General features: G+C 67.9%; 201 protein-coding genes, 4 tRNA genes and 1 riboswitch (2 of these 206 only partly in view). Of the genes, 112 read left to right on the top strand and 93 right to left on the bottom strand.

Features of this window, described 5'->3' with window-relative positions:
• From ACSJJU_RS05920 to ACSJJU_RS05895, 6 genes are all read right to left on the bottom strand, one after another.
• Window positions 1-514, bottom strand: partial view of a M1 family metallopeptidase gene (locus ACSJJU_RS05920; protein WP_435914307.1) — the 5' end (the start) only. The gene continues 1,379 nt to the left of window position 1, outside the view; 514 of the gene's 1,893 nt are visible here — the first part of the coding sequence; the start codon lies at window positions 512-514; its stop codon lies beyond the left edge, outside the window.
• A gap of 79 nt (window positions 515-593) precedes the next feature.
• Complete coding sequence (locus ACSJJU_RS05915) at window positions 594-1,388, bottom strand: zinc ribbon domain-containing protein (protein ID WP_435914306.1); 795 nt, start codon at window positions 1,386-1,388, stop codon at window positions 594-596.
• 669 nt (window positions 1,389-2,057) lie between these two features.
• Window positions 2,058-4,754 carry a TonB-dependent receptor gene (locus ACSJJU_RS05910; RefSeq protein WP_435914305.1) on the bottom strand — a complete coding sequence of 899 codons (2,697 nt, stop codon included), beginning with the start codon at window positions 4,752-4,754 and terminating at the stop codon, window positions 2,058-2,060.
• 505 nt (window positions 4,755-5,259) lie between these two features.
• Window positions 5,260-6,195 carry an aromatic alcohol reductase gene (locus tag ACSJJU_RS05905; protein WP_435914304.1) on the bottom strand — a complete coding sequence of 312 codons (936 nt, stop codon included), beginning with the start codon at window positions 6,193-6,195 and terminating at the stop codon, window positions 5,260-5,262.
• A 45-nt stretch (window positions 6,196-6,240) separates the two neighbouring features.
• Window positions 6,241-7,644, bottom strand: coding sequence for an aldehyde dehydrogenase family protein (locus ACSJJU_RS05900; protein ID WP_435914303.1), 1,404 nt, complete (start codon window positions 7,642-7,644; stop codon window positions 6,241-6,243).
• Between the two features lie 58 nt (window positions 7,645-7,702).
• Window positions 7,703-8,170 carry a nuclear transport factor 2 family protein gene (locus ACSJJU_RS05895; RefSeq protein WP_435914302.1) on the bottom strand — a complete coding sequence of 156 codons (468 nt, stop codon included), beginning with the start codon at window positions 8,168-8,170 and terminating at the stop codon, window positions 7,703-7,705.
• A gap of 207 nt (window positions 8,171-8,377) precedes the next feature.
• Between ACSJJU_RS05895 and ACSJJU_RS05890 the strand changes: the two genes are divergently transcribed.
• Window positions 8,378-9,283: a LysR substrate-binding domain-containing protein gene (locus ACSJJU_RS05890; protein WP_435914300.1), complete on the top strand. Its 906-nt coding sequence runs from the start codon at window positions 8,378-8,380 to the stop codon at window positions 9,281-9,283.
• Between the two features lie 72 nt (window positions 9,284-9,355).
• On the opposite strand, the gene ACSJJU_RS05885 is transcribed toward ACSJJU_RS05890, so the two are convergent.
• The 3 genes from ACSJJU_RS05885 to nth form a co-directional block, all read right to left on the bottom strand.
• Window positions 9,356-9,432 (bottom strand) — tRNA-Arg (locus tag ACSJJU_RS05885).
• Between the two features lie 88 nt (window positions 9,433-9,520).
• Window positions 9,521-9,991 carry a DUF6491 family protein gene (locus ACSJJU_RS05880; RefSeq protein WP_435914298.1) on the bottom strand — a complete coding sequence of 157 codons (471 nt, stop codon included), beginning with the start codon at window positions 9,989-9,991 and terminating at the stop codon, window positions 9,521-9,523.
• A 226-nt stretch (window positions 9,992-10,217) separates the two neighbouring features.
• The gene (gene nth, locus ACSJJU_RS05875) at window positions 10,218-10,907 is read right to left on the bottom strand and encodes an endonuclease III (RefSeq protein WP_435914297.1); all 690 of its coding nucleotides are present in this window, start codon (window positions 10,905-10,907) and stop codon (window positions 10,218-10,220) included.
• A gap of 49 nt (window positions 10,908-10,956) precedes the next feature.
• Here nth and ACSJJU_RS05870 point away from each other — a divergent pair, with 49 nt between their 5' ends.
• Entirely contained in the window at window positions 10,957-11,448 is a 492-nt protein-coding gene (locus ACSJJU_RS05870; protein WP_435914296.1) for a DUF2244 domain-containing protein, read from the top strand.
• Between the two features lie 117 nt (window positions 11,449-11,565).
• Here ACSJJU_RS05870 and dapB read toward each other — a convergent pair whose 3' ends face one another.
• Window positions 11,566-12,342, bottom strand: coding sequence for a 4-hydroxy-tetrahydrodipicolinate reductase (gene dapB, locus ACSJJU_RS05865; RefSeq protein ID WP_435914295.1), 777 nt, complete (start codon window positions 12,340-12,342; stop codon window positions 11,566-11,568).
• Window positions 12,343-12,391: 49 nt separating this feature from the next.
• On the opposite strand from dapB, the gene ACSJJU_RS05860 reads away from it, so the two are divergent.
• Window positions 12,392-13,099, top strand: coding sequence for an NAD-dependent deacylase (locus ACSJJU_RS05860; protein ID WP_435914293.1), 708 nt, complete (start codon window positions 12,392-12,394; stop codon window positions 13,097-13,099).
• Between the two features lie 204 nt (window positions 13,100-13,303).
• Here ACSJJU_RS05860 and ACSJJU_RS05855 read toward each other — a convergent pair whose 3' ends face one another.
• Window positions 13,304-13,702, bottom strand: a complete 399-nt coding sequence (locus tag ACSJJU_RS05855; protein WP_435914292.1) for a metallopeptidase family protein — start codon at window positions 13,700-13,702, stop codon at window positions 13,304-13,306.
• A 5-nt stretch (window positions 13,703-13,707) separates the two neighbouring features.
• On the opposite strand from ACSJJU_RS05855, the gene ACSJJU_RS05850 reads away from it, so the two are divergent.
• Window positions 13,708-14,088, top strand: coding sequence for a 4a-hydroxytetrahydrobiopterin dehydratase (locus tag ACSJJU_RS05850; RefSeq protein ID WP_435914395.1), 381 nt, complete (start codon window positions 13,708-13,710; stop codon window positions 14,086-14,088).
• Between the two features lie 87 nt (window positions 14,089-14,175).
• Here ACSJJU_RS05850 and ACSJJU_RS05845 read toward each other — a convergent pair whose 3' ends face one another.
• Window positions 14,176-14,709: a fasciclin domain-containing protein gene (locus ACSJJU_RS05845; RefSeq protein WP_435914290.1), complete on the bottom strand. Its 534-nt coding sequence runs from the start codon at window positions 14,707-14,709 to the stop codon at window positions 14,176-14,178.
• 415 nt (window positions 14,710-15,124) lie between these two features.
• Here ACSJJU_RS05845 and ACSJJU_RS05840 point away from each other — a divergent pair, with 415 nt between their 5' ends.
• Window positions 15,125-16,381, top strand: coding sequence for a phospholipase A (locus tag ACSJJU_RS05840; RefSeq protein WP_435914289.1), 1,257 nt, complete (start codon window positions 15,125-15,127; stop codon window positions 16,379-16,381).
• Here the strand turns inward: ACSJJU_RS05840 and ACSJJU_RS05835 are convergent.
• Window positions 16,378-16,827 carry a hypothetical protein gene (locus ACSJJU_RS05835; RefSeq protein WP_435914288.1) on the bottom strand — a complete coding sequence of 150 codons (450 nt, stop codon included), beginning with the start codon at window positions 16,825-16,827 and terminating at the stop codon, window positions 16,378-16,380. The genes ACSJJU_RS05840 and ACSJJU_RS05835 overlap by 4 nt on opposite strands.
• A 78-nt stretch (window positions 16,828-16,905) precedes the next feature.
• Between ACSJJU_RS05835 and ACSJJU_RS05830 the strand changes: the two genes are divergently transcribed.
• The gene (locus ACSJJU_RS05830; protein WP_435914287.1) at window positions 16,906-17,361 is read left to right on the top strand and encodes a YkvA family protein; all 456 of its coding nucleotides are present in this window, start codon (window positions 16,906-16,908) and stop codon (window positions 17,359-17,361) included.
• A gap of 3 nt (window positions 17,362-17,364) precedes the next feature.
• On the opposite strand, the gene ACSJJU_RS05825 is transcribed toward ACSJJU_RS05830, so the two are convergent.
• From ACSJJU_RS05825 to mutM, 6 genes are all read right to left on the bottom strand, one after another.
• The gene (locus tag ACSJJU_RS05825; protein WP_435914286.1) at window positions 17,365-18,297 is read right to left on the bottom strand and encodes a DMT family transporter; all 933 of its coding nucleotides are present in this window, start codon (window positions 18,295-18,297) and stop codon (window positions 17,365-17,367) included.
• Window positions 18,298-18,640: 343 nt separating this feature from the next.
• The gene (gene dnaA / locus ACSJJU_RS05820) at window positions 18,641-20,029 is read right to left on the bottom strand and encodes a chromosomal replication initiator protein DnaA (protein WP_435914285.1); all 1,389 of its coding nucleotides are present in this window, start codon (window positions 20,027-20,029) and stop codon (window positions 18,641-18,643) included.
• 580 nt (window positions 20,030-20,609) lie between these two features.
• Window positions 20,610-20,873, bottom strand: coding sequence for a 30S ribosomal protein S20 (gene rpsT / locus ACSJJU_RS05815; RefSeq protein ID WP_435914283.1), 264 nt, complete (start codon window positions 20,871-20,873; stop codon window positions 20,610-20,612).
• 117 nt (window positions 20,874-20,990) lie between these two features.
• Window positions 20,991-21,767 carry an enoyl-CoA hydratase gene (locus ACSJJU_RS05810; RefSeq protein ID WP_435914282.1) on the bottom strand — a complete coding sequence of 259 codons (777 nt, stop codon included), beginning with the start codon at window positions 21,765-21,767 and terminating at the stop codon, window positions 20,991-20,993.
• Window positions 21,768-21,914: 147 nt separating this feature from the next.
• Complete coding sequence (locus ACSJJU_RS05805) at window positions 21,915-22,253, bottom strand: hypothetical protein (RefSeq protein ID WP_435914281.1); 339 nt, start codon at window positions 22,251-22,253, stop codon at window positions 21,915-21,917.
• A 12-nt stretch (window positions 22,254-22,265) separates the two neighbouring features.
• Window positions 22,266-23,081: a bifunctional DNA-formamidopyrimidine glycosylase/DNA-(apurinic or apyrimidinic site) lyase gene (gene mutM / locus ACSJJU_RS05800; protein ID WP_435914280.1), complete on the bottom strand. Its 816-nt coding sequence runs from the start codon at window positions 23,079-23,081 to the stop codon at window positions 22,266-22,268.
• Between the two features lie 76 nt (window positions 23,082-23,157).
• Here mutM and ubiE point away from each other — a divergent pair, with 76 nt between their 5' ends.
• The 6 genes from ubiE to ACSJJU_RS05770 all read left to right on the top strand — a co-directional run bounded on the left by ubiE (window position 23,158) and on the right by ACSJJU_RS05770 (window position 28,416).
• A complete protein-coding gene (gene ubiE, locus ACSJJU_RS05795; RefSeq protein ID WP_435914279.1) occupies window positions 23,158-23,886 on the top strand; it encodes a bifunctional demethylmenaquinone methyltransferase/2-methoxy-6-polyprenyl-1,4-benzoquinol methylase UbiE in 729 nt (242 codons plus the stop codon).
• 3 nt (window positions 23,887-23,889) lie between these two features.
• Complete coding sequence (gene ubiB / locus ACSJJU_RS05790; RefSeq protein ID WP_435914277.1) at window positions 23,890-25,416, top strand: 2-polyprenylphenol 6-hydroxylase; 1,527 nt, start codon at window positions 23,890-23,892, stop codon at window positions 25,414-25,416.
• A 28-nt stretch (window positions 25,417-25,444) separates the two neighbouring features.
• Window positions 25,445-26,647 (top strand): bifunctional phosphopantothenoylcysteine decarboxylase/phosphopantothenate--cysteine ligase CoaBC, encoded by a 1,203-nt coding sequence (coaBC, locus tag ACSJJU_RS05785; RefSeq protein ID WP_435914276.1) that lies wholly within the window; start codon window positions 25,445-25,447, stop codon window positions 26,645-26,647.
• A complete protein-coding gene (gene dut / locus ACSJJU_RS05780; protein WP_435914275.1) occupies window positions 26,625-27,089 on the top strand; it encodes a dUTP diphosphatase in 465 nt (154 codons plus the stop codon). Before coaBC ends, dut begins: the two co-directional genes overlap by 23 nt.
• Before the next feature lie 193 nt (window positions 27,090-27,282).
• Window positions 27,283-28,041 (top strand): HesA/MoeB/ThiF family protein, encoded by a 759-nt coding sequence (locus tag ACSJJU_RS05775; RefSeq protein WP_435914274.1) that lies wholly within the window; start codon window positions 27,283-27,285, stop codon window positions 28,039-28,041.
• Window positions 28,042-28,416: a DsrE/DsrF/DrsH-like family protein gene (locus ACSJJU_RS05770; RefSeq protein ID WP_435914272.1), complete on the top strand. Its 375-nt coding sequence runs from the start codon at window positions 28,042-28,044 to the stop codon at window positions 28,414-28,416.
• A 335-nt stretch (window positions 28,417-28,751) separates the two neighbouring features.
• On the opposite strand, the gene infC is transcribed toward ACSJJU_RS05770, so the two are convergent.
• The 5 genes from infC to ACSJJU_RS05745 all read right to left on the bottom strand — a co-directional run bounded on the left by infC (window position 28,752) and on the right by ACSJJU_RS05745 (window position 34,364).
• Complete coding sequence (gene infC, locus ACSJJU_RS05765; RefSeq protein ID WP_435914271.1) at window positions 28,752-29,288, bottom strand: translation initiation factor IF-3; 537 nt, start codon at window positions 29,286-29,288, stop codon at window positions 28,752-28,754.
• Between the two features lie 140 nt (window positions 29,289-29,428).
• A complete protein-coding gene (locus ACSJJU_RS05760) occupies window positions 29,429-30,604 on the bottom strand; it encodes a PQQ-dependent sugar dehydrogenase (protein WP_435914270.1) in 1,176 nt (391 codons plus the stop codon).
• Window positions 30,605-30,759: 155 nt separating this feature from the next.
• On the bottom strand, window positions 30,760-31,098 hold the full coding sequence (locus ACSJJU_RS05755) for a hypothetical protein (protein ID WP_435914269.1): 339 nt from the start codon (window positions 31,096-31,098) through the stop codon (window positions 30,760-30,762).
• Between the two features lie 133 nt (window positions 31,099-31,231).
• On the bottom strand, window positions 31,232-33,223 hold the full coding sequence (gene thrS / locus ACSJJU_RS05750) for a threonine--tRNA ligase (protein WP_435914268.1): 1,992 nt from the start codon (window positions 33,221-33,223) through the stop codon (window positions 31,232-31,234).
• Between the two features lie 109 nt (window positions 33,224-33,332).
• The gene (locus ACSJJU_RS05745) at window positions 33,333-34,364 is read right to left on the bottom strand and encodes a DUF481 domain-containing protein (protein WP_435914267.1); all 1,032 of its coding nucleotides are present in this window, start codon (window positions 34,362-34,364) and stop codon (window positions 33,333-33,335) included.
• A gap of 252 nt (window positions 34,365-34,616) precedes the next feature.
• Here ACSJJU_RS05745 and ACSJJU_RS05740 point away from each other — a divergent pair, with 252 nt between their 5' ends.
• The gene (locus ACSJJU_RS05740) at window positions 34,617-35,405 is read left to right on the top strand and encodes an alpha/beta fold hydrolase (protein WP_435914265.1); all 789 of its coding nucleotides are present in this window, start codon (window positions 34,617-34,619) and stop codon (window positions 35,403-35,405) included.
• Window positions 35,399-36,283, top strand: a complete 885-nt coding sequence (locus tag ACSJJU_RS05735; RefSeq protein WP_435914264.1) for a hypothetical protein — start codon at window positions 35,399-35,401, stop codon at window positions 36,281-36,283. The genes ACSJJU_RS05740 and ACSJJU_RS05735 overlap by 7 nt, the downstream gene beginning before the upstream one ends.
• Before the next feature lie 82 nt (window positions 36,284-36,365).
• On the opposite strand, the gene gloB is transcribed toward ACSJJU_RS05735, so the two are convergent.
• Both gloB and ACSJJU_RS05725 read right to left on the bottom strand, forming a co-directional pair.
• Window positions 36,366-37,097 (bottom strand): hydroxyacylglutathione hydrolase, encoded by a 732-nt coding sequence (gene gloB / locus ACSJJU_RS05730; RefSeq protein WP_435914262.1) that lies wholly within the window; start codon window positions 37,095-37,097, stop codon window positions 36,366-36,368.
• 226 nt (window positions 37,098-37,323) lie between these two features.
• Window positions 37,324-37,743: a VOC family protein gene (locus tag ACSJJU_RS05725; RefSeq protein WP_435914394.1), complete on the bottom strand. Its 420-nt coding sequence runs from the start codon at window positions 37,741-37,743 to the stop codon at window positions 37,324-37,326.
• A gap of 212 nt (window positions 37,744-37,955) precedes the next feature.
• On the opposite strand from ACSJJU_RS05725, the gene ACSJJU_RS05720 reads away from it, so the two are divergent.
• From ACSJJU_RS05720 to ACSJJU_RS05710, 3 genes are all read left to right on the top strand, one after another.
• Window positions 37,956-38,681: an SIMPL domain-containing protein gene (locus ACSJJU_RS05720; protein ID WP_435914260.1), complete on the top strand. Its 726-nt coding sequence runs from the start codon at window positions 37,956-37,958 to the stop codon at window positions 38,679-38,681.
• Window positions 38,682-38,829: 148 nt separating this feature from the next.
• Window positions 38,830-39,870: a DMT family transporter gene (locus tag ACSJJU_RS05715; RefSeq protein WP_435914259.1), complete on the top strand. Its 1,041-nt coding sequence runs from the start codon at window positions 38,830-38,832 to the stop codon at window positions 39,868-39,870.
• A 211-nt stretch (window positions 39,871-40,081) separates the two neighbouring features.
• Window positions 40,082-41,839, top strand: a complete 1,758-nt coding sequence (locus ACSJJU_RS05710; RefSeq protein ID WP_435914258.1) for a DUF6119 family protein — start codon at window positions 40,082-40,084, stop codon at window positions 41,837-41,839.
• 71 nt (window positions 41,840-41,910) lie between these two features.
• On the opposite strand, the gene ACSJJU_RS05705 is transcribed toward ACSJJU_RS05710, so the two are convergent.
• Both ACSJJU_RS05705 and ggt read right to left on the bottom strand, forming a co-directional pair.
• Window positions 41,911-43,719 carry an AMP-dependent synthetase/ligase gene (locus ACSJJU_RS05705; RefSeq protein WP_435914393.1) on the bottom strand — a complete coding sequence of 603 codons (1,809 nt, stop codon included), beginning with the start codon at window positions 43,717-43,719 and terminating at the stop codon, window positions 41,911-41,913.
• Window positions 43,720-43,858: 139 nt separating this feature from the next.
• The gene (gene ggt / locus ACSJJU_RS05700; protein ID WP_435914257.1) at window positions 43,859-45,661 is read right to left on the bottom strand and encodes a gamma-glutamyltransferase; all 1,803 of its coding nucleotides are present in this window, start codon (window positions 45,659-45,661) and stop codon (window positions 43,859-43,861) included.
• A gap of 269 nt (window positions 45,662-45,930) precedes the next feature.
• On the opposite strand from ggt, the gene ACSJJU_RS05695 reads away from it, so the two are divergent.
• Window positions 45,931-47,775, top strand: coding sequence for a DUF885 domain-containing protein (locus tag ACSJJU_RS05695; protein ID WP_435914256.1), 1,845 nt, complete (start codon window positions 45,931-45,933; stop codon window positions 47,773-47,775).
• 290 nt (window positions 47,776-48,065) lie between these two features.
• On the opposite strand, the gene ACSJJU_RS05690 is transcribed toward ACSJJU_RS05695, so the two are convergent.
• The 3 genes from ACSJJU_RS05690 to ACSJJU_RS05680 all read right to left on the bottom strand — a co-directional run bounded on the left by ACSJJU_RS05690 (window position 48,066) and on the right by ACSJJU_RS05680 (window position 51,505).
• Complete coding sequence (locus tag ACSJJU_RS05690; RefSeq protein WP_435914255.1) at window positions 48,066-49,850, bottom strand: cation:proton antiporter domain-containing protein; 1,785 nt, start codon at window positions 49,848-49,850, stop codon at window positions 48,066-48,068.
• Window positions 49,851-50,099: 249 nt separating this feature from the next.
• On the bottom strand, window positions 50,100-51,164 hold the full coding sequence (locus tag ACSJJU_RS05685; protein ID WP_435914254.1) for a quinone-dependent dihydroorotate dehydrogenase: 1,065 nt from the start codon (window positions 51,162-51,164) through the stop codon (window positions 50,100-50,102).
• Window positions 51,161-51,505: a DUF952 domain-containing protein gene (locus ACSJJU_RS05680; RefSeq protein WP_435914253.1), complete on the bottom strand. Its 345-nt coding sequence runs from the start codon at window positions 51,503-51,505 to the stop codon at window positions 51,161-51,163. The genes ACSJJU_RS05685 and ACSJJU_RS05680 overlap by 4 nt, the downstream gene beginning before the upstream one ends.
• A 368-nt stretch (window positions 51,506-51,873) precedes the next feature.
• Between ACSJJU_RS05680 and ACSJJU_RS05675 the strand changes: the two genes are divergently transcribed.
• From ACSJJU_RS05675 to ACSJJU_RS05645, 7 genes are read left to right on the top strand one after another with little or no spacing between them, the layout of a single operon-like run.
• The gene (locus ACSJJU_RS05675; RefSeq protein WP_435914252.1) at window positions 51,874-52,341 is read left to right on the top strand and encodes an SUF system Fe-S cluster assembly regulator; all 468 of its coding nucleotides are present in this window, start codon (window positions 51,874-51,876) and stop codon (window positions 52,339-52,341) included.
• A gap of 1 nt (window position 52,342) precedes the next feature.
• Window positions 52,343-53,812, top strand: coding sequence for a Fe-S cluster assembly protein SufB (sufB, locus tag ACSJJU_RS05670; RefSeq protein WP_435914251.1), 1,470 nt, complete (start codon window positions 52,343-52,345; stop codon window positions 53,810-53,812).
• Between the two features lie 29 nt (window positions 53,813-53,841).
• Window positions 53,842-54,582 (top strand): Fe-S cluster assembly ATPase SufC, encoded by a 741-nt coding sequence (sufC, locus tag ACSJJU_RS05665; protein ID WP_435914250.1) that lies wholly within the window; start codon window positions 53,842-53,844, stop codon window positions 54,580-54,582.
• Window positions 54,579-55,514 carry a SufD family Fe-S cluster assembly protein gene (locus ACSJJU_RS05660; RefSeq protein WP_435914249.1) on the top strand — a complete coding sequence of 312 codons (936 nt, stop codon included), beginning with the start codon at window positions 54,579-54,581 and terminating at the stop codon, window positions 55,512-55,514. The genes sufC and ACSJJU_RS05660 overlap by 4 nt, the downstream gene beginning before the upstream one ends.
• 2 nt (window positions 55,515-55,516) lie before the next feature.
• Entirely contained in the window at window positions 55,517-56,713 is a 1,197-nt protein-coding gene (locus ACSJJU_RS05655) for an aminotransferase class V-fold PLP-dependent enzyme (RefSeq protein ID WP_435914248.1), read from the top strand.
• The gene (locus ACSJJU_RS05650; protein WP_435914247.1) at window positions 56,710-57,159 is read left to right on the top strand and encodes an SUF system Fe-S cluster assembly protein; all 450 of its coding nucleotides are present in this window, start codon (window positions 56,710-56,712) and stop codon (window positions 57,157-57,159) included. Before ACSJJU_RS05655 ends, ACSJJU_RS05650 begins: the two co-directional genes overlap by 4 nt.
• The gene (locus ACSJJU_RS05645; RefSeq protein ID WP_435914245.1) at window positions 57,159-57,590 is read left to right on the top strand and encodes a HesB/IscA family protein; all 432 of its coding nucleotides are present in this window, start codon (window positions 57,159-57,161) and stop codon (window positions 57,588-57,590) included. The genes ACSJJU_RS05650 and ACSJJU_RS05645 overlap by 1 nt, the downstream gene beginning before the upstream one ends.
• 429 nt (window positions 57,591-58,019) lie before the next feature.
• Here ACSJJU_RS05645 and ACSJJU_RS05640 read toward each other — a convergent pair whose 3' ends face one another.
• The 3 genes from ACSJJU_RS05640 to ACSJJU_RS05630 form a co-directional block, all read right to left on the bottom strand.
• Complete coding sequence (locus tag ACSJJU_RS05640) at window positions 58,020-58,553, bottom strand: SixA phosphatase family protein (protein WP_435914244.1); 534 nt, start codon at window positions 58,551-58,553, stop codon at window positions 58,020-58,022.
• A gap of 122 nt (window positions 58,554-58,675) precedes the next feature.
• Entirely contained in the window at window positions 58,676-59,098 is a 423-nt protein-coding gene (locus ACSJJU_RS05635; RefSeq protein WP_435914243.1) for a tellurite resistance TerB family protein, read from the bottom strand.
• On the bottom strand, window positions 59,095-61,935 hold the full coding sequence (locus ACSJJU_RS05630; protein ID WP_435914242.1) for an ATP-dependent DNA helicase: 2,841 nt from the start codon (window positions 61,933-61,935) through the stop codon (window positions 59,095-59,097). The genes ACSJJU_RS05635 and ACSJJU_RS05630 overlap by 4 nt, the downstream gene beginning before the upstream one ends.
• A 55-nt stretch (window positions 61,936-61,990) precedes the next feature.
• Between ACSJJU_RS05630 and ACSJJU_RS05625 the strand changes: the two genes are divergently transcribed.
• The 5 genes from ACSJJU_RS05625 to ACSJJU_RS05605 all read left to right on the top strand — a co-directional run bounded on the left by ACSJJU_RS05625 (window position 61,991) and on the right by ACSJJU_RS05605 (window position 71,408).
• Window positions 61,991-63,568 (top strand): lysine--tRNA ligase, encoded by a 1,578-nt coding sequence (locus ACSJJU_RS05625; RefSeq protein ID WP_435914241.1) that lies wholly within the window; start codon window positions 61,991-61,993, stop codon window positions 63,566-63,568.
• Window positions 63,569-63,920: 352 nt separating this feature from the next.
• Complete coding sequence (locus ACSJJU_RS05620) at window positions 63,921-65,636, top strand: hypothetical protein (RefSeq protein ID WP_435914240.1); 1,716 nt, start codon at window positions 63,921-63,923, stop codon at window positions 65,634-65,636.
• A 174-nt stretch (window positions 65,637-65,810) separates the two neighbouring features.
• Complete coding sequence (locus ACSJJU_RS05615) at window positions 65,811-67,562, top strand: asparagine synthase-related protein (protein ID WP_435914239.1); 1,752 nt, start codon at window positions 65,811-65,813, stop codon at window positions 67,560-67,562.
• Window positions 67,563-67,876: 314 nt separating this feature from the next.
• Window positions 67,877-69,610: a hypothetical protein gene (locus ACSJJU_RS05610; RefSeq protein ID WP_435914238.1), complete on the top strand. Its 1,734-nt coding sequence runs from the start codon at window positions 67,877-67,879 to the stop codon at window positions 69,608-69,610.
• Entirely contained in the window at window positions 69,564-71,408 is a 1,845-nt protein-coding gene (locus tag ACSJJU_RS05605; protein ID WP_435914237.1) for an asparagine synthase-related protein, read from the top strand. Before ACSJJU_RS05610 ends, ACSJJU_RS05605 begins: the two co-directional genes overlap by 47 nt.
• A 411-nt stretch (window positions 71,409-71,819) precedes the next feature.
• Here ACSJJU_RS05605 and ACSJJU_RS05600 read toward each other — a convergent pair whose 3' ends face one another.
• From ACSJJU_RS05600 to hemC, 7 genes are all read right to left on the bottom strand, one after another.
• A complete protein-coding gene (locus tag ACSJJU_RS05600) occupies window positions 71,820-73,625 on the bottom strand; it encodes a hypothetical protein (protein WP_435914236.1) in 1,806 nt (601 codons plus the stop codon).
• Window positions 73,626-73,799: 174 nt separating this feature from the next.
• Window positions 73,800-75,629, bottom strand: coding sequence for a DUF885 domain-containing protein (locus ACSJJU_RS05595; RefSeq protein ID WP_435914235.1), 1,830 nt, complete (start codon window positions 75,627-75,629; stop codon window positions 73,800-73,802).
• 159 nt (window positions 75,630-75,788) lie between these two features.
• Window positions 75,789-77,105, bottom strand: a complete 1,317-nt coding sequence (locus tag ACSJJU_RS05590) for an amidohydrolase family protein (protein ID WP_435914234.1) — start codon at window positions 77,103-77,105, stop codon at window positions 75,789-75,791.
• Between the two features lie 289 nt (window positions 77,106-77,394).
• A tRNA-Thr gene (locus tag ACSJJU_RS05585) sits at window positions 77,395-77,470 on the bottom strand.
• A gap of 110 nt (window positions 77,471-77,580) precedes the next feature.
• On the bottom strand, window positions 77,581-78,747 hold the full coding sequence (locus tag ACSJJU_RS05580) for a COG4223 family protein (protein WP_435914233.1): 1,167 nt from the start codon (window positions 78,745-78,747) through the stop codon (window positions 77,581-77,583).
• On the bottom strand, window positions 78,744-79,481 hold the full coding sequence (locus ACSJJU_RS05575; RefSeq protein WP_435914232.1) for a uroporphyrinogen-III synthase: 738 nt from the start codon (window positions 79,479-79,481) through the stop codon (window positions 78,744-78,746). The genes ACSJJU_RS05580 and ACSJJU_RS05575 overlap by 4 nt, the downstream gene beginning before the upstream one ends.
• Window positions 79,482-79,485: 4 nt before the next feature.
• On the bottom strand, window positions 79,486-80,418 hold the full coding sequence (gene hemC, locus ACSJJU_RS05570) for a hydroxymethylbilane synthase (RefSeq protein ID WP_435914231.1): 933 nt from the start codon (window positions 80,416-80,418) through the stop codon (window positions 79,486-79,488).
• Between the two features lie 55 nt (window positions 80,419-80,473).
• Here hemC and tsaD point away from each other — a divergent pair, with 55 nt between their 5' ends.
• The 3 genes from tsaD to murJ (ACSJJU_RS05555) all read left to right on the top strand — a co-directional run bounded on the left by tsaD (window position 80,474) and on the right by murJ (ACSJJU_RS05555) (window position 84,284).
• Window positions 80,474-81,526, top strand: coding sequence for a tRNA (adenosine(37)-N6)-threonylcarbamoyltransferase complex transferase subunit TsaD (gene tsaD / locus ACSJJU_RS05565; protein ID WP_435914230.1), 1,053 nt, complete (start codon window positions 80,474-80,476; stop codon window positions 81,524-81,526).
• Window positions 81,527-81,561: 35 nt separating this feature from the next.
• Window positions 81,562-82,554 carry an NAD(P)H-dependent glycerol-3-phosphate dehydrogenase gene (locus tag ACSJJU_RS05560; RefSeq protein ID WP_435914229.1) on the top strand — a complete coding sequence of 331 codons (993 nt, stop codon included), beginning with the start codon at window positions 81,562-81,564 and terminating at the stop codon, window positions 82,552-82,554.
• Window positions 82,555-82,751: 197 nt separating this feature from the next.
• Window positions 82,752-84,284: a murein biosynthesis integral membrane protein MurJ gene (gene murJ / locus ACSJJU_RS05555; protein ID WP_435914228.1), complete on the top strand. Its 1,533-nt coding sequence runs from the start codon at window positions 82,752-82,754 to the stop codon at window positions 84,282-84,284.
• Window positions 84,285-84,508: 224 nt separating this feature from the next.
• On the opposite strand, the gene ACSJJU_RS05550 is transcribed toward murJ (ACSJJU_RS05555), so the two are convergent.
• The 3 genes from ACSJJU_RS05550 to ACSJJU_RS05540 all read right to left on the bottom strand — a co-directional run bounded on the left by ACSJJU_RS05550 (window position 84,509) and on the right by ACSJJU_RS05540 (window position 89,145).
• Window positions 84,509-85,732: a spinster family MFS transporter gene (locus ACSJJU_RS05550; RefSeq protein WP_435914392.1), complete on the bottom strand. Its 1,224-nt coding sequence runs from the start codon at window positions 85,730-85,732 to the stop codon at window positions 84,509-84,511.
• A gap of 285 nt (window positions 85,733-86,017) precedes the next feature.
• Window positions 86,018-88,249: a TonB-dependent receptor gene (locus tag ACSJJU_RS05545; RefSeq protein WP_435914227.1), complete on the bottom strand. Its 2,232-nt coding sequence runs from the start codon at window positions 88,247-88,249 to the stop codon at window positions 86,018-86,020.
• 32 nt (window positions 88,250-88,281) lie between these two features.
• A complete protein-coding gene (locus ACSJJU_RS05540) occupies window positions 88,282-89,145 on the bottom strand; it encodes an alpha/beta fold hydrolase (protein ID WP_435914226.1) in 864 nt (287 codons plus the stop codon).
• Between the two features lie 201 nt (window positions 89,146-89,346).
• Between ACSJJU_RS05540 and ACSJJU_RS05535 the strand changes: the two genes are divergently transcribed.
• The 4 genes from ACSJJU_RS05535 to arfB all read left to right on the top strand — a co-directional run bounded on the left by ACSJJU_RS05535 (window position 89,347) and on the right by arfB (window position 92,969).
• Entirely contained in the window at window positions 89,347-89,949 is a 603-nt protein-coding gene (locus ACSJJU_RS05535) for a TetR/AcrR family transcriptional regulator (protein ID WP_435914225.1), read from the top strand.
• Window positions 89,950-90,106: 157 nt separating this feature from the next.
• Window positions 90,107-91,621, top strand: a complete 1,515-nt coding sequence (locus ACSJJU_RS05530) for an acyl-CoA synthetase (protein ID WP_435914224.1) — start codon at window positions 90,107-90,109, stop codon at window positions 91,619-91,621.
• Window positions 91,618-92,382 (top strand): MaoC/PaaZ C-terminal domain-containing protein, encoded by a 765-nt coding sequence (locus ACSJJU_RS05525; RefSeq protein ID WP_435914223.1) that lies wholly within the window; start codon window positions 91,618-91,620, stop codon window positions 92,380-92,382. The genes ACSJJU_RS05530 and ACSJJU_RS05525 overlap by 4 nt, the downstream gene beginning before the upstream one ends.
• Window positions 92,383-92,546: 164 nt before the next feature.
• Entirely contained in the window at window positions 92,547-92,969 is a 423-nt protein-coding gene (gene arfB / locus ACSJJU_RS05520; RefSeq protein ID WP_435914222.1) for an alternative ribosome rescue aminoacyl-tRNA hydrolase ArfB, read from the top strand.
• Between the two features lie 15 nt (window positions 92,970-92,984).
• Here the strand turns inward: arfB and ACSJJU_RS05515 are convergent, their stop codons facing one another.
• From ACSJJU_RS05515 to infA, 6 genes are all read right to left on the bottom strand, one after another.
• On the bottom strand, window positions 92,985-94,106 hold the full coding sequence (locus tag ACSJJU_RS05515) for an acyltransferase family protein (protein WP_435914221.1): 1,122 nt from the start codon (window positions 94,104-94,106) through the stop codon (window positions 92,985-92,987).
• A 282-nt stretch (window positions 94,107-94,388) separates the two neighbouring features.
• Window positions 94,389-94,464: transfer RNA gene (locus ACSJJU_RS05510), tRNA-Phe, on the bottom strand.
• A gap of 18 nt (window positions 94,465-94,482) precedes the next feature.
• Window positions 94,483-94,671, bottom strand: coding sequence for a DNA gyrase inhibitor YacG (locus ACSJJU_RS05505; protein WP_435914220.1), 189 nt, complete (start codon window positions 94,669-94,671; stop codon window positions 94,483-94,485).
• A complete protein-coding gene (locus ACSJJU_RS05500; RefSeq protein WP_435914219.1) occupies window positions 94,655-95,686 on the bottom strand; it encodes a ribonuclease E/G in 1,032 nt (343 codons plus the stop codon). Before ACSJJU_RS05500 ends, ACSJJU_RS05505 begins: the two co-directional genes overlap by 17 nt.
• On the bottom strand, window positions 95,673-96,251 hold the full coding sequence (locus ACSJJU_RS05495; RefSeq protein WP_435914218.1) for a Maf family protein: 579 nt from the start codon (window positions 96,249-96,251) through the stop codon (window positions 95,673-95,675). Before ACSJJU_RS05495 ends, ACSJJU_RS05500 begins: the two co-directional genes overlap by 14 nt.
• 2 nt (window positions 96,252-96,253) lie before the next feature.
• On the bottom strand, window positions 96,254-96,472 hold the full coding sequence (gene infA, locus ACSJJU_RS05490; RefSeq protein ID WP_435914217.1) for a translation initiation factor IF-1: 219 nt from the start codon (window positions 96,470-96,472) through the stop codon (window positions 96,254-96,256).
• A gap of 244 nt (window positions 96,473-96,716) precedes the next feature.
• Between infA and hisG the strand changes: the two genes are divergently transcribed.
• Both hisG and hisD read left to right on the top strand, forming a co-directional pair.
• Entirely contained in the window at window positions 96,717-97,379 is a 663-nt protein-coding gene (hisG, locus tag ACSJJU_RS05485; RefSeq protein ID WP_435914216.1) for an ATP phosphoribosyltransferase, read from the top strand.
• 1 nt (window position 97,380) lies between these two features.
• On the top strand, window positions 97,381-98,673 hold the full coding sequence (hisD, locus tag ACSJJU_RS05480) for a histidinol dehydrogenase (protein WP_435914214.1): 1,293 nt from the start codon (window positions 97,381-97,383) through the stop codon (window positions 98,671-98,673).
• Between the two features lie 43 nt (window positions 98,674-98,716).
• Here hisD and ACSJJU_RS05475 read toward each other — a convergent pair whose 3' ends face one another.
• The 3 genes from ACSJJU_RS05475 to ACSJJU_RS05465 all read right to left on the bottom strand — a co-directional run bounded on the left by ACSJJU_RS05475 (window position 98,717) and on the right by ACSJJU_RS05465 (window position 103,105).
• Window positions 98,717-101,023 carry a S8 family serine peptidase gene (locus ACSJJU_RS05475; protein WP_435914213.1) on the bottom strand — a complete coding sequence of 769 codons (2,307 nt, stop codon included), beginning with the start codon at window positions 101,021-101,023 and terminating at the stop codon, window positions 98,717-98,719.
• Between the two features lie 95 nt (window positions 101,024-101,118).
• A complete protein-coding gene (locus ACSJJU_RS05470; protein WP_435914212.1) occupies window positions 101,119-101,763 on the bottom strand; it encodes a response regulator transcription factor in 645 nt (214 codons plus the stop codon).
• Between the two features lie 355 nt (window positions 101,764-102,118).
• Complete coding sequence (locus tag ACSJJU_RS05465) at window positions 102,119-103,105, bottom strand: 2-hydroxyacid dehydrogenase (protein ID WP_435914211.1); 987 nt, start codon at window positions 103,103-103,105, stop codon at window positions 102,119-102,121.
• 207 nt (window positions 103,106-103,312) lie between these two features.
• On the opposite strand from ACSJJU_RS05465, the gene ACSJJU_RS05460 reads away from it, so the two are divergent.
• The 26 genes from ACSJJU_RS05460 (at window position 103,313) to ACSJJU_RS05335 (ending at window position 130,658) form a co-directional block, all read left to right on the top strand.
• Window positions 103,313-103,894 carry an SH3 domain-containing protein gene (locus ACSJJU_RS05460; RefSeq protein WP_435914210.1) on the top strand — a complete coding sequence of 194 codons (582 nt, stop codon included), beginning with the start codon at window positions 103,313-103,315 and terminating at the stop codon, window positions 103,892-103,894.
• A gap of 135 nt (window positions 103,895-104,029) precedes the next feature.
• Window positions 104,030-104,590, top strand: coding sequence for a NifU family protein (locus tag ACSJJU_RS05455; protein WP_435914209.1), 561 nt, complete (start codon window positions 104,030-104,032; stop codon window positions 104,588-104,590).
• Window positions 104,591-104,712: 122 nt separating this feature from the next.
• Entirely contained in the window at window positions 104,713-105,306 is a 594-nt protein-coding gene (locus ACSJJU_RS05450) for a malonic semialdehyde reductase (RefSeq protein ID WP_435914208.1), read from the top strand.
• Between the two features lie 28 nt (window positions 105,307-105,334).
• Window positions 105,335-106,039, top strand: a complete 705-nt coding sequence (tsaB, locus tag ACSJJU_RS05445; protein ID WP_435914207.1) for a tRNA (adenosine(37)-N6)-threonylcarbamoyltransferase complex dimerization subunit type 1 TsaB — start codon at window positions 105,335-105,337, stop codon at window positions 106,037-106,039.
• Window positions 106,040-106,062: 23 nt separating this feature from the next.
• Window positions 106,063-106,530, top strand: coding sequence for a GNAT family N-acetyltransferase (locus ACSJJU_RS05440; RefSeq protein WP_435914206.1), 468 nt, complete (start codon window positions 106,063-106,065; stop codon window positions 106,528-106,530).
• A 133-nt stretch (window positions 106,531-106,663) separates the two neighbouring features.
• A complete protein-coding gene (locus tag ACSJJU_RS05435; protein ID WP_435914205.1) occupies window positions 106,664-107,080 on the top strand; it encodes a MucR family transcriptional regulator in 417 nt (138 codons plus the stop codon).
• Between the two features lie 180 nt (window positions 107,081-107,260).
• Window positions 107,261-107,695 (top strand): Fur family transcriptional regulator, encoded by a 435-nt coding sequence (locus tag ACSJJU_RS05430; RefSeq protein ID WP_435914204.1) that lies wholly within the window; start codon window positions 107,261-107,263, stop codon window positions 107,693-107,695.
• A 179-nt stretch (window positions 107,696-107,874) separates the two neighbouring features.
• Window positions 107,875-108,690, top strand: a complete 816-nt coding sequence (locus ACSJJU_RS05425; RefSeq protein ID WP_435914203.1) for a lysophospholipid acyltransferase family protein — start codon at window positions 107,875-107,877, stop codon at window positions 108,688-108,690.
• A gap of 147 nt (window positions 108,691-108,837) precedes the next feature.
• Entirely contained in the window at window positions 108,838-110,223 is a 1,386-nt protein-coding gene (miaB, locus tag ACSJJU_RS05420; RefSeq protein ID WP_435914202.1) for a tRNA (N6-isopentenyl adenosine(37)-C2)-methylthiotransferase MiaB, read from the top strand.
• Window positions 110,224-110,235: 12 nt separating this feature from the next.
• On the top strand, window positions 110,236-111,255 hold the full coding sequence (locus ACSJJU_RS05415) for a PhoH family protein (protein ID WP_435914201.1): 1,020 nt from the start codon (window positions 110,236-110,238) through the stop codon (window positions 111,253-111,255).
• Window positions 111,242-111,766 (top strand): rRNA maturation RNase YbeY, encoded by a 525-nt coding sequence (gene ybeY / locus ACSJJU_RS05410; protein ID WP_435914200.1) that lies wholly within the window; start codon window positions 111,242-111,244, stop codon window positions 111,764-111,766. Before ACSJJU_RS05415 ends, ybeY begins: the two co-directional genes overlap by 14 nt.
• Window positions 111,759-112,667 carry a hemolysin family protein gene (locus tag ACSJJU_RS05405; protein WP_435914199.1) on the top strand — a complete coding sequence of 303 codons (909 nt, stop codon included), beginning with the start codon at window positions 111,759-111,761 and terminating at the stop codon, window positions 112,665-112,667. Before ybeY ends, ACSJJU_RS05405 begins: the two co-directional genes overlap by 8 nt.
• A 92-nt stretch (window positions 112,668-112,759) precedes the next feature.
• Window positions 112,760-114,331: an apolipoprotein N-acyltransferase gene (gene lnt, locus ACSJJU_RS05400; protein WP_435914391.1), complete on the top strand. Its 1,572-nt coding sequence runs from the start codon at window positions 112,760-112,762 to the stop codon at window positions 114,329-114,331.
• 17 nt (window positions 114,332-114,348) lie between these two features.
• Entirely contained in the window at window positions 114,349-114,831 is a 483-nt protein-coding gene (locus ACSJJU_RS05395; RefSeq protein ID WP_435914198.1) for a helix-turn-helix domain-containing protein, read from the top strand.
• Window positions 114,832-115,034: 203 nt separating this feature from the next.
• Window positions 115,035-116,210, top strand: a complete 1,176-nt coding sequence (gene metK / locus ACSJJU_RS05390; RefSeq protein ID WP_435914197.1) for a methionine adenosyltransferase — start codon at window positions 115,035-115,037, stop codon at window positions 116,208-116,210.
• A gap of 240 nt (window positions 116,211-116,450) precedes the next feature.
• Entirely contained in the window at window positions 116,451-117,146 is a 696-nt protein-coding gene (trmB, locus tag ACSJJU_RS05385; protein ID WP_435914196.1) for a tRNA (guanosine(46)-N7)-methyltransferase TrmB, read from the top strand.
• Between the two features lie 275 nt (window positions 117,147-117,421).
• A complete protein-coding gene (rimP, locus tag ACSJJU_RS05380) occupies window positions 117,422-118,090 on the top strand; it encodes a ribosome maturation factor RimP (RefSeq protein WP_435914194.1) in 669 nt (222 codons plus the stop codon).
• A 16-nt stretch (window positions 118,091-118,106) separates the two neighbouring features.
• The gene (nusA, locus tag ACSJJU_RS05375; protein ID WP_435914192.1) at window positions 118,107-119,651 is read left to right on the top strand and encodes a transcription termination factor NusA; all 1,545 of its coding nucleotides are present in this window, start codon (window positions 118,107-118,109) and stop codon (window positions 119,649-119,651) included.
• The gene (locus tag ACSJJU_RS05370) at window positions 119,638-120,288 is read left to right on the top strand and encodes a DUF448 domain-containing protein (RefSeq protein ID WP_435914190.1); all 651 of its coding nucleotides are present in this window, start codon (window positions 119,638-119,640) and stop codon (window positions 120,286-120,288) included. Before nusA ends, ACSJJU_RS05370 begins: the two co-directional genes overlap by 14 nt.
• Complete coding sequence (gene infB / locus ACSJJU_RS05365; protein ID WP_435914189.1) at window positions 120,285-123,212, top strand: translation initiation factor IF-2; 2,928 nt, start codon at window positions 120,285-120,287, stop codon at window positions 123,210-123,212. Before ACSJJU_RS05370 ends, infB begins: the two co-directional genes overlap by 4 nt.
• Before the next feature lie 354 nt (window positions 123,213-123,566).
• Window positions 123,567-124,007, top strand: a complete 441-nt coding sequence (gene rbfA, locus ACSJJU_RS05360; RefSeq protein WP_435914187.1) for a 30S ribosome-binding factor RbfA — start codon at window positions 123,567-123,569, stop codon at window positions 124,005-124,007.
• A gap of 324 nt (window positions 124,008-124,331) precedes the next feature.
• Window positions 124,332-124,979, top strand: a complete 648-nt coding sequence (locus ACSJJU_RS05355) for an Abi family protein (RefSeq protein ID WP_435914185.1) — start codon at window positions 124,332-124,334, stop codon at window positions 124,977-124,979.
• A gap of 156 nt (window positions 124,980-125,135) precedes the next feature.
• Window positions 125,136-126,050, top strand: a complete 915-nt coding sequence (truB, locus tag ACSJJU_RS05350; RefSeq protein WP_435914183.1) for a tRNA pseudouridine(55) synthase TruB — start codon at window positions 125,136-125,138, stop codon at window positions 126,048-126,050.
• A gap of 13 nt (window positions 126,051-126,063) precedes the next feature.
• Complete coding sequence (gene rpsO / locus ACSJJU_RS05345; RefSeq protein ID WP_435914390.1) at window positions 126,064-126,333, top strand: 30S ribosomal protein S15; 270 nt, start codon at window positions 126,064-126,066, stop codon at window positions 126,331-126,333.
• A gap of 318 nt (window positions 126,334-126,651) precedes the next feature.
• A complete protein-coding gene (pnp, locus tag ACSJJU_RS05340) occupies window positions 126,652-128,874 on the top strand; it encodes a polyribonucleotide nucleotidyltransferase (protein ID WP_435914181.1) in 2,223 nt (740 codons plus the stop codon).
• 374 nt (window positions 128,875-129,248) lie between these two features.
• Entirely contained in the window at window positions 129,249-130,658 is a 1,410-nt protein-coding gene (locus ACSJJU_RS05335) for an NAD(P)H-dependent flavin oxidoreductase (RefSeq protein WP_435914180.1), read from the top strand.
• A 392-nt stretch (window positions 130,659-131,050) separates the two neighbouring features.
• Here ACSJJU_RS05335 and ACSJJU_RS05330 read toward each other — a convergent pair whose 3' ends face one another.
• Window positions 131,051-131,605 (bottom strand): universal stress protein, encoded by a 555-nt coding sequence (locus tag ACSJJU_RS05330; RefSeq protein ID WP_435914179.1) that lies wholly within the window; start codon window positions 131,603-131,605, stop codon window positions 131,051-131,053.
• A gap of 150 nt (window positions 131,606-131,755) precedes the next feature.
• Here ACSJJU_RS05330 and ACSJJU_RS05325 point away from each other — a divergent pair, with 150 nt between their 5' ends.
• Both ACSJJU_RS05325 and ACSJJU_RS05320 read left to right on the top strand, forming a co-directional pair.
• On the top strand, window positions 131,756-133,585 hold the full coding sequence (locus ACSJJU_RS05325; protein ID WP_435914389.1) for a copper resistance system multicopper oxidase: 1,830 nt from the start codon (window positions 131,756-131,758) through the stop codon (window positions 133,583-133,585).
• The gene (locus ACSJJU_RS05320; protein WP_435914178.1) at window positions 133,585-134,514 is read left to right on the top strand and encodes a copper resistance protein B; all 930 of its coding nucleotides are present in this window, start codon (window positions 133,585-133,587) and stop codon (window positions 134,512-134,514) included. Before ACSJJU_RS05325 ends, ACSJJU_RS05320 begins: the two co-directional genes overlap by 1 nt.
• A 72-nt stretch (window positions 134,515-134,586) precedes the next feature.
• Here ACSJJU_RS05320 and ACSJJU_RS05315 read toward each other — a convergent pair whose 3' ends face one another.
• The 5 genes from ACSJJU_RS05315 to secB form a co-directional block, all read right to left on the bottom strand.
• Window positions 134,587-135,633 carry a hypothetical protein gene (locus tag ACSJJU_RS05315; RefSeq protein ID WP_435914177.1) on the bottom strand — a complete coding sequence of 349 codons (1,047 nt, stop codon included), beginning with the start codon at window positions 135,631-135,633 and terminating at the stop codon, window positions 134,587-134,589.
• A 115-nt stretch (window positions 135,634-135,748) separates the two neighbouring features.
• Window positions 135,749-136,387, bottom strand: a complete 639-nt coding sequence (locus ACSJJU_RS05310; protein WP_435914176.1) for a DUF4136 domain-containing protein — start codon at window positions 136,385-136,387, stop codon at window positions 135,749-135,751.
• A 289-nt stretch (window positions 136,388-136,676) separates the two neighbouring features.
• Window positions 136,677-137,678, bottom strand: coding sequence for a tryptophan--tRNA ligase (gene trpS / locus ACSJJU_RS05305; protein ID WP_435914175.1), 1,002 nt, complete (start codon window positions 137,676-137,678; stop codon window positions 136,677-136,679).
• A 92-nt stretch (window positions 137,679-137,770) separates the two neighbouring features.
• Entirely contained in the window at window positions 137,771-139,357 is a 1,587-nt protein-coding gene (murJ, locus tag ACSJJU_RS05300; RefSeq protein ID WP_435914174.1) for a murein biosynthesis integral membrane protein MurJ, read from the bottom strand.
• Window positions 139,358-139,403: 46 nt separating this feature from the next.
• Window positions 139,404-139,919: a protein-export chaperone SecB gene (gene secB / locus ACSJJU_RS05295; protein WP_435914173.1), complete on the bottom strand. Its 516-nt coding sequence runs from the start codon at window positions 139,917-139,919 to the stop codon at window positions 139,404-139,406.
• Between the two features lie 318 nt (window positions 139,920-140,237).
• Here secB and ACSJJU_RS05290 point away from each other — a divergent pair, with 318 nt between their 5' ends.
• From ACSJJU_RS05290 to ACSJJU_RS05280, 3 genes are read left to right on the top strand one after another with little or no spacing between them, the layout of a single operon-like run.
• Window positions 140,238-140,909 carry a Tim44/TimA family putative adaptor protein gene (locus ACSJJU_RS05290; RefSeq protein WP_435914172.1) on the top strand — a complete coding sequence of 224 codons (672 nt, stop codon included), beginning with the start codon at window positions 140,238-140,240 and terminating at the stop codon, window positions 140,907-140,909.
• A gap of 4 nt (window positions 140,910-140,913) precedes the next feature.
• Window positions 140,914-142,248 (top strand): murein transglycosylase A, encoded by a 1,335-nt coding sequence (mltA, locus tag ACSJJU_RS05285; protein WP_435914171.1) that lies wholly within the window; start codon window positions 140,914-140,916, stop codon window positions 142,246-142,248.
• Window positions 142,245-142,868, top strand: coding sequence for a Smr/MutS family protein (locus tag ACSJJU_RS05280; RefSeq protein ID WP_435914170.1), 624 nt, complete (start codon window positions 142,245-142,247; stop codon window positions 142,866-142,868). The genes mltA and ACSJJU_RS05280 overlap by 4 nt, the downstream gene beginning before the upstream one ends.
• Window positions 142,869-144,062: 1,194 nt before the next feature.
• On the opposite strand, the gene hslU is transcribed toward ACSJJU_RS05280, so the two are convergent.
• Window positions 144,063-145,364 (bottom strand): ATP-dependent protease ATPase subunit HslU, encoded by a 1,302-nt coding sequence (hslU, locus tag ACSJJU_RS05275; RefSeq protein WP_435914387.1) that lies wholly within the window; start codon window positions 145,362-145,364, stop codon window positions 144,063-144,065.
• Between the two features lie 77 nt (window positions 145,365-145,441).
• Complete coding sequence (gene hslV / locus ACSJJU_RS05270) at window positions 145,442-146,002, bottom strand: ATP-dependent protease subunit HslV (RefSeq protein ID WP_435914168.1); 561 nt, start codon at window positions 146,000-146,002, stop codon at window positions 145,442-145,444.
• A 265-nt stretch (window positions 146,003-146,267) separates the two neighbouring features.
• Here hslV and hisB point away from each other — a divergent pair, with 265 nt between their 5' ends.
• The 7 genes from hisB to ACSJJU_RS05235 all read left to right on the top strand — a co-directional run bounded on the left by hisB (window position 146,268) and on the right by ACSJJU_RS05235 (window position 151,397).
• Window positions 146,268-146,867 (top strand): imidazoleglycerol-phosphate dehydratase HisB, encoded by a 600-nt coding sequence (gene hisB, locus ACSJJU_RS05265; RefSeq protein ID WP_435914167.1) that lies wholly within the window; start codon window positions 146,268-146,270, stop codon window positions 146,865-146,867.
• 24 nt (window positions 146,868-146,891) lie between these two features.
• Window positions 146,892-147,548 carry an imidazole glycerol phosphate synthase subunit HisH gene (hisH, locus tag ACSJJU_RS05260; protein WP_435914166.1) on the top strand — a complete coding sequence of 219 codons (657 nt, stop codon included), beginning with the start codon at window positions 146,892-146,894 and terminating at the stop codon, window positions 147,546-147,548.
• A complete protein-coding gene (gene hisA, locus ACSJJU_RS05255) occupies window positions 147,545-148,297 on the top strand; it encodes a 1-(5-phosphoribosyl)-5-[(5-phosphoribosylamino)methylideneamino]imidazole-4-carboxamide isomerase (RefSeq protein ID WP_435914165.1) in 753 nt (250 codons plus the stop codon). The genes hisH and hisA overlap by 4 nt, the downstream gene beginning before the upstream one ends.
• Before the next feature lie 3 nt (window positions 148,298-148,300).
• Window positions 148,301-149,062: an imidazole glycerol phosphate synthase subunit HisF gene (hisF, locus tag ACSJJU_RS05250; protein WP_435914164.1), complete on the top strand. Its 762-nt coding sequence runs from the start codon at window positions 148,301-148,303 to the stop codon at window positions 149,060-149,062.
• The gene (locus ACSJJU_RS05245) at window positions 149,059-149,385 is read left to right on the top strand and encodes a phosphoribosyl-ATP diphosphatase (protein WP_435914162.1); all 327 of its coding nucleotides are present in this window, start codon (window positions 149,059-149,061) and stop codon (window positions 149,383-149,385) included. The genes hisF and ACSJJU_RS05245 overlap by 4 nt, the downstream gene beginning before the upstream one ends.
• 4 nt (window positions 149,386-149,389) lie before the next feature.
• Window positions 149,390-149,776, top strand: coding sequence for a histidine triad nucleotide-binding protein (locus ACSJJU_RS05240; RefSeq protein WP_435914161.1), 387 nt, complete (start codon window positions 149,390-149,392; stop codon window positions 149,774-149,776).
• A 217-nt stretch (window positions 149,777-149,993) separates the two neighbouring features.
• Window positions 149,994-151,397 (top strand): amino acid permease, encoded by a 1,404-nt coding sequence (locus ACSJJU_RS05235; RefSeq protein ID WP_435914386.1) that lies wholly within the window; start codon window positions 149,994-149,996, stop codon window positions 151,395-151,397.
• 288 nt (window positions 151,398-151,685) lie between these two features.
• On the opposite strand, the gene ACSJJU_RS05230 is transcribed toward ACSJJU_RS05235, so the two are convergent.
• Window positions 151,686-152,675, bottom strand: a complete 990-nt coding sequence (locus ACSJJU_RS05230; RefSeq protein ID WP_435914159.1) for an adenosine kinase — start codon at window positions 152,673-152,675, stop codon at window positions 151,686-151,688.
• 144 nt (window positions 152,676-152,819) lie between these two features.
• Between ACSJJU_RS05230 and ACSJJU_RS05225 the strand changes: the two genes are divergently transcribed.
• Window positions 152,820-153,518: an EI24 domain-containing protein gene (locus ACSJJU_RS05225; protein ID WP_435914158.1), complete on the top strand. Its 699-nt coding sequence runs from the start codon at window positions 152,820-152,822 to the stop codon at window positions 153,516-153,518.
• 68 nt (window positions 153,519-153,586) lie between these two features.
• Window positions 153,587-154,048, top strand: a complete 462-nt coding sequence (locus ACSJJU_RS05220; protein ID WP_435914157.1) for a hypothetical protein — start codon at window positions 153,587-153,589, stop codon at window positions 154,046-154,048.
• 244 nt (window positions 154,049-154,292) lie between these two features.
• Here ACSJJU_RS05220 and queG read toward each other — a convergent pair whose 3' ends face one another.
• From queG to ACSJJU_RS05190, 6 genes are all read right to left on the bottom strand, one after another.
• Complete coding sequence (gene queG, locus ACSJJU_RS05215; protein ID WP_435914156.1) at window positions 154,293-155,519, bottom strand: tRNA epoxyqueuosine(34) reductase QueG; 1,227 nt, start codon at window positions 155,517-155,519, stop codon at window positions 154,293-154,295.
• Complete coding sequence (locus tag ACSJJU_RS05210; RefSeq protein ID WP_435914155.1) at window positions 155,417-156,088, bottom strand: glutathione S-transferase family protein; 672 nt, start codon at window positions 156,086-156,088, stop codon at window positions 155,417-155,419. The genes queG and ACSJJU_RS05210 overlap by 103 nt, the downstream gene beginning before the upstream one ends.
• Before the next feature lie 284 nt (window positions 156,089-156,372).
• Complete coding sequence (gene gltB / locus ACSJJU_RS05205) at window positions 156,373-160,923, bottom strand: glutamate synthase large subunit (protein WP_435914154.1); 4,551 nt, start codon at window positions 160,921-160,923, stop codon at window positions 156,373-156,375.
• Window positions 160,924-160,981: 58 nt separating this feature from the next.
• On the bottom strand, window positions 160,982-162,418 hold the full coding sequence (locus ACSJJU_RS05200; RefSeq protein WP_435914153.1) for an NAD(P)-dependent oxidoreductase: 1,437 nt from the start codon (window positions 162,416-162,418) through the stop codon (window positions 160,982-160,984).
• 227 nt (window positions 162,419-162,645) lie between these two features.
• Window positions 162,646-163,443, bottom strand: a complete 798-nt coding sequence (locus ACSJJU_RS05195; protein WP_435914384.1) for an undecaprenyl-diphosphate phosphatase — start codon at window positions 163,441-163,443, stop codon at window positions 162,646-162,648.
• Between the two features lie 150 nt (window positions 163,444-163,593).
• Entirely contained in the window at window positions 163,594-164,559 is a 966-nt protein-coding gene (locus ACSJJU_RS05190; protein ID WP_435914152.1) for a complex I NDUFA9 subunit family protein, read from the bottom strand.
• A gap of 144 nt (window positions 164,560-164,703) precedes the next feature.
• Here ACSJJU_RS05190 and ACSJJU_RS05185 point away from each other — a divergent pair.
• Window positions 164,704-164,790 (top strand) — tRNA-Leu (locus ACSJJU_RS05185).
• A 343-nt stretch (window positions 164,791-165,133) separates the two neighbouring features.
• Here the strand turns inward: ACSJJU_RS05185 and ACSJJU_RS05180 are convergent.
• Window positions 165,134-165,559 (bottom strand): organic hydroperoxide resistance protein, encoded by a 426-nt coding sequence (locus tag ACSJJU_RS05180; RefSeq protein ID WP_435914151.1) that lies wholly within the window; start codon window positions 165,557-165,559, stop codon window positions 165,134-165,136.
• 212 nt (window positions 165,560-165,771) lie between these two features.
• Here ACSJJU_RS05180 and ACSJJU_RS05175 point away from each other — a divergent pair, with 212 nt between their 5' ends.
• Complete coding sequence (locus ACSJJU_RS05175; protein WP_435914149.1) at window positions 165,772-166,248, top strand: MarR family winged helix-turn-helix transcriptional regulator; 477 nt, start codon at window positions 165,772-165,774, stop codon at window positions 166,246-166,248.
• A 28-nt stretch (window positions 166,249-166,276) separates the two neighbouring features.
• Here the strand turns inward: ACSJJU_RS05175 and ACSJJU_RS05170 are convergent, their stop codons facing one another.
• A complete protein-coding gene (locus ACSJJU_RS05170) occupies window positions 166,277-168,277 on the bottom strand; it encodes a glycoside hydrolase family 97 protein (protein ID WP_435914148.1) in 2,001 nt (666 codons plus the stop codon).
• A gap of 143 nt (window positions 168,278-168,420) precedes the next feature.
• Window positions 168,421-169,314 (bottom strand): pirin family protein, encoded by an 894-nt coding sequence (locus tag ACSJJU_RS05165; protein WP_435914147.1) that lies wholly within the window; start codon window positions 169,312-169,314, stop codon window positions 168,421-168,423.
• Window positions 169,315-169,483: 169 nt separating this feature from the next.
• Between ACSJJU_RS05165 and ACSJJU_RS05160 the strand changes: the two genes are divergently transcribed.
• From ACSJJU_RS05160 to ptsN, 9 genes are all read left to right on the top strand, one after another.
• Window positions 169,484-170,182, top strand: a complete 699-nt coding sequence (locus ACSJJU_RS05160; RefSeq protein ID WP_435914146.1) for a pirin family protein — start codon at window positions 169,484-169,486, stop codon at window positions 170,180-170,182.
• A 175-nt stretch (window positions 170,183-170,357) separates the two neighbouring features.
• Window positions 170,358-170,957 (top strand): NAD(P)H:quinone oxidoreductase, encoded by a 600-nt coding sequence (gene wrbA / locus ACSJJU_RS05155; RefSeq protein ID WP_435914145.1) that lies wholly within the window; start codon window positions 170,358-170,360, stop codon window positions 170,955-170,957.
• Between the two features lie 231 nt (window positions 170,958-171,188).
• Entirely contained in the window at window positions 171,189-171,803 is a 615-nt protein-coding gene (locus ACSJJU_RS05150) for a ribonuclease D (protein ID WP_435914144.1), read from the top strand.
• Entirely contained in the window at window positions 171,800-172,441 is a 642-nt protein-coding gene (gene lptC, locus ACSJJU_RS05145; protein WP_435914143.1) for an LPS export ABC transporter periplasmic protein LptC, read from the top strand. The genes ACSJJU_RS05150 and lptC overlap by 4 nt, the downstream gene beginning before the upstream one ends.
• Before the next feature lie 29 nt (window positions 172,442-172,470).
• The gene (locus tag ACSJJU_RS05140; RefSeq protein ID WP_435914142.1) at window positions 172,471-173,019 is read left to right on the top strand and encodes an LptA/OstA family protein; all 549 of its coding nucleotides are present in this window, start codon (window positions 172,471-172,473) and stop codon (window positions 173,017-173,019) included.
• 168 nt (window positions 173,020-173,187) lie between these two features.
• A complete protein-coding gene (lptB, locus tag ACSJJU_RS05135) occupies window positions 173,188-173,973 on the top strand; it encodes an LPS export ABC transporter ATP-binding protein (protein WP_435914141.1) in 786 nt (261 codons plus the stop codon).
• Window positions 173,974-173,996: 23 nt separating this feature from the next.
• Window positions 173,997-175,667 (top strand): RNA polymerase factor sigma-54, encoded by a 1,671-nt coding sequence (gene rpoN, locus ACSJJU_RS05130; RefSeq protein WP_435914140.1) that lies wholly within the window; start codon window positions 173,997-173,999, stop codon window positions 175,665-175,667.
• Window positions 175,668-175,856: 189 nt separating this feature from the next.
• Window positions 175,857-176,468, top strand: a complete 612-nt coding sequence (hpf, locus tag ACSJJU_RS05125; RefSeq protein ID WP_435914139.1) for a ribosome hibernation-promoting factor, HPF/YfiA family — start codon at window positions 175,857-175,859, stop codon at window positions 176,466-176,468.
• A gap of 69 nt (window positions 176,469-176,537) precedes the next feature.
• Window positions 176,538-177,002 carry a PTS IIA-like nitrogen regulatory protein PtsN gene (gene ptsN, locus ACSJJU_RS05120; protein ID WP_435914138.1) on the top strand — a complete coding sequence of 155 codons (465 nt, stop codon included), beginning with the start codon at window positions 176,538-176,540 and terminating at the stop codon, window positions 177,000-177,002.
• A 703-nt stretch (window positions 177,003-177,705) separates the two neighbouring features.
• Here the strand turns inward: ptsN and thiC are convergent.
• The gene (gene thiC, locus ACSJJU_RS05115; RefSeq protein WP_435914137.1) at window positions 177,706-179,556 is read right to left on the bottom strand and encodes a phosphomethylpyrimidine synthase ThiC; all 1,851 of its coding nucleotides are present in this window, start codon (window positions 179,554-179,556) and stop codon (window positions 177,706-177,708) included.
• A 76-nt stretch (window positions 179,557-179,632) separates the two neighbouring features.
• Window positions 179,633-179,789: riboswitch (TPP riboswitch) on the bottom strand.
• Window positions 179,790-179,881: 92 nt separating this feature from the next.
• Between thiC and ACSJJU_RS05110 the strand changes: the two genes are divergently transcribed.
• The 4 genes from ACSJJU_RS05110 to ACSJJU_RS05095 all read left to right on the top strand — a co-directional run bounded on the left by ACSJJU_RS05110 (window position 179,882) and on the right by ACSJJU_RS05095 (window position 181,586).
• Entirely contained in the window at window positions 179,882-180,238 is a 357-nt protein-coding gene (locus ACSJJU_RS05110) for a PilZ domain-containing protein (protein ID WP_435914135.1), read from the top strand.
• The gene (locus ACSJJU_RS05105) at window positions 180,235-180,582 is read left to right on the top strand and encodes a DUF1491 family protein (RefSeq protein ID WP_435914134.1); all 348 of its coding nucleotides are present in this window, start codon (window positions 180,235-180,237) and stop codon (window positions 180,580-180,582) included. The genes ACSJJU_RS05110 and ACSJJU_RS05105 overlap by 4 nt, the downstream gene beginning before the upstream one ends.
• Before the next feature lie 84 nt (window positions 180,583-180,666).
• Window positions 180,667-181,071 (top strand): Hpt domain-containing protein, encoded by a 405-nt coding sequence (locus tag ACSJJU_RS05100; RefSeq protein WP_435914133.1) that lies wholly within the window; start codon window positions 180,667-180,669, stop codon window positions 181,069-181,071.
• A gap of 41 nt (window positions 181,072-181,112) precedes the next feature.
• Entirely contained in the window at window positions 181,113-181,586 is a 474-nt protein-coding gene (locus ACSJJU_RS05095; protein ID WP_435914132.1) for an MmcB family DNA repair protein, read from the top strand.
• A 58-nt stretch (window positions 181,587-181,644) separates the two neighbouring features.
• On the opposite strand, the gene ACSJJU_RS05090 is transcribed toward ACSJJU_RS05095, so the two are convergent.
• Window positions 181,645-183,597, bottom strand: a complete 1,953-nt coding sequence (locus ACSJJU_RS05090) for an HD-GYP domain-containing protein (protein ID WP_435914130.1) — start codon at window positions 183,595-183,597, stop codon at window positions 181,645-181,647.
• Window positions 183,598-183,653: 56 nt separating this feature from the next.
• On the opposite strand from ACSJJU_RS05090, the gene ACSJJU_RS05085 reads away from it, so the two are divergent.
• Window positions 183,654-184,331, top strand: a complete 678-nt coding sequence (locus tag ACSJJU_RS05085; protein ID WP_435914129.1) for a transglutaminase-like cysteine peptidase — start codon at window positions 183,654-183,656, stop codon at window positions 184,329-184,331.
• A gap of 432 nt (window positions 184,332-184,763) precedes the next feature.
• Here ACSJJU_RS05085 and ACSJJU_RS05080 read toward each other — a convergent pair whose 3' ends face one another.
• The 3 genes from ACSJJU_RS05080 to ACSJJU_RS05070 form a co-directional block, all read right to left on the bottom strand.
• Complete coding sequence (locus ACSJJU_RS05080; protein WP_435914128.1) at window positions 184,764-185,306, bottom strand: ActR/PrrA/RegA family redox response regulator transcription factor; 543 nt, start codon at window positions 185,304-185,306, stop codon at window positions 184,764-184,766.
• Window positions 185,303-186,631, bottom strand: coding sequence for an ActS/PrrB/RegB family redox-sensitive histidine kinase (locus ACSJJU_RS05075; RefSeq protein ID WP_435914127.1), 1,329 nt, complete (start codon window positions 186,629-186,631; stop codon window positions 185,303-185,305). The genes ACSJJU_RS05080 and ACSJJU_RS05075 overlap by 4 nt, the downstream gene beginning before the upstream one ends.
• 172 nt (window positions 186,632-186,803) lie before the next feature.
• Window positions 186,804-187,397 (bottom strand): ankyrin repeat domain-containing protein, encoded by a 594-nt coding sequence (locus ACSJJU_RS05070; protein WP_435914125.1) that lies wholly within the window; start codon window positions 187,395-187,397, stop codon window positions 186,804-186,806.
• A 95-nt stretch (window positions 187,398-187,492) separates the two neighbouring features.
• On the opposite strand from ACSJJU_RS05070, the gene ACSJJU_RS05065 reads away from it, so the two are divergent.
• Genes ACSJJU_RS05065 through ACSJJU_RS05055 form a run of 3 tightly spaced genes read left to right on the top strand, consistent with a single transcriptional unit; the run spans window position 187,493 to window position 189,248 of the window.
• Window positions 187,493-188,110 carry an SCO family protein gene (locus tag ACSJJU_RS05065; RefSeq protein WP_435914124.1) on the top strand — a complete coding sequence of 206 codons (618 nt, stop codon included), beginning with the start codon at window positions 187,493-187,495 and terminating at the stop codon, window positions 188,108-188,110.
• Window positions 188,107-188,547 carry a YcgN family cysteine cluster protein gene (locus tag ACSJJU_RS05060; RefSeq protein ID WP_435914123.1) on the top strand — a complete coding sequence of 147 codons (441 nt, stop codon included), beginning with the start codon at window positions 188,107-188,109 and terminating at the stop codon, window positions 188,545-188,547. The genes ACSJJU_RS05065 and ACSJJU_RS05060 overlap by 4 nt, the downstream gene beginning before the upstream one ends.
• Entirely contained in the window at window positions 188,544-189,248 is a 705-nt protein-coding gene (locus tag ACSJJU_RS05055; RefSeq protein ID WP_435914122.1) for a M48 family metallopeptidase, read from the top strand. Before ACSJJU_RS05060 ends, ACSJJU_RS05055 begins: the two co-directional genes overlap by 4 nt.
• Here ACSJJU_RS05055 and ACSJJU_RS05050 read toward each other — a convergent pair.
• A complete protein-coding gene (locus ACSJJU_RS05050) occupies window positions 189,228-191,411 on the bottom strand; it encodes a transglycosylase domain-containing protein (RefSeq protein ID WP_435914121.1) in 2,184 nt (727 codons plus the stop codon). The two genes, ACSJJU_RS05055 and ACSJJU_RS05050, sit on opposite strands and share 21 nt — an antisense overlap.
• Window positions 191,412-191,719: 308 nt before the next feature.
• Between ACSJJU_RS05050 and ACSJJU_RS05045 the strand changes: the two genes are divergently transcribed.
• Complete coding sequence (locus ACSJJU_RS05045) at window positions 191,720-192,301, top strand: TetR/AcrR family transcriptional regulator (protein ID WP_435914120.1); 582 nt, start codon at window positions 191,720-191,722, stop codon at window positions 192,299-192,301.
• Between the two features lie 190 nt (window positions 192,302-192,491).
• Here ACSJJU_RS05045 and gyrB read toward each other — a convergent pair whose 3' ends face one another.
• From gyrB to ACSJJU_RS05015, 6 genes are all read right to left on the bottom strand, one after another.
• On the bottom strand, window positions 192,492-194,915 hold the full coding sequence (gyrB, locus tag ACSJJU_RS05040; protein WP_435914383.1) for a DNA topoisomerase (ATP-hydrolyzing) subunit B: 2,424 nt from the start codon (window positions 194,913-194,915) through the stop codon (window positions 192,492-192,494).
• A gap of 11 nt (window positions 194,916-194,926) precedes the next feature.
• Window positions 194,927-196,060, bottom strand: coding sequence for a DNA replication/repair protein RecF (gene recF, locus ACSJJU_RS05035; RefSeq protein WP_435914119.1), 1,134 nt, complete (start codon window positions 196,058-196,060; stop codon window positions 194,927-194,929).
• Between the two features lie 462 nt (window positions 196,061-196,522).
• A complete protein-coding gene (gene dnaN / locus ACSJJU_RS05030) occupies window positions 196,523-197,632 on the bottom strand; it encodes a DNA polymerase III subunit beta (RefSeq protein ID WP_435914118.1) in 1,110 nt (369 codons plus the stop codon).
• 167 nt (window positions 197,633-197,799) lie between these two features.
• The gene (locus tag ACSJJU_RS05025; protein ID WP_435914117.1) at window positions 197,800-198,141 is read right to left on the bottom strand and encodes an arsenate reductase family protein; all 342 of its coding nucleotides are present in this window, start codon (window positions 198,139-198,141) and stop codon (window positions 197,800-197,802) included.
• The gene (locus ACSJJU_RS05020; RefSeq protein ID WP_435914116.1) at window positions 198,138-198,788 is read right to left on the bottom strand and encodes a CoA transferase subunit B; all 651 of its coding nucleotides are present in this window, start codon (window positions 198,786-198,788) and stop codon (window positions 198,138-198,140) included. The genes ACSJJU_RS05025 and ACSJJU_RS05020 overlap by 4 nt, the downstream gene beginning before the upstream one ends.
• 1 nt (window position 198,789) lies before the next feature.
• A complete protein-coding gene (locus tag ACSJJU_RS05015) occupies window positions 198,790-199,497 on the bottom strand; it encodes a CoA transferase subunit A (protein ID WP_435914114.1) in 708 nt (235 codons plus the stop codon).
• Window positions 199,498-199,684: 187 nt separating this feature from the next.
• On the opposite strand from ACSJJU_RS05015, the gene ACSJJU_RS05010 reads away from it, so the two are divergent.
• From ACSJJU_RS05010 to ACSJJU_RS05000, 3 genes are all read left to right on the top strand, one after another.
• Window positions 199,685-200,182, top strand: coding sequence for an invasion associated locus B family protein (locus tag ACSJJU_RS05010; protein WP_435914113.1), 498 nt, complete (start codon window positions 199,685-199,687; stop codon window positions 200,180-200,182).
• A 74-nt stretch (window positions 200,183-200,256) separates the two neighbouring features.
• Window positions 200,257-201,456: a 23S rRNA (adenine(2503)-C(2))-methyltransferase RlmN gene (gene rlmN, locus ACSJJU_RS05005; RefSeq protein ID WP_435914112.1), complete on the top strand. Its 1,200-nt coding sequence runs from the start codon at window positions 200,257-200,259 to the stop codon at window positions 201,454-201,456.
• A 264-nt stretch (window positions 201,457-201,720) separates the two neighbouring features.
• Window positions 201,721-202,587, top strand: coding sequence for a diacylglycerol/lipid kinase family protein (locus ACSJJU_RS05000; protein WP_435914111.1), 867 nt, complete (start codon window positions 201,721-201,723; stop codon window positions 202,585-202,587).
• A 210-nt stretch (window positions 202,588-202,797) separates the two neighbouring features.
• Here the strand turns inward: ACSJJU_RS05000 and ACSJJU_RS04995 are convergent, their stop codons facing one another.
• Window positions 202,798-203,508: a 2OG-Fe(II) oxygenase gene (locus ACSJJU_RS04995; protein ID WP_435914110.1), complete on the bottom strand. Its 711-nt coding sequence runs from the start codon at window positions 203,506-203,508 to the stop codon at window positions 202,798-202,800.
• 208 nt (window positions 203,509-203,716) lie between these two features.
• Between ACSJJU_RS04995 and ACSJJU_RS04990 the strand changes: the two genes are divergently transcribed.
• The 3 genes from ACSJJU_RS04990 to ACSJJU_RS04980 are packed head-to-tail and all read left to right on the top strand — an operon-like array spanning window position 203,717 to window position 207,268.
• Window positions 203,717-204,967 (top strand): class I SAM-dependent methyltransferase, encoded by a 1,251-nt coding sequence (locus ACSJJU_RS04990; protein WP_435914109.1) that lies wholly within the window; start codon window positions 203,717-203,719, stop codon window positions 204,965-204,967.
• Window positions 204,937-205,992: a CDF family Co(II)/Ni(II) efflux transporter DmeF gene (gene dmeF / locus ACSJJU_RS04985; protein ID WP_435914108.1), complete on the top strand. Its 1,056-nt coding sequence runs from the start codon at window positions 204,937-204,939 to the stop codon at window positions 205,990-205,992. The genes ACSJJU_RS04990 and dmeF overlap by 31 nt, the downstream gene beginning before the upstream one ends.
• A gap of 55 nt (window positions 205,993-206,047) precedes the next feature.
• A complete protein-coding gene (locus tag ACSJJU_RS04980) occupies window positions 206,048-207,268 on the top strand; it encodes an argininosuccinate synthase (protein WP_435914107.1) in 1,221 nt (406 codons plus the stop codon).
• Window positions 207,269-207,541: 273 nt separating this feature from the next.
• Here the strand turns inward: ACSJJU_RS04980 and ACSJJU_RS04975 are convergent, their stop codons facing one another.
• Complete coding sequence (locus ACSJJU_RS04975) at window positions 207,542-207,907, bottom strand: hypothetical protein (protein WP_435914106.1); 366 nt, start codon at window positions 207,905-207,907, stop codon at window positions 207,542-207,544.
• A gap of 125 nt (window positions 207,908-208,032) precedes the next feature.
• Here ACSJJU_RS04975 and ACSJJU_RS04970 point away from each other — a divergent pair, with 125 nt between their 5' ends.
• Together ACSJJU_RS04970 and ACSJJU_RS04965 are read left to right on the top strand one after the other, a co-directional pair.
• Entirely contained in the window at window positions 208,033-208,182 is a 150-nt protein-coding gene (locus ACSJJU_RS04970; protein WP_435914105.1) for a hypothetical protein, read from the top strand.
• 37 nt (window positions 208,183-208,219) lie between these two features.
• Entirely contained in the window at window positions 208,220-209,005 is a 786-nt protein-coding gene (locus tag ACSJJU_RS04965; RefSeq protein WP_435914104.1) for a PEP-CTERM sorting domain-containing protein, read from the top strand.
• A 99-nt stretch (window positions 209,006-209,104) separates the two neighbouring features.
• Here ACSJJU_RS04965 and ACSJJU_RS04960 read toward each other — a convergent pair whose 3' ends face one another.
• From ACSJJU_RS04960 to ACSJJU_RS04945, 4 genes are read right to left on the bottom strand one after another with little or no spacing between them, the layout of a single operon-like run.
• Window positions 209,105-209,752 carry a MarC family protein gene (locus ACSJJU_RS04960; protein ID WP_435914382.1) on the bottom strand — a complete coding sequence of 216 codons (648 nt, stop codon included), beginning with the start codon at window positions 209,750-209,752 and terminating at the stop codon, window positions 209,105-209,107.
• A complete protein-coding gene (folD, locus tag ACSJJU_RS04955; protein ID WP_435914103.1) occupies window positions 209,752-210,648 on the bottom strand; it encodes a bifunctional methylenetetrahydrofolate dehydrogenase/methenyltetrahydrofolate cyclohydrolase FolD in 897 nt (298 codons plus the stop codon). The genes ACSJJU_RS04960 and folD overlap by 1 nt, the downstream gene beginning before the upstream one ends.
• Window positions 210,645-210,965, bottom strand: coding sequence for a DUF167 domain-containing protein (locus tag ACSJJU_RS04950; RefSeq protein WP_435914102.1), 321 nt, complete (start codon window positions 210,963-210,965; stop codon window positions 210,645-210,647). Before ACSJJU_RS04950 ends, folD begins: the two co-directional genes overlap by 4 nt.
• Window positions 210,966-210,980: 15 nt before the next feature.
• Window positions 210,981-211,262: a YggT family protein gene (locus tag ACSJJU_RS04945; protein WP_435914101.1), complete on the bottom strand. Its 282-nt coding sequence runs from the start codon at window positions 211,260-211,262 to the stop codon at window positions 210,981-210,983.
• A 129-nt stretch (window positions 211,263-211,391) separates the two neighbouring features.
• On the opposite strand from ACSJJU_RS04945, the gene ACSJJU_RS04940 reads away from it, so the two are divergent.
• Window positions 211,392-214,223 carry a hypothetical protein gene (locus ACSJJU_RS04940; RefSeq protein ID WP_435914100.1) on the top strand — a complete coding sequence of 944 codons (2,832 nt, stop codon included), beginning with the start codon at window positions 211,392-211,394 and terminating at the stop codon, window positions 214,221-214,223.
• A complete protein-coding gene (locus ACSJJU_RS04935) occupies window positions 214,220-214,651 on the top strand; it encodes a hypothetical protein (protein WP_435914099.1) in 432 nt (143 codons plus the stop codon). Before ACSJJU_RS04940 ends, ACSJJU_RS04935 begins: the two co-directional genes overlap by 4 nt.
• A gap of 28 nt (window positions 214,652-214,679) precedes the next feature.
• On the opposite strand, the gene ACSJJU_RS04930 is transcribed toward ACSJJU_RS04935, so the two are convergent.
• A complete protein-coding gene (locus ACSJJU_RS04930; RefSeq protein WP_435914098.1) occupies window positions 214,680-215,495 on the bottom strand; it encodes a glucose 1-dehydrogenase in 816 nt (271 codons plus the stop codon).
• A 501-nt stretch (window positions 215,496-215,996) separates the two neighbouring features.
• Here ACSJJU_RS04930 and irrA point away from each other — a divergent pair.
• The gene (irrA, locus tag ACSJJU_RS04925) at window positions 215,997-216,467 is read left to right on the top strand and encodes an iron response transcriptional regulator IrrA (protein ID WP_435914097.1); all 471 of its coding nucleotides are present in this window, start codon (window positions 215,997-215,999) and stop codon (window positions 216,465-216,467) included.
• A 90-nt stretch (window positions 216,468-216,557) separates the two neighbouring features.
• Here the strand turns inward: irrA and ACSJJU_RS04920 are convergent, their stop codons facing one another.
• The gene (locus ACSJJU_RS04920) at window positions 216,558-217,358 is read right to left on the bottom strand and encodes an alpha/beta hydrolase (RefSeq protein ID WP_435914096.1); all 801 of its coding nucleotides are present in this window, start codon (window positions 217,356-217,358) and stop codon (window positions 216,558-216,560) included.
• Between the two features lie 42 nt (window positions 217,359-217,400).
• On the bottom strand, window positions 217,401-219,665 hold the full coding sequence (locus ACSJJU_RS04915) for an NADP-dependent malic enzyme (protein ID WP_435914095.1): 2,265 nt from the start codon (window positions 219,663-219,665) through the stop codon (window positions 217,401-217,403).
• A gap of 108 nt (window positions 219,666-219,773) precedes the next feature.
• Between ACSJJU_RS04915 and mutS the strand changes: the two genes are divergently transcribed.
• Window positions 219,774-222,413 carry a DNA mismatch repair protein MutS gene (mutS, locus tag ACSJJU_RS04910; RefSeq protein ID WP_435914094.1) on the top strand — a complete coding sequence of 880 codons (2,640 nt, stop codon included), beginning with the start codon at window positions 219,774-219,776 and terminating at the stop codon, window positions 222,411-222,413.
• A 10-nt stretch (window positions 222,414-222,423) separates the two neighbouring features.
• A complete protein-coding gene (locus ACSJJU_RS04905) occupies window positions 222,424-225,213 on the top strand; it encodes a [protein-PII] uridylyltransferase (RefSeq protein ID WP_435914093.1) in 2,790 nt (929 codons plus the stop codon).
• A 299-nt stretch (window positions 225,214-225,512) separates the two neighbouring features.
• Here the strand turns inward: ACSJJU_RS04905 and dnaQ are convergent, their stop codons facing one another.
• Window positions 225,513-226,165, bottom strand: partial view of a DNA polymerase III subunit epsilon gene (gene dnaQ, locus ACSJJU_RS04900; RefSeq protein WP_435914092.1) — the 3' portion only. Its footprint extends 25 nt past the window's final position; 653 of the gene's 678 nt are visible here — the last part of the coding sequence; its start codon lies off the right edge, out of view; it ends in the stop codon at window positions 225,513-225,515.

Below are 226,165 nucleotides of genomic sequence, written 5' to 3'. Positions count from 1 at the left end.
GGTTGAGAATGGCCTGCCCCTGGCTGAACAGGAACGGCTTCTGCTTGCCCGCCGTCATCTGCGGCGGCAGCCATTGCAGCGCGCTCGCCCCCGGCCGGGCGGCGTAATGGACGACGATACGCTGCGCCCCGTTCAGCTGGACGGTGAGCGGCGCGCCCTTCTCGGGCTCCGCCGCGCCGAGCGACCAGGCCAGCGCCCGGCCCTGATCGTCGGTGACGCGGGTGACGGCCAGGGAGTCCGTATCAAGGATGATCTCCTTCGCCCCCGGCTGGGCCAGCACGGAGAGCGTCGCCGTGCCCCGCAGGATCTGCTCCTGGAAGTCCACCTCCAGATCCAGATCCACATGGGTGACACGGGCGATTTCCGGGCGGGCGTAGGTCATCACGTCGCGCGCCTCGGGCGTGGTGAGGATGGGCGCAACGGCCGGGGCCGCTCCCGGCTGGGCAGCGGCAAGAACGGCAGGCGCAGCGCCGAGCAGCAGGGCCGCGCAGGCTGCGGTCAGGAAAGTACGCATGGAAAGAAGCCTTTCGGACAATGCGAAGTATGGCGGCAAGGTTAACGGCCGCGCCTGTCCGGGGCAACCGGCGGCGCGCCTACCGCCCTTCGGTCGGGATCGCCAGCCGCGTGCCGCAGTGCTTGCAGTGGATGGCGTCGGGGTCGTGGTGGCTGAGCCCGCAGGCGTCGCAGGGGTAATAGACCTTGGAGGGCCGGACGATCGCCTGCGCCAGCTTCACGAACAGCGAAATGCCGATGATCATCACCACCACGGAAATCAGCCGCCCGCTCTCCCCCACCAGCGTGATGTCGCCGAAGCCGGTGGTGGTGAGGGTGGTCACCGTGTAGTAGAGCGCGTCCACATAGGTGTTGATGTCCGGGTTCTGGTCCACCTGTGCCTCGTAGACCAGCGCCGAGGCCACGAACACGAACAGGAACAGGTTGACCGCGCTGCGCAGCAGCTCGCCCTTCTCGATGAGCCACAGATGCCGCTTGGGCAGGTTGCGCAGGAACGGCACGGCGCGCACCAGCCGCACCACCCGCAGCACGCGCAGAAAGGCAAAGCTGCCGGTGAAGCCCGGCCACAGCAGCGAGCAGACGATCACCAGGTCGAGAATGGTGCTGGGCTGACGCCAGAACTTCGCCCGGGTGTAGGAGACGAGGCCCCGCATCACCACCTCGGCCAGCAGCAGCACGCCGAGCACCGCATCGAAAATATCCACCCAGAGGGTGTGCTCCGTGAAGGTGAGCACGAGGAACGAGAGCACCGTCAGCACATCGAACACCAGCAGGCCGAACTGGAACCCGTCGTTGGCGTAAAGGCGGCGCAGAAAGACCACCAGCCGCGCCATGTCCCGCTTCGCCGTATGCGACTCGTGCTCCACACGCATCATCCACTCTCCACCACACGCCCGCCCCGGGGCTTCTCCCCCACGACCATAAACGCCGGGGGCGAACTTCCACAGAACTTTGAACGGGCGGGAAACAATCGGGCAGTTTTATGCGCGGCTCCGGGAGAAGCGGCTGCCGGGGTCAGGATTCCCCAGGTGATTGGTGCCTTGCATCGGAATGCAACCAGTAAAATATACGACTACAAGAACAGGCGGCCCGGCTTGCGCCGGCTTGTCCGCCAATGGTAATTTTCAATTGTCTTGAGGAAGCCGGCAACCCTTCCCCAGGACGCTCGAGCAGCACGTTCATCCCGCGTTACACGTCTATCCTTCTTGTCTTAAAACAATGGCTCGCAAGATCGAGCCCTTTTCAAAACGAACTTTTTTCCATGGACATCGGCGGGGAACTTCTCCCCGCCGATTTTTCTTTTTTCAGCTGACCCGTATTTTCCCCTGCCGCCGCTTTTTCTTGAAACAGTCCCTCCGGCGCTCCCTCCGCCCCGCGCTGCCGGACGGTGCTTTCCCCCACCGGAACAAGAGGGCGGGCGTTGCGCCCACCCGGCGCACAGGACAGCGCGCACGGGGAATCCCGCAAACACGGTATCCCACAAAAGAGAAAGGCCCGCGCCATGCAGCGCGGGCCTTCCTGCTTCGCGTGTATCCGGGCGCGCCTCAGTAGCGCACGCGGAAGGTGAGGCCGTAGGTGCGCGGCTCGGCCAGGAAGTTGGTGAACATCTGGTTCGCCGTGGTGCCGAAGGCCCCGGTGTGCGCCGTGGAGCCGCTGCCCTGGAACGGCGCGTTGAAGGCGACCTGCCGGTAGTCCTTGTTCAGCAGGTTCTGCGCCCACAGCTCGAAGCCCCAGCGCCGCTCCGCCCCGTAGAGACCGATGCGGGCGTTCACCACCATGTAGGCGTCCTGCGCCTTCTCCGGGTACAGGTCGGAGCCGGTGTTGTAGTCCGACGCGTAGCGGAAGTCGGCGTAGAACAGGGCGCTGAGGCCATTGCCGCCGATGGCGGGCGAGTAGGCCAGCGAGCCGGTGATCACATACTTGGGCGCGTTCGACAGGCGCGCATCCGGCAGCAGGAACAGCACCGGATCGAGCGGATTGCCGCTGGCGCCGCCCACCAGGTTCTTGCGGTACTTGGTGTCCGCAATGGTGAGACCGGCGGTCACGGTGAGGTCGTCGGCGGGGAAGGCCGCCGCCTCCACCTCGATGCCCTTCGAGATCACACCGGCCCGCACGTCGTCCCGGTCGCACGAGCCGGTGGCGATGGAGGCATCCCGGTCGGCGCCGCCCAGATCCTTGCTGCAGCTGTTGATGGTCTGCACGAAGTAGTACTGACCGTTGAAGGTGTTCAGCTGGAAGTTCTTGAACAGCTGGCGGAAGGCCGCGACGTTCAGGTTGAAGCTGCCGCCGCTGTACTTGAAGCCCAGTTCGTAGGAGTCCACCTTCTCCGCATCGAACCGCAGGTTCTTCACGTCCTCCGGCCGCAGCGTCGCCCCCGGCGTGTTGAGCGCGGAGCGGTCGAGGTTGTAGCCGCCCGCCTTGTAGCCCTTGGCGTAGCTGACATAGCCCATCAGGTCGTCGCTGAAGTCATAGGACAGCACGCCGGTGCCGGTCCATTCGCTGTCCTTGATCTTGTCGCGCAGATTGAGCGCGTTCAGCTCCGACGTGCTGCCGCCCTGGCATCCCAGCGCGATTATGCCGCCCGCCAGCTGCTGCGCGATCGATCCGGCCGCCGTCGGGTCCAGGAACACCGGCGCCAGCGCCTGCTTCAGGGCGGGGCAGTAGGTATTGCTGTTGTCGAAGGCGGCGCGCATCTTCTTGGTTTCCTCGGTGTAGCGCACGCCCAGCGTCAGCTTCAGCTTGTCGGTGACGCTGATGACGTTGTGGGTGAACAGCGCCCAGTTCTGGCTGTCCTGCTTGAACAGGTTGTTCTCGTCGCCCACGTCGTTCACGCCGCGCAGGATATCGAGGGCGTTGACAATGGTGGGCCCGTGCGTGCCGACCAGACCGCTGAGGATGGCGCGGGTCTGCGGGACAAGGCACCCCGGCACGCCGAGGATGCGCAGCGCCTCCGGCACCAGACGGCAGGTGGCGAACTGGCCGTAATCCTTGCCGAACATGATCTGGTCGCCCACCTTCAGCGACTCATCGGAGAAGTAGCCGCCCACCAGCCAGTCCAGCCGGTCGTTGAAGGCGTTGCCCTGGAGCCGCAGTTCCTGCGAGAAGGTCTTGAACTGACGGCCGCTGCCCGGCTTGCGGTAGAGGATGTCGACGCTGGTGTAGTCCGTGTCGCCGTACAGCTCCGACTTGTAGTCGCGGTAGGCGGTGATCGAGGTCAGGTTGGCGAAGCCCAGATCCCAGTCCGCCTGGAGGGAGAGACCCCAGTCCCGGGTCGGCGAGCCCGGCTTGCGGGTTTCGTTGACGGAAATCTCGCGATCGAAGGTGTTGAAGTTGTAGCGTGCGCCGAGGCTTTCCATCAGCGGCACGAACGGGTTCGGCCGGGTGGTGATGTTGCCGTCCGGCCCGACCAGCGTCTCGACCGTCGGCTGGAAGGTGGCGCCGCAGCAGGCCTCGTCCGTCTTGGTGTAGTCGCCGATCAGCCGGATTTCGAGATCGTCGTTGGGCGTGAACAGCAACTGGCCGCGCAGCAGGTAGCGGTCGCGGTTGTTCATCTCGATACCCGTCACCGGGTCCTTGAGGAAGCCGTCGCGCTCCGAATAGATGGCGTCGAACCGCGCCGCCAGCGTGTCGGGGACGATGGGTCCGGTGACATAGCCGCCAAGGCGCAGGTAGTCGTGGTTGCCGTAGGTGGCCTCGGCGCCTGCCGCCACCTCGAAGCTGGGCTTCTTGGTGATGACGTTGATGAGACCCGCCGACGCGTTGCGGCCGAACAGCGTGCCCTGCGGACCGCGCAGCACCTCGATGCGCTCGATGTCGCCCAGCTCGGTCAGGCCCGCGCCGTTGCGGACGCGGTAGACGCCGTCGATGAACAGCGCGACCGAGCTTTCGAGGCCCGGGTTGTCGCCCACCGTGCCGATGCCGCGAATACGGGCGGCGGTGTTGGCTTCGGACGAGGTGGAGGAGACCAGCAGCGAGGGCGCAAGCTGGTTCAGCTGGCGAATGTCCGTAACGCCGGAGCGCTCCAGACTCTCGGCGGTGACGGCCGAGACCGCGATCGGCACTTCCGACAGGGCCTGGGCGCGGCGGGTGGCGGTGACGATGATCTGCCCCAGGTCAACGGCTTGCGATCGCGCCGCCGTCGCCTGCGGGGCAGCGGCGCCCTCCTGTTCAGGCGCCTGGGCCTGGGCCAGGTTGTGGAAACCAAGAACGCATACGGATGCGAGAAGCACAGTCTTACGCATTCGTTCCTCCCCATGTTCAGCCGCGGCATTCGCCAGGCGCACTGATTTTCTAGTTCTTGTGCACGGCTGCTCATTTATTTCTTGGTGAATTCAGCCTCCCGAAACCAACAGCCCAAGTCAACATGCTGACGCCTGTTGAAACAGGAGCGACACTCAGGGTTTCGCGCCGCGTCTTTTTTGTCACTCTGACCCACAGCCACCCTGTGCGCTAGGCCCCGAGGCGGGGGGGGATGAGACACTTTTTCGGTCGTGTTCGGCGCAGAGCGGTCCGGCGAGCAGAAAAACGGGGGGGCACCTCTTGCCTGGAGCGCGCGTTTGAGAGAAATGTTATAACTTATACTTGATTCCGTGAATAAAACCATTTCCCGGAATTGGATAAAAATTTTAACTCGTCGAAACTTTCCCACCCCGCGCCCTGCCCGGGCAGAAATCCGGGCAGAAACCCAAACAGAAAAAGGCCGGGCCGCACGAGACGACCCGGCCTTCCGGCAGGAGGCTGCTCCGATCAGCGGCCGAGGCGCGCCCGCAGATAGCCCTCCACGTCGATGACCTTGAGGCCCTTGCGCGCGTTGAAGGTGTCGGCCTTGTCCCACCACATGCCGTCGCCCAGGGCGAAGGCGGCGCGGTAGCGGGTCATCACATCCTCCGGCGCCACGGCGAGGTCGGCGCGCAGCTTGTCGAGGGTCCACTCCTCCTTCTGGAAGGTGCGGCCGGTGACGCGCTCGACCACCGCCGCCAGCTGGCCGTAGGAGATGGTGTCGCCCGCCACGAACACCACCTCGTTGGCGATCCGGGGCTCGGTCATGAGGATTTCGGTCGTCAGCTTGCCCACGTCCTCCGGCGTCGTCACCGTGACCTTGGTCTCCCAGCTGCCGAGGCCGTGAATGGTGCCACGGTCGAGGTTGACCACGTCGAAGGACGGCTCGAACAGGAAGCTGGTGAACATGCCGGTCGAGACGATGACCCACTCCACGGCCGCCTGCGCGCGCAGGAGCTGGCGCACCTCGTACTGCTCGTCGAACACCGGCTGACCGCTGCCGCGCCCGACGATGTCGTAATCAACGCCGAACTGCCACGGGAAGTAGCGCTTGACGCCCGCCTTCATCACGGCGCGCGTGATCCGCAGCTGGGTGCCCGGCCCGGCGACGAACCCGGTGCAGTTGAGCACGGTGCGGTAGCGGCTGAACAGCGCGGCCAGCGCGTCCTCGTCGGCGCCGAGATCGAAGCCGATGACCTCGACGCCGAGCGCCCGCAGCTCCTCCAGGTTGGCCTTGTCCTGCGCGGTCGGGCTCTGCACCATCTGGGGCGAGACCAGCGCGGCGAGCGGCTGGCCCGCCGCCCGGACCCGGGGCGCAAGCGCCCGCAGCACCGCCATGCCCAGCTGGCCGGCGCCCAGCACCAGCATGTCGCGCAGATCGACTTTTCCGTTTTCCGTCGTCATTTGCCTGTTTCCTTTCGATTGGATTTGTTCGCACCGGCCCGCGCGTCACGCGGCCTGGTTGATGACGTTGACCTGGCAGAATTCGGCGAGGCCCAGCTCGGTCCACTCGACGCCGATGCCGGACTGCTTCGCCCCTGCCAGCGGCACCTCGGGGCCGAAATTCAGGTGCTGGTTCACCCAGACCGTGCCGGACTGCATCCGCTCCGCCAGCGCCCTGGCGCGGGCGGCGTCCCCGGACCAGACCGAGCCGCCAAGGCCGAAGTCGCTGCGGTTGGCCCGGCTCAGCGCCTCCTCGCCGTCCGCGACCCGGATGATCGGCAGGACGGGGCAGAACTGCTCCTGCGCGACCAGTTCGCTCGCATCGTCGATGTCGCGCACCACGGTCGGGCGGACGAAATAGCCCGGCCCTTCGACCACCGTGCCGCCCGCGATCACGCGGCCGTCGCGATGGGCCACCTCGATGAAGTGCTTCGCCTTTTCGAACTGCTGGCGGTTCTGGAGCGGCCCGAAGCGGGAGGACGGGTCATGGCCCGGCCCGACGATCGCCTCGCGGGCCCGGCGCGCCACCGCCTCGCTGAAGGCGTCGTAGATCGCATCGGCGACGTAGACGCGCTTGATGGCAAGGCAGGCCTGGCCGGTGTTGAAGAAGGCAGCGTTGAAGATGCGCTCCGCCGTCTCCTCGATGTTCACGTCGTCGAGCACGATCGCAGCGTCGTTGCCGCCCAGCTCCAGCGTCAGGCGCTTCAGCGTCGGTGCCGCGCTCGCCATGATCCGCCGCCCGGTCGCCGTGGACCCGGTGAAGGTGACCTTGGCGATATCCGGGTGGGAGGTGAGCAGGTCGCCGAGGTCGTTCTGGTCGGTGATGACGTTGAGCACGCCGGCGGGCAGGATGCCGGCCGCCAGTTCGCCGATCATGAGGGTGAGGATCGGCGTGGTCGGCGCGGGCTTCATCACCATGGTGTTGCCCGCCATCAGCGCGGGCGCGATCTTCGCCGCCGGGATGAGCAGCGGGAAGTTCCAGGGGCTGATCCCCGCTACCACGCCGAGCGGGCGGTGGCGCAGCTCGACCCGGCCGCCCGAGACGCCGAAGGCCTTGTGGGGCAGCCTCAGACCCGCAAAATTGCGGATGAAGGCGATGGAATAGTCCACCTCGTCCGCCGCCTCGCGGCGCGGCTTGCCCTGCTCGGCCACCATGGTGTCGATGAAGGCGTCACGGTGCTGGGCCATGGCGTCGGCCAGCGCCTGCAGCCGCTCGCTGCGCGCCTCCCAGCCGAGGGCATCCCACGCGGGCTGGGCCTTTTTGGCGGCCGCGATCGCCGCTTCCGCCTGCGCCCGGGAGGCGCGGGCCACCGTCGCGAACACCTCGCCCGTGGCGGGATTGATGACGTCGAGGGTGTGGTCGCCCTCCACCAACGCGCCGTCGATCAGTAATCTGGTTCCGAATTTCATGTGAATGACTCCAATGGGAGGGCGCCCCCGGGCCTCGGCCGGAAGCGCCGGGGCAGGGTTATTTCCGGTGGGTGGCGAGCCCGCTGCCGTGCTCGCGGATGATGCGCCAGCCCGCGGCGGAGCGGCGCCAGACCAGGCTCGACATGGTGTGCGCCTGGCCCTCCTCGCCCTCGGCGGTCACGTAGGACGTGATGAACTGCACGCTCATGGCCGCCAGATCGCCGGAGATCACCGTGCGCGGCGTGCCGACCATGACGTTGGTGAGCCGCTTGAGCTGCGGCACCACCTCGTCCCAGATCGCCGCATACTGGGCCGCGGTCAGGTTGACGCGCCGCTCCGGGTCAAAGTCGTCGAAGAACTGGGTGTCGTCGGACGTCCAGTCGTAGAAGCGCTCGAGGCGTCCCCGAAAGGTGAACGGCTCCTCGGCGGTATGACGCCAGCCGGTCTCCACCCAGTCCCGGACAATCGCCTCCAGAATTTCGAGGTCCGAAGTCCCGGTTTTGTTGCTATCGTTGCCATGCTGCACTTTTTCTCTCCTCGTGAGAAAGCACGAGAGGCGACCCGCTTCGGGCCCCGATCCGCTCTCGCCCGATCCCCTCTCGTCGGGGTGCATATGGCCGTCGGGCCCGCAGGATTAAGAGCGGCGAACCCAATTTGATTATTCATCGAAAATGAACAATAATGGGGTGCAGCGCGCGGGGTTACAGGGAAAACCGAGCCGGGGAGCGCAGGAATGGATCGATTTCAGGCAATGAACACCTTCACCCGCGTGGTCGAGACCGGAGGCTTCAAGCGCGCCGCCGAGACGCTGCGCGTCCTGCCCTCCACAGTCACCAAGACCATCCAGGACCTGGAGGCGCATCTGGGCGTGCAGCTGCTGCACCGGACGACACGGGCCATCAGTCTCACCGAGGCGGGGCTGCGCTACTACGACAGCTGCAAGGCGATCCTGCGGGATCTCCAGGCCGCCGAGAGCGCGCTTACCGGGACCGGCGGCGCGATCCGGGGCGCCATCCGGGTGGGCACGACCGCCTCGCTCGCGCGCCGCTTCATCATTCCGGCCCTGCCCCGCTTCGCCGCGCGCTATCCGGACATCGACATCGACCTGCATCTGAGCGACGCGGTGGTCGATCTCGTTCAGGGCGGCATCGACTGCGTCATCCGGGCGGGCGAGCCGCAGCCCTCCAGCCTCATCCTGCGCCGCCTTGCCACCTTCCACTGGTATGTGTGCGCCTCGCCCGACTATCTCGAACGGCACGGCACGCCCGCCAGCCTCGCCGACCTGCGCGGGCATGTGGCGGTGGGCTACGCCGACAGCCGGACGGGCCGCGCCACCAGCTGGACCTTCCGGGACGGCGCGGAGATCACGTCGGTCCCGATGACCGCCCATGTCACCGTCAACGACACGGACGCCTACATCGCGGCGGGCATCGCCGGGCTCGGCCTCATCCGCGCCGCCAGCTACATGGTGCACAAGCCCCTGACGGAGGGCCGCCTCGTCCGGCTGCTGACCGATCTAGAAGCGCCGACGGACCCGCTCTCCGTGCTCTATCCCCAGAGTCGCCACCTCTCGCCCGCCGTCCGCGCCTTCATCGACTGGTGCATCGAGGTCATCGGCGAAGAGGCGGCGGGCTGGTAGCGACGGAGACACGGCTTCGCACCCCGGGGGCGGGCTCGGGATGGGCAGGGAAAGAAGGGGGATGAAGGGGGGTGGTGCACCCGACACGATTCGAACGTGTGGCCTTTGCCTTCGGAGGGCAACGCTCTATCCAGCTGAGCTACGGGTGCATCCCCGGTCGAACGGCCTTCCGTTATCAGAAGAAGGGCCGTTCGGCCAAGCAGAATTTTGCGGCCAGGGCGACTTGCCGATCGCGGCCTACTTCACCTTGCCGTTCCTGGCGGCATCCTTGCCGCCTTCCTTGGCACCTTCCTTGGCGGGCGGCGTATAGGCCTCGAACTCGCCCAGACCGCAGGTCGCGCCCGGCATACGGGCGGTGGTGTTGAGCACGGTGATGGTGTCAACGCTGCACAGCCGGTTGATCGAGGTGCGGTGGCTGAACGCCTTCTCGAAGCCCAGCTGCGGGCACCGGTAAGGCAGGCGGTTGCGCCAGATCTTGCCGCCCTTCATGTGGAACAGGATGGTCTGATCATCCAGCACTTCCGAGCGGTCGATGCGGATGAGGTCGATGCAATCCACCTTCTGGGGGCCCGGCTTGGCGTCCGGGGCAGCGCTCGACGCGGCCGCAGGCGCGGCGGCCTCCTGCGCGACGGCAACGCCGCCGGCCGCCACCGCAACCCCAAGCGCCAGAGGGACAACCCGCAGAAAACCGGAATACGGCTTTGCCATGTCAACTCCCCTTACATCCACGCCCGCCTGTTCAGGCTGCCCAGGCTTTTCAGTCTGCCCAAGCTTTTCAGTCTGTCCAGGCTGTCCAGTCTGCCTTGTTTTCCTGAACGCTGGGTTTTCCTGAATGCGGGCACCTCTCCCAAATTCGTGGAAATGCTACGTCCGCGCAACTGAACGCGGGCTGAACACCCCGAAGGCGCGGGGGAGCGAAGGCCCCCGGCCTCCCCTATTCCGCCGCCTGACGCGCCCGCGCCGCGCGGCGGGCCGGTGCGGCAGGCCCGCCGAAGGCCGCCTTCTCGGGCCATTCGCACAGATCATTGATGGGGCACTTGCCGCATTCGGGGCTGCGCGCCTTGCAGACATAGCGCCCGTGCAGAATCAGCCAGTGGTGGGCATGGCGGCGGTAGGGCTTGGGCAGCACCTTCATCAGCCCCAGCTCCACCGCCAGCGGCGTCTTGCCCGGCGCCAGACCGGTGCGGTTGGAGACGCGGAAGATGTGGGTATCGACGGCGCAGGTCTCCTCCCCGAAGGCCACGTTCAGCACCACATTGGCGGTCTTGCGGCCAACGCCCGGCAAGGCTTCAAGTGCGGCGCGGTCGCGCGGAACCTCGCCGCCATGCTCGCGTACCAGAATTTCCGACATGGCGATGACATTGGCCGCCTTGGTGTTGAACAGACCAATGGTCTTGATGTGCTGCTTCAGCCCCTCCAGCCCCAGCTCCAGCATCTGCCGGGGCGTCGAGACCTTGGCGAAGAGCGCCCGCGTCGCCTTGTTCACGCCCACGTCCGTCGCCTGCGCCGACAGGGCAACGGCGACCAGAAGGGTATAGGGATTGGTGTATTCCAGCTCGGTCCGGGGTTCGGGATTGGCGGCCGACAGACGGCGGAACATCTCTTCGATCGTGGAGGGTTTCATTGTCGCAACCAGCTACCCTTGGTTTGAAGCCCCGGCGCAGTGAGGTATCATGAAGCACATGATCGGTCATACCCTGTTCCTCAACCTGCGGCTATACCCGCACCGGTCGCTGACCGTGCGGCAGTTCAAGCGCCTGATGGCGGTCGTTGCCGTCATAACCGCCCTCAGCGCCTTGCGTTTTCTGGTGCTCGGCGCCTGGCCGGTCGCCTTCTTCTTCCTGCTGGACGCTGCGCTGCTCTACGCTGCATTCCGCCTCAACTACGCCTCCGCCAAGGAATACGAGGAAGTGCAGCTGGACGAGGACGCATTGCTGGTGCGTCGGGTGACCGCCCGCGGCAAGGAGGAGCAGATCCGCTTCGAGCCCTACTGGGTGCGCCTCGAACTGGAAACCTTCGGCGAGGACGAGAACAAGCTGTGGCTGCGCTCCCACGGACAGCGCCTGCTGCTCGGCCGCTTCCTGACGCCCGAGGAACGCCGCGAGATCAAGGCCGTGATCGAGGACGGCCTCGCCCGCCGCGACCAGGCGCTGCGATACGCCTGAGGGTCGCCCTGCCGTTTTTCGCTGGAGGGTCGCGACCCCTCCTGGCAGCCTCCCGTTCGATTTGAAGGGGCGCGGGGATCACGACCCCCGCAAAACCCCTGAAACCCGATCAGCCAATCACAGCCCCAGCACGTCGTTCATGCTGTACCGCCCCGGCTTCTGCCCGGCGAGCCACAGCGCGGCGCGCACCGCCCCCCGGGCGAAGATGGCGCGGGACTGGGCGTGGTGGGAGAGGGTCAGCACCTCGTTCTCGGCGGCAAAGAGGACGCTGTGGTCGCCGGGGACCGAGCCGCCGCGCAGGGTCGCAAAGCCGATGTCCCCCGGCTTGCGCGCGCCGGTGATGCCATCCCGCACCCGCACCGACTTCTCCTCCAGATCGACGCCGCGCCCTTCGGCGGCGGCGCGGCCCAGCAGCAGCGCGGTGCCGGAAGGGGCGTCCACCTTGTGGCGGTGGTGCATTTCGAGGATCTCGATATCCCAGTCGTCGCCCAGCCGGGCGGCCGCCTGACGGACCAGCGCCGCCAGCAGGTTGACGCCGAGGCTCATGTTGGCGGACTGGAGCACGGCCTGCGCCTGCGCCGCTGCGTCAATGGCGGCGTGGTGGCTGGCATCGAGCCCGGTGGTGCCCACCACCAGCGGCTTGCCCAGCGCCAGCGAGGCCGCCAGCGCCGCGGGCGCGGAGAAGTCGATGAGCACGTCGCACCCGGCCGCCACAGCGGCAGCATCATCGCGAATCGCCACATCCGAGCCGTGCAGGATCGGCTGGCCGACCGACGGGTGCCCCGCCCGCTCGATCGCCCCGGCAAGAACCGCCTGCGGCTCCGCCGCAACCGCCTCGGCCAGGGCATGACCCATCCGCCCCGCCGCCCCGATGATGCCGATTCGAATCCCCATTGCCCTTCTCCCGTTTGAAGCCTCGTGCCGGCAGGGTTAAAAGCAGCGCATGGCAAAGTACAGATCGATCGTTGTGCTGACCGGCGCGGGCATCTCGGCGGAGTCCGGCATCCCCACGTTCCGGGGCGCGGACGGCCTGTGGGAAGGCCACCGCATCGAGGACGTGGCAACGCCCGAAGCCTTCGCCCGCAACCCCCGGCTGGTGCACCAGTTCTACAACATGCGCCGCGCCGCCCTCAAAACCGTGGAGCCCAACCCGGCCCACAAGGCTCTGGCCCGGCTGGAGCAGGCGTTCGACGGCGAGATGCTCATCGTCACCCAGAACGTGGACGACCTGCACGAACGGGCGGGCTCGAAGAACGTGCTGCACATGCACGGCGAACTGCGGAAAGCCTGGTGCCTCGGCTGCGACGGCCGCACCCGCTGGGAGGAGGACATCCACGAGACCAGCCGCTGCCCGCACTGCGCCCGCGAGGGCCGGCTGCGCCCGGACATCGTCTGGTTCGGCGAGATCCCCTACCAGATGGACCGCATCGACGAAGCACTCTCCGGTTGCGACCTGTTCGTCTCCATCGGCACCTCGGGCAACGTGTACCCGGCCGCCGGTTTCGTCGCCCTCGTGCGCCATTTCGGACGCGCCCATACGGTCGAACTCAACCTCGACCCCTCGGAATGCAGCCGCATGTTCCACGAAACCCGCCACGGCCCGGCCTCGCAACTGGTGCCCGCGTTCGTGGAGGAAGTGCTGGGGCCCTGAGTGAGGCTGTTTTTCTTGCAGGGGGTCTATAACCCCCTGCACCCCCATTCGTTTTGAAGGGCCGCGCCCTTCATCACACGCACGGCCCGATATGACCGATCATGATAAAGGGCCGTGTCCTTCATCACGCGCACGGCCCATTGGATCGAATGGGAGGTGCAGGAGGGGCAAGCCCCTCCTGCAAAAAACCCGATAACACCCCCCTCACTCCACCGACGCTTCGATGCGCTCCATGTCTTCGTCCGAGAGGCCGAAGTGGTGCCCGGCCTCGTGGACGAGCACGTGCACCACGATATCCTCCAGCGATTCGCCGGTTTCGGCCCAGTAGTCGAGGATGGGGCGGCGGTAGAGGAAGATGATATCCGGCAGCGCGCCGGACAGGCTGACCGACTTCTCGCCGACCGGGTAGCCCTGGTAGAGGCCGAGGATATCGAAGGGTGTTTCCAGCCCCATCGAGTCCATCACGTCCTCGTCGGGGAAGTCCTCCACCTTCAGCACCACGTCTGTCAGCCAGCCGCGAAAGGGGTCGGGCAGGCGCTCCAGCGCCGCGCGGGCGATGGCTTCGATATCGGCCAGAGCCGGAGGATAGGTTGGGCGTTCCATACCGTATGCAGATATGGTGCCGGTGCGGTTTCCGCAACGCGCGTTTGCGGCGGGGGAAACAAAGGGAGGAGCCAATGCAGGAAAAGCTGACTGAGGCCGAGCGGGAGAAGGCGCTGGCGGCGCTGGCGGCGTGGACCTACGACCCGGCGCGGGACGGCATTGCCCGCAGCTTCCGCTTCAAATCGTTCAATGCCGCCTTCGGCTTCATGACCCGGGTGGCGCTGGCGGCGGAGAAGCGGGACCATCACCCGGAATGGTTCAACGTCTACAACCGGGTCGACATCTTCCTCACCTCCCACGACGTGAAGGGCCTGTCCGGGCGGGACGTGGACCTGGCGCAGGCCATCGACCGCATCGCGGCCGCCGAGGGCGCGGCGAACGGCTAGCGGGGAGCGGCGCGGCCAGAAACAACAAAGGCGCCGGCGGATCTTCGTCCGTCCGGCGCCTTGCCGATCGTCAGGCGGGGCCGCCTATCAGCCGTTCGGCCGGGCCAGAACCCCGTTGATGACGTGAATGACGCCATTGGAGGCGGGGATGTCCTTGGCCACCACGGGGGCGTTGTTGACCTGCTCCTGCGGACCACGCACGTAGACAAGCGTGTTGCCGCCCAGCGCCATGCCCAGATGCGGGCTGGCGCTCCAGCTGTCGGAGGTGATCGCACCCGGCAGGATGTGTTCGGTGATCAGCGCGGCCAGACGCCCCTTGTTCTGGGGCTGGAGAAGCTGCTCCACCATGCCGGCCGGCAAGGCGGAGAGCGCCTCATTGGTCGGCACGAACACCGTGAAGGGCCCGTGGCCATCCAGAACCGGCGCCATGCCCGACCGTTGCAGCATGGTGGCAAAGAGACTGTAATCAGGCGAGCTGTTGATGACTTCGAGAACGTCACCCCGCTCGACTGTGGCCGACGTGGCCTTGACGGGCGTCGCGGCCTCTTGCGCCTGGGCCGAAGACACAACGCCAAGCAGACATAAGGCAATGGCACCAGAGGGAGCCAGAATTTTCAACATGGACTGACCTTAACGAACCTATCACAAAGGACGGACATCTGCTGTCCAATACGCAGACAAAAGACAGACGCCGACGCCTACGCGTAACGCAACACTAGCGTCCCGGTTGCATTGGCAGCATTGCCGATGCGCCGAGACGACCGAACAATTCGGCGTTCCGTTTAAACTTTCTACGGACATTTTCAAGAATGGAGAATTAAAAGAAATTTTAAGACTGACGATTTAATTTTTCAGACTGTCCCATAATAAAAACAAAGTCGCCGGACAAATCGTTGCTCCTAGCATCCTTCCTGACAAACTGCGTTTCTACCCGCCGCGTGGTCCTGTGGCCGATTGACGCGAGGAGCGAACCCGGCTTTTACCGGTTGTCATGACAGCCTTGCGACGGAATCCCGCCGGTGGAGGATACGCCCCGATGAAAGCCCTCAGCCTGTTCAGCCTCGCCGCGATGCTGGCAACCGTCGCGTTGCCCGCCGAGGGCCGGGTACTGGTCAGTGCGGTCGAGCCGACGGCGCAGGCGGGCACCGTTCTGGTGGAAGTCACGCACCTGAACGCCAGCGGCGCGGCCGAGGAGGGCCGCTTCCCCGAGCGACTCGCCGCCACGCTGGAGGTGGCCGGCCGCCGCCTGGCGGTGGAGCTGGTACGGGCCGCCGGCAGCCCGGAGGCAGCGACCGTGCCGCCGGGCCAGTTCGCCCAGGCGCGCTACACGCTTGCGCTGCCCGCCGGGGCAGCAACGGGCGCCACCGCCCTGCTGCGGCTTCAGGGTACGCAGGAGGCCGCCGCCGCGCCCCCGGCCCTCGCCTTCACCGTGCCGGCAGCGACCGCCCTGGCGGCGCGCGAGGAGGCCCCCGGCGAAACCCGGGCCGCCGCCGCAACCGCTGCCCCCTCACCGGCGCCGACGCTTGTCCCGACCCTTGCCGCCGGGCCCGATCCGCGCCCGACGGCGGACAACCGCTACATCGGCAACCTGTCCAGCTACGCCCCCATCTATGCGGTGTACGGCCCCGGCACCAACACGGAGATCCGCATCCAGCTCAGCTTCAAGTACCAGCTGTTCGGCGACCCCGGCGCGGTGGGCCCGGGCCACTCCCTGCTGAACGGCATTCATCTGGGCTACACCCAGCGGATGTTCTGGGACTGGAGCGCCCGCTCCTCCCCCTTCCGCAACATCGATTTCATGCCGGAGCTGTTCTACCTGATCCCGGCGCAGCAGGTGGCGGACGGGCTCGCGCTCGGCGGCCAGTTCGGCATCCGCCACGCCTCCAACGGACGCGACGGCGCAGACTCCCGCAGCATCAACACTCTCTACGTGCAGCCGGTGGCCACCGCCCGCCTCGGCGGCGGCCGCCACCTCTCCGTCGGGCCGCTGTTCGAGGTCTATGTGGGCAGCCTGGAGGACAACCCGGACATCAAGCGCTACCGGGGCAACACGGGCCTGTTCCTGGAAGTGGGCGACGAAGACGGCGTGCGGCTCTCCACCAACACCCGCTTCAGCGTCCAGTCCGGCCGGGGGTCGATCGACGCCGAACTGTCCTTCCCGTTCGACCGGATCATCGACTCCAGCCTGAACCTTTACCTGTTCGGCCAGGCCTTCACCGGCTACGGCGAGAACCTGCTGGACTACGACCGGCGCGACACCCGCTTCCGAATCGGCGTCGCCATCGTGCGCTAGGTCGCTGTGTGCGAGGATGACAGGCGCCAGGCCGCGCTTTCCGCCTCCGCCTGCCCGGCGCCCGGCCGCTGCCACACCGTGACGAGCCCGGCCGACACCACCGGCCGGGCCGTGCCCGCCAGCACCCGGTCGAACGCCTCCGTGTCGCACGCGGGCAGGCGGCGGATGAAGGCGAGCAGTTCCTCCGCATTGTCCACCGAGCGGGGGATGACCAGCCGCTGCCGCCCCGCCATCACGTAGACGAACAGCCCGTCCGCCCCGCCCGCCGCCGTCACCGGACGCAGCGCGATCTGGCTGATGTCGTCCCACGCCAGCGCCTCCTCGCCCCGCTGGGGCCAGACCAGAACCAGATGGTCTTCGGTGAACAGAACGGTCTCGCGCCGGGGGCGGCGGCGGAGCAACGGAGCCAGTCGGCCCAGAAAGGATACGAGGCGGCCCGGTTTCATGGTTTCAAATCCGCTCGATGCGTTCCTACATACATGTTGTAGGGCGCACCTGCCTGCCAGGCCAGGAGGAACACAACCATGCCGAAAGACCAGGCTTCCGCCACCCCTCCCCTGCCGGAGATCCCCATGATCGACGTGGCAGACGAGGCGGGCAACGCCGCGGCGGTCGATCAGGGCTTCTGGGACAAGGTGCGCCGCCTCGCCGGCCGCCTGCCGTTCGCCGATACGCTGGTGGCCGCCTGGTTCTGCGCGCGCGACCCCGAGACGCCGCCCCGGGTGCGGGCGATGCTGCTGGGGGCGCTGGCCTATTTCGTGATGCCCATCGACCTGATCCCCGACTTCCTGCTGCATCTGGGCGGCTTCACCGACGATGCGGCCGTGCTCGCCACCGTGATCGGGCTGGTGGGCGCCAACATCAAGCCCCGCCACCGGGCCGCCGCCCGCAAGGCGCTGGACCTGCCGCCGCTGCCGGAGGAGGAGGCACCCATCCTCGCCGAGCCGCCAAAGCGGAAAAAGCGATTCGGCCTGTTCTGAGGCTCACGCCTCGGGAGACGCACCGGCGGACAGACGGGCGGACGCCGTGCCTGCGCGGGCGGAGCGGGCCGCCACCGCCTCGCGGTGCGCGATGTAGATGGTGGCGCACAGAATGACCGCGCCGCCCAGATAGGTGAAGCCGTCAACCGGGTCGCCAAAGCCGACGGTGCCGATGAGAATGACCAGCCCGAAGCGCACGAAGTCATAGGGCAGCACCGCCGTCGCCTCAGCCAGGGCAAAGGCCTTCACCGTGCCGGACTGGCCGATGGCGGCGGTCAGCCCCACCCCCGCCAGCACGAGCAGCTCATGCCCGCTCGGCCACTTCCAGTAGGGCAGCGCCAGCAGCAGCGAAGGCGGCAGCATCAGCACGAACGACCAGGTGACAATCGCCAGCGACGACTCCGTGCGCGAGAGCTGCTTCATGGCGATGATGGAGAACGCCGTCGCCACCGCCGAGAGCAGCGCCGCGCCAATGCCGGGCGTCAGCGGCACATGGCCGGGGCGCACCACGATCAACATGCCGATGAAGCCCACCACAAGCGCCGCGATCCGCCGCCAGCGAACCCGCTCGCCCAGAAACAGAATGGCCGCCAGCGTGGCGAACAGCGGAATGGTGTAGTTGATGGCCATGACCGTGGCCATCGGCGCATTGGCCACCGCATAGAACACGGCAAAGGTGGCGATCACGCCCGAGGTCGCCCGCCGCACATGCGCCCCGAAACGGGAGGTGGCCAGCGCCGCCCAGCCGCCCGCCGCCACCGAGGGCAGCAGAATGAGAAGCCCGAGCAGGTTGCGATAGAACACCACCAGAAACGCATGCATGGTCTCGCTGGCCAGCCGCACGAACCCCCACAGGGCCGCAAACGCCACGCACGCCACGATCATCCACGCGGGCGCGCGCATGTGGGCAGGCAGGCGGGAGACCAGAAAATCCACAGCAACCGTCTCTTGCAGACGCGGGCACCCAACGCCCGCGACGCGCATCGCTTAGGCCCGAAGGCGCGGAAAGGAAAGAGCCCCCGGAAGGGACTCTCCGTGAAGAAAAGTGTTTTAACCGCAGGGGGATTTTTTCGCAGGGGACCTGGTCCCCGGCACCCCGTTCGGTTTTGCGGCGGCGTCTCCGGAGGGCGCTGGAAACACGTCCGTTTGAATTTTCTTGATGAATCGGGGCGCCCCCGGTCATTCGGCCCGGTCATTCGGGATGAGCCCCAAAAAACGAAAGGGGTGCAGGGGTCCGAGACCCCTGCAAAAAAACAGTCCTTCAAAAAGGAGAAAACCCTCAGCCGTCGATCAGGCGGGACAGCCGGTCGAGATCCGCTTCCAGCTCGCTGTCGGTGGTGCGGAGTTCCTCGATGCGCTTGACGGCGTGCATGACGGTGGTGTGGTCGCGCCCGCCGAACTTGCGGCCGATTTCGGGCAGCGAGCGGGGTGTCAGGCGCTTGGCGAGGTACATGGCCACCTGCCGGGGCCGGGCGATGTCGCGGGCGCGGCGGGCCGAGAGCAGGTCGGACAGCTTCACCTTGTAGTAGTCGGCGACCTTGCGCTGGATGTCGTCGATGGTGATTTTGCGGTCGTTGGCGCGCAGCACGTCCGCCAGCACCTGCCGGGCGAAGTCCAGCGTGATCGGGTGGCCGATGAGCGAGGCGTGGGCGGCGACGCGGTTGAGCGCCCCTTCCAGCTCGCGCACGTTGGAGGTGATCTTGCGGGCGAGGAAGTCCAGCACGTCGGGCGTGACCATGACGCCCGGCATGGCTTCCGCCTTGGCGTGCAGGATGTTGAGTCGCAGTTCGTAGTCGGTGGGGTTGATGTCCGCTACCAGGCCCCACTGGAGGCGGGAGCGCACTCGCTCCTCGATGCCTTCCAGGTCATAGGGGCTGCGGTCCGCCGAGATGACGAGGCGTTTGCCGTCGTCGATCAGGGCGTTCATGGTGTGGAAGAATTCTTCCTGGGTCGATTCCTTGCCGGCGATGAACTGTACGTCGTCGATCATCAGCACGTCGACGCTGCGGAATCGCTGCTTGAAGGAGATGGTGTCCTTGTGGCGCAGGGCGGCGAGGAACGCCACCATGAACTTCTCCGCCGACAGGTAGACCACCTTGGCATCCGCCTTCTGCTGGCGCACGGCCCAGCCGATGGCGTGCATGAGGTGGGTTTTGCCGAGGCCGACGCCGCCGTGCAGGAACAGCGGGTTGAAGTTGATCGGCCCGCCCTCGGCCACGCGGCGCGCGGCGTTGTAGGCGAACTCGTTGGACTTGCCGATGACGAATCGCTCGAAGGTGAACCGCTCCTCGAGGCGGGCGCCCAGTTCGGGCTCCTCGATGGCGGGATCGACCACGACGGTATCGTTGGCGTGGGAGTCGTTGGCGGGGAAGGCGGCCGAGGATTCGACCCGCATGGCCGGGGCGACCACCAGGCGCACCGAGCGGATGCCCGGCACGTAGAACGACCACAGCGCCCGCAGACGCTCGGCGAAGTGGCTTTTCACCCAGTCGCACATGAAGTGGGTGGGCAGGCTCAGCAGTACATCGCTGCCTTCCACGCCCACATAGGCGATCGGTTTCAGCCAGCTCTCGAAGGTGCGTTCACCATACTCGGCCCGCAGCACGTCGCGAATCGTCTGCCACGGATCGCCGGTATGAGCCGCATGCCCTCCAAGATCCCCGTTCATTTGCCCCTCTTTATGCCTCAGCACACGCCTCGCGGGTCTCGACGCGCAAGCCGCTTGCCCCTGCGACCTGCCCGCGTTCCTGTCCCGCAGAGAGGAAGATTTCTTGCCCCTGAAGGTTCCGGGGACAAAAAAGAACGCGCGTAAAAATGGATTTAAGTGTACTTCTCAGCACCCGTATCTCAAGAATTCGAAGCAATCAGAACGGATGCCGGAAGTTGGGCCGGCACAAAGATTTAGAACAATCTATTGCTCCGAATCCCGTTCTTCTTCGGATTTTCGAAGAATACGCGTTGCCCCGAATCTCGATAGATCGGACTTTAGCCAGCGCCACCCGCCTCCACAAGGCCATGCACAAGCCGCTCCGGCAAATAATTTCGTTGACAGCCTGCCCCCTCGATGCGGCCGGATTCCGCAGGGACTCGGCTAAAGTCCTGAAATTATTACGCTCGCGCTACGTCTCGATTCGCCCAACGATGCGGGAGACTCCAGAACGCACAAAGCCCCGAGCCGTTGCCGGCCGGGGCCATGTCTTGGCGCTGCTGCGCGACGCGCGGAAGCCCGGAGCCCCCGCAGTCGAGGCTTAGCCCAGAGCGCGGACGCGATGCGTCAGGCGCGAAATGCGACGCGCAACCGTGTTCTTGTGCATGACGCCCTTGGAGACGCCACGCTGCAACTCCGGCTGAGCCGCCTTCAGAGCCGCCTCGGCGGCGCTCTTGTCGCCGCTGGCGATGGCAAGCTCGACCTTCTTCACGAACGTACGGATGCGGCTGACGCGCGCCTTGTTGATCTCCGCGCGACGAGCGTTGCGGCGGATGCGCTTACGCGCCTGCGGTGTGTTGGCCATCTCTCGTCCTCAGCCAATAGAATAATCAATGCGTCGGGCGCTGCCCGACACGAGCGGGCGGCTTATGGCAGAGTCGCGCCCCCCGGTCAACAGGAGGGGCGCGAGTCCGCCTAAATTTTACCGATTCTTGAAGTTCGGCTTACGTTTTTCCATGAACGCGGCCATGCCTTCCTTGCTGTCCTCGGTGGCGAACAGGCCGTGGAACAGCCGGCGCTCGAATCGCATACCCTCGGAGAGGGTGGTCTCGTAGGCGCGGTTGACCATCTCCTTCACCGCCAGAACGGTCGGCCGCGAGTAGGCGGCGATCTCGGCGGCGATCTTCAGCACTTCCTCGACCAGCGATTCGGTCGGGAAGATGCGGGCGACCAGGCCCATCTCCAGCGCTTCCCTGGCGTCGATCATGCGGCCGGTGAGGCACATGTCCATCGCCTTGGCCTTGCCGACGAAGCGGGTGAGCCGCTGCGTGCCGCCCGCGCCGGGGCTGACGCCCAGCTTGATCTCCGGCTGGGAGAACTTGGCGTTCTCGCCCGCGTAGGCGATGTCGCACATCATGGCGAACTCGCAGCCGCCGCCCAGCGCATAGCCGTTCACCGCCGCCAGAACCGGCTTGCGGCAGCGGGTGATCTCCTCCCACGTCGAGGTGATGAAGTCCTCCAGATAGACATCGGAGAAGGTCTTCTTCGCCATCTCCTTGATGTCCGCGCCGGCAGCGAAGGCCTTTTCCGAGCCGGTGAGCACAATGCAGCCGATGGCGTCATCCGCCTCGAAGGCCCGCAGCGCCTCGGTCAGCTCGGTGGTGAGCTTGATCGACAGGGCGTTCAGCGCCTCCGGGCGGTTGAGGCGGATCAGGCCAACCGCGCCATGGGTCTCAACGATCAAAGTTTCGTAGCTCAAGGGATGACTCCTCCGCTTCTCTCTTCCTTTTTCCCAGCGAACCACATGCCCCACCCCCGCCCCAAGGGCCAGATGTGATAAGGCACAGTTTTCCTGCAAAAATCCCCAGGGGAGGCCCGGCGGGGCCGGCGATTCGGACCCGGAAACCTAGTCGGCCGGCTCCCGCAGCAGCCGCACCCGGGTTCCCTCCGCCCCGCCCGCGTAATCGAGGATGAGCTGCTCGTCCCCCCGGCGGTAGACCTGGCGGCTGCCGCGCGACTCGGCGAGCGTCCAGCCAAGCCCGGCCAGCGCCCCGGCGTAGTAGGCCTCCGCCTGCTCCCGCGCCACCGCCCCTTCCAGCACGGTCTCGACGATGCTGCCTTCCTCCTTGTCGAAGGTCAGGCGCGAATCGGCCACCTCCGCCAGCCCCGGCATCAGCGGCACATCGAACCCCTCAAGCAGCGGCGCGCCCGCCAGGGACGCCAGAACCGCAAGCACCATCCTCATCCGGCAAGCTCCTCAACGCTGGCAGTGGGCACAGTAGAAGGTGGAACGCCCGCCTTGCACAATACGGGAAACGGGCCGGGCGCAGCGGCGGCAGTCCTCCGCCTCGCGGCCGTAGACCTGCCAGCTGTGCTGGAAGTAGCCAAGCTCGCCATCCACCTGCACATAGTCCCGCAGCGACGAGCCGCCCGCCTCGATCGCCCGCAGCAGCACGGCGCGAATCTCCGCCACCAGCGCCTCCAGCCGGTCCGGCGTCAGGGTGCCCGCGGGCGCGCACGGGTCGATTCCCGCCCCGAACAGCGCCTCGCACACATAGATATTGCCAAGGCCCGCCACCACGCGCTGGTCCAGCAGCGCCAGCTTGATGGGCGTGATCCTGCCCGCGAGCCGGGCCGCCAGCCCCTCGGCGTTGAATGCGTTGCCCAGCGGCTCCGGCCCCAGGTGGGCGAACAGCGGATGGCTCGCCAGCCGCTCCTCCCGCTCGATGTCGATGCTGCCGAAGCGGCGGGCGTCGTTCAGCACCAGCCGGTGCCCGTCCTCGGTTTCCCACAGCACATGGTCGTGTTTCTCGGGTGCCTCCGGGTCCACCCGCACCCGGCCGGACATGCCGAGGTGGAGAATCACCACATCCCCCCGGTCGGTGTGGAGCAGCGCATACTTGGCCCGCCGCGTGATGCGGGTGACGACCGCGCCTGTCAGCCGCGCCGCCAGATCGGCGGGAATGGGGCGGCGCAGATCGGGGCGGCGCACCTCGACGCGGGTCACGCGCCGGCCCTCCAGCACCCGCGCCATGCCCCGGCACACCGTCTCCACTTCAGGTAATTCGGGCATACATCCTCACTTGTCTTGCCCCTGCCTTAGTCGCGTGCAATTGCACCCACCGCAAGCCTCCTTTAGAGACGGAGCCATGAGCGAGAAAGTTTCCTACGGCTTCCAGTGGGTGGACCCCGCCGAGAAGACCGAGCGCGTCACCGACGTGTTTCGTCGTGTCGCCCGCAACTACGACATCATGAACGACGTGATGTCGGGCGGCCTCCATCGCCTGTGGAAGGACTATTTCGTCGACAAGGTGCGCCCGCGCCCCGGCGAGCCCATCCTCGACATGGCGGGCGGCACCGGCGACATCGCCTTCCGGCTGGCGCGGCGCGGCGCCGACGTGACCGTCTCGGACATCAACCCGGCCATGCTGGAAGTGGGCAAGGAACGGGCGGCCAAGCGCGGGCTCGATCTCAAGTGGAGCGAGCAGAACGCCGAGAAGCTCACCTTCGATGACGCCAGCTTCTCCGCCTACACCATCTCCTTCGGCATCCGGAACGTGACCGACATTCCCGCCGCCCTTCGGGAGGCGCACCGGGTGCTCAAGATCGGCGGGCGCTTTTTCTGCATGGAGTTCAGCCGGGTGGAGCTGCCGCTGATGGCGCAGGCCTACGACTGGTACTCCTTCAACCTGCTGCCGAGAATGGGCGAGGTCATCGCCAAGGACCGCGAGGCCTACCAGTATCTGGCCGAGAGCATCCGCCGCTTCCCCGACTCCCGCACCTTCGAGCAGATGATTCGGGCGGCGGGCTTCTCCAACGTGCGCTCCCAGCTGATTCTGGGCGGCGTCGTTGCCATTCACTCCGGCTGGAAGGTGTAAGGCGTGACGGCTCAGCTTGTGCATGCCTGGCGCATGTTCAGGTGGGGGCGGATTCTGGCCCGCCACGGCGTGCTGCGCCCGTTCGAGGACATCCAGGATCTCCCCGCCAGCGCACGGCTGCTGGCCCGCCTCGCCCGCGTCGGCTTCAACGTGCCGCCGCGCCCCGAGTACGCCCACGCCTTCGAGGCCATCGGCCCCGCCGCCATCAAGCTGGGGCAGGCGCTCGCCACCCGGCCGGACCTGATCGGCCAGGACGCCGCCCGCGACCTGCAACGGCTTCAGGACAAGCTGCCCGCCTTCCCCTTCGCGCAGGTGAAGGCGACGGTGGAGCGGGAGCTGGGCGGACCGATCGGCCAGTTCTACGCCTCCTTCGACGAGACGCCCATCGGCGCGGCCTCCATCGCCCAGGTGCACAAGGCGGTGACGACCGACGGGCGCACGGTCGCCGTCAAGGTGCTGCGCCCGCACATCGAGGAAATCTTCGCCGAGGCCATCGGCACCTACTTCTGGGCGGCCGCCCGGCTGGAGCGGCTGGGCGGCGAGGCGGCGCGGCTGCGCCCGCGCATCGTCATCGACACCTTCCGCCAGTGGGTTGACCGGGAGCTGGACTTCCGCCTGGAGGCGGCCAACGCCGCCGAGCTGGGCTCGCGCCTCGAGTCGTTCCAGAACTTCCACGTGCCCGCCATCGACTGGGAGCGCACCACCAAACGCGTGCTCACCATGGAGTGGATCGACGGCATCCCGCTCACCGACCGCGCCGCGCTTGAGGCCAGCGGGCACGACCTGAAGGCGCTGGCCGCCACTGTGGTGCGGGTGTTCCTCCAGCAGGCGATCGTGGACGGCTACTTCCATGCCGACTTCCACCACGGCAACCTGTTCATCGACGGCAAGGGCCGGCTGGTGGCCATCGACTTCGGCATCATGGGCCGGCTCGACCGGCTGGGCCGCCGCTATCTGGCCGAGATTCTCTACGGGCTGCTGACGCGCAACTACAAGCGCGTGGCCGAGATCCACTTCGAGGCCGGTTACGTGCCGCCCTACCATTCGGTGGAGGAGTTCGCGACGGCGCTGCGCGCGGTGGGCGATCCCATCCTCGGCAAGCCGGTGAAGGAGATTTCCGTCGGCCGCCTGCTCGAACAGCTGTTCGCCATCACCCGCATCTTCGAGATGCAGACCCAGCCGCACCTGCTGCTGCTGCAAAAGACGCTGGTGATGGTGGAGGGTCTGGCCGCCTCGCTCGACCCCGATGCCAACATGTGGGAAATCGCCGAGCCCTTCCTCAACGGCTGGATCCGCGACGAGCTGAGCCTCGAATCCCGCGCGGCGGACGAGATCATCCGCTTCGTGCGCGACGTGCGCTCCCTGCCGGACGTGGCGCGCCGCCTGATGGCGCAGGTGCCGGTGCAGGGCGCCGCGCCGCCGCTGCCGCCGCTGCCGGAGGAAGAGGGGACCGCGCGCGGCCCCGGCTGGTGGATCGTCGGCCTCGCCATGACCTTCCTTGCGGGTCTTGCGATCGGCTGGCTAGTGTAGAGGCGGCAGGAAGGCGGAAACGGGGCCCATGCACGGCAAGCGCATCCTTCTCATCATCGGCGGCGGCATCGCGGCCTACAAGTCGCTGGACCTGATCCGCCGTCTGCGCGAGCGCGGCGCCACCGTGCGCTGCGTGCTGACCGAAGGGGGCGCGCAGTTCGTCACGCCCCTTTCCGTCTCCGCCCTCTCCGAGCAGCCGGTCTACACCGACCTGTTCAGCCTCAAGGACGAGACCGAGATGGGGCACATCCGCCTCAGCCGCGAGGCGGACGTGGTGCTGGTGTGCCCGGCAACCGCCGATCTTCTCGCCAGGATGGCGGCCGGTCTGGCGGGAGACCTGGCCTCGACGCTCCTGCTCGCCACCGACAAGCCGGTGCTCGCCGTGCCCGCCATGAACGTGCGGATGTGGCAGCACCCCGCCACCCGCCGCAACGTCGCCCGCCTGCGCGAGGACGGCATCGCCATTCTGGACCCGGCGGAAGGCCCCATGGCCTGTGGCGAGTTCGGGCCGGGCCGCCTGCCCGAGGTGCCGGACATCGTCAACTGGGTGGCCGCCCGGCTTGAGGAAGCGCCCCGCCCCCTCAGCGGCACGAAGATCCTGGTGACGGCGGGCCCGACCCACGAGCCGATCGACCCGGTGCGCTACATCGCCAACCGCTCCTCCGGCAAGCAGGGCTACGCGCTTGCCGAAGCGCTCGCGCGGCTGGGGGCCAGCGTCACCCTCGTCTCCGGCCCCACCCATCTGCCGACGCCCCCGGGCGTCACCCGGGTGAACGTGGAGACCGCCCGCGAGATGGCCGCCGCCTGCCAGCAGGCGCTGCCGGTCGATGCCGCCGTGTGCGTCGCCGCCGTCGCCGACTGGCGGGTGGAGGCGAGCGACCAGAAGATCAAGAAGGACGCGGGCGGCACGCCGCAGCTCACCTTCCTCGAGAACCCGGACATTCTCGCCACCCTCTCGCAAGCGGCGGAGAATCGCCCGCGCCTTGTCGTCGGCTTCGCGGCGGAGACGGAAAACGTCATCCCCCACGCCCAGGCCAAGATCGCCCGCAAGGGCTGCGACTGGATCGTCGCCAACGATGTCTCGCCCGCCGCCGGGGTCATGGGCGGCGAGCGCAACGCCGTCCACCTCATCACTTCCACCGGCGTCGAGACCTGGCCCGAGGCGGCCAAGGCGGACGTTGCCCAGAAACTCGCAGAACGGATTGCCCATGCTCTCGCCGAATCACGCTGAAATCGAAGTCATCCGCTTTCCCCACGGCGAAGGCCTGCCCCTGCCGGGCTACGAAACCCTGGGCGCGGCGGGTATGGACCTGCTGGCCGCCGTCGGCGAGGATGAACAGCTGGTGATCGAGCCGGGCAAGCGCTTCGCCGTGCCGACCGGTCTCGGCATCGCCCTGCCCGAAGGCTTCGAGGCGCAGGTGCGCCCGCGCTCGGGCCTCGCCCTCAAGCAGGGCCTCACCGTCGCCAACGCGCCCGGCACCATCGACGCCGACTATCGCGGCGAGGTGAAGGTCATCCTCATCAACCTGGGGCAGGACCCGGTCACCATCACCCGCGGCATGCGGATCGCCCAGATGGTGATCGCACCCGTCACCCGCGGCGTGTGGAAGGAGGTCAAGGCCCTCTCCGAGACCAGCCGCGGCGCTGGCGGGTTCGGCTCCACGGGGGTTTGATTTATTTTATGCAGGAGGGTCTCGGACCCTCCTGCACCTCCCATTCCTTTTTCCGGCCGTGTTTCAGGCGCACGCTGGAAACGCCGCCGGTCGATTTCCGGGCCGCGCCCTTCATCCCGCGCACGCCCCGTTGAAACGAATGGGGTGCAGGGGTCCAAGACCCCTGCAAGAAACCTGAAAGGCATGAGTCGCCATGGACCTGACCGACGAGCAGCTGGACCGTTATGCCCGCCATATCGTGCTGCGCGATGTGGGCGGCGCGGGTCAGGTGAAGATTCTGCAAGCGAAGGTGCTGGTCATCGGCGCGGGCGGGCTCGGCAGTCCGTGTCTGCAATATCTGGCGGCGGCGGGTGTCGGCACGCTCGGCATCGTGGACGACGACCGGGTGGATCTGTCCAACCTCCAGCGGCAGGTGCTGCACGGCACCCCCGATCTCGGGCGGCTCAAGACCGAGTCGGCGGCGGACGCCATTGCCCGCATCAACCCGGACGTAAAGGTGGTGGCCCACACGGTGCGGCTGACGGCGGAGAATGCGGAGGCGATCATCGCCGGGTACGACATGGTGGCGGACGGCTCGGATTCCTTCGAGACCCGCTTCGCCGTGGCCGACGCCTGCCTGCGCCTGCGCAAGCCGCTGATCTCGGCGGCAGTCGGCCCGTTCGAGGGGCAGGTTGCAGTTTTTAAGGGCTATGAGGAAACCCTTCCCTGCTATCGCTGCTTTGTACCGGAAAGCCCTGGCGGTCAGCAGCGCACCTGCGCGGACGTTGGTGTCCTTGGCGCACTGACGGGCGTTATAGGATCCTTGCAGGCTCTCGAAGTGCTTCGGGAAATTGTGGGTTTCGGGCAATCGCTGGCCGGCCGCCTGTTGATCTATGATGGCCTGAGCAATCGCATGCGCACATTGAGCCTGCCGAAGGACCCGGGTTGTCCTGCCTGTCGCGGGAGAGAGTGAATGGCAAAGACCCATCGAGGCCTGGCGATCATCTTCAGTGATTCCACCCACGGCCGCATCCACGCCGGCCTCAATCTTGCCTGCGCCTCGGCGGCCATGGGCCGCCCGGTGCAGATCTTCTTCCACGGCGAGGCGGTGACGGCGCTGGACCCTCACCGGAAATGGAAGGGCGACGACACCTTCGCCAGCGCGGGGCTTCCCTCCATCTGCGACATGGTCAAGACCGCGCTGGAGCTGGGCATCCCGATGACCGCCTGCACCACCGGCCTGCACCTGTGCGGCCTGACCGCCAACCAGCTGCCCGGCGGCGTGGAGGCGGCGGGCATGGTCGCCTTCCTCGCCGACGCCAAGGACTGCGAAATCGTCTTCGTGTGAGCCTGCGCTCGCCGGGCGCGCCCCGCCTCCTCAAAAAGAAAAGCCCGCCGATCAGGCGGGCTTTTCTCTTTTCCTGTCGACGGTGAGGGTGGCCTTGCGACCCCCGACCTCACGCGCCATTTCCTGGTCAGGCTAGGTTCGTCGACGTGCCACCGTCAAGCGTGCGCGCGCGCATCTACGACCATTGCGCCGACGCGGGCGCCGCCATATGTCCCTGGCCTGGCGGCAAGAAGCGAACGTCAGGCACCCCGACCCAAAAACAAGTCCCGACCCAAAAACAAAAGGCCGGGCGTGGGCCCGGCCTTTGTGTTTCACGCCATGGACAACGCCGAGTCTTACTTCGGCGCGATGACCATCAGCATCTGACGGCCTTCCATGCGCGCGGCCTGCTCGACCTTGGCGTATTCCGCCGTGTCCGCAACCACGCGCTCCATGACCCGCATGCCAAGCTGGTTGTGAGCCATTTCGCGGCCCCGGAACCGAAGCGTGATCTTGACCTTGTCACCATCCTCGATGAAGCGCGCGATGGCCTTCAGCTTGGTGTTGTAGTCATGATCGTCGATACCCGGGCGCATCTTGATTTCCTTGATGTCCTGGGTCTTCTGGTTCTTGCGGGCGGCTGCCGCCTTTTTCTGCGACTCGTACTTGAACTTGCCGAGGTCGAGAATTTTGCAGACTGGCGGATCCGAATTGGGAGAAATCTCGACCAGATCGAGTCCGACTTCAGCAGCAAGCTCCCGGGCTTCCCGCGTATAGAGAACACCAAGGTTCTCGCCGTTCTGATCAATGACGCGAACGCGCGGCGCCTTGATGAACTCATTATAGGCGGGACCATTCAGTGGCGGTGGTGGCGCCAGAGGGCGCCGTGACATAGGCGGGCGGATGGCTCATTCTCCTTTCAGTGAACGCAAACAAGCGCGCCGTCCCCGGCACGCTTGAGCAGGTAATCGCTAACACGAAACCCGCAAGGCGTAAACGCGCGAATTTTGAGTGAGCAACTGGTTCGCTCGCGTCACTTTTGCGCTGTTGCGGGCACAACACGCAGCACCCGCCCCTCCGCATTGTCGGTGAGCAGGTAGAGCGCGCCGTCCGGGCCCTGCACCACGTCGCGGATGCGCTCGCCCAGATCCTGCAACAGCGGCTCCCAGCCCACCACCGTGTCGCCCTCCACATCCACATGGGCGAGGAGCTGGCTGGCGAGGCCGCCGACGAACACGTCGCCCTTCCACGCCGGGAACAGGTCGCCGGTGTAGAAGGTCATGCCCGAGGTGGCGATGGACGGATTCCAGTAGTGAATCGGCTGTTCCATGCCCTCCTTGTGGGTGCCCTCGCCGATCTTGGCGCCCGAGTAGTCCACGCCCCAGGTGATGACCGGCCAGCCGTAGTTCTTGCCCGGCTCGGGAATGTTGATCTCGTCGCCGCCCTTGGCGCCGTGTTCCACGGTCCAGATCTTGCCGGTGCGCGGGTTGATGGCCGCGCCCTGGATGTTGCGGTGGCCGTAGGACCAGATCTCCGGCTTCGCGCCTTCCTTGCCGACGAAGGGATTGTCGGCGGGCACCGAGCCGTCCGGGTTGATGCGCACCAGCTTGCCCAGATGGTTGTCCAGCGTCTGGGCCATGTCCTTGGCGACGTAGCGCTCGCCCAGCGTCACGAACAGGGTGCCGTCCGGCGCGAACACGAGGCGGCTGCCGAAGTGGTGGTTGCTCTTGACGGCGGGCGTCTGGCGGAAAATCACCGTCAGATCCTCCAGCCGGGGCGCGCTGCCCTCCGCCTCTACTAGACGGGCGCGGGCGACGGAGGTGCCGTTGCCCTCCTCCCCGCGCGGCTCGGAGAAGGAGAAGTAGATCAGCCGGTTCTCGGCAAAGCCGGGGTCGAGCGCCAGCCCGAGGAGGCCGCCCTGCCGGCGGTCATCCACCTTGGGCACGCCGGCCACCGGCGGCGAGAGCGTGCCGTCCTTGCTGACGATGCGCAGGCGGCCCGGCTTCTCGGTCACCAGCATGCGCCCGTCTGGCAGGAAGGCGAGACCCCACGGCTGCTCCAGCCCTTCGGCCACGGTTTCGACCGCCACGGCTTCGGCCGCGAACGACGCGCCGCCGGGCGCGGCACCGCCGCAAGCGGCCAGCATGAGCGCCACCACCGCCGCCCGGGCCGACCTGATGCTGAAACGTGCGGAAACCTGTATCGCCATGTTCGCTCACCCCCACTGGCACTCAAAACGCGTCGCAACGCCACGGAAAGCCGAACTCCTAACCGGCTCCTTTCGATGGCGTCAAGGACGGGGCGGCTCCCGCGCCGCCTCCCCCCCCAGCCACGCGCGGGCAGACGGGCGGCGCGCCCCTTGCCTCAGCGGCGCTTGGCCGGATCGGGCGCGGGCGGCGCTCCTTCGGGCCGCGCGCCGCCTGCCTTCCGGTCCTCCGCCCTGGCGCGGCGCGTGCGCGGGATGGGCCCCACGTCGCCCCGCGCCACCGACATGCCCAGCGACTCCTGCGGCGGCACCAGATCCTGGCCCCGGGGGTCGACCTCGTGCATACCGTCTCCCTCCCGCGCGGCCCACGCCCGGCGGATCAGCCCGCCCGCCGTATGGTCGCCGCTCTCCTCGCGCGTCTCCGGCCGCTGTTCCGGCCGCTGTTCCGGCGCCGGTGCCCCTGTCTTCCCGCGAGTCGTCTTCCTGTCCTCAGCCATCACGCACCTCCTCACCCGTCTCCAGCGAACGGCCGCGCGGTCCCGCCGGTTCCGAAAACGGACGTGCCCAAAACGGAAAAGGCGGCCCGAAGGCCGCCTTTCGCGTGTTCTCTCCGCCGGGAGGACGCCCCGCTCACCCGCGCAGATCGGGCGGCGTGCCTTCGTCGCGCAGGCGCTGGATGATCTCGTCGAGGCTGACCACCTGCTGCTTCTCGTCCGAGCCCAGACGGCGCACCGCGACGGTGCGCTCTTCCGCCTCGCGCTTGCCGACCACCAGCAGGTACGGCACCTTGCCCAGCGAGTGCTCGCGCACCTTGTAGTTGATCTTCTCGTTGCGGATATCCGCCTCGGCGCGCACGCCCGCCGCCTTCAGCGCGTTGGTGACCTCGAGGGCGTAGTCGTTGGCGTCCGACACGATGGTCGCCACCACCGCCTGACGCGGGGCCAGCCACAGCGGGAACTTGCCCGCGTAGTTCTCGATCAGGATGGCGATGAAGCGCTCCAGCGAGCCGAGGATCGCGCGGTGCAGCATGACCGGCCGCTGGCGCGAGCCGTCTTCCGCCACGTAGGAGATGTCGAACCGCTCCGGCAGCACGAAGTCCAGCTGGATGGTGCCGCACTGCCAGGTGCGGCCGATGGCGTCGCGCAGGTGGAATTCCAGCTTGGGGCCGTAGAACGCGCCCTCGCCCGGGAACACCTGGTATTCGTAGCCCGCCGCCTTCACCGCTTCTTCCAGGCCTTTCTCGGCGCGGTCCCACACCTCGTCCGAGCCGGCGCGCAGCTCGGGGCGGGTGGCCAGATGCACCTTGAACTCGGGGAAGCCGAGATCGGCGTAGACCGTCTTCAGCAGTTCGCAGAAGGCGATGGTCTCGTCGATGAACTGGTCGTCACGGCAGAAGATGTGGGCGTCGTCCTGCGTGAACTGGCGCACGCGCATCAGGCCGTGCAGCGCGCCGTGCGGCTCGTTGCGGTGGCAGCAGCCGAACTCGGTCATGCGGATCGGCAGATCGCGGTACGACTTGATGCCCTGGTCGAAGATCTGGATGTGGCCCGGGCAGTTCATCGGCTTCAGCGCCAGGAAGTCCGGGTGCTCGCCCAGCCTGGGCTCGTCCGTGTCGATGTTGGGGATCTCGTCGGGCACCAGGAACATGCCCGCGCGGAACTTGTCCCAGTGGCCCGAGGTCTTCCAGAACTTGTTGTGATAGAGCTGCGGCGTGCGCACCTCCACATAGCCCGCCTTGATGAGGCGGCGGCGCATGTACTGCTCCAGCGCCTGCCACAGCACCCAGCCGTTGGGGTGCCAGAACACCGAGCCGTGGGCCTCCTCCTGAAGGTGGAACAGGTCCATCTCGCGGCCCAGCTTGCGGTGGTCGCGCTTTTCCGCCTCCTCGATGCGGGTGAGGTAGGCGTCCAGATCCTTCTTGGTGAGCCAGGCGGTGCCGTAGATGCGGCTCAGCATGGCGTTGCGGTGGTCGCCGCGCCAGTAGGCGCCCGCCACCTTGGTGAGCTTGAAGGCCTCCGGGTTCAGCTTGCCGGTGGAGGGCAGGTGCGGGCCCCGGCACAGGTCCTTCCAGTTGCCCTGGCGATAGACCGTGATCGGCTCGCCCGGCGCGATGATGTCGTCGATGATCTGCGCCTTGTAGGTCTCGCCGATCTCGTTGAAGTGGCGGATCGCCTCGTCCCGGTCCCACACCTCGCGGGTGATGGGCTCGTTGCGGGCGATGATCTCGCGCATCTTCTCCTCGATCACCGGCAGGTCGTCCTCGGTGAACGGGCCGCGATTGGCGGGGGCGAAGTCGTAATAGAAGCCGTCCTCGATCGCCGGGCCGATGGTCACCTGCGTGCCGGGGAACAGCTCCTGCACCGCCTCGGCCAGCACGTGGGCGAAGTCGTGGCGCACGATATCGAGCGCTTCCTCGGTGTCCTTCGCGGTGATGAGCGAGAGCTGGGCATCGCCCTCGAGCGGGCGGTTGAGATCCCACAGCGCGCCGTTGACGCGCGCCGCCAGCGCCGCCTTGGCCAGACCTGCGCCGATGGACGCGGCCACATCCGCCGGAGTCGTCCCCCGCGCCATTTCACGCACGGAGCCGTCGGGGAGGGTAATGCGGAGGGATGCGTCGGTCATTGGTGTCTCGGTTTTCCGTCAGGTCTGGAAGGCGGGCAGACCCTATTCACCCATGCGGCCAAGTCAAGCGATGCGGTGTCGCCCCGGAGGACGCACCGGCTCGCAGGCGTCAGTAGCTGTAGACCACCGAGACGCGCATGGCCGTGTCGGTTTTCTTCAGGCTGTCGTCCAGCGGATCGCTTTCGTGAACCACATTATAGGACAGGCGGGCCGAAAGCGCGCCAATCAGTTTGGTGGTCAGCGAGGTGTTGGAGGTGAAGGTGTTGCTCTCGTCCATGATCGCCGTGGCGTCCTGGCGGAACACCAGCGTCGGCAGGATGTCCCAGCGGTAGGACAGCGAGCCGCGCGCCGCGATGGCGCTCTCCGACGTGCCGTCGATGAACCGCACCTGCCGGAATGCCGGGCCCGCATCCAGCGTCAGGCTCATGGTCTCGCGCCGGAGCAGCTGGAAGCCGATACCGAACGACTCGGTGAATCGATTGCGGTATCCGGCGAAGCGGTCGCGCTCCCATCCGGCAAGGCCGTAGAGCGAGAGGGTATCGCTGAACTTGCGGTTGAGCTGGTAGTTGGCGAGCGACCGGTTGCGGGTCAGCGTGCCGTCGCTTTTCTGCCGGTCCAGCATGGCGTTGACGCGGTGGCGCGTGGTCAGCCCCTCGCGCTGGGTGTCCACCTGAAACAGGGTGCCGGTCTCGTTGCTGTTGCCGGTGGTCTTGCTGAGGCCCGCCTCGATCGAACCGGTCCAGCCTTCAAGCAGGGTCTGCTCGGCCAGCTCGGTGCGGCGTTCCGCCTCAAGCGCGCCCTTCAGTTCGGCCACCAGCGCGTCGATCTGGCCGGCGCTTTCCGGGAAGGTGCTCTTGGCGACGGCGGCCACGCTGTCCAGATTGGCCACATCGCCCGCCGCGCCCGCATGGCGCAGCATCGCCTCCACCGCCGGGGGCAGGGCAGCGGGACCCGCCGGCCCGGATTCGGCAGCGGGGGCCTCGGCAGCCGGGGTTTCGGCAGCCGGAGTCCCGGCCGCGCCGGACGTCTCCGGCAAGCCCGCCGGCAGGGCGGCGCTGGCCTGCGCCGCCGCAGCGCAGAGGTGGCTGGCGGCCGCCAGTCCGGCAACCGTTGCCGGGAACCGAGAAGTCAGTGAAAGCATACCCTACCCTTTTTACAGAACGCACCCCGGGAAAGGCGAAACCGGGACGACTCGTGAGGCCGGTCGATAGGGTGGCAAAATGGCAACGGTCGGGCAACGGTCGTGTTTTTATATTTCGTGGAATGCCCCTTGCCGTGCGGCCAAATGTTTCGGCCGCGCGATTTTCCGCAAGGCAATTCCTGTTCCCGCTGCCGGATCAATGGTCTAAGTCCCGGGGCCAGAACCATCGGAACAGCAAGCTGGGAGCCCCGCATGACCGACAGCCCGTATGGATACCTCGATCGCGGCGACGGCGTCCGCCTCGCCTACGCGTCCCTGCCCGGCGAAGGGCCGACCGTGGTCTTCCTGCACGGCCTCATGTCCGACATGGAAGGCGGCAAGGCGCTGGCGCTGGAAGCCCATTGCCGCGCGCGCGGACAGGCCTTCCTGCGGTTCGACTGCTCCGGCCACGGCAAGTCCGACGGCGCGTTCACCGACGGCACCATCTCCCGCTGGCGCGACGACGCGCTGGCCATGATCGACGCCCGCACCCGGGGCCCGCTGCTGCTGGTGGGCTCCAGCATGGGCGGCTGGCTGGCGCTGCTGCTGGCGCGGGCCCGCCCGGAGCGGGTGAAGGGCCTCGTCCTTCTCGCCGCCGCGCCCGACTTCACCGACTGGGGCACCTTCGCCAGCCTCAGCCCCGCGCAACGGGACGCGCTGGAGCGGGACGGGCAGGTGGCCATCCCCTCCGAGTACGGGCCGGACCCCTACATCTACACCAAGGCGCTCATCGACGACGGCGCGGCCAACCGCCTGCTGACGGGCCCCATCCCGTTCGACGGCCCGGTGCGCCTGCTCCACGGCCAGCAGGACCCGGACGTGCCGTGGGAGCTTGCCCTCAAGATCGCCGAGAAGCTGACCACGCCCGACGTGCGCCTGCATCTGGTGAAGGACGGCGACCACCGCCTCTCCCGCCCCGCGGATCTGGACCTGCTGTGCGCGGTTGTCGGCGAACTGACGGCGACGATGACCGCGCAAGCTGCTAGTCTCCCGCCATGCTGACATCCGCCTTCCGCCTGACCGCCCTCGCCGCGCTTCTGGCCTGCGCCGCCGCACACGCCGCCACCAGCGCTGACTCCAGCGCTGACGCCGCCCCCGTTCAGGAGGGCGCGGAGCGGCACTACCAGGAGTGCGTCACCCGCGCCGAGCAGAACCCGGAGGAGGCGGTGACGCTCGCCACCCGCTGGCGCGACACCGGCGGCGGCATCCCGGCCAAACATTGCCTGGGGCTGGCGCTGTTCAACGCGGGCAAGGCCCGCAACGCCGCCGTCGCCTTCGCCCAGGCCGCCGCCGACCTCGAAAGCGGCAAGAGCCAGCTCCTCGGCGGGCCGATCCGCGCCACGCCCGGCACCATCGCCGCCCTTTACGGACAGGCCGGCAACGCCGCCCTCGTGGCGGACGATCCCGCCAGCGCCTACCAGCACTTCAGCCGCGCCCTCGGCTTCGTCAGCGGGACCCCCGGCCCGCAGCGCGGCAATCTGCTCATCGACCGCGCCCGGGCGCTCGCCGGCCTCAAGGACTTCAAGCTGGCGAAAGCCGACCTCGACAAGGCCGTCGGCGACCTGCCCGACTCCGTCGATGCCTGGCTGCTGCGCGCCGCCGCCCGGCGCCAGCTCGGCGACCTGACCGGCGCCCGCAGCGACGCGGAAAAGGCCGCAAGACTGGCCCCGAGCGAACCCGACGTGCTGCTGGAACGGGCAACCCTCGCCGCAATGGCCGGGGACATCGCCGCCGCCCGCGCCGACTGGCAGACCATCCTCAAACTGGCCCCGGGCTCAGACGCCGCCGCCCTCGCCCGCACCAACCTGGATCAGGCCCCGCCCGAGGCCGACGCCCCCGCCGCGCCGGCGAAACAGCGGGCAAAACAGTCAGCGAAATAGAGGGAAAGGACGGATGCGGAGGGGCTCGCCCCTCGCGCTCCCGTTCGTTCGAGCGGGCCGCCCCCGGCCTCTCCGGCAGGCCTCAGCCCCGGAACACGTCCTTTCCGGCCCGGCGCTCGGCGAACGCCTCGACGGTCGCGGCGGTGAGGAAGGGGTTGGTCTGCTTGTCCAGCCCGAGGGGGAACGGCACGGTGGGCTCGCCCTTCGCCCGGCGGGCGCGCACCTCCTCCATGCGGGCGGCAAGCGCGGCGTTGCCCGGCTCCACGGTGAGGGCAAAGCGGCCGTTGCTCTCGGTGTATTCGTGTGCGCAGTAGACCTGCGTGTCGTCCGGCAGCGCCTTCAGCCTGGCGAGGCTGGCGAACATCTGGGCGGGCGTGCCCTCGAACAGCCGCCCGCAGCCCATGGCGAACAGGGTATCGCCGCAGAACAGCAGGCCATCCGCCGCGAAGTGATAGGCGATGTGCCCCGCCGTGTGGCCCGGCACGTCGAGCACCTGCGCCGTGGCCCCGCCCGTCAGCGTCACCCGGTCGCCCTCGCCGACGGCCTGGTCAATGCCGGGAATCCGCGCCTCTTCGGCGCGCGGGCCGATGATCGTGCAACCGGTGGCGGCCTTGATCTCCACGTTGCCGCCGGTGTGATCGCCATGCCAGTGGGTGTTGAGGATGTGGGTAATGCGCCAGCCGCGCTGCCGGGCCTCGTCCAGCACCGGTTCCGCCTCCGCCGGGTCGACAACGGCGCAGGTCCCGCTGTCGTCGTCGCCGATGAGATAGACGTAGTTGTCGCTCAGAACCGGAATTTGCACGACCTCAGGCATGACACATCTCCCCTGAAAGCAGGCTTGCCGCAGGGTTGCAGACCCCTCCGACACCATGTCCGTTTAGAAGACAGGGCCGCACCCGTCATCCCGCGCGCGGCCGGTTCATCAAAACCTGTTGCCCGGAGCGTCATGCGCCCCGGGCCGGAACGCGGAACAACAATCGGGAAGCGCGCGGAGTGCGGGCACCGGCCGCGCGCCCCCGCCGCCTTCCCTTCGGACCCGGTTACCAGGTGCCGGTGTTGGGCATGGACGCCCACGGCTCGGCGGGCGGCAGCCGCTCGCCCTTCTGGAGCAGTTCGATCGAGATGCCGTCCGGCGAGCGCACGAACGCCATCCAGCCGTCGCGCGGCGGCCGGTTGATGGTGACGCCGCCATCCATCAGGCGCTGGCAGGCCTCGTAGATGTTGTCCACCTCGTAGGCGATGTGGCCGAAGTTGCGCCCGCCCGTGTAGCCCTTCTCGTCCCAGTTCCAGGTCAGCTCCACCTGGGCGTCCTCGTCGCCGGGGGCGGCAAGGTAGATGAGGGTGAAGCGGCCGGCCTCGTTCTCCATCCGCCGCACTTCCCTGAGGCCGAGCAGGTCGCAATAGAACCGGAGGGATTCGTCCACGTCCGACACGCGGACCATGGTATGAAGGTACTTCAGACCCATGTCTCATTACTCCAGATTGGTGACGGAACCCGCGGCGCCTCACGGCAATCAGGCCGGGGAAACCGTCGATGTAATCCAGCCTTCGGCAACCGGACGATTTTTTTGCACAACCGAAACGGTTCATCTGGCGGAAAGCTGACCCAAGTCTTAATGGCACCAACGCCGCAAGGCCAAGCCGAAACAGAGTATAACAACAGGAGAGATGCATGACGGACCGCAACGCCATCATTCTGGGCGCCGCCGCCCTTGTGGCGGTGGGCGTGGGGCTGGGTGGCTATTTCATCGGCGACGGCTTCAAGAACGCGCGACGCGCCGACCGGTCCGTCACCGTGCGCGGTCTTGCCGAGCGCGACGTGACGGCGGACATCGCCACCTGGACCATCACCTACACCGCCAACGGCCACCAGCTGGAGACCGTGCAGGGCAAGATCGACAAGGACACCGAGACCATCCGCGCCTTCCTCAAGGGTTTCGGCTTCCCGGAGGAGGAGATCACCACCGCCGGCATCTCGGTGAACCAGTATTACGACAATTCGGACCGGGTGGCGCCCGAGCGGCGCAACAACATCCACATCCGCCAGACGCTGCTGCTGCGCACCCGGAACGTGGAGGCCGCGCAGAAGGCCCACGCCGCCATGAGCGAGCTGGTGCGCCGGGGCGTGGTGCTGGAAGGCGACGGCACGCCGGTGGTCTACAGCTTCACCAAGCTGAACAGCATCAAGCCGGAGATGATCGCCGCCGCCACCAAGGACGCCCGCGCAGGGGCCGAGCAGTTCGCCAAGGACAGCGGCTCGCGGGTGGGCGGCATCAAGCAGGCGAGCCAGGGCTACTTCTCCATCCTGCCGCGCGACGGCGAGGGCGGGCAGGAGACCGCCAGCCCCTACCAGAAGGTGCGCGTGGTCACGACCATCGACTTCTACCTGGAGGACTGAGCCGCACGCCACGCGCAAGGCAAAAGCAAAAGCAAATGCGCGCTTGGCTGGAGAAATGGATGAATTAATGAGGGGGCGGCGCGTCTCCCGCCTCCCGAGGGGGAGGGCGCATTCGGGTTCCCGGTCAGGACAGCGAAAAGCCCCCTCCATGAACGAACGCAAGGTAATCGACGGCAAGGCCGCCGCGCTGATGGTTCTGCTCTGCGCCATCTGGGGCATGCAGCAGGTGGCGATGAAGGCCGCCGCGCCGGACATGGCCCCGGTGCTGCAAGTGGCGCTCCGCTCCGCCATTGCCGCCGCGCTGGTGTTCCTCGTGGTGCTCGGCCGCCGGGAAACCTGGGCGCTCGGCGGCGGCACCTGGAAGCCGGGGCTGGTGGTGGGCGTGCTGTTTGCGCTGGAGTTCCTGTTCGTCGGCGAGGGGCTGCGCCACACCAACGCCTCGCACATGGTGATCTTCCTCTACACCGCGCCCATCTTCGCGGCGCTCGGCCTCCACTTCGTCTACCCGGAGGAGCGCCTCACGCCCCTGCAATGGCTCGGCATCGCCCTTGCCTTCGGCGGCGTGGTCACCGCCTTCACCGGGCACGGCAGCGGCGCCGGCAGCGGCGTTAGCGTCGGCGCTGGCGTCGGCGCTGGCGCTGGCGTCGGCGGCAGTGGCGGCAGCGGCGGCGGCATCGGAAGCGGCGGCGGCGCACAGGGCGCGGGGGGCCTGATGTGGTTTGGCGATCTGCTCGGCCTCGCGGCGGGCATGGCCTACGGCGCGACCACCGTCAGCATCCGCGTCTCCCGCCTTGCCAGCGCGCCCGCCACCGTCACCCTGCTCTACCAGCTGCTCGGCGCGTTCGTGATCCTGCTGGCAGCGGCCCTGCTGATGGGCCGGACCCACGCGACCCTGACGCCCACCCTGCTGACGAGCCTCACCTTCCAGACCCTGATCGTCTCCTTCGCCAGCTTCCTCGCCTGGTTCGCACTGCTGCGCACCTACCTGGCCTCGCGCCTCGGCGTCCTCACCTTCATGACCCCGCTCTACGGCGTCGTCTTCGGCGTGGTCCTCCTCGGCGAAAAGCTGGAGCCCGGCTTCATCCTCGGCGCCCTCATGGTCCTCGCCGGCATCCTCCTCGTCAGCAGCCACGAACTGCTGGGGAAGGGTGGCCGGTCAGCGGCAGTTGCCACGGTGAGGGGGGAGTGAGGGGAAAAGAGGCCATAGCTTGATGGCACAGTCCGGCTTCAGACTTTTTTGTTACGGGCCAATGTTGAGAACTAAAGAGCTCACTCCGGAGAATCCCGAATATAATCGACTTAGATTAATTCATCTATTGCAGAAACACCTTGGTCTTAAAGCCTGTTTTGGTACATTCTCGTAACATCTGAATCCTGAACGTTTGGGGAAGGTGGAAACGATGGCCGATCTCAAAAAGGTAACATTATACAAGATCAAGTCAGTTAATAGATTTAACGAGTTTCTTCTTGAAGACGGGTACATTGATATAAATATCGGATCCGACATAACAGGAAAGATCAAGTTTGAAACTGCATCAACAAAAGAAAAAACTGACAGCAATATACCATGGATACAATTTTTAAATTCCGGATTCAAGACAAAGAAATATACATATCAAGCCAAGAACACATTCCCTCGCGCCATAATGGCAATCTGCATACCTACGGATAAATCCAATTTATATTTTGCGGCAACATTTGGCCTCAGCGGAGACAGATATCTTAACAAAGAGAAGATTGTTTATGATTTTGGCATCAAAGTAGGTATGAATATCTGCGATGATGCTGGATTGCGACGCATTCAAACTTCAGCCCATGACACAATTAGCAAACAGACAGAACATCAATCCAGTTCTGGTGCTGCACTTAATGTCTTCGGAGTTGATCCAGAGAAAGAGTTACTGAAAGCCATATCCGGACATGTCAAGAAAGAATACCGAGACTATATTGATTCATTCAAGGGAAAAGAAAGCATATCCTTAAAATTTACCAAAAACTCCAATGTTAACTGGAATTATTTTGTAGAAATATGCAAAGAATTAGAGGAGAGATATCAATCCAACGACTACAAATCAACACAATTTAAATCATACGACAATTTCAGAATTGAACTAGATCCAACAATAACATCGGAACTTAACAACATTCTTTGCGAAAAATTAAATTCAAAAAACTTCGAGAAGATTCACCTGGCCCCTCCAGAGTTTATAGAATCAGAAATATTATTTTCATATAAAAAAAAATCAGCCGTCTTGGACAAGGATATCGATTCTTTTGACGACTTGTTCATAGAAGACGCCCTTTCCGATAGAAAAGTAAAAATCATAACTATAAAACACCTAAAGAATTGGAAAGTTTATCAGTACGACCAAGAACTCGACGAAACAAAACCATTATGGAGTATATACAATTGCATTGTAGCAGAGATAAGTTACAAAAATAAAATATTTATACTTTCCAATGGAAACTGGAGAGAATTATCCAAAGAACTAAAAAGTGAAGTTGATAATTTTATCTCATCGAATATAGAACATTTTAACGATACAATTCTCCCATCAAATGTAGACATCTGGTGCGATGAAGACGGAATTAACTCAGAGGAGAAATATAATATCATCGCATCAAGGAATTGCCCCAACTTAATTAGATTAGATAAGGCAAGAATCAACATCGCAGGAAACAAAATATACGAGGTATGCGACTTATTACACTCGAACAAATATCTTATACATGTCAAACGTTATAAAAATGGAACCGCATCTATTAGCCACCTATTTACTCAAGGAAAATTCTACGCCCAGGCTTTCTCAACCGACGACGGATGCAAAGACGACATCCGTAAATGGATAGGCAAAAAATCGAAAACAACGAAAGGTAACGAAAACAAAAACACGGAACTATTCAAATCAATTATTCCTGAAAAAAGTAGAGACGTAAAGGAAGAAGAATACACCGTGATTTTTTGCATACTACATGAGTCGGAAACATTTACGCTAAACGATCTTCCATTCATGGCCCGGTATGAACTGATGTTGAGCCAAAGATTCCTGAGCAACAACCGTAAATTCAAAGTTCGCGTTGCATTACGCAGAGTTAAGACCAGACAGGCCGAATCCAAAAAACCTGAGAACAAAGCTGAAGGTGTAATAGCTGCATGATACTTTAATAGCTTGCACTTAAAGGAAGCGTAGGCAACTCAAGTTTCCTACGCTTCCGTTCTCAGTCCCCCTCACCCCCCTTTGTACAACCGCTCCAGACGGTCGCCGTAGACGGCGCGGATCTTGTGGCGGCGGATCTTGAGGGTGGGCGTCATCATCTCGTTCTCCACCGTGAAGGGCTCGCAGGCGATGGAGATGCGGCGCACCTTCTCGGTGATGGAGAGGCGGGTGTTGACGCGGTCGACGGCGTCCATCACCGCGCGGCAGAAGGCGGGGTTGGCGCTGAGCGCCGCCAGGTCCGGCCCCTCGTCGCTGTCGGCGGCCACGTCATTGGCCACGGCCCACTGCCGCGCCCACTCCGCATCGGGCACGATGAGGCCGACGAGGTAGGGCTTGCGGTCGCCGGAGACCATCGCCTGATGGATTTCCGGCTCCAGGCACAGCATGCCCTCCACCCGCTGCGGGCTGACGTTCTCGCCCTTGTCGAGGACGATGATGTCCTTCTTGCGGTCGGTAATGACGATGTGCCCGTCTTCATCGATGTGGCCCACATCGCCGGTGTGCAGCCAGCCGTCGACGATGGTGCGGGCGGTCTCGTCCGGGTTGCGCCAGTAGCCGTGGGTGACCAGCTCGCCGCGCACGAGGATCTCCCCGTCCTCGGCGATCCGCACCTCCGTATGGGCCAGCGGCGGGCCGACCGTGTGCATCTTGATCCCGGCGCGCGGCCGGTTGCAGGAGATGACCGGCCCGGCCTCGGTCTGGCCGTAGCCCTGGAGCAGGGTGAGGCCCAGCGCCTGGAAGAACAGCCCCACTTCCGGGTTGAGCGGCGCGCCGCCCGCCACCATGGCCTTGAGCCGCCCGCCGAAGCGCGCGCGGATGCGCTTGCGCAGGGTGACATCCAGCAGCGCATCGGCCGCCCAGCCCCACCAGGGCAGACGCCCGGTCTCGGCCCGGGCCTTCTCCAGTTGCAGAGCGAGCGCCAGCAGGCGCGCGGCGAACGCCCCCTGCTTCTCGATCACCTTGGTCATGCGGGCGCGCAGTACCTCGAACAGGCGCGGCACCACCACCATGATGGTGGGGTGCACCTCCTCGATGTTGGCGGCCAGCTTGTCGAGCCCCTCGGCGTAGTAGATCTGCCCGCCCAGCCAGACGGGCAGGAACTGGCCGGCGGTGTGCTCGTAGGCGTGGGACAGCGGCAGGAAGGAGAGGAACACGTCCTCGGTGCGGGGGAAGTCGTCAACGACGATGTGCCCCGCGCCCGAGATGTTGTGCAGGATCGCGCCGTGATGCTGCATCACCCCGCGCGGCGCCCCGCCGGTGCCCGAGGTGTAGATGAGGCAGGCCAGATCCTCCCGCCGGAAGGTGGCCCAGCGGCGCGCCTCGGCGACGGTGGTGTCGCTGCCGGCGATGAGGGCGTTCCAGTCGTGGAGGTGCGCGACGGACGACTGCCCCATGCGCAGCGGCTCCATGGCGATGACGTGGCAGCAGCACTCGGTCTGATGCACGGCGGGCAGCAGATGCCGCGCCAGCCTGGCCGAGGAGACGAACACCGCCACCGCGCCCGAGTTCGACAGGATGTGCAGATGGTCCCGCTCGGTGTTGGTGGTGTAGGCCGGAACGGTGATCGCCCCCGCGGTCATGATGGCCAGGTCCGCGATCAGCCACTCCGGCCGGTTCTCGGAGACCAGCGCCACCCGCTCGCCCGGCTTGATGCCGATCTTGCGCAAGGCGCCCGCCAGCCGCGCCACCTGCTCCGCCGTTTCGGCCCAGGACAGCGCCTGCCAGCGCCCGTCCCGCTTGCTCCACACAAAGGGCTTGTCGCCCAGACGCTCCGCCTGGTCGAAGAACATTTCGACCACGCTGTTCCAGTCCTCCCGCATCTCCACGCCTGCCACTCTCCCCCCGTTCCTGTACGCCTTCTGTCCGCAACCCACTCAAACACAAGCCCCGCCCCATCGGGAAGGGGAACGCGCGAGCGGCGCATGGAGGCAAGCCCCGGGGTGCCGCCCGCGCAAGGCCTCAGTCGCCCAGCGCCACCCCCTCGCGGCGCGGGTCCGCCCCGCCGAGCAGGGTCACCCGCCCGGCGGCGTCGTACACAAGCTGGATGCCCTGCAGCCCGGAAATGGCCGGCCGTGCCGCCACCGTGTGCCCCATGGCCTCCAGCTGCGGGCGCATCACCTCCAGCGCCGAGCCCGCCTCGATCTCCAGCGTGCCGCCGTCATCCTTGTGGAAGTTGGGGAAGCTGATGGCCGCCTGCACGTCCATGCCCCAGTCGAGGGTGGCGATCAGGGTCTTGAGCACATGGGTGATGATGCGGCTGCCGCCCGCCGAGCCCAGCGCCAGCACCAGACGGCCGCGCTCGTCGAACACCAGCGTCGGGGACATGGAGCTGCGCGGCCGCTTGCCCGCCTCCACCCGGTTGGCGACGGGGCGTCCGTCCGCCTCGGGCACGAAGGAGAAGTCGGTCAGCTCGTTGTTGAGGATGTAGCCGTCCGCCATCAGGAAGCTGCCGAACGGCGCCTGGATGGAGGCGGTCCAGGTGGCGGCGTTGCCCTTCCCGTCCACCGCAACGAAGTGGGTGGTGGAGGGAATGACCGGCCCCGCGTGCGGCGCGAAGGCGGCCTTCTCCTCCATGGGCGGCGTGCCGACGGGGTAGCTGCCCCGCGCCCGCTCCGGGTCGATCAGCCGGGCCCGCTGCGCAAGGTAGGCCGGGTCGATCAGCCCCTTGACCGGCACCTGCACATAGGCCGGGTCCGCGAGGTAATTGCCCCGGTCCGCGAAGGCGAGCGCCGTTGCCTCGGCGATGAGGTGGATGGCCCTGGGCGAATTCGGCCCCAGCGCCTTCAGGTCATGGCCTTCCAGCATCTTGAGCGTTGCGAGAATGGTGGTCGCGGCGGAGGAAGGCGGCCCCATGCCGCAGATCCGGTAGGCGCGGTAGGTGCCGCACACCGCCTCGCGCTCGATGGCGCGGTAGTTGGCGAAATCCGCCCTGGTCACCTTGACCGGGGCCTTGGGCGCGCCGGTAATGGCGGCAATGGCCCGCTCGGCGGGCGCGCCCTTGTAGTAGGCGTCCGCCCCCCGGGCCGCCACCTCCCGCAGCAGCGCCGCGTAGGCCGGGTTCTTCAGCACCGTGCCCACGGGCAGCGGCGCGCCGTCCGCGCCGTAGTAGGTGTTCCGCATCTCGGGGAAGTCCCGCACGATGGGCGCGGCGCTCTCCAGCATGGCATACATGCGGGGGCTGATGGCAAAGCCCGCCTCCGCCAGCCGGATGGCCGGGCCGAACAGCACCGGCCACGGCAGCTTGCCGTGCCGCCGGTGCGCCGCCTCCATCAGGCGGAAGGCGCCCGGAATGCCCACCACCCGGCCGCCGGTGAAGGCCTGATTGAAGGGCAGCGGCTTGCCGCTCTCGTCCAGAAAAAGCGACGGCGTGGCGGAGGCCGGGGCGGTCTCCCGCCCGTCGAAAGCGGCAACGCCGCCCGTGGCGGCATCATAGGTCAGCAGGAAGCCGCCGCCGCCCACGCCGCTCGACTGCGGCTCAACCAGCGAGAGCACCAGCTGCATGGCGATGGCCGCATCCACCGCCGAGCCGCCCGCGCGCAGGATCTCCTGCCCCGCCGCGCTGGCGTGCGGGTTGGCGGCGGCGGCCATGAAGCGTTCCGCCTTCACCGGCTCCTGCGCGGCATACTGCGCCCCGCGCGTCTCGACCGGCACGGCCTGAGCGAACGCAGACCCGGACCAAAGCGTACTCGACAGGGCAACACTCGCAAGGCCAATACTCGACAGGGCAGCCGCCACGGCGCCCGCGGCAAACATCCGTCGCATCCCTCTCTCCTTCCCGCCCGGTCCTGACGGGGACAGCACCGGGCCGTGACGCAACGCGCCAAGCTGTAGCATATTCGTGCCCCTCGCAAAGCCATGACGCCGCCGCTTTCGGGGTGGGGCCCGCCCGCTCCCGCACGGCTCATCGACAGGGTGGCTCGCCTTGTCGCGGACGGGCAAGAATATTTCAATCCCGGGCGGAGCGCGCCTTGTCATGCCGGGCCACGGCTTTAGGCTCGCCCCCAATCCGCAATTCAACTGGGGGAATTTTGATGCGTTTGACGCTTCTTCGCTCCGTCGCCGCGATCGCGCTGGCCGGCGTCGCTGCCGCTGCCGCGCCTGCGCTGGCGCAGGGCCAGCCCGCGCCCGCCGCCGCGCAGAACCAGGACGAAACCGCCCGCTTCAACGCCTTCCTGCAACAGGTGTGGGACGCCGATGTGGCCGCCCAGCCGCAGCGCCAGACCATGCTCGGCATCAAGAAGGACTACGGCAAGTGGGACGATCCGTCCGAAGCGGCCGAGATTGCCCGCTTCGAGCGCGGTCAGAAGGCGCTGGCCGACATGAAGGCCAACTTCGACTTCAAGAAGCTCTCGCCGGACGCGCAGATGTCGTGGCGGATCTTCGAGTCCGTGCAGGCGGCCAACGCCGCCGCCTTCCGGTACCGCGACTATGAGTACATCTTCGACCAGATGAACGGCATCCAGTCCGGTCTGCCGGCCTTCCTCATCAACATGCACCGCATCGACACCGTCGCCGACGCGGAAGCCTACATCTCGCGCCTCACCGGCATGAAGGCGGTGCTGGACGAGGCGCTGCGCCGCGCCCGCGACCAGGAGAAGAAGGGCATCATTCCGCCCAGGTGGGTGTTCCCCTACGTGATCTCGGACGCGCAGAACATCCTCACCGGCGCGCCCTTCCAGAAGGGGGCTGCCGACTCCACCCTGCTCGACGACTTCCGCAAGAAGATCACCAAGCTGAACCTGCCGCAGGACCAGCATGATGCGCTGATCGCCAAGGCCGAGCAGGCGCTGCTCACCTCGGTGAAGCCCGCCTACGAGGCGGTGATCGCGCAGATGAAGGAGCAGGAGGCCCGCGCGCCGAAGGAAGACGGCGTGTGGCGCTTCCCGGACGGCGACAAGTACTACGCCGAGCGCCTCGCCTACTACACCACCACCAACATGACGCCGGAGGAGATCCACTCCTTCGGCCTCGCCGAAATGGCCCGCATCCACAAGGAGATGGAGGCCATCAAGGACAAGGTGGGCTTCAAGGGCACGCTGAAGGCGTTCATGACCGCGGTGCTCAACGACCCGAACCAGGTCTACCCGGACACCGAGGAAGGCCGCGAACAGTATCTGGCCGACTCCCGCGCCGCCATCGACGCCATGCGCGCCAAACTCCCCGCCTACTTCGGGCTGCTGCCCAAGGCCGACATGATCGTGAAGCGCGTGGAGGCCTTCCGCGAGAAGTCCGCCGGCAAGGCGTTCTACCAGAGCCCCGCGCCGGACGGCTCGCGCCCGGGCATCTACTACGCCAACCTCTACCGCATCGAGGACATGCCCAAGTACCAGCTTGAAGCGCTGGCCTACCACGAGGGCATTCCGGGCCACCACATGCAGCGGGCGATCTCGGGCGAGCTGACCGACCTGCCCATGTTCCGCAAGTTCGGCCGCTTCACCGCCTACACCGAAGGCTGGGGCCTCTACACCGAATACCTCGCCAAGGAGATGGGCGGCTACCAGGACCCCTATTCGGACTTCGGCCGCCTCGCCATGGAACTGTGGCGCGCCGCCCGCCTGGTGGTGGACACCGGCCTCCACTACAAGAAGTGGACCCGCGAACAGGCGATCCAGTACCTCCTGGACAACACGCCGAACCCCGAGGGCGACTGCCGCAAGGCCATCGAGCGGTACATCGTCTACCCGGGTCAGGCGACCGCCTACCTCATCGGCAAGACCGAGATCCTGCGCGCCCGCGAGGCCGCCAAGGCCGCGCTCGGCGACAAGTTCGACATCCGCCAGTTCCACGACGTGGTGCTGAAAAGCGGCCCGGTGCCGCTCGACGTGATGAAGGAAAACGTCGAGGCCTGGGTGCAGCAGGTGAAGGCGCAGTCGTAGGGGGTTTGGTGAGTTGAGGGGTTTTGCAGGAGGGTCTTGACCCTCCTGCACCTCCCATTCGTTTCAGAGGGCCGTGTCCTTGCACAAAAGGGCGCGGCCCTTTTCCTTTGCCGGGTATCTGTCGGGACTCGCCCGTCCTGAAGGGCGCGGCCCTTGCCTTCACCGGAGATCTATCGGGACCCGCCCGTCCTGAAGGGCGCGGCCCATAAACGAAAAGGGGGTCGCAGGGGGATTATAAATCCCCCTGCAAATCCTGTTCTTGCGTGGCCCCGTGTTGACCGCTGCCGCCGTCAGGCCGCCGGGTTCGCGGGGCCGTCTCCCGACGGGCGGGTGATGATCCGGTCGCGTCCCGTGAGCAGGGAGCCGGTTCCCATTTGCAGGAGGAGCCGTTCGCGGACGCTGGTGCGGTAGCGGTTTTCGGCGCGGCGCACTGCCTCGCCCGAGACGCCCATGTCCTCCAGCGCCTGCCGCGCCATTTCGACGGCGGATTCCTGCACCTCCCGCACCACGGACCGCACCGGCGCGTCCCGCAGCGCGATCATGCTGCGCCGGTCGTAGGCGCGCACGTAGAGCGCCGCCTGGGGAAACGCCTGGTGGATTTCGTGGAGCCGCGCCGTGTCCAGCTGGTCGCCATCGATGCAGAACAGGATCGCCTCCGCGTCCGCTGCCCCGGCGTGGCGCAGCAGGTCCAGCCGCGTGCCGTCGCCGAAGTACACCTTGGCGCCATACTCGCCTGCCAGATCGATCGTCTGGGTGTCCAGATCGATCAGCGTCACCGGAATGTTGCCCGCCATCAGCATCTGGGCCACCGTCTGCCCGAAGCGGCCGTAGCCGATGACCAGCGCGTTGGCCCCTTCCTTGAGGGCCTCGGCGCTCGGCCCTTCCCGCAGCTCCGCCCTGGACTTGGGCTCCTTGCGCAGCCAGCGGGTGAGCATCATCAGGAACGGCGTCGTGGCCATCGACAGCGTGACGATCGCCCCGAACAGGCTGGAGACCTCCGGCGCGATCAGCCAGGCATGTTGCGCCTGCGCGAACAGCACGAAGCCGAACTCGCCGCCCTGGCTCAGCAGCATCCCCAGCGCCAGCGCCGATTGCCAGCGCATGCGAACCACCAGGCCGATGAGGAAGATCACCAGCGTCTTCACCGCGATCAGCACCAGCGCCATGGTTGCCACGAACACCGGCCGCTCGGCGATGGCGGAGAGGTCCAGCATCATGCCGACGCTGAGGAAGAACAGCCCCAGCAGGATGGAGCGGAACGGCTCCACATCCGCTTCCAGTTCGTGCCGGTAGGGCGAGTCCGCCAGCACCACGCCCGCCACGAAGGCGCCCAGCGCCGTGGAGAGCCCCAGCGTTTCCATCAGCGCCGCCGCGCCCATCACCGTGAACAGGGAGGCGACGATGAACATCTCCCGCTCGCCGAGCCCGCCGATCAGCCGGAACAGCGGCCGCAGCAGGAAGCGCCCGGCAGCGAACAGCCCGGCGATGGCGCCCACCGTGTAGAGCGCCAGCTGCCAGCCCGGCGGGCCGCCCGCATCCGCCGGGTTGCGGCTGAGCGCGGCGATGATGGTGATGAGCGGGATGATGGAGAGGTCCTGGAACAGCAGGATGGCAAAGGCGCGCTCGCCGAACGGCGTCTTCAGCCGCCCGGAGGATTGCAGCATCGGCAGCACCTGCGCGGTGGAGGAGAGCGCCAGCGGCAGACCGAGCGCGAGCGCCGCCGCCACGGTGAATTTGGTGAAGCCCGCGATGATCCCCGCCACGGCGAGGCCGCACGCCGCCACCTGCACCAGCCCGACGCCGAAGATGTCGCGCCGCATCTGCCACAGCCGCGCCGGGCTCAGCTCGAGGCCGACCACGAACAGCAGCAGCGTGATGCCGAGTTCGGCGATGACCAGCTTCTCCTGCGCATCGCCCACCAGCCCCAGCACGTTGGGGCCGACCACCACGCCCGCCAGCAGGTAGCCGAGCGTTGCCCCCAGACCCAGCCGGCGAAACAGCAGCACAAAGACCAGCGCAAAGCCCAACAGCAGGAAGCCGTCGTGCAGCAGCGAGCCTTGCCCCGGTTCACCCATCGTTCCAGCCCCTGACGAACATGATGCGCACTCGTTCCCCGTCTATAGGCAAACACGCGCCAAGGCATCCCTCAACCGGTCTTTTGAAACGCTTTTACGAGGAACTGCGCCATAATGGTTGCGAGGGACTTTGCCCCCCGCAAGCGGGGGCGTTCCCTTGAGGACGGACATGCCCCTTGGAAAGGAGGGGGAGTGTGGGGGTCCGAGCCCCCCCCAAAACCCTGAAAACAAGTCCCGGAAGGCGAAGCCTTATTGTCCGCCGGTCCCGCTGCGGGCGTCCGCGCCGACGGCGTCCTGCACGCTGGCGAAGTTGTCGCGGCGCAGGAGGTCGCCCAGTTCCCGCTTGATGCGGCCGACCAGGCCCGGGCCTTCGTAGACGAGGCTGCTGTAGAGCTGGACGAGGGAGGCGCCGGCGCGGATCTTGGCGTAGGCGTCCGCGCCCGAGGCGACGCCGCCGACGCCGATGAGCGGCATCCGGTGGCCGACGAGGCCGTGGAACCGGCGCAGCATGGCGGTGGAGGCCTCGAACAGCGGCGCGCCGGAGAGGCCGCCCGCCTCGCCCCGGTTGGGGCTGCGCAGGGTGTCGGGCCGGGTGATGGTGGTGTTGGAGACGATGAGGCCGTCGATGCCGCTCTCGAGCGCGACGGCGGCGATGTCTTCCACGTCCGCGTCGGTGAGGTCCGGGGCCACCTTCACCAGCAGCGGCGTCGTGTCCGCGCCCCGCGCCTCAAGGCAGCGGCCGATGAGCTCGGCGAGGGAGTCGCGGCCCTGGAGGGCGCGCAGGCCCGGCGTGTTGGGAGAGGAGATGTTGATGGTGATGTAGGAGACCAGCCCCAGGATGCCGCGAATGGCGGTGACGTAATCGGCGATGCGGTCTTCGCTGTCCTTGTTCGCGCCCACGTTGCCGCCGATGAGGCCGGGGAGTGCGCGGCGGCGCGCCAGGCGGACGCGCACCGCCTCCAGCCCGTCGTTGTTGAAACCCATGCGGTTGATGACGGCCCGGTCCTCCTTGAGGCGGAACAGGCGCGGGCGCGGATTGCCCGCCTGCGGGCGCGGCGTCACCGTGCCCACCTCGACGAAGCCGAAGCCCAGCTTGAGGAGGGCGTCCGGCACCTCGGCGTTCTTGTCGAAGCCGGGGGCCATGCCGATCGGGTTGGGGAACCGCAGCCCCCACAGCGACACCGCCAGCAGGGGATCGTCCGGCCCGGCGGCTGGCGCGAGGCCGGTCTTGAGCCCGGCGATGGTGAGGCGGTGGGCGGTCTCCGCATCCAGCGCGAACAGGGCGGGACGGGCGAGGCGGTAGCAATCGATCATGACTTCAGTCCTTCGGGAAAGACATGCGCGCCCTCGGCCAGCGGCAGCGGCCAGGTGCGGGTGACGGCCGCCAGCGGCAGCTCGCCATAAAGATGCGGGAACAGCTGGCCGCCGCGGGAGGGCTCCCAGCGCAGGGCGGGGCCGAGCGCGGCGGCGTCCACCTCCGCCAGCACCAGGCCGGCCTCGCCCGCGAAATGCTTCGCCGCCGTGCCTTCCAGCTGCCCGGCGGTGGAGAAATGGATGAAGCCGTCCCGCCGGTCGTCGGCGGAGCCGGTGAAGCGGCCCGCGCGCTGCGCCCCGGCCCATTCGTCCGCCCGGAAGATCTTGTAGATGGTGGTCACAGGCTCACCCGTCTGGCTGGTTTGCGCGTCTGGTTTCGGCGTCTGGCTCCGGCTTTGAGTCCGGCAACGGCTCCGGCCGGGCGCGCGAGCGGCGCGACTCGGCCGGGGCTGCCCTTCCATACGCGCGCGGGTCCCCCGGCGACAAGCGCTCCTGCATCCGCGCCCGACCCTCGCCTATCTGTCAGGCGAGGCCGACTTGGGCCTTTCCCCCCGTTGCCAAATGGGATAAGCGGGCCCGGCGCGCGCGAAACCTTGCCTTGCGGCGCAATAGCGCGCGGGAGCGCGCGTTCCGCGCTTGACATCGTGAGGCCACCCCCCACATAAACCGGACGAAATTAATCTGATTTAACCCGGAGCACGCGCGAGCGATGGTGCGCCTGTCCAACCTGGCGGATTATGCGGTGGTGGTGATGTGCCAGATGGCCCTCACCGACGACGCCCGTCCGTCCGCCGCCTCGGTGGCGGCGGCGACCAACGTGCCGCTGCCGACGGTTGCCAAGCTGCTGGGCACCCTGTCCCGCGCCGGGCTGCTGCAATCCTACCGGGGCATCGGCGGCGGCTTCGCCCTGGCCCGGCCCGCCGGCGAGATCAGCGTGGCGGAGATCGTGGAAGCGGTGGACGGCCCGATCGCCCTCACCCATTGCACCGACCCCGCGCCCGGCCAGTGCGCGCGGGAGGGCATCTGCTCCATCAAACCGCACTGGCAGATCATCAACCGCACCATCCGCGATGCGCTTTCCACCGTCTCGCTCGCCGATCTGGTGCAAGGCACGGTTTCGCTGCCCGCCCTCGAGGCGGCCGAGCCCCCGGCGGCTCCCAACCAGTTGAGGCGTTAACATGGCTCCGACCCAAGAAACCCTTTCGACCGTCGAGGACATCACGGGCACCTACAAGTGGGGCTTCTCGACCGACATCGAGTCCGAGTTCGCGCCCAAGGGCCTCAATGAGGACGTGATCCGCTTCATCTCCGCCAAGAAGCAGGAGCCGGAGTGGATGCTGGAGTGGCGGCTCAAGGCCTATCGCCACTGGCTCACCATGGAGGAGCCCAAGTGGGCCATGGTGAAGTACCCGGAGATCGACTTCCAGGACGCCTACTACTACGCCGCGCCCAAGAAGAAGCCGACCCTCAAGTCGCTGGACGAGGTGGACCCGGAGATCCGCCGCACCTACGAGCGGCTGGGCATCCCGCTCGAGGAGCAGAAGGTGCTGGCCGGCGTCGAGGGCGCGCGGAAAGTGGCGGTGGACGCGGTGTTCGACAGCGTCTCCGTCGCCACCACCTTCCGCGAGGAGCTGAAGAAGGCGGGCGTGATCTTCCTCTCCATCTCCGAGGCGATCCGCGAGTATCCGGACCTGGTGCGCAAGTACCTGGGCTCGGTGGTGCCGATGCACGACAACTTCTACGCCAGCCTCAACAGCGCCGTGTTCTCCGACGGCACGTTCGTCTACGTGCCCAAGGGCGTGCGCTGCCCGATGGAGCTGTCCACCTACTTCCGCATCAATGCCCAGAACACCGGCCAGTTCGAGCGCACGCTGATCGTGGCCGACGAGGGCGCCTATGTTTCCTACCTCGAGGGCTGCACCGCCCCGATGCGCGACGAGAACCAGCTGCACGCAGCGGTTGTCGAGCTGGTGGCCATGGCGGACGCCGAGATCAAGTACTCGACCGTCCAGAACTGGTACCCCGGCGACAAGGAAGGCAAAGGCGGCATCTACAACTTCGTCACCAAGCGCGGCCTGTGCAAGGGCGCGCGCTCGAAGATCAGCTGGACCCAGGTGGAGACCGGCTCCGCCGTCACCTGGAAGTATCCGAGCTGCGTGCTGGCGGGCGAGGAGTCGGTGGGCGAGTTCTATTCGGTGGCGGTGGTGAACAACTACCAGCAGGCCGACACCGGCACCAAGATGATCCACATCGGCAAGAACAGCCGCTCGACGATCATCTCCAAGGGCATCTCGGTCGGGCGCGGCCAGAACACCTACCGGGGCCTGGTCAAGGTGCTGCCCTCCGCCGAGAACGTGCGCAACTTCACCCAGTGCGACAGCCTGCTGCTCTCCGACACCTCCGGCGCGCACACCGTGCCATACATCGAGGTGCGGAACCCCTCGGCGCAGATCGAGCACGAGGCCACCACCTCCAGGATTTCGGACGACCAGCTGTTCTACGCCATGAGCCGGGGCCTCTCGGAGGAGGAGGCGGTCGCCATGATCGTCAACGGCTTCTGCCGCGAGGTGCTGCAAAAGCTGCCCATGGAATTCGCCGTCGAGGCCCAGAAGCTGCTGGGCATCAGCCTTGAAGGTTCGGTCGGCTGATCCGCCAGAGAAAGACAGGAAGACTATCGATGCTTGAGATCAAGAACCTGCACGCCACGGTGGACGGCAAGGAAATCCTCAAAGGACTCAGCCTCTCCATCAAGCCGGGGGAGGTGCACGCCATCATGGGGCCGAACGGCGCGGGCAAGTCCACCCTGGGCTACACCCTGGCGGGCCGCGACGGCTATGAGGTGACCGAGGGCGCGGTGGAGTTCCTCGGCCAGGACCTGCTGGCGCTGGAGCCGCACGAGCGCGCCGCCGCCGGCCTGTTCCTCGGCCTGCAATATCCGGTGGAGATTCCGGGCGTCTCCAACCTCACCTTCCTCCGCACCGCACTCAACGCCCAGCGCAAGCTGCGGGGCGAGGAGGAAGTCTCCTCCGCCGACTTCCTGCGCCTGGTGCGCGAGAAGGCGAAGGAGCTGGGGCTCGACCCCGAGATGCTGAAGCGCCCCGTCAACGTGGGCTTCTCCGGCGGCGAGAAGAAGCGCAACGAGATGGTGCAGATGGCCGTGCTCCAGCCCAGGCTCGCCATTCTGGACGAGACCGACTCCGGCCTCGACATCGACGCGCTGAAGGTGGTGGCCCAGGGCATCAACGCCCTGCGCGGCCCGGACCGGGCCATCCTGCTCATCACCCACTACCAGCGCCTGCTGGACTATGTGGTGCCCGATCATGTGCACGTGCTGGCGGCGGGCCGCATCGTGAAGTCGGGCGACAAATCCCTCGCGCTGGAGCTGGAGCGCGAAGGCTACGCGACGGTGGCCGCATGAGCGCGCCGTTCACCCTGCCCAGCAAGCGCGACGAGGCCTGGCGCTACAGCGACCTGAAGGCGCTGGAGGCGGCGATGATGCTGCCCGACGCGGCGGACGCGCCCGTCTCCGAGGCCGTGTCCCTGCGCGACGGCGAAACCCTCGCCCTGCCGCTGGCGATCACCGGCGGCCGGGCGGACGTCACCCGCTCCGTCGCGGTGGCGCCGGACGCCACCGCCGTGCTCGACGAGCGCTACAGCGGCGGCGGCTGGCTGAACCCGCAGGTGAGCCTCCACATTGGCGCGGGTGCGACCCTCGCCCACCACATCGACCAGAGCCGGGCGGGCGACGCCCTCACCACCGCCCGCTACGACGTGGAGGTGGGCCCGGGCGCGACCTACCGCGTCCACATCCTCAACGCCGGCGGCCAGCTTGGCCGGGTGGAGCTGGACGTGCGCATTCACGAAGGCGCGTCGGTGGAGCTGGGCGGCGTGCTGCTGGCGAGCGAGGCCCGGACCATCGAGCTGGTCACCCGCTTCCACCACATCGCCCCCGACGCCACCAGCCGCCAGACCGTGCGCTCGGTGGCGGCGGACAAGGGCACCGTCACCTACCTCGGCAAGATCATCATCAGCGAAGGCTCCCAGCGGATCGACGCGGAGCAGTCCTCCAAGGCGCTGCTGCTGGCCCGCACCGCCACGGCCAACGCCAAGCCGGAGCTGGAGATCTACGCCAACGAGGTGAAGTGCGCCCACGGCGCCACCGTCGGCGAGCTGGACAAGCAGGCGCTGTTCTACATGGCGACGCGCGGCGTCGAGCCCGCCGAGGCAAAGGCGCTGCTGACCGAGGCGTTCGTTGCCGACGCCATCGAGCCCATCGCCGACGACGCGCGGCGCGAGGCGTTCGCCGAGGCCGCGACCGGGCGGCTCCGGGCGATGGTGCGGGGAGCGTGAGCATGACCGACTACCGCGCCCAGTTCCCCGTGCTCGTCAACGAGCCGGACCTCGTCTACCTCGACACCGCCGCCACGGCGCAGAAGCCGCAGGCGGTGGTGGACGCCATCACCCGCGCCTACGCCTGCGACTACGCCACCGTGCACCGGGGCGTCTACCGGCGCAGCCAGACCATGACGGAAGCCTACGAGGAAGCCCGCGCCACCGTCGCCCGCTTCATCAACGCGGCCTCGCCCGCCGAAGTGGTGTTCGTGCGCGGCGCGACCGAAGGCATCAACCTGGTGGCGCAGAGCTGGGCCGCCGCCAACCTGGGCGAAGGCGACGAGGTGGTGGTGACCGAGCTGGAGCACCACTCCAACATCGTGCCCTGGCAGCTGGCCTCCGAAATCGCCGGGTTCGGCCTCAAGGTCATCCCCATCACCCCGGACGGCGACATCGACTACGAAGCCGCCGCGCGGGTGATCGGCCCCCGGACGAAGCTGGTGGCCGTCACCCACATCTCCAACGTGCTCGGCACGCTGGTGGACGTGAAGCGCATCGTCGCCCTGGCGAAGGCGGTGGACGCCAGGGTGCTGGTGGACGGCTGCCAGGCCGCCCCCCGCCAGATCGTCGACGTGCAGGACCTGGGCGCGGATTTCTACGTCTTCTCCGGCCACAAGCTCTACGGCCCCACCGGCATCGGCGTGCTGTGGGGCCGGCTCGACGTGCTCAACGCCATGCGGCCCTACCACGGCGGCGGCGCCATGATCGAGACCGTCACCTTCGAGCGCACCACCTATCTGCCCGCGCCGCAGCGGTTCGAGGCAGGCACGCCGCATATCGTCGGCGCGCTCGGGCTGAAGGCGGCCATCGACTACGTGACCGCGATCGGCCTGCCCGCCATCCGGGCGCACGAGGCCGAACTCACCCGCCAGGCCATCGAGGCGCTGTCGCGCTTCAATTCGGTCCGGGTGCTGGGGCCGGGCCACCACACCGGCATCGTCTCGTTCGTGATGGAAGGGGTTCATCCCCACGACATCGGCACCATATTGGACGAGGCGGGAATCAACATCCGGGCCGGGCACCACTGCGCCCAGCCGCTGATGGAGCGGCTCGGCGTGGGGTCCACGGCGCGCGCCAGCTTCGGCATCTACAACACCCCGGCGGACGTGGAGCGTCTGGCGGAGGGTATGGACAAGGTAGTGAGGATCTTCCGATGAACGGGGAAGAACCGAAGAATTTCACGGTCGAGGAAATCAGCGAGGCCCCGCCCCCGCCGGAGCGGCCCGTGCCGCCGCGCCAGGTGGACTTCATCGAAAGCTTCCTGAAGGAAGAAAAGCCCGCCGTCTCCCCCGGGGCGCCGGGCGGCGATGTCTACGACCGGGTGCTGGAGGCGCTGCGCAACATCTACGACCCGGAAATCCCGGTGAACATCTACGACCTCGGCCTGATCTACGGGCTGGAGATCAACGAAGGCCACGTGGTCATCACCATGACCCTGACCACGCCCCACTGCCCGGTGGCCGAATCCATGCCGGGCGAGGTGGAAACCCGCGTCGGCGCGGTGCCGGGCGTGGGCTCGGTCGAGGTGAACCTGGTGTGGGATCCGCCCTGGGATCCGCAGAAGATGTCGGACGAAGCCAAGCTGGAACTGGGGATGCTGTAATGACGGACGAGACCCGGACGACCGCCGCCACCACCGGCGAGACCGCCAGCCCGGCCCTGACGCCAAGCGTGACAGGGCCCGGCCGCCCCCGCGCCGCGCGCCCCGCGCCGCTCACCGTGACCGAGCGCGCCGCCGAGCGCATCCGCGAGCTGCTGGCGAAAGCCGACAAGCCCGCCGCGGGCCTGCGCCTGACCACGCCGCAGAAGGGATGCTCCGGCCTCTCCTACAAGGTGGACTACGTGGACGAACCCAACCCGATGGACGAGGTGGTCGAAACCCCGGGCGGCCGCCTCTACATCGACACCATGTCCCTCCTCTACATCATCGGCTCCGAGATGGACTGGCAGGAAGACATGTTCACCGCCGGGTTCGTCTTCAACAACCCCAACGAAAAAGGCCGCTGCGGCTGCGGCGAAAGCTTCACGGTGTGAGGTTTCGCCGGACGGCCCCGAGGATTCAGGCCCGCTGCACGCGGGCCTTTTTCTTTTTCGCAAGGGGTCTCACCCCCTGCACCCCCGATATGCTTGCAGCCTGACCGCCGCGCCTCGCAGGTGGGCGGACGTGCGGCGGAAGGGAAACGGGGCGAGATGGGCCTCCGGGATGCCCCGTAATCGCCCGTAGAGGCACCCTGGAGCGCCGGAACGGCCCTGCCCGCTACCACCCTAGCGGAAATAGTCAAAAACCTCTCTGCGGGCGTTTAAACCCCCTTGGCGGCGATTTCTAGCGGCGGGCGAAAATCGCTTAACAGACTCCCGCTTTGCGTGATGCAACGCCAGCCGGAAGGGCGCGGCCCGAAAAAGGCCGGGGTGCAGGGGTCCAAGACCCCTGCAAAAAACCCTTGAACCCCTTGCAAGCCCCCCTCAGTCGCCTTCCAGCGTCCGGTCCAGATCGACGGGGCGGACGAAGCGGACGAGTTCGCCCTCGCCGGGGCGCACGTCGCTCCAGTGGTCCACGTCGAAGGTGATCTCGACCACCCCGGCGGTGGGCAGGAAGGCGGCGAGGCGGGCCATCAGCCGCTCCGGCCCGTGTCCGGCGAGTTGGAGGCCGAGGTCCTCGAAGCCCGGGTTGTGGCCGATGATGAGGATGTTGTCCCATTCGTCCGGCAGGGCGTGGATGATGTCCAGGAGGGTGTCGCTGGAGGCCAGGTAGACCCGCTCGTCTTCCAGTTCGGTGAGCTTGGCGCCGTAGCCTTCCTCCACCAGCGCGAGGGTTTCCAGCGTGCGCACGGAGGGGGAGACCACCACCCGGTCGAACGTCAGCCCTTCGGTGCGCAGGTAGTGGCCCATGCGGGGGGCGGCGCGGCGGCCCCGCTCGTCCAGCGGCCGGTCGAAATCGCGCTGGGAGGGGTCCCCCCAGCCAGCCTTGGCGTGACGAAGCAGCGTCAACGATTTCACGAGCGGCCCTTACTTACGAAACTCACGGTCGAGCCCTTATAGCCACAACGAAGGGGCAGGCCCAAGGCCTGACGGGCTGAATATCGCCGGGCGTTCTCTCTCCGGGCGCGCTCCGGGCGCGCTCATGACGGCAGGCGCTTGAGCCGCGCCGCCGTGGCCCGCTCGATGGCGGCGGCGGCCAGCCGCTCCAGCCCGAGGCGGGCGCGGATGGTGTCGAGCATGTGGCGTTCGTCCTGATCCACCTCGCCGTCGGCGGCGGCCACCTCGCAGGCGAGGCAGTAGGCGGTCTCGCCCAGCTCGTCGGGGATGGCGGTTTGCAGGAGGCCGAGCACGGTATCGAGCCCGTCGTCGGTGTTGAGGATGGTGCCGCAGTCGCGGCTGAGCGGGATGAGCAGCTCCACGTTGAAGCTTTCGAACACCGGCCATTCCCGCACCAGCCGGCCGATGACCTGCATCTCGGGCGTGCCCATGCGCCCGTCCGACCCCGCCACCAGGATCATCAGATAGACAAGCGCGGTGTGTACCGAAACCGGCTGGCCGGTCATGGTGTCTGCTCCCCCGAATTTCCGATGCGGCGCATGGTAAGGTCCGCATCCGCCCCCGGCAAGTCACCGGCAAGGCCGGACTCCGCCGCGCCCTGCGGCGGCCGGCCGCCGAGGAACTTGTAGGATTCCTCCACCGCTTCGAGGAGCGTGCAGCGCCGCACCGGCACCTCCGGCGGGAAGGCGGAGAGCAGGCGCGACGGCACCGCCGCGCCCAGGAGCACGAACACGCCCCGGTCGTCCGCCCGGCGGATGAGCCGCCCGAACGCCTGGGCGAGCCGCGCCCGGGTGACGAGGTCGTCATAGGCCGCGCCGCCGAAGGCCGCCCGCCGCGCCGCGTGCAGGATGGTGGGGCGCGGCCAGGGCACGCCCTCCAGCGCGACGAGGCGCAGGGAGTGGCCGGGCACGTCGACGCCGTCGCGCAGGGCGTCGGTGCCGAGGAGCGAGGCGACCGGGTCGGCGCGGAACATGTCGACGAGCGTGCCGGTGTCGATGGGGTCCACATGCTGGGCGAGCAGGGGCAGGCCGCGCTCGGCCAGCGGCGCGGCGATGCGGGCGTGCACCGCCTTCAGCCGGGCGATGGCGGTGAACAGGCCGAGCACGCCGCCGCCCGCCGCCTGGATGAGCGCCTTGTAGGCCCCCGCCAGCTGGCCGATGTCCCCGCGCTTCACGTCCGTCACGATGAACACCCGCGCCGCGTCCGCATAGTTGAAGGGCGAGGGCGTGGAGAACCGCCGGGGCGGAAGGGCCAGATGCTGCGCGCCGGTGCGCTGCTCGGCGATGCGCCAGTCCGTCTCCAGCGCGGCCTCGCCCTTGTCGAGGGTCTTGTCGCGCAGGGTGGCGGAGGTGACGACGACGCCGTGGGCGGGCTCCAGCACCAGCCCGGCGAACGGCTTGGTGGGGTCGAGCCAGTGGCGGTGGAGCCCCACGTCGAACTCCCGCCCCTCGACACGGTCCAGCGCCATCCAGTCCACGAACTCCGGGTCCGCCGCGCCGCCGAGGCGGGCGAGCAGGCCGATCCACGCCATGAGGGTCTGCCGCCGCAGCCTGAGGCCGTTGGCCGCGCCCTCGATGCGGGTGCGCAGCGCGGAGTCCAGCCACTCGGGCCGCTCCTCCACCAGCTCCATGAGCCGCGCCTCCAGCTTGGCCATGGGCGTGGCGAGGGCGTCGAGCGCCGCCTGCGCCTCGACCCCCGCCTCCACCACGGCGGGCAGGAGGTGGGCGATTTCCGTCTCGATGCCGTAGCCGGCGTCCTTCTCCTCGGCGCGGGCCAGCACCTGCTGGCGCACCGCCGCCAGCAGCCGCTCGATCGGCCCCTCGGGCGCGCCCTCCTGGAGGCGTTGCAGCCAGCCTTCGGAGGGCAGGTCGCGCAATCGCTCCAGAATGTCGGAGAGCAGGCGGGCGCTCTCGTCGTCGTGCAGCACCAGTTCGGACAGGCGCGCCTCCAGCCCGCGCCGCCGCCCCCGGGCGCGGGACTTCTCCGGCCCCAGCAGCCAGCGGCGCAGCTCCAGCCCCTCGGTGCCGGTGAGGTGCGCGGCGAAGGTGGAATCGGCCGCGTCGAACAGGTGGTGGCCTTCGTCGAAGACGATGCGGGTGAGCCGCTCGTTCTCCGAGCGCCCCCGCGCCGCATTCACCATCACCAGCGCGTGGTTGGCGATGACGATGTCCGCGCCCGCGGTCTTGCGCGCGGCCCGCTCGATGAAGCAGCGCCGGTAGTGCGGGCAGCCGGCGTAGACGCACTCGCCGCGCCGGTCGGTGAGCGCCGCGACGCGGTTGGCGCCGAACAGGGAGGCGAGCCAGCCGGGGAAATCCCCGCCGATCATGTCGCCATCCCGGGTGTAGCGGGCCCAGCGCATGGTGAGATGGGCCAGAATTGCCGCCCGGCCGGTGAAGGCGCCCTGCACCGCGTCCTCCAGGTTGAGGAGGCACAGGTAGTTCTCCCGCCCCTTGCGCACGACCGTCTTGCGGGCGCGCTCGGCGGGGTCCGGGTAGAGGCGGGCCAGCTCGGCGTCCAGCTGGCGTTGCAGCGCCTTGGTGTAGGTGGAAACCCACACGCTGCCGCCCGAGCGCTCCGCCCACAGGCTGGCGGGGGCGAGGTAGCCCAGCGTCTTGCCGGTGCCCGTGCCCGCCTCCACCAGCGCCACGTTGGGCGCGGCCTGCATCTCGCGCGGGCGGAAGGCGAAGCTGGCGGCCTCCGCGTAGTCCCGCTGCTGGGGCCGCTCCTCCGCGCCCCGGCCGACGAGGCGGGCGAGCCGCTCCGCCACCTCCTCCGTGCCCAGCCGCACCTCGCGGGGCCGGGGCGGCGGCGGCGCCTCCTCCCACTCGGGCAGGGCGAGGAACAGCGGCCGGTCCGCGTGGCGCGGCGAGGGCAGGCGCTGGGCGACCAGCGGTGCCCACGGCCACTTGAGGCGCAGCAGCGCCTGCGCCGCCCCGTAGGCCCCCGTCTTGTAGCGCCAGTGGGGGTCTTCCATCTCGGCGAGCAGGGCCTCGGCCGCCTGGCGCAGGAACAGGGCTTCCTCCTCGGGCGTGACCGGCGCGTCGAGCCCCAGCGCGCGGGCCAGCCCCCGCGCCGTCGGCACGCAGAACCGGGCCGGGCGCACGAAGGCGAACAGCTCCAGCAGGTCCAGCCCCGACAGCGACGGGTAGCCCAGCCGCGAGGCGGTGAGCGGCGCGTTCAGCAGGATGACCGGCGTATCGGCGGCAAGGCGGATCGCCTGCCCCCGGGTCAGCGGCTGCGGCGGGCCGTCGCCCTCCGCCATCCAGATGCCCACATGGGCGGCAACGAGCGTCGGATGGCGCTTCAGCAGCGCATTTCCGGTATGTGCGGGTTGATCGGTCATGGCAGGAACACTAATGACCGTCTCTCGTGCTCACCACAACCGCCGGATTGACAAGATGGACGCTCTCAAAGACGCAGCGCAAGTGAACAAGGCCTGGGTGTTCGAGGAGGCCCGCAAACTGGTGGAGCGTTATGCGTCCGCGCCGCCGGAGAAGGGCTACGTGCTGTTCGAGACCGGCTACGGCCCCTCGGGCCTGCCGCACATCGGCACCTTTGGCGAGGTGGCACGCACCACCATGGTGATGCACGCCTTCTCCCTGCTCTCGGACCTGCCGACCAAGCTGATCTGCTTCTCGGACGACATGGACGGCCTGCGCAAGGTGCCCGACAACGTGCCGAACAAGGAGATGCTGGAGCCCGCGCTCGGCAAGCCGCTGACCCAGGTGCCGGACCCCTTCGGCACCCACCCCAGCTTCGGCGAGCACAACAACGCCCGCCTGCGCGCGTTCCTCGACGCCTTCGGCTTCACTTACGAGTTCTACTCGGCGACCGAGTGCTACAAGTCCGGCCGGTTCGACGCCACGCTCCTCAAGATGCTGGCCAACTACGACAAGGTGATGGACATCATCCTGCCGACGCTCGGGCCCGATCGCCGCAAGACCTATTCGCCCTTCCTGCCCGTGTGCCCCAAGACCGGCGTCGTGCTTCAGGTGCCGATGATCGAGCGGGACGTGGAGGCCGGCACCGTCACCTACATCGACCCCAATGACGGCGAGCGCATGACGGTGCCCGTCACCGGCGGCCACTGCAAGCTGCAGTGGAAGGCGGACTGGGCCATGCGCTGGGTGGCGCTGGGCGTCGACTATGAAATGGCGGGCAAGGACCTGATCGATTCCGTCACCCTCTCGGGCAAGATCGCCCGGGCGCTGGGCGCGCGCCCGCCCGAGGGCTTCAACTACGAGCTGTTCCTCGACGAGAAGGGCGAGAAGATCTCCAAGTCGAAGGGCAATGGCCTGACCATCGAGGAGTGGCTGACCTACGCCAGCCCGGAGAGCCTGGCGCTCTACATGTACCAGCAGCCGCGCAAGGCCAAGCGCCTGTACTTCGACGTGATCCCGAAGGCGGTGGACGAGTACTATTCGTTCGTGGCCGCCTTCCCGAACCAGACGGACGCGGAGAAGCTGGGCAACCCGGCGTTCCACATCCACTCGGGCAAGGTGCCGCAGATCGACCTGCCGGTCTCCTTTGCCCTGCTGCTGAACCTGGTGGCCGCCGCCAACACGGACGACCGCGCCGTGCTGTGGGGCTTCATCTCCCGCTACGCCCCCGGCGCGACGCCCGAGACGCACCCGGAGCTGGACCGGCTGGTGGGCTATGCGCTCGCCTACTACCGCGACCGCGTCGCGCCCACCCTCAAGGTGCGCGCGCCGACCGAGCAGGAGCGCGCCGCCATGGCCGACCTCAAGCAGCGGCTGGAGGCGCTGCCGGACGACGCCGGGGCCGAGGCCTTCCAGACGGAAGTCTACGAGACCGGCAAGGCCCACGGCTTCGAGAACCTGCGGGACTGGTTCAAGGCGCTGTACGAGTGCCTGCTCGGCCAGTCGCAAGGGCCGCGCATGGGCTCCTTCATCGCGCTCTACGGCCGCGCGGAGACGTGTCGCCTGATCGCGGAGGCGATCAACAAAGCAGACTGATCGCGGAGGCGATCAAGCAGGCAGACTGATCGCGGAGGCGATCAAGCAGGGAGCCTGATCGCCCGCGCTGAAAGAAAAGGACAAGGCAGACGCCTGGCCCAAAGCCAGGCGTTTGTTTTTTCATACAATCGTGCAAGATTAGGCCGCGCGCCGGCTGGCGCGGGATTTTTACAGGGGGTGTTGCGCCCCGATCGTTGCTTGCGCGTTTACAGGGGCGGGGGGCCGACCCGGCCGCAGGGGCGGGCGGGGCTTGCCCGGCCTGGGGGTCTTGCAACTTTCATCTTCACTCGGGAACACCATGCAGAAAATTGCCGTTCGCCTGGGGTCGCAATCCGTTCGCCCGGCCCTCGAAATGATGAATCCGGGAGGCTGGACCATCGACATCGCCTCCTTTCCCGGCGGGGAGATCGGCGTCCTCCACGCGCCCGAGGAGAGCAAGACCCGGCCGCTGGCCCGCACCGGAGTCGGCCCCGGCCTGCAACGCCTGCCCAACGGCGACATCATCGCCTGGGCCGGCCTGCCCGTCGTCCGCAACCAGAAGGTGCCGGTGACGGCGGCGAGCGGCCTCCATGCCCTCGCCCCGGCCCTTGACGGCGTGTTCGCCGCCATCGGCTGGTCCGCCGCCGAGAAGCGGCTTTACGTCATCACCGATTTCCTCGGCCTCCAGCCGCTCTATGTGGGCGACCACGCGGGCGACTGGATGGCCGCCAGCGAGACCAAGGTCTTCCCCTACGACCCGGACCCGGTGGGCTGGGGCGGCTTTTTCATGGTGCTGGGCCACGCCATTGGCGACGCCTCCCAGACGCGCCACGCCAAGAGGCTGCGCCCGGCGACCATGCTGGCGGTCACGCCCCCGGAGCGGCCGGGCACGCCCCCAGCGGTCGAGACCAGCCGCCACTGGGAGATGCCGCAGGAGGGCAACACCGAGGCCTCCGCCGAGGAGGCGGCCGCCGCGCTGCTGGAGAACGCCGCCGCCTACCAGGGGCTGGTGGACTCGAGCGTCTGCCTGCTCTCGGGCGGGTTCGACAGCCGCCTTATCCTGAGCATCCTCACCCGGCTGGGCGTCGAGCCGCGCCAGGCGCTCATCCTCAGCCATGATGACGAGGACGCGGATCTGGACGGCAAGCTCGCCCTGCGCATCGCCCGCAAGACGGGCACCCCGGTCACCTACTTCCAGCCGGACCCCAACTACTTCTCCACCCGCACCTACCTCGACTACCTGTGGTCGATCGACGGCGGCACACCCACGCTCTACATCTTCATGGCCCAGATGATCTCGGCGCTGCAGGGCATGGACGCCATCTGGGAAGGGCTGGTGCCCGCCATGGCCTTCAAGACCATCCACCGCACGGAAGACGGCACCTTCGACGGCTTCCTGCGGGAGAAGTGCCGGGTGGTGCCCGAGGCGGTGCAGTTCCTGAAGCCCCAGGTCCGCAAGGATTTCTTCGACGCCTTCTACGCCGAGTTCGAGCGCACCCGCGGCCTCTATCCCGACACGCCCCATGGCATGTGGCAGTGGATTCTGGAAAACCGCATCCGCCACCGGGTGAGCGTCAACCCCACCAAGGCGTTCGCCAACCGGGTGACGCCGCTGAACCTGGGCGCGTCGCGCCGCCTGTTCGGCATCACCGCGCCCGCGCCCTACAACCTGCGGCGGGAGCGCAGCCTCTATCTGGACGTCTACCGCATCATCGCGCCGGAGCTGGCCCGGGTGCCCTTCTACTCGGGCGGCGTGCTGCACCGGGGCGACGCCTCCTGGCTCGACTTCACCACCTGCAAGCTGACGCAGGACGCCTGGAAGATGCTGTCGCGCTATCCGGGTCTTGCCAGCCGCCTCGGCATGGGCAAGCGCTTCGGCTTCGCCCCGTCGCGCTTCGTCCGCCACCCGGCGCTCTACAAGGAGGAGGACGACTTCCTCGACATGGACGTGGTGCGCCGCGCCGAGACCGACGAGCGACTGCGCAAGACCATCGGCAAGTTCCTGTTCCACTGGCGCACCACGCGCTGGGTGCACGAGAACCGGCTCTATTCCACCCTCGGCGAGGACCGGGAGGCCATGGTCGCCTGACCGGACCCGCCCCTTTCACCGTAATTCAAGAAATCCGGCTGTATTTCCGGCGGCTGTGTTTCGGCCAGTTGCATTTCAGTTTGTGTCGGCACGTGTTTCGTCAGGTTCGCGGCCCCGTGCGGGCCGCCCTTTCCCCACCAGCTTGAGGCCTGTCTCAACCAGCTTGAGGATAGCATGCAGAAGCTCGCGGTTCGCCTTGGCACTGAGCCCGTCCGCCCGCTGCTAGAGCGGATGAACCCCGGCAACTGGGTCATCGACACCGCCGCCTTCCCCGGCGGGGAGATCGGCGTGATCCATGCCCCCGGCGACCAGTCGTCGCCGCTGGCCAGCGCCGGCTCCGGCCCCGGCCTGTGGCGGCTGGAAAACGGCGACATCATCGCCTGGAGCGGCCTGCCGCTGCCGGGGCGCGAGCCGGTGCGGCGCGTCCCCGCCAGCGAGCTGCCGGACCTCGCCCCCAGTCTGGACGGCGTGTTCGCCGTGGTCGGCTGGTCGCAGGCGGAGGGGCGGCTCTACATCGCGACGGACTTCCTCGGCCTCCAGCCGCTCTATGTGGGCGAGACGGCGGAGGGCTGGATCGCCGCCACCGAAACCAAGGTGTTCCCCTACGTGCCCGATCCGGCGGGGTGGGGCGCGTTCCTCGGCCTCGGCTACCCCATCGGCCGGGGCTCGCTGACCGCCAACGCGGAGCGGCCGCGCCCGGCGAGCCTCCTCACCGTCACGCCGGCGCCGCCCGAGGCGCCGCAGCGCACCGCCCGGGTCGAGACGCGCCGCTACTGGCAGATCCCCGAGGAAGGGCGCGAGCCGCCGCCCGCGGAGGCCGTCGCCGCGCTCAAGACCAACGCCGCCGCCTACCAGGCGCTGGTGGGGCGCAGCGTGTGCCTACTCTCGGGCGGGTTCGACAGCCGCCTCATCCTCAGCCTGCTGCACCGGCTGGGCGTGAAGGACCGGCGCGCCTTCATCCTCAGCCACCACGACCAGGACGCGGACATGGACGGCCGCCTCGCCGCCGCCGTGGCGCGGCGCAGCGGCACGCCGATCCAGTATTACAAGCAGGACCGGGAGTTCTACTCCACCAGCGCCTATCTCGATTACGTGTGGGCCATCGACGGCGCGACCGCCAACCTGCACCTGTTCATCGCCCAGCTCGCCTCCACCCTGAACGGCCACGGCGCGATCTGGGAGGGGCTGATCCCGGCGCTCGCCCTCTCCACTCTCCAGCAGCCGGGCGACGGCACGTTCGACGCCTTCTACCGGGAGCGGTACAAGCCCAACAGGATCGCCATCCAGATCTTCAAGCCGCAGGTGCGCCAGTCCTTCCTCGACGCCTTCGAGGAGGAATTCGCCCGCACCCGCACGCTCTACCCGAACACGCCCCACGGCATGTGGCAGTGGGTGGTGGAGAACCGCACCCGCAACCGCGCCGGCGTCAACCCCACCAAGGTCTACGTCAACTACGCAACGCCGCTGATGGTGGGCTCCTCCCGCGACCTGTGGGAGCTGACCAGCCCCCTGCCCTTCGCCCGCCGCCGGGACCACAGCTACTACGTGGACGTGTTCCGCGCCCTCGCCCCCGAGTTCGCGCAGGTGCCCTTCTATTCCAGCGGCGGCACCCTCTACCGGGCGGACACCAACCCGCTCACCTACATGGCCCATGTGCTGGGCCTCAAGGGCTGGCGGGCCATCGCCAACCGGCCGCTGCTCGCCCGCCTGTGCGGCATCAACCGGAAGTTCGGCTTCATCCCCTCCCGCTTCACCCGCCACCCGGCGATCTTCGAGGAGGAGGACGACCTGCTCGACATGGACTTCGTGCGCCGCGCCCAAACCGACGAGGCGCTGCGGCAGGAGGCCGGCAAGCTGCTGTTCCACTGGCGCGCGGTGCGCTGGATGCACGAGAACCGGCTGCACCAGACGCTGCTGTCCGCCTGATGCCGCCTTCATCGCTCGTTCACCATCGACGGTTACGTTGAAAAGCGGCTGCCCCTTCTCTAATGGGAGCCGGGGGCTTGCTGTAAGTCACTGGACTTATAGCTGTCAGGGACGCGCCCGCGTCCCCGGGGAGAGGGGGTTTCCCGCTGGCGGGGCGGCGTCACACCGGCGGCCCTCGTTGCTGTTGCGCGTTGTTGGAACAAGGTTTGTCGTTCACTCGCGGCACCTGCCTGTAAACAGACCAGCCTGAGAGACACATGCAGAAACTTGCCGTCCGATTGGGTTCAAAGCCGGTTCGCCCGATCCTGGAGAGAATGAACCCGGGCGGGTGGCGCATCGACACCGCCGCCTTCCCCGGCGGCGAGATCGGCGTGGTCCACGGACCGCCGGAGAGCACCGGGCCGCTGGCGCGCACGGGCGCCGGGCCGGGCCTGATGCGGCTCGACAACGGCGACATCATCGCCTGGAGCGGCCTGCCGCTGGCCAGGGGCCAGAAGGTGACGCTGCGGTCGGCGCGCGATCTGCCCGCGCTCGCCCGCGAGCTGGACGGCGTGTTCGCCGCCATCGGCTGGTCCGCAGAGGACGGCAAACTCTATGCCGCCGTCGATTTCCTCGGCCTCCAGCCCGTCTATTTCGGCGAGACGCCGGACGGCTGGATGGCCGCCAACGAGACCAAGCCCTTCCCCTACGCGCCCGATGCGGCGGGCTGGGGCGGCTTTGTCACCCTCGGCCAGACCATCGGCGCGACCACCCTCACCCGCCACGCCGCGCGGCTGCGCCCGGCGACGCTGCTCACCATCACCCCCGGCCCGGGCGGCGCCCCGGCGAAGATCGAGTCCGCCCGCTACTGGGAGATGCCGGACGGCCAGGCCGCCGAACCCCCGGTCGCCGACGTCATCGCCGCGCTGGAGGCCAATACCGCCGCCTATCAGGCGCTGGCGGACGACAGCGTTCTCCTGCTCTCGGGCGGGTTCGACAGCCGCCTCATCCTCGGCCTGCTCCACCGGCTGAAGGCGGGGAACCGGCGCGCGCTCATCCTCAGCCACTACGACGAGGACGCGGATCTGGACGGCCGCCTCGCCGCCACCGTCGCCCGCCTCACCGGCACGCCGGTCGATTACCGCCACCCGGACCGGCAGTTCTTCTCCTCGGCCGATTACCTCGACTACGTCCACGCCATCGACGGCGGCACGCCCAACCTCTACCTGTTCATCGCCCAGCTTGCCCCGGCGCTGAAGGGCTGCGGCGCCACCTGGGAGGGGCTGATCCCGGCGCTCGCCCTCTCCACCCTCCAGCAGCCGGGGGACGGCACCTTCGAGACCTTCCGCCGCGAGAAATTCCGCCCGGACGCCGCCGCCCTGCAAATCTTCCGCCCGCAGGTGCGCAAGGACTTCCTCGACGCCTTCGCCGCGGAGTTCGACCGCACCCGCGCGCTCTACCCGGATACGACCTCCGGCATGTGGCAGTGGATTGTCGAGAACCGCATGCGGAACCGCGCGGGCGTCAACCCCACCAAGGTCTACGTCAACCACGCCGCGCCGCTGATGGTGGGCGCCTCCCGCGCCCTGTGGGAGCTGACCGCGCCGGTCCCCTTTGCCCGCCGCCGGGACCACAGCTTCTACCTCGACGTGTTCCGCGGCCTTGCCCCGGACCTTGCCCGCGTGCCGTTCTCCTCGGGCGGCGTTCTCTACCGGGGCGACGCGCCCTGGCTCGCCCACCGCACCTGCGCGGTGCAGCAGAAGTGCTGGCGCTGGCTGACGCGGCGGCCGCGTCTGGCGCAGCTGGCGGGCATTGCCCGCGACGCCGGCTTCGCCCCGTCGCGGTTCCTGGATCACCCGGCCCTGTACCGGGAAGACGACGACCTGCTCGACATGGACGTCGTGCGCCGCATGGAGACGGACCCGGCCCTTCGCGCCGCCTGCGGCAAACCGCTGTTCCATTGGCGGACCACCCGCTGGGTGCATGAGGACCGCCTGCACGCAACACTTCTGGAGTCACCGGATGATCGCAACCAGCCGCTTCCTTCTCTGGCTGCCCAGGCCGGGTAAGACACCCGATCCTGCCTGGCTGCGCCGCTGGCAGTCCGTTGCTGCCCGCGCCGGGCTGGAGGCGGTGGAATGGGGGCCACTGCGCCTGGCCGTCGCGCCGGGGCCCGCGCCGCGCCCGCAGCCGCCCGCCGTGCCCATCGCGGTTCTGGACGCCTGGCCCCTGCGCCTGCCGCACCTGCCGGCGGCGACAGGCCCCGTCGATGTCCGCTGGGCCGAACGCCACGCGCAGATGTTCAACCTGCTCCGCTGGGATGGCCGCCAGCTCACGGTGGAATCGGACGCCATCGGCCTGAAGCCCGCCCACGTGGCCGAGACGGCGGACGGCTGGCTCATGGCCTCCGCCATTGCCGACATTCTGGCCTGCGAGCCCGCGCTCGCCCGGCCGGTGGACCCGGTGGCGATCCAGTTCCTGTTCATCGGCCGGGGCATCTGGGAAGACCGCACCGTGCACCAGCAGGTGCGGCGGCTGAAGGCGGGCGCCGTCTATCGCTGGACGCCGGACGGCGGCCTCAGCGTCACCCGCGAGCGCCGCTGGCAGCTGCCCGTGCCCGAGCCCGCCATGAGCTGGGACGACTTCCGCCGCCAGCAGGATGCGCAGATCACCCGGCTGATGGACCAGACCCTCGCCGACCGGCCCGAGCCGCTGGCCCTGTCCCTCTCGGGCGGCTACGACTCCCGCCTGCTGGCGTCCGAGGCGGCCGCGCGCGGGGTCAGGCCGCTGGCGCTCACCTTCGGCGCCGCCCACACCCGCGAGGCGCGGGCCGCCGCCGAGATCGCCCGGATCCTCGGGCTGCCGCACCGGTCCCTGCCCTATCGCCGCGACATCATCCTCGGCCAGCTCGACCGGCTCAGCGACTGGTTCGAGGGCTGCGTGGACGTCTCCCTCGGTCAGGCCGCCGCCGTCGAGGACTTCGGCCTGCCGCCGCTGCGGATGATCCAGGGCTTTGCGGGCGACGTGATCGCGGGCTCCTTCACCGCGCGGCTCAAGCCGGGGGACGACGCCTCGCTCGACGCCATCGCCCGCTCCATCGTCGGCTACTACTGGCCCACCGCGCCGGACTTCGCGGGCGTGATCGGCCTCCCCGCCGACCGGGAAGCGCTGGAGGCCAGCGTGCGCGCCGATCTGGGCGACGACAGCCCGCCGGTCTCCGCCTTCATCCGCTGGTGCTGGGAAGACCACCTGCGCCGCTACACCTGTGGCCTGCTGGTCGCCAGCCAGTCCGCCGCCGATCTGCTGATGCCCTATTACGATCTGGACTACGTGACCTTCTGGGCCCGGGTGCCGATGGAGGGGCTACGGCACCGCGCCTGGTTCAAGCGCTGGTTCGCCGAGCGCCACCCCGAACTGGGCCAGGTGCCCCACCCGGAGGCGCTGGACCAGATGATCGCCCAGACCCAGCCCGCCCGCGCCGTCGAGTGGGTCGGGCGGCAGTGCTACAAGGTGGCCGAGCGCCTGCTCGGCACCCCGAGGCTGGCCGCCACCCTGCGCGCGCTGGGCCGCACCACCTACATCTACGACGGGCCGAACCTCACCTCCCGCTGGCACCAGCAGCAGATCTTCCAGATGATGGAGGACTACCGCCCGATCCTGCGGCAGCAGTTCGGCCTCGAGCTGCAGCCGGACTACATCCCCGCCCTCACCGACAAGCGGGGCAAGAACACCCAGCCCGCGCGCATGTTGCTCACCCTCGCCGCCTACGCCGGCCACCTGCACCGCACCCTCGCCCCCGAGGACCGGACAGTGCAACCGGCGGAACGCCCGGAAACCGCGCGCCAGAAGGCCGAAGCCGCGAGCTGAGGGTTGGATTTTTTTACAGGATGCCAGGAGGGACTCGGTCCCTCCTGGCGACCTCCCTTTCTTTTTCCGGGACGCACCCGGTCATACCGGCATCTTCCCTGGAGAAAGGGCGCGGCCCGATCATCCGGGGCCGACATCTGCCAGGAAGGCACCGGGAACACGGCCCGAAATGGCAAGGGAGCGCGAGGGTCCGCGACCCTCGCATGATCCTTCAAACCGAAACACCCTGCTTCCCGGGACGCACCCGGTCATACCGGCATCTTCCCTGGAGAAAGGGCACGGCCCGATCATGCGCGGCCGACATCTGTCAGGAAGGCACCGGGAACACGGCCCGAAATGGCAAGGGAGCGCGAGGGTCCGCGACCCTCGCATGACCCTTCAAACCAGAAACACCCCGCTCCCGGCTCCCGCTCAGGCGGCGGAGGCCCGCCAGCCCGCACTGGCGGCTTCGGCGGCCGCGCCCAGGCCTTCCCGCTCCCACTGGACATAGCGGGCCAGCGCCCAGAAGCGGCGCAGGATGTGCAGGCCGTCGTAGTGGATGCGCTGGCCGGCGGGGAAGCAGTAGCCGTAGAGGTCGGCGGGCACGTCGATGCCGAACCGCGCCTTCAGCGCTGCCGTCTCCGCCGCGATTTCCCCGGCCATGCTGCGGCGGATTTCCTCGGTTTCGCCGCCATAGGAGATGCGCATGATGTCCGGGTCGGGCAGCTCGCGCCCAAACAGGCGGAGGAGCTTCCCCTTCACCTCCAGCGTGCGGTCGAAGGCGAACTTGCGCAGGATGTCCTTCATTGCCGGCTGAATGGCGAACACGCTGTTGGGGTGCGGGATGGTCGCCACCTCGGGGAAGTGCTTCTTGAACACGGTGAAGAACAGCAGACGGTCCACCTGCGAGGCCAGCGGCTGGTGCATCCACAGTTCCATGTAGGCCCGGTCGTAGAACGGATAGAACGGCGTGAAGCGCGACCCCAGGATCTCCGCCTGCGTGGCGGTGAAGCGCCGCTGCCGGTTGCTGCACGCCCACAGCATGGCGGACTGGAACAGGTGGGGGGCCGGGGGCAGGTTGTCGTAGGCTGCCTGGCACAGCGTCTCGAAGGGCCGGTCGAAGCCCGCCATCTCCATCGCCTTCAGTTGCACCGGGAAGGCGTAGCTGCGGACAATGCCTTCCGCGAGCAGGTCCTTGCTCTGGAAGTGGTGCTTCTGCATGCGGCAGACGAACGCCCCGCTCATGGTATCGCCGATGAAGCCGTGCATGACCGGCGTGCCCTCGGGCTCCGGCATCGCCAGCAGGTTGGCGATGTGCATGATGTAGGGGTCGGCCTGCCCCTGCAGCACGTCGAAGAACAGCGGCATGCGCGAGCGCAGCATGTCGTGCGGGTATTCGACCGTGCGCAGCTCCATCCCGAGCCGCGAGGCGATCAGCCGCGCCGCCCAGAACTCGCTGTGGTGCGGCGCGCCGTAGGTGTAGGCGCGCGGGCGCAGGCCGAGCGCGCGGGCGGCCGCGGACATCAGCCGGGAGTCGTAGCCGCCCGAGAGCGCCACCACCGGCGGCAGCGGATGCCAGGCCAGCTTGCGGCGGATGGAGTCGAACATGGTCTCCTTGATCCGCTCCGCCATCGCGTGGGGGTGGGCGTCCGGCTCGGGATCGCCCAGCCGCACCTGAATCCCCTCCGCATGGAGAACCGGGCCGGTTGTCTCCGACCATTCGATCCGGTCGCCGCAGAACAGCCGCTCGACCCCGCCTTCCAGCGTGCGCCGCCCGAGCGGCGACAGGAGAATGAGAAATTCCAGCACCGCCAGCGGCTCCACCGGCTCGGCGGGCCCGACCCGCCGGATCAGCTCAATGCGGTTGGACAGCCACCAGCCTTGCGGCCTGCGGCGCAGAAACACGGGCCGCACGCCGATAAGGTCGCTGGCGAAATGCAGCGTGCCGGGCGTGCGCTCGTGAATGTCGGTGAAGATCTGGAAGGCGTCGTGCACCTCCTCCCGGGACAAGGTCTGCGGCCAGTCGCGCGCGCGGGCGTGGCTGGCGGGCACCGTGTCGATGATCCGGAGGGGCGCGCCCGGCTCGAGCCGCGCGCCGGTCGCCAGCGCCGCCCACACACGGGCCCGGCCCACGCGCAGCTCCGTCAGACCGGCGGGAAGGCCGGGCGTCATCACGGTTTCCCCGGCGGGGGCATCGACGTGGGGCAGAAAGGCCAGCCAGCGGTCGGTGAGCAGCATCGGCATCCTCTCCAGACGGTTCAACGGTCGGGACAACACTCTAGGGCGATGTCCGCTCTAATCCAGCACGATCAATCCAAAGAAACATTGAACGAAAGGACAGGTCACTCACAAAAAAACGCCGGCCAGACAAACGTCTGGCCGGCGTCTTCCGGTTTGGCCTCGGCCGCTGGATCAGCTGCTGGCCTTCTGCACCGCGATCCAGTTGCGGATCTTGGCTTCCAGCACGTTCAGCGGCAGCGCGCCGGTGCCCAGCACCTGGTCGTGGAAGGCGCGGATGTCGAACTTCGCGCCCAGCTCCTTCTCGGCCTCGGCGCGCAGGCGGCTGTGGGTCAGCTGCCCGATCTTGTACGCCAGCGCCTGACCCGGCATGGCGATGTAGCGCTCCACCTCGGCGGTGGCGTCGGTTTCGCTCATGGCCGAGTTGTCCATCATGTATTTGATGGCTTCCTCGCGGGTCCAGCCCTTGGCGTGCAGGCCGGTGTCCACCACCAGACGCATGGCGCGCATCATCTCCGCGTCCAGCTTGCCGAAGCGCTGGTACGGATCGGTCAGCAGGCCCAGCTCCCGGCCGAGGGTTTCGGCATAGAGGCCCCAGCCTTCCACGTAGGCGTTGTTGCCGCCGAAGCGCAGGAAGTTGGGGATGGACGGCGTCTCCTGCGCCAGGCTGATCTGGTAGTGGTGACCCGGGATCGCCTCGTGCAGGAACAGGCTCTCCATGCCCGGCTTGGTGCGGGCGGGCAGGTCATAGGTGTTCACGTAGAACACGCCCGGCCGGTTGGCCTCCAGGCTGCCGCTCATGTAGTAGGCGCCGGCGCTGTTCTTCTCGATGAACGAGGGAATCGGGCGGATCTCAAACGGCGTCTTGGCCTGGCGGCTGAACAGCCGGGGCATGCCCGCGTCCACCCGCTCGCGCACCGCGTTGTAGTTCGCCAGCAGGTCTTCCTTGCTCTTGAACTTGAACTTCGGGTCGGTGCGCAGGTGCTCGAAGAACTGCTTCAGCGTGCCCTTGAAGCCCACTTCCTTCTTGATGGCTTCCATCTCGCGGTTGATGCGCGCCACCTCCGACAGGCCGATCTCGTGGATCTCGTTCGGCGACAGGGTGGTGGTGGTGTGCTGCTGCACCAGCGCGGCGTAGAGCAGCGGGCCGTCCTTCATGCCGAGCAGGCCCGGCACGCGGCGGGCGTGCGGCTTGTACTCGGTCTGCATGAAGACCTTCATGCGCTCATAGACCGGCAGGACCGACTTGGCGATCTTCTCCTGATAGGCCTTGGTCAGCCGCGCCTTGTCGTTCGCGGAGAAGTCCGCCGGGATGTTCTTGATCGGCATGTAGAAGGGGCTGTTGTCGACCCCCTGCTGGATGATGTTGTCCAGCTGGCCGATCACGTTGTCGACCACCACCTGCGGCTGCACATGACCCGCCGCGATGCCCTCGCGCATACGCTCGATGGCGCGGTCCATGATCGTCACGAACTCGTCGAGACGCTTCAGGCCGTTCTCGTAGTCCTTCACCGTCTTGTACGGCGCCAGGGACTCACCCGAGGAGATGTCCGGGAACATGATGTGCATGCCGCCGAAGTGCTCGATGGCGAGCTGGTCGCCGATGCTGGCCAGCGGCTCGGAGGCGAAGCGGATGGCCTGCTCCGTCTCGTACTTGAACACATCGTAGTAGATGGCGTTCTCGGGGCTGAGCGCCGCACGGTCGATGGCGTTCAGCCGCGCCAGCTCGGCCTGCTTGATGCGCAGCACCTCGGCGTTGTGGGCGGGGCTCAGGTAATCGCCCACCCGGTCGGCATAGCGCATGTCGCCGCGCGACATGGCCTCGATCGGGTTCAGGCGCAGGTTGGCCTCGTCGGAGTCCTTGAACAGCTGCGCCAGCTGCTGGTCGGCGCTCTGCTTGACCACCGCCACCGGCTCGCTCGTCTGCTGGGTCGCGCAGGCGGCCAGCAGGGCAAACGGCACGGCGGCAACGCTCCAGCGCAGCCACGTCTTCAAATCGGTCATATGAAAACCCCCATGTATCGGCACGCGGCGACCGTTCCGGATCGCCGCGCGATCTGGTCGCGACAAGACGGCCGCTTCCTTGCCGGAGCAATTCTCCCGCGATGAAACGCCGGCGCGGTGCGCCGAGTTGCCGTCCTGCCGCGACAGGCCGAGAGTCTCTTAGTCCATCGGGATAACCCGGCCCGAGGCCATGACGAACCGCACCTTCTCCAGCACGGTCACATCCTCCAGCGGGTTGCCGTCCACGGCGATGAGGTCGGCGGATTTGCCCGCCTCCAGCGTGCCGATTTCCGTCTCCAGCCCCAGCAGCTTCGCCGCGACGGTGGTGGCGCTGGCCACCGCCTCCCGGGGCGTCAGGCCGCCGTACTGGACCATCAGGCGGAACTCCTCGCCGTTGCGGCCGTGCTCGAACACGCCGCTGTCGGTGCCGAAGGCGATGGGCACGCCCTCGCGCTTGGCCGCCGCGATCTGCTTGCCGCGCACTGCGAGCGTCTGGCGGACCTTCTCCTCCACCTGCGGGGTGTAGATGCCCTTGCCGAGGCGCTCGGAGATGCCGGTGAAGGCCATCAGCGTCGGCACCATGTAGGTGCCCTTCGCCTTCATCGCCTTGAGGCCGGCCTCGTCGATGAAGGTGCTGTGCTCGATGGAATCGACTCCCGCCTTCACCGCCGTCTCGATGCCCTTGGCGCCGTGAGCGTGGGCCGCCACCTTGAGGCCCAGGCTGTGCGCCGTGTCCATGATGGCCTTCAGCTCGTCGTCGGTGAAGTGCTGGCCAAGGCCGCGCGCCTGCTGGGAGAGCACGCCGCCGGTTGCCGTGATCTTGATGACGTCAGCCCCGGCGCGGGAGGCCTCCCGCACGCGGGCGGCGCATTCCACCGGGCCGGTGCAGGTGTTGCCCGCGGACAGCGCCTCCAACACCTCGCGGCGGAAGCCGGTGACGTCACCGTGGCCGCCGATGATGGAAATGGCGGTGCCGGCGGAGAGGATGCGCGGGCCGGGGATGATCCCGTCGCGCACGGCGTCGCGCAGGGCGAAGCCCACGTTCGGGCCCGAGCCCAGATCGCGCACGGTGGTGAAGCCCGCCCGCACGGTCAGCAGCGCGTTCTTGGTGCCGACGGCGGTGGCGTATTCATCGGTGTTGACGGCCTCCTTCCACCACGGCGTGCCCGGATCGCCGGACAGGTGCACGTGCGCGTCGATCAGGCCCGGCAGCACGGTCTTGGACGACAGGTCGATCTCCCGCACCGGCTCGTCCGGCCGCAGATCCGGCACCAGCGTGCGCGCGTCCGGGCTGCCGCTCGCCACCGCGACGATCCGCCCGTCCCGCACCGCGATGGTGGACGGACCGAGGACCGGCTTGTTCGCGTCGACGATCACCTGACCGGCGCGCACCAGCGCCACATCCGCCTGCGCCGCAGACGGAAGAACCGCCGCCGCCGTCACCAGAGCTGCTGCAACAACGTGAAACTTGCTCACGATAGCCTCCCCAAGAAACAAAACATTCCCCTGAGGCTGCACTCAGATGGATCATTCCGCAAGAGGAAGGAAACGGCGCCGGTAAACCGGAAAGGATGAGCCGGGGGAAGGGTGCTCCGGCTTCGGCCGGGATCTGGCGCTGCTCCGCCGGAGACGGGACAGGCGAGGGCGCGCACCTTCACTGGCCCGCGATCAGGCGGCAGGCGCAACAAAAAAGCCGCCCGAAGGCGACTCTTTGAAGCGGTGATGCTTGAAGCAATGGTGCCTGAAGCGATCGTGCTTGAAGCGATGGTGCCGATGGAGGGACTCGAACCCCCGACCCACGCATTACGAATGCGTTGCTCTACCAGCTGAGCTACATCGGCCCGCAGCGGATTTGCGCTCCCTTATCAACCTCGCGTGAGGTTGACAAGCGGCCTTCGCGCATCCGCGTGCAAATACCTGCGCTTTGGCCCCGGCATTTGGCCGGGGGCCGTCAGCCCGCCAGCGCCGCCGCCTCCACGCGCGAGAGCGCCTGACGGGCCGCAACCAGCGCGCGCATGTCCGCCAGGACGGGCTCGATCTGCGCGCGCACCGCCGGCTGAAGGGCCTCGCCCACCGCCAGCGCGCCCGACAGGTCGCCCTGCGCCAGACGGCGGTCCATGGTCTCCAGCTGGGAGGCGGCATCGCCCGGCACGGCGGCGGCCGTCTCGCCCGCCCGGCGCACCTGCACCAGCGACTTGAGCGTGTCTCCGATCCGCTCGTACCACGGGCCGCTGTCGCCCGCCGGTGCCGCCTTGGCCAGCGCCGCCGCCTTGCGGCTGTCGAGCCGCTGGCGCAGCTGCCGGAGCGTGGGCGCGCCGCCCGAGATGGCCTGAAGCGCCGTCACGTCGGGATTATCCGGCCCCAGCGACTGGGCCAGCATGGTCACCGCGCCGCTGATGGGCTGGCCGCTGTCCAGCGCCCGGCGGATGGCCGCCACCAGCACCAGCGTGCGCGCCTGCGTGCCCTGGGCTTGCAGGCTGTCCAGCTGCGCCTTGGTCTCGGCCGTGAACTGGTTCACCCGGCTGTCGAGCTGGGCGTGGGCATTCAGAAGCGTCTGCGACTGCGCGGCGGCCGCCGTCACCGTCTGGTCGAGCGACGCCAGACGCGACTCCAGCGCGGCGACGCGGGAGGCAAGCCCGGCGTCCACCGCCAGCGCGGCCATGGGCGCGCCTGCGGCCGCCCCTTCACCCGAAGGGGCCACGCCCTGACGCGCCTCAAGCTGGGCGATGCGGTCGTAGAGCGGCTGGAGATCCGCGCCCTGCCCCGCCGGGCGGGCTTCCAGCTGCGACAGCCGCGCCTCGAGCCGGGCCAGCTGCTCGCCGGACGCGCCGGTGGGACCGGCGCTTTCCGCCGTGCCGAAGCGGCGCAGCGGCTCGGGCAGGCGCGCGCGCACCTGCGCCTCGAACCACGGATTGGCCAGCAGGCCCGCCGCAAAGGCCAGGGCAATGCCGGTAATGGCCCACGGCCAGCCGCTGGCGCGGCGGGGCGTATCGTAAACGGTTTGACGGCGGATCGCCTCCGCGCGGGCAGAAGTCCAGGCATCGCCGATGCTGCCGCCAGCAGCAGGCGCGGAGCCCGCAGCCGAAGGCTTGGTGGTGCCGTTGTTCTCGCTCATCATTCCCCCTCCGGGTCGGGTAAGGCCTGTTTGTGACACAGGAGCATGGTGGCCGCCAAGAGGCTGGACTCATTGGGCTGTTCCGCAATGGCCACCCCGCGCCACCGCTTGCCGGCCAGCCGCGCCGCCACCGCCTCGCTGATACAGCCAACGCGCAGCGTGGCCGGATCGGCCCCGGCGATGGCGTCATAAAGCGCAACAAACCGCGATGCCGTGCGCGGCGAGAGCAGCAGCGCCCAGTCCACCCGGTTCGCCGCCAGCGCCGCCTCGGCCTCCGGTGTGAAACGCTCGGCGAGCCTTGCGCGGTACACGATGCGCCGCTCGACCCGGATGCCATGACCCGCCAGCACCGGCGCGGGGTCACGGCTCACCTGCTCGCCGCTCAGCCACAGCACGGCGCGCACGCCGCTGGCGATGACGCTTTCCAGAATCCCGTCCAGATCGCCCTGCGCATGGGGGCGCACGTCAGCGAACCCGGCCTCAAGACAGGCGGCATGGGTGCCGGGGCCGATGGGAAACACCGGGACGCCCGCCAGCGCCGCTGCCTGCTGCGCAACCGCAGGCGGGGCCTGGCGGCTGGTGAACAGCACGGCATCGAATGGCGCCTCCGGCAGGTCCCACGCCACCGGCTGCACATCGAGGAGCGGCGAGACGATCGCCACATGCCCGGCTGCCTCCAGCCGGGCCGCCAGCCGCCCCGCATCCGCAAGCGGCCGCGTGACGAGAATGCGCGCCACGGCCTTACCCGAACAGCGCCCGGATGGCCGGGCCGCCGCGCCCGATCAGCTCCTCGGCAAGCGCGGTCGCCAGGCGTTCGGCCTCCTCCGGCGCGCCGCGCACCTCGCCCGCCACCTCATGCGCGCCATCGGGGCTGAGGATCTGCCCCCGGATGCGCACCTGCCCGTCGGCCTCCAGCGTCGCCAGCGCCGCGATGGGCGTGCGGCAGGAGCCGTCCAGCCGGGCGAGGAACGCCCGCTCCGCCGCCACCGCAAGGGCGGTTTCCGCGTGGTTGAGCGCGCCGACGGCCGCGCGGGTGAAGGCATCGTCGGTGCGCACCGTCACGCCGATGGCCGCCTGCGCCGGGGCGGGCAGCATCTGCTCGACGGGAATGGGCGCGCCCACGTGGTCCATGCCGAGCCGGCGCAGGCCCGCCGCCGCCAGCAGGGTGGCGTCCGCCTCGCCGCGCGCCAGCTTGTCGAGGCGGGTCTGCACGTTGCCGCGGAACGGCACGATCTGGAAATCCGGGCGCAGCAGCTTCATCTGCGCGCCGCGCCGGAGGCTGGAGGTGCCGATTCGCGCGCCCTGCGGCAAATCGGCCACCCCCGTGGCATTGGGGGCGATCAGCCGGTCGCGCACGTCCTCGCGCGGCAGGATGCCCGCCAGCACCATGGCCTCCGGCAGGCGGGTCGGCACGTCCTTCATGGAATGGACGGCCAGATCAATGCGCCCGTCGAGCAGCGCTTCGTCCAACTCCTTGGTGAACAGGCCTTTTCCGCCGAACTCCGACAGCGGCTTGTCCTGGATGCGGTCGCCGCTGGTCTTGAAGATGGCGACGTCCACCGCTTCCACCGGCCAGCCAAGATGACGCGCCACACCCGCCTGAACCATGTGGGCCTGGGCCAGCGCCAGCGGGCTGCCGCGCGTTCCAATCACGAGTTTAGACTTGGGGGTCACCGAGCACCTCTGTTAAGCGTGCGCCGGTATATAGAGCGATCCGGCAGTGAATGAAATGGCGCGTGAGTTGACAGTTCTGGGGCTCGAATCGAGCTGCGACGAGACGGCGGCGGCAATCATCCGCGCCGATCGGGCCATTCTGGCCAACCGCGTCGCGGGACAGGAGGAGGAGCACCGCCCCTACGGCGGCGTGGTGCCCGAGATCGCCGCCCGCGCCCACGCGGACAAGCTGGCCCCGCTGGTCCAGCAGGCGCTGGACGATGCCGGGCTGACGCTGAACGACATCGACGCCATCGCCGCGACCGCCGGGCCCGGGCTCATCGGCGGGGTGATGGTGGGGCTGGTCACCGGCAAGGCGCTGGCGCTGGCGGCGAACAAGCCGCTCATCGCCGTCAATCATCTGGAGGGGCACGCCCTCTCCCCCCGGCTGGTGGCGGACGTGGACTTTCCCTACCTGCTGCTGCTGGTCTCCGGCGGGCACTGCCAGCTCCTCGAGGTGCGCGGCATCGGCGACTATCGCCGCCTCGGCACCACCATCGACGATGCGGCGGGCGAGGCCTTCGACAAGGTGGCCAAGCTCTTGAATCTGGGCTTCCCCGGCGGCCCGGCGGTGGAACGTACCGCCCGGTCGGGCGACGCCCGGCGCTTTGCCCTGCCCCGGCCGCTGAAGGGCACGGCCGAGCCGCACTTCTCCTTCGCCGGGCTCAAGACTGCCGTGCTGCGGGAAGTGGAAAAGCTGGGCGTGCCGACGGACCAGGACAAGGAGGACCTCGCCGCCTCCTTCCAGCAGGCGGTGGTGGACTGCATCATCGACCGCACCCGGCGCGCCCTTGCCCTCGCGCCGAAGGCGACGGCGCTGGTGGTGGGCGGCGGCGTGGCCGCCAACACCGCCATCCGCACGGCGCTGACCGCGCTGGCGGCCGAGCGCGGCCTGCCGTTTGTCGCGCCGCCGCACTGGCTGTGCACCGACAATGCGGCCATGATCGCCTGGGCCGGGCTTGAGCGCTTCAAGCTGGGCAAGACGGACAGCCTGGACGTGCCCGCCCGGGCGCGCTGGCCGCTGGACCAGTCCGCCCCCAGGGCGCCGGGCGCGGGTGTAAAGGCGTAAACCGGAAGCAGACCACAGCAAGGATAAGGGGAGACATGGCGATCGAGACAATCGGCGTTGTGGGCGGCGGTGCCTGGGGGACGGCGCTGGCGCAGGTGGCCGCCAAGGCCGGGCGCACGGTGCACCTCTGGGCGCGCGAGCCGGAGGTGGCGGAGAGCATCAACACCCTGCACGAGAACACCGCCTTCCTGAAGGGCGTGCCGCTCAGCCCCGCCGTCCGCGCCACCAACCGGCTGGACGATCTCGCCGATGCGGACGCGCTGCTCCTCGTCACCCCCGCCCAGTTCCTGCGGGCAACGCTGGCGCAGCTGGGCGACCACCTGCCCCGATCCACCCCGCTCGTGCTCTGCTCCAAAGGCATCGAGCAGGGCACCGGCCTGCTCATGACCGAAGTGTGCAACGCCGTGGCGGGCGAGCACCCGCTCGCCGTGCTCTCCGGCCCCACCTTCGCGGCGGAGGTGGCCCGGGGCCTGCCCACCGCCATCACGCTGGCCTGCGCCGACGAAGCCCTCGGCGCCCGGCTGACCGAGGCCATCGGCCTGCCCACCTTCCGGCCCTACTGGTCGCCCGACCTCATCGGCGCGGAGGTGGGCGGCGCGGTGAAGAACGTGCTCGCCATCGCCTGCGGCATCGCCGAGGGCAAGCAGCTGGGCGAGAACGCCCGCGCCGCCCTCATCACCCGGGGCTTTGCCGAGATGCTGCGCTTCGGCGCGGCCAAGGGGGCGCAGCGCGAGACCCTCTCGGGCCTGTGCGGCCTGGGCGACCTGATCCTCACCTGTTCGTCCACCCAGTCTCGCAACATGAGCCTGGGCTATGCCATCGGCCAGGGCCGGCGCATGAACGACATCCTCGCCGAGCGCAAGACCGTGGCCGAGGGCGCCTACACCGCCCCCGTGCTGCTGGAGGCCGCGCAAAAGCTGAACGTGGAAATGCCCATCACCGAGGCGGTGGTGCAGCTGCTCTACCACGACGCGGACGTGGACACGGTGATCGGCGGCCTGCTGAGCCGCCCGTTCCGCCCGGAGTGAGGGGGTGTTGTTGAAGGGATTTCCAGCAGGAGGGACCCGGTCCCTCCTGCACCTCCCTTGAGTATTTCGTTGCCGCCGGTCCTCTGAAGAACGGGCGCCGGAAACACGGCCCGGAAAACGAACGGGAGCGCAGAGGGTCCAGGACCCTCTGCAAGAACAAGCATCGGAAAAGCCAAAGGCAGGAAGACACAGCCGTCATGCGCAAGCAGATCAGCCGGGTTGCAAGCTGGACGATGCTGAGCCGCGTTGTCGGCTTCGTGCGCGACATCATCATGGCAGCGGTGCTGGGCGCGGGCCCCGTTGCCGATGCCTTTCTGATCGCCTTCCGCCTGCCCAACCACTTTCGCGCCATTTTCGCCGAAGGGGCGATGTCGACGGCCTATGTGCCCGCCTACTCCCGGGTGCGGACGCAGGAAGGGCCGGACGCCGCCCGGCGGTTCGCGGACTCGGTGTTCGCCTGGCAATTGCTGGCGCAGGGCGTGCTGCTGGCGGCGGCCCTGCTGGCGACGCCCTGGCTCATCACCCTGCTGGCCCCCGGCTTTCAGGACGACCCGGCCAAGTTCGCGCTGGCGACGGAGCTGACGCGCATCACCTTTCCGTCACTCTTGCTGATTTCGTGCATGACGCTGCTCTCCGGCAGCCTCAACGCGGTGGAGAAGTTCGCGGCGGCGGCGGCCGCGCCGGTGCTGATGAACCTGTGCATGATCGCCGGGCTCCTGGCGTGGCGGTGGTTCCCGACCGTCGGCCACGCGGCGGCGTGGGGCGTGCTGGCCTCGGGCCTTGCCCAGTTCGGCCTCGTCTGGTGGGCGGCGACGCGGGCGGGCGTCGGCCCGCGCCTGCGCACGCCGCTGCTGGACGAGGACACGCGCCGGTTCTTCCGCGCGCTGGGTCCGGCGGTGATCGGCTCCATGGGCGTGCAGGTGGCGATGTTCGCGGACACCATCATCGCCAGCTTCCTGTCGGACGGCGCGCTGGCCGCGCTCTACTACGCCGACCGCATCAACCAGCTGCCCATTGGCGTCATCGGCATCGCGGCGGGCACGGTGGTGCTGCCGCAGATGGCGAAGAAGCTGGCGGAAGGGGACGAAGCCGGGGCGCGCGCCGCGCAGAACCGGGCCATGGAGTTCACTTTGCTGCTGGCCGCGCCCTGCGTGGTTGCGTTCGTGATGATCCCCGATCTCATCATGACCGCCCTGTTCCAGCGCGGGAAGTTCGACGCCATGGCCGCCGCCGCCGCGGGCGGCACGCTGGCGGCCTATGCCATCGGGCTGGTGGCGTTCGTGCTGATCCGCAGCGCCGTTGCCAGCTTCTACGCGCGGGGAGACACCCGGACCCCGCTCTATGCCTCGCTCACCGGCATTGCCATCAACGTGGCGCTGAAGGTGGCGCTGATGGGTCCGCTGGCGCAGGTGGGGCTGGCGCTGGCCACGTCCGTCGGCGCGTGGGTTAACGTGGGGCTGGTGATTGTCCTCGCCCGCCGCAAGGGCTACTTCGCGCTGGACGCCCGCTTCCGGCGCAGCGCTGCCGTCATCGCCCTCGCCGCGCTCGGCCTCGGCCTCGTGCTGTGGGCCGGCAATGCGTGGCTGCCGGGCCTCCTGCGGCAGACGGCGGCCCTGCGCGCCTCCGCCCTCCAGCCTGTCGTCCAGCTGGCGCTGATGGCGGCGGCGGGCGGCGCAGTTTATCTCGGTGTGGTCTGGCTCGGCCTCAGAGCCCGGCGACGCGCAGCCTGAACAGTTCCGCCTCGCTGCGAATGACCGGGCCGCCGCGCCGGATGAACCGTCCAACACCGAAAGCCAGTTTGCGGATCATGCCATGTCTCCTCCAGTTGGCCGCTCTGTGCGGTCCTTACGGAGATCAAGATGGCCTGAGCGCGCCGTATCTGTAGAGGCCTGTTCCGCGACCACTGAAGTCCCGTTTCGGGAACAATCGCCCGCGCTCCATCGCCCGACCGGTCTCAGCGGTGCCAGTCCCGCGCCAGGCGTTTGCTGGCAAACCAGAACAGGCTCGCGCTCACCAGATAGAACACAAGGCCGGTGAGGATGGCATAGCGCAGGGATTCCTCCCCGAAGCGCGCGTTCAGCACGTCCGACAGCGCGCCGAGGAACACCGTGCCGAAGCCGATGCCGATCAGGTTGTTGATGAAAAGAAAGATGGCCGAGGCCGTGGTGCGCATGTTGGGCGCCACCAGATGCTGCACGGCGGTGATGATCGGGCCGAGCCAGGTGAGCCCCAGCGCCTGCGGCACCAGGAACAGGACAAAGGTGAGCGGCAGCCACGAGGACAGAACCCCCGCCGCGTAGCACGGCGCGGCCAGCACGAAGGCAATGGCGGGAATGCGGGCATAGGCGCCCGGGTCGCCCGGCCCCAGCCTGTCCCCCAGCCACGCGCCGACCCAGATGCCGACGACGCCGCCCGCCAGCACGATCGCGCCGAAGAACAGGGAGACGTCCATCAGCGGCAACCCGTAGGTGCGCTGGAAGAAGCTGGGCAGCCAGAAGAACAGGCCATAGCCCATGATGGAGCAGCTGGCCGACCCGAACGACAGCGCCCAGAAGCTGGGCTTGGCCGCGAGCGTCCGCAGTGCCGCGCCGAAGCTGGCATGCCCGGCCTCCGCCGCCGTTTTGGGCGCGGCATCGAAGCCGCCGCGCCGGGGCTCGCGGACGGCGAGGCGGAACAGGGGTGCAAGGCACACGCCCATGAGGCCGACAGCGATGAACGCCGTGCGCCAGTCGATGGCGCTGGCGATCCAGCCGCCCAGGAAAATGCCGAGCGCCGAGCCCACCGGAATGCCGAAGGAATAGACCCCGAGCGCCCGCGCCCGCTCGTGCGGCGGGAAGTAGTCCGCAATCAGCGAGTAGGACGGCGCGACACCCCCCGCCTCGCCCACGCCGACGCCGAGGCGGCACAGGAACAGCTGCCAGAAGGACTGGGCTAGCCCGCACAGCGCCGTGAAGCCGCTCCACAGCGTCAGCGCGATGGTCATGATCCAGGTGCGGCTGGTGCGGTCCGCCACCCAGGCGATGGGAATGCCGAGCGCCGTGTAGAACAGCGCGAACGCCAGCCCGCCCATGAGGCCGAGCTGGGTGTCGGTGAGTGCCAGCTCCGCCTTGATGGGCCCGGCGAGGATACCGATGATCTGCCGGTCGATGAAGTTGAACGTGTAAACCAGAATCAGCATGGCCAGCACGAAGAAGCGGTAGCTTCCCGCAGGCCGCGCCGCCTCCGCGCCCGTTTCCGAAAGGCTTGCAGCATGCGCTGACTGTTTCATGGGACTCCCGCTTTCCTGTGCCGGCACCCGGTTACGCGTGTTTCCGGGGCAAAGGATTGCCCTTCCTCTGCGCTCCCTTTCGTTTATCGGGCAATTCATCAGGCCGCGAGCGTCCCGCCGCACGTCCCGACAAACAAAAGGGAGGTGCAGGAGGGTCAAGACCCTCCTGCAATCACAATATCCCAACTCCCAGGCTCAGAACCGGTACTCCACGGTGCCGGTGACGGTGAGCGGCGGGCCATAGAAGGCGGTGACCGAGTTGCCGTACAGGTCGTCGGGGAAGTTGTAGCCGCCGATGCGGTATTTCTTGTCGGTCAGGTTCTTGCCGTGCACGCCCACCTGCCAGCGGTTGCTGGCGGAGGCCCACACCAGGCTGAGGTCCACCAGCGCGAACTTCTTCTGGTCGAGCTGCGGGCTGGCCACCTCGAACATGTGGTAGCCGCTGCGGTAGGCGGTGGACTGGGTCAGCGTGATGGTGCTGCCGTCGCCCAGGTCGCGGGTGTAGGTGAGCGTCAGGTTGCCGTTCCACTTGGGCGTGTTCTGGAACACGCGGGTGTCGGCCACGTCGATGTACTGCTTCGAGCCCAGATCGTAGAACAGGAACTCCTTGAACTTCGCGTTGGTGTAGCCCACCGCCCAGCTCGCCGAGAAGTTGGGCGTGACCACCACGCGGCCTTCCAGCTCCAGACCCCAGATGCGCGACGAGCCCACGTTGTCGACGAAGCTGGCGATGTTGGTGCCGTCGGGAATGGGCACCTGGGTCGTCACCTGCTGGCCCTTGTAGTCGGCGTAGAAGGCGGCGAAGTTCAGCATCAGGCGATGGTCGAAGAAGCTGCCCTTGAGGCCCGCCTCGTAGCTGTCCACGATTTCGGGATCGTAGCCCTCCACCGTCTGCGGGGTGGCCACGGCGTCGCCGCGCATGTCGAAGCCGCCGGACTTGAAGCCGCGGCTGTAGGAGACGTAGCCCATCAGGTCGTCGGTGAAGTCGTAGTTCAGGCCGATGCGCGGGGTGAATTCCTCGAAGGAGCGCTTGCGGCTGTAGTCGGTGCGCTGCTCGAGGAAGATCGCGTTCGGGTTGCCGAACACGGGCGAGCGGATGCCGAGATAGGTGGCGCGGAACACCTCGCCCTCCTTCTCGTCGCGGGTGTAGCGGCCGCCCAGCGAGAGCGACAGCCGGTCGGTGATGTCGTAGCTCACGTCAGCGAACGCAGCGTAGCTCTTGGTATCCACGCTGCCCGAGGTGAGGATGGAGAGGTTGGCGGCGCCGAGCACCGTGTCGAACGCGCCCGCGGCCGTGCCGTCCAGGAAGAACAGGCCCGCCACCGCCTGAAGCCGGTTGCCGGTGTAGAGGACCTGGAATTCCTGGGTGAACTGGTCGTCCTTATAGTAGGCGGGAATGTCGAGGATCGGCAGGGGCGTGCTGTCGAAGTCGATGTCCGTGTCGGTCCTGCCCTCGCGGTAGGCGGTGATCGACTTGAGCATAACGGCGTCGTTGACGTTCCACTCCATCAGCATGGAGACGCCCTTGGTGATCACCTCGTTGTCGTCGCCGATGCCGGCGCGGGTGTCGTACACGTCATCGAGCACGTCCGAGCCCGGCAGGAGGCTCGCCACCTCGCGGTGGCCATGACGCGCGTTGGAGTCGTCATCGGTGCGGTCCGCCGCGATGCGGATGAAGAAGTTCTCCGACGGGGTGATCTCCACGCTCAGGCGGCCGGAGACTACATCCTTGTTGTAGTGCTCGGCCCCGGTGAGCAGGTTCTTGCCGTAGCCGTCGCGCTTGTAGACGGCCAGGGCGCCGCCCACCGAGATCACGTCATTGAGCGGCACGTCGCCGGAGAGGACCAGCTCCTTCTGGTCATAGGTGCCGTAGGCGACACGGGCCTTGAAGTTGGGCTCGCTGCCGAGGCGCCTCGTGACGTACTTCACCGCGCCGCCGATGGTGTTGCGGCCGTAGAGCGTGCCCTGCGGGCCGCGCAGCACCTCGATGCGCTCGACGTCGAAAATGTCCAGCACCGCGCCCTGCGGGCGGGCGATGTAGACGTCATCCACGTAGAGGCCGACGCCGGGCTCGAAGCCCCACAGCGGGTCCTGCTGACCGACGCCGCGAATGAAGGCGATGAGCGTCGAGTTGGAGCCGCGCGCCACCTGAAGGGTCATGTTGGGGGCGGTGTATTGCAGCGCGGTCAGGTCCGGCGCGCCCCGCATGTCCAGATCCTCCGACGAGAAGGCCGAGACGGCCACCGGCACGTCCTGAAGGGACTCCGCGCGCCGGCGGGCGGTCACGACAATCTCGCCCGTGTCGAGGGCGGCCGTCTGCGCCGTCGCCTGGCCCTGGGCCTGCGCCGAAGCGACGGGCGCCACGGACAGGGCGGCGCCTGCCGTCCCCGCCGCGAGCAAAGCCTTCATGGCCTGCCTTGCGTTCATGATCATAACCTTCCTCCCCTTGGTCGTCTTGTTTATGCCGTGTGCCGATGCCCCCCCGGCACCGCCCGGGCAAAGTCCGCCACCATGCGGTTGAATGTCTCCGGCTCCTCCAGATGCGGCGCATGGCCGGAGCGGGCGAAGGTGCACAGCCGCGCCTGCGGCAGGCTGTGCGCCAGAAACTCGGCTGTCCCCAATGCGTAGAGCTGGCTGAGCGCGCCGTGGGCCACCAGCGCGGGCGTGCCGAGGCGCGGCAGGTGCGGCCGGTAATCCTGGGCAAGCATGGAGCCCCAGAGCCGCGCCATCGCCTCGCCGTTGGCGGCGGCGATCTGGGCTTCCGCCCACCGGCGCAGCCCGGCCCGCTCCGCCTCCAGCCCGCCCGCGAACAGGCGGCGGGCAATGCGCGGCGCGACCGCCGCCCAGTTGGCGCGCATGGCCTTTTCCGTGCGGCCGGTGGGGCCGCCCGGTGCCGATCCGCCGGTCGAGCCGCCCTTCAGGCCCAGCTGCCAGCCGGGGCCGTTGAGGATGCGCGGGCTCATGTCGACGATGATCTGGCCACTGATGTGCGCCTCCGCGCCGGCCAGCAGCGCCGACCACAGCGCCATCGCCCCCATCGACCAGCCGACCGCCACCGCGTCCCGCAGGTCGAGGTGGCGGCAGAGCGCGAGAAGGTCGTCCGCCAGCCGCTCGATGGTGAGCGGGGCCTGCGACCCGGCGGCCGAGCGCCGGTGCCCGGCCAGATCGGGGCTGATGACGCGGAACTCCCGCGCCAGCGCGTCCCGCTGCGGCGCGAAGAAGCCGGCATGGGCTGCCCAGCCGTGAAGGAAAAGCAGCGGACGCCCCGCGCCCTCGTCATCGTAGACGAGCCTGCCGCCAGAGCTGTTCGTCAGTTCGGGCACGGCGCCGAACCCCTCCCCCGTCCCTCGGGCCAGACCGCCCCGGCGTTTTTCCCAGTTTACGGGCGCTGCCTTGCGCGGTTCGCTCTTTCGCGCGGCCAGTCTGGCAACCATTCTCGGTTCAATCATCCGGTTATTTGAAACATGAGTCAACATTCAAGTTATGGGCTTGCAGCAAAGGCCAAGGCGCGTCACAGTGCAGGCATGCAGGACAAGGCACCCAGAACCGAGAGGGGCCGGCGCACGCTGCGCCGCCTTCTGGACGCCGCCGCCGCCGAGTTCGGCGAGCGGGGCTTTCATGATGCCAGCATCAACGGCATCACCCAGCGCGCGGGCGCGGCGCTGGGCAGCTTCTACACCTACTTCGACAGCAAGGAGGAGGTGTTTCGGGCGCTGGTGAGCCACATGGGCCAGCTGACCCGCCAGTTCATCAACGAGCGCATCAGCGACGCGCCGGACCGTCTGACGGCGGAGCGCAAGGGCATCGAGGCGTTCATCGAGTTCGTGCGTGCACACAAGGACCTGTACCGCATCGTCATGGAGGCGCAGTTCGTCGCCGAGGACGCCTACCGCGAATACTACCAGGTGTTCGAGGAAGCGTACCGCCGCAACCTTCAGGCCGCCGAGAGCCGTGGCGAGATCCGCCCCGGCTTTGCCGAGGAGCGGGCGTGGGCGCTCATCGGCATGAACGTGTTCCTGGGGCTCCGCTACGGCGTGTGGGCGGAGGACAAGAGCCCGGCCGAAGTGGCCGCCGCCGTCGCCGACCTCATCAACTACGGCCTCGGGCCCCGGCCGGACGGAAAATAGCCTTCACCCCCGCCCCGTCTTTCCGGCATGCTTGCACAAGCATTGCGGGTCAAAATGCGGTATCAACGCCTTCAAGGCGCCGGCACGGCCGGGAGGGACACCGGCATGGCCGGGTTCGCGCGGGAAAGCGCCAGGCAGGGAGGCTCGGGGGTCGCACGTGGCTTTCGATCTGATCGACATCACCGCAAAGCGCGCGGCGCTGGGCGGCGAGCGGATCGCGCTGACAGAAACCGCGAGCGGCCGGTCCGTCACCTACGCCCAGCTTGACGCGCGGGCCGCCCGGGTGGCGGCCCTGCTGGACAGCCTCGGCCTTGCCCCGGGCGACCGGGTCGCCATGCTCTGCCGCAACCGCATCGCCTTTTTCGAGCTTCTGTTCGGCTGCGCCAAGCGGGGGACGATTCTGGTGCCGCTCAACTGGCGCATGCCGCCGGCGGAACTCTCCGCCCTGATCGCGGACTGCCGGCCCGGCCTCATCGTCTACGGCGCGGAGGACGCGGCGGCGGCGCGGGCCGTGGCGGGCAGCGTCCCGTGCCTCGCGCTCGATGATGACGGCCCTGACGGCTACGAGGCCCGGCTCACGGCCTGCCAGCCCGCCGCCACGCGCGAGCTGTGGCCGCAGGACGAGGTGTGGTTCCTCATCTACACCTCCGGCACCACCGGCGCGCCGAAGGCGGTGATGCACACCTACGGCATGGCCCTCGCCAATTACGTGAACCTCAGCCAGGCGATCGACCTGCGGCAGGGCGAGACCACCCTCAACTTCCTGCCGCTGTTCCACATCGCCGGCATCAACCTCTACACCCTGCCGGTGCTGATGAGCGGCGGACAGGCGATCATCATGCCCGGCTTCGATGTGGAGCAACTGGTCGAACTTCTGGCGGCGGGCCGGCTCGACACCGTGTTTGCCGTGCCGTCCGTCTACCAGCAGCTCAGCCTGCATCCGCGCTTCGAGGACATCGACGTCTCCGGCGTCCGCCACTGGGGCTGCGGCGGCGCGCCGCTCTCCGACACCCTGACGCGCCGCTACCTCGCCCGAGGCGTCAGGGTGTGCAACGGCATGGGAATGACCGAGACCGGCCCCACCGCCTTCCTGATGGACCCGGAGAACGCCCCCCGCAAGGTGGGCTCGGTCGGCAAGCCGCAGCTGCTGTGCCAGGTGAGGATCGTGGATGCGCAGGGGCGGGACGTGCCCCGGGGGGAGCGGGGCGAGATCTGGTTTCGCGGGCCCGGCGTCACCCCCGGCTACTGGGGCCGGCCGGAGGAGACCGCCCGCGCCTTCGCCCCCGGCGGCTGGCTGCGCTCGGGCGACATCGGCTGGCAGGACGCGGACGGCTACTACTACGTGGCCGGGCGCATCAAGGACATGTTCATCTCCGGCGGGGAGAACGTCTACCCGGCGGAGGTGGAGAACGTGCTGGTGCAGCATCCGGCGGTGCTGGAGGCGGCGGTGGTGGGCGTGCCCGACGAGCGCTGGGGCGAGGTGGGCTGCGCCTATCTGCTGCTGCAACCGGGGGCCGCGCGGCCGGACGCCGCCGAACTCGCCGCCTTCTGCCGGGAGCGGCTGGCCGCCTACAAGGTGCCCAGATCCTTCGTGGTGCTGAGCGACTTCCCCCGCACCGCCTCGGGGAAGATCCAGAAACACCTGCTGCGGCAGAAGGCGATGGCCCAATGAGCCGTGCGGGTCTGACGCGCATCTTCCGCCAGGCCGACTTCGACCGCTTCGCCGCGCTTTCGGGCGACGCCAACCCCATCCATGTGGACGCGGCCTTCGCGGCCCGCACCCGCTTCGGGCGCACCGTGGCGCACGGCGTGCTGCTGGAGACGGTGCTGCGCGGCCTCGCGGGCCGGCTCGCGCCCGGCTGCACGGTTGCCGAAAAGGCGCTGCGCTTCACCGCGCCCACCTATGCGGAGGAGGCAATGCACTTCGAGGTCTGGCAGCAGGCGGCGGACACCCTCGGCCTCAGCGTCACCCGCGCGCTCGATGGCACGCTCACCTGCGAGGGGCGGATGGTGCTGGCACCCCGGCGCCCCTCACCCGGCAGCGCGCCCGCCGCGCCCGGGCCCGCCTCATGGGACCGCAGCGCCGCCCTCACCCGCTGCTTTTCCGCCCGCGACGTTGCGGAATACGCAGCGCTCGGCGGCCACGCGGCAGCGCCCGACACGGTGCCGGAGCCGCTGATCGGCGCGCTGTTCTCGCGCCTCCTCGGCATGGACCTGCCAGGGCTCGGCACCAACTACCTCAAGCAGGAAACCCGCCACCACGCCCCCGCCCGCCTCGGCGAGCCGCTGACGGCGCGGGTGGCGGTCACCCGCCTGCGGCCCGAGAAGCATCTGGTGGACCTCGCCACCCTCTGCCACGGTGCGGACGGCCGCCTGCTCGCGGAAGGCCGGGCGCTGGTGTATGTGCGGGATGTGGCCGGGTTTGAAATCTGAAGGATTTATGCGAGGGATTGATGCGAGGGTCGCGGACCCTCGCGCTCCCGTTCGTTTTTCGGGCCGCGTTTCCGGTGCGCTCCGGAACCACGGCCCTGACAATCGAACGGGAGGTGCAGGAGGGTTATAGACCCTCCTGCAAACTAAAACAGGAACCCGCTGTCATGATCCCCGTCACCCGCCGCATTGTCCTCGAGGACGAGGAGATCGAGGAGAGCTTCATTCGCGCCTCCGGCCCCGGCGGGCAGAATGTGAACAAGGTCTCGACGGCGGTTCAGATCCGCTTCGATGCGCGGCGCTCCCCCGGCCTGCCCGACGACGTGTTCGAGCGGCTGGTCCGCATTGCCGGCAAGCGCATGACCCGCGACGGCGTCATTATCATCACCGCCCAGCGCTATCGCAGTCAGGAGCGTAACCGGGAGGACGCCATTGCCCGCCTCGTCGAGATGATTCAGGAGGCCGCCGTGCGCCCGGCCGTGCGCCGCGAAACCCGGCCCACCTACGGCTCGAAGCAGCGCCGCCTCGCCGCCAAGGCGAAGAAGAGCCAGGTCAAATCCCTGCGCCAGAGCAAGCCGGGGCTGGACTAGGTCCCCCGGGGCCGCTCAGGCGGCGGTTAGGCGCGCGGGGAGCACCCGGTTGAGCAGTGCGGCGATGGCCCGCCGGGCGGCGTCGCGCCGCTTCTCCGTGCCCTCGGCCAGCAGGAAGCACGCGGCGATGATGCCAAGGAGGATGCCGGTGAACGCCAGCGCGTCGCCGCCCGCATTGACGCCCGCCGCCACCAGGAAGTGGGTCATGGGCCGGTGGAACAGGTAGAGCGAGAAGGTGGACCCGGCCACGAACCGCACCGGCCGCTCGATGCGGGCGAGCCCGTTCGCGAACCACGGCGCACAGGCGTGAAAGCCGATGAAGTTGGCCATGACCAGCACGCCGATCAGGTGGTCGCTGAGCATCTTCTCCGAGGAGACCAGCCGCCACCATCCGGGCACGGTGGCGTGCAGCCAGTGGCGCAGCGCGTCGTCCCACGTCGCCGCGCCGAACGAGAGGATCAGCGGCCAGGTGACCAGCACCAGCACAAGGCCGACGAAGGGGCGGGTGACGCGCAGGCGCGGGTCGAGCGCGATCCACGCGCCCATGGCCCAGATCGGCGCCAGCGCCAGAATGCGCGGCCCGGCCAGGAGCGCGGCGGCCAGAAACGACACCCAGCGCCACACGCCGCGCCCGAACACCAGACAGGCGAACAGGGCGTAGTAGAAGGCCTCGTAGCAGATGGACCAGTAGGGGAAGTTCCACGGCAGGATGTTGGTCGAATGCCAGCTCTCGTTGAGGAGAAACAGGGAGATCAGCACCGTCCGCCAGGAGTAGCCGGGGTCGCTCGCCCAGCCGGGCGCGTTGATCCCCAGCCGCCCGGCAAGGCCGTAGAGGGCGAAGCTGAACAGGATGGCGGGAATGACCACCGGGTAGACCCGGGCCAGCCGCGCCACCACGAAGCCGCGCAGGGTGCGGTCCGGCCGCAGGGTGGTGGTGGCGATGACCAGCCCGGAGAGCACGAAGAACACCATCACCGCCTCGTGCCCGAGGCCATAGAGAAAATAGGGGCCGTGATAGAGCCCGTCGTCGGCGGCATGGCCGATCAGCACCGCCAGCGCCGCACCGAAGCGCACGATGTCCAGATAGAGGGAGACGGGTCTGGTCAGGAAACCGCCAGCCCCGCCCCGTGGTGTCATGTTCTCCATGGGTCCGCCCGCACCCGTTTCAGACGAAACGTGGCAGGGCGGCTCGGGTTGCAGCGGGAAGCGCAATGGCCGCACGCGGCCGCGATGATTCGCCCGCACCGGCAGCAGGCCCTGATTCGAGGGCGATCCAATCCAGACCGCGAGATGGTTTTGGAGGGCACAGCCGGACCGGCGCAGCGCGCGCGAGACTGAGAGGCTCGCAACCACGCGCTGGGGCAGCGAAATCCGCGTGGCAGCGAAATCCGCAAGATCCGGCATGTCAGGGAAAGGAGATGGTGCCCAGGGACGGAATCGAACCGCCGACACAGGGATTTTCAATCCCTTGCTCTACCAACTGAGCTACCTGGGCGCCCAAGCGGTGGCGGGTCTATAGTCGATCTGAATCCGCGTTGTCCAGTGGTCTTTCAGCTTCATCGTCATTTACTTGCCCGGGAACCCGATAGGCCTCCCCCAGCCAGTTCAAAAGATCGCGGTCCCGGCAGGGCGCGGAGCAGAACGGCCGGAACTGGGGCGCGGCGGGCTTGCCGCAGATGGGGCACTTAGACGGGCTGGACATGCACATGCCCATAGCCCGGAACCTCGGCGTCCGCCAAGACCTCGACTCGCGCGCCCGCCGCGCCCGCTGCACGAGATACCAGATCGGGCCGCCCCTCCAGCACCGCCGCCACCTCCGGGGCCGCCACGATGCGCCGCACGCCCGCCCCGCGCGCCTGCACCGCCTCGCGCAGAAGGCGCAGCGCCAGCGCCTCGGCCGACCACTGGTTGCGGCGCGTGCCGCACAGGAGATCGATGAGGGAAGGGCCGGGGCGCGGGCGAATCACCTGCATCAGCCCGTAGCCATTGATGGCGGTGCGCTCGAAGGGCGTCGAATCGCCCCTGGCCGCCGCATCGAAGGCTTCCGCCACCGCCACCCGGTCCGCCCTGGAGTCGCTGCCCAGAAAGTCGATCATCACCGGCCCGCCGATGGCGTAGAGCCGCAGCAGCCGCGCCGCCGCCCGCGCCGCCGCCAGATTGATGTCGAGCGCCCGGCCCGTGCCGTCCACATCGATCACGAGGCCGGCCCGGGTGCGCTCCAGCGTCAGCAGCCCGCCGGGAAAGGCCACCTCGCCCGAGACCGCCGCATCCAGCGCCTCGTCCACCCCCAGCGCGGCGGGCAGGCGCTCGACCCGGCGCACGGGCGCGCCCGCCGGCGTCCAGTCCGGCGCGGGGGTGATGAGGCCGGGCGCGCTGGCGGCCACCTCGGGCGCCGGGCGGGCATGGGCCGGTTTGATCTTGCCGGGCTCGGGCAAGGCGGGGCGGGTAATCTCAACGGCCAGAAGCTGGCCTTCGCTCAGCCCCGGCGGGACAGGCTGGAGCATGGCCTCCGCGCCGCCGCCCAGATCGACGACCGCCCGATTCGGCCCCGCCTTGCGGCGCAGGCGCGCGCCGAAGACGGCACCGGTCTGCACCGGGTCCACCTCGTCGCGCAGCAGGCGGATTTCGAGAAGGGTCTCACCCTCGGCCAGAACGGCGCGCCGCTCGCCCGGCAGCGTCTCGATCAGCCATTCGGGGCGGGCGTCAGCAGGTGCCATCGGTCACGCCGCTGGCCTTCAGCAGCACGCCTGTCTCGTAGAGCGGCAGGCCGACAACGCCGGAATAGGAACCGGCGATGAACTTCACATGGGCGGCGAAGCGGCCCTGAATGGCATAGCCCCCCGCCTTGCCCTGCCACTCGCCGGAGCGGATGTAGGCGTCGATCTCGTCTTCGGTCAGGCGCTTGACGGTGACGACCGTGTCCGACACCCGCTCGCGCACCCGGCCTTCGGCGTCGATCACCGCGACCGCCGTGCAGACATGATGCCGCCGGCCCGAGAGCAGCCGCAGGCAGGCGCGCGCCTGTTCCTCGGTCTCCGCCTTGGGCAGGATGCGGCGGCCGACGGCGACCACCGTGTCGGCAGCCAGAATGACGGACTGGGGATGAAGGCTTGCCACCGCTTCCGCTTTCTCGCGGGCAAGGCGGGCGGCGTAGGGGCGCGGCAGTTCGCCCTTTCGCGCCGTTTCATCGATGTCGCTGGGAGCAACGTGATCGGGGCGGAGCCCCAGCTGCGCCAGCAGATCGAGGCGGCGCGGGCTTGCAGAGGCGAGGACGAAGGCCACGCTTATTTGAATCGGTAGGTGACGCGACCCTTGGTCAGGTCGTAGGGCGTCAGTTCCATGAGCACTTCATCGCCCACCAGCACGCGAATGCGGTTCTTCCGCATCTTGCCGGCCGTATGGCCGAGCACCTCGTGGCCATTTTCCAGCCTCACGCGGAACATGGCGTTGGGGAGCAGTTCCACGACCTGTCCCCTCATTTCGATCAGTTCTTCCTTCGCCATTCGATTATTCCTGGCCATTTCGCACCGAAATGGCGGTCAGATGATGCATTAGCGGCTTAAATGCAAGAGGAAGCAATGCACAGATCAAAACATCCCTTGTATGAGAGAGATGTTGTCCGCCGGTGACACGGCGCCATGTACGAATATTGCCGCCTGTTGGCCGGTTCCGGCATGGACGCGGGAGCCCCGCCGTCTTATGAACGGGCCGCCGGATACTGGACCGGATATTGGATGGAATGAAACAATGACGACCGAAGGACTGGTCATGGCCCTGCCGAAGGGCCGCATCCTGAAGGAAGTGATGCCGCTGCTGCGCGCCGCCGGAATCGAACCGGAAGCCGCGTTCCATGACGACAGCAGCCGGGCGCTCCATTTCGCCACCAATATTCCGGGCCTTTCCATCATCCGCGTGCGCTCGTTCGACGTGGCGACGTTCGTCGCCTTCGGCGCGGCCCAGCTGGGCGTGGCCGGCAACGACGTGCTGATGGAGTTCGACTATCCCGAGATCTACGCGCCGGTGGATCTGGGCATCGGCAAGTGCCGCCTCTCGGTCGCCGAGCTGGCGGCGCTGCGTGAGCAGGACGACCCGCGCACCTGGAGCCACATCCGCGTGGCGACCAAATATCCCAACGTCACCCGCCGCTACTTCGCGGAGAGGGGCGTGCAGGCCGAATGCATCAAGCTGAACGGCGCGATGGAGCTGGCCCCGACGCTGGGCCTGTGCCGCCGCATCGTCGATCTGGTCTCGACCGGGCGCACGCTGGTGGAGAACGGCCTCGTCGAGGTGGAGACCATCGCCGAGGTCAGCTCGCGCCTCATCGTCAACCGCGCCGCCTTCAAGACGCGCGGGCCGGAACTGACGCCCTGGATCGAGAAGATTCGCGCCCTGGTGGAGGAGCAGAAGTAAAATGGTGTTGCGTCTGGATGTACGCGAGCCCGGGTTCGAGGCTGCCTTCGCCGCGCTGGTCAATGACCGCCGCGAAGCCCCCACCGACGTGCGCGACGTGGTGGCGGACATCATCGCCGATGTGCGCGCGCGCGGCGACGACGCCCTCGTCGAGATCACGCGGAAGTTCGACCGCATCGATCTGACCGAGACCGGGATGCGCGTGACGCGCGAGGAGATCGAGGCCGCGAAGGCGGCGTGCGCACCGGAGGTGCTGGACGCCCTCGCCCTTGCCGCCGAGCGCATCGCCGCCTTCCACGCCATCCAGAAACCGGAAGACAAGGAGAAGACGGACGCCGCCGGCGTGACCGCCGGGTTCCGCTGGTCCGCCATCGATGCCGTCGGCCTCTACGTGCCGGGCGGCCTCGCCAGCTACCCCTCCTCCGTGCTGATGAACGCGGTGCCCGCCAAGGTGGCGGGCGTCGGGCGCCTCGTCATGGTGACGCCGACGCCGGACGGCCGCCTCAACCCGCTGGTGCTGGCCGCCGCGGATCTGGCGGGCGTGGACGAAATCTACCGCATCGGCGGCGCGCAGGCCGTGGCCGCGCTGGCCTACGGCACCCAGACCATCAAGCCGGTGGACAAGATCGTCGGCCCCGGCAACGCCTTCGTCGCCGAGGCCAAGCGGCAGGTGTTCGGCACGGTCGGCATCGACATGATCGCTGGCCCCTCGGAAATCCTGGTTGTGGCAGACGGCCGCAACAACCCGGCGCATACCGCCGCCGACCTGCTGAGCCAGGCCGAGCATGACGTGACCGCCCAGTCCATCCTCATCACCGACGACGCCGCCTTCGCCAACCGTGTGGTGCAGGCGGTGGAGGAGACCATCCCCACGCTCGCCTCCGCCGACATCGCGCGGAAGAGCTGGGACCGCTTCGGTGCCATCATCCTGGTGGAAAGCCTGGACGACACGCCACCGCTCATCGACCGGCTCGCCGCCGAACACCTGGAACTGAAGATCGAGAACCCGCGCGCGCTGCTCGCCCGCATCCGCCACGCCGGCTCGGTGTTCATGGGCCGCAACACGCCGGAGGCCATCGGCGACTACCTCGGCGGGCCGAACCACGTGCTGCCCACCGGCCGGCGCGCCCGCTTCTCCTCGGGCCTGTCCGTCACCGACTTCATGAAGCGCACCACCTATCTGTCGTGCAGCGAGGAAGGGCTGGCCGCCATCGGCCCCGCCGCCGTGCACCTCGCCGAGGCGGAAGGGCTGCCGGCGCACGCCCTCTCGGTCGCGGTGCGGCTGGGGAAATAGGCGTCGCCGCCCGGCCCGGCTCCGGCTTCCCGCCGCCCGGCCCCTATCGCCGGAACGTCAGGCGCAGGATGATCCCCGCATCATCCCGCCCCGCCGCGCCGTGCCCGGCGTCGAAGCGGTGGAAGCCGTGCACGGCCATGCTGGCGCTCTCCGCCAGCGGCAGGGCGTAGACGGCTTCGATATCGATCTCCCGCCCGGTGGGGGCGAGGTTGAGGCGGGCCGCGCGGTAGCCGGTCGCGCCCGTGTCATAGGCATAGTCCGTCGGCAGGGTGAGGCTCGCGACGGCCCGCTCCACCCGGAGTGGCTGGGCGAGGAGCAGGCCGAAGCTGTCCTGCGGCCGCCACAGGCCCTCGCCCGAGAGGCTGAGCTGCCAGCTGCTGGTCCATACGTCCCCCTCGGGCGCGAGCAGCGCACCGGGGGCGGCGTCGAGCCGGGTGCGGCCGAGGGCGGCGTCAGCCGCAAGGCTCCAGCGGGGGCCGAGGTGGGCGCGGGCGCTGAGGCCTGCTTTCACGGTGCGGGCGCCTGCCCTGAACCCGAACGCCGCCGCGCTGCGCGCGCCGAGCACGCTGCCGCTCTCCTCCATCCAGCCGAGGGTCAGGCCCAGTTCGCCCCAGGCCACCGGCCGGGTGAGCTGACTTTTCACGGTGCGGATCACCGCCTCGCCCTCCGCCACCAGGGGGCTGGAGCGATCGTCCCGGTCGAGCGTGGTGCGGCTGGCCGCCATGCCCAGCCGCCACCCGCCAAGCGGCATGCCGAGCGCGGTGCTCACCGGCGGGGCGGCGGCAACGCCAAGGCTCTCGCCCACCCGGTCGCCGACGGAGAGGAAGGGCACCTCCGCCCCCCGGTCACCGCTGACGGCGGCCAGCACCGCCTCCGCGCCGCGACCGTAGCCGAACGCGAGGCGGCTGCCTTTCGATAGGGTGAGGCTGAGCCAGCCGTCCGCCCCCGGCGCGCGCTGGAAGGCCAGCTGCGGGTCGGTCATGCCGAGGCGGCGCCACACGGCCGCCTCCTGCACGCGGGGTCCGGCGAAGGAAAGGGCGGCGGCCTCGCCGCCGAGCCGGCCCGCGCCGCGATGGTTCTGCATCGCCAGCCGCCGCACCAGGCCAAGGCCCGGCGAGGAGGGACGCACGGTCGCGCCCAGATCAACCGCGTAGGCGCGGCCATACATGTCCAGCACCACCGCGCCTGCCAGCGCCGCGCCCAGCTGGCCGCCGTCGCCGAAGGCGCTGCCCAGCGCGATGTTGGCGCCGGTGAGCGCCACCGGCTGGCCGCTGCCGGCGAGCGCGGTCTGGCCCTGCGGCGCGAACGCCCGGGCAAGGTTGATGAGCCCCCGGCCATAGAGCGCATCGACGCCCGGATCGCCCAGGTCCGTGGCGGTGCGGAAAATCAGGTCCACCAGTTGCGGCCCGGTGAGGGTCGGAAAGGCGCTGGCCAGCAGGGCAATGGCGCCGGTGACATGGGGCGCGGCCATCGAGGTGCCGCGCACCTGAACATGAACGCCGTCGAGATCGGTTGTGAAAATTCCGTCGCCCGGCGCGACGACAAAAACATCGCGGGCAACGCCCGCCCGGTTGCTGAAGGCGGAGAGGACGTTGTTCCGCCCGACCGCCCCGGCGATGAGAACAAGGCCGCGCGCTTCCGGGGCAAGGGCGACCTGCGCCATCTGGCCCGGGTCCGGCGCGCTGTTGTTTCCGGCTGACAGGACAACCACCGTTCCCGCCGCCGTGGCCCGGTTGATGGCGCTGACGAGCGGGCTGGTCGCGGCCGATCCGCCAAGGGAGATGTTGACGACGCGGGCCCTGTTTTCGCGGGCCAGATCCAGCCCTGCGGCAATGGCGGAATCGGAGAAGACGCATTCGCTCGCGCAGCTGTCGGGGATGTCCGCGCGCGCCACCAGCAGCCTGGCATCGAAGGCGAGGCCGTGTTCGCCGACCCCGTCCCGCGCCGCGCCGATGACGGAGGACACCCAGGTGCCGTGGCCGCTTTCATCCTGAAGCGAGCGGTTGCCCGCCACATCGCGGCTGGCGGCGTGAATACGCCCGGCATATTCCGGGCTTTTCAGATCAATGCCGGAGTCAATGAGGCCAACCGTGACGCCCTCACCGGTCGCCCCGCGGGCATAGGCCTCGATGGCCCCGATATGATCGAGCCCCCAGTTGGCGCGATATTCGGCGGTATCGAAGGTATCGCGCGGCAGCCCGGGACGGGGCTGCGGCGCGGGCCCGGGAACCGGTGGCGGCTGAAGCCGGGTGACGGACGAGCTGCCGCCCCCGCCACCGCCGCAAGCCGACAGCACGGCGGCTGCCGCCGCCAACAGCATGACATGACGCCACCGACGCAGTTTCACCATGCCTTACCCCCTCAAGGCCGCCGATCCGCGTGACAGGCACGCCGCCTGTCACGCCAGGACGAGCACAAGGGTAAGACGAGTGAATTACCCGAAAATTACCCTGCCGCCTGTTCGGAGGCCAGATTCTGGGTCGCCCACAGCGCCGCCTGGGTGCGGTTGGCGAGGCCCAGCGTCTTCAGAATGGCCGAGACATGGATGCGAACCGTGTTCTCGGACATGCCAAGGGTGGTGGCGATTTCCGCGTTCGGCTTGCCCTGTGCGATGAGGCGGACCACCTCCAGCTGGCGCCGGGTCAGCAGGCGCAGCGCAGGATTGCGGCGACCGCTGGCAGAGCCCGAGCGGGTGGCCTGACGGCCGCGCAGCTGCTCGCCCACCGCGGAAATGATGAGATCCGGCCGGTTGCGCCACTCGGTCAGGATGCGTGCTTCGGCTGCCGGGATCTCGGCGTCGGTGACCTGCCGCATGTCCGCCAGCAGAACGGCCCACGGGTTGCCACTGGCGAAGCCCGCAGCTGCCGTGGACGGAGCGTCGGCCAGGAGACGGATGCCACAGATGATGGGCATGCCGTTCGGACCCGGCGGCGGCGTGGTGGGCAGGCTGTCGACGGTAACACCGGGAAACGCTGCGCCAAGGATGCGGCTGACCGCTTCACGTACCAGCCAGTCTTCCGATGCAACGATCAGGGCATCCCGGTATTCACCCGGACGAAGCCCCGAACGAAAGTCCTGATCCATATCCATACGCACATTCCCATACATCTATTACAATGACGCCTCTGAGCTACTCCTCAGCGCAGTGTCCGCCTTGTAGCGGAGTTGCCGGGAAATAGCGCGGAATTTTGCGACACTTTTTGGCCCTGTTTCTTTCCAGTTTTGCATCTCCCCCCACCTGACATGGTCTGAACCAGCGTGGACACCGGTTTTACACCGGTTTTCTTCCTCAAAACCTCTTAGACATAACGTCTAAATTAACAAAAGGTGGCATGGGCAGCGAAAATTCTTTCACAACCCGAAATGCATGGATACGCCACTTGCACGCGCAATGCGAGCAAATGCCTTAAACGACTCGAATGTTATTCAAAAAAAAACGGCCGGCTCAGGCCCAGCCGTCGAGTACCTGATCGGGGGGACGGTGCCCGTCGATCCACACCTTGATGTTGCGGATCACCTTCTCGCCCATGGCGAGGCGGCCCTCGATGGTGGCGGAGCTCATGTGGGGCAGCAGCACCACATTGGGCAGCTCCAGCAGCCGGGGGTGAATGGCGGGCTCGTGCTCGAACACGTCGAGCCCCGCCCCGGCGATGGCGCCGCGCTCGAGTGCATCCACCAGCGCGGGCTCGTCCACGATCTCGCCGCGCGCCGTGTTGATGAGGAAGGCGTGGCGCTGCATCAGCCCGATGCGCTCCGCATTGAACAGGTGGTGCGTCTCGGGCGTGTGCGGGCAGTTGATGGAAATAATGTCCACCCGGCTCAGCATGGCCTCCAGGCGCGGCCAGTAGGTGGCCTCCACCGTGCGCTCCGCCGCCTCGGGCAGACGGCGGCGGTTGTGATAATGCACCGCCATGCCGAAGGCACGGGCCCGCTGGGCAACCGCCAGGCCAATGCGCCCCATGCCGACGATGCCGAGGCGCTTGCCGTGAATGCGGTGGCCCAGCAGCATGGTCGGCGACCAGCCCTTCCAGTCGCCCGAGCGCAGCAGCCTCTGCCCTTCGGCCAGGCGGCGCGGCACGGCGAGAATGAGCGCCATGGCCATGTCCGCCGTATCGTCGGTGAGCACGCCCGGCGTGTTGGTGACGATGATGCCCTTGGCCCGCGCGGCCGCCAGGTCGATGTGATCGACGCCATTGCCGAAGTTGGCGATGAGCTTCAGGTTCGGCCCGGCATTGGCGATGAGGTCGGCGTCCACGTCGTCGGTGAGGGTGGGCACCAGCACGTCCGCCGTCGCCATGGCCTCGGCCAGCATGGCGCGATCGAACGGCGTGTCATCCAGATTGAGCGTTACGTCGAACAGCTCCGCCATCCGGGTTTCCACCGCTTCCGGCAGGCGGCGCGTGACAATGACTTTCGGACGCTTCTTGGTCATGGCATGCCCTGTTCGATCAGCCCTTCTCCAGCTATGCCGTTCGGCGGCAAACGGTCAAGGGTCGCATCGACCCCGCCCGGGCTCTATGCTGCGGCGTCTATGCTCTTGCCCTTATGCTCTTGCCCTCCGGCCGCAGGCAGCGCAATGCTCTGCCGCAGCCAAGGCAACCGGATTTCTCCTGACGCGCGTACCACAGGTGACCACGCAATGTTCAAACGGCCAAACCTTTCCCGCCTCACCCTCGGCCTTGCTTCCCGCTTGTCCGCCGCGCTGCCGGCTCTGACGCTCGCGCTCGGGATCGGGCTTGGAGCGGGGCTTGCCGTGACGGCGGCCCCGGCCGTCGCACGCGGCAAGGACGACACCAAGGCCAGCGAGACCGGCCTGCCGCTGCCCCGCTTCGTGTCGCTGGGCGCCAACGAGGTGAACCTGCGCACCGGGCCGGACCGGCGCTACCCCATTACCTGGGTCTACAAGCGGCGCGGCCTGCCGGTGGAGGTCATTCAGGAGTACGGCATCTGGCGGCGCATCCGCGACGTGGACGGCGTCGAAGGCTGGGTGAACCGCCACTTGCTCTCCAGCGAGCGCACGGCCTACGTGACCGCTCAGGTCCGCACCCTCTACGCTCGGCCCGATACCAACTCGGCGGCCGTGTGGCGGGTGGAGCCGGGCGTCGTCGCCAAGATCGTGCTGTGCGAGGAAGACTGGTGCCAGCTCAACATGGGGGGGCGCACCGGCTGGATCCGCCGCAACGAGATCTGGGGCGTCTATCCGCGCGAGACGATCGACTGACACGCACCGGAGAGACGGATGACAGAGGGGGCCGGGGAGGCAGAATGCCCGCCCGAACTGCGGCGCTTCGCCCGCCTCCCTTGACGCACCCCGGCCAGATCGCCACATCCGGCGCGAGACGAGGAGTTTTGCACGATGTTCATTCAGACCGAGCGCACGCCCAATCCGGCAACCCTGAAGTTTCTGCCGGGGCGCACCGTGAGCGCCAACGGCACGGTGGATTTCCCCGACCCCGAAACGGCGGAGCGTTCGCCGCTGGCCTCGGCCCTGTTCGCGCTGAGCGACGTGACCGGCGTGTTCTTCGGTACCGATTTCATCGCCGTCACCAAGGCGGAAGGCTCGGCCGACTGGGCGGAGCTGAAGCCGCAGATCCTCAGCATCATCATGCAGCACTTCACCAGCGGCGCGCCGCTGATGTTCGACCAGGAGGAGGCCGGCGACCTGCCCGAAGGCGACGATCCCGCCGATGCGGACATCATCGCCCAGATCCGCGAGCTGATCGACACCCGCGTGCGCCCCGCCGTGGCGCGGGACGGCGGCGACATTATTTACCGGGGCTTCCGCGAGGGCGTCGTCTACCTGCGGATGCAGGGCGCCTGCTCCGGCTGCCCGTCTTCGACCATGACCCTGAAGAACGGCATCGAATCGCTGTTGCGGCACTATGTGCCGGAAGTCACCGAAGTTCGCGCGGTCTGAACGCCCGGTCAAAAGATCAGGCTAAATGCTTTACTTGCGCCCGTGTCCGTCCCAATACGGGCGCAAGTTTTTTTGCGATTTGATGTGCGACTTGGCGTCGACTTTCGGGAGGAACCGCAGCCATGGCCGAGATCATCAGCGACCACAGCCTCGACACCCTCTTCCGCCTTGCCCGCACGCCGCGGGCCTGGCTGGACAAGCCGGTCACCGACGTGCAGCTGCGCGCGATCTACGAGCTGACCCGCCTGGCGCCCACCTCCATGAATTGCAGCCCGGCGCGGATCGTGTTCGCCCACAGCCGGCAGGCCCTCGACACGCTCGCCGGCTGCGTCAGCTCCAGCAACGGGGAGAGGGTCAGGACCGCGGGCGCGGTCGCCATCATCGGCGAGGACACAGCCTTCTACGAAAAGCTGCCGGAGCTGTTCCCGAACATGCCCGACGCCCGCGATATGTTCGCCGGCAATCCGGCGCTGGCCGAGGCGACCGCCTTCCGCAATTCGTCGCTTCAGGGTGCCTACCTCATCCTGGCGGCCCGGGCGCTGGGGCTGGATTGCTGCCCCATGTCCGGCTTCAATCACGAGAAGGTGGACGCCGCCTTCTTCGCCGGCACCACTGTCAGGACCAACTTCCTCTGCGCGCTGGGTTACGGCGACGATACCGCCCTGGAGCCCCGCCTGCCCCGCCTCTCCTTCGAGGACGCCTGCAAGATTCTCTAAGCCACAGGAAAGCCGCCGGACACCCGTCATGACCATGGCCCCCCTCATCCTCGGCCTCGATACCGCCCTGTCGGGCTGCTCCGCCGCGCTGGTTGGCACCGATGGCACCCTTCTGTGCGAGCGCTTCGAGCTGATCGCTCGGGGCCATGCCGAACGGCTGGTGCCCATGGTGGGCGCGCTGCTGGCGGACGCCGGCGTGGGGCCGGATCGCATCGCCACCGTTGCGGTGGCGCTCGGGCCCGGCAGCTTCACCGGCATTCGGGTGGGGCTGGCCGCCGCCCGCGCCTTCGCACTGGCCTGGGGCGTGCCCTGCCACGGCGTCTCCTCGCTCGCCGCCCTTGCGCTGGCCGGGCTGGACGAGACCGCCGCACGGCGTGAAGGCACGCCGCTCCTCGCCGCCATCGACGCCAGCCGGGGGCAGGTTTATGCCCAGGTCTTCGGCCTGACGGGCGAAGCGCCGGAGGCCCTCGGCGAGCCGGAGGCCCTGACGCCCGCAGAGGCCGCCGCCCTCGCCCGCGCACACGGCTGCTGCCTTGCCGTCGGCTCGGGCGCGGCGCTGGTGAGCGAAGCGAGCAACCAGACCCTCGCCGCCGCGCCGCCCGAATGGACCCGCGCCGCCCACGTGGCGCGGCTGTCGCGCCTGCCGGGCTTCGCCCGCGCGCCCCAGGCCCTCTACGTGCGGCCGCACGATGCCCGCCTGCCCGGCGGGGCCCTGCCGCCCGCCGCCGGCTGAACGCCAGCCCCGGAACACTCCCCATGGTCTGCCTCCTCACACCGGACCGGATCGACGCAGCTCTGCTGGAAGCGCTGATGACCGCCAGCTTCGACCCGCGCTACGGCGAGCGCTGGTCGTCGGAGCAGGTGCTCGCGGCCCTTTCCATCCCGGGCACCGAGGCCGCCATCGTGCGCGCCGGGCCGGGCGACGACAGCCCGGTCGCCTTCGCCCTTGCCCGCCAGGTGCTGGACGAGGCCGAGCTGCTGCTCATCGCCGTTCTGCCCTCCCAGCGCGGGAAAGGCCTCGGCGGCCGGCTGCTGGACCACGCCATCGCCCGGTGCAGGGGTGCGGGCGCACGCCACATGTACCTTGAGGTGCGGGATGGTAATACTGTCGCAACGGCGCTTTATAAATCGAGAGGATTTGAAGTCGTGGGCCGCCGACCCGGCTATTACCGCTCAGATAAGGGCGAACTGCTCGATGCCCTAACGATGCATTTACCCCTATAGTCCATATAAAAGTTAAAGGGCGGAAAAACTTTTACAGACCCCCTTGTCTTTTTCTTCAAAACAGAACATACGCACCGTGTGAGGGGTGCTAATTGAGTTTGAACAATCGCGCTTTGTAAGGGGAAAAGATCCCATGAGCGAACATCCAGGCACTGGCGACGATTTGCTGACGCTGACGGCAGATATTGTTTCTTCGCACGTGGCCAATAACACCGTTGCCGTTTCTGACCTGCCCAACCTCATCGAGAACGTTTACAATGCGCTCTCCCGGTTGGGGAGTGCCCCCGTCAAGGTTGAAACCAAGCAGGAACCTGCCGTTTCAGTGCGCTCGTCCGTCAAGCCGGACTACATCATTTGCCTGGAAGACGGCAAAAAGCTGAAAATGCTGAAGCGTCACCTGATGACGCACTACAACATGACGCCGGAGCAGTACCGCGCCAAGTGGAACCTGCCGGCCGACTATCCGATGGTTGCGCCCAATTACGCCAACCAGCGCCGCCAGTTGGCGAAAAAGATCGGTCTGGGCACCCGCCGCAAAAAGCGGGCCTGATCGAGTAATTCCCAAGTATTAAAATGGCCTGGCGCCTTGCGCCAGGCTTGCCTTTTCGGAAGGTCTTCGCATTACAGGGCCAGAGTTGTGCTTTCCCCGCACGACTCGAGAGGGCCCTGCACCCTTGCGAGGACCTTCTTCTCGCTTTAGTCTTCCACTTCTAGCTGAGGAGTACCGGCCATGGGACAGCACATCGACATTGAAGCGCTTTGCATTGAGCGCGGCATGCGGATGACGGACCAGCGCCGGGTCATCGCCCGTGTTCTGGGCGAGGCGGACGATCACCCCGATGTGGAGGAAGTGTACCGCCGCGCCACGGCCATCGACAAGCGGATCTCCATCGCCACGGTCTACCGCACTGTGCGCCTGTTCGAGGAGGCGGGCATTCTGGAGCGGCATGATTTCCGCGACGGCCGCTCGCGCTACGAGCCCGTGCCCGACGCGCATCACGACCACCTGATCGACCTGGAATCCGGCGACGTGGTCGAGTTCCACGACCCGGAGATCGAGGAGTTGCAGAAGCGCATCGCCGAACGGCTGGGCTACCGGCTGATGGATCACCGGATGGAGCTTTATGGCGTGCGGATCGATTCGCAGAAGCACGGCAACGGCTGACGAGTTGCGTCTGCATTCGCGTCTGCGTCTGGATCTGCGTCTGCGTCTGCACCCCCACCCGCCCCCGCATTCGGCCATGCCGCCGCACGGCATGGCCATTCTGCCCGAAATGACATAGAGAGACGGCAAGCAGCGCCCGACAAGAGGCGCTGCATCCGGGTTTGCGTCAGGCAGGATCTATGGGCACCGCCCCTTTACTCAACCCCTTCTCGGAGACGTTCGACCGGGACTGGCGGGCCATCCGCGCCCTCGCCCAGGCGGCGCTTGGCCTTGCCGTGTGCGGCCCGGCCCAGGCCCTGAGCCTGCGTCTGCGCCCGGACGCCGCGCCGCGCATTCCGCGCGCCTTCCATCGGCTGTTCTGCCGCGCCATCGGCATGCACATCGACGTGATCGGCACGCCGGTGGAGCGCCCGTCCACCCTTTATGTCTCCAACCACATCTCGTGGGTGGACATCCCGGTGCTGGGCTCGCACATCCTCGGCAGCTTCGTCGCCAAGGCGGAGGTGGGCCAGTGGGGCATGGTCACCCGGCTCTCCGACCTGCAACGGACCATCTATGTGGAGCGGGAGCGGCGCACCCGCTCGCGCGAGCAGTCCAACATCATCGCCGAGCGCATGGCGGCGGGCCACAGCATCATCCTGTTCCCCGAAGGCACCAGCACCTCGGGGCGCACGGTGAAGCCGTTCAAGTCCTCCCTGTTCGCCATCGCGGAGGCGGACGGCCTCGGCGTGACGGTGCAGCCGGTGACGCTGGCCTACACCCACATCAACGGCCTGCCCATGCTGCGCTCCATGCGCCACAAGGTGGCCTGGATCGGCGACATGGAGCTGGCCCCGCACGTGTGGGAGCTGCTGGGGCTGGGGCACATCCGCGCGGTGATCCAGTTCCACGAACCGGTGCTGCGCTCGGACTTCCCCGACCGCAAGGCGCTGGCCCGCCACTGCGAGCAGGTGGTCTCCGCCGGGCTGATCCGCGCCAACCGGGGCGAGTTGTAGGATGAAGCGCCCGGCCGGCCCCGGCGGCGGCCGACTCCACCGCATTGAGCGACGGCCCACATTGGGCTATCTACCAACGACAGACGGCCACGGGAACGAAGCGACAGTCGCTGGCGTTCGACGCACAGTTAAGAGCGAGCATTTTCGGTGACGAATTCCACCTCCCCCGGCAGCAAGAAGTTCCTCATCAAGACCTTCGGCTGCCAGATGAACGTGTATGACTCCGAGCGCATGAGCGAACTGCTCGGGAACGAGGGCTACACGCCGACCGAAAACGCGGACGAGGCCGACCTGGTCATCCTCAACACCTGCCATATCCGCGAAAAGGCCGCCGAGAAGGTCTATTCGGAGGTGGGCCGCCTGCGCCAGGCCGCCAACGCCCGCCGGGCCCAGGGCGGCGAGACGCTGATCGCCGTGGCCGGGTGCGTCGCCCAGGCCGAAGGGCCGGAGATCATGCGCCGCGCGCCCGCCGTCAACATGGTGTTCGGCCCGCAGACCTATCACCGCCTGCCCGAGATGCTGGCGAAGGCCCGCGAGGCGCAGACGCGCGGCCAGGCCGCCCGCGTGCTCGACACCGACTTCCCCGCCGAGGCCAAGTTCGACCAGCTGCCGAAGAAGCGCGGCGTGAACGGCCCGGCGGCGTTCGTGACGGCGCAGGAGGGCTGCGACAAGTTCTGCACCTTCTGCGTGGTGCCCTACACCCGCGGCGCGGAGGTCTCGCGCCCCGTCGCCGCCATCGAGGACGAGGTGCGCGCCCTCGTTGACAGCGGCGTTGTCGAGATCACCCTGCTCGGCCAGAACGTGAACGCCTATCACGGCGTCGATGCGGCGGGGCAGGACGTGACGCTGGCCGGCCTCGTGCGGCGCCTGGCCAGGATCGACGGTCTCAAGCGCATCCGCTACACCACGTCGCATCCGCGCGACATGACCGATGATCTGATCGCCGCCCACGGCGAGATCGAGAAGCTGATGCCCTACCTCCACCTGCCGGTGCAGGCGGGCTCGGACCGGATCCTGGCGGCGATGAACCGCAAGCACACCGCCGAGAGCTACCTGAAGCTCATCGAACGGCTGAAGGCCGCCCGGCCGGATCTCGCCCTCTCCGGCGATTTCATCGTCGGCTTCCCCGGCGAGACGGAGGAGGACTTCCAGGCGACGCTCGATCTGGTGAAGGCGGTGCGCTATGCGCAGGCCTACTCCTTCAAATATTCGCCGCGCCCCGGCACCCCCGCCGCCGACATGGAACAGCAGGTGCCGGAGGACGAGAAGTCCGACCGCCTCGCCCGCCTGCAGGCGCTGCTGAACCAGCACCAGCTGGAGTTCAACCAGGCCAGCGTCGGCAAGACCGTGCCGGTGCTGTTCGAGCGCCAGGGCAAGCACCCGGGCCAGCTGGTGGGCCGTTCTCCCTGGATGCAGGCGGTTCATGTTCTGGCACCGGATCACGCCATCGGCGATCTGGTGCACTGCAAGCTGCTCAGCGCGGGCGCCAACAGCCTTGAAGGCGGTCTGGCGGACCGGCTTGCGGCAGCATAAACGCGAGGCTTGATGGGCAAGAAACCATACCGCAACGGCCCCCGCGCCAGCGACGGCGGCAACGACGGCAGCCTTCAGCTGGAATTCGAGGAGGGGCGGCTGCTCGGGCCGCTGTTCGGCGAGTTCGACCAGAATCTGATTGCGCTGGAAAACCGGCTGGGCGTGTTCATCGCCGCACGCGGCAACCGGCTCACCATCGAGGGCGAGCCGGACGCGGCGGCCCGTGCGCGGGATGTGCTCATCACCCTCTACAACCGGCTCCAGCAGGGCGGCGAGATCGAACTGGCCGACGTGGAGTCCGCCGTGGCGCTGTCCGACACGCTGATGCAGCAGAACAGCCTGTCGCCGGACGCAGGCGGCGACTCCCCCGTCCAGATCCGCACCCGGCGCAAGACCATCCAGCCCCGCTCGCCGACCCAGGTGCGCTACATGCAGCACCTGCACAAGAGCGACATGATCTTCGCCCTCGGCCCGGCGGGCACCGGCAAGACCTACCTCGCCGTGGCGCAGGCCGTGCACGAGCTGATCACCGGCAGCGTTGACCGCATCATCCTCTCCCGCCCGGCGGTGGAGGCGGGCGAGCGGCTCGGCTTCCTGCCCGGCGACATGCGCGAGAAGGTGGACCCCTACCTGCGCCCCCTCTACGACGCACTCAACGACATGCTGCCCCCCGAACAGGTGGAGCGCCGTCTGGCCTCCGGCGAGATCGAGGTGGCGCCGCTGGCGTTCATGCGCGGGCGCACCCTCTCGGACGCCTTCGTCATTCTGGACGAGGCGCAGAACACCACGCCGATGCAGATGAAGATGTTCCTCACCCGCTTCGGCACCCGCTGCCGCATGGTCATCTGCGGCGACCCGAGCCAGGTGGACCTGCCGCCGCCGCAGAAGTCGGGCCTTGCCGACGCGGTGTCGCGGCTGGAAGGAATCGAGGGCATCGCCGTGGTGCGCTTCGACCCGAAGGAAGTGGTCCGGCATCCGCTGGTCGGGCGCATTGTGGATGCTTACGACGCGGATCGTCATGCTGAGAATTGAAGCCGAAGTGGAAGCCCCCGCCTGGGACGAGGCGGAGCTTGACTGGGACACGCTGGCCGCCGGCGCCGTGCAGGCCGCCGTGCGCGCGACCCCCTATGCCATGCTGGACCAGTGGCCGGATGTGGCTGTCGAGATCTCGCTGCGGTTCGTCGACGACGAGACCATCCGCGAATTGAACCGCGACTATCGCGGCAAGGACAAGCCGACCAACGTGCTCTCCTTCCCCATGGTGGAGCCGGACGAGCTGGAGACCCCCGGCTTCCTCGGCAAGGAGCTGCTGCTGGGCGACATCGTCATCGCCCACGAGACCACCGCCGCCGAAGCCCGCGAGCAGGGCAAGCTGCTGGCGGCCCATGTCACACATCTCATTGTTCACGGCACCTTGCATTTGCTAGGCTATGACCATGAAACCGACGACGAGGCAGAAGCCATGGAATCGCTGGAGCGCTCCATCCTCGCCAGCATGGGGCTGCCCGACCCTTACGCCAACGGCCCGATAGGCCATGACTGATTCATCCTCTCCCGACCCTGGAAGTAACGTGGTCAGCCGCCTGCTGACCGGTCTTCTCCACCGCCTGCAGAAGCGTCACGGCGATGGCACCCTGCGCCAGAGCCTGGAGGACGTGATCGAGGAACACGCGTTCGATACGGGGCAGGACGACCTCTCCGCCGCCGAGCGCACCATGCTGCGCAACCTGCTCAGCTACGGCGAGCTGCGGGTGGACGACGTGGCCGTGCCGCGAGCCGACATCATCGCCTTCGATGCGGCGGGCAGCTTCGATGAACTGGCCAGACTGTTCGTGGAGGCGGGCCATTCGCGCCTGCCGGTCTACCGGGACAGCCTCGACGCCATCATCGGCATGGTGCACGTGAAGGACGTCTACGCCCATCTGGTCCAGCCCTCGGAGACGGGACCGCCGCGGGTGGAGCAGCTGCTGCGCTCGGTGCTGTTCGTGCCGCCCTCCATGCGCATTCTCGACCTGCTGGCGCGCATGCGCTCCAGCCGCACCCACATGGCCATCGTGGTGGACGAGTACGGCGGTACCGACGGCCTCGTCACCATCGAGGACCTGGTGGAGGAGATCGTCGGCGAGATCGAGGACGAACACGACGAGACCGAAGCCAGCCTCATCCGCCCGCTGCCCGGCGGCAGCTACGACGTGGACGCCCGGCTGGGCGTGACCGAGCTGGAAGCCGAACTGGGCACGGACTTCCTGCCGGAGGAGGACGACAACGACATCGACACGGTGGGCGGCCTCATCTTCGTGCTGGCCGGGCGCGTGCCCGCCATCGGCGAGGTGATCGAGCACCCCTCCGGCTACCGGTTCGAGATCGTGGACGGCGAGCCCCGGCGCATCACCCGGGTGCGGGTGCATCCGCCCGCCGGGTCCGAGGCGGAGGGCGAGGCCTGACCCATGCGCCCGCCCTGCTGATCCGCCGCGCCTGATCCCCGTCCCTTCCGTGGGCTGCCGCCCGAACTCCAGCTCGAGTGTTGTCCTTGCCTGTGCCAAGCCGCATCGAAACTGTCATCGCCCAAGCCGCTGACCGGGTTCGGTCCCTGCCGGCAGGCCGCCAGAACACGGTCGCCCTGGCGGCGGGCGCCCTGAGCGCCCTCGCCTTCGCGCCGCTGAACCTGTTCCTGCTCATGCCGCTGGGCCTGGCCGTGCTGCTGTGGCTGCTGGATACGGCGCAGACCACCCGGCGGGCGGCGGCGCTGGGCTGGCTGTTCGGCTTCGGCCAGTTCGGCGTGGGGCTCTACTGGATCGCCATCGCCTTCCGCTACCAGAGCAACATGCCGCCCGCGCTCGGCCTGCCCGCCGTGCTGCTGCTGGTGGGCGGCTTCGCCCTGTTCATCGCCTTGACCGCCGCCAGCGCCCATCGCCTCTGGACCGGGCGGGCGCGCCGCGCCCTCGTGCTCGCCCTCGTGTGGGTGGCGTTCGAGTGGGTGCGCGGGCATGTGCTCACGGGCTTTCCGTGGAATCTGGCGGGCAATGCCTGGCTGCCCGCGCTGCCGGTGGCGCAGGCCGCCTCCGTGGTCGGCATCTACGGCCTGTCGTTCGTCATGCTGCTGACCGGGGGCGCCATCGCCGTTCTCGCCGACCGCACCAACGGCGCGCGCCGCCTCGCAGGCTTCACGGCGGTGCTGCTGCTTGGCCTCACGCTTTGGGGCACGGCGCGGCTTGCCATCGACCGCCCCCCGGAGACCGAGAAGGGCCCCCTCCTCCACATCGTGCAGGCGGGCATCGGCCAGGACGAAAAATGGAACCCCGCCGCCGAGCGGCGGCACCTGTGGGCGCATCTGGACCTGACCGCCGCGGCCATCCGGCGCTATGGGCCCGGCATCGTCATCTGGCCGGAGACGGCCATCCAGAACTTCATCGAGCACGAACCCAGCACCCGTTATCTGATGGGCCGCCACATCGAGGCGCCGGGCGCGCTCATCACCGGCGGCATCCGGGTGGAGTACGAAGCTGACGGCACGCCGATCGCCCTGCGCAACAGCCTGTTCGTCCTCACGCCCGACGGCGAGATTCAGGCACACTACGACAAGGCCCATCTGGTACCCTTCGGCGAATACATGCCGCTGCGCCACCTGCTGGCGCCGCTCGGCCTCGACCGGCTGGCCCCCGGCGACATCGACTTCGTGCCCGGCCCTGGCGTGCGCACCCTCAGCGTGCCCGGCGTTCCCGATTTCGGCCCGCTGATCTGCTACGAGGTGATCTTCCCGGGCAATGTGGTCGACAAGGAAAAACGCCCGGCCTGGCTGGTGAACATCTCCAACGACGCCTGGTTCGGCCACTCCTCCGGCCCCCACCAGCATCTGGCCATCGCCCGCATGCGCGCCATCGAGGAAGGCCTGCCGGTGGTGCGCGCCACCCCGACCGGCATCTCGGCGATCATCGACTCCCAGGGCCGGCTGAAGGCCAGCCTGCCCCTCGGAGCCCGGGGCGTGGTCACCGGAGAACTGCCCGCGCGGCGGCCCGTCACGCTTTATGCTCGTTTCGGCGATGTGCCGCTGATTTTTGGACTGTTTTTGCTCAGCCTGGGGCTGGTGATCGTCCGGCGCACCGACTAGGGCAAATGGACGATCGTGTGAGCGACCTTGTAGCGTCTGGTCAGGTCATGATGTCTGATACCCCCCATCCGGTCGATGTGCATGTCGGGGCGCGCCTGCGCGCCCGGCGGCGTCTGCTCGGCATCACCCAGGAACAGCTGGGCGAGTCGCTGGGCCTTACCTTCCAGCAGGTGCAGAAGTACGAGCGCGGCAGCAACCGCATCAGCGCCAGCCGCCTGTTCGAGCTCTCCCGCATCCTCTGCGTGCCGATCAGCTACTTCTACGAGGGGGCGGAGGCCGTTGCAGACAACGCAGGCAACGGGCACGCCGTGCCGGCGGCGGCCGCCGCCACGGCGCCGGACGCCAGCCAGCTTGCCTCCCAGGAGACCGGCGAGCTGCTGCGCCACTACTACCGCCTGACCCCGCAGGTGCGCCGCCGCTTCCTCGACCTGCTGCGCTCCCTCACCCCCGGGGAGACCGGCGACAACGGCGGACGCCCGATCCGCCTCGCCGCCGAATAACCAGCCGGACTGCGGCGTCCCCGCCCCGGAGTCCCGCAGGCCCCGGCCGTCTGGCCCGGGCCCGGCGCGGCATTGCCGTGCCCGCAACGACCCTCCACCCATGAATTTAAAGACATAAACATAACTTTATATGCCTTTGATGTTTGGGAGGGGCTGTGTTATGACCCGCCAAGCGACGATATATTCAGCCAGGGATCTCTAGCGTGGGCCGTACCAATTACGTCTTTACCAGCGAGTCCGTTTCGGAAGGTCACCCGGACAAGGTGGCTGACCAGATTTCCGACGCCATCGTTGACCTGTACCTTTCGAAGGACCCCGTCGCCCGCGTTGCCTGCGAGACGCTGGTGACCACCAACCGGATCATCCTGGCGGGTGAGGTGCGGTCGGCGGTTCCCGTGACCGAAGCCGAGCTGGAACAGGCGGCCCGCAACGTGGTGCGCCGCATCGGCTACGCGCAGGACGGCTTCCACTGGCAGACGGCGGAATTCGCCTGCCACCTGCACGAGCAGTCCGCCCACATCGCCCAGGGCGTGGACGAAGACGAGGCCAACGGCAAGGACGAGGGCGCGGGCGACCAGGGCATCATGTTCGGCTACGCCTGCGACGAGACCCCGGCCTGCATGCCCGCCACCCTGTTCTATGCCCACCGGATTCTGGAGAAGCTGGCCGAGGAGCGCCATTCCGGCCGCGCGCCGTTCCTCGAGCCGGACGCCAAGAGCCAGATCACCCTCGCCTATGAGGACGGCCGCCCAGTGCGCGCCACCAAGCTGGTGGTCTCCACCCAGCACGCTGCCGGTTACGACCAGAAGAAGCTGCGCGCCTACGTGAAGGACGTGGCCGCCGGGGTTCTGCCCGAGGGCTGGATGCCGGAGGACGCGGGCATCTACGTCAACCCGACGGGCCTGTTCGAGATCGGCGGGCCGGACGGCGACGCGGGCCTGACCGGCCGCAAGATCATCGTGGACACCTACGGCGGAGCCGCGCCCCACGGCGGCGGCGCCTTCTCCGGCAAGGACCCGACCAAGGTGGACCGCTCGGCCGCCTACGCCTGCCGCTATCTCGCCAAGAACGTGGTGGCGGCGGGGCTGGCCCGGCAGTGCACGGTGCAGATCTCCTACGCCATCGGCGTCGCCGAGCCGCTGTCGTTCTACGTCAACCTGCACGGCACCGGCCGGGTGGCCGAGGAAAAGCTGGAACAGGTGCTGCCCACCCTCATGGACCTGCGCCCCAAGGGCATCCGCACCCACCTGGGGCTGAACCGGCCGATCTACGAACGCACCGCCGCCTACGGCCACTTCGGCCGCACCCCGGACGCGGACGGCGGCTTCTCCTGGGAGCGCACCGACCTGGTGGACGCCCTGAAGGCGGCTGTCCGGTAGGAGAATGGATGCGAGGGACTCCGTCCCTCGCGCTCCCGTTCGTTCAGAGGGCCGCGCCCCTGTCCGCGCGCACGTCCCGAAAGGAGATCGGGAGGTGCAGGAGGGACCAAGTCCCTCCTGCAAAAACCGCGCGATTCCCCCTAAACCGGGTGTCACTTTCCGGCCGATGCGCTACAAGGCGCCGCCGGAGCCGGGCGCGCCCGGACAGTGAACGGAATGCGAGACAACGGCAGGCAGGCCATGACCCAGGACCCGACCACCCTCCGTCGCCTTTACGGGCGGCGCAAAGGCTTCAAGCTGCGCAACCGCCAGCAGCAGCTGGTGGAGGAGTTGCTGCCGCGGGTCGCCGTGCCGCTGCCGCCCGGGGGGCAGACGCTGGACCCGGCCGCCCTGTTCGACCGGCCGGTGACGGACGTGTGGCTGGAGGTGGGCTTCGGCAAGGGCGAGCACATGGCCACCCTCGCTGCCCGCCACCCGGACATCGGCTTCATCGGCTGCGAGCCGTTCCAGACCGGCGTTGTCGGCGCGCTCAACCATATTGACGAGAAGCAGCTGCCCAACATCCGCCTGCACATGGGCGACGCGCTGGAGGTGCTGGAGCGCCTGCCCGACGCCAGCCTCGGGCGCGTGTTCCTGCTGCACCCCGACCCCTGGCCCAAGGCCCGCCATGCCAAGCGGCGGTTCGTGAACCCGGGCCCCCTTGATGTGGTCGCCCGCAAGCTTCGCCCCGGCGGGGAGTTCCGCCTCGCCACCGACCACCCGGTCTACATGCGCTGGGCGGTGATGCAGATGAACCGGCGCGACGACTTCCAGTGGACTGCCGAGACGCCCGCCGACTGGGAAACCCGGCCGGACGACTGGCCCGCCACCCGCTACGGCCAGTGGGCCGAATCCGAAGGGCGGCCGATCTGGTACTTCCGCTACCTGCGCCCCTGACGGCCGGACGGGGCGGGGCACGGCCCGGAAAAAGCGAAAAGGGGGTCGCGGGGAGAAACCATTTTCCCCTCATGCGAAAAAAAATTGACCCTCCAATCCCCTGTACAGACCGCCGAATCATGCCATTGGGGCGCATGTTCAGGCGTGGCTTGTCTTTCTCGCCAATTCGGCTTATATCCCTTGTGATCTTCCACATGGTGAACCCTTGAGGAAGTCGCCACAGGGGCTGGGGCGGCAACCCCGGGGTTTTGCCTTTCGCTGTACGGGAAACGGATTTGGCCAATATTGAACGCCTGCGCGACCTGATCGAACCCATCCTCACGAAGATGGGCTACGAGCTGGTGCGCATCACGTTCGGCGGCGGCGAGCGGCGTGCCACCCTTCAGGTGATGGCCGAACGCCCCGAGACCGGCCAGCTGGTGATCGAGGATTGCGCCGAGATCAGCCGCGCCCTTTCCCAGATGCTGGACGAGGTGGACCCGATCCCGGGCGAATACAACCTGGAGGTCTCCTCCCCCGGCATCGACCGGCCGCTCACCCGGCCGAAGGATTTCGTGAACTGGGCTGGCCACCTGGCCCGCGTCAATGCCAAGGCACCGGTTGGGGGACGCAAGCGTTTTTCCGGCACGCTGCTCGGCCTTGAGGACCAGGACGTGCTGATCGAAACGGAGACCGGCACCGCGCGCATTCCCCTGAGCGAGGTGGATACCGCCAAGCTGGTGCTGACCGATGCGCTGATCGAGGCCACCACACCCGAATGGCGCGCCGAGGCGGATGCCGCCGCACGCGAGGCCCGGGACGCAAGGAAAAACCCGAAGAAGGCAGACGGGAAAAGGAACAGGGCAGCAAGGCCTGACGGCCGCCGCAACGGCGCCGCGCACGACGCTGCCGCCCGAACCGCCAACGACGACACTGATGACACCCTAGAGACCGACGACAACTAGGAAACGCGAGGACAACATGGCTACCGCTGTCAGCGCCAACAAGATGGAACTGCTTGCCATTGCCGACGCCGTGGCGCGCGAGAAGGGCATCGACAAGAGTGTCGTGCTCGAGGCGATGGAAGAGGCGATCCAGCGTGCCGCTCGCGCCCGCTACGGTTCGGAAAACGACATTCGCGCCAAGATCGATCCGCGCACCGGCGACATGCGCCTGTGGCGCGTCGTCGAGGTGGTCGAGCAGCCCGAGGACCTGTTCAAGCAGATTTCGGTGGTCGACGCCCAGTCCCGCAAGGAGGGCGCGCAGGTGGGCGACTTCATCGCCGACCCGCTGCCGCCGCTGGACTTCGGCCGCATCGCTGCCCAGACCGCCAAGCAGGTGATCGTGCAGAAGGTGCGCGACGCCGAGCGCGAGCGCCAGTACAATGAATACAAGGATCGCGTGGGCGAGATCATCACCGGCGTGGTCAAGCGCGTCGAGTTCGGCCATGTGGTCGTCGATCTCGGCCGGGCCGAGGGCGTCATCCGCCGCGACCAGCAGATCCCGCGCGAGACGCTGCGCGTGGGTGACCGCGTGCGCGCCTACATCGCCAACGTGCGCCGCGAGAACCGCGGCCCGCAGATCTTCCTCTCCCGCGCTCACGGCGACTTCATGCGCAAGCTGTTCGCCCAGGAAGTGCCGGAGATCTATGACGGCGTCATCGAGATCAAGGCCGTGGCCCGCGACCCGGGCTCGCGCGCCAAGATCGGCGTCATCTCCAACGACAGCTCCATCGACCCGGTCGGCGCCTGCGTCGGCATGAAGGGCAGCCGCGTCCAGGCGGTGGTGCAGGAGCTGCAGGGCGAGAAGATCGACATCATCCCCTGGTCGCCGGATCCGGCCACGTTCATCGTGAACGCGCTGCAGCCGGCGGAAGTGACCAAGGTGGTGCTGGACGAGGAGGACCGCCGCATCGAGGTGGTGGTGCCGGACGACCAGCTGAGCCTGGCCATCGGCCGGCGCGGCCAGAACGTGCGTCTGGCCAGCCAGCTCACCGGCTGGACCATCGACATCCTGACCGAGGCCGAGGAGTCGGAGCGCCGCCAGAAGGAATTCAAGGAACGCTCCGAGATGTTCATCAACGAGCTGGACGTGGACGAGACTCTCGCCCAGCTGCTGGTGGCCGAAGGCTTCACCGAGCTGGAGGAAGTGGCCTACGTCGAGATCGAGGATCTGGCCGAGATCGAGGGCCTCGACGAGGACGTGGCTCAGGAGCTGCAAAGCCGCGCCCAGGAAGCGCTGGAGCGCCGCGCCGAGAAGGCGCGCGAGGAGCGCCGCCAGCTTGGCGTGACCGACGAACTGGCCGCGCTGCCGGGCCTCACCGAGCCGATGCTCGTGGCGCTGGGCAAGGCCGGCATCAAGACGCTCGACGATCTGGCCGATCTGGCCACCGACGAGCTGATCTCGAAGCGGGACGGCATCCTGAAGGATTTCGGCCTCAGCGAGGAGGAGGGCAACGCGGTCATCATGGCGGCGCGCGCCCACTGGTTCGAGGACGAAGCCGGGGATACGAGTGACCAGAACTGAGGACGAGCTCATCTCCGAGAGGCGCTGCCTTCTCACCGGTGAAAGCAGGGACCGGGCGGGCCTGATCCGCCTGGCGCTCGGCCCCGATGGTGAGCTGGTACCTGACCTGGCCGCCAAGCTGGGCGGCCGCGGGGCGTGGATCAGCCCCAATCGCCCGGCCCTGGAAGCCGCCCTCGCCAAGGGCAAGCTGAAGGGGCTGGCAGCGCGCACCCTGCGCGTGGATGCGCGCACGCTCGAGGTGGCGGACGACCTGCCCGAGCAGATTCGTCTCGGGTTGGAGCGGCGCTGCCTCTCCCGCCTGGGCCTTGAGAATCGGGCCGGAAACCTGACCTTCGGGTTCGATCGGATTCTCAGTGCCATTCGCACCGGGCGCGTATATGCTCTGGTGCATGCAGGCGACGCAGCCCATGATGGGGCCGCCAAGCTGGGCAGCGCCCTGCGCCAGATCCGGCCTGATGGTCATATGCTGCGATTACCCGTTGCCAGGGCCGAATTGAGCTTGGCGTTGGGTCGTGAAAATGTGGTACACGCTGCGGTCACTGACTCGGGGGCCGCACGTCGTATCTTGGAAGACGCGCGCCGCTGGTGTGCTTTTGTTGAATTTCCGGGCTCGGAAATTGGGACGGTTCGTGGATGACTGACGATAAGAAACTCACCCTAGGCTCGCGGCCACCGCTGGGCATCAAGAAAACAATTGAAGCCGGCAAGGTCAAGCAGAGCTTTAGCCACGGGCGCTCCAAGACCGTCATGGTCGAGGTGAAGAAGCGCCGCGTGCTGAAGCGGCCGGGTGAGGACGAGCAACACGAGGAACAGGACATCGTGACCACGGCGCCCGCGGTGCCCGCGGTCACCCAGCCTGAGCCCGCCGCTCAGCCGGAACCCGCTCCTGCGCCTGCACCGGCTCCCGAGCCCGAGCCGGTGGCCGAGGCGGCACCTGCCCCCGCGCCGGAGCCCGTGGTCGAAGCCGCGCCGGTCGCCGAGCAGGCCCCGGTGGCGCCGGCCGCGCCCGAACCCGCCCCTGCCCCCGAGCCCGCACCGGCCGTCGAGACGGCCAGGGCGCCCGAACCGGCTGCCGCGCCTGCTGAACCTGCCGCGCCGGCAGCGGCCGCTCCGGCCACGACCAAGCCCGCGCAGCCCCAGGGCCGCGAGGCCCGCGGCGATGCCCGCACCGGCCAGCCGCAAGGCGGCCGCGGCGGCCGCGATGGCCGCCAGGGACAGGCGCGCGGCGGCCAGCCGCAGCGCCGGGGCAGCGGAGGCCCGATCTCCGACCTGGACCGCCTGACCCGTCAGGAACGGGTGCAGGCCGCCCTGCGTCAGGCCGAAGAGGAGCGCATGCGCGCCCTTGAGGAACAGCGCCGCCGCGCCGAGGCGGAGCGCGAGGCCGCGCTCCAGGCCGAGCGGGAAGCCCGCGAGGCCAAGCGCCGCGCCGAGGAAGAGGCGGCCCGCCTCGCCGCCGAGGAAGCCCGGCGCAAGGAAGAGGAAGCCAAGCGCAAGGCCGCCCAGCCGAAGCCGGCCGCTGCCGAGCGCGCCGCGCCGGCCGCTGCGGCCGAGCGCCCCGGCAAGCGCCCGCTGATCGCGGACGACGAGGAGGAGGTCCGTCGCGGCCCCGCCGGTCCGGTCAAGCGCAAGCCCGAGGCGCCCAAGGTCGCCCGCACCCGTGGTGACGAGCGCCGCCAGTCCGGCAAGCTCACTGTGGTGCGCGCGCTGGAAGATGAGGACTCGGTCCGCGTCCGCTCGCTCGCCGCGCTGAAGCGCGCCCGCGAGAAGGAAAAGCGCGCCCACATGATGCAGGGCCCTGCCACCAAGCAGGTGCGCGAAGTCGTAGTGCCGGAGACCATCACCGTTCAGGAACTGGCCAACCGTATGGCCGAGCGCGGCTCGGACGTGATCAAAGCCCTGTTCAAGATGGGCGTGGTGGCCACCCTCAACCAGTCCATCGACCAGGACACCGCCGAGCTGATCGTGACCGAGTTCGGCCACACGGTGAAGCGCGTGGCGGAATCCGACGTGGAAATCGGCCTGACCGGCGGCGAGGATGCGCCGGAGTCGCTGAAGCCGCGTCCGCCGGTGGTGACCATCATGGGCCACGTCGACCACGGCAAGACCTCGCTGCTCGATGCCCTGCGCGGCACCGACGTGGTGGCGGGCGAAGCCGGCGGCATCACCCAGCACATCGGCGCCTATCAGGTGACCCTCAAGAACGGCGAGAAGATCACCTTCCTCGATACGCCGGGCCACGAGGCCTTCACCGAGATGCGCGCCCGCGGCGCCAACGTCACGGACATCGTCATCCTGGTGGTGGCGGCCGATGACGGCCTGATGCCGCAGACCATCGAGGCCATCAACCACACCAAGGCCGCCGGCGTGCCGATGATCGTGGCGATCAACAAGATCGACAAGCCGGCCGCGAACCCCAACAAGGTGCGCGAGATGCTGCTGAACCACAACGTGCAGGTCGAAGCCTTCGGCGGCGACGTGCAGGATGTGGAGGTGTCGGCCCTCAAGAAGCTGGGCCTCGACGAGCTGACCGAGAAGATCCTGCTCCAGGCCGAACTGCTGGAGCTGAAGGCCAACCCGGACCGCTCGGCGGAAGGCACCGTGATCGAGGCCAAGCTGGACAAGGGCCGCGGCCCCGTGGCCACCGTGCTCGTCAAGCGCGGCACCCTGAAGGTGGGCGACATCTTCGTGGTCGGCGCCGAATGGGGCAAGGTCCGCGCGCTGGTCGATGACAAGGGCCGCCAGGTGAAGCAGGCCGGCCCGAGCCAGCCGGTGGAGGTGCTGGGCATCTCCGGCGTGCCGGGGGCTGGCGACAGCTTCTCGGTCGTCGAGAACGAAGCCCGCGCCCGCGAAGTGGCCGAGTATCGCGCCACCCTCGCCCAGCGCAAGCGCCAGGCCGTCGCCCCCACCACCCTGGAGTCCATGTTCTCGGCCCTCAAGGCCAACAAGACCCAGGAATTCCCGGTGGTCATCAAGGCCGACGTGCACGGCTCGGTGGAAGCCATCTCGGCCGCCATCGCCAAGCTTTCGACCGACGAGATCAAGACCCGCGTGCTGCACGCGGCCGTGGGCGGCATCACCGAGTCCGACGTGACGCTGGCCAAGGCCTCCAACGCGCCGATCGTCGGCTTCAACGTCCGCGCCAACGCCAAGGCCCGCGAAGTGGCCGAGCGCGACGGCGTGGTGCTGAAGTACTACGACATCATCTACGACCTGATCGATGACATGAAGGCCGCCATGGCCGGTCAGCTGGGTCCGGAGATGGTGGAGAACGTGGTGGGCCGCGCCGAGGTCCGCGAGGTGTTCTCCGCGGGCAAGGCAGGCAAGGCCGCCGGTCTCATCGTCCGCGAAGGCACCCTGCGCCGCAACCTCAAGGCGCGCATCCTGCGCGACGACGTCATCGTCTACAACGGCGCGCTCTCGTCGCTGCGCCGCTTCAAGGACGACGTCAACGAGGTTCGCGCCGGCCTGGAGTGCGGCGTCACGCTCGAGAACTTCCAGGACATCAAGGTGGGCGACATCATCGAAGCCTACGAGATCGAGCAGCGCGAGCGCACGCTCTGAGACACGGCGGGGGTCTGGCGACAGAGCCCCGCTTCCCTTTCGTCACGCCCGCGGGCGGTTTCTCCAGAGCCTGTGGCAACGGGCACAGGAGAAGCCGCCCGCAACGGCTTTCCGGGGGGTGATTTTTTTTCAGGGAATTATTGCAGGAGGGGCTTGCCCCTCCTGCACCTCCCTTTCGTTCCGGGACGTGCGTGCCCTTGCAGGGCCCGGCCCTGCGCCCCCCCCGGTTCGAGAAAAGGGCCGCAGGCACGGTCCGATAAAACGAACGGGAGTGCAGAGGGACTGAGTCCCTCTGCAAAAAGCAGAGAAAACGGACTAACGAACAAGGCTCACCGAGCCGAAGGACACTGAACCATGCGCCATCAAACCACCGACACCGGCCGCTCCGTGCGCCTGCTGCGCGTGGGCGAGCAGATTCGCCATGTGCTGTCCGAAGTGCTGGCGCGCGGCAACGTGCAGGATGACGTGCTGGCCAGCCACCTGGTCACCGTGACCGAGGTGCGCGTGTCGCCGGACCTGCGCCATGCGACCGTGTTCGTGGTGCCGATGGGCGGCTCGGACGAGGCCGAGGTGCTGGGCGCGCTGCGCCGCAACGGCCGCTACCTGAAGGGCGAAGTGGGCCACCGCATCCGCATGAAATACACGCCCAACCTGGTGTTCCGCGTGGACCACAGCTTCGCCGAGGCCAGCAAGATCGACTCCCTGCTGCGCGACCCGCGCGTGGCGCAGGATCTGGGCCGCTACCAGATCCCCGAGGATGACGAAGACGACGGGGACGAAGACAGCCGCGACTGACCGCCAGCGCGGGCACAGCCGGGCAAACCCGATCCACACGGCCTCGATCATCCGATCGGGGCCGTTTTGCAGTGCAGCCCGGCAAATGAAAAAAGGCAGGCCTTCGCCTGCCCCCAAAAAAGCTTACCCCGGAAAAAGCTTACCCCGGAAAAAGCTTACCCCGGGCGCATGCCTTGCGGCAGAGGCGACACCGGGGTGCATGACAATGGGATAATCCAGCAGCGAACAGATTTCAAGTCCTGTTCGCCATTTTACAATATTTCTATTATCGTTATTCCTCTATAACCGGATCCGGCGGCATAAATATAAAGATTCGGATCTTCAATGCCTCTGACGCCGCTGCAAAATGCCTTTTCTTACGCAAGACTGGGGCGTTATCTTGACTGGGCGAATGGCAATCCGGCCGCTGCTTTTAAGCTTTATACTTTAAATTCCCAACTGTCCGAGGCGCTTTATATTCCGCTTCAGGCGCTGGAGCTTGCGCTGCGCAACCGGATACACGAAGCGATGAGCCTTCAGTTTGGCGAAGACTGGCTGCTGGCCCCGGGACGGTGCCTGCATGAGCGGCAAATGCAGAAGGTTCGGCGCGCCCTTGAGGAGCTGACGGTAAACCGCAAGGCCCATACCCCGGAACAGGTGCTCGCCACCCTCTCCTTCGGCTTCTGGACCGCGCTTCTCGGCAAGGACTACGAGGACATATGGCGCGCGGCACTGTACCGGATCGCCCGCAAGCCCGATGGCAGACGTGTTTCGCGCAAGAGCCTTTCAGCCCCGCTCGCCACCATCCGCAAACTCCGCAACCGAATCGCGCATCATGAGCCGATCCTGCATTACAATCTGCCAAGGCATCATGCCGACACCCGCCAGCTCATCGGCTGGCTCTCGCCCGAGGCTGAACAGTGGTGCGCCGGGTGCGACCGCTTCCCGGCGCTCTACCAGGAAAATCCCGTCCACCTGCTGCTTGCGGCGTGACAAGGCGCAACGGCAAGGGGCTGCACGCAGGGGCTTGTCAAACGGCCCGCCAGCCGTGACATGGGGGCGCGCCCGGCGCAGTGCGGACTGCGCCGTTTGTGAACCTGTCAGCATCCCCGTTTGCGTCCCCGTTTGCGTCCTCCTATGAGTGCCTCCATGACCGAACCCAGCCCCGCTTCCGCCCGCCTTCACGGCTGGCTCAACATCGACAAGCCGCTCGGCATGAGCAGCGGCCAGGTGGTGGCGGCGTGCAAGCGCATCCTGCGCGGGACGCTGCCCAAGGGATGGAAGATCGGCCACGGCGGCACGCTGGATCCGCTGGCGACCGGCGTTCTGCCGGTGGCGCTCGGCGAGGCGACCAAGCTGACCGGCTACATCCTCGACGCCACCAAGGGCTATGACTTCACCCTCCGCTTCGGGGAGGCCCGCGCCACCGACGACGGCGAGGGCGAGGTCATTGCCACCTCCGACGTGATCCCGGACGAGGCCGCCATCCGCGCCGTGCTGCCCCGGTTCACGGGCGAGATCGAGCAGGTGCCGCCCGTCTACTCCGCCCTGAAGGTGGACGGCGCGCGCGCCTATGCCCTCGCCCGCGCCGGCGAGACCGTGGAGCTGAAGCCCCGGCGCGTCACCATCCACCGGATTGATTTTCTGGGGGCGAGCGGCACCGAGGCCCGATTCTCGGTGCTCTGTTCCAAGGGCACCTACATCCGCTCGCTGGCGCGGGACATCGCGCAAAGCCTCGGAACCGTGGGCCATGTCTCGGTGCTCAGGCGCACCAAGGCGGGGCCTTTTGACCTGCAAACCGCGATTCCACTGGACAATCTCGAACTTCTCGTTCAAGACCAACATCCAGAACAGGCACTTTTGCCTGTGACCGCCGGGCTGGACGACATCCCGGCTTTGGCGGTCGACCCCCGCGAGGCTCTCCTGCTGCGGCAGGGACAGAGGCTCGACGGGACCTCCCTTCGTCCCGGGACCTACATGGCGATGGATGGGCAAACGCCCGTGGCCATCGTCGAGGCCGTTGGTGGTCAGGTCCGGGTGCTGAGGGGACTCAACCTGACGTGATAAGGAGACCATGATGTCGATTACGGCTGAAAAGAAGCAGGCGATCATTGCCGACTTCGCCCGCACGGGCAACGACACCGGTTCGCCAGAAGTGCAGGTCGCGATCCTCACCGAGCGCATCGCCAACCTCACCGAGCACTTCAAGACCCACAAGAAGGACAACCACTCCCGTCGCGGCCTTCTGATGCTGGTCAACAAGCGCCGCAAGCTGCTCGACTACGTGAAGTCGCGCGACGTTGCGCGCTACCAGGCTCTGATCGAGCGTCTGGGCCTGCGTCGCTAAGTGCGACTGCCGGACCAAACACAGTTCTAGCAGGCGGGGAGGGAGTCGGCCCGGGGCCGTGTTCCTCCCCGCTTTGCATATGGGCCGAACATTTTTTTGGTCTCTCAGCCCTTTACGGGTCTATGTGTTTGTTGCGTACTGAGGCACAGTCCTGTGTCGGGGCTTCTCCGCCGCGCCCTGACTCCACAGGTTTTACAAGGCGGATACCGGGAGCAATCGCAGGCGTTGATCAGCAGCGCCTGCGGGAATTGCTCCCGTCAAACAGGCAAGCTGTGCGGCCAGGCAATAGGGCTTGGTTGCGGATGAGAAAGACACTCAATGTTTGATATTCAGAAGAAAGAAGTGATCTGGGGCGGGCGCAAGCTCACTCTGGAGACGGGCCGCATTGCCCGTCAGGCCGATGGCGCCGTGCTCGCCACCTACGGCGAAACCGCCGTTCTCTGCACCGTGGTGGGTGCCAAGAGCGTCAAGGAAGGGCAGGACTTCTTTCCCTTGACCGTCCACTACCAGGAAAAGTTTTTCGCCGCCGGCAAGATTCCGGGCGGCTACTTCAAGCGCGAGGGTCGCCCGAGCGAGCGTGAGACCCTCATCTCCCGCCTGATCGACCGCCCGATCCGTCCGCTGTTCCCGGAAGGGTTCTACAACGAAGTGCTCGTGATCTGCCAGACCATGTCCTACGACGGCGAGAACGACCCGGACGTGGTGGCGATGGTCGGCGCCTCCGCCGCCCTCACCCTCTCGGGCATTCCGTTCCTGGGGCCCATCGGCGCGGCCCGCGTTGGCTACATCAACGGCGAGTACGTGCTGAACCCGACCATCGAGCAGATGCAGGAGTCCGAGCTTGACCTGGTGGTCTCCGGCACCCGCGACGCCGTGCTGATGGTCGAATCGGAAGCCAAGGAGCTGCCGGAAGACGTGATGCTGGGCGCGGTGATGTTCGGCCAGAAGGCCGCGCATCCGGTGATCGACGCCATCATCGAGCTGGCGGAAGTGGCCGCCAAGGAACCGTGGGAGCTGCCGGAGCAGCCGGACACCTCCGAGCTGTACGGCAAGATCCGCGAACTGGTGGAAGCCGACCTGCGTTCGGCCTACGCCATCACCGCCAAGTCCGAGCGCCGCGCCCTCATCGACGCCGCCAAGACCCGCGCGGTCGAGACCTTCGGCGAGGAGCACGGCGCCCAGCTGGTGGGCAAGCTGCTGAAGAAGCTGGAGCAGGACATCGTCCGCACCGCCATCCTCAAGGAAGGCAAGCGCATCGACGGCCGCGACACCAGGACCGTGCGCCCGATCGACGTGCAGACCCAGGTTCTGCCGCGCACCCACGGCTCGGCCCTGTTCACCCGCGGCGAGACCCAGGCGATCGTCACCACGACGCTGGGCACCGGCGACGACGAGCAGATGATCGACAGCCTGGACGGCACCCGGCATGAGCATTTCATGCTGCACTACAACTTCCCGTCCTATTCGGTCGGCGAAGTGGGCCGCTTCGGCTTCCAGGGCCGCCGCGAAATCGGCCACGGCAAGCTGGCCTGGCGCGCCCTGCGCCCGGTGCTGCCGCCCAAGGACACCTTCCCGTACACCATCCGCGTGGTGTCGGACATCACCGAGTCCAACGGCTCCTCGTCGATGGCCACCGTCTGCGGCGGCTCCCTGGCGCTGATGGACGCGGGCGTGCCGCTGGTCCGCCCGGTGTCGGGCATCGCCATGGGCCTGATCCTCGAGGGCAAGGACTTCGCCGTCCTGTCCGACATCCTGGGTGACGAGGATCACCTGGGCGACATGGACTTCAAGGTGGCGGGCACCGAGAAGGGCATCACCGCCCTTCAGATGGACATCAAGGTGGCCGGCATCACCGAGGAGATCATGCGCGTGGCGCTGGAGCAGGCCCATGAGGGCCGCGCCCACATCCTTGGCATCATGAACAAGGCCCTCGGCGGTGTGCGTCAGGAAATGTCGCAGCACGCGCCGCGCATCGAGACCATCAAGATCCCGAAGGACAAGATCCGCGAAGTCATCGGCACCGGCGGCAAGGTCATCCGCGAGATCGTGGAAGTCACCGGCGCGAAGATCGACATCGAGGACGACGGCACCGTCAAGGTTGCCTCCTCCAACCAGGAGCAGATCAAGGCCGCCCTCAAGTGGATCGAGGGCATCGTGGCCGAGCCGGAAGTGGGCCGGATCTACGAGGGCAAGGTCGTCTCCATCGTCGACTTCGGCGCGTTCGTGAACTTCCTCGGCAGCCGCGACGGCCTCGTCCACATCTCCGAGATCAAGCCGGAGCGCGTGGCCAAGGTGTCGGACGTCCTCAAGGAAGGCGAGATGGTCAAGGTCAAGGTGCTCGGCATCGATGACCGCGGCAAGGTGCGCCTGTCCATGCGTCTGGTGAACCAGGAAACCGGCGAGGAGCTGCCGGACGAGCGCCCGGCCCGCGAACAGCGCGGCGAGCGTTCGGAGGGCGGCGAAGGTGACGGCGAAGGCCGCGGCGAGCGCGGCGGCGATCGTGACCGCCGTCGTCGTCGCAGCCCGCGCAGCGACGGCTGACCCTGACAGAAAAGAGGGGATTGAACCGGAGCGAAAACCTCCTATCTTCCCCCTTGATGACAAGCGGTAAAGGGCTCCAGTCGGAGCCCTTTATCGTATGTCCTGCCTGCCGCCGCCAAGAGAAGCGGGAAAGGCTGGTCCCGGACACGCAGGGAACTAAATCCTCGGGGTGGTCGTTTGCTGCCACGCCCCGTTCCGGGCCCAAACGCCGGATGCGCGCAAAATGCGCGGGAAGTCGTGACACCAGCGACCAATTCGTGCGTAAACTGGGCATTGGTAGGTTGCGTGCCCCGCTTCGGCGGCTTGCCACTCGCCTTTATCTCCCGAACCCTGTATGGCAGACACTTTGGAAAGTACCGGAAAGGCGAAAGCCCATGTTCAAATCGCTCAATGCCGTTCGGATCGGTGGACGTGAAGTCCTGCCGCTCATCGAAGGCGGCAAGGGCATCAATGCCACCAACCACATGTCCTCTGGCGCCTGGGCGCTGGCCGGTGGCATCGGCACCGTATCGGCGGTCAACGCCGACTCCTATGATGAAAACGGCAACGCCATCCCCCAGATCTACCACGGCCGCACCCGCCGCGAACGCCATGAGGAGCTGATTCGCTACGCCATCGAGGGCGGCGTGGAGCAGGTGCGCCGCGCCTGGGAAATCGCCTCCGGCAAGGGCGCCATCAACATCAACATCCTGTGGGAAATGGGCGGCGCGCAGCGCGTGCTCGAAGGCGTGCTGGAGCGCACCAAAGGGCTGGTCAACGGCGTCACCTGCGGCGCCGGCATGCCCTACCGGCTTTCCGAAATCGCCGCACAGCACGGCGTGCACTACTACCCTATCGTCTCCTCGGCCCGCGCCTTCCGCGCGCTGTGGAAGCGCGCCTATCACAAGGCGGCCGAATGGCTGGGCGCGGTGGTCTATGAAGACCCCTGGCGGGCGGGCGGCCACAACGGCCTCTCCAACGCCGAAGACCCGCTGAAGCCGGAAGATCCCTATCCGCGCGTCAAGGCCATCCGCGACGTGATGCGCCAGGAAGGCATCTCGGACGACGTGCCCATCGTCATGGCGGGCGGCGTCTGGAACCTGGAAGAGTGGGAACACTGGATCGACAACAAGGAACTGGGGGCCATCGCCTTCCAGTTCGGCACCCGGCCGCTCGTCACCAAGGAAAGCCCGATCCCCGAGCAGTGGAAGCAGCGCCTCCTCACCCTGGAGGAAGGCGACGTGCTGCTGCACCGCTTCTCGCCGACCGGCTTCTACTCCTCGGCGGTGCGCAACCCGTTCCTGCGCGAGCTGGAATCCCGCTCCGAACGGCAGATTCCCTACACCACCGAGGAAGTGGGCGAGCACACCTTCCTGCTCGACGTGGGCAATCTGCCGCGCGGCCAGAAGGCCTTCGTGACCCAGGGCGACCTGTTCCGCGCCCGCGAATGGGTGGCGCTGGGCTTCACCGAAGCGCTGAAGACGCCGGACTCCACGCTGGTGTTCGTCACGCCCGAACGCAAGGCGCAGATCCGCAAGGACCAGTCGGACTGCATGGGCTGCCTGTCGCACTGCTCCTTCTCCTCGTGGGCGGACAACGAGAAGAACTCGACCGGCTACCTGGCCGACCCGCGCTCCTTCTGCATCCAGAAAACGCTTCAGGCCATCGGCCACGGCGAGGACGTGGAGCAGAACCTCATGTTCGCGGGCCACAACGCCTTCCGCTTCAAGAAGGACCCGTTCTACTCCAACGGTTTCATCCCCACGGTGAAGCAACTCATCGAGCGCATCGTCTCCGGCAAGTAAGCCGAACCCGCGCTCCACAAACAGAAAAGCCCGGCACCCCGCCGGGCTTTTTTGTTTTTCCGGGGTCTTACCGAGAGGGTTCCTCTTGCCGGAGGGGCGCAGACCCTCCCGTTTGCGGAGGCAAACAAATGGATAAAGCAGGAGGGTCGCAGACCCTCCCGTTTGCGGAGACAAACAAATGGATAAAGCAGGAGGGTCGCAGACCCTCCTGCACCTCCCATTCATTTATCGGGACGTGCGCGGCAGAAAGGGCGCGGCCCAGTTCTCTTTCGTCGGGGTTCCCACCGTGCGACCCATATCAGAAGGCGCACCGGAAACGCGGCCCGGCAAACGACGGGAGGTGCAGGAGGGACCGAGTCCCTCCTGCAAAAGATCCTTGAACCCCAACCGGATCAGTCAATCTGCGCGATGGCGTCGGTGGCTTCGGGCGAGAGGCTGCCGGGCACGATGGTGACGGGGCACGGCAGGGAACCGGAGATCTGGCCGGAGAAGAAGCTCACCAGCGGGCCGGGGTCTCCCTTGGCGGAGGAGGCGAGGATGAGGCGCACCACGTCCGGGTCGTCGCGGATGATGGAGAGCACCTGTTCGGCCGCCTTGCCGCGCCGGATTTCCAGCTGGGGCGGAGAGCCGCAGATGTTCGCCACGTCCACCGCGAAGGCCTCCAGCAGGGCTTCGGCCTGCTCGCGGGCTTCCTGCTCCATGACGTTCTGGACGCCGCCCCACTGCACGAAGTCCAGCGGCGGCAGCACGTAGAGGATGACGACCCGGCCGCCCGGGGTGTGGCGGGCGCGTCCGGCCGCATAGCGCAAGGCGACCCGGCATTCCGGCGTCTGGTCGACAACCACAACATATTTGCGGGTGCGCCCGCCATTGTTGCCGCTGCCGCTGCCCGGACGGCCCCCTTCGGGAGGAGCGCCGGATGGCGGAGGATTGGACTGTTCAGCCATGGCTCAACTTTGCCATTGGCGGGGGCCGCCCGCAAGCGGCGCTTGCGCGGGGCAGCGGGGAGCATGTCCCATGGACGGCCTTGACCTTCACATGGTGTCAACTCGTAGACTGGCGGCGCTTCCTTCCAGTTGCCGAGCAAGGACCGGATGATGACCCTCTCTATCGAGCGCCGGACGTTGTTGCGGGCGGGCGCGCTGGGCCTGGCGGGCCTCGGCCTTTCGTCCCTGCTGCCGGCCTGGGCGCGCAGCGGCTCCGCCGGTCTCGCGCCCGCGGGGACAGCCCTCTCCGGCGAGGACATTCACCTGCGCATCGGCGCGAGCCATTTCACCGTGGGCGGCCGCACCGGCCATGCGGTGACGGTGAACGGCGTGCTGCCCGCCCCGCTCATTCGCCTGCGGGAGGGGCAGATCGTCCGCCTCCACGTGCGGAATGACCTGGCGGACGAGGACACCTCCATCCACTGGCACGGGCTGATCCTGCCGTTCCACATGGACGGCGTGCCGGGCATCAGCTTCCCCGGCATCGCGCCCGGGGCCACCTTCACCTACGAGTTCCCGGTCCGCCAGAACGGCACCTACTGGTACCACAGCCACTCCGGCCTTCAGGAGCAGCAGGGCCACTATGGCCCGCTCGTCATCGACCCGGCGGAGCCCGACCCGGTGGCCTGTGACCGGGAGCACGTGATCGTGCTCTCCGACTGGACGTACCTGCACCCGCACCGGATCGTCGAGAAGGTGAAACAGCAGGGAGGCTACTTCAACCGCCAGCGCCAGACCGTGCTGGGCCTGCTGGCGGGCGGCGACCCCGAGGAGCGCATGACGCCGATGGAGCGCCTCGCCTGGGGCCGGATGCGGATGGACCCCACCGACATCGCGGACGTGACCGGGAGCCTCTACACCTACCTCATCAACGGCCACGGGCCGGGCGAGAACTGGACCGGCCTGTTCACGCCCGGCGAGCGGGTGCGGCTGCGCATCATCAACGCCTCGGCCATGACCATCTTCAACGTGCGGATTCCCGGCCTGCCGATGACGGTGGTGCAGGCGGACGGGCAGAACGTGAAGCCGGTGGAGACGGACGAGTTCCAGATTTCCGTCGCCGAGACCTATGACGTGATCGTCACCCCCGCAGAGGCGAAGGCCTACACGCTGGTGGCCGAGTCCATCGACCGCTCGGGGCTGGGCCGGGCGACGCTGGCGCCAAGGCCGGGGATGGAAGCCCCGGTGCCGCCCTTGCGCCCCCGCCCCACCCTTTCCATGCGCGACATGGGCATGGGCGGGATGGAGGAGCACGGCGGGGAGCACGGTGGGAGCCACGGCGGAGGCCACGCCATGCGGGACACCTCCCGGCTGCCGGAGACGGTGAAGGCGGGCGTGGGTGTGGACATGGTCTCCCCCATGCCGGTGGACCGCACGGCGGACCGCCCGCTGGGGCTGGAGAACGCGCCGCACCGGGTGCTGACCTACCACCACCTCTCGCCGCTGGTGCCCTTCCCCGACAGGCGGCCGCCCGCGCGGCGCATCGACATCCACCTGACCGGCAACATGGAGCGGTTCATGTGGTCGTTCGACGGGCAGAAGCTGAACGAGGGGCTGGAGCCGATCCGGCTGGCGCGGGGCGAGCGGGTGCGGGTGCGCCTCATCAACAACAGCATGATGAACCACCCCATCCACCTGCACGGCCACTTCTTCGAGGTGGTGACGGGAATGCCGGGCGGGAACCCGGTCAAGCACACGGTGAACGTGATGCCCGGCGGCATCGCCAGCTTCGACCTGACGGCGGACGCGCCGGGCGACTGGGCGTTCCACTGCCACCTGCTCTACCACATGCACGCCGGGATGATGAACGTGGTGAAGATCCGCCCGCTGGACGACGCCGCCGCGCCACCGCCGCCGCAGAACCATCAGGGCCACGGCGAGGATCACGGCGGCGGGGATCACGGCGGGCACCACGCCCACCATGGCGGAGGAGAGCCGTGATGATCCGCCGCGCCCTCCTTGCCGCCTGCGCGCTGGCGGCGCTGACCGCGCCGGTTGCGGCCCGTCAGGCTGACCCCCATGCCGGGCACCATGGCGGCGGCCACCCCGCCGCCCCGGCCGACCCCCACGCCGGGCATTCCATGCCCGCGCGCGGCGCGCTGCCGCCGCTCGCGCCCCCGCCGCCCGAGGCGCTGACCGGGCCGGAGCACGCCGCCGACACCGTGTGGGACCCGGCGGCGATGGCGCGGGCACGCAAGGCCGGGCTCATCGACATGCACGGGCGGTTCCGGGGCGCCATGGTGATGGCGGACCGGCTGGAAGCCCGGGTCCGCGACGGCCACGACGGCTATGTGTGGGACGCGCAGGGCTGGTGGGGCGGCGACTACGACAAGCTGTGGCTCAAGACCGAAGGCCACGGCGCGTTCGGCGACGCGCTGGAGCGCGCCGAATTCCAGGCGCTGTGGAGCCATGCGGTCGCGCCGTTCTTCGATCTGCAGACGGGCGTGCGCTACGACATCCGCCCCCACTCCGGCCGCACCGGGCCGGACCGCGCCCACGCGGTGCTGGGCGTGCAGGGCCTTGCCCCCTACTGGTTCGAGGTGGACGCGGCGCTGTTCCTCTCGGAGAAGGGCGACCTGACCGCCCGGCTTGAGGCGGAGCACGACATGCGCCTCACCAACCGCCTGATCCTCCAGCCGCGCGCGGAAGTGGACCTGGCGGCGCAGGACGTGCCCGAACTGGGCATCGGCGCGGGCCTGTCCGCGCTCGAAGCCGGGGTGCGCCTGCGCTACGAGGTCGTGCCGGAGTTCGCCCCGTATGTGGGCGTGGAATACCAGCGCCTGTTCGGCGACACCCGCGACCTTGCCCGCGCCCGCGATGAAGACACGGGCGGATGGGCGCTGGTGCTGGGCGTGAGGGCGTGGTTCTGACAGCCGCAAGGGTGCGGGGGACCGCGCGCCCTCCGCATGCCCGCGCGTTCTTCCCGTGTTGGACTGCTCCGGCTACCGGCGCGGCGTCGCGGCGGGCGGCACCGGGGCGCGCCGCAGCTCGGCGGCGAGCGCCCGCAACTGCTCCTCGGTGCGCTGGAGGGCGAAGCCCTGCTCCATCAGGTGGTTCTTGATGAGGAAGCTGCCCGGCCTGCCGGCGGTGACCACCAGCGGGTTCAGATCCACCACCTGCTCCAGGCTGCGGGCCATGGACGCCCAGCGGGCCGCAAGCTGGCGCTGGCGGATGAGGGGGCCGAAATCCTCGCGCAGGCCGTTGAGGATGAGGGACGTGACGTAGGCCTGCCCCCGCACGGCATAGAAGATTTCGTCGTTGCCCAGGCGCTTGCCGTCGCCGCCGGCCGCGCCACCTTCCAGATGCAGCGCCAGCCTGTCCCCGGCCTCGCCCAGCGCCCGAGCCAGATCGTCCAGCAGCACGGACAGCGTCGCCGCGTCCCGGGTCAGGAGCGTGCCGTCCTTCGCCACGCGGGCGTTGTAGGCGCGGATCGCGTCCACGGCGTCGTCATAGGTGGAGGCGGAGGTGGCGCGGAGCCACGGCCAACCCGGCCCGATCCACCAGCGGTCCGGGCGGACTTCCAGCGCCTCGTTCGCCTTCAGGAGATCAGGATCCTGCGGCTGCCGGGCCAGCAGCGCGGCGGTGAAGCGCAGCGCGCCCATGCGGATTCCGCTCTGCCAGGCGGGCATGTTGTCCGCCAGCGCCGACGGATAGAACCAGGGATCATCCGGCACCCAGCCGTGCTCGTTCACCTCGCGGTCGAGAATGGCGCTGGCCATGGCCACGGCGACGCTGCCGCCGGGGGGAAGATCCGCCGCCGAGGGGCGGAAGGCCAGATTGTCGTCGATGGTGGAGGCGAGAATGCCGCCAAGGCCGAAGTAGAGCAGCAGGAACCCCGCCACCAGCGCCGCCGCGAACCCGGCGCGGGAGCGGCTGAGCAGCGCCAGCGTCGCCCGGACGGGATGGGTGCGAAAGGAGAGAGCAACCGGAGCCTGGGCGTCAGGGGCGGCACCCTGCCGGAGGGCCGTGGAATGAACCCACCGTCTCATCCCGTCCATCCAGCCCAGCATTGCTCCCCCTTGCTGTTGCGAATGCGGTTTGGCCGATCACCCTGAAAGGAAACGCACTTGCTCCGCCATCAGGGTGATCGAACCAGATTAAAATTTACTTGCTCGGCAGGTCGATCTTCACCTGCTTGGTGACGCCCGAGGTTCCCGGGAAATCGGTAAACATGGCCTGAACCAGATAGGGCATCACTTCGGGCAGGCGATTGTCCTTGCCCACCGACACCACGCGGCCCTCGAACAGCGGCACCGTATTCCCGCCCTCGGCGCCCGGGCGCACGATGTCCATGGTCATGCTCCGGGTGTAGACGGTGTAGGAATAGATCTCGGGCTCGGTGAACGGACCGCCCCAGAAGGGATCATAGGCGCCCCAACCCCAGGGGTAGAACACCCGGCGATGCCAGCTGTAGTAGTAGGGAGCAATCGAGGTGCCGGGCCGGGTGGCGATCTTCTCCTGACCGGGGGAGACGGCATAGTCCACCCGCACCTCCAGCGTGGCGGAGCCCGCATCCTGCGCGCGGGTGTAGCCCTGCTTCACCATCTCGGCCGCGACGTATTCGGCGTAGGTGGCGAACTCCAGGCTGTCCTGCTTCTTCGGATCCATCGCCACAACGCGGAAGGATTCGCCCTGCGGCGCGGGCATCCGGTGGAACCGGGCCACGTCCGTTTTGATCTGGCTGGCACAGGCCGCCAGGAACAGCAGCATCACGCCAGCAACAACCTTACCGATATGGGGCATAAACCTTACTCCCAAGGCCCATCTCGCATTTCAGGCGCGTTCGTTTCGGGGCTTCCCGCAATCCACGGTAAGGAGCAGGGGGTGAACCCCGTCTGAACAAGCGCAAACCACTGCGGTGATGGCGCTCGGGCCATATCCCGGTCGTCGTCCGCAGCGCACGAAAGGTATTGTGCCCCTCCCGCCGATCAAGCGCAAAGGGATTGTTTTAGAAGAACAATATTTTAAGCCGAACAGAGGCGCAGACGCGCCCGGCTTGAGCCAGGCGCGGCCGTTGCCCCCCTGCTACGCCTTACGGACGCAGGAAACCAACCGTATCGTAGACCTTGTCCAGCACCGGGCGGGCGATGGCGTCCGCCTTCTCCGCGCCCTCGCGCAGCACCGAGTCCACATAGGCCGGGTCGGCCAGCAGCTCCCGGAAGCGGGTGGCGATGGGGGCGAGGCGGGAGACGGTCAGCTCCGCCAGCGCGGGCTTGAACACGCCGAAGCCCTTGCCCGCGAACTCGGCCAGCACCGCCTGGGGCGTGGTCTCGGCCAGCGCGGCGTAGATGCCCACCAGATTCTGCGCCTCGGGGCGGCCTTCCAGCCCCTCGACGGATTCCGGCAGCACCTCGGGGTCGGTCTTGGCCTTCTTGATCTTGCTGACGATGTCGTCCGCCGTGTCGGTGAGGTTGATGCGGCTCATGTCCGAGGGGTCGGACTTGCTCATCTTCTTGGTGCCGTCGCGCAGGCTCATGACGCGCGTCGCCGGGCCGGTGATGACCGGCTCGGGCAGCACGAACAGCTCGGTCTCGTAGTCGTTGTTGAACTTCTGCGCGATGTCGCGGGCCAGCTCGATGTGCTGCTTCTGGTCCTCGCCCACCGGCACGTGGGTGGCGAGGTAGACGAGAATGTCCGCCGCCTGGAGCACGGGGTAGACGTAGAGGCCGACGCTCGCGCCCTCGCGGTCCTTGCCCGCCTTCTCCTTGAACTGGGTCATGCGGTTGAGCCAGCCGATGCGCGCGACGCAGTTCAGCACCCAGCACAGCTCGGCATGGGCCCGGACCGCGCTCTGGTTGAACAGCACCGCCTTCGCCGGATCAACGCCCGCCGCCAGGATCGCCGCCGCCATCTCGCGGGTCTGGGCCCGCAGCTCGGCCGGGTTCTGGCGCACGGTAATGGCGTGCAGGTCGACCACGGAGAAGATGCACGGGGCTTCGTCCTGCCAGCGCACCCAGTTCCGAATCGCTCCCAGATAGTTGCCGAGATGCAGATTGCCGGTGGGCTGGATGCCGGAGAACACGCGCTTGGTCATGGCTTTCGTTCCTGTCGCCTGCCGCCCGGCCGCCTTCCGGCCCGAACGGCGCACTTCAACCGTGCCGGGTCATAGCACTCAGGGCGGTGCGGTCAATCGCCCGCGCGCCGCAGACGGGCTCGCAATTCGCCGAGGGGCAACGCGCCGAACAGGGCAGCGGCGGCAAAATAGACCACCCCGCCCGCCGCCACCGCCGCCGCCACCGCCGCCACCCGCTCGGGCGCGGTGCCGTCGAAGCGCAGCGGGGAGAGGCGAAGGAGCGCCGCCAGCGCCGCCGCCATCACGGCGGAGGCCGCCGCCGCGCCCAGCGTGCGCCGCAGGAAGCGGCGATCGAAGCGGAACGCGCCCTGGCGGCGCAGCACGGCATAGAGCAGCGCGCCGTTGGCCCAGGCGGAGGCGGCCGTCGCCCAGGCGAGCGCCGCCACCTGGAAGCGGTCGATGAGCAGGAGGATCGCCGCGACGTTCAGCACCATGGCGGCAAGCGCCGTCTTGACCGGCGTTGCCGTGTCTCCGCGCGCGAAAAAGCCGGGGGTGAGCACCTTGACGAGCACATAGGCGGGCAAGCCCGCCGCCAGCCCGGCGAGCACGGCGGCGGTCCAGGCGGCGTCCTCCGCCCCGAAGCGCCCGCCCAGATAGAAGGCGGTGGCCAGCGGCCCGCTCATCACCATCAGCGCCGCCATGGCGGGCAGCGCGAGGAACAGCGCCACCTCCGCCGCCCGGTTCTGGAGGCTGGCCGCCTTCACCGCATCTCCTTCGGCGACATGGCGGGAGAGCGCGGGCAGCAGCGCCGTGCCGAGCGCGATGCCGACAACGCCCAGCGGCAACTGGTTCAGCCGGTCGGCATAGCTGAGGTAGCTGAGGGCGCCCTGCGGCAGGTGGCTGGCAAAGACGATGTCGATGAGCTGGCCCAGCTGGTAGATGCCCGCGCCCACCGCCGCCGGCACCACCGTGCGCCCGAACTGGCGCACCCGGGGGCCGAAGCGGGGCCGCCGGAGGCGCAGCCGGATTCCGGCGCGGCGGCAGGCCCACAGCAGCCACAGGAATTGCAGCAGCCCGGCGAGGGAGACGGCCCAGGCCAGCGCGGTGGCGGTGAGGATCTCGGCCCCGGCGCTTCCCTCCCCGGCGCCTCCCTCCCCGGATGTCGCCGCCATGGCGAGGAGCAGCGCCACGTTGAGCAGCACCGGTGCGGCGGCGGCGGCGGCGAAGCGGCTGAGGCTGTTGAGGACGCCGCCCAGCAGCGCGGTCAGCGCAATGAAGAACAGGTAGGGGAAGGCAAGGCGCGACAGCGTGACCGCCAGCTCGAACTTGCCCGGCACCTCCCGGAAGCCGCCGCCGCCGTTGAGCAGCCAGACAAGGCCGGGCATGGCCGCCTCGGCCAGCGCCGTCACCAGCAGCATGAGCGGCAGGAGGAGGGAGAAAATCTCCTCGGCGAAGCGCCGGGCGGCGTCCAGCCCGCCGTCCGCCTTCTCCCGGTTGAACAGGGGCACGAAGGCGGCGGAGAGCGCGCCTTCCGCGAACAGGCGGCGGAAGATGTTGGGCAGGCGGAAGGCCAGGTTGAAGGCGTCCGCCGCGAGGCCCGCCCCGAGCAGGCGCGCCATCACCATCTCGCGCGCAAAGCCGAGAAGCCGGCTGACCAGTGTCAGCCCCCCGATAAGACTGGCGGCCCGGATCAGGGTCATTGGCCCCGGTCCGAACCGCCCGTTTCAGCCACGATCACGCCCGACGTCAGGCGTTGCCGGCCACATCGCCCGACGTGAGGTCGGCGCCCGGGCCCTGCTGCTGACGCTGCTGCAGGTAGAGGGCGGCAAAGTCGATGGGATCGAGCAGCAGCGGCGGGAAGCCGCCGTCGCGGGTGCTGTCGGCGATGATGCGGCGCGCGAACGGGAAGAGCATGCGCGGCGCTTCTACCAGCAGGAACGGCTCCAGCGCCTCCTCCGGCACGTTCTTCAGCGCGAACAGGCCCGAGTAGAGCAGCTCGACCTGGAACGCCTTCTGGGCCTCCTGACGGGCAATCGCCTCGATGCGCAGGTCCACCTCGTAGGCGTCCTCGCCCATGCGGCGCACGCCCACGTTCACGTTGACCTCGATGCGCGGCTGGGTCGCGGCGGCATTCTGCAGCGAGTGCGGCGCGTTCGGATTCTCGAAGGAGAGATCCTTCACATACTGGGCAATGATGCCAACCTGCGGGGCAGCGTCGGCGCCCGTGGTGGCCTCGGCGGTGTCTTGCTGATTCTCGGCCATGGATAACCTTTTCTTGTCTGTGCTTTATCGAATCGTGCCAGTCCAGCCCCCGGCGTTAGCATGGCCCGCCGAAGGGAAGCAAGTGCGCCACCCCTCTGCCCGCCGCAGAGAACGAATGCCACCGCCAAAGCGCTCCGCCCGCAGCCTGAAGCCGGAAAATGCGCTTCCCCGTGCCGGGAATGCGCCAAGCACGGCTTGCAGCGTCGCCGGAAACGCCTAACTGAAAGTTTGTGTAAAGATGGACCGTCCGTTGCGCCGTTGCTATGGTATCAATTGGTGGGATGAGCGTTTTAGCGAGTGGAAACCGGGCCGGATCGAATGTCTGACAGCACGCAAATCATCGAGATCGTCTTCCTGGCAATGCTGGCCGGGTTCGTGGCACTGCGGCTGGTCAGCGTGCTGGGCCGCCGCACAGGCAACGAAAAGCCGGCAACCGATGGCGTTGCGGGCTCGGATGCCTCCGGCCGCAACGGCGAGGCCGGCGGCCAGGGCGATACGCGCGGCACCGTGCTGCACCTGCCCTCCGACGTCTCGCCCCAGACCCGCGAGGGGCTGCAACAGATCGCCGAGGCCGACGGCCAGTTCGATGCCCGCAACTTCATGGAAGGGGCGCGCTCGGCCTACCGCATGATCCTCGAGGCCTTCTGGAACGACGACCTCGACTCGGTGAAGCCGTTCATCGCCGACCACGTGCTCGACCAGTTCCGCCGCGCCATCGACGCCCGCAAGGCCGAGGGGCTGACGCTCGACAACCGCCTCATCAGCATCGACCGCGCCGCGCTGGTGGAAGCCACCCTCTCCGGCGCCATGGCGGAAGTGACGGTGCGCTTCGACGCAACGCTCGCCGCCGTGACCCGGGACCGGGACGGCAAGGTGATCGCCGGCTCGGAAACCGACGCGGTCAAGACCCACGACATATGGACCTTCAGCCGCCATACCCGCTCGCCGGACCCCAACTGGCTGTTGACCGCAACCGATACGGCTGCCTGACCCCATGACATCGAAAGCGTATTGGACGGCGATTGCCGTCTCGGTGAGCCTGTCTGTTCTCGCAGCCTGCACCCCGACCCCGAAACAACCGGTCACCCCGGCGCCCGAGCCTGCACCGGCCCCCGCGCCCACGCCCGCGCCCGCGCCGGTTCAGCCCAAGCCCGGCGAGCCCGCGCCCGAAGCGCTGAGCGCGGCCGAGCTGCCGCGCAGCCGGGGCCCGGAAGTCGCCCGGCTGCCCGGCTGGCAGCAGGCCGACCCGCTGCCGGCGCTGATCGCCTTCCGCAAGTCGTGCCGCGCGCTGGAGAAGCGCCAGGACATCTCCGGCCTCACCCAGCCGGGCGACTGGAGCGCGGCCTGCGCCGCCGCCCGCACCACGCCCGACACCAGCGCCGAGGCCCGCCGCTTCTTCGAAACCCAGTTTGCCACCCTCCAGGTGGGGGACGGCACCGGCCTCAACACCGGCTACTACGAGCCGGAACTGGCGGGGTCGCGCACGTGGTCGGTTGAGTATTCCGTGCCGCTCTACAAGCGCCCGCCCGAGCTGGTGGACGTGGACCTGGGCGCGTTCCGCGTCTCCCTGCGCGGCCAGCGCATCGCGGGCCGGGTGGAGTCGAGCCGCCTCGTCCCCTACTACGACCGGGGCCAGATCGAGGACGGCGCCCTCAAGAACCGCGGCCTCGAAGTGGCATGGGTCAAGGACCCCTACGAAGCGTTCTTCCTCCACATCCAGGGATCGGGCCGCATCAGGCTGCCGGACGGCTCCATCATGCGGGTGGGCTACGACGGCCAGAACGGCCACCAGTACGTGGGCATGGGCCGCCGCCTGCTCGACCTGGGCCTGCTCCAGCCGGGTCAGGCCACCATGCAGGGCATCATCCAGTGGGCGCGGGCCAACCCGGCGAAGGCACGGGAGATCATGCGCGAGAACCGCTCCTTCGTGTTCTTCCGCGAGCTGACCGGCGACGGCCCGCTCGGCGCCATGGGCGTCGCCCTGACGCCGGAGACCTCCGTCGCCGCCGACCCGCGCTTCATCCCGCTCGGCACGCCGCTGTGGCTGCAATCCGCCTACCCCAACCCGCAGAACCACCAGCAGCAGCTGCCGATCGCCAAGCTGATGGTGGCGCAGGACACGGGCGGCGCCATCAAGGGTGCAAACCGGCTGGACCTGTTCTGGGGCGCGGGCGAGCGCGCCGCGCTCATCGCCGGCGGCCTCTCCTGGCGCGGCATCACCACCCTGCTGCTGCCCAAACCGGCGGTGGAGCGGGCACTCGCCACCCCGCCGCGCCCGATCGCCTCGGCTCCGGCTGCGGCCCCGGCCCGGAACGCCGCCGCGTCATGACCCGCCGCCTGCGCCCGGACGAAAAGGCGGCGTGGGAGGCCTTGACGGCGCAGGTCGGCAAACAGGACAAAGCCCCGCGCAAGCCCCGCGAACTGCGCCCGGAGGAAGCGGCGCTGTGGGAACAGGTGGCCGCGCAGGTGCGCCCGCTCGGCAACCGGCCCAGCGCCCCCGCCCTGCCGCGCGTGCGCCCGCCCAAGGGGCCGCGCGCCGAGCCGGTGATGCCCGCCGTCGCCCGCCACCTCGCCGACGTCTCGGTCACCGAGGCCACGCTCGACGCCGTGTGGGACCGCAAGATCCGCACCGGCGAAGTGCTGCCCGACCTTGTCGTCGACCTGCACGGCTACACCCGCGAAGCCGCCTACAAACTGCTGGAACGCCGCCTCCGCCAGGCCTGGGAACGCCGCGCCCGGGTGGTGCTGATCGTCACCGGCAAGGGCCGCTCCACCACCCCCTGGCCCGAGACCCCGCGCGGCATCCTCAAGGAAGAACTGCCCCGCTGGCTCGACGAGCCGGGCCTGCGCCCCTACGTCTCCGCCCTGCGCCCGGCCCATCAGCGCCACGGCGGCATGGGCGCGTTCTACGCCATCCTGCGCCGGGTGCGCGGCGACCGGGGGGAGTAGGGAGGGAGCCAAAACAGGAGGCTATCAGGAGCTGCTCTGCGTTAAGGCCAGCAGATGAAGGAGCATCACCATTTCTCTGCGTGGTGTCTAAATTGTCTTGTGACGTCAACAACGCAGCCCCGAGAAACTGCCCGTATCATGATTTTAAATGACGTTCATACACCTGATTGAGGCGAAAAGTGCTTCAATCTTGATCATTACTCATGACATACAACACCCACTCCCGCCTTATCATTCAAGCTTTGATTGGGTGGTATAAAACCCAGGATATCATCTGTTGGACGACATCACCGTTGACGAGGAATTCGACATGACGCTATAGTCGAAGTATTCTATATTAATACTTCTATATTCCTCATGTTTTTAATCAATCCATTAACGAATGATGTCATATTCGACACAGTTCCAGCATTAAAAAGAAAAGACCTAAACACCGAAGAAGGTCACATTCACCTGCTTCTTGGACAACACACTGGCCCAAACAGAGGTTACGGTGCTGTTCATATATGGGCAGAGCATCAAAAAGAGTTGACCCAGAAAGGTTGGACAACCCTCGAGGAGGTGCCTCGTTTCGTTGCCCACGTGCTCCAACCAAAGGTGAATTTACATTTTGAGGGCGGAAATTACAGAAAGACAAGAATAAACACAATTCGCCTAGGCGCAGGCAATTGTATTTTAGAATATTACCTTACCCCAAATCCACACTGGAGAGTTGTCACTGCCTATGTCGGCCGATCAGGAAAAGGCATTCTGGTTGGTACTTTAAAATAAAAGCCGCCCTTGGGCGGCTTTTATTGCGGCGTGTTAGCAGCGTTTCCTTAGCTTTAAGGGTCGGAAACCACCCGAAGTGTCACACGCACAGGTCCCTGGCCAACCTGCCATCCGACACGGTTGAGCCAATATGCCAGATGACGCTCAACCGATATGCTCTTTATGGCACTAATGGTGTAACCGATTCTACAGAAGAGAGTCAACTGCAAGTTGACGGATACTCAAGTTTCGTATGGGCGTATGAGCTAAGATTACTGGAAGCTGGAGAAGATAAAATTCCGATTTAATTCACACCAACCATCACGCCAATCTCACTTACTTGCAACTCAACATACCCCCGTGCCTCACGCGGCCCTTTCAATGAAAGGGAGGTGCAGGAGGGGCAAGCCCCTCCTGCGATGAAAGGCGAAGCCGGCAAGCGCCCTACAGGATGAACCGGCTGAGGTCGGTGTTCTTGGCGAGGCCGGAGAGCTGGCGCTCGACGTAGGCGCCGTCGATGGTGATGGTCTCGCCGGGCTTTTCGGTCGCCTCGAAGCTGATGTCCTCCAGCAGGCGTTCCATGACCGTCTGGAGGCGGCGGGCGCCGATGTTCTCCACCGTTTCGTTCACCTCGTAGGCGATGCGGGCGATGGCGTCGATGCCGTCGTCGGTGAAGTCGAGCGTCACCTGTTCTGTGGCCAGCAGCTCGCGGTACTGACGGATGAGCGAGTTGGTGGGCTCGGTGAGGATGCGGCGGAAGTCGTCCTTGGTCAGCCCCTTCAGCTCGACGCGGATGGGCAGGCGGCCCTGGAGTTCGGGCAGCAGGTCCGACGGCTTGGCCACGTGGAACGCGCCGCTGGCGATGAACAGGATGTGGTCCGTCTTCACCGGGCCGTACTTGGTGGCGATGGTGGTGCCCTCGATCAGCGGCAACAGGTCGCGCTGCACGCCCTCGCGGGAGACCGAGCCGCCCTGCACGTTGGAGACGGCGATCTTGTCCACCTCGTCGAGGAAGACGATGCCGTTCTGCTCGGTGGCGCGGATGGCCTCGCGGGTGATTTCCTCCTGGTCCAGCCGCTTGTCCGATTCCTCGGCCACCAGCACGTCCCACGCCTGATCGACCGTCATCTTGCGCCGCTTGGTGCGCGGGCCCAGCGCCTTGCCCAGCATGTCGCCGATGTTGATCATGCCGACGGAGGCCCCGGGCACGCCGGGGATGTCGAAGGTGGGCATGCCGCCGGTATCGACCACCTCGATCTCCACTTCCTTGTCGCCGAGCTGGCCGTTGCGGCCCATCTCGCGGAAGCGCTCGCGGGTGGCGCTGGAGGCGTCCTTGCCGACAAGGGCGTCGAGCAGCCGCTCCTCGGCGGCCTTCTCGGCGGCCTCGCGCACCCCGGCCCGGCGGGTTTCCTTGACGAGGCGGATGGCCTCCTCCACCAGATCGCGCACGATCGAGTCCACATCGCGGCCCACGTAGCCCACCTCGGTGAACTTGGTGGCCTCGATCTTGAGGAACGGCGCGTTGGCCAGCTTGGCGAGACGGCGGCTGATCTCGGTCTTGCCGCAGCCGGTCGGCCCGATCATCAGGATGTTCTTGGGAGAAACCTCGTCACGCAGCTCGGCGGGCAGCTGCTGACGCCGCCAGCGGTTGCGCAGGGCGATGGCCACCGCCTTCTTCGCCTCCTGCTGGCCGATGATATAGCGGTCCAGCTCGGCGACGATCTGCCTCGGCGTCAGCTCCGCCATGGCGCGCGCCTCCGCCGACCCCGCCATGGCGCTGCCGTTGCTCCCGGGTTGGGCCGGATTCTGGGACTCGTACATGACTAGCCTTCAATCTTTTCAATGGTCAGGTTGTTGTTGGTGTAGACGCAGATATCCGCCGCAATGGCCATGGCCTTGCGGACGATGGCCTCGGCGTCCATGTCCGTATCGATGAGGGCGCGGGCGGCGGCCAGCGCATAGTTGCCGCCGGAGCCGATGCCGATGATGTTGTCCGAGGGCTCCAGCACGTCGCCGTTGCCGGTGATGACCAGGCTCACGCTCTTGTCCGCCACCGCCATCATCGCCTCCAGGCGGCGCAGGTAGCGGTCGGTGCGCCAGTCCTTCGCCAGCTCGACGGCGGCGCGGGTCAGCTGACCGGGGAAGCGCTCCAGCTTCTGCTCCAGCCGCTCGAACAGGGTGAAGGCGTCTGCCGTCGCGCCCGCGAACCCGGCGATCACCGAGCCGTCGCCGATGCGGCGCACCTTGCGCGCGTTGCTCTTGATGACCGTCTGCCCGAGCGACACCTGCCCGTCGCCGGCGATCACCACCGTGTTCCCCTTGCGCACGGCCAGAATCGTGGTTCCGTGCCACTGCGACGCATCAAACGGACTGGGCTGGGACAAGACAAACTCCTTGAATGGCTTCGAACAACGAATGACGGCGAACAACCGGGACCAGTTGCGAAACGCCCCAACAGGCCGCTCAGTCCGCGATATGGGAACTGCATCCGGGCCTGAAAAGGGCTGCGTCCCGGCAAGCCTGACCGCCGCGGCGGCAGGGGCGGCAACGCCGGTGCGCGCCCGATACATAGAGCGGAGAAACAGGACCGCCAAAAGATTTGGAGTCTCGCCCGGGAGCGGTTATAGCCGCGCACAAGGGAGCAAGGCCATGCGGACAGCAACACTCGAGCGCAAGACGAACGAAACCCAGATCAAGGTGACGGTGAACCTGGATGGCACCGGCCACTATCAGGTCTCTACCGGAATCGGTTTCCTCGACCACATGCTGGAGCAGCTCTCCCGCCACTCGCTCATCGACCTGACGGTGGAGGCCAACGGCGACACCCACATCGATTTCCACCACACGGTGGAGGACACGGGCATCGCCATCGGCCAGGCCGTGGCCAGGGCGCTGGGCGACCTCAAGGGCATCACCCGCTACGGCGACGCGCTCATCCCCATGGACGAGACGCTGACCCGGGTGGCGCTGGACATCTCCGGCCGCCCCTATCTGGTGTGGAAGGTGGAGTTCACCCGCGACAAGCTCGGCGAATTCGACACCGAGCTGTTCCGCGAGTGGTTCCAGGCGTTCGCGTTCGCGGCGGGCATCACGCTGCACGTGGAAAACCTCTACGGCGTCAACAACCACCACATCATCGAGAGCAGCTACAAGGCGCTGGCGCGGGCGCTGCGCACGGCCGTTACCATCGACCCGCGCAAGGCGGACAGCGTACCCTCCACCAAGGGCACGCTGGGCGGCACTCTGTAACCCCGGAGCAGGAGTAGCGGGCGCGTGGCCGAAACCCTCGTTCTCATCGATTACGGCTCCGGCAACCTGCGCTCCGCCGCCAAGGCGTTCGAGCGCGCCGCGGGCGACCTGGGGCTGGACACCCGGGTGACTGTCTCCGGCGCGCCGGAGGACATCGCGGCCGCGGACCGCATCGTGCTGCCGGGCGTGGGCGCCTACGGCCAGTGCTCGGCGGCCCTGCGCGCCGTGCCGGGCCTGGTGGAGGCGCTGGAGCAGGCCGTGCTGACGCGCGGCCGCCCGTTCTTCGGCATCTGCGTCGGCATGCAGCTGCTGGCGAGCCGGGGGCTGGAGCACGGCGAACACCGGGGCCTCGGCTGGATTCCGGGCGACGTGGAGCCGCTCGCGCCCGCCGACCCGGCCCTCAAGATTCCGCACATGGGCTGGAACACGGTGACCCTCACCGAGGAGGGCCGCCGTCACCCGGTGTTCGGCAAGCTGCCGGACGGGGGCTATGCCTATTTCGTGCACAGCTATCACTTCCGCGCCGCGGACGACGCCCACGTGCTCGGCCGCACCGACTATGGCGGACCCGTGACGGCGCTGGTGAGCCGGGACACCATCATCGGCACCCAGTTCCATCCTGAAAAGAGCCAGGGCTACGGCCTTGGCCTCCTGCGTGCCTTTCTGGAGTGGCGTCCATGAGCGTATCGAACTTCCGCATCTTCCCCGCCATCGACCTCAAGGGCGGCCAGGTCGTCCGCCTGCGCGAGGGGCTGATGGACCAGGCGACCGTGTTCGCCGACGACCCCGCCCTGCCCGCCGCCGACTTCGCCCGGGCCGGGGCCGAGTGGCTGCACATCGTCGATCTGGACGGCGCGTTCGCGGGCCACGCGGTCAACGCGCAGGCGGTTGAGGCCATCCTGCGTGCCTTCCCGGGCAAGACCCAGGTGGGCGGCGGCATCCGCGACATGGCGGGCATCGAGCGCTGGCTGGGGCTGGGCGTCGAGCGCGTTGTCATCGGCACCGCCGCGCTCAAGAACCCGGCGCTGGTGAAGGACGCCGCCGGCCGCTACCCGGGCCGCATCGTGGTGGCGGTGGACGCCCGCGACGGCATGGTGGCGACCGACGGCTGGGCCGCCGTCTCGGACGTCTCCATCGCCGAGCTGGCCCACCGCTTCGAGGACGCGGGCGTTGCCGCCGTGCTGTTCACCGACGTGGGCCGGGACGGCCTGCTCAAGGGCGTGAACCTGGAGGCGACGGTGCAGCTCGCCGAGGCCACGTCCCTGCCCGTCATCGCCTCGGGCGGCGTGGCGGGCATCGAGGACATCGAGGCGCTGATCGCGGCGGCCGGCACCGTGAAGGGCCGGATCGAGGGCGTCATCACCGGCCGGGCGATCTATGACGGCCGCCTCCGGCTGGAAGAGGCCCTCGAACGGGCGAAGGCGGCGTAGGCCATGCTGACCAAGCGCATCATCCCCTGCCTCGACGTGAAGGACGGCCGCGTCGTCAAGGGCGTGCAGTTCGTCGACCTCATCGACGCGGGCGATCCCGTCGAGCAGGCCAAGGTCTACGACGCCGCCGGCGCGGACGAGCTGTGCTTCCTCGACATCACCGCCTCCGCCGAAAACCGGGGCACGCTCCTCGACGTGGTGGCCCGCACGGCGGAAGCCTGCTTCATGCCGCTGACCGTGGGCGGCGGCGTGCGCACCGCCGAGGACGTGCGCCGCCTGCTGCTGGCGGGCGCGGACAAGGTTTCGCTCAACACCGCCGCCGTCAACCGGCCGGAGGTGGTGAAGGAGCTGGCCGAGCAGTTCGGCAGCCAGTGCATCGTGGTGGCGGTGGACGCCAAGCGCGTCGGCGACCACTGGGAGATCTTCACCCACGGCGGCCGGAAGGAAACCGGCATCGACGCCGTGGCCTTCGCCAGACAGGTGGCCTCGCTGGGTGCCGGCGAGATCCTCCTGACCAGCATGGACCGGGACGGCACCCGCAGCGGCTTCGACAATGCGCTGGTGCGCGCCGTCTCCAGCGCCGTGCCGGTGCCGGTCATCGCCTCGGGCGGGGTCGGCACGCTCGACCACCTGGCCGATGGCGTGCTGGAGGGCGGGGCCGATGCCGTGCTCGCCGCCTCCATCTTCCACTTCGGCACCTACACCATCGCCGAGGCCAAGGCGCACATGGCCTCCCGCGGCATTCCGGTGAGACTGACCCCATGACACAGACGCCCGACTTCCTCGCCGAGCTTTACGCCACCGCGCTGTCCCGCAAGGGAGCGGACCCGGACAGCAGCTACGTGGCCAGGCTCTACGCCAGAGGCCGGGCCAAGATCGCGCAGAAGGTGGGCGAGGAAGGGCTGGAGACGGCCCTCGCCGCCGTCGGGCAGGACCGCGCGGCGGTGATCGCCGAGTCCGCCGACCTGCTGTTCCACCTTGCCGTGCTGTGGGCCGACTGCGGCATCGACCCCGCCGACGTGGCGGCGGAGCTGGAGCGGCGCAAGGGCACGTCGGGACTTGTCGAGAAAGCCAACCGAAAGGAGTGAGGCCATGGCCGTTGACGCGCGTTCGACCTACGATCCCAACAACGTCTTCGCCAAGATCCTGCGCGGCGAGATCCCCTGCAAGAAGGTCTACGAGGACACGTTCGCCCTCGCCTTCCACGACATCAACCCGCAAGCCCCGACCCACGTGCTGGTGATCCCCAAGGGCGAATACGTCTCCATGGCGGACTTCACCGCCAACGCCCCGGACGCGCTGGTGGCCGGGTTCTTCCGCGCCGTCGGCAAGGTGGCCGAGGAACTGGGCCTGGTGGAGGGCGGCTACCGCATCCTCGCCAACGCCGGCGTCAACGCGCACCAGGAAGTGCCGCACCTGCACGTGCACATCTTCGCGGGCGCGCCGCTCGGCCCCATGCTCGCCCGCAAGATCGGCTGAGCGCACGCCGGCAGGCGCTGCAACAGGCGCCCCGGCGGCCCCACCCGACAGCCCCACCGCGACATTCCGAACCGGAAAAATGGCGGAGTTCCGCCAGCTTTTCGGTCGAACCGAGCCGTCGTTGAAATTTTATGACTTTACGGGGCGGCTCACCTCGCTAGCTTGGGCGACACGAAACCCACAAAGTCAACACGCCCTCAAGGGGGAGGAGACGAACATCATGAACTGGCGGGTCAAACCGCTTGAGCAGATCATCGAGGGTGCGGGCCGCAAGAGCCTGCATCGGTCGCTCGGCGCATTCCAGCTTACCATGCTCGGCATCGGGGCCATCATCGGCACCGGTATCTTCGTGCTGACGGCCGTCGGCGCGGAACGCGCCGGGCCGGGTCTGATGCTGTCCTTCATCATCGCGGGCACGGTGTGCGGCTTCGCCGCCCTCGCCTACTCCGAACTGGCCGCCATGGTGCCGGTGGCCGGCAGCGCCTACACCTACTCCTACGCCGTGCTCGGCGAGATCGTCGCCTGGCTGGTGGGGTGGTGCCTCATACTCGAATACGCCGTGGCCGCCGCCGCCGTGGCCGTCGGGTGGTCGGGCTATGCGGTGGGCTTCCTCAATTCCGTCGGGATGGGCCTGCCCCACGTCCTCACCGTCGGCCCGCACGCCGGCGGCATCATCAACCTGCCCGCCGTGTTCATCACCGTGGTGGTGAGCGCCCTCCTCATCATCGGCACCCGCGAGAGCGCCTTCGTCAACGCCGTGCTGGTGGCGCTCAAGATCGTCGCGCTGGTGGCCTTCATCGTGCTTGCCGGTCCGCACATCGAACCGGCCAACTTCCAGCCGTTCATGCCGCTCGGCTTCTCCGGCGTGATGGCCGCCGCCGCCCTGATCTTCTTCGCCTACGTGGGCTTCGATGCCGTCTCCACCGCCGCCGAGGAAACCAAGGACCCCAACCGCAACGTGCCCATCGGCCTCATCGGCTCGCTGGTGGTGTGCACCCTGTTCTACGTGCTGGTCACCGCCGGCGCCGTGGGCGCCATGCCCTGGCAGCAGCTGATCGGCAACGCCGAGCCGCTCGCCCACGTGATGCGCGTGCTGGGCTACAACAGCGCCGCCCAGCTGATCGGCGCCGCCGCGATCATCGCCATGCCCACCGTCATCCTGATGATGCTGTTCGGCCAGACCCGCATCTTCTTCGTGATGGCCCGCGACCGCATGCTGCCGGACTTCTTCGCCCAGGTGCACCCGCGCTTCAAGACGCCGCACATCGTCACCATGATGACCTGCGTGTTCGTCTCGGCCGTGGCCGGCTTCTTCCGCGTGGACGAAATCGCCGAACTGTCCAACACCGGCACCCTGTTCGCCTTCATCTGCGTGTCCATCGGCGTCGTCGTGCTGCGCTACACCCAGCCCGAACGCCACCGGCCGTTCCACTGCCCGGCCGTCTGGGTCGTCGGCCCGGCATCGGTGATCGGCTGCCTCTACCTGTTCATCAGCCTGCCGCTGCACACCATCGAGCGCTTCTTCATCTGGGTCGCCATCGGCGCCGTGGTCTACGCCCTCTACGGCTACCGCCGCAGCCCGCTGCGCGACGGCGCCTCGGCAAGCGAACCCGCCGCCTGACGCGCTGCCACCCAAGGGCAAACAGAAAAGGCCGGTGTGGCAACACACCGGCCTTCTTCGTTTCAGGGAATTTTGTTGTTCAGGGAATTTTCTTGCAGGGGGTCTGTAACCCCCTGCACCCCCTTTCGTTTTTCGGGCCGCGCATCAGGCGCTCGCCCGGGAAACGCGGCCCGATCATGCTCTTTTGAAACGGACGTGGTTCCAGCGTGCGCTGGAGACGCCTTCTGAAAAACGCAGGGGTGCAGGGGACTGAGTCCCCTGCTAAAAAACTTACCTGGTCAAAGAAAACTACCCCAGATGCGCGGCTGCCAGCGCCTTCAGGTCCGCTTCCGGGCGGGCGCCCACGTGGCTGATGATCTCGGCGGCGCAGAGGCAGCCGAGGGTGCCGCAGTCGGCGAGGCTGCGTCCGCTGGTGAGGCCGTGGAGGAAGCCGGCGGCGAACAGGTCGCCCGCGCCGGTGGTGTCGACCACCGTGACGCCGGGGACGGCGGGGACCGCGTGGCGATCGTTGCCCGCCAGCACCCAGGCGCCGTGTTCGGAGCGGGTGACGGCGACGATGGCGCAGTCGCGCGCGGCCTGCGCGGCGGCGGCCCCGGCGTCGTCCGTCTGGTAGAGGGATTTGATCTCCGCCTCGTTGGCGAACAGGATGTCCACGTGGTCGCGCACCAGCGCCAGGAACTCCGCCCGGTGGCGATCAACGCAGAAGCTGTCGGACAGGGTGAAGGCCACCCGGTTGCCCGCCGCCTTCGCCATGCCGATGGCGTCGCGGATGGCCTGCTTGGCCTCCGGCGCATCCCACAGGTAGCCCTCCACGTAGATCACGTCCGCCCGGGCGATCTGGTCCGGCGTCAGGTCGCCGGAGGTCAGGCGGGTGGACGCGCCGAGGAAGGTGTTCATCGTCCGCTGGCCATCGGGCGTGATGAAGATGAAGCAGCGGGCCGTCGCCAGACCGTCGGTGGCGGGAGCCGTCCGGTACTCCACCCCCTGGGCGCGGATGTCGTGGGTGAAGACCTCGCCCAGCTGGTCGTTGCGCACCCGGCCGATGAAGCCGACACGCGCGCCGAGGGCCGCAAGGCCCGCCGCCGTGTTGGCCGCCGCGCCGCCCGAGACTTCGGTCGCCGGGCCCATCTGGCCGTAGATCTCCTCCGCCTCCGCCTCGTCGATGAGGCGCATGGCGCCCTTCACCATGCCCTTCTCATGCAGGAACGCGTCGTCGGTGCGGGCCAGCACGTCAACGATGGCATTGCCGATAGCAAGTACTTGCAGGCGATCCGTCACGCTCGTCCTTTCGCGGTTCTCTCAGCCAGTGCAGACTCCTTGCGTAACGGCATGGCGCGGCCCAGGCAACCGGTCACCGATCGCCAGGGGTGACAGCCGCCATATGGTTGACGGCCGCGGCATGGTTCGCCACTCTCCCGGACGATGCTCCGCGCTCTCGCCCTTTCCGCCGCCCAGCTGCACGACAAGCGGTTCCTGCGCGTGTTCTTCGGCGCAACCGCCCTCGCGCTGGTGCTGTTCGGCCTGCTGTTCTGGGGCGCGAACTGGACGCTGACCTCCCTCGACACCGCCACCTGGCCCCGGTGGCTGGCCCGCACCTGGGACTGGATCGACAGCGTTCTGGCCGTGCTCGGCCTGTTCGCCGCGCTCTGGTTCCTGTTCCCCGCCGTCGCCACTGGCATCATGGCCCTGTTCCTCGACAGCGTGGTCGATGCGGTGGAGGACCGCCACTACCCCGCCGCCCGGGCCCCGCGCGACCCCAGCCTCGCGGAGAACGCCTGGCTCGGCGTGCGCTCGTTCCTGCGGCTGATCGTCTGGAACCTGCTCGCCCTGCCGCTCTACGTGGTGCTGCTGTTCACCGCCGTCGGCCCGCTGGTGCTGTTCCTCGCCCTCAACAGCGCGCTGCTCGGGCGGGACCTGATCGAGATGGTGACCATCCGCCACCTCGACCGCCACACCCGCGAGGACTTCCGCCGCCAGAACGGCTGGCTGATCCTGCGGCTGGGCCTCGTCACCACCGCGCTGTTCCTCGTGCCCTTCGTCAACCTGTTCGCGCCGCTGATGGGCGCCGCCATGGCCACCCACGCCTTCCACGGCGCAAGGGGCGAGAAACCCCTGCCCTGAACACCCATCGCCTGACCCGACAACCCCCGCCACCCTCACCCGACAACCCCAACCACGGACAACCCGCTATGCCGAGGCTCCCGCTCCCGCTGCTGGCTCCCCTGCTGCTGGCCCCGCTGCTGATGGCAACCTCCGCCTGCACCCCCGCCGCCACCTCCAGCCGGCCCGCAACCGCCCCCGCGCCCACACCCGCGCCGCAAACACCCGCGCCAGACCCGAGCCCGGCCGACACACCCCAGCCCCGCCCGCTCGGCACGGAAGACGTGCTCGGCAAATCCCCGGAAGCCGTCACCCAGCTGCTCGGCCCTGCCAGCCTCGACCGCACCGAAGGCGCCGCCCGCCACCTCCAGTTCGGCGGCGGCCCCTGCATCCTCGACGTCTACTTCTACCCCGGCGACAACGGCACACCCGCCGTCGCCACCTTCGCCGAAGCCCGCATGTTCGATGGCCGCGACGCCGACGCCAGCGCCTGCATCAACCGCCGCGTCCGCGACCGGGAACTGGAAGACACCAACCCGCCTGCGGTGTGAGCAGTGCCTGGGGTCAGGTATTTTGGAGAATAAGGATTTTCTTGCAGAGGGACTTGGTCCCTCTGCACTCCCGTTCGTTTTTCGGGCCTCGCTATCCGTGCACACGCGGGAAACGCGGCCAATCACTCTCTTTTCAAACGGACGTGTTTCCAGTGCGCGCTGGAGACGCCTTCGGAAAAACGAAGGGGGTGCAGGGGTCCAGGACCCCTGCAAAAAACCTTCCAGATCAAAATCCCTGAGAACCTCAGGCCACCCACTCGCGAGCAACGTCCGGGTCGGGCTCGCCGGGCAGGCGGGCGGATCGTTCCGCGTCAACGGCCTCCGGGGAAGCCAGTTGGCGGAAGGCCCAGACGGCGGTTGCGCGGACGACGGGTTCGGGGTCGTCGAGCAGCGGGCGGATGTGTTTGAGGAGGGCGGGCTGGCCGCTGTTTCCGGCGGCGATGAGGGCGTTGCGGGTGAAGCGGTTGCGTCCGACGCGCTTGATGGGGGAGCCGGAGAAGATCTGGCGGAAGGCGGCGTCGTCGAGCTGGAGCAGGTCGGCGAGGGCGGGTGCGGTCAGTTCGGCGCGGGGGGCGAAGGCCATTTCGCGCGCGGTTCGGGCGAACTTGTTCCAGGGGCAGACGGCGAGGCAGTCGTCGCAGCCGTAGATGCGGTTGCCGATGGCCTTGCGGAAGTCCGCGGGGATGAGGCCCTTGTGCTCGATGGTGAGGTAGGAGATGCAGCGGCGGGCGTCGAGCTGGTAGGGCGCGGGGAAGGCCTGTGTCGGGCAGGCGGTCTGGCAGGCGGAACAGCTGCCGCAGCGGTCGGCGTGGGGCTGGTCGCAGGCAAGCTCGGCCGTCGTGTAGATGGCGCCCAGGAACAGCCAGCTGCCGTGCTGGCGCGAGACGAGGTTGGTGTGCTTGCCCTGCCAGCCGAGGCCCGCGGCGGCGGCGAGCGGCTTTTCCATGACGGGGGCGGTATCGACGAACACCTTCACGTCCGCCTGATCCCCCAGCTTTCCGGTGCGCTCGACGAACCAGCGGGCCAGTTGCTTGAGGCGGCGCTTGATGAGGTCGTGGTAGTCTGCCCCTTGCGCGTAGACGGAGACGACGCCCACCTCCGGGTTCCGTGCGTGGCGCAGCGGGTCGAGCGCGGGCGCGTAGGACATGCCCAGCATGATGACCGAGCGCACCTCGGGCCACAGCCCCCGGGGGCTGCTGCGGTGGTCCAGCCGCTCTTCCATCCACAGCATGTCGCCGTGGCGGCCTTCGGCCACGAACGCGCGCAGGCGGGCGCCGGCCTCCGGGCAGGCGTCGGCGGGGGCGATGCCGACCGCATCGAAGCCGATGGCGCGGGCCTCGGCCTTCAGGGCTTCGGTGAGGGTGCGGGTCAGAAGTCCAGCTTCTCGTAATAGCTCGGCGGCACCAGGCCGGGCATCCGCTCCCCGAGGAACGGGCGGAAGCTCGGGCGGGACTTGATCGCCGAGTACCATTGCTTCGCCTGATCGTGCGTCTTCCAATCGATGCCGCCCAGATAGTCTACCACGGAGAGGTGCGCGGCGGCGGTCATATCGGCCAGACTGAAGGTTGCGCCGCCCAGCCAGCGGCGATGGTCCAGCAGGTACTCGATATAATCAAGGTGAGTCTCGATGGCCTGATGCGCCTGCCGCAGGAGATGCGTGTTGGGCGGCTGGCGCGTGACCAGCCGGTTGTACATGCGCTCCTGGAGCAGGATGACGCCCACCTCGGCGAAGAACTTCTGGTCGAACCAGGCAACGACGCGCCGCACCTCCGCCCGCTCCAGCGGACCCGAGCCGAGGAGCGGGTTTTCCCGCACCGTCTCCTCGAAATACTCGATGATGGCGGTCGAGTCGCACAGCACGCACTCGTTGTCCTTCCAGACGGCGACCGGCGTCTGCCCCGCCGGGTTCATCTCCAGAAAGGCATCGCGCCCCTGCCACGGGAATTCCTCCACAAGTTCAAAGCTTACGCCCTTCTCGGCGAGCGCCAGCCGAACCTTCCGGGAGAATGGACACAGGGTATAGTGATAGATCCGCCACATAGGGCCGCCACCATAGCCGCCCGGTTCCTGAACGTGAAGGGCGCGCGCGCAAGTATTGCGGGGGTGATGTTTTTGGAGGGGTCTTGGCCCCCCGCGCGCGGCGGCGCGCAATAGAGGAATGCAGGGGACTCTGTCCCCTGCACCCCCTTCGTTTTTCCGAAGGTGTCTCCAGCGCACGCTGGAAACACGTCCGTTTGAAAAGAGAAGGGAGGTCGCCAGGAGGGTCCGCGACCCTCCTGGCAAACAATACCCCAGACCTTCGCGGGCCCTGACGTTGCCCGGCCTTACTCCGCCGGCACGCCGAGCGCGACGTTTTGCGGCGCGTCGGAGAGCGGGTGCGGGATGCGCGAGACCATTTCCTTCGGGCACACCTGCCAGAAGCGGTTGCGTTCGGTCTTCCAGTTGTGGAGCAGGTCCGACGCCCAGCGGGAGCCGGTTTCGGCCACGTGCTCCTCGATGAGGGCCTTTAGCACGCCTTCCCAGTGGGCCGAGGCGAGCCGCTGGTAGACCACCGATTCGGGGTTCACCCGGCCTTCGAAGTCGTCGAAGCGGTCGTAGACGAAGGCCATGCCGCCGGTCATGCCCGCCGCGAAGTTGTCGCCGACGCCGCCGAGGATGACCGCCGTGCCGCCGGTCATGTACTCGCAGCCGTTGGCGCCGCAGCCTTCCACCACCACGGTTGCGCCCGAGTTGCGGACCGCGAAGCGCTCGCCCGCCTGGCCGGCAGCGAACAGCTTGCCCGAGGTGGCACCGTAGAGGGCGGTGTTGCCGAGGATGGTGTTGTCCTGCGTGTCGAGCGGGCTCGAGACCATGGGCCGGATCACGATGGTCGCGCCGGAGAGGCCCTTGCCCACGTAGTCGTTGGCGTCGCCGAACACTTCCAGCTTCAGGCCCTGCACCGCGAACGCGCCCAGCGACTGGCCGCAGGTGCCGCGCAGGCGCACGGTGACGTGGCCCGGTTGCAGGCCGGTCATGCCGAACTTGCGCACGATCTCCGACGAGAAGCGGGTGCCGATGGCGCGCATGGTGTTCCGCGCCATGTAGGTGAGCTGCATCTTCTCGCCCCGGGTGAACACCGCCTGCGCGTCGGCCAGCATCCGGGCGTCCAGGCTGTCCGGCACCGGGTTGCGGTGGGTGGGGATGTTGAAGCGGCGCAGCTCCTGCGGCGCGTCCACCTTGGCGAGGATCGGGTTGAGGTCCAGGTCGTCCAGGTGCTCCGCGCCGCGGCTGATCTGGCGCAGCAGCTCGGTGCGGCCGATCACCTCGTCCAGCGAGCGCACGCCGAGCTTGGCGAGGATCTCGCGCACTTCCTCGGCGATGAAGCTGAACAGGTTGACCACCTTCTCCGGCGTGCCCTCGAACTTCTTGCGCAGCGCCTCATCCTGCACGCAGATGCCGACCGGGCAGGTGTTGGAGTGGCACTGGCGCACCATGATGCAGCCCATGGCCACCAGCGACAGGGTGCCGATGCCGAACTCCTCCGCACCGAGGATGGCGGCGATGACGATGTCGCGGCCGGTCTTGAGGCCGCCGTCGGTGCGCAGCTTCACCCGGTGGCGCAGGCCGTTGAGGGTGAGCACCTGGTTGACCTCGGCCAGGCCCATCTCCCACGGTGTGCCTGCGTACTTGATGGAGGTGAGCGGCGAGGCGCCGGTGCCGCCCACGTGGCCGGAGACCAGGATGGCGTCCGCGTGCGCCTTGGCGACGCCCGCCGCCACGGTGCCGATGCCCGCCGAGGAGACCAGCTTCACGCACACCCGGGCATCCGGGTTGATCTGCTTCAGGTCGTAGATGAGCTGGGCCAGATCCTCGATCGAGTAGATGTCGTGGTGCGGCGGCGGCGAGATGAGGGTGACGCCCGGCGTCGAGTGGCGCAGGCGGGCGATCATCTCGGTCACCTTGAAGCCGGGCAGCTGGCCGCCCTCGCCGGGCTTGGCGCCCTGGGCCACCTTGATTTCCAGCTCCTCGCAGGCGTTCAGGTACTCGGCGGTCACGCCGAAGCGGCCCGAGGCCACCTGCTTGATCGGCGAGTTGGCGTTGTCGCCGTTGGCGTAGGGCTTGTAGCGGATGGAGTCCTCGCCGCCCTCGCCCGACACCGACTTGGCGCCGATGCGGTTCATGGCGATGGTGAGCGTCTCGTGCGCTTCCGGCGAGAGCGCACCCAGCGACATGCCCGGGGTGATGAAGCGCTTGCGGATCTCGGTGATGGATTCCACCTCCTCGATCGGCAGCGGGTCCCGGGCCCAGTTGAACTCCAGGAGGTCGCGGAGCGACACCGGCGGCAGATCGCGCACGCCGCGCGAGAACTGGAGGTAGGTCTGGTAGCTGTCCGTCGCCACCGCCGTTTGCAGCAGGTGGATGAGCTGGCCCTGATAGGCGTGCAGCTCGCCCCCGGCGCGATAGCGGTAGAGACCGCCCACCGGCAGGGTAACCACGTCGTCGTTGAACGCCTTCTCGTGCTTCTCCATCACGTTGCGGTAGATGGAGGTGAGGCCCATGCCCGAGATCTTCGTCGGCATGCCGGGGAAGAACTCGGCGACGAGGGCGCGGGACAGGCCCACCGCCTCGAAGTTGTAGCCGCCGCGGTAGGACGAGATCACCGCGATGCCCATCTTGGCCATGATCTTGAGCAGGCCGTCGTTCACCGCCTTGCGGAAGCGGGCGACGCACTCCTCATAGGACAGGCTGCCGAACAGGCCGCGCCGGTGACGGTCGGCGATGGCTTCCTGCGCCAGCCAGGCGTTGACCGTGGTGGAGCCGACGCCGATGAGCACGGCGAAATAGTGGGTGTCCATGCACTCGGCCGAGCGCACGTTGATGGAGGCGAAGGTGCGCAGGCCCTTGCGGACGAGGCTGGTGTGCACGCCCGCCGCCGCCAGGATCATCGGCAGGGCGACGCGGTCCTTCGAGATGTTCTCGTCCGTCAGGAACAGCTGGCTCTTGCCCGAGCGCACGGCGCGTTCCGCCTCGGCGCGGATGCGGGCGATGGCCTCCTTCAGCCCCTCGGGGCCGGAGCCCGCCGGGAAGGTGCAGTCGATCACCTGCGCGGCGTCGCCGAAGTGGCGCAGCAGCGCATCCCACTCGCCGTTGGTGACGACCGGGCTGTCCAGCACCATCACGTCCGGCTGGCGCGCGTCGCGGTCCAGCACGTTGGCGAAGTTGCCGAAGCGGGTCTTGAGGCTCATCACGCCCACTTCGCGCAGACTGTCGATCGGCGGGTTGGTGACCTGCGAGAAGTTCTGGCGGAAGAAGTGGCTGAGGCAGCGCGGGTTGTCGGAGATGACCGCCAGCGGCGTGTCGTCGCCCATGGAGCCGATGGCTTCCTTGGCGTCCTCCACCATCGGGTGCAGGATCAGCTCCAGATCCTCAAGGGTGAGGCCGGCCGCCACCTGGCGCTGGCGGAGCTGGTCGCGGTCCAGCTGCGCCGGCTCGCTCGCGCCCTGGGGCAGGATATCCTGCATGGTGCGGAAGTCCTTCACCCACTCGGCGTAGGGCTGTTCGGAGGCGATGCGGTCCTTGATGTCGCGGTCGCGGTAGAGCTTGCCCTCGTCCAGATCGACGGCGATCATCTGGCCCGGCCCGAGGCGGCCCTTCTCCTTCACCGCGTTCTCCGGCACCAGCACCATGCCCGCTTCCGAGCCCGCGATCAGCAGGCCGTCGGTGGTCAGGGTGTAGCGCATCGGGCGCAGGGCGTTGCGGTCCATGCCGCCCAGCACCCAGCGGCCGTCGGTCATGGCGAGCGCGGCCGGACCGTCCCACGGCTCCATCACCGAGTTGAAGAAGGCGTACATGTGCTGGTGGGTCTCCGGCATGGACGGCTTGTTGGACCATGCCTCCGGCACCATCATCAGCTTGGCGGTGGGCGCATCGCGGCCGGCGCGCACGATGGCCTCGAACACCGCGTCGAACGCCGCCGTGTCGGACGCGCCCGAGGGGATCACCGGCTTGATGTCCTCCGAGTATTCGCCGAAGGCGAGGCTCGCCATGCGGATCTCGTGGGACTTCATCCAGTTGGTGTTGCCGCGGATGGTGTTGATCTCGCCGTTGTGGGCGACCATGCGGAACGGCTGCGCCAGCCACCACTGCGGGAAGGTGTTGGTGGAATAGCGCTGGTGATAGATGGCGAAGCGCGAGACGAAGCGGTCGTCCGTCAGGTCCGGGTAGAACACGGACAGCTCTTCCGCCAGGAACAGGCCCTTGTAGATGATCGACCGGCTCGACAGCGAGCAGATGTAGAAGCCGTTGATCTGGGCGGCGACGATCTTCTTCTCGATGCGGCGGCGGATCAGATAGAGCTGGCGCTCGAAGGTGGCCTGATCCTCGTCCTCGCGGTCATTGTAGATGAGGATCTGCTCGATCTCCGGGCGCGACAGCGCCGCCTTGGCGCCGATGACCGAGGTGTCCACCGGCACCTGACGCCAGCCGTAGATGCCGTAGCCGAAGTCGATGATCTCGCTCTCGACGATCTGGCGGCAGGTTTCCTGATCGCTCATGTTGCCGCGCGGCAGGAAGATCATGCCCACGGCGAAGTGGCCGGGGCGCGGGGTGTGGCCGGTGTTCTCGATGTGCTCCTCGAAGAAGCCGCGCGGCAGTTCCAGATGGATGCCCGCGCCGTCGCCGGTCTTGCCGTCGGCGTCCACCGCGCCGCGGTGCCACACCGCCTTCAGCGCCTCGATGGCGGCCGTCACCACGCGGCGGGAGGGCTTGCCGTCCACCGCCGCGACGAAGCCGACGCCGCAGCTGTCGTGCTCCTCGTCCTGGCGGTAGAGGCCCTCGCGCTCCAGCCGCTCACGCTCGGCTTCCATCCAGGCAACGATATTGGTCTGTTCGGTCATGGGGCGCTCCTCGTGCGCTCGGAAATCTTGAAAGGGTCGGACGGGGGTCAGGCCGGGCTCAGGCGGCTTTGGCCGCCACGCGCGCCGCCAGATAGTCGTGGATGGCGCGGGCGGCGTCGCGGCCGTCGCGGATGGCCCACACCACGAGGCTCGCGCCCCGCACGATGTCGCCCGCGGCGAACACGCCGTCGAGGTTGGTCATCTGGGTCTGGTGGTCGACGCGGACCGTGCCCCAGCGGGTGACGCTCAGCTCCGGCGCGTGGAACAGCACCGGCAGCTCCTCCGGCTCGAAGCCCAGTGCCTTGATGACCAGATCCGCCTCCAGCAGGAAGGAGGACTCGGGCTCCGGCTCGGGCAGGCGGCGGCCGGTGGCGTCCGGCGCGCCGAGGCGCATGCGGATGACCTGCACCGCCTCCACCGCGTCCTTGCCGTGGAACGCCTCGGGGGCGGAGAGCCACACGAACTCGACGCCCTCCTCCTCGGCGTTCTTCACCTCGCGCATGGAGCCGGGCATGTTCTCCCGGTCGCGGCGGTAGAGGCACTTCACCGATTTCGCGCCCTGGCGGACGGCGGTGCGCACGCAGTCCATGGCGGTGTCGCCGCCGCCGATGACCACCACGTTCTTGCCCGCCGCGTTGAGGGTGCCGTTCTCGTACTCGGGCACGGTGTCGCCCAGCGACAGGCGGTTGGAGGCGGTCAGATACTCGAGCGCGGGCACGATGCCGGCCAGGCCGCTGCCCGGGGCCTTGAGGTCGCGCGCCCGGTAGACGCCGGTGGCGATGAGCACGGCATCATGCTTCTCGCGCAGTTCGGCAAGCGTTGCGTCGCGGCCCACCTCGAAGCTGGTGTGGAAGATGATGCCGCCCTCGGCCAGACGCTTCGTGCGGCGCTCCACCACCTGCTTCTCCAGCTTGAAGCCGGGGATGCCGTAGATCAGCAGGCCGCCCGGGCGGTCGTGCCGGTCGTAGACGTGCACCTCATAGCCCTTGAGGCGCAGCTGCTCGGCGGCGGAGAGGCCCGCCGGGCCCGCGCCGATGATGGCGACCGACTGGGACGAGCGGTCCGCCAGCGGGCGCAGCGGCTTGACCCAGCCGTTCTCCCAGGCGGTATCGGTGATGAACTTCTCCACCGAGCCGATGGTGACCGAGTTGAAGCCCTTCTCGATGACGCAGTTGCCCTCGCACAGACGGTCCTGCGGGCAGATGCGGCCGCAGATCTCCGGCATGGACGAGGTGGCGGAGGAAATCTCGTAGGCTTCCTCCAGCCGCCCCTCGGCGGTGAGCTTCAGCCAGTCGGGGATGTTGTTGTGCAGCGGGCAGTGCACCGAGCAGAAGGGCACGCCGCACTGGGAGCAGCGGCTGGCCTGCTCGGTGGCCTTCTCCGCGATGTAGCCGCCGTAAATCTCCAGGAAGTCGCTCCGGCGCACGTCGGCGGGGCGTTTTTCCGGATAAGCCTGATCCACGCTGACGAATTGCAGCATCCTGGACTTGGCCATGGGCGACTCCTGTTGTTCTCGCTGAGCAATAAAAATTCACCCCGACGCTCCGTTCGGGTCAGGTGATTGCGTGACTACAGGAACTCAGCCCGCCGTTCCACTGAAAAATGGGCGTTATGACAGCAATACTGACTAAATTCGCAATTATTTTACACAAAAGACCAGCCGGAGCCCGCCGGTTCCGGTGGGCGCGGTCGGTTTCAGACCGAGATAGTACCGGATCGGACCTATTTACCGAGGAACAGCAGCGCGAGGGCGAGTCCGCCGATGACGATTCGATACCAGGCGAAGGGCGCGAAGCCGTGCTTGCCCACGAACGCCACCAGCGTCTTGACCACCGCCAGCGCCGAGGCGAAGGCGAGGACGAAGCCGATGACGATGTAGGCGCCCTGGCTGAAGTCCAGCACGTCCCACTGCTTGTAGAGGTCGTAGACCGTGGCCGCCGCCATGGTCGGCACCGCGAGGAAGAAGGAGTATTCCGCCGCCGCCTTGCGATCGACGCCCATGAGCAGGGAGCCCATGATGGTCGCGCCCGAGCGGGAGACGCCGGGGATCATGGCCAGGCACTGGACGAAGCCGATGCGCAGCGCCAGCCCCGCGCTGAAGTCCTCGACGCGGGCGTATTGCACCCGCTTCACCCGCCGCTCGATGGCGAGGATGGCGATGCCGCCGATCACCAGCGCCCAGGCGACGCCCCAGGGGTTGTTCAGCAGCGCCTTGATGTTGTCGTAGGCGACGACGCCCACGAGCATGGCGGGCAGGAAGCCCAGCAGCACCACCGTGGTGAAGCGCAGGGCCTCCCGGTCGCGGCGGACGAGGCCTTGCGTCACCCACGCCAGCTTTTCGCGGTAGGCAACGCAGATGGCGAGAATCGCGCCGAGCTGGATGGCGATCTTGAAGGTGTTGCCCGCGTCCTCGAAGCCGAGGAAGTGGCCGCCCAGCACCAGATGGCCGGTGGACGAGACCGGAATGAACTCGGTCAGCCCTTCGAGCAGACCCAGAACGATGACCTTGATGAGTTGGATGCCTTCCACGGAGCCTCCCGTTCGCAACAGTCGCGATTCGGCTCCCTTAGAGCACAAAAGGCCCACCGGAAAAACAGACGAGGCGCGCCATTCGGCCGGCCGGTCCCCCGTGCCGCCGAACAGCGCGCCTGCGCTGGAATGGTCCGGGTCTCAGCCCCTGGACGGAAGGGTGTCGATGGGCCGCGAGAAGCTGCCCTTGGGGCGATAGAGCACCAGATAGCGGGGCGCGATCGCCTCCATCGGCGTCGGCTCGATGCCGAACGCGTCCAGCCCTTCGCTGCCCGGGGCCGCCACATTGTCCCGCTGGAGCATCCGCAGCTGGTCGGTGGTCAGCGGCGCCCTGGGCAGGAGGCCGAGCACGGCGGCCTGAATCCGCGCCAGCGCGTCGGGGATGGTGACCAGTTCCTTCTTGCTCATGATCTCCTGGCGCACATAGGCGAGAATCTCGCGCATGGTGCGCACGGCCGGGCCGCCCAGTTCGAAGGTGCGGCCGCCGTAGCGGGCCGGGTCCAGAAGCGAGCGGACGGCCGCCTCGGCCACGTCGCCCACGTAGACCGGCTGGAACCGGGTCGCGCCGCAGATCACCGGCACGAAGGGCAGCATCTTGATGAGACCGGCGAAGCGGTTGAGGAAGGTGTCCTCGGGGCCGAACATCACCGAGGGGCGAAGGATCGTCGCCTGCGGGAAGGCCTCACGCACCCGCGCCTCGCCCAGCGCCTTGGTGCGGGCATAGCCCACCTCGGACGCCGCGTCCGCCCCGATGGCGGAGACGTGGACCAGCGACCGGCACCCCGCCGCGGCCGCCGCGCGGGCCACGTTGGCCGCGCCGTCCACGTGCACCTTCTCGAACTTCTGCTGGCCGGATTCCGAGAGAATCCCCACCAGATTGACCACTCCCGTCGCACCGGCCACGGCGCGCGCCACCGATTCGGGATCGCGCACGTTCACCGTGACAATCTGGATCTGGCCGACGTGGCCAAGGGGCTTCAGAAAGGCCGCCAGATCGGGCCGGCGGACCGCAACGCGCACCCGGTGCCCCTGGGCAGCCAGCCGCTGCACCACATGACGGCCGAGGAAACCCGACCCGCCGAACACCGTGTACAAACCATAAGCCATGGGTAATGCCTCCGGGCGAGACTGTGAAAACGCGAGCCACTTCTGCCCTATGAAATTTATGATGACAATGTTGTTGACAAGCTGCCCGGCCCCCCTTAAACGCTCGCCTCGCACTTGAACGCATCAAGACTTTCTTAGCCCCGTGCCCAGGTGGCGGAATTGGTAGACGCACTAGCTTCAGGTGCTAGCGCCTTCACGGGCGTGGAGGTTCGAGTCCTCTCCTGGGCACCACCGCTCTCTCCCCGAGAGCGCGCAAGAAAGTTATCCCAGAGAACACCCAAGAAACTCTCTCACAAGAAATCACGAGAGCAGAACAAAGCGCCCTGAAAACCGTTTCAGGAACGCGCGCGGACGCACGCCAACGGCAGAACCCTGCCGTTTTTTTGTGCCTGCGCAAAAGCTCCCCTCAAAAAAAATCGCCCCGCCCTGAGGTGCGCCCTGGCTGAGGTGCGCCCTGGCTCAGTCGCGGCACATGCCGATTCGCCCCCAAACGCAAAACGGCAGACGGGCCGGGGGTGCCCGTCTGCCGCTACGCGACGCAACGAAACGCGACGCAACGAAACGCGAACCGGACTTAGTCCGCCAGCGCCAGCCGCACGTCGAGGCCGCGGCGCGCCAGGTGCGAATAGGGGCACACGATGTGGGCCTGATCGACCAGCGCGCGGGCCAGCGCGGCGTCGATGCCCGGCAGCGCGATGGTCAGCGCCACGTCGAGGCCGAAGCCCTCGCCGTCGTCACGCTTGCCGATACCAACGGCGGCGGTGACGGCGCTGTCCTCCGGCAGCTGCACCTTGCGCTGGGCCGCCACGAACTTGAGCGCGCCGAGGAAGCAGGCGGCGTAGCCGGAGGCGAACAGCTGCTCCGGGTTGGCACCCGCGCCGCCCGGGCCGCCCAGCTCCTTCGGGGTGACGAGCGCAACGCTGAACGCGCCGTCGGTGGTGCGGGCCTGGCCAGTGCGGCCGCCGGTGGCGGTGGCTTCGGTGCGATACAGAATGTCCATCGGGGGTCTCCTTGTGCTGTCTGTTGGTCCTGCCTGCACGGTCCGTGCGGTTGGAACGGGTCGGGCTGCATCATTCTGCGATAACAGTTATCGCGATAACCATTCACATACGCCTCGACGGAAAGGTTTGCAACCGAATTTTTATCGCGATATGTATTTTGGCGAGAACAATGCGTCAGACCGCGGCGAACATCAGGAGCAAGGCCTTCGCCATGACCGACCAACCCAACCCGCCGCTGCCGCTGGATGACCAGCTCTGCTACGCCATCTATTCGGCCGGCATGGCCATCCAGCGCCTTTACAAGCCCCTGCTGGACACGCTCGGGCTCACCTACCCGCAGTATCTGGTGCTGAACGTGCTGTGGCGGGAGGACGGGCAGACCGTGGGCGGAATCGCCGAGCAGCTCGCGCTCGAGTCGAGCACGCTCACGCCGGTGCTCAAGCGGCTGGAGGCGGCGGGGCTGGTGCGCCGCACCCGCAACCCGGACAACGAGCGGCAGGTGGTCATCGCGCTGACCGACGCGGGCCGCGCCCTGCGGCCGCAGGCGGGCTGCCTGGGCGAGGCGCTGGTGGCGGCCTCCGGCCAGCCGCCCGAGGATCTGCACGCGCTCAACCGCAAGGTCAAAGCGCTGCGCGACGCGCTCTATGCCGGGATCGGCAAGTGGAGCCCGTCGCGCCCGCAGTCCTGAGCAGCAGTCCTGAGCAGACGGGTGCGCCCTACTCCGCCTTGAAGTGCAGCACGCCGCCGCCGCTGGGGGCGAGCGTCAGGCGGACCGGCGCGCGGTCGTTCGCGCCGAGGCGGCGCGTCTCGACGGCAAGCGCGGCGGGCGTATCGCCATCGGTCCAGATGGTGAGCCGGTAGCGGCCCTTGCCGAGGAAATCGAGCGGCACCTCGACCGTGCGCCCCTCCTCGTTGGTCATGGCGCCGACGAACCAGTCCTTCCCCTTGCGGCGGGCGATGATGATCGCCTCGCCGAACGCGCCGCCCACCACGCGGGTCTCGTCCCAGGTGGTCGGCACGAGCGAGATGAAGTCCAGCCCCGGCTGGCCGCGCAGGTTGTCCGGGCTGTCCGCCACCACGCCGAAGGGGCTGTCATAGACCACATACATGGCCAGGCCCTGCCCCCGGGTCGTCTGCACGAACGGCGGGGCGAGGCGGATGGTGAAGTCCTCCGGCTTCACGTTGAGGAAGCCGCCGGGGGTGTAGTCCATCGGCCCCAGCAGCAGGCGGGTGTAGGCCAGCATCACGTTGTGGCCGGCGGTGATGCGCCGGGTCCACTTGTTGTACTCCGCGCCCAGCACGCCTTCCTGCGTCAGGAAATGCGGCCAGGTGCGGATGAGGCCGGTCGGCTTGTAGGCCCCGTGCAGGTTGACCATCAGCCGGTGGCGGGCAGTGGCGGCCAGCACCTTGTGGAACCAGTCGACCATCTCCTGGTCGTCCCGGTCCATGAAATCCACCTTGATGCCCTTGATGCCCAGCTTCGCGTAGAAGGCGAGCGCCTCCTCCATCTGGGCGTCCAGCGCCTGCCAGTTGAGCCACAGCCACAGCCCCACGCCCTTGCGGCGGGCGTAGTCCACCAGGAACGGCAGGTCGATCTCCGGCCGGGTGCGGGTTACGTCCACGCCCGGGCGCACCGTGCCGCCGCCGCCCGCGCCGGCGTACCAGCCCTCGTCGATGAGCATGTACTCCAGCCCCGCCTCGGCGGCGAAGTCGATGAAGGCCATGAGGGTTTCGTTGTTCATGCCCGCTTCGGGCACGCTGGCCAGGGTGGGGCCGTTCCACCAGTCCCACGCCGCCTTGCCCGGCTTCACCCACGAGAAGTCGAGGGCGGGGTCGGGGTCCGGGTTGAGGTTGGTGATGAGGGTCGACTCGATCAGCCTGCCCGGCGTCTCGCCCAGCATCACCACCCGCCAGGGCGAGAGGATGTCCGAGCCGATGCGGGTGCGCACCGCCGCCTTGCGATCCTCCAGCCGGGGCGAGAGGCGCGCCTGCACCCCCAGCCCGCCGTCGGCCCGGCCTTGAAGGTACATGCCCGCGTAGTTCTTCAGATCCGCCTCGGCGATGGCGAAGGTGGTCTCGCCCGCGCCGGTGCGGCACACCAGCGGCGCCTCATAAAGGTGGTGCGGGCGCATGTGCGAGGCCCGGACGGGGTCGTACTCGCCCTCGTGAGCGGTATCGAACCGGCCGAGGTTGAGGCCCCAGCAGGCATAGTCGGCGGGGAAGTCGAACTCGGTCAGCTCGCTGCGGATGACCACCGCCTCCAGCTCGGGCTGCTGCGGCAGGCGGTAGCGGAAGGCCGCGCCGTCGTCATAGGCGCGGAACACCAGTTGCAGCGCCCGCCCCGACGCGCCCGTCTCGCGCAGATCGACGGCCAGCTCGTTGTAGCGGTCGCGGGCGGTGCTGACCTTGGCGAAGGGCAGGGTGTAGGTGGTATCCGCCGTGCGCCGCACCGCGCCGGTGACGGTGAGCCCCGCGCCGAGCCGCCCGCCCTTGTCCAGGTTCAGCCCCAGCGGCGAGGGCGCGATGACCGTCTGCCCGTTGAAGGAGATGGCATAGGTGGCCTGCTGCGCGGCATCGAGGTCGAACACGATCTCGACGCGGCCGTTTGGCGACGCGACCTTCAGCGCCTCCGCCTGCGCCGCCAGCGGCAAGGCGGCCGCCGCCAGGCCCAGCACAGCCCCGAGTGCGCGCTCCGTCCGCATGAGTGCCCGCCGCATCCGCCTCTCCATAGTATACCATATATTATTCTCTGCGGCGGTGTATCGACTCCGGCGGCAAATGCAAAGCGCCTGCGCGCTCCATTCGTCGCGCGCAGGCACGATTTCCCCGGATCAGGAGCCGGATTTCGCAGGATTCGGGGTCAGGACATGGGGTTGGGCGGCGGCACGGGCTCGCCCGGCAGGGGAATGAACTCGCTGTTGTCGAGGTCCGGCAGCTTCATGCGCCCGGCGCGCCAGTCCGCCTTGGCCTGCTCGATGCGCTCCTTCGAGGAGGAGACGAAGTTCCAGTCGATGAAGCGCGGGCCGAGCGGCTCGCCTGCCACCAGCATCACCGAGGCCGGCTCCACCGCCGCGAGCGTGACCGGCTGGCGCGGGGTGAACACCAGCATCCGGCCCGCCTCATGGCGGCGGCCGCCCACCTCCACGCTGCCCGAGGCGATGTAGGCTGCCCGCTCGGTGTAGGCCTCCGGCACGGCGACGCGGCGGCCCGCCTGCATTTCCAGATGCACATAGGCCATGGGGGAGAAGGTGCGCACCCCGGCCTTGAGGCCGAAGGCCTCGCCCGCCACCACCCGGCCCCAGACGCCGTCATCCTCCCACACCGGCAGGGCCGCGCCGCTCACATGCTCGAAGCCGGGGTCGGTTTCCTCGTCCGCCTCCGGCAGGGCGACCCAGGCCTGGATGCCGTCCATCCGCCCGCCCTCGCGGCGCGCCCGCTCGAACCGCTCGCTGTGGGTGATGCCGCGCCCGGCGGTCATCCAGTTCACCTCGCCGGGGCGGATGGGCTGCTCCGTGCCCAGGCTGTCCCGGTGCATGATCTCGCCCTCGAACAGGTAGGTGATGGTGGAGATGCCGATGTGCGGGTGCGGGCGCACGTCGACACTGCGCGGCAGCCCGGCGGGAAAGGTGACCGGCCCCATGCGGTCGAAGAAGATGAACGGCCCGACCATGCGCCGCTTGGCATAGGGCAGCACCCGCCCCACCTCGAAGCCGCCCAGATTGCGGCAGCGTGTCTCGATCACCAGGTCGATCATGGGCGGTTTTCCTTTCCGTTTTTCGCGGGAAACAACGCCTTGCACCGCTGCGGGGTGCGCCCGCCAGTCTCCAAACCGGAAACTCTGAATTTCGATTGTCGCGGATTTCGCAACATGGTGGCCGCATTATTTTCGGGGTCAAGACGCTGATACACCCCGAGAGGCCAGCATGATTGATCTTCGCCCGTTTGACAGTCTGGGCCACGCCAACCACGGCTGGCTCCAGGTGCGCTACCACTTCTCCTTCTCCAGCTACTACAACCCGGCCCGCATGGGCTGGGGGCGGATCCTGGTGTGGAACGACGACACCATCGCGCCCCGCAGCGGCTTCCCGCCCCACCCGCACGAGGACATGGAGATCATCACCTATGTCCGCTCCGGCGCGATCACCCATCAGGACAACCAGGGCAACATCGGCCGCACCGAGGCGGGCGACGTGCAGGTGATGGCGGCGGGCAGCGGCATCGTCCACGCCGAGTACAACATGGAGCTGGAGCCGACGACCGTGTTCCAGATCTGGATCGAGACCGACCTGCCGGGCGCCCCGCCCTCGTGGGGGGCCAAGCCCTTCCCCAAGGGCGATCGCTCCGGCCGCCTCGTGGCGCTGGCCAGCGGCTACGAGGAAGACACGGACGCCCTGCACATCAACGCCCATGCCCGCGTGCTGGGCGCCACCCTGAAGGCGGGCGAGACGGTGGAATACACCCTCACCCCCGACCGCCACGCCTATCTGGTGCCCGCCGTCGGCGCGGTGTCGGTGAACGGCGTGCGCGTCAACACCCGCGATGGCGCGGCGATCACCGGCGAGCACACGCTCAGCATTTCCGCGCTGGAGGACGCGGAACTGGTGCTGGTGGACGCGGCCTGAAAGCGCTCCCGCCCCGGCCCTTGATCAAAAGGTCAGGGCCGGGGGAGCGCCCCTCCCGCTAGACCCTCCCGTTCGGTTCCCGTATCGCCTCCGGTCCGATCGACGCGGACCGGCCGGTGCGGGCGGCCGCAACGTCTTCGTTTGTCCTTGTTTAAGTCAGGTGGATTAAAGCAACATGAGCAAAGTGCTGGTTCTGTACTATTCGTCCTACGGCCATATCGAGAAGATGGCCCAGGCGGTCGCCGAAGGCGCGCGCGAGGCGGGCGCAACCGTCGACATCAAGCGCGTGCCCGAGCTGGTGCCGGAAGAGGTGGCGCGCAAGGCCTACTACAAGCTGGATCAGGAAGCGCCCGTCGCCTCCATCGAGGATCTGGCCAACTACGACGCCATCATCATCGGCACCGGCACCCGGTTCGGCCGCATCTCCTCGCAGATGGCCAACTTCCTCGATCAGGGCGGCGGCCTGTGGGCGCGCGGCGCGCTCAACGGCAAGGTGGGCGCGGCCTTCACCGCCACCGCCAGCCAGCACGGCGGCCAGGAGACCACCCTGTTCTCCCTCATCACCAACATGCTGCACTTCGGCATGGTGGTGGTGGGCCTGCCCTACTCCTTCCAGGCCCAGGCCCGCATCGACGAGATGACCGGGTGCAGCCCCTACGGCGCCACCACCATCACCGGCGGCGACGGCTCCCGCTGGCCGAGCGAGACCGAACTGGAAGGCGCCCGCCATCAGGGCCGCCACGTGGCCGAGGTGGCCAACCGCCTGTTCGGCTGATCGGCCGACGGGCGGAGCGCCCGCTCCCGAAGGTCAGAGAGGCCGGGAGATGGACCGGACAAATCCCGGACAAATCCCGGCAGCAGCGGGGCGGCCACCCGGCCGTCCCGCCTTTCTTTTGGTTGCCTCTCCCCGCCTTCGCGCCGAATGCTGCAAAAAAATTGCCGAACAGCCCCCACTGCGGCGCGTTTCACCATTGGCCTGCGCCTCTGAAATCGCTAAGCCTCCGCCATGGCAATCTATCTTCACGAGGGCGATCTGCCGGCCGGCGTTCTGACCGAGGGCACGATTGCAGTTGATACCGAAACCCTGGGGCTGGTCCCCTCGCGCGACCGGCTGTGCGTCGTGCAGCTGTCCGACGGCCAGGGCGACGAGCATCTGGTGCGGTTCCGTCCGGGACAGTACGACGCGCCGAACCTGAAGCGTGTGCTGGAGAACCCGAATCAGCTGAAGCTGTTTCACTTCGCCCGCTTCGATCTGGCGGTGCTGAAGCACTATCTGGGCGTCACGGTGCGCCCGGTCTACTGCACCAAGATCGCCTCCAAGCTGGTCCGCACCTACACCGACCGCCACGGCCTCAAGGACCTGGCCAAGGAGCTGCTGGGCGTGGACATCTCCAAGCAGCAGCAGTCCTCCGACTGGGGCGCGGACGTGCTCACCGACGCGCAGAAGGAGTACGCCGCCGGAGACGTGCGCTACCTGCACCGCATGAAGGCCGTGCTGGACGAGCGGCTGGCCCGCGAGGGCCGCACCGCCCTGGCGCAGGCCTGCTTCGACTTCCTGCCCTACCGGGCCGAGCTGGACCTGCTTGGCTGGCCCGACACCGACATCTTTGCACACGCGTGACGCCGAAATCGCCCCCTCTCCCCGACTGGCGCGCCGGCGCCCTGCGCGGCCCCCGGGTGGGCGGCGGCTACGACCGGTTCGTCCGGCTGATGCGGGTGCTCATGCCGGGCGCCTCGGTGCTGCTGCTGCTGACCGTGCTGGTGTGGCCGCTGGTGAGCGGGCAGGAGATGTCGTTCGTGCTGTCCAAGGACCGGGTGGAGGTGAGCCCGGAGCGGCTGCGCATGGAATCGCCGCGCTACCGGGGCACGGACGAGCGGGGCCGCCCCTTCGAGATCACCGCCCGCCGCGCCGTGCAGCGCACCTCCGCAACGCCGGTGGTGGAGCTGGAGGAGGTCTCCGCCCAGATGGCCATGGCCAACGACGTGGTGCGGGTGAAGGCTGAGACCGGCAGCTATGACCTGGACCGCAAGCAGCTCAAGGCGACCGGGCCCCTGGTGCTGACAACCGACCGGGGCTATCGGTTCACCACACGAAACGCTATCGTGGACTTGGCCTCCAAGACCGCTTACGGATCGGACGGCGTGGAGGGGAACGGCCCCCTCGGCACGTTCCGGGCGCAGCGCTTCCGCGCCGACATCAGCGCCGAAACGGTGGTTTTCGAAGGCCGCACCAAAATGCGGATCACGCCCCGGTCCTGAGGGGCGCTCGACAAGGAAAGAGGGCAGACATGCGCTGGTGGCTGGCAGGTTTGGCCGCAATGGCCGCACTGGGGGTCGGAACCCCGCGGGATGTGGCCGCACAGGACATCTCCGCCCTGCGCCGCCACGACACAGGCGCCACCATCGACGTGGACGCCGACCGCATCGAGGTGCGCGACAAGGAAAACCTGGCCGTCTTTCAGGGCAACGTGCGGGTGGATCAGGCCAACCTGACGCTCCAGGCCGAGACGGTGCGCGTCTACTACCAGCGCGCCGAGGGCGAGAACCTGGCCATCCTGCGCATCGACGCCAACGGCAACGTGCGGCTCAACTCCCCCTCGGAACAGGCCCGGGGCAACTACGGCATCTACGACGTCAAGCAGCGCCAGATCACGCTGGTCGGCAACGTGCGGCTGTTCAAGGGCGAGTCCGTGCTCAACGGCGACCGCCTCCAGGTCAATCTGGACACCGGCATCATGCGCCTCGACGGCACGCCGACCCAGACCCAGGCCGGCGAGAGTCGCAACCGCGTCTCCGGCCGCTTCGTGGTGCCGCCGCGCGACGAGCAGCAGCCCTAGGCGCACCTCTTCAACAGGCGCCCTCCTGAATCAGGCGCAGCGCGTGCATGGCACCCTTTGCCGGCTTTTCATCCCGCGGGCACATGCATATTCTGGGCCAGCTCGCGGGGGTGGAACACTATTTGTTAAACGTAATGCTTTAGCCACGACTCAAGGCGACGGTGAACCATGACAGACGGCACTCTCGGCAGGGACATCCAGACCGAACCGGCAGACACCGCCACGGCGGAGCAGGCCGGGCTGCATGTCGTCTCCATCGCCAAGTCCTACGACAGCCGCGCCGTCCTGCGCGACGTCTCCCTCTCCGTCCATCGCGGCGAGGTGGTGGGCCTGCTCGGCCCCAACGGCGCGGGCAAGACCACCTGCTTCTATTCGATCATGGGCCTGGTGCTGCCGGACCACGGCCGCATCATGCTGAACGGGCTCGACATCACCCGCCTGCCCATGTACCGCCGCGCCGGGCTCGGCCTCGGCTACCTGCCGCAGGAGACTTCCATCTTCCGGGGCCTCAGCGTCGAGGAAAACATCCTCGCCGTGCTGGAGGTGGTGGTGAAGGACCGGGACGAGCGCATGGCCCGGCTCGACCAGCTTCTGGAGGAGTTCTCCATCACCCGCCTGCGCAAGTCGCCCGCCCTGGCGCTGTCGGGCGGCGAGCGGCGGCGCGTGGAAATCGCCCGGGCGCTGGCGGCCGCCCCCTCCATCATGCTGCTGGACGAGCCCTTCGCCGGCATCGACCCCATCTCCATCGCCGACATCCGCGAACTGGTCGCCCACCTCAAGGACCGGGACATCGGCGTGCTCATCACCGACCACAATGTGCGCGAGACCCTGGATATCGTCGATCGCGCCTGCATTATCTATGACGGCAAGGTGCTGTTCGAGGGGACGCCCGCAGCCCTCGTCGCCGATCCGCAGGTTCGCCGGGTCTATCTCGGCGAGCACTTCTCGCTCTAGGGCAAGGGAGAAACCGCGCCTCCATGGTTCTGGGACCCCGCCTCGATCTCCGCCAAGGCCAGCAGCTGGTGATGACTCCCCAGCTGCAGCAGGCGATCAAGCTCCTGGCGCTGACGAACCTGGAACTGGAGAGCTTCGTCGCCGCCGAGGTGGAGAAGAACCCGCTGCTCGAAGCCTCCGACCCCGACGGGCCGGACGAGACGCCGGACCACGCCGCCTACGAGGACGGCAGGGGCGACAGCGCGGACGGGGACAGCCTGAACGGCGATGGCCTCAATGGTGACGGCCTCAACGGGGAGGCCCTGAACGGCGACGGAGCCGCCCCGGACGCGGACCTGTTCGACAGCGGCATCGAGGTGCCGACAACCGATGCCCTCCTCGACAGCGGCATGGCCGGCGGGGACGATGCCCCGCTCGACATGGACATCGACTCCGAGATCTACCACCACGACAGCGAGGCCGACCGCATGTCCGACGGCACCGCGCCCGAGGGCGAGCTGGGCTCCATGCTCAGCCTCAACGGCGCGGGCGCGGTCTCGGGCGGCGCGGGCGACGACGACCTGCCGGGCATCGACGGCCTCTCCGCCGACCGGCCCACCCTCGCCGAGCATCTGCACGATCAGGCGCGCGCCGCCTTCCGCGACCCCCGGTCCCACGCCATCGCCGCCTACCTCATCGATCTGGTGGACGAAGCCGGCTACCTCAGCGAGCCGCTGGAGGAGGTGGCCCGGCGGCTGGGCATCGATCTGGCGCAGGCGGAGGAGGTGCTGGCGGTGCTCCAGACCTTCGACCCCGCCGGCGTGTGCGCCCGCTCCCTCTCCGAATGCCTGAAGATCCAGGCGCGGGAGGCGGACCGGCTGGACCCGGCCATGGAAGCCCTGCTCGACAACCTGGACCTGCTGGCCCGCGGCGACCTGGCCGCGCTGCGCCGCATCTGCGGCGTCGACCAGGAAGACATGGCCGACATGATCCAGGAACTGCGCAGCTACAACCCCAAGCCCGGCCTCGCCTTCGGGTCGGTGACCACCCAGACCGTGGTGCCGGACATCTACGTGCGCAAGATGGCCTCGGGCGGCTGGGGCGTGGAGCTGAACGCCGCCACCCTGCCCCGGGTGCTCGTCAACCGCACCTACTACGCCGAGCTGAGCGCCCGCGCCTCCAAGGCCGAGCGCCTGTTCCTCTCCGAATGCCTCCAGTCCGCCAACTGGCTGGTCAAGGCGCTGGACCAGCGCGCCCGCACCATCCTCAAGGTGGCAACCGAACTGGTGCGCCAGCAGGAGGACTTCTTCGAGCACGGCGTGCGGGCGCTCAAGCCGCTCAACCTCAAGCACATCGCCGAGGCCATCGGCATGCACGAGTCGACCGTCTCGCGCGTCACGGCCAACAAGTTCCTCGCCTGCCATCGCGGCGTGTTCGAGCTGAAGTACTTCTTCACCTCGGCCATCCAGTCCGCCGACGGCGGCGACGCCCACTCCGCCGAAGCGGTCAAACAGCGCATCAAGGAACTGATCGACCAGGAAAAGCCCGGCGCCATCCTGTCCGACGACAAGCTGGTGGAGATCCTTGTTGCGGAAAAGTTCGACATCGCCCGCCGGACGGTGGCAAAATATCGCGAAGCACTGAAAATCCCCTCAAGCGTTCAACGCCGCAGGCTCAAGATGCTCGAGGCAGGTCAGAAGATGAACGGTCGCTAGGGAGCGGTTCGTCGCAACGCACACCCCCCGGGAGCCACGGCCCGGCGGGACGGCCTTGCAAGACTCTCCGGCCGACACGACATCTCAATCGAGGGCGAAGCGGAACCCGTCCCTTTCGCCCTCTGCGACGGCGCGGCTCCCCCTTCACCCGGGAAGCCGTTGCCCCAAGGACCAACCAAGGAGAGTGCTATGGACATTCGCGTCTCTGGTCATCAGGTCGATGTAGGCGATGCCTTCCGTACCCATGTGGAACAACGCCTGAGCCAACTGGCGGAAAAGTACTTCCCGCGGGCGATCAGCGCGACTGTCACCCTGGCACGGGAAGCGCGCGGCCACGGCTTCCGCCTCGACTGCCAGATGTACCTGCGTCAGGGCGTGTTCCTGAAGGCCGAGGCGACCGATTTTGATCCGTACGCCGCGTTCAACTTCACCAGCGAACGCCTCGAGAAGCAGCTGCGGCGCTACAAGCGGCGGCTGAAGGACGACCACAACATGGACCGCAACGGCGCGGCCCTGGCCAACGCCACCTATACCATTCTCCAGCCCGCCACCGAGGAGGAGGAAGACGCGGGCGAAGACCACCCGGTCATCGTGGCCGAAACCCTGGAGCAGATCCCGGAAGTCTCCGTGTCCGACGCCGTCATGATCCTCGATATGCGCCAGACACCCGCACTCATGTTCCGAAATGCTGGCAATGGCCAGCTGGCTATGGTCTATCGTCGCGCAGACGGTAATATTGGATGGGTAGAACCCCAGTTGCAGCAACAGGCCCAGAAGCAGCACCAGGCGACCCCGGCCTGACCGGAGCGCCGCGTATGCATGGACCCCGCCCGGAGGGGCGGTTTTGATTGACGAGCGAGAAAGATCGAAATGGAACTCGCGGATTTGCTTGTCCCCGGCGCTGTATTTGCCGGTGTCAAAGCGACATCGAAAAAACAACTGCTGAGCCACCTTGCGGCGCAAGCGAGCAAACTGACCGGACTGGACGAACGCCGCGTTCTGGAAGCCATCCTGGAACGCGAACGCCTCGGCTCCACCGGGCTCGGCGGCGGCATTGCCATTCCGCACGCCAAGCTGCCCTCGGTGCAATCGGTGATGGGCGTGTTCATGCAACTCGAATCCCCCATCGATTTCGATTCGCTCGACGGCAAGCCTGTCGATCTGGTCTTTCTCCTGCTGGCCCCGGAAGACGCAGGCGCGGAACACCTCAAGGCCCTCGCCCGGGTGTCCCGCCTGTTCCGGGACCAGGCCGCCGTGGCCAAACTGCGAGGCTCGTCCTCCAGCGACGCCCTCTACGCCCTGCTCACCGCACACGGGCAGCAAAAGGCCGCCTGACACAAGCCCGCAGACAAAACCACACGCAGAACCTTGCAGGGCCCGGTCCACCAACCGGGCCCTGATCGTATCCAGGGGCCTTCTGTCCAATAGTTTGTTTTTTCTGTCTTTTTTTGCAGGGGACTTGGACCCCCCGCGCGCGGAGGCGCGCAGTTCAAAAATGCAGGGGACTTGGTCCCCAGCACGCGGAGGCGTGCAATTCAGGATTGCAGGGGGACTCAGTCCCCTGCACCCCATTCGTTTTTCGCGCCGCACCCGGCCGCAGCCGATGCGCCCGCCGACCGAAGGGGGCTACCGGGCCTCTCCTGCTGGGTGCGCCCGAAGCCACAGGGGGCAATACGGACGTGCAGGCGGCCAGCGCAGGCGCCCTACTGCCCCTCGCATCTCCGTCGCTATCTCCGTCGCCACCTCCGCCAGCGGCAACCCGCGTGCCGAAGGCCTAAGCCCTTGAATGATTTTAAGGAGCAGGCGCAACGCTTCCGGCAGGGCGCGTTCCAATAAAGGGCCCATGGAACACGTGCGCCCGCCTGCCCGTACCCGGCTCATTCCCTGACCCCGATACAAAAAAGGGCCGCGCCCTTTCTGCAGGACACGGCCCTTAAAAACGAATTGGGGGTGCAGGGGGATCAAGATCCCCCTGCGTAACTTTCCCCTTTCGATCTCCCTTTCGAGCTCCCTTTCGAGCCCCCTTCCGAGGAGCCCCTTACGGCACCGGCTGGTAGATTTCCGCGCCTTTCTCGCGGAATTCGCGGGACTTTTCCTCCATGCCGGCGAGCGGGTCGAGGCCTGTGCCGCCTGTGGCCACGTCGTTCTGGCCCTTGGCGGCCTCGCGGATGTCGTGGCTGATCTTCATGGAGCAGAACTTGGGTCCGCACATGGAGCAGAAGTGGGCGACCTTGTGTGCTTCCTTCGGCAGGGTTTCGTCGTGGAACTCGCGGGCCGTATCCGGGTCCAGCGAGAGGTTGAACTGGTCCTCCCAGCGGAACTCGAAGCGGGCGCGGCTGATGGCGTCGTCGCGCAGGCGGGCGGCGGGGTGTCCCTTGGCGAGGTCGGCCGCGTGGGCGGCGATCTTGTAGGTGATGACGCCGTCCTTCACGTCGTTGCGGTCGGGCAGGCCTAGGTGTTCCTTGGGCGTGACGTAGCAGAGCATGGCGGTGCCGAACCAGCCGATCATCGCCGCGCCGATGGCGGAGGTGATGTGGTCGTAGCCCGGCGCGATGTCCGTGGTGAGCGGCCCGAGCGTGTAGAACGGGGCCTCGCCGCAGCACGCCAGCTGCTTGTCCATGTTTTCCTTGATCTTGTGCATGGGCACGTGGCCCGGCCCTTCGATCATCACCTGGCAGTCCTTGGCCCAGGCAATCTTCGTCAGCTCGCCGAGCGTTTCCAGCTCGCCGAACTGGGCGGCGTCGTTGGCGTCGGCGATGGAGCCGGGGCGCAGGCCGTCGCCCAGCGAGAAGGAGACATCATACGCCCGCATGATGTCGCAGATTTCCTCGAACGCTTCGTAGAGGAAATTCTCCTTGTGGTGGGCGAGGCACCACTTGGCCATGATCGAGCCGCCGCGGCTGACGATGCCGGTGGTGCGCTCGGCGGTCAGCGGCACGTAGGCGAGGCGCACGCCCGCGTGGATGGTGAAGTAGTCCACGCCCTGCTCGCACTGCTCGATGAGGGTGTCGCGGAAGATCTCCCACGTCAGTTCCTCGGCGATGCCGCCCACCTTCTCCAGCGCCTGGTAGATGGGCACGGTGCCGATGGGCACCGGCGAGTTGCGGATGATCCAGTCGCGGATGTTGTGGATGTTGCGGCCGGTGGAGAGGTCCATCACCGTGTCCGCGCCCCAGCGGATGGCCCAGACCAGCTTGTCCACCTCTTCCGCCACCGACGAGGTGACGGCCGAATTGCCGATGTTGGCGTTGATCTTCACCAGGAAGTTGCGGCCAATGATCATCGGCTCGGTTTCCGGGTGGTTGATGTTGGCCGGGATGATGGCCCGGCCGCGCGCCACCTCGTCGCGCACGAATTCGGGCGTGATGTAGTCGGGGATCTGCGCGCCCATCGGGTTGCCGTCGCGCTGGAGCTGTTCCTTCAGCTTCTGGCGGCCCAGGTTCTCGCGGATGGCGATGAACTCCATCTCGGGCGTGACGATGCCGGCGCGGGCATAGGCCAGCTGGGTGACCACCTTGCCCGGCTTGGCCCGCAGCGGCCGGTGGCGCACCGGGAACTCGGGCACCAGATGCTTGCCCTCGGCGAAGCCGTTGTCTTCCGGCTTGATGTGGCGGCCGTCATAGGCTTCCACGTCGTCGCGCCCCTCGATCCAGGGCGTGCGGATGCGCGGCAGGCCCTTGGTGATGTCGATCTCGACGTTCGGGTCGGTGTAGGGGCCGGAGGTATCGTAGACCACGACCGGCGGCTCGTTGGCGCTCGGGTGCAGCGCGATCTCGCGCATGGGCACCCGCATGGCGGCGCAGTTCTCGCCGCTCACGTAGATCTTGCGCGAACCGGCGATCGGGCCGGTGGTAACACTCAACTCCCTGGGTGATACAGGCTTGTTCATCGGGGACCTCTCCTTGGCGATGCCGAGAGATCCGGACCCCATTGCCGGGTATGAGGCCGGGGGAGAACGAACGACGCCCCCCGGTTTGCTCCATCCCTCCGCCGGTATGATCCGGATCAGGTTCTAAGGGTTCCCGCGCCCCGGTCTGTCATTCGCACCAGCGTTCCGCTGGCCTGATGGTTGCCGGTTTGGCGGTATCTCAGCCCCCTGCCGGGGCACCCCTTGGATGGTTCAGACTATCTCGTGCCGTCGAACGGGTGTCAATCCGGGGCGAGTGGCATTCGGCAACAAAATGTCCTATTCTCCCCCCAGCAGGGGTTTGAAAATGAACGCGACGAACAAGACTTCTTCCTCGCCGGGAAGCGGCAGCGATCAGCGTCGCTATCGCCGGCGGCCGGTGCTGTGGAAGGGGACTGTGGAAATCGCCCGCCACAAGCTGGAATGCCTGGTGAAAAACGTGACGCCCGCCGGAATGCTGGTGGAGCTGGACCTGCCGCTGGCCGCAGGGGCGGCGCTGCGGGTGGTGCTGCCCGACAGCCGGCCGCTGGCGGCGCGGATCGCCTGGTCATCGGGCCCGGCCCACGGCCTCGCCTTCACGGACCCGGAAGACGACGTGCTGGCCGCACTCGGCAGGCGGGCCGCCTCCCTCGGTTTCCCGGCGCCCCGGGAAGCCCGGGCATGATGATGCTGCCGCGCCTGACGACTCGCTTCTGGGTCTCCGCGCTGGTGCGGCGGTGCAATGCGGAAGGCGTACCCGCAACGGTGATCCGCCACGGCTATGACGAGGCCGGGGCCGTGCTGTTGCTGGCCCACCACCGCGACGGCCGGTGCCGCCTGTTCGGCGCGACCCTTCGGCAGAATGGCGACAAGGCCTGGCTCGCCCTCACCGGAGCCGAGCCGGTCAACCCGCCCGAGGCTGATGCGTTGATCGAGAAGCAGCGCCGGTTCGACCCGGACCTGTGGGTCGTGGAGCTGGAGACGGACCGGCCCGAAAACTTTCTCGACGAAGCGGTGATCGCTTCATGATCCGTTTCGCTCTATTCCCGGTTGCGCCGACCATCCTCCAGCAGGCAGAACAGGACATGCGTCCAGAAACCAGCGTGGAAACCGATGTCTGACCGAACCGCCGCCAGCTACGCCAGCGCCGAGCTGGTGAACAGCTACAAGGCGTGGACCGCGGACGCCGTGGCCCAGCTGCGCCATCTGGTGGACTCCTGGCGGCAGGAGCGCTGCCCGGGGGACGACGCCCGCCAGCGGATTCTGGAAATCGCCCACAACATCAAGGGCATGGGCTCCAGCTTCGGCCACCCGCTGATGACCGAGGCCGGCCGCTCGCTGTGCGCCTACCTGCGCCTCAAGGCCGGCGCGCCGGACGAACTGCCGGTGGTGGAGGCCCACGTGGAGAGCCTGGACCGCATCCTTGCACTCGGGCCGGTGCCCCACGACAACATCACCCACGCGCAGTTCATCGCGCCGCTGCACCGCCTGACGGGCCTGAGCGAGATCGAAGCCTGAACCGGGCTTTTGTTCCCGGTTTGATCTGATACACTGGGCCCATGCCCGACGCCCCTTCTCCCGCCGCCCGGCTCCTCGACGCCCGTGACGTGGCGCGGGGCGTCAGCCGCCTGCTCTACCGCATGGGATGCGCCGCCCTGACGGAATTCCCGCTGGGCAACGGCCGCCGCGCCGACGTGGCCGGCCTCTCCCGCAAGGGCCAAATCACGCTCGTGGAAATCAAGGTCTCGCTCGCCGACCTGCGCGGCGACGCCAAGTGGCCGGAATACCTGGACTATTGCGACGACTTCTACTTCGCCGTGCCGGCCGGCTTCCCCCTCGACGACTTCCACACCCCCGCCTTCCTGCCCGAACGCGCCGGGCTCATCGTCGCCGACCGCTTCGAGGCCGCCATCCTGCGCCCCGCCGCCTGCACACCCCTCAGCGCCGCCCGCCGCAAGGCCGAAACCCTGCGCTTCGCCCGCCACGCCGCCCACCGGCTGTTCTTCCAGATGAACCCCGGGTTCGAGGGGTAGGAGTCCGGTGTTTTCATGATTTTTTGCAGAGGGTCCGAGACCCTCCTGCAAAAACCAATCACACCTCCAGGATCTCGCGGCCGCCGCGGTTGTCGATCACGTGGGCCATGGCGGAGAGGATCTGGGCGTCTTCCGGCTGGGCGTCCCGGCGCAGCAGGGCGAGGGCTTCGTCCAGCGGCAGGGCGTTGCGGAAGGCGCGGGGGCTGACCATGCCCACCAGCGCGTTGGCGAGGCGCAGCACGCGGGAGAGCGGCGAGGGCGACGGGGAGTCCACCCCGGCCACGGTTTCGGCCACCGGCCCGTCGAACGGCACGTTGGCGAGGATGCCCGCGCTCTGCGCCAGCGAGGCGCGCACGATGGCCCGCTCCTCCTCGGTGAGCGGCCCTTCCTTGGTGAGGATGCGGCGCGGCACCATGATCTTGCCGAGGTTCATGAGCTGGCCCGCCAGCCGCACGGTCTCGACCGCCTGCGCATCGAGGCCCAGCTCCGCCGCCACCGCCGCCGCCACGGCCGACACCTTCTCGGAGTGGTGGCGGCTGCCGGGGTCGCGGGCGTCGATGAGGCCGGTCAGCGCCAGCACCAGCGCCGCCATGTTGGCCTCCCGCCGCGCGCGCTCGGCCAGCAGCTCGGTGATGTCATGGGCGACGAGCAGCGTCTCGCCCTCGGGCATGGCGACCGCCTCCACCTGATGGCGGCGCACCGCGCCGTCGGCGTCCTTCAGGTCCACCAGCGCCTCGGCCGCCTCCGCCGTGCGTGCCTGGGCGAGCAGGTCGGCAATGGCCGGCCCGGCCTCGCCGAACAGGCGGGCGAGCGGCACGCCGTGGGCGTCCTCGCCCGCGTTCAGCCAGGCGCGCAGGCGGGCGTTGGAGAAACGCAGCAACCCGTCCTGATCCACCACGGCGATGAGCGTCGGCTGGCGGTCGGCAACGGTGGAGAGGAAGGCGCGCAGCCGCGCCTCGCGCTCGGCGGTCTCGCGCGCGACAGCCGCCGACTGGGCCGCCCGCTTGGAGGCCCCGTGCCGCCAGGCGAGCAGGATCAGCGCCGTCACCAGCGCCACCAGCGCCAGCAGCGCGAGAAGGCGCAGCCGCCACTGGAGGTTGACCGGCCCCAGCGCTTCCCCGGAATCGATGGCGCGCACCAGAAACAGCGGCGTGCCCGCCACCGGCTGCACCATGACCAGCGTGTTGCCATAGTCGTGCAGGCGGCCGGGCGCGGCAGCCATGGCGGCAAGCTGGGCAGGCGTCGGCAACCGGTCCGGGTTGCCCCGGACGAGGGCCCCGTCCGCCCCATCCGCGCCGCCTCGGACATAGAGCCCCGCGCGGACGGACTGGAACCGCTCGGACGCAGTGGTCAGCACCCGCTCCACATCGGCAAGGGCGCGCACGCCGTAGACATAGGCGACAGGCTCGCCGCCCTGCGGCTCGGGCACCGGCGCCAGGAAAGAGAGGGCATACTGCTCGCCCAGCCGGACGCCGTAATCGGTGACCGTGACGCCCTCCGCCGCCCGCGGCAGGGCCGCCTGCGCCTCCGGCAGCGGGCCGCCGAAACTGGCGATCTCGCGGCCGTCGCGCCCGAGAATGGCAAGGCCCGGCGCAACCGGAAGCTCCACATTGGCGCGGCGCGGCGGCGTCGCCTCGGCAAACCCGGTCTGGGCGACGGTGGTCTCCAGGAGGCGCGCCAGATATTCCGCCTGCCCCGCGCCCACGGCGGCGCCCCGCACGGCGGCGGGCTCCTGCGCCCCCATGGCGTAGATGGCGACAGCCGGATTGGCCGCGAGACGGTCCACAACGCCCCGCTGCTCGTTCAGCCAGACACTGACCGCCTGCGCGCGGCCGCTGGCGGCAAGCGCCATCTCCTGTTCGAGAAGCTGGATCTGGCGGTCCCGGTCACGGCCCGCCACCAGGAAAGCGAGGATCAGCCCCACGACAAAGAGAACCGCCACACCCGCCAGCCACACCCAGACCTGGCGCCCGAGACCATCGTTTTCGCTATTCAGCTTGGATAATGCCACGCCCCGCCTCCCATATGTTGACGGAGTATAAACCACTTTGCTCGATGAACGGAACCATGCGTAAGGTCATCCTCGCCGCTGTACTGCTGGGGGCTATGCCGTTCCAGGCCCTGGCAGCGCCCTCGGGCATTTTCGGCAGCAGCGAGACGCGCCACTCCAACATCGGCACCTTCCGCAAGTGGACCGACATGCTGGCACGCAACGCCCGCCCGGCCGCAGCGGACGAAACCTCCGGCCCCGCCCCCGGCGCGGCGGCGCTGGCGAACAGCGGCGCATGCCGCCCGGACTCGCCCGCCGGCTGCGCCCGGCCCTCGTGGTCCGCACTGATGGAAAGCCTCAAAGGCAAGGACCGGGCCACCCAGCTGCGCCTCGTCAACGACACCATGAACCGCGTGCGCTACGTGACCGACCGGGAAAACTGGGGCGTCAACGACTACTGGGCCACAGTGGACCAGTTCCTGGCGCGGGGCGCGGGCGACTGCGAGGACTTCGCCATCGCCAAGTACATGGCACTGAAAGCGGCAGGCGTTCCGCCCGAAGACATGCGCATCGTCGTGCTCCAGGACCTCAACCTCGGCGTGCCCCACGCGGTGCTGGCCGTGCGCGAAGGCAACGGCTGGCTGATCCTCGACAACCAGATCAAGGAAGTGATGCCGGACAAGGCCATCGTCCACTACCGGCCCATCTACTCCATCAACGAACAGAACTGGTGGCTGCACCAGAACGCCGACTGACGCACTCCGCCCGTGAGGGGGTGCGTCGCCTTGCAGGATTGAAGGATTGAAGGATTGAAAGATTGCAGGAGGGGCTTGCCCCTCCTGCACCTCCCTTGAGTTTATCGGGACTCGTTTCCGGTGCGTGCTGGAAACGCGGCCCGATATCTTTTCACATCAAGGGGCCGCGCCTGGCAGAAGCAGAAGAGCCTGCCGGGATGGCCGGGAGGCCCGCATCGACGGGAGAGACAGGCGCGTCCCTGTCAAACAAACACCCGTTCGCACCTCCCTTGACCCACGCACGGCCCGAAAAACGAAAGGGAGGTGCAGGAGGGTCCAAGACCCTCCTGCATAGGGAAAACAAAAAACAAAAGACGCTCCAGAAAACGCTCTCGGTGCGTGGCGGAGCGGCAGGGTGTGTGGTCCCTTCTTTTCTCCCCCGGCTTTCCGTCCTCAGCGGGGCGAGCGTTTGGAGAGGATGCGCTGGAGGGTGCGGCGGTGCATCTTCAGCCGCCGGGCGGTTTCCGAGACGTTGCGGCCGCACAGTTCGTAGACGCGCTGGATGTGTTCCCACCGGACGCGGTCGGCGGACATGGGTTCCTCCGGCGGAGCGGGGCGTTCGCCTTCTTCCGCCAGCAGGGCCTTGACGATGTCGTCCGGGTCGGCGGGTTTGGCGAGGTAGTCGACGGCGCCGGTCTTGACCGCGGCGACGGCGGTGGCGAGGTTGCCGTAGCCGGTGAGGATGATGGCGCGGATGTCCGGGCGCAGCTGGCGCAGGTCGGAGACCACGTCGAGGCCGTTGCCGTCTTCCAGCCGCATGTCGACGACCGCGAAGGCGGGTTTGAGCTGGGCCGCCAGCTTGCGGGCCTCGGCGACGCCGGTGGCCGTGTTCACCGCGAACCCGCGCCGCTCCAGGGTGACCGCCAGGCGCTGCCGGAATGCCGCGTCGTCGTCCACCAGCAAGAGGCTCATGTCGTCCTTGGCAACCGAAGTCATGATTGGGTCTCCTCTGCGCTGAAGGCGTGGCGCGGCCAGCAGACGTCCACCCGCGCGCCCCCTTCGGGACGGTTGGAGAAGGTGAGCGTCGCGCCGGTGCGCTCCAGCAGGGTTGTGGCAATGAAAATGCCGAGGCCGGTTCCGCCCGAGCCGGACTGGGACGGGCCGAGGTAGGGTTCGCCCAGCCGGGGCAGGAGCACGGGATCGAAGCCGTCTCCATCGTCCCGGATCGTCAGGCAGACGACGTCGCGGTCGTCGGTGATCTCCGCCTCCACCCGGCTGCGGGCGTGGCGGACGGCGTTGGACACCAGATTGTTGAGGCCGTGGATCAGCTCGGGCGAGCGGGCGACGGAGACCGGCCGCCGGGCCGGATCGCGGCTGGCGTAGGTGACCGACAGCGTGATGCCCCGCCCCTCGAACGGCTGGAACACCTCCTGCGCCACCGCGTCCAGCGGCAGCTCGGGGAAGGGCTGCTCCGCCTCGGCGCGGCGGGCGATGCCGACGAGGATTTCCCGGCAGCGCGCCGCCTCGTCCCGGAGCAGGCGCACGTCGGAGCCGAAGTCCGGGTCGTTGCCCAGCTGGTCGTCCAGCTCCCGCGCGATGAGGGTGATGGTGCCGAGCGGCCCGCCCAGCTCGTGCGCGGCCGCCGCCGCCAGCGAGCCCAGCGCCGACATCTTCTGCTCCCGCGCCAGCGCCGTCTGGGTGGCGACCAGCGCCAGCTGCCGCCGCCGCCCTTCCGCCGAGACCTGCCAGGCATAGGCGGCGAGGAAGCCCATGCCGAACACCAGCGCCATCCACTGGCCCACCCGGTAGGGGACGGGCAGCGTCAGCGGCTCGCCCGGCCAGGGCAGCGGCAGCGAGGTGAAGGCCAGCACGGTGAGGCACACCGTGGCCAGCAGGAACAGGAACACCGTGTTCCGCAGCGACAGCAGCGTCGAGGAGATGGTGACCGGCACCAGAATGAGCATGGCGAAGGGGTTGGTAAGGCCGCCGGTCAGGTACAGCAGCACGGAAAGCTGGAGCACGTCGAACGCCAGGTGGACCGTCGCCTCCCGCCCGGTGAGGTAGGCCTTGGCCGGGTGCAGCAGCGAGGAGCCGAGGTTGACGGCGACGCTCGCCGCCAGCGCCGCCAGCGTGGGCCATAACGGCAGGGGGTACTGGAGGACCAGCCCGACGATGACGAGGGTGACGAACTGGCCGGCAATGGCGATCCAGCGGATCGTCAGCAGGGTGCGGACCCGCACGCCCGGCAGTCCCAGCACCAGTGGTCCGGTTGCCGTCTCGGTCTGGTCTCGGTCGTGCGTCACAGCTCCGCTATACGCCATCAATGCCTTCTCTCGATATGGGTAACTACAGGAGAACGCTCCGCCATTTCAGTCGTTAAGCCGCCGTTGCGACATTTTGTTCCCCGCGGGCACGGAGAGGCACCCCCGGGCTGTAACGCTTCGACCCGCGGAAGGCGGCCTGCCGCCTCCCGCGCGGCCTTGCCCCGCCGCCCTACTCCGCGGCCTTGGGCGGCGATTTCAGGAGGCGCAGGATCGCACCGGCCCGGCGGTTGCGCTCCGCATAGTCGATGGCCGAATAGCCTGTCACGTGGTCCGTCAGCTCCGGCTTGGCCCCTGCTTCCAGAAGCTGGCGCACCACCGGCGCGTTCAGCGCCTGCACTGCCTTGATGAGCGCCGTCTCGCCCGCGCGGTTGCGGTAGTTGACGTCCGCCTTGAACTCGATGAGCGTCCGCACGCCGTCGGTGAACCCCTGCGAGGCGGCCAGAATGAGCGGCGTGTTGCCGTCCCGGTCTTCAATGTTGGGGTTGGCCCCGCGGGAGAGCAGGTAGTTCACCCACTGGAGGTCGCGCCGCTTCACCACCATGTGGAGCGCGCCGTCGCCCGTGTCGGGGTCGCGGTAGTCGATGATTGCGGCGCCCGGCTCGTTCAGCAGGGTGTTGGCCTTGAACAGGTCCTTGTCCTTCACCGCCTTCATGAACTGGAAGGACGGTCCACCAATTTCCGCCATCGCCGGTGACGAGAGCGCAACCGCTCCCAGCACGGTAGCCGCAACGACCGGAAGCAGTCGCCCCAACATACGCGTCATTTTATCCTCTCCGTGACATCCTGGATTTTATATATCGGGTGGAGAAGGGGCGGTATACCCCTCGATCCATCCCAGTCAGGCAGAACGGGGCCGCCATGGCAGCGAAGCGCACCATTTCCTTTCCCATCATCGTCGCCGCACTGGCGGGGCTGTGCATGGTGGCGGGCATACTGGTCTGGCAGACCTGGCGCGCGGGCCAGCCGGGCGCCGACGGCCGGGTGCCCATCGGCGGGCCGTTCAGCCTGGTCAACCAGGACGGCCAGCCGGTGACCGAGAAGAGCTGGCCGGGCAAGCACCTGCTGGTCTACTTCGGCTACACCTACTGCCCGGACGTGTGCCCCGGCGACCTGCAGAACCTGTCGCTGGCGCTGACCACGCTGGAGGAGCAGAACCCGAAGGCGGCGGCGGCCATCCAGCCGCTGTTCATCACCATCGACCCGGAGCGGGACACCGTGGCCGCCCTCAAGGACTACGTCAGCCTGTTCCACCCCAGGCTGGTGGGCCTCACCGGCACGCCCGGTCAGATCGAGGCAGCCAAGCAGGCCTACCGGGTGTATGCGGTCAAGCGTGAGGACGACGGGTCCAGCGATTACCTGATGGACCACACGGCGCTTATATACCTCATCAGCCCCGAGGGGGCATACGAGGCTCACTTTACCTCCAACACGCCGCCGGCGGAGATCGCCCGGCGGCTGGGCGAACTGGCCGGATGACCGAACAAAGTCCCTTCTGGAAGCGCAAGCGCCTTGAGGACATGTCCACCGAGGAGTGGGAGTCCCTCTGCGACGGCTGCGCCAAATGCTGCCTGCACAAGCTGGAGTACGAGGACACCGGCGAGATCGCCCACACCAACGTGGCCTGCCGCCTCCTCGACCTGGACACCGGCCGGTGCAGCAACTACGCCCAGCGCAAGCGGCTGGTGCCGGACTGCCTCAAGCTGACCCCGCGGGACGTGCGGCGGCTTCCGTGGCTGCCGCGGACCTGCGCCTACCGGCTGGTGGCGCGGGGCGAGGATCTGCCGCCGTGGCATCCGCTGGTGACGGGCGACCCGCTCTCCACGGTGAAAAGCGGCGCGTCGGTGTGCGGCTGGACCGTCTCCGAACGGTTCGCCGGGCCGCTTGAGGACCATATCCTCGACGAGGAACCGTGACCGTCGAACGCCGCGAACTCACCGTCGCCGGGCGCACCATCCCGCTGGAGATCCACCGGGTGCCGCGCGCCCGCCGCATCATCCTCACCTCCCTGCCCCACAAGGGCGTGTTCCGCCTCAGCCTGCCCAAGCGGGTCTCGCTGGCCCGGGGCATGGCGTTCGTCGACGAGCGCCACGACTGGATCGCCGAGGCGCTGGCCCGCTGGCCCGCCGTCCAGACGGTGGGCCACGGCAGCCGCATCCCCTTCGACGGGGAGGAGCTGGTGGTGGAATGGGAGGAAAAGGCGGGCCGGCGCGCGGTGCGCGTGGGCAACAGGCTGATCGTCGGCGGGCCGGAGGCGCATGTGCCGGTGCGCGTCGCCCGCTTCCTCAAGGACGCGGCGCTGAAGGACCTGACCGAGCGCACCCTCGCGCTGGCGGCCCGGCACCAGCTCACGGTGGCGGACGTCTCCATCGGCGACCCCGGCGCGCGCTGGGGCAGCTGTTCGTGGCAGAAGAAGATCCGCTTTTCCTGGCGGCTGATCTGCGCGCCCGCGTTCGTGCGCCAGTATGTGGTGGCGCACGAGGTCGCCCACCTGCGCCACATGGACCACAGCGCCGCGTTCTGGGCCTTCAACGCCGAGCTCTACGGCGGCCCGGTCGCCCCGGCGCGCGCCTGGCTGCGCGCGCACGGCAGTTCGCTACATCGGATTGGCGTTTGAGGCGGCGCTGGCCGCACCGGCGGTCGCCGCGCGGCCGGCCCGGGTGTTGTCCTCCAGCACGCTCCTGAGCCAGGCGTCGTCGAGGCGCGGCGCGGCCTGCTGCGGCGCCGGGGCCGAGGCCGCGACCGGAGCGGATGCGGCGCTCGCGTCGGATGTCTGCTGGCCCGGCGCCTGGGGCTCGTTCCGGGGCGCTTCCGCCACCGCGCCGTCGGGCGCCGGAACCGGCGTGCCGTCCGGCAGGGTGTAGCCCTCCTCGCCCGGCGAGGCGATCAGCTCGCCCGCCTCCACGAGACCGTAGGCTTCCGCATCGGGCTCGCCCCCGTCGACGCCGGAGGCGTCCACGAACAGCGGCTGCACCGGCAGGCCTTCCGTCGCCTCGCGCATGAACGCCGCCCACACCTTTGCCGGTGCCGCGCCGCCCGCCATGCCGCGCACGGCCTTGTTGTCGTCGCGGCCCAGCCACACGCCCGCCGTCAGGTCCGCCGTGAAGCCGAGGAACCAGCCGTCGCGGTTGGACTGGGTGGTGCCGGTCTTGCCCGCCGCCGGGCGGCCGATGTCGGCGCGGCGGGCCGTGCCGGTCTGCACCGCCGCCTGGAGCAGGCGGGTCATGTTGGCGGCCACCTCGGGCGAGACCAGCTCGCGCGGGGCCTCGGGCTGGTACTGGTAGAGCACCTTGCCCTTCATGGTCTTGACCGTGCGGATGCCGTAGGGGCGCACCTCGACACCGCCGCGCGCCACGGCGGCAAAAGCGGTGGTCAGGTCGATCACCCGCACCTCCGACGTGCCCAGCGCCATGGCGGGGGTGGTGGCGACGGGCGTGGTGATGCCGAAGCGGCGGGCCATGGAGGCCACCCGGTCGAAGCCCACCTCGTCGGCGATGCGCACCGCCACGGTGTTGAGCGACTGGGCGAAGGCCTGCTCCACCGTCACCGGCCCCCTGAAGGTGCGGGTGCTGTTGGAGGGGGACCAGCCGTTGATGGTGACGGGCTCGTCCATGTAGACGTCCGTGGGGCGCACGCCCGCCTCCAGCGCCGCCAGGTAGACGAACAGCTTGAACGCCGAGCCCGGCTGACGGCGGGCCACGGTCGCCCGGTTGTAGGTGCTCGACACATAGTCGCGGCCGCCCACCATGGCCCGCACCGCGCCGTCGTGGCCGAGCGCCACCAGCGCGCCCTGCACGCCCTCGGGCGCGTTCTCCGCCAGCGCCCGCTCCGCCGCGCGCTGGGCCTTGGGGTCGAGCGTGGTCTCGATCTCCAGCGGCTCCACGGTCTCGTCGGTGAGGGTGTCGAGCTGCTCCAGCACCCAGTCGGTGAAGTAGCGCACGTTGTTCTCGCGCGGCTGGCGGGCGAAGCGCACCGCGGCCAGATCAATCCGCTCCGCCGCGGCGGGGGTGATGTCGCCGTTGTCCACCATCGCCGCCACCACGATGCGGGCGCGCTCCCGCGCCCTCTCGGGGTCGGACGAAGGCGCGTAGCGCGTCGGGGCCTTGACCAGACCGGCGATGATGGACGCCTCCGTCAGGCTGAGGCTGCGGGCCGAATGACCGAAGAACTTGCGCGAGGCCGCATCGACGCCATAGGCGCCGCCGCCGAAGTAGACCCGGTTCAGGTAAAGCTCCAGGATCTGGTCCTTGCTGAAGCGCGACTCCATCGCCAGCGCCAGCACCAGTTCGCGCACCTTGCGGGCGTAGGAGCGCTCGTTGGTGAGGAACAGGTTCTTGACCACCTGCTGGGTGATGGTGGAGCCGCCCTGCACGCTGCGCCCGGCCTGAAGGTTGCGCACCATGGCGCGGACAATGCCCTCGGGGTCGATGCCCACGTGGCGGTAGAACTTGCGGTCCTCGATCGCGACCATGGCGGTCTTGATGGTGTCCGGCAGCTGGCTGGAGGTGAGCCACTCGCCATAGGACGGGCCGATGGTGACGATGGTGGAGCCATCCATGGCCTTGATGACGATCATCTGGCCGCGCGGCTGGGTCTTCAGCGCCTCGAAGCTGGGCAGCGACTGCACGGCGATGCCGACGGCCGCCCCGAGCCCGATCGCGGCAAGCAGCACGATACCGCACACGACAGCCAGGGCGGTTTTCAGGAAACCCCGGCCCTTGCGGCGCTGCGCCGACGGTCCGCGCCCGGAGGCGCGCTGGGAGTCGTTATTTCTGGTCATGCGGCACAATCGCTACCGTGCATTCGCGCTGTCGGCAAGTTGAGCATCGTCATCCCCGGCCCGATCCCGGCACCGCCTCAAGTCCGGCACCGCCCCAAGTCCGGCCCGCCATCTCATGGTGCTGCTGAACCGGCCATGAATTGGATTGCCGGGGCACGTAACGCCTTGAATTGGTCAAAATGAAGGCGGTCGCCCGGGGGTGCGTCGCCCACCCCTTCCCCATAACCGACCGTTCGGTTATGATGATCTGTGAGTTCCGTGGCCGACCGTTCGGGTCAGGCCAGAAAGGCTTCAGGGGGGAGAAGCAGATGGCGCGGCCAATCGTCAAGGACGCCGCCGCCCGCGATACCAGCATCGTGGACGGCCTGATCCGGGTTTTCAAACACAAGGGCTACGACGGCGCCTCGCTGTCCGATCTGGCGGCAGCAACCGGCATCGCCAAGGCCAGCCTCTACCACCGCTATCCGGGCGGCAAGCCCGAACTGGGCCGCACCGCGCTGGCCGAGGCCGGGCGGCGCTTCGCCAGCCTGATCCTCAAGCCCCTCCAAACCGACGCCTCCGCGCACGAACGCCTCGTCGCCATGCTGGACGGCGTCGCCGCCTTCTACGGCACCGAGTCGCCCGCCTGCCTGATGAACACCCTGACGCTGGGCGACGCCCTGCCCCTGTTCGGCCGGGACATCCGCAACACCCACAACGCCTGGCAAAAGCTCATCGCCCGCGCGCTGGAAGAACTGGGCCGCCCCGAGGCGGAGGCCATGGACGAAGCCGATGACATCATCGCCCGCATCCAGGGCGCCCTCGTCCTCTGCCGCCTCAGCGACCGCACCGGCAGCCTCGCCGCCATGCTGGACCGCATCCGCCGCCAGCTGGGGCTCGCGGCGGCGTAAGGGGGGGCAAGGTACCTGCAGGGGGAACCTGTTCCCCCTGCGCCCCCCTGTTCGTTTTTCGGGCCGTGTTTCCCGCGCCCTCCCGAAACGCGGCCAAAGGAAAAGGGCCGCGCCCTTCCTGAAGGACACGGCCCTTTGATCGAACGGGAGGTTGCCCGGAGGGTCCGCGACCCTCCTGCAAGACGCAAAATCAGACGTCCAGGTTCGCCACGGTCAGCGCGTTGTCCTGGATGAACTCGCGGCGCGGCTCCACCACGTCGCCCATCAGCTTGGTGAACATCTCGTCCGCCGCGTTGGCATCGTCGATCTTCACCTGGAGCATGGAGCGGTTGGCCGGGTCGAGCGTGGTCTCCCACAGCTGTTCCGGGTTCATCTCGCCCAGACCCTTGTAGCGCTGGATGGCGAGGCCCTTGCGGCCCACCGCCATGACGCGGTTGAGCAGGTCGGTCGGGCGGCGGATGGTGGCGTCGCCCAGCATGGCGGGCTGGACGTAGCTCTCCGCCTCCTCCTGCGCCGCCGCGTGCAGCTTGCGGGATTCGGCCGAGATGAGCAGGCCCCGGTCGATGACGTAGTGATCGGCCACGCCCCGCGATGTGCGGATGAAATGGTAGCCGCCGCCGTGGGCCGCCTCGCCGGTCCACTCCGCCTCATCCCAGGCGTTGAGACGCTCGGCCACCTTGCGGGCCTGCGCCGCCTGCTGTTCGGTGTTGCCCGCCAGCGCCGGGTCGAGACCGCCGGTCAGCGCCAGCTCCTCGACCAGAAGCAGGTTGTAGCGGGTCGGCACATAGTCCAGCAGCGTGCGGATGCGGCGGGCATGCTGCACCAGATGGCGCAGGTCCTCGCCGCCGCGCTGGCCGTTTGCGGTCACCAGCACCGCGTCCTGAAGGCCGGCGTCCACCAGATAGTTGTCCAGCGCCGCGTTGTCCTTCAGGTACACCTCGGAGCGGCCCTTGGTCACCTTGTAGAGCGGCGGCTGGGCAATGTAGAGGTGGCCCGCCTCGATCAGCTCGCGCATCTGGCGGTAGAAGAAGGTGAGCAGCAGGGTGCGGATGTGCGCGCCGTCCACGTCCGCGTCGGTCATGATGACGACCTTGTGGTAGCGCAGCTTGGAGAGGTCGAAGTCCTCCCGCCCGATGCCGGTGCCGAGCGCCGAGATCATCGTGCCGATTTCCTTCGACGACAGCATCTTGTCGAACCGCGCCCGCTCCACGTTCAGGATCTTGCCGCGCAGCGGCAGAATGGCCTGGAAGGTGCGGTTGCGGCCCTGCTTGGCCGAGCCGCCGGCGGAGTCACCCTCCACCAGGAACAGCTCGGACTTGGCCGGGTCGCGCTCCTGGCAGTCCGCCAGCTTGCCGGGCAGCGAGGCGACATCCAGCGCGCCCTTGCGCCGGGTCAGCTCGCGCGCCTTGCGGGCGGCCTCGCGGGCGACGGCCGCATCGACGATCTTCTGAACGACGGTGCGGGCAAGCGCCGGGTTTTCCTCAAGCCACTCGGCGAGCTTCTCCGACAGCAGGCTCTCCACCGGCGCGCGCACCTCGGAGGAGACCAGCTTGTCCTTGGTCTGGCTGGAGAACTTGGGGTCCGGCACCTTGACCGAGACAATGGCGGTGAGACCCTCGCGCATGTCCTCGCCCGAGAGGTCCACCTTCTCGCGCTTCATCAGGCCGGAGGAGTCGGCGTAGCTGTTCAGCGTGCGGGTGAGCGCCGCGCGGAACGCCGCCAGGTGGGTGCCGCCATCCCGCTGCGGGATGTTGTTGGTGAAGCACATCACCTGCTCGTAGTAGCTGTCGTTCCACTGGAGCGCGATGTCCACACCGATGCCGTCCCGCTCGCCGCGAATGGCGATGGGGTTCGGCAGCAGCGCCTGCTTGGCCCGGTCGATGTACTTCACGAAGGCCTGAATGCCGCCCTCGTAATGCAGCATGATCGTCTTGGGCTCGGCGTGGCGGTCGTCGGTGACGTAAATGCGCACGCCCGAGTTGAGGAACGCCAGCTCGCGGAAGCGGTGCTCCAGCCGGGCGAAGTCGAACTCCGTGACCTTGAAGGTGGCCGGCGAGGGCAGGAACGTCACCTCGGTGCCGCGCCGCTCGCGGCCCTGCTCGTCCACGCCCGCATCACCCACCACGGCCAGCGGCGCCTCCGGCTCGCCGTGACGGAAGCGCATGAAATGCTCCTTGCCGTCACGCCAGATCCGCAGCTCCAGCCACTCGGAGAGCGCGTTCACCACCGAGACGCCCACGCCGTGCAGACCGCCCGAGACCTTGTAGCTGTTCTGGTCGAACTTGCCGCCCGCGTGCAGCTGGGTCATGATGACCTCGGCCGCCGAGACGCCCTCCTCCGGGTGGATGTCCGTCGGAATGCCGCGGCCGTTGTCGCGCACCGTGACCGAGCCGTCCGGGTTGAGGATCACGTCGATCCGGTCGCACCAGCCCGCCAGGGCCTCGTCGATGGCGTTGTCCGTCACCTCGAAGACCATGTGATGCAGGCCCGAGCCGTCCTCGGTATCGCCGATGTACATGCCCGGCCGCTTGCGAACGGCATCCAGGCCTTTCAGAACCTTGATGGATTCCGCGCCATAGCTGTCGTTCGACGGCAGCGTCTCATCAGTCACGATGCTTCCTCGTACTAGAATGCAAGCCGGGTGGGTTTACCGGCTTCAATGGTCCAGAGCTGTGCACGCCCCTTGAGCCCGACGAATACGTCGGCGTCGGTTCCGGTCATCCACGCCTGCACACCCATGCTCATCAATATGTCAAATAGCCCGCCACGACGCCCCGCGTCCAGATGTGCCGCGACTTCATCCAATAAAAGAAGGGGCCAGCGCCCTGTCAGTTCTGCCACAAGCCGTGTCTGGGCCAAGACCAAACCGATCAGCAGTGCTTTTTGCTCGCCGGTTGAGCATCTTCCGGCCGGCATCGCCTTGGCCGCATGCGTCACCACCAGATCGGTGCGGTGAATGCCGCAACCCGCCCGGCCGGAAAGCTGGTCCGCCGCCCGCCGCTGGGCCAGCGCCTCGGCCAGCCATTCCTCCACATCGAGCGCCTTGGCGGTGTCGAGACGGGCCTCCACCTCGCCCTCCAGCGCCAGCACCGCCTTGGGGAACGGGTCCTGCCCGTCCACCGCGATCAGCCGCTGCAACGCCCCCAGCGCATCGCGCCGCGCCGCCGCCGCCGCCACGCCATGCTCGGCCATCTTGCGCTCCAAGGCCGACAGCCACGCCGGGTCCGCCCGCCCCTCCGCCAGCAGACGCCCGCGCTCGCGCATCGCCGCCTCATAGCGCGCCACATGGCCCGCATGGTCCGGGTACAGCGCCAGCACCATCCGGTCGAAGAACTTGCGGCGGTTGGAGGCCCCCTCGACAAACAGCCGGTCCATCGCCGGCGTCAGCCACAGCACGTTGACCACCGACAGCAGATCCGCATTGGTGGCCGGCGTGCCGTCGATCCGCAGCTGGCGGCGGTCCCGCGCCTCGGCCGTGGTGCCCGTGCCCACATCCGTCTGGCCATGGCGGCCCGCCAGCCGGGCCGCAACCGCCCAGCCGGGCGCATCCCCCTCCCGCTCCATCTCACGATAGGTGGCGCCGCGCAGCCCGCGCCCCGGCGACAACAGCGACACCGCCTCCAGAATGTTGGTCTTGCCCGCCCCGTTCGGCCCGGCCAGCACCACAGGCTCCGGCCCCGTCTCGAGGCTGGCCTCGGCATAGGACCGGAAACGGGTCAGCAGCAGCCGCGATACCCAGGTGGCGGAAGGAGCAGTCATGATGACATGCTCTCTAGCCGCCCGGCCGCCACGCGGCAAGGACGGGGGGTGGCACCGGGGGTTTTGCGCGGAGTTTGGAGTGGACGTCTGAGTGGAAAGGGGGTCTGTGACCCCCTTTCGATCCCCCCTTCGTTTGTCGGGACGCACCCGGTCACGGCCGCACGGCCCTTCTCTGCAATCGGGAGGGCTTCAATCGGCCGCACGCGGCCGCAGCCACAGCGCAAGCCGGAGAAACGCACCGCACCTGCTCCGTGAAATCATGCAGCAAACAAGCCCGCTGAACGCGGCACGGGGAAAGGCTGTCGGCGGAGACCGGGTGCGGCCCTGTTTCAAAAATCGGGAAACGGAAAGGGCCGCGCCCTTTGTGCAAGGACACGGCCCTTTGAGACGAAGGGGGTGCAGGGGGTCAAGACCCCCTGCAAGAAAACCCTTTAAACGATAGAAGTTTGCACGCCCCCGAACTCACACCCGCATCGGCATCAGCACGAAGATGGCGGGCGAGTCCGCGGCTTCGCGGATGAGCGTCGGCGAGGCGGCGTCGGCCAGGTGCACCTCGACGGTTTCGGTTTCGATCTGGCTGAGGATGTCCAGCAGGTAGCGGGAGTTGAAGCCCACTTCCAGCGGGCCGGCGCTGTATTCGGCCGAGATTTCCTCCGCTGCCGTGCCGGCCTCGGGCGAGGTGACGGAGAGGGTTACCTTGTTGGTGTCGAGGCTCAGCTTCACGGCCCGGGTCTTTTCGGTGGCGATGGTGGAGACGCGGTCCACGCCCGCCGCCAGTTCCTTGGCGTTGATGCGCAGCAGGCGGTCGTTCGCCGTCGGGATGACGCGGCTGTAGTCCGGGAAGGTGCCGTCGATCAGCTTGGAGGTGAGCACCGCGCTGTCGAAGGCGAAGCGGATCTTGGACTGGGACAGGGTGACGCGCACGTCCCCGTCCATTTCGTCGAGCAGCTTGCGGATTTCCGCCACCGCCTTGCGGGGGATGATCACGTCCGGCATGCCGTCCGCGCCTTCCGGCCGCTCGATGGCGACGCGGGCGAGGCGGTGGCCGTCGGTGGCGACGGCGCGCAGCGCGGGCTTCGCCTCATCCGTCACGTGCATGAAGATGCCGTTCAGGTAGTAGCGGGTCTCTTCGGTGGAAATGGCGAAGCGGGTGCGGTCGATGGTCTGCCGCAGCGTCGCCGCCGGAATGGTGAAGCCGAACGGCAGGTCGCCTTCGGAGAAGATGGGGAAGTCGTCGCGCGGCAGCGTCGCCAGCTGGAAGCGCGAGCGCCCGGCCGCAACCGACAGGCGGCCATCGGCCAGCGTCAGCTCGATCTGCGAGCCGTCCGGCAGCTTGCGGACGATGTCGAAGATGGTGTGGGCCGACACCGTGGTCGCGCCGCGCTGCACCGTGGTGGCCGGCACCATCTCGACCACCTGCAGGTCGAGGTCTGTCGCCATCAGGCGCAGGCCGTCGTCCTCGGCTTCGATCAGCACATTCGACAGAATGGGAATGGTGTTACGGCGTTCAACCACCGACTGAACGTGGGCGAGAGCCTTCAAAACTGCCGCCCGTTCGACCGTTACTCTCATCGATCCCTCATTCTGCGAAGCCGATTTTTACGGCCCGGTTCCTATACCGACACAGCATATCGGAGGCCCTGCCAGCAGACACCCTAAATATAGGATTTGCCCCCCATAAAGCTGTGGATATTTCTACCGAAACGGCGTTTTGGTCAAGCGTTTGCGCGCATGAGCCCCTATTCGGCGAGGGTTTCCAGCACCGTCTCGGGCGGGCGTCCCACCCGGGCCTTGCCGTTGCCGATGGCGACCGGCCGCTCGATCAGCCGGGGCGTCCCGGCCATGGCGGCGAGCAGCGTCGCGTCGCTCGCCCCCTTCAGCGCCGCCGCCTCCGGCTCCTTCCAGCGCACCAGCGATTGCACGCCCCCCGGCAGCAGGGCCGCGACGGCCTTCAGCTCCTCAAGGCTCGGCGCGTCCTCGAGGTAGAGCCGCAGCACCGGCTCCACACCCTTCTCCTGAAGAAAACCGAGCGCCTTGCGGGACGTGCTGCAGCGGGGGTTGTGCCAAAGGGTAATGCTCATGCCATCTCCAATGCCACCTCGAAGGCGGCGGTCGTCTTCGCCTTCACCTCGTCCACCGTGACGCCGGGGGCCAGTTCGATCAGCTGGAACCGCTGCCCCTTGGCGGGCCGGTTGAACACGGCGATGTCTGTAATCAGCATATCAACGACGTCAACTCCGGTCAGCGGCAGCTCGCACCGGGGCTTGAACTTGGGCGAGCCGTCCCTGGCGGTGTGCTCCATGACGACAACCACCCGCTTCGCGCCCGCCACCAGGTCCATGGCGCCGCCCATGCCCTTCACCAGCTTGCCGGGCACCATCCAGTTGGCAAGGTCGCCGCCCTCGCTCACTTCCATCGCCCCGAGGATGGTGAGGTCCACGTGGCCGCCGCGGATCATGGCGAAGCTGTCGGCGGAGGAGAAATAGCTGCTGTAGGGCAGCTCGGTGATGGTCTGCTTGCCGGCGTTGATGAGGTCCGGGTCTTCCTCGCCCTCGTAGGGGAAGGGCCCCATGCCCAGCATGCCGTTCTCCGACTGGAGTACCACGTGCATGCCCTCGGGGATGTAGTTGGCCACCAGCGTCGGAATGCCGATGCCCAGGTTGACGTAGAAACCGTCCTTCAGTTCCCGGGCGGCGCGGGCCGCCAGTTCATCACGTGTCCAGGCCATGTTACGCCACCTCCCGCTTGCGAACCGTGCGCTGCTCGATGCGCTTCTCGAAATGCGTGCCCTTGACGATGCGCTGGACGAAAATGCCAGGCGTGTGGATGTGGTCCGGGTCCAGGCTGCCGACGGGCACCAGCTCCTCCACCTCGACAACCGTCACCTTGCCCGCCATCGCCATCATGGGGTTGAAGTTGCGGGCGGTCTTGCGGAACACCAGGTTGCCTTCCGTATCCGCCTTCCACGCCTTGATGATGGCCAGATCCGCCGTCAGGCCGGTCTCCATCACATAGTGGCGGCCGTTGAACTCCCGCGTCTCCTTGCCTTCGGCCACGATCGTCCCGTAACCGGTGGCGGTGTAGAAGGCGGGAATGCCCGCGCCGCCGGCGCGGATGCGCTCGGCCAGCGTGCCCTGCGGGTTGAACTCCAGCTCCAGCTCGCCCGAGAGGTACTGGCGCTCGAACTCCTTGTTCTCGCCCACATAGGACGAGATCATCTTCCGGATCTGGCGGGTCTTGAGCAGCAGGCCAAGGCCGAAGTCATCGACGCCGCAGTTGTTGGAGATGACCGTCAGATTCTTCACGCCACTGTCGCGCAGGGCGGCGATGAGGTGCTCTGGAATGCCGCACAGACCGAAGCCGCCGGACATGATGGTCATGCCGTCGAACAACAGCCCGTCGAGGGCCGCGGCCGCGTCAGAGTAGACTTTACTCATTATTCCCCCTCCTCTATCGGGATTGGAATAGCTGGAAGCGCGGAAATTCGGACGGCGAATGCAACACAATCCCGAACCGCGATTCAACTTTTTTTGCCGCTCTTGGGAAGCTCCGGGCCATATGCTCCGTTCTCGTGGTCTTTTTACATCAGTTAGCGCGCGCCTGGCGGCCGTCACGCTCGCGGTGATGATGCCTGGGACCCCGGCAGCGGCGGCCCCGAAGGCGATCGGCGCCTATGGGGACTGGGGCGCCTTCCGCGAGGAGGGAAGTGCCCCGCGCTGCTACATCGTCAGCCCGCCCGCCTCGATCAGGACCAGCGCCGGCGGCAGCATCCGGCGCGGGGCGGCGGCGCTGAGCGTCGGCATCTGGCCGGACCGGGGCATCGACGGACAGGTCTATGTGGAAACCGGCTTTCCCATCGACGCGGGCGCGCCCGTCACCTTGAAGGCGGGGTCGCGCAGCTTCACCCTGCTGCCGCAGGGAGAGTCGGCCTGGGCGGAGAACGCGGGGGCGGACGCGGCCATCATCACCGCCCTGCGCGGCGGCAGCGCGGTGGAGGTGGTCGCCACCTCCCGGCGCGGCACGCAGGTGACGGACCGCTACGCGCTGAAGGGCTTCTCCGCCGCGCTCGAGGCCGCGCGAAACGCCTGCCGGGGCAAAAGCAGCGCCAAAAGCGGCAGCTGACACTGGTGAATCGGAGGGAAATCGCGTAAATCAGCGGCTTCAGCCCCCCATGACACGGACAAGAGTTTAAGCCCATGCAGATTCCCGGCAACATCGACCCTGTGGTGACCCCGCGTGCGCCCGTTCAGCGCGCCGACGGCCGCCGGGACGTGCTCGGCCTCGACCGGGACGAACTCAAGGCCGCGCTCATCGCGGTGGGCGTGCCCGAAAATCAGGCCCGGATGCGCGCCAGCCAGGTCTGGCACTGGGTCTACCACCGGGGCGTGACCGACTTCGCCGCCATGGCCAACATCGCCAAGGACACCCGGGCGCTGCTGGAGGAACACTTCGTGGTGAGCCGCCCGGAGGTGGTGACGGCCCAGGTCTCCAGCGACGGCACCCGCAAGTGGCTGCTGCGCGCGCCGGACGGCAACGAGTTCGAGATGGTGTTCATTCCCGACGCCGACCGGGGCACGCTCTGCGTCTCCAGCCAGGTGGGCTGCACCCTCAACTGCCGCTTCTGCTACACCGGCACCATGAAGCTGGTGCGCAACCTGACGCCGGGCGAGATCGTCGGCCAGGTGATGCTCGCCCGCGACGCGCTGGGCGAATGGCCCTCGGCGCAGGACGGCCGCCTGCTCACCAACATCGTGATGATGGGCATGGGCGAGCCGCTCTACAACTTCGACAATGTGAAGAAGGCGCTCAACATCATCATGGACGAGGCGGGCATCCAGCTCTCCCGCCGCCGCATCACCCTGTCCACCAGCGGCGTCGTCCCCATGATGGCCCGCGCCGGCGAGGAGATCGGCGTGAACCTGGCCGTCTCCCTCCATGCCGTCACCAAGGAGGTGCGGGACGAAATCGTGCCGCTCAACCGCAAGTACGGCATCGAGCAGCTGCTGGAAGCCTGCGCCGCCTACCCGGGCGCGAACAACGCCCGCCGCATCACCTTCGAATACGTGATGCTGAAGGACAAGAACGACCGGGACGAGGACGCCCACGAACTGGTCCGCCTGCTGCGCAAGTACAGGATCCCGGCCAAGGTGAACCTCATTCCGTTCAACCCCTGGCCCGGCTCGCCCTACGAATGCTCGGACTGGGACCGGATCGAACGCTTCTCCGACATCGTGTTCCGCGCCGGCATCTCCGCCCCCATCCGCACCCCGCGCGGACGCGACATCATGGCCGCCTGCGGCCAGCTGAAGTCCGAAAGCCAGAAGATCAGCCGCGCCGAGCTGGACCGCATCGCCGCCGAGAAGCAGGCGCAGATCATGGAAGAAACCGTTAATTGAAAGAATGGGTTGTTTGAATGCAGGAGGGTCTATAACCCTCCTGCACCTCCCATTCCTTTTTCCGGACGTGTTTCCCGCGCCGTCTGGAAACGCACCTGCTGCTCACATCCCTTTTATCCAGCTTGCACTTTGGCTAGGGCCATGCACGGCCCTTTGAAACTAAAGGGAGGTGCAGGAGGGTCCGCGACCCTCCTGCGAAAGAAAAAGGAAAAATCTGCAAGATTAATATCTTGCAAGACCAAACGGTGAGCTAAGCTGACGGCCGTGAAGCGCATTCTCATCATTGCCAACCCCACGGCAGGTCAGGGCCTTGCACCCGCCCACCGCATGGCGGAGCTTCTCGCCCGCTACGGCGCGCAGGCTGACATTGCGCCCACCGAATACGCCGGGCATGCCAGGGAAATCGCCCTGCAGGCGGCCCTGTCCCATACGGCCGATATCGTTGTCGCAGCAGGCGGCGATGGCACCTGCGGCGAAGTAATGACCGGGCTGATCGGCTCGCCTGTTCCCTTCGCGGTGTTACCCGCAGGCACGGCCAATGTAACCGCACTGTCGCTTGGTCTTCCCCGGGACGCCGACGCCCTGGCCCGGTATATTCTGAACGGCCCTGTCGTTCCATTCCGTCCAGCCCTTGCCAACGGCACACCATTCCTGTGCGTGGCAAGCGTTGGCTTTGATGCCGAAGCGGTGCACCGCGTCAGCCTTTCCCTGAAGCGTCGAATGGGCAAGCTTGCCTACGCCGCGGCTGGACTCTCCGCCTTCGCCGCGCCGCCGCCCCGCTTCGAGGTTCACGCCAACGGCCGCCACTTCGAGGTGACGCAGATGATCGTCTCCCGCGTGCCCTTCTATGCCGGCCGCTACCGTCTGTTCCCCAACGCCCGCCCGTTCGCCAACGAGCTGAACGTGCTGGTAGTACGCCAGGGCGGACGCGCCCGCCTGCTCCACTTCGCCGTGATGGCCGCCCTTGGCCGCCACACCGGTATGCGCCATGTGGTGCGCATTTCCTGCGAACAGGTCCACGCCACTGCCGCCACGCCCGTCGCCGCACAGGTGGACGGCGATGCCTTCGGCACCACGCCCGTCACCTTCTCGCTGTCACCGGAACACGTGCTGCTAAAGCACTGGGCTTGATGTAAAAGAGATTTCACTTGTGGTTTCTTTTCGCAGGAGGGTCTCGGACCCTCCTGCACCTCCCATTCATTTCAGGGACGCACCCGGTCAGACGGTTCCGCCTGTCCGGCAAGCGCCTGAAACGCAGCTGGGAGAACGAACGGGGTGCAGGGGTCCAGGACCCCTGCAAAAAAGAAACAAATCCCTGTCAGAACACAGGAATTCCCGACCTTACTCATCCCCCCGGGTGCGCAGCCAGCCGGTGATGGAATAGCGCCGGGCCGGGGCGAAGGGTGCGACCGTGCTCACCGAGTGGGGGGTTGGCACCCGGAAGATGTTGAGCACGTTGAAGGCGGGCACGAGGCCGCGCGTCACCGCGCCGGAGTCGTCGTGGAACAGCAGCAGGCCGCCCCAGTCCGGCCGCCAGGCGGGCGTGAGGTTCAGCACGTAGGCGGCGCGGCGGTGTTTGCCCGGTATTTTGTCGTCGTGGGTGGTCAGGAAGTTTCCGGGGCCGTAGCGGCAGGCCTGGGCGTCGGCGAAGCAGATGTCCGGGTCGTCGCAGAGGCGGCGGCCGATGTCGAGGAAGGGCTCTGACGTCACCAGCGCCCGCACGCTCTCCAGCACCGGCGCGGCCACCGGAGCGGCCCCTGCCTCGATCGCCGGGATATGCTCGAAGGCATAGGCAAAGCCCTGCTGCGCCGCCGCGTGCGCCCGGCCGAGGGCAAAGGCGGTATCGGCGCCGGGCGGGACCGACCAGCTCTCGCCGCCCGCGCCGATGGAGGTGTGCCAGCCCTCCAGCCCCGCCAGCGTGCGGTGGAGGGCCTCCGCATCCTGCCGCGCCAGGATGTTCGGGATCTGCACCCAGCCGTGGGTCTGGAAATGCTCGACCAGTTTTGGCCAGTTGAACGTGCTCCGCAGTTTGAGCCCCAGCGCCGCGTCCATGGAACCTCCAAAACCGTTTACCGCGTCATATGTTCTACTAACCTTGCCTTGGCGCCTTGTCGGCCCTTTATTGGATTTCAGGCTCGGGACCGGAGGCCAGCGCCGGCGGAAGATAGACAGAAAAGATCACGTTGGGGATCGCTCTCCTGCCAAGCTGTGCTAGATTGAAGGTCTGGTTTTTGGAAGTGCTAACAGGAAGGGGTTTTTCATGGGCCCGCTCTCGGCACTGCTGCGTCGGGTTGTTCGCCACGGTGACCTGACGGTGATCGACGCTTCCGGCACGCGCCATCGCTTCGGCGACGGCCAGGGAACGTCCTGCGTCATCCGCCTGACGGACCGGCGCATTCCCTGGGCCATCGCCCTCAACCCCACGCTGGCGACCGGCGAGGGTTACATGGACGGGCGCATCGTTCTGGAGCAGGGCGAGATCCTTGATCTCATCGACCTGTTCACCAGCAACCTGCGCTGGCACCCGGACAACCGGCTCCGCGACCCGCTGAAGCGCACGCCGGGCTGGTGGACCGCCCTCCAGCAATGGAACAACCAGCGCACGGCGAAGAAGAACGTCGCCCACCACTACGATCTCTCCGGCAAGCTGTATGACCTGTTCCTCGACCCGGACCGGCAGTACAGCTGCGCCTACTTCCGCGATCCGGGCAACAGCCTGGAGCAGGCCCAGCTCGACAAGAAGGCCCACATCGCCGCCAAGCTGCTGCTGAACCGGCCCGGCCTTTCGGTGCTGGACATCGGCTGCGGCTGGGGGGGCCTGGCGCTGTATCTGAACCAGGTGGCGAGCGCCCGGGTGATGGGCGTCACACTCTCCGAGGAGCAGCTGGCCGTCGCCCGCCAGCGGGCCGAAGCGGCAGGCGTGTCGGAGGACGTGACCTTCCACCTCCAGGACTATCGCACCATCAACCGGAAGTTCGACCGCATCGTCTCGGTGGGCATGTTCGAGCACGTGGGCAAGCCGTTCTACGAGACCTACTTCCGCAAGGTCGTCGACCTGCTGGAGGACGACGGCGTGATGCTGCTGCACACCATCGGCCGGGCGGACGGGCCGGGCGTCACCGACCCGTGGACCCGCAAGTACATCTTCCCCGGCGGCTACTGCCCCGCGCTGTCGGAGATCATGCCCGCCATCGAGAAGGCCGGGCTATATGTCACCGACATCGAGGTGCTGCGGCTGCACTACATGCACACCCTCCAGCACTGGTACGACCGGGCAAAGGCGCAGAAGCAGGCCATCGTCGCGCTGTATGACGAGCGTTTCTGGCGCATGTGGATGTTTTACCTCGCCGGAGCGCTTTGCGCCTTCCGCCACACCGGGCATGTGGTATTCCAGATCCAGCTTGCCCGGCGGGTGGACTCCGTACCCCTCACCCGCGACTACATGGGACAGGCGGAAGCAAGGCTGCTATCGGCGGAGCCATGGCCAAAGGTCGCGTCAACCGTACCCTAGACACCTCGCGGGAGCCCTCACCCGGCGCCTGGGAGAAGAACCACCAGTTCCTCTCGGAGCAGCAGAGCCGCAACGAACGGCGGCTGTGGCTGGTGATCGGCATCACCGTCGTGATGATGGTGGCCGAGATCGGCGGCGGCTTCCTCTGGGGCTCCATGGCGCTGCTGGCCGACGGCTGGCACATGGCGAGCCACGCCGGCGCGCTGGCCATCTCCGCCATGGGCTATGCCTTCGCCCGCCGCCACGCCCACAATCCGCGCTTCTCGTTCGGCACCGGCAAGGTGGGCGACCTGGCCGCCTTCACCAGCGCGGTGGCGCTGGGGCTGGTGGCGCTGCTGATCGCGGTCGAGTCCGTGGTCCGGCTGATCGAGCCGCGCCCGATCCACTTCGGCGAGGCGATGACCGTGGCCGCCATCGGCCTGGTGGTGAACCTGGTGTGCGCCTGGCTGCTGGGCGGTGATCATGACCACGGGCACGAGCACCACGGGCACGAGCACCACGGCCACGCCCATGGCCATGCCCATGACCACGGGCACGATCACGGCCACGATCACCACGATCATGAGCATGAGCACGACCATGCCCACGATCACGCCGACCACCACAAGGACCACAACATCACCGCCGCCTACGTGCACGTGCTGGCGGACGCCCTCACCTCTGTGCTGGCGATCGGCGCACTCGCCGTCGGCATGTGGGGCGGATGGCAATGGCTGGACCCGGTGATCGGCCTTGTGGGCGCCGCGGTCATCGGCCGCTGGTCGGTCTCGCTGATGCGCACCACCGCCGGCATCCTCCTCGACATGACGCCGGACCCGCAGCTGGTGGAGCGGGCGCGCAAGCTGCTGGAAACCGAGACCGATCACGTCACGGACCTGCACATCTGGCGGGTCGGGCCGGGGCATCTGGCGGCCATGGCGACCATCGTCTCGCAGGCGCCGCAGCCCTCCCACGTCTACCACGCACGGCTGAAGCCGCTCGGCGCCTTGTCGCACGTGACGGTGGAGGTGCACACCTGCGCTTGACGCGGCCCCCCCGCACGGTTACGCCGCGCGTCGAGACTCACGGGAGGCTGTAACAATGGCGCGCGATATCAAGAAAGTGGTTCTCGCCTATTCGGGCGGACTGGACACGTCGATCATCCTGAAGTGGCTGCAGACGGAATACAACGCCGAGGTCGTGACCTTCACGGCCGACCTGGGCCAGGGCGAGGAGCTGGAGCCCGCCCGCAAGAAGGCCGAGATGCTGGGCATCAAGCCGGAGAACATCTTCATCGAGGATCTGCGCGAGGAATTCGTGCGGGACTACGTGTTCCCGATGATGCGCGCCAACGCCCAGTACGAGGGCCTCTACCTGCTGGGCACCTCCATCGCCCGGCCGCTGATCGCCAAGAAGCAGATCGAGATCGCCCGCAAGGTGGGCGCGGATGCGGTCTGCCACGGCGCGACCGGCAAGGGCAACGACCAGGTGCGCTTCGAGCTGGGCTACTATGCCCTTGAGCCCAACATCAAGGTGATCGCCCCGTGGCGCGAGTGGGACCTGACCTCCCGCACCAAGCTGCTGGAGTTCGCCGAGCAGAACCAGATCCCCATCGCCAAGGACAAGCGCGGCGAGGCGCCGTTCTCGGTGGACGCCAATCTGCTGCACACCTCCTCCGAGGGCAAGGTGCTGGAGGATCCGTGGGAGGAAGTGCCCGATTACGTCTACTCCCGCACGGTGAACCCGGAGGACGCGCCGGACAAGCCGACCTACATCACCATCGACTTCGAGAAGGGCGACGCGGTCGCCGTGGACGGCCAGGCCATGAGCCCGGCGACGCTCCTCGCGCACCTCAATGAGCTGGGCCGCGTCAACGGCATCGGCCGCCTCGACCTGGTGGAAAACCGCTTCGTCGGCATGAAGTCGCGCGGCATGTACGAAACGCCGGGCGGCACCATCCTGCTGGCCGCCCATCGCGGCATCGAGCAGATCACCCTCGACCGCGGCGCCGCCCACCTGAAGGACGAGCTGATGCCGCGCTACGCGGAGCTGATCTACAACGGCTTCTGGTTCTCGCCGGAGCGCGAGATGCTCCAGGCCGCCATCGACCACTCGCAGCAGAACGTCACCGGCACCGTGCGCCTGAAGCTCTACAAGGGCTCGGTGAACGTGGTCGGCCGCAAGTCGCCCAAGTCGCTCTACTCCTCGAACATCGTCACCTTCGAGGAAGACGCCGGCGCCTACGACCAGCGCGACGCCGCGGGCTTCATCAAGCTGAACGCCCTGCGCCTGCGCCTGCTGGGCCAGCGCGGTTCGCTGTAAGGGCTGTGTGATCCAGGGAGTTTTTACGGCAGGAGGGGCCCCGTGCGCGGAGGCGCACAAACCATCAGGACCCCTCCTGCACCTCCCATTCGATAAAAAGGGCCGTGTCCTGCATTGAAGGGCGCGGCCCTTTTTTTGACAGGAAGAATAGGGCCGTGCGCGTGATGAAGGGTGCGGCCCGATAAAACGAACGGGAGCGCGAGGGTCCCCGTGCGCGGAGGCGCACAAGCCGTTGAGTCCCTCGCATTCTTTTTCTTTCACACCACCAACGGGCTACGCCGCGCGGGTGCGGAACCAGAGCCAGGCCATGCCGATGAGGCCGAGGAACGGCGCGAACATCCACAGCGTCGCCGTGACCACAGCCTTGAGGAACAGCATGACGATGGCATTCAGGATGAACAGATTGTCGCCCAGCATGAGGTTCCGCAGTTCTTCCCAGACCAGCTTGGCGAAGGGAAACAGGATCAGGCACAGCACGAAATAGCCCATGGTGAGGACGCGCTGTCCAGTCCAGCCGGTGGTGGTGATCGCCTGCCACTGCATCCAGGCCACCAGGGCGAAGAGGGCGGCGCTGATGATGTAGGCGCGCACCAGCCAGGCCGGACGCAGAGCGCCGAAGGTACGCGAGAAAAAGCTCACGGTTACACGCCTCCCGACAGTCTGTCTTCAGCCCGAGGATGCCCTGAGCGCGTTCATTGATCTATTGAAATGACATTATTCCTAGCAAGGATCTGCCGGGACCGAAGCGCGGGAGTCCAGCGGGCATGACTGTGGTTTTTTGCTCGGGTGCGGCAGGCGTGATCTTCGGATATTTACGTCTCCGGCCTGTTGTATCTGTCCAGAAATTTTACAAAAACTTTCCCGTTACGGATCAAAAACGGCTGAAAACTGCTGCTGGCATGGATCTTGCCTGAAAAATAATCTGATAAGATTATTCCGGGGGGCATGCCCATGAAGACTTTGCTTTCAGCCCTGGCGATCGCCACCACCCTGGCCACACCATCGCTGGCGGCACCTGTGATCTCCCTGACTTATGACGCCCATCAGGGGGAGTATAATCAGGCCCTGACCAACCTGGGCTACAGCTTCACCGCCTACGATTACGCCACCTCCGACTGGTCCAGCATCCTGTCCGGCACGGACGTGTTTCTGATCGGCGAAATCTCGAACCTGGAGCTCAACACCAGCGACGCGACCCGCGCGGCCGTGACCAGCTTCGTTCAGAGCGGGGGCACGCTCGTTGTCCATTATCCCATCGGAGCGACCAACGGCACGCTGGCCTTTCTGAACCAGACCTTCGGCCTGTCGCTGTGGCTCGGCTCATACGGTTGCACAGGTCTCAACACCTACTACCTGAACGAGGACGCCGCCGCAGGCACCACGTTCGAAGGCGGCCACGCCTTGCTGCATGATGTCAGCTGCACCGCGTCGGTCAACTCCGACTCCCTGCCCGCTGAAGCGCTCAATCTCTACAGCGACGGCCGCTACACCTCGGTTTTCGCCCTGGGCTTCGGCGAGGGGCAGCTGGTTGTTCTGGGCTGGGATATGTGCGCCAGCTGCGTGTTTCCCCTCTATGCGGTACTGTGGCACGACGTGCTGGACCGGGCGATCCGGTTCAAGGCCAAAAGGGCGGAGGGGGAAGCCCCGGTCAGGGTGCCGGAGGCGGCAACCGTTGGCCTTCTCGGCTTCGGTCTCGCGGGCGTTGCCCTGGCCCGCCGCCGCCGCAAGGCCGCCTGAGCGGCAGCGCCGCCCGACAAATACCCCAAACCGCAAAGGGCGGCCCGCCGGGCCGCCCTTCTTTTTTCACTGGCGCGTTTGCGCCCGTCTCGGGTGCGCCTAGCCCAGGAAGGCGTTATGGATGCCGTCGAACACGAACTGGGCGGCCAGCGCGGCGAGAATGACGCCGAGCAGGCGGCTGATGACGGCGGAGACGGTCTTGCCCATCATCTGGAGCAGCGGACCGGCCGCCAGCAGGCCGACAAAGGTGATGGCGAGGACGCTCGCCAGCGCCGCCAGCACGGCGGCCTGGGCCTCCCAGCTGCCTTCCGCCCGCGTCATCAGCAGCACGATGGAGGCGATGGAGCCCGGCCCGGCCAGCATGGGCATGGCCATGGGGAAGACGGAGATGTCTTCCTCCTCCAGCGGGTGGTGCTTGTCCTCCGCTTCCTTCGCCAGCTTCTCGGCGCGGTTTTCGCGGCGCTCGGTGCGCTTCTCGAACACCATGTCGAGTGCGATCAGGAACAGCAGAATGCCGCCCGCCGTGCGGAAGGCGTCCATGCTGATGCCGAGCGCGCCCAGCAGCGGGTCGCCGACGAAGGCGAAGGCGAGCAGCAGCGCGGCGGCGATGAGCACCGAGCGGATCGCCATGGCGCGCTGGTGCGCCCGCGAGGTGCCCGCGGTCAGGCTCGCGAAGATGGGCACGCACCCCGGCGGGTCGATGGCGACCAGCAGGGTGACGAAGGCCGGAACGAAGATATCGAGGATCACAGTCCCTCCGGGTCCGGCAGGCCTGCCTGACGGCAGGCCGCCACCGTGGCGTTGCGAAGCAGGCAGGCGATGGTCATGGGGCCGACGCCGCCCGGAACCGGGGTCACCGCCCCGGCCACCTGGCTGACCTCGGCATAGTCCACGTCACCCACCACGCGGGTTGCGCCCTCGCCCTTCTCGGGCGCGGGGATGCGGTTGATGCCCACGTCGATGACGACCGCGCCCGGCTTGATCCAGTCGCCCTTTACCATGAGCGGGCGGCCGACCGCCGCCACCACGATGTCCGCCTGGCGGACCACCGCCGGCAGGTCCTTCGTGCGGGAGTGGGCGACGGTGACGGTGCAGTTCTCGGCCAGCAGCAGCTGGGCCATGGGCTTGCCGACGATGTTGGAGCGGCCGATGACGACGGCGCTCTTGCCCGAGAGGTCGCCGAGCACGTCCTTGACAAGCAGGAGGCAGCCGAACGGCGTGCACGGCACCATGGACTTCTGGCCCGTCGCCAGCCGCCCGGCGTTGATGACATGGAAGCCGTCCACATCCTTCGCCGGGTCGATGGCGTTGATGACCGCTTCCTCGGAGATCTGCCTGGGCAAGGGCAGCTGCACCAGGATGCCGTGGACCTTCGGATCGTTGTTGAGCTGCGCGACAAGGGCCAGCAGCTCCTCCTGCGTGGTGGTCTCGGGCAGGCGGTACTCGAAGCTGGCCATGCCCGCCTCGACCGTCTGCTTCGCCTTGGAGCGCACGTAGATTTCCGACGCCGGATCAGCGCCCACCAGCACCACCGCAAGGCCCGGCTGGAGGCCGTGGTCGGCCACAAGCCCCTTCACGACGTCGGCCACGCGGGCACGCAATCCGGCCGCGAACGCCTTGCCATCGATTACCTGTGCCGTCACGACGTACTCCTTTCCAACTCGGCGAACCGGGCCAGAAGGGCCTCCGTGTCGCCTTCAATCAACAGCAGCTTTTCGCGGGCGGTGTCACCGCGCACAATCGAAACGCGGGAGCGGGCCACCTGGAACGCCTTGGCAATCAACGCCACGACCGCCGCATTGGCCGCGCCATCGGCCGGCGGCGCGGACACCTTGACCGCAAGGCGGCATTGCCCCGCCTCGTCCCGGCTTGCGCCGGCCACCGTATCCCGCCCGCCCTTCGGCGTGACCCGCACCGAGACGCGCAGGCCGCCTTCCGATGGTTTGCCGGGGCGGGCCATGATGCGGGCGTCTCCTTACATCAGGATCATTTCGCGCAGCAGGCGGCGCAGGAACTCGATGGCCAGCGCCACCACCAGCGGCGAGAAATCCACACCCCCCAGGTCCGGCAGGATACGCCGCACCGGACGGCACAGCGGATCGACGATCCGGTTCAGCGTGTGCAGAACGGTCCGCACGAACGCGTTGTACGGATTGATGACGTTGAACGCGACCAGCCAGCTCGCCACCGCATTGATGATGATGGCGAACAGCAGCAGCTTCAGGACCGTGTCGATAAGCCAGTAAAGCGCAAGCATTGCGGATTCCCTTGGGGCAGTTCCTTCCGGGGTGTAGCTTGACTATGGCGCCTCGATCAACCCGGCGTTGCGACATTAACAACTTGGTAAGCGTCTCTGTCGCAGGGTAGAGAGTGGAGGACGTGCGTCATGGCGATCAATTTCTTCGGCGGCACATCGAAAACCTTCGGCTGGCAACCCATCCAGCTGGATCTTTCCGTGCTGGCGACGCCGGTCAACACGACCCCGCTGCTCTCCAACCGCGACCTCAAGAACTTCACCGCCCCCGCCGTCGTCGCGCCGTGGGCCGACCCGTCGAAGAGCGGCGAGACCTCCACCGAGGCGCTGGTCCGCAAGGCGCTGGCCAGCAAGAGCCTGTTCGACCGCAACGCGCCCGGCCTGAGCGCCGCCGGAGACAACAAGGATCTCAAGACCCTGTTCAGCCTCTACCAGGCGCTGAACACCCTCACCGCCCTGGCCGAGAAGGGCGCGAGCAAGACCATCTCCGACGCCTACCGCCGCCAGCTCAACGACCGCTTCCAGGCGGGGCTGGCGGAACTCCAGTCCTACCTGCTGACCGCGCCCACCGATCAGGTGAAGATGCTCTACGGCGGCAAGAAGGCCATGCTGGAGACGGTGACCATCCCCAAGGCCGCCCGCACCTACGACGGGCTGGGGCTGGTGGCCGAAACCGCCGCCGGCTCCATCAAGGGGCTGGAGGGCAACGAGAAATTCACCATCACCCTCTCCACCGGCACCCGCTCCGACACCATCACCATCGACCTGTCGGAGATCGAGGGGACCATTTCCGTGAACGCGGTGGTCAACCTCATCAACCGCCAGATCACCTCCAGGGTGATGACCGACTCCAACGGCGACCCCGTCATCAGCAGCAACGGCAAGACCATGCCGCTCTATGACACCCGCGCCGAGGCCTACAAGACCGAGGACGGCAAGTGGGGCATCCGCTTCAACGGCAACTCGGTGGAGACCATCACGCTGGGCGACCCGACGGTCGGCCCGTCGCTCTACGTGGCGACCGGCAACCAGAAGGGCAGCGAGGCCGCCGTCGGCGGGCTGCGGCGCATCGATGACGCGACCGGCACGCTGAAGACGCCCTACTACGGCAACACCGTGGTGGCGGGCATCGACTCGAACGCCACCGCCCTCGCCAAGGCGTCTGGCGCGACCGAGAAAAAGTCCGGCGAGACCGACGCCAAGGACCCCACGGTCAACGCTCCGACCACCGTGCGCAGCACCGCCGTCGACTCGAAGGGGTTCGTCTACGTGGTCGGCACCTCCTCCGGCGACTTCGGCACCCAGAAGAACGACGGCGGCAACGGGCTTTTCCTCACCAAGTACGCGCCGGACGGCTCGATGGTCTACTCCCGGCTCATCGCCGAGGGCGAGACCGAGGGCTATGGCATCGCCATCGACAAGGACGACAATGTGATCGTCGTCGGCAGCACCACCGGCAAGCTGACGGACCGGGACGTGTTCTCCGGCCAGGACAGCTTCGTGCGCCGCTACGGCTCCGACGGCACGCTGCACTTCACCGTGCAGCTGGACGGCGTCTCCGTGGACGCGGCCACCGCCGTGACCACCGACGCCAACGGCGACATCTACATCGCGGGCAACACCCGGGGCCCGGTGGTGAGCGGCCAGACCGCGCAGGGCAGCAGCGATATCTTCGTCGCCAAGATCGACGCCGGGCCGCGCGCGGTGGAGGGCATCCCCAGCCGCGTGCTCTCGGTCACCCAGTTCGGCACCTCCGGCGCGGACACGGTGGCGGACATCGCCATCGGCCCGGACGGCCAGCTTCTGGTCGCGGGCACCGAGAACGGCCAGGCCATCGTCCGCAAGCTGGACACCACGACCCTCGGCCAGCTCGATCAGGTGAACCTGGGCAACGCCACCCTCACCGGCATTGCCGTTGACGAGACCACCGGCGCCATCGCCGTCGTCGGCTCGACGACCACCGGCGCGCTGAACGCAGGCCCCGCCACCGGCGCGTTCGCCGGGGCAACCGACGGCTTCCTCGCCCGGCTGGACAGCGCGCTGACGGCGCAGGGCGTCACCTACCTCGGCACGGCGGGCGTCGACAGGATCAGCGACGTGATCGCCAGCAACGGCGAATTTTATGTGACCGGCACCACCTCGGGCGTGCTGGCGGGCACGGGCAAGAAGGGCTCGACGGATGCCTTTGTCTCGCGCCTCGACGCCGCCACCGGCGCGATCGAGGATACGATCCAGTTCGGCGCGGTGGAGACGGCCACCTCGGGCGTCTCGCTGGTGCTCAACCCCGTCGGCCACTCCAGCACGCTGGAGAAGCTGGGCCTGCGCAGCGGCGTGCTCAACCCGCCGCAGTCGGATGACCTGTTCAGCGCCACCGGCCTGAAGGCGGGCGACCATTTCTACATCTCCGTCGGCTCCACCACCCGCAAGGTGACGGTGCAGCAGGGCGACACGCTGGAGCGGCTGGCGGCCCGCATCCGCTCCGCCTTCCCCAGCGACCTGACGGTGACGGTGAGCAGCCTGTCGAGCGGCTCCAAGCTCCAGTTCAAGAACAAGTCCGGCAAGGAGATCACCTTCTCGGCGGGCGGCGCGGACAACGACGCCCTCGGCAAGCTGGGCCTGGCGCCGGGCAAGCTCTACAGCGCTGATGTGCTGTACGGCATTGACACGCAGGGCAAGGACAGCAAGGGCAAGACCGTCAGCAACGCCCTCAAGCCCGGCGGCAGCTTCGCGCTGGAGCTGGACTCGAGCCTCGCCCTCACCAACGAAAAGGCGTCCGCCTACGTCGCCAAGGTGCTGGCGGACGCGGTCGAGACCATCAAGCGCGCCTACCGCTCGCTCTATTACGACCCCAACAAGATGGCGATGGAGCAGCAGGCCAGGTTCGCCGGCAAGGTGCCGGACTACCTGACCAAGCAGATCGCCTCCTACCAGGACGCGCTGGCCCGCCTGACCGGAGGCTCATGAGCAACCGACGTTCCCTGTTCCGGCTGGCGGCGGCAGCGGCGCTCGGCCTCCTGGCTGCTGCGCCGGTTGCACCCGCCGCCCAGGCCGCCCGCCGGACGGACGACGGGCTGGCCTACAATTTCGTGCGCTTCGAGCCGATCATCGTCACCCTGTTCGACAGCAACCGGGTGACCGGCCTGATGTCGGTGACGCTGGCGCTTCAGGTGCCGACGCCTGAGGACAAGGACGCCATCGAGGCGCAGCGGCCCAGGTTCATCGACGCCTTCAACGCCGAGCTGTCGCGGCTGGGGCGGCTGCACGTGAGGCCGGACCGCCCGCTCGACGTGGATCTGCTGGCCCGCGCGCTGGAGACGACCGCCAACCGCCTCTACGGCAAGAACCGGGTGCGCGCGCTGGTGCTGGACGCCTCCACCCGCCGCCACGGCTGATCCGGCAGGCCGGCGCCCCCGCGACGGCCTACTGCGCCGACAGGCCGCCGTCGATGTACAACTCCGCGCCCGTCACGAACCGGGCCTCGTCCGAACACAGGTAGACAGCGGCATGGGCCACGTCGTCCGGCTCCCCCACCCGGCCGAGCGGGATCTGCCGGCCCAGCTTCTGGAGCAGCACCTCCCGCTCCAGCCCCCGGCCGATGCCATCGAGAATGGGCGTGTCGATGAAGGCAGGATGCACCGAATTGCAGGTGATCGGGTAGCCCGCCCGGGCGCAGTGCAGCGCCACCGACTTGGTGAGGTGGCGCACCGCCGCCTTGGCCGAGTTGTAGGCCGCCAGATTGGCCCCGGCCACCACCCCGGAAATGGACGAGATGTTGAGGATGGAGCCGCGCCCGCCATCGGCCCGCACCCTGCGGTTGATGACCGGCAGGGCCAGCTTGCAGCCGAGGAACACGCTGTCCAGATCGACGGCGTGAACCCGCCGCCAGTCTTCCAGCGTGGTCTCCTCCACCGTGCCGTTGATGCCGATCCCCGCATTGTTGACGAGGATGTGGAGGCCGCCGAACACCCGCTCCGCCTCGGCGAGCGCCGCCTCCCACTGCGCCGGGTCGGTGACGTCATGGGCGATGGCCGCCGCGCGCGCGCCCAGCGCCGCCGCCGCTGTCGCCGCCGCCGCGCCGTTGATGTCGGTGAGCACCACCCGCGCCCCCTCGGCCGCGAATCGCGCCGCCATGGCGCGGCCCAGCCCCGAGCCCGCGCCGGTCACGAGGGCGATCTTGCCCGCCAGCCTGCCCCCGCTGCTGCTGCTGCCGCCGCCGCTTCCCGATGGTCCGCTCATGCGCCTCGCCCTCCCGTTGGTTCCGCCCCTGTCCCGCTCCTGTCTAGCGGTGCCGGGGCGCGTGCCCACCTCTCAGAGTTGCGGGTTGGCAGCGGACGGGCAATCCCTCCCCCCTGCCGCGCCCCCTGCCGCACCCCCTGACGGGGACGCAGGCCGCGGAATCCGGGGCCTTCCGCGGAGGCGAAAGGTCGTAGACGGGCGATGTCACCCTTGCGGGGGCGGGAGAAAACGATTTATAGTTTTTACACGAAATATTATGAACACACTGATTTGAATGCCATTATTTTTGAACGTTTAAAAACAGCCATGCGGAACCCTCCGCGAGCCTTTATCGCCCATATTATTACGTGATGATTTGAAGAGACGGGAGACAAGCGAGAGTTAACCCCCAGATCCTTTACCGATTACTCGAGTATATCCCCCTTTTTTCCATCCCTTGCATTCCTGATTCCGGGCGCCGGACGATCTGTTCGCGCCCCTTATTCACGTGGGAGATCGCGCATGGGGCGCATCAATATGGGACGACCGCAGCGCATTCAGCCTCAGGCTGCCCTCGTCAGCCGGTTACGGGCCGCCGGATTGCGGCCGACGCAGCAGCGCATTGCCCTGGCCGCCCTGCTGTTTCAGGGCGAGCAGCCGCGCCATGTCACCGCCGAGCAGCTGTTCGCCGGGGCGACCGCCGCCGGCGTGCCGATTTCACTGGCAACGGTCTACAACACGCTGCGCCAGTTCACGGCGGCGGGGCTGCTGCAACAGGTGGTGCTGGAGGCCGGGCGCTGCCACTTCGACACCAATGTGGAGCCGCACCAGCATGTGATTCTGGAGGACAGCGCGGACATCCGGGACATCGACTCGAACGAGATCGTGTTCGCCCAGTTGCCGCCGCCGCCGGAAGGAACGGAGATCGAGCGGATCGACGTGATCATCCGCGTCCGGCCCGCCGTCGCGGAGCCGGTGGCGATGGAGGGCTGAGGCCCGGCGGCGGCCCCTCGCCCCGTCCCCCGGGGCCGGGGCACTCGCCTCTCAAGCCTGAACATCAGGCCCGAACATCAGGCCTGAACCTCACGCCTGAGGGGCAACCTCCCGCTCCGCCGCCAGCTGGGCAAGAAACCCTTCCATGTGCGCGAACACCTTGTCGCGCACGGGCGCGTGGAACAGCCAGTGCCCCACGTTGTCCAGCTCCCGGTACTGCACCGGGCCGGGCAGACGCCGCGCGGTGGAGCGCGCCACCGTCACCGGCGTGATGCGGTCTTCCGTGCCGACAACCACAAGCCCGGGGCAGCGCACGAGTGCGTAATCCACCTTGGTGCGGCGCGACGGCGCCAGCGCGCCGAAGGCGACCTCGGCCAGAACCCGGCCGGATTCGGAGACCGCCTTCGCGTAGTCCTGCTCGGCGATGTCGGCGGGCACGCCGTTGAACACGCCGTAGAACGCCACCTCGCGCGGCAGCGTGAGGGCTTCGTCCCAGAAGCCCCAGCGGCTGAGGAGCGGCCAGCAGGTGCGGATGGGCTCCCACGCCAGCGGCAGGATGTCGGCGGACGGCGCGGGCGCGAGCAGCACCAGCCCCGCCGGCTTCAGGCGGGCCGCCAGGATCTGGGCGATGAGGCCGCCGAGCGAATGGCCGACAAGCACCACCGGCGCCTCGATCTCCCGCAGCTCCGCCTCCAGCGCGGCCACATAGTCCACGATGCTGTAATGGGCCAGCTCCGGCGGGGGCATCTCGCCGGGCTCGATGTCATGGCCGGGCAGCGCCGGGGCACGGGTTTTGTACCCCTGCGCCTCGAAGTGCGCGCGATAGGCCTCCCAAACGCGCGGCCCGGCCCACATGCCATGAATGAAGTACAGCACCGGCTTTTCAGCCATGACAGTCCCCCCTTCGGATCGCGTGCGTGCCGGGCCCCGCGCTCAGCGCAGGGCGCCTGCCGCCGCCAGCACCGCCATGTTCACCAGATCGGTCGCGCTCGAGGTCATGGGCACGATCTGGATCGGCTTGGACATGCCGATGAGCAGCGGGCCGATCACGCCGCCGTTGATTTCCTTCAGGAGCTTGGCGGTGATGTTGGCCGCATGCAAGCCCGGCATGATGAGAACGTTGGCGGGGCCCGTCAGGCGGCTGAAGGGATAGAGCGCCTTCAGCTCCCGGTTGAGCGCCACATCGGCCGAGACCTCGCCCTCGTACTCGAAACCGGGCTGGCGCTCGTCCAGCAGCGCCACCGCCTCGCGCACCACACTGGGGATGGTGCCGCGCGGGTTGCCGAAGTTGGAGTAGCTGAGGAACGCCACCCGCGGCTCATGGCCGAGGCTGCGCACGACTTCCGCCGACTGGATGGCGATGTCCGCCAGGGTTTCCGCGTCCGGGCGCTCGTGCACGGTGGTGTCGGCGATGAACAGGGTCTGGCTGCGGCCCACCACGATGTGCATGCCGAACAGCACGTGCTCCGGCTTGGGATCGACGGCGAGCAGGATCTTGTCCAGGCTCTGGCGGAAGTGGCGGGTGACGCCGGTGATCATGGCGTCCGCGTGCCCCATGGAGACCAGCAGGGACGAGAAGACGTTGCGGTCCTGGTTCACCAGGCGCTGGCAGTCACGGAGCAAAAAGCCCTTGCGCTGGAGGCGGCTGTAGAGCAGCTCCACCATCTTCGCCGTGCCCGGGGTGACGCGGGCGTTGAAGATCTCGAACTCCTCCGGGTTCTCGACGCCCAGCGCGCGCAGGCCCGCCTGCACCTGCTCGGTGCGGCCCACCAGCAGCGGAATGCCGTAGCCGCCGTTGCGGAAGCTGATGGCGGCGCGCAGCACCCGCTCCTCCTCCGCCTCGGCGAACACCACCCGCTTCGGGTTCTGGCGCGCCAGATCGAAGCTGGTGTTCAGCACCGCCGTCGAGGGGTTGAGGCGGGTTTTCAGCTCGGTGCGGTAGGCATCCATGTCGAGGATGGGACGGCGGGCAACGCCCGAGTCCATCGCCGCCTGCGCCACCCGGCTCGGCACCCACTCGATGAGGCGCGGATCAAACGGCGCGGGGATGATGTACTTCGGACCGAACGAGCGCCGGTCGCCGCCGTAGGCCGCCGCCACCTCGTCGGGCACGTCCTGCCGGGCCAGCTCCGCCAGCGCCTGCGCCGCCGCGATCTTCATTTCCTCGTTGATGGTGGTGGCGCGCACGTCGAGCGCGCCCCGGAACAGATAGGGGAAGCACAGGACATTGTTGACCTGGTTCGGGTAGTCCGAGCGGCCCGTCGCCACGATGGCGTCGTCACGCACCTCGGCCACCTCCTCCGGCGTGATCTCGGGGTCCGGGTTGGCCATGGCGAAGATGATGGGCTTGTCGGCCATGGACTTGACCATGGCCTTGGTCACGGCGCCGGCGGCCGAGAGACCCAGGAACACGTCCGCCCCCTTCAGGGCCTCCTCCAGCGTGCGGGCGTCGGTGGCGGCGGCGTGGGCCGCCTTCCACTGGTTCATGCCCTCCGTGCGGCCCTGGTAGATGACGCCCTTGCTGTCGCACATGATGACGTTGTTGTGCGGCACGCCCAGCGCCTTGGCCAGCTCGGTGCAGGCGATGGCGGCGGCGCCCGCGCCGTTCACCACCATCTTGATGTCCTTGATGTTCTTGCCGGTGATCTCCAGCGCGTTGATCAGGCCCGCCGCCGCGATGATGGCGGTGCCGTGCTGGTCGTCATGGAACACCGGAATGTTCATCAGCTCCTTGAGGCGGCTTTCGATGATGAAGCACTCGGGCGCCTTGATGTCCTCGAGGTTGATGCCGCCGAAGGAGGGCTCCAGCAGCTTGACCGCGTTGACGAAGGCGTCCGCGTCCTCCGTCGCCACCTCGAGGTCGATGGAGTCCACATCGGCGAAGCGCTTGAACAGCACCGCCTTGCCTTCCATCACCGGCTTGGAGGCGAGAGCACCCAGGTTGCCGAGGCCGAGAATGGCCGTGCCGTTGGAGATGACCGCGACCAGATTGCCCTTGGCGGTGTAGTCGTAGGCCGAGTTCGGGTCGGCGGCGATCGCCTTGACCGGGACCGCAACGCCGGGAGAATAGGCAAGGCTCAGATCGCGCTGCGTCGCCATGGGCTTGCTTGCCACGATCTCGATCTTCCCCGGCCGCTTGGCCGAGTGGAACAGCAGCGCCTCACGATCACTGAACTGCACGTCCTTGTTGCCTGCCATTCCCTCTCCCTTTCCTCGACGCGGAACGCTAGAACTGCCCTGATGTACAGAAACTCATCCGACACGTCTATCAAAGCCGACATGACCGCAACGGCCGGTGCAACGCCCATGATGGCTCAGTATCTTTCAGTCAAGGCCGAGTACCCTGACTGTTTGCTGTTCTACCGCATGGGCGACTTTTACGAATTGTTTTTCGAGGACGCCCGCAAGGCGGCTGCCGCGCTCGACATCGCCCTCACCCACCGGGGAAAGCACCTGGGCGAGGATATACCCATGTGCGGCGTGCCCATCCATGCCGCTGAAGGATATCTGGCGCGCCTCATCAAGCAGGGCTTCCGCGTCGCCGTCGCCGAGCAGATGGAAGACCCGGCGGAGGCGAAGAAGCGCGGCTCCAAATCCGTCGTGCGCCGCGAGATCGTGCGCCTCGTCACCCCCGGCACCCTGACGGAAGAGTCCCTGCTCGACACCCGCGCCAGCAACTATATCGCCGCCCTTGGCGAAGCGCAGGGCGCGCTGGCGCTTGGCTGGTGCGACATGTCCACGGGCCGGTTCTGCACCATGGCCGTGGGCGCGGACCGGCTGGAGGCCGAACTCGCCCGCCTCGCGCCCGCCGAGCTGCTGTACCCCGACAGCCTCCAGCCGCCCGCCGTGTGCGAGGTGATCGGCACCGCCACCACCATCCTGCCCCGCCACCGGTTCGACAGCCAGAAGGGGGCGGAACGCCTGAAGGGCCTGTTCGGCGTCGCCAGTCTCGACAGCTTCGGCGAATTTTCCCGGGCGGAACTGGCCGCGGCGGGCGCATTGGTGGACTATCTCGACGAGACCCAGAAGGGCGCGCTGCCGCGTCTCTCCGCCCCCCGGCGGGAGGAGGCGGCCACCGTCATGGCGATCGACGCCGCCACCCGGTTCTCGCTGGAGCTGACCCGCACCACCGGCGGCGAGCGCAAGGGGAGCCTGCTCTCCACCATCGACCTCACCGTCACCGGCGCGGGCGCGCGCCTGCTGGCGGACGATCTCGCCGCCCCGCTGACCGACTGCGACGCCATCCGCCAGCGCCTCGATCTGGTGAACTGGTTCTTCGAGGACACCATCGCCCGCACCCGCACGCGCGACATCCTGAAGGAAACGCCGGACATCGAGCGCGCCCTCTCGCGCCTCTCGGTGGGGCGCGGCGGCCCGCGCGATCTCGCCGCCATCCGCAGCGGCCTTGCCCAGGCGCTGGCGCTGAAAGCGGCGCTGCTGGAGGCCTACGGCCAGCCCATCGCCGCCTGCACCTTGCTGGAGGACCAGCTGGGGCGCATCGGCGCGCACGGGGAACTCCTTGACCTGCTCACCCGCGCGGTGGTGGCCGAGCCGCCCATCAGCGTGGCCGACGGCGGCACCATCGCCGCCGGGTTCGACCCCACGCTCGACGAGCTGCGCAGCCTCTCCGCCGACGGCCGCCGCGCCATCGCGGCGCTGGAGGCGCGCTACCGGGAGGAGACCGGCATCGCCTCGCTCAAGATCAAGCACAACAACCTGATCGGCTACCACATCGAGGTGCCGGCCAGGGCCGCCGATGCCCTGCTTGCCCACCCGGACTACGTCCACCGCCAGACCATGGCGGGCGCGGTGCGCTTCTCCACCGGCGAGCTGGCGGATCTGGCGCTGCGCATCTCCCAGGCGGGGGACCGGGCGCTGGCGCTGGAGAAGGAGCATTTCGAGGCCCTGCGCTCGGCCGTGCTCGCCGACGGGCAGGCCATCGCCGCCACCGCCGCCGCGCTGGCCCGGCTGGACGTGGCCTCGGCGCTGGCCGAACTCGCCGCCCGGGACAACTGGTGCCGCCCGGAGGTCCACGCCGACAGCGGCTTCCACATCGAGGGCGGACGCCACCCGGTGGTAGAGGCGGCGCTGCGCAAACAGGGCCAGCCGTTCGTCGCCAACGACTGCGATCTCCGGGCCGAGAGCCGGGTGTGGCTCATCACCGGCCCCAACATGGCGGGCAAGTCCACCTTCCTGCGCCAGAACGCGCTCATTGCCATTCTCGCGCAGATGGGCTCGTTCGTCCCCGCCCGCAGCGCCGCCATCGGCGTTGTCGACCGCCTGTTCAGCCGCGTTGGCGCGGCAGACAACCTGGCGCAGGGCCGCTCCACCTTCATGGTGGAGATGATCGAGACCGCCGCCATTCTCAACCAGGCGACCGACCGCTCCCTCGTCATCCTCGACGAGGTGGGGCGCGGCACCTCCACCTACGACGGCCTCTCCATCGCCTGGGCGGTGCTGGAGCACCTGCACGAGCAGACCCGCTGCCGCACCCTGTTCGCCACCCACTACCACGAGCTGACCGCCCTGGCGGAGCGCCTGCCCGCGCTGGCGCTCTATACGGTGCGGGTGAGCCAGTGGAAGGACGAGCTGGTGTTCCTGCACGAGATCGCCCCCGGCGCGGCGGACCGCTCCTACGGCCTTGCCGTCGCCAAGCTGGCGGGCCTGCCCGCGCCGGTCATCCGCCGGGCGCAGGCCATTCTCGACCGGCTGGAGAAGCCGGGCAGCCCGGGCGGCAACGGCAGGGCGCGCGGCGGGGCCAAGGCCGCGCTCGAATCCCTGCCGCTGTTCGCCGCCGCGCCCGAGCCGGCCCCCGCGCGGGAGGAAACGCCCGATCCGCTGCGCGAAGCGTTATCCGCCGTGCGGCCGGACGACCTGACGCCGCGCCAGGCGCATGACCTGCTGTACCAACTGAAAACGTTGGCAGAGAAACCCGATCCCTCGTAGGCTGGCATCCATGAAAGAGCTGTTCGCCCAGATCCCCAATCGCCGCGCCATCATCAACCGGCCCCTGCTTGCCGACCAGATCGCCGAGCTGGCGGCCGAGGGCGGCGAACCGGGCGATCTGAGGCGAAAGTGCGTCGTCCTGCTCAAGGACGCGCTGACCGCCGGCCGGAAGGAGCTGCGGCGGCGCATGCTGGAGGACGAGTCGCGGGGCAAGCTGCTGGCCCGCTCCTACGCCTTCCTCACCGACCAGATCGTGCGTCTCAGCTTCGATTTCGCCGCGCGCGTGCTCTACCCCCGCGCCAACCCCACCGAGGGCGAGCGGCTCAGCCTGTGCGCCGTGGGCGGCTACGGCCGGGGCGAAATGGCCCCGTTCTCCGACGTCGATATCCTGTTCATCACCCCCTACAAGGCGACGCCCTGGAGCGAGCAGGTCATCGAGGCCACGCTCTACATGCTGTGGGATCTGCGGCTGAAGGTGGGCCATGCCTGCCGCACCATCCCCGAGATCATCCGCTACTCCCGCGAGGACCTGACCATCCGCACCGCGCTGCTGGAGGCCCGCTACCTGTGGGGGGACGAAGCCCTCTACGACGAGGCCCGCACCGCCTTCTACCGTGACGTCATCCCCGGCACCGAGCAGGACTTCGTGCGCGACAAGCTGGCGGAGCGCGACATGCGCCACAAGCGCATGGGCGACAGCCGCTACGTGGTGGAGCCCAACCTGAAGGAGGGCAAGGGCGGCTTGCGCGACCTGCACACCCTGTTCTGGATCGGCAAGTACATCCACCGCACGGCGGACGTGAGCGAGCTGGTGGACAAGGGCCTGCTGTCCGCCGACGAGCTGCGCCAGTTCCTGAAGGCCGAGGCGTTCCTGTGGAGCGTGCGCTGCCACCTGCATGATCTGGTGGGCCGCGCCGAGGAGCGGCTCACCTTCGACGTGCAGCGCGAGCTGGCCGCCCGCCTGCGCTATGCGGACCGGCCCGGCGCCTCCGGCGTCGAGCGGTTCATGAAGCACTACTTCCTCGTCGCCAAGCAGGTGGGCGACCTCACCCGCCAGTTCCTGGCGCATCTGGAGGAAAGCCAGAAGAAGCGGCCGCTGTGGCGGATGCCCGCGCTCAAGCTGCGCTCGCGCAAGCTCTCCGGCTTCGTGCTGGCGGACGGGCGCATCTCCGCGCCGCGGGAGACCTTCTTCCGCGAAGACCCGGTGCGGCTTCTGCAACTGTTCCACCTGGCGGACCAGCACGGGGTGCAGATCCACCCCCAGACCGTGCGGCAGGTGACGCGGGACGCCTCCCTCGTCGGCACCGCCCTGCGCGAGAACCGGCAGGCGAACCAGCTGTTCCTCGAGATCCTCACCTCGCGCAACAACCCGGAGAACACCCTGCGCCTGATGAACGAGGTGGGCGTGTTCGGTCGCTTCGTGCCCGACTTCGGCCGGGTGGTGGCGCAGATGCAGTACGACATGTACCACCACTACACGGTGGACGAGCACACCATCCGCGCCATCGGCCTGCTCTCCCGCATCGAGAAGGGCGAGCTGAAGGACGACCATCCGCTCGGCACCAAGCTGATGGAAAAGATGGTCTCGCGCCGGGTGCTCTACGTGGCGGTGCTGCTGCACGACATCGCCAAGGGCCGCCGGGGCGACCACTCCATCCTCGGCGCGGAGGTGGCCCTGCGCCTGTGCCCCCGCTTCGGCCTGACGCCCGCCGAGACCGAAACCGTCTCCTGGCTGGTGCGCTATCACCTGCTGATGTCGGACACCGCCTTCAAGCGCGACCTCGCCGACTTCAAGACCATCCTCGACTTCGCCGACCAAGTGCAGAGCCCGGAGCGGCTGAAGCTGCTGTTCCTGCTGACCTGCGTCGATATCCGCGCCGTCGGGCCCGGGGTGTGGAACGGCTGGAAGGCCCAGCTCCTGCGCGAACTCTACTCCTCGGCGGAGGAGGTGCTGCGCCTCGGCCACAAGACCGTCGGCCGGCAGGAGCGCATCGAGGCCAAGCAGAAGGCGCTTGCCGCCGAGCTGGGCTGGGACGCGGCGGTCTTCGACGCCTACCGCACCCGCTTCTTCGACGCCTACTGGATCGCCGAGCCCGAGGACGTGCTGGCGCTCAACGCTGCCCAGGTGCACGAGGCAGACGAGGCCGGCCAGCCCATGTCCATCGCGACGGTGGTGGACAAGGAGGCGGGAACCACGCTGGTCTCTCTCTACGCCGCCGACCACCCGGGCCTGTTCTACCGGCTGGCGGGCGCCATCTCGCTGGCGGGCGCCAACATTCTGGGCGCGCGCATCCACACCACGCGGGACGGCATGGCGCTGGACAACATCACCATCGAATGCGCCGCCGGCGGGGCGTTCGACGAGCCTGACCAGCTGGAGCGGCTGCGCCAGACCATCACGGATACGCTGGCGGGCAAGGTGAAGCTGAAGGACCGGCTGGCGGCCAAGCCGCTGATCCGGGCGCGCGCCGAGGTGTTCCATGTGGAGACCAGCGTGCTCATCGATAACCTGGCGTCCAACCGCTACACGGTCATCGAGATCAACGCGACGGACCGCCCGGCCCTGCTGTTCTCCCTCACCTCCGCCTTCTTCGAGGCCAAGGTGACCATCCACTCCGCCCACATCGCCACCTACGGCGAGCGCGCGGTGGACGTGTTCTACATCACCGACCTGATGGGTGCGAAGATCACCAACGCCAACCGCCTCAAGGCGCTGGAGCGCCGCCTGATCGCCGCCGCCGACGGCAAGGACAGCGAGGAAGACCCCGTCACCCCCGCCCAGATCGCCGCCGCACAGTGAACGGGGGCTTCCCCCGCCTCATCGGCTATGACAGACGGAGTAACGTGTAAAGAAATCGCGAAAATCTTTATACGTCACATCCGACATGCAAAGTTTTTTGCGGTTTCCTTTACAGGACAAGCCCTGCGGATCGGCAGTGCATCAGCATGAAAAAAGCCCCGCCTGAGCGGGGCTTTTTAACCGCACTGCAGCATGGCTTGGTATCGCCGCTCGCCACATTGGCCTCCGAAGAGGTCTTGAATGTGGATTTGCCGAGTGCTCCCACAAAGAGCCACTAACATCTATTCATATAGATGATACTACGCCTGGCGCCAGAGGGGCGGTTTCTTCATGCGGTCGAGGAAGGCGGCGTGGGCGGCCAGCTCCTCCTCGGTGGGCGCGTGCGGCCGGGGCGCGTGCCAGCTGCGCACGATCCGGATCTGCTCCACCACCTGCGTGGTCTCGGACACCAGCTCCAGCCGGTTCTGCCGCCCGCCCATCAGCTCCAGATAGACCTCGGCCAGAAGCTGGGCGTCGAGCAGCGCCCCGTGCTTCACGCGGGCCGAGCGGTCGATGCCGAAGCGGGTGCAGAGCGCGTCGAGCGTCGCCTTGGCGCCGGGGAACCTGCGCTTGGCGATCTCCAGCGTGTCCACCATGCGGCTGGCGGAGATGATGTCCCGCCCGCTGTTCCTCAGCTCCCAGTTGATGAAGCGGAAGTCGAACTCCGCATTGTGGGCGACAAGGGGCGCATCGCCAATGAAATCCAGAAACTCGTCCACGATGGCGCTGAAGATGGGCTTGTCCTTCAGCATCTCGGTGGTGATGCCGTGCACCTCCACCGCCGCCGCGGGCACATCGCGCTGGGGATTGATGAGCAGGTGCAGCGTGCGGCCCGTGGGCAGCCGGTCGAACAGCTCGACGCAGCCGATTTCGATCAGCCGGTCACCCATGTCCGGGTCGAAGCCGGTGGTTT

The sequence above is a fragment of the Pedomonas sp. V897 genome (assembly GCF_051304405.1).
In the GTDB taxonomy this organism is placed as follows: Bacteria; Pseudomonadota; Alphaproteobacteria; order Sphingomonadales; family Sphingomonadaceae; genus Pedomonas.
Note: the sequence above shows the minus strand (reverse complement) of the source record. Positions and strands in the feature narration are given on the sequence as shown.

Excerpts from the sequence above, each read along its gene's own strand:
- infC (WP_435914271.1), bottom strand. The coding sequence starts at position 29,288 with ATGTCACGGCGCCCTCTGGCGCCACCACCGCCACTGAATGGTCCCGCC.
- tsaD (WP_435914230.1), top strand. The coding sequence starts at position 80,474 with ATGGCGCGTGAGTTGACAGTTCTGGGGCTCGAATCGAGCTGCGACGAG.
- hisB (WP_435914167.1), top strand. The coding sequence starts at position 146,268 with ATGCGGACAGCAACACTCGAGCGCAAGACGAACGAAACCCAGATCAAG.
- coaBC (WP_435914276.1), top strand. The coding sequence starts at position 25,445 with ATGCACGGCAAGCGCATCCTTCTCATCATCGGCGGCGGCATCGCGGCC.
- hpf (WP_435914139.1), top strand. The coding sequence starts at position 175,857 with ATGGACATTCGCGTCTCTGGTCATCAGGTCGATGTAGGCGATGCCTTC.
- ACSJJU_RS05190 (WP_435914152.1), bottom strand. The coding sequence starts at position 164,559 with ATGGCTTATGGTTTGTACACGGTGTTCGGCGGGTCGGGTTTCCTCGGC.
- ACSJJU_RS05740 (WP_435914265.1), top strand. The coding sequence starts at position 34,617 with ATGACCGACAGCCCGTATGGATACCTCGATCGCGGCGACGGCGTCCGC.
- ACSJJU_RS05620 (WP_435914240.1), top strand. The coding sequence starts at position 63,921 with ATGATGAATCCGGGAGGCTGGACCATCGACATCGCCTCCTTTCCCGGC.
- queG (WP_435914156.1), bottom strand. The coding sequence starts at position 155,519 with ATGGTACTCGGCGATCAAGTCCCGCCCGAGCTTCCGCCCGTTCCTCGG.
- ACSJJU_RS05890 (WP_435914300.1), top strand. The coding sequence starts at position 8,378 with ATGGATCGATTTCAGGCAATGAACACCTTCACCCGCGTGGTCGAGACC.
- ACSJJU_RS05580 (WP_435914233.1), bottom strand. The coding sequence starts at position 78,747 with ATGATGAGCGAGAACAACGGCACCACCAAGCCTTCGGCTGCGGGCTCC.
- ACSJJU_RS04980 (WP_435914107.1), top strand. The coding sequence starts at position 206,048 with ATGGCGCGCGATATCAAGAAAGTGGTTCTCGCCTATTCGGGCGGACTG.
- ACSJJU_RS04915 (WP_435914095.1), bottom strand. The coding sequence starts at position 219,665 with ATGGCAGGCAACAAGGACGTGCAGTTCAGTGATCGTGAGGCGCTGCTG.
- ACSJJU_RS05690 (WP_435914255.1), bottom strand. The coding sequence starts at position 49,850 with ATGGGTGAACCGGGGCAAGGCTCGCTGCTGCACGACGGCTTCCTGCTG.
- ACSJJU_RS05320 (WP_435914178.1), top strand. The coding sequence starts at position 133,585 with ATGATCCGCCGCGCCCTCCTTGCCGCCTGCGCGCTGGCGGCGCTGACC.
- gltB (WP_435914154.1), bottom strand. The coding sequence starts at position 160,923 with ATGACCGAACAGACCAATATCGTTGCCTGGATGGAAGCCGAGCGTGAG.
- ACSJJU_RS05160 (WP_435914146.1), top strand. The coding sequence starts at position 169,484 with ATGATTGATCTTCGCCCGTTTGACAGTCTGGGCCACGCCAACCACGGC.
- ACSJJU_RS05500 (WP_435914219.1), bottom strand. The coding sequence starts at position 95,686 with ATGGCACCTGCTGACGCCCGCCCCGAATGGCTGATCGAGACGCTGCCG.
- ACSJJU_RS05175 (WP_435914149.1), top strand. The coding sequence starts at position 165,772 with ATGACCGACCAACCCAACCCGCCGCTGCCGCTGGATGACCAGCTCTGC.
- ACSJJU_RS05045 (WP_435914120.1), top strand. The coding sequence starts at position 191,720 with ATGGCGCGGCCAATCGTCAAGGACGCCGCCGCCCGCGATACCAGCATC.
- ACSJJU_RS04945 (WP_435914101.1), bottom strand. The coding sequence starts at position 211,262 with ATGCTTGCGCTTTACTGGCTTATCGACACGGTCCTGAAGCTGCTGCTG.
- lptB (WP_435914141.1), top strand. The coding sequence starts at position 173,188 with ATGACAGACGGCACTCTCGGCAGGGACATCCAGACCGAACCGGCAGAC.
- truB (WP_435914183.1), top strand. The coding sequence starts at position 125,136 with ATGACCGAACCCAGCCCCGCTTCCGCCCGCCTTCACGGCTGGCTCAAC.
- ACSJJU_RS05240 (WP_435914161.1), top strand. The coding sequence starts at position 149,390 with ATGGCCGTTGACGCGCGTTCGACCTACGATCCCAACAACGTCTTCGCC.
- ACSJJU_RS05545 (WP_435914227.1), bottom strand. The coding sequence starts at position 88,249 with ATGAACGCAAGGCAGGCCATGAAGGCTTTGCTCGCGGCGGGGACGGCA.
- rpoN (WP_435914140.1), top strand. The coding sequence starts at position 173,997 with ATGGTTCTGGGACCCCGCCTCGATCTCCGCCAAGGCCAGCAGCTGGTG.
- ACSJJU_RS05290 (WP_435914172.1), top strand. The coding sequence starts at position 140,238 with ATGTCTGACAGCACGCAAATCATCGAGATCGTCTTCCTGGCAATGCTG.
- ACSJJU_RS05425 (WP_435914203.1), top strand. The coding sequence starts at position 107,875 with ATGGGCACCGCCCCTTTACTCAACCCCTTCTCGGAGACGTTCGACCGG.
- ggt (WP_435914257.1), bottom strand. The coding sequence starts at position 45,661 with ATGCGACGGATGTTTGCCGCGGGCGCCGTGGCGGCTGCCCTGTCGAGT.
- ACSJJU_RS05085 (WP_435914129.1), top strand. The coding sequence starts at position 183,654 with ATGCGTAAGGTCATCCTCGCCGCTGTACTGCTGGGGGCTATGCCGTTC.
- ACSJJU_RS05405 (WP_435914199.1), top strand. The coding sequence starts at position 111,759 with ATGACTGATTCATCCTCTCCCGACCCTGGAAGTAACGTGGTCAGCCGC.
- ACSJJU_RS05180 (WP_435914151.1), bottom strand. The coding sequence starts at position 165,559 with ATGGACATTCTGTATCGCACCGAAGCCACCGCCACCGGCGGCCGCACT.
- hisA (WP_435914165.1), top strand. The coding sequence starts at position 147,545 with ATGAGCGTATCGAACTTCCGCATCTTCCCCGCCATCGACCTCAAGGGC.
- ACSJJU_RS05695 (WP_435914256.1), top strand. The coding sequence starts at position 45,931 with ATGCGTTTGACGCTTCTTCGCTCCGTCGCCGCGATCGCGCTGGCCGGC.
- ACSJJU_RS04970 (WP_435914105.1), top strand. The coding sequence starts at position 208,033 with ATGACTGTGGTTTTTTGCTCGGGTGCGGCAGGCGTGATCTTCGGATAT.
- ACSJJU_RS05560 (WP_435914229.1), top strand. The coding sequence starts at position 81,562 with ATGGCGATCGAGACAATCGGCGTTGTGGGCGGCGGTGCCTGGGGGACG.
- thiC (WP_435914137.1), bottom strand. The coding sequence starts at position 179,556 with ATGAACAAGCCTGTATCACCCAGGGAGTTGAGTGTTACCACCGGCCCG.
- ACSJJU_RS05075 (WP_435914127.1), bottom strand. The coding sequence starts at position 186,631 with ATGGCGTATAGCGGAGCTGTGACGCACGACCGAGACCAGACCGAGACG.
- ACSJJU_RS05845 (WP_435914290.1), bottom strand. The coding sequence starts at position 14,709 with ATGTTGAAAATTCTGGCTCCCTCTGGTGCCATTGCCTTATGTCTGCTT.
- ACSJJU_RS05600 (WP_435914236.1), bottom strand. The coding sequence starts at position 73,625 with ATGCTGCTCACCGACCGCTGGCTGGCCTTTCTGCCCCACGTCGATGCC.
- rlmN (WP_435914112.1), top strand. The coding sequence starts at position 200,257 with ATGCAGATTCCCGGCAACATCGACCCTGTGGTGACCCCGCGTGCGCCC.
- ACSJJU_RS05430 (WP_435914204.1), top strand. The coding sequence starts at position 107,261 with ATGGGACAGCACATCGACATTGAAGCGCTTTGCATTGAGCGCGGCATG.
- ACSJJU_RS05505 (WP_435914220.1), bottom strand. The coding sequence starts at position 94,671 with ATGTCCAGCCCGTCTAAGTGCCCCATCTGCGGCAAGCCCGCCGCGCCC.
- ACSJJU_RS05355 (WP_435914185.1), top strand. The coding sequence starts at position 124,332 with ATGCCTCTGACGCCGCTGCAAAATGCCTTTTCTTACGCAAGACTGGGG.
- ACSJJU_RS05685 (WP_435914254.1), bottom strand. The coding sequence starts at position 51,164 with ATGATCGATTGCTACCGCCTCGCCCGTCCCGCCCTGTTCGCGCTGGAT.
- ACSJJU_RS05020 (WP_435914116.1), bottom strand. The coding sequence starts at position 198,788 with ATGGCCTGGACACGTGATGAACTGGCGGCCCGCGCCGCCCGGGAACTG.
- ACSJJU_RS05470 (WP_435914212.1), bottom strand. The coding sequence starts at position 101,763 with ATGGATATGGATCAGGACTTTCGTTCGGGGCTTCGTCCGGGTGAATAC.
- secB (WP_435914173.1), bottom strand. The coding sequence starts at position 139,919 with ATGGCCGAGAATCAGCAAGACACCGCCGAGGCCACCACGGGCGCCGAC.
- infA (WP_435914217.1), bottom strand. The coding sequence starts at position 96,472 with ATGGCGAAGGAAGAACTGATCGAAATGAGGGGACAGGTCGTGGAACTG.
- ACSJJU_RS05150 (WP_435914144.1), top strand. The coding sequence starts at position 171,189 with ATGGCAATCTATCTTCACGAGGGCGATCTGCCGGCCGGCGTTCTGACC.
- ACSJJU_RS05330 (WP_435914179.1), bottom strand. The coding sequence starts at position 131,605 with ATGGCTGAACAGTCCAATCCTCCGCCATCCGGCGCTCCTCCCGAAGGG.
- dnaA (WP_435914285.1), bottom strand. The coding sequence starts at position 20,029 with ATGAACGGGGATCTTGGAGGGCATGCGGCTCATACCGGCGATCCGTGG.
- ACSJJU_RS05335 (WP_435914180.1), top strand. The coding sequence starts at position 129,249 with ATGTTCAAATCGCTCAATGCCGTTCGGATCGGTGGACGTGAAGTCCTG.
- thrS (WP_435914268.1), bottom strand. The coding sequence starts at position 33,223 with ATGACCGACGCATCCCTCCGCATTACCCTCCCCGACGGCTCCGTGCGT.
- ACSJJU_RS05705 (WP_435914393.1), bottom strand. The coding sequence starts at position 43,719 with ATGCGGGAGGACTGGAACAGCGTGGTCGAAATGTTCTTCGACCAGGCG.
- ACSJJU_RS05635 (WP_435914243.1), bottom strand. The coding sequence starts at position 59,098 with ATGACCGGCCAGCCGGTTTCGGTACACACCGCGCTTGTCTATCTGATG.
- ACSJJU_RS05200 (WP_435914153.1), bottom strand. The coding sequence starts at position 162,418 with ATGGCCAAGTCCAGGATGCTGCAATTCGTCAGCGTGGATCAGGCTTAT.
- ACSJJU_RS05650 (WP_435914247.1), top strand. The coding sequence starts at position 56,710 with ATGAACGGGGAAGAACCGAAGAATTTCACGGTCGAGGAAATCAGCGAG.
- rbfA (WP_435914187.1), top strand. The coding sequence starts at position 123,567 with ATGCGCCATCAAACCACCGACACCGGCCGCTCCGTGCGCCTGCTGCGC.
- ACSJJU_RS05460 (WP_435914210.1), top strand. The coding sequence starts at position 103,313 with ATGTTCAAACGGCCAAACCTTTCCCGCCTCACCCTCGGCCTTGCTTCC.
- rpsT (WP_435914283.1), bottom strand. The coding sequence starts at position 20,873 with ATGGCCAACACACCGCAGGCGCGTAAGCGCATCCGCCGCAACGCTCGT.
- ACSJJU_RS05450 (WP_435914208.1), top strand. The coding sequence starts at position 104,713 with ATGGCCGAGATCATCAGCGACCACAGCCTCGACACCCTCTTCCGCCTT.
- ACSJJU_RS05440 (WP_435914206.1), top strand. The coding sequence starts at position 106,063 with ATGGTCTGCCTCCTCACACCGGACCGGATCGACGCAGCTCTGCTGGAA.
- ACSJJU_RS05770 (WP_435914272.1), top strand. The coding sequence starts at position 28,042 with ATGGCAAAGACCCATCGAGGCCTGGCGATCATCTTCAGTGATTCCACC.
- ACSJJU_RS04930 (WP_435914098.1), bottom strand. The coding sequence starts at position 215,495 with ATGAGCGGACCATCGGGAAGCGGCGGCGGCAGCAGCAGCAGCGGGGGC.
- ACSJJU_RS05610 (WP_435914238.1), top strand. The coding sequence starts at position 67,877 with ATGAACCCGGGCGGGTGGCGCATCGACACCGCCGCCTTCCCCGGCGGC.
- ACSJJU_RS05860 (WP_435914293.1), top strand. The coding sequence starts at position 12,392 with ATGGCAAAGTACAGATCGATCGTTGTGCTGACCGGCGCGGGCATCTCG.
- hslU (WP_435914387.1), bottom strand. The coding sequence starts at position 145,364 with ATGGCGGAGCTGACGCCGAGGCAGATCGTCGCCGAGCTGGACCGCTAT.
- ACSJJU_RS05525 (WP_435914223.1), top strand. The coding sequence starts at position 91,618 with ATGAGCCGTGCGGGTCTGACGCGCATCTTCCGCCAGGCCGACTTCGAC.
- ACSJJU_RS05595 (WP_435914235.1), bottom strand. The coding sequence starts at position 75,629 with ATGACCGATTTGAAGACGTGGCTGCGCTGGAGCGTTGCCGCCGTGCCG.
- ACSJJU_RS05315 (WP_435914177.1), bottom strand. The coding sequence starts at position 135,633 with ATGAGACGGTGGGTTCATTCCACGGCCCTCCGGCAGGGTGCCGCCCCT.
- ACSJJU_RS04905 (WP_435914093.1), top strand. The coding sequence starts at position 222,424 with ATGAAAGAGCTGTTCGCCCAGATCCCCAATCGCCGCGCCATCATCAAC.
- ACSJJU_RS05630 (WP_435914242.1), bottom strand. The coding sequence starts at position 61,935 with ATGACCGATCAACCCGCACATACCGGAAATGCGCTGCTGAAGCGCCAT.
- ACSJJU_RS05025 (WP_435914117.1), bottom strand. The coding sequence starts at position 198,141 with ATGAGCATTACCCTTTGGCACAACCCCCGCTGCAGCACGTCCCGCAAG.
- dapB (WP_435914295.1), bottom strand. The coding sequence starts at position 12,342 with ATGGGGATTCGAATCGGCATCATCGGGGCGGCGGGGCGGATGGGTCAT.
- ACSJJU_RS05905 (WP_435914304.1), bottom strand. The coding sequence starts at position 6,195 with ATGACGACGGAAAACGGAAAAGTCGATCTGCGCGACATGCTGGTGCTG.
- ACSJJU_RS05065 (WP_435914124.1), top strand. The coding sequence starts at position 187,493 with ATGGCAGCGAAGCGCACCATTTCCTTTCCCATCATCGTCGCCGCACTG.
- ACSJJU_RS05170 (WP_435914148.1), bottom strand. The coding sequence starts at position 168,277 with ATGCGGCGGGCACTCATGCGGACGGAGCGCGCACTCGGGGCTGTGCTG.
- ACSJJU_RS05615 (WP_435914239.1), top strand. The coding sequence starts at position 65,811 with ATGCAGAAGCTCGCGGTTCGCCTTGGCACTGAGCCCGTCCGCCCGCTG.
- ACSJJU_RS05310 (WP_435914176.1), bottom strand. The coding sequence starts at position 136,387 with ATGCCCCATATCGGTAAGGTTGTTGCTGGCGTGATGCTGCTGTTCCTG.
- ACSJJU_RS05060 (WP_435914123.1), top strand. The coding sequence starts at position 188,107 with ATGACCGAACAAAGTCCCTTCTGGAAGCGCAAGCGCCTTGAGGACATG.
- ACSJJU_RS05455 (WP_435914209.1), top strand. The coding sequence starts at position 104,030 with ATGTTCATTCAGACCGAGCGCACGCCCAATCCGGCAACCCTGAAGTTT.
- ACSJJU_RS04965 (WP_435914104.1), top strand. The coding sequence starts at position 208,220 with ATGAAGACTTTGCTTTCAGCCCTGGCGATCGCCACCACCCTGGCCACA.
- ACSJJU_RS04995 (WP_435914110.1), bottom strand. The coding sequence starts at position 203,508 with ATGGACGCGGCGCTGGGGCTCAAACTGCGGAGCACGTTCAACTGGCCA.
- ACSJJU_RS05805 (WP_435914281.1), bottom strand. The coding sequence starts at position 22,253 with ATGAGGATGGTGCTTGCGGTTCTGGCGTCCCTGGCGGGCGCGCCGCTG.
- ACSJJU_RS05645 (WP_435914245.1), top strand. The coding sequence starts at position 57,159 with ATGACGGACGAGACCCGGACGACCGCCGCCACCACCGGCGAGACCGCC.
- ubiE (WP_435914279.1), top strand. The coding sequence starts at position 23,158 with ATGAGCGAGAAAGTTTCCTACGGCTTCCAGTGGGTGGACCCCGCCGAG.
- ACSJJU_RS05775 (WP_435914274.1), top strand. The coding sequence starts at position 27,283 with ATGGACCTGACCGACGAGCAGCTGGACCGTTATGCCCGCCATATCGTG.
- sufC (WP_435914250.1), top strand. The coding sequence starts at position 53,842 with ATGCTTGAGATCAAGAACCTGCACGCCACGGTGGACGGCAAGGAAATC.
- ACSJJU_RS04940 (WP_435914100.1), top strand. The coding sequence starts at position 211,392 with ATGGCGATCAATTTCTTCGGCGGCACATCGAAAACCTTCGGCTGGCAA.
- ACSJJU_RS05100 (WP_435914133.1), top strand. The coding sequence starts at position 180,667 with ATGTCTGACCGAACCGCCGCCAGCTACGCCAGCGCCGAGCTGGTGAAC.
- ACSJJU_RS04950 (WP_435914102.1), bottom strand. The coding sequence starts at position 210,965 with ATGGCCCGCCCCGGCAAACCATCGGAAGGCGGCCTGCGCGTCTCGGTG.
- ACSJJU_RS05755 (WP_435914269.1), bottom strand. The coding sequence starts at position 31,098 with ATGGCTGAGGACAGGAAGACGACTCGCGGGAAGACAGGGGCACCGGCG.
- ACSJJU_RS05535 (WP_435914225.1), top strand. The coding sequence starts at position 89,347 with ATGCAGGACAAGGCACCCAGAACCGAGAGGGGCCGGCGCACGCTGCGC.
- pnp (WP_435914181.1), top strand. The coding sequence starts at position 126,652 with ATGTTTGATATTCAGAAGAAAGAAGTGATCTGGGGCGGGCGCAAGCTC.
- ACSJJU_RS05625 (WP_435914241.1), top strand. The coding sequence starts at position 61,991 with ATGGACGCTCTCAAAGACGCAGCGCAAGTGAACAAGGCCTGGGTGTTC.
- ACSJJU_RS05010 (WP_435914113.1), top strand. The coding sequence starts at position 199,685 with ATGATGCCTGGGACCCCGGCAGCGGCGGCCCCGAAGGCGATCGGCGCC.
- ACSJJU_RS05715 (WP_435914259.1), top strand. The coding sequence starts at position 38,830 with ATGAACGAACGCAAGGTAATCGACGGCAAGGCCGCCGCGCTGATGGTT.
- hisG (WP_435914216.1), top strand. The coding sequence starts at position 96,717 with ATGACGACCGAAGGACTGGTCATGGCCCTGCCGAAGGGCCGCATCCTG.
- ACSJJU_RS05840 (WP_435914289.1), top strand. The coding sequence starts at position 15,125 with ATGAAAGCCCTCAGCCTGTTCAGCCTCGCCGCGATGCTGGCAACCGTC.
- sufB (WP_435914251.1), top strand. The coding sequence starts at position 52,343 with ATGGCTCCGACCCAAGAAACCCTTTCGACCGTCGAGGACATCACGGGC.
- ptsN (WP_435914138.1), top strand. The coding sequence starts at position 176,538 with ATGGAACTCGCGGATTTGCTTGTCCCCGGCGCTGTATTTGCCGGTGTC.
- gloB (WP_435914262.1), bottom strand. The coding sequence starts at position 37,097 with ATGCCTGAGGTCGTGCAAATTCCGGTTCTGAGCGACAACTACGTCTAT.
- ACSJJU_RS05080 (WP_435914128.1), bottom strand. The coding sequence starts at position 185,306 with ATGACTTCGGTTGCCAAGGACGACATGAGCCTCTTGCTGGTGGACGAC.
- ACSJJU_RS05280 (WP_435914170.1), top strand. The coding sequence starts at position 142,245 with ATGACCCGCCGCCTGCGCCCGGACGAAAAGGCGGCGTGGGAGGCCTTG.
- ACSJJU_RS05720 (WP_435914260.1), top strand. The coding sequence starts at position 37,956 with ATGACGGACCGCAACGCCATCATTCTGGGCGCCGCCGCCCTTGTGGCG.
- ACSJJU_RS05105 (WP_435914134.1), top strand. The coding sequence starts at position 180,235 with ATGATGATGCTGCCGCGCCTGACGACTCGCTTCTGGGTCTCCGCGCTG.
- murJ (WP_435914228.1), top strand. The coding sequence starts at position 82,752 with ATGCGCAAGCAGATCAGCCGGGTTGCAAGCTGGACGATGCTGAGCCGC.
- dnaN (WP_435914118.1), bottom strand. The coding sequence starts at position 197,632 with ATGAGAGTAACGGTCGAACGGGCGGCAGTTTTGAAGGCTCTCGCCCAC.
- tsaB (WP_435914207.1), top strand. The coding sequence starts at position 105,335 with ATGACCATGGCCCCCCTCATCCTCGGCCTCGATACCGCCCTGTCGGGC.
- ACSJJU_RS05710 (WP_435914258.1), top strand. The coding sequence starts at position 40,082 with ATGGCCGATCTCAAAAAGGTAACATTATACAAGATCAAGTCAGTTAAT.
- ACSJJU_RS05830 (WP_435914287.1), top strand. The coding sequence starts at position 16,906 with ATGCCGAAAGACCAGGCTTCCGCCACCCCTCCCCTGCCGGAGATCCCC.
- ACSJJU_RS05745 (WP_435914267.1), bottom strand. The coding sequence starts at position 34,364 with ATGCTTTCACTGACTTCTCGGTTCCCGGCAACGGTTGCCGGACTGGCG.
- ACSJJU_RS05435 (WP_435914205.1), top strand. The coding sequence starts at position 106,664 with ATGAGCGAACATCCAGGCACTGGCGACGATTTGCTGACGCTGACGGCA.
- ACSJJU_RS05225 (WP_435914158.1), top strand. The coding sequence starts at position 152,820 with ATGCTCCGCGCTCTCGCCCTTTCCGCCGCCCAGCTGCACGACAAGCGG.
- dmeF (WP_435914108.1), top strand. The coding sequence starts at position 204,937 with ATGGCCAAAGGTCGCGTCAACCGTACCCTAGACACCTCGCGGGAGCCC.
- ACSJJU_RS05870 (WP_435914296.1), top strand. The coding sequence starts at position 10,957 with ATGAAGCACATGATCGGTCATACCCTGTTCCTCAACCTGCGGCTATAC.
- murJ (WP_435914174.1), bottom strand. The coding sequence starts at position 139,357 with ATGACCCTGATCCGGGCCGCCAGTCTTATCGGGGGGCTGACACTGGTC.
- ACSJJU_RS05475 (WP_435914213.1), bottom strand. The coding sequence starts at position 101,023 with ATGGTGAAACTGCGTCGGTGGCGTCATGTCATGCTGTTGGCGGCGGCA.
- ACSJJU_RS05110 (WP_435914135.1), top strand. The coding sequence starts at position 179,882 with ATGAACGCGACGAACAAGACTTCTTCCTCGCCGGGAAGCGGCAGCGAT.
- wrbA (WP_435914145.1), top strand. The coding sequence starts at position 170,358 with ATGAGCAAAGTGCTGGTTCTGTACTATTCGTCCTACGGCCATATCGAG.
- ACSJJU_RS05855 (WP_435914292.1), bottom strand. The coding sequence starts at position 13,702 with ATGGAACGCCCAACCTATCCTCCGGCTCTGGCCGATATCGAAGCCATC.
- dut (WP_435914275.1), top strand. The coding sequence starts at position 26,625 with ATGCTCTCGCCGAATCACGCTGAAATCGAAGTCATCCGCTTTCCCCAC.
- ACSJJU_RS05910 (WP_435914305.1), bottom strand. The coding sequence starts at position 4,754 with ATGCGTAAGACTGTGCTTCTCGCATCCGTATGCGTTCTTGGTTTCCAC.
- mutS (WP_435914094.1), top strand. The coding sequence starts at position 219,774 with ATGATGGCTCAGTATCTTTCAGTCAAGGCCGAGTACCCTGACTGTTTG.
- ACSJJU_RS05880 (WP_435914298.1), bottom strand. The coding sequence starts at position 9,991 with ATGGCAAAGCCGTATTCCGGTTTTCTGCGGGTTGTCCCTCTGGCGCTT.
- trmB (WP_435914196.1), top strand. The coding sequence starts at position 116,451 with ATGACCCAGGACCCGACCACCCTCCGTCGCCTTTACGGGCGGCGCAAA.
- ACSJJU_RS05220 (WP_435914157.1), top strand. The coding sequence starts at position 153,587 with ATGCCGAGGCTCCCGCTCCCGCTGCTGGCTCCCCTGCTGCTGGCCCCG.
- ACSJJU_RS04935 (WP_435914099.1), top strand. The coding sequence starts at position 214,220 with ATGAGCAACCGACGTTCCCTGTTCCGGCTGGCGGCGGCAGCGGCGCTC.
- ACSJJU_RS05165 (WP_435914147.1), bottom strand. The coding sequence starts at position 169,314 with ATGATCGACCTGGTGATCGAGACACGCTGCCGCAATCTGGGCGGCTTC.
- hisD (WP_435914214.1), top strand. The coding sequence starts at position 97,381 with ATGGTGTTGCGTCTGGATGTACGCGAGCCCGGGTTCGAGGCTGCCTTC.
- mltA (WP_435914171.1), top strand. The coding sequence starts at position 140,914 with ATGACATCGAAAGCGTATTGGACGGCGATTGCCGTCTCGGTGAGCCTG.
- ACSJJU_RS05415 (WP_435914201.1), top strand. The coding sequence starts at position 110,236 with ATGGGCAAGAAACCATACCGCAACGGCCCCCGCGCCAGCGACGGCGGC.
- arfB (WP_435914222.1), top strand. The coding sequence starts at position 92,547 with ATGATCCCCGTCACCCGCCGCATTGTCCTCGAGGACGAGGAGATCGAG.
- ACSJJU_RS05605 (WP_435914237.1), top strand. The coding sequence starts at position 69,564 with ATGATCGCAACCAGCCGCTTCCTTCTCTGGCTGCCCAGGCCGGGTAAG.
- ACSJJU_RS05760 (WP_435914270.1), bottom strand. The coding sequence starts at position 30,604 with ATGGCGATACAGGTTTCCGCACGTTTCAGCATCAGGTCGGCCCGGGCG.
- rpsO (WP_435914390.1), top strand. The coding sequence starts at position 126,064 with ATGTCGATTACGGCTGAAAAGAAGCAGGCGATCATTGCCGACTTCGCC.
- ACSJJU_RS05465 (WP_435914211.1), bottom strand. The coding sequence starts at position 103,105 with ATGACCAAGAAGCGTCCGAAAGTCATTGTCACGCGCCGCCTGCCGGAA.
- nusA (WP_435914192.1), top strand. The coding sequence starts at position 118,107 with ATGGCTACCGCTGTCAGCGCCAACAAGATGGAACTGCTTGCCATTGCC.
- ACSJJU_RS05015 (WP_435914114.1), bottom strand. The coding sequence starts at position 199,497 with ATGAGTAAAGTCTACTCTGACGCGGCCGCGGCCCTCGACGGGCTGTTG.
- recF (WP_435914119.1), bottom strand. The coding sequence starts at position 196,060 with ATGACTGCTCCTTCCGCCACCTGGGTATCGCGGCTGCTGCTGACCCGT.
- hisF (WP_435914164.1), top strand. The coding sequence starts at position 148,301 with ATGCTGACCAAGCGCATCATCCCCTGCCTCGACGTGAAGGACGGCCGC.
- nth (WP_435914297.1), bottom strand. The coding sequence starts at position 10,907 with ATGAAACCCTCCACGATCGAAGAGATGTTCCGCCGTCTGTCGGCCGCC.
- ACSJJU_RS05660 (WP_435914249.1), top strand. The coding sequence starts at position 54,579 with ATGAGCGCGCCGTTCACCCTGCCCAGCAAGCGCGACGAGGCCTGGCGC.
- ACSJJU_RS05675 (WP_435914252.1), top strand. The coding sequence starts at position 51,874 with ATGGTGCGCCTGTCCAACCTGGCGGATTATGCGGTGGTGGTGATGTGC.
- ACSJJU_RS05850 (WP_435914395.1), top strand. The coding sequence starts at position 13,708 with ATGCAGATATGGTGCCGGTGCGGTTTCCGCAACGCGCGTTTGCGGCGG.
- ACSJJU_RS05325 (WP_435914389.1), top strand. The coding sequence starts at position 131,756 with ATGACCCTCTCTATCGAGCGCCGGACGTTGTTGCGGGCGGGCGCGCTG.
- ACSJJU_RS05095 (WP_435914132.1), top strand. The coding sequence starts at position 181,113 with ATGCCCGACGCCCCTTCTCCCGCCGCCCGGCTCCTCGACGCCCGTGAC.
- trpS (WP_435914175.1), bottom strand. The coding sequence starts at position 137,678 with ATGACCAAGCGCGTGTTCTCCGGCATCCAGCCCACCGGCAATCTGCAT.
- mutM (WP_435914280.1), bottom strand. The coding sequence starts at position 23,081 with ATGCCCGAATTACCTGAAGTGGAGACGGTGTGCCGGGGCATGGCGCGG.
- ACSJJU_RS05835 (WP_435914288.1), bottom strand. The coding sequence starts at position 16,827 with ATGAAACCGGGCCGCCTCGTATCCTTTCTGGGCCGACTGGCTCCGTTG.
- ACSJJU_RS05900 (WP_435914303.1), bottom strand. The coding sequence starts at position 7,644 with ATGAAATTCGGAACCAGATTACTGATCGACGGCGCGTTGGTGGAGGGC.
- ACSJJU_RS05140 (WP_435914142.1), top strand. The coding sequence starts at position 172,471 with ATGCGCTGGTGGCTGGCAGGTTTGGCCGCAATGGCCGCACTGGGGGTC.
- ACSJJU_RS05655 (WP_435914248.1), top strand. The coding sequence starts at position 55,517 with ATGACCGACTACCGCGCCCAGTTCCCCGTGCTCGTCAACGAGCCGGAC.
- ACSJJU_RS05735 (WP_435914264.1), top strand. The coding sequence starts at position 35,399 with ATGCTGACATCCGCCTTCCGCCTGACCGCCCTCGCCGCGCTTCTGGCC.
- ACSJJU_RS05515 (WP_435914221.1), bottom strand. The coding sequence starts at position 94,106 with ATGACACCACGGGGCGGGGCTGGCGGTTTCCTGACCAGACCCGTCTCC.
- ACSJJU_RS05070 (WP_435914125.1), bottom strand. The coding sequence starts at position 187,397 with ATGACGCGTATGTTGGGGCGACTGCTTCCGGTCGTTGCGGCTACCGTG.
- ACSJJU_RS05245 (WP_435914162.1), top strand. The coding sequence starts at position 149,059 with ATGACACAGACGCCCGACTTCCTCGCCGAGCTTTACGCCACCGCGCTG.
- ACSJJU_RS05550 (WP_435914392.1), bottom strand. The coding sequence starts at position 85,732 with ATGCTGATTCTGGTTTACACGTTCAACTTCATCGACCGGCAGATCATC.
- ybeY (WP_435914200.1), top strand. The coding sequence starts at position 111,242 with ATGCTGAGAATTGAAGCCGAAGTGGAAGCCCCCGCCTGGGACGAGGCG.
- ACSJJU_RS05915 (WP_435914306.1), bottom strand. The coding sequence starts at position 1,388 with ATGATGCGTGTGGAGCACGAGTCGCATACGGCGAAGCGGGACATGGCG.
- ACSJJU_RS05050 (WP_435914121.1), bottom strand. The coding sequence starts at position 191,411 with ATGACCAGAAATAACGACTCCCAGCGCGCCTCCGGGCGCGGACCGTCG.
- ACSJJU_RS05210 (WP_435914155.1), bottom strand. The coding sequence starts at position 156,088 with ATGTGGCGGATCTATCACTATACCCTGTGTCCATTCTCCCGGAAGGTT.
- infB (WP_435914189.1), top strand. The coding sequence starts at position 120,285 with ATGACTGACGATAAGAAACTCACCCTAGGCTCGCGGCCACCGCTGGGC.
- ACSJJU_RS04920 (WP_435914096.1), bottom strand. The coding sequence starts at position 217,358 with ATGGCTGAAAAGCCGGTGCTGTACTTCATTCATGGCATGTGGGCCGGG.
- ACSJJU_RS04990 (WP_435914109.1), top strand. The coding sequence starts at position 203,717 with ATGGGCCCGCTCTCGGCACTGCTGCGTCGGGTTGTTCGCCACGGTGAC.
- irrA (WP_435914097.1), top strand. The coding sequence starts at position 215,997 with ATGGGGCGCATCAATATGGGACGACCGCAGCGCATTCAGCCTCAGGCT.